Origin of the sequence: Comamonas testosteroni TK102, assembly GCF_000739375.1 — a bacterium.
Taxonomy (GTDB): domain Bacteria; phylum Pseudomonadota; class Gammaproteobacteria; order Burkholderiales; family Burkholderiaceae_C; genus Comamonas; species Comamonas brasiliensis.
In genome coordinates, this window is sequence record NZ_CP006704.1 from 5,483,978 (window position 1) to 5,710,343 (window position 226,366).

Here is a 226,366-nt window from a genome sequence, read left to right on the forward strand (position 1 = left end):
CACACCAGCCAGAAGCCCGTCATAGCGGTCTGTGGCCCGCACATCGCTGCGCGCATTGCGCACCTGCGACCACTCGCCCAACACGCGGACCGGACCGAAGTTGTACGAACCTCCCAGGTTCAGGGACTTGATGGTTTCCTTGCGGCCGTTCAAAGTGCCCAGCATGCTTTCGCCATAGCCCAGCGCAATATCGGTGGGGCCACTGGCCCAGCCAATGCGTCCACCGGCATAGCGGCCGCGCCTGGCATCATTTTCCGGGAAGGCGTACATCAGTTGACCATAAATTCCGCCCAGCCCGGTCGGCAGGTGGTAGCCGATGGAGTTGTTGGCGCGCAGATAATTGTCCGTGCCTGCCGACAAACCGTTTCCCAGCAAGCGTTCGGGCAGCGTGCCGCTGGTCTGCGTACGCAGCGCACGGTTGATGGCCAGGTTGCTGCTGACCACCGCCAGCAAGTTGACGCCCACGCCGTTGACGGAATAGGGATCAAAGGCCCAGTCATTCAGAAACGACGGCGTGTGATCACGCCCAAGGCGCAGCTCGCCCCAATTGCCCGCCAGGCTGACGGTGGAGCGTCGCCCAAAGTTCAGCGCGCCGCCGCCCGTGTCGTTGGTCACAGGCGCTTCCAGCCACATGCTGGCAGACATTCCAGCACCCAGATCTTCAACCGCACGAACACCCAGACGGCTGGCCAGATTACCCGAGGGTGACAGCGCCCAGATACCTTGGCTGGCCGTGCGACCGGAGCCATCCCAGGAATTGCTGCGCACCATGTAGCGGCTGACGCCCGCATCCATGACGCCGAACAGCGTCACAGATGACTGAGCGCTGGACAGGCTGCTGACGGACAAGGCAAAAAGACTCCAGAGGTAGCGTGAAATACGTGGCATGTCATGTCTCCTTTTCGTTATGAATTCGCGGTATTGATCCGCAAAATCACTCTAGAAAAGGGCGGCTGCAGTTCTTGTGCAGTTGATGCCATTCATTGCTTATTTGGTGCCATGTTCCCAAGGTGAAATCCCTAGGAATGTCGTCCTGCCACATTACCAATGTCCGACAGAAAAAAGCCGGCGCCTTGGAAAAGGCACCGGCACAGATTTTCGCAATGGCTTTACCCGCACAACATTTGCGCCCAGCAGCTCATGGCACGAGTACTGTGGCCCCCACAGTCTTGCGCGCTTCCAATGCGCGATGGGCTTGTGCCGCCTCGGCCAAGGCAAACTCCTGCTGCGGCTCGCTCACGATGCGCCCCGCCAGCACGTGCTCGAACAACTCTGCAGCCATCTCCAGCATATGTGAGCGAGGCTGGATGTAATGCATCATGGCCGGCCTGGTCATCCAGATCGAGCCTTTGGCGGCCAGCTGCGATGAGTCCACCAGCACGGAGCCGGAAGAAGTTCCGTTGCTGACCAGCGAGCCAAGCGGCTGCAGGCAATCGAGCGAGTCCATCAGTGTGTCCTTGCCTACCGAGTCATAAACCACGGGAACGCCCTTGCCTGCCGTGATTTCCTTCACTCGCTCGACGATGTTTTCACGCGAAGTCACGATGGTGTGCGCGCATCCGTTCGCCCTGGCCAGTTCGGCCTTCTCATCCGTGCTGACCGTTCCAATCATGTTGACTCCCATAGCGCGGGCCCACTGACAGGCAATCAGGCCTACGCCCCCGGCAGCTGCGTGATAGAGAATGGTTTCACCGCCCTGCAGCGGATAGACCTGACGGAACAGATACTGGGCCGTCATGCCTTTCATCATGAGTGTGGCTGCAGTACGGTCTGAAATTCCGTCGGGCAACGGAATCAGCACTTCTGCAGGCATCACACGCGCCTGCGCATAAGCGCCTTGCGGACCGATCAGATAGCCAACGCGGTCACCCACCCGGATATCCGTCACACCCGTTCCGACGGCCTCGACCACACCTACGGCATCCGAGCCCAGCCCGTTGGGCAAGGCCAACGGATAACGCCCTGAGCGGAAGTACACATCGATGAAGTTGAGCGCGATATAGCTATGTCGCACACGCGCCTGGCCCGGGCCCGGGTCTCCCACGGCAACGTTTTCCAGTCGCAGAACTTCTGGACCGCCAGTCTCGTAAAAGCGAATGGCCTGAGTCATGAAATGCTCCTGTATCAATTGTTCACAGCGAGGTGCAGCAAGCGCTGCAAAGCAAAAGTCCGGGCATCCTCAGCCGCAGACATGCCCGGACCGATAGACGAGCCGATTCAGTTCAGCTTGATGCCGAAATTCCTGACGATCTCACCGTTGCGCTGGTATTCGGCCTGCAGATCGACAGACAGCTGCTCCAGAGTGCGCTCCTGCCTGATGGGCTCGAAGCCGGTGGACCGATAGCGCGCCTGCACCGCCTGGCTGGCGTTGACCTTCTGCAGCGTGGCATTGATCTTCTCCAGCAACGGCTGCGGCGTCTTTGCCGAAGCAAAGACGCCGGCCCAGTTGCTGAAATCCAGCTCCGGATAACCGACCTCAGCCATCGTCGGCACATTGGGAAAATCGGACAAGCGGCTCTTGTAAGCAACGGCCAGCAGCTTGACCTTGCCGCTGGGAACCAGCGGTTTGGTGGTCACGGAGCCGTCGAACATCAGCGGAATCTGATTGCCCATGATTTGTGCCAGTGCCGGTGCAGAGCCTGGAAACGGCACATGCTGCATATCCAGGCCGGCCTTCTGATTCAGGATCGCCCCTGCGTACTGCGATGCCGTCCCCTGGCTGTAGGAGGCAAAGGACAGCTGACCCGGATGGGCCTTGATATAGGCAATAGCCTCCTTGGCATCCCTGGCCGGGAACTGAGGCGAAGCAATGAAGACCATTACGGAGCGTGCCATCTGCGAGACGGGTCTGACATCCTTCATGGCATCAAAGCCCCCCTTGAGCACATGCGGAACCTCGGTCAGGATATTGGTCACCGTCACCAGCAAGGTATTGCCGTCTGAGGGCTGGGACAGCATGTATTTCACCGCCATGGCTCCACCGGCACCGGGGCGGTTTTCCACAATCACAGGCTGTTTGAGCTCATGCGCCAGCTGGTCGCTGATGATGCGTGCAAACACATCGATCGTGCCACCGGGCGGGGCAGGAACAATGAGCTTGACGGGCTTGTCGGTGAACGCGAGGGCGCTGCCAGTTGGCAAAGCTGCAGCCAGAGCAATGGACAGCAGGACTGGAATGCGTTGCATCGTGCGCTCCTTTGAACTCAGGCGACTTTGCGCAGAAAACCCTGCTGAGCACCGTTGCGATTCGGAGCAAAGCCGTTCCTTGTCAGGCTCTCCTCCACCGTGTCGTAGAACACCCCGATCTGGCAGATCTCGCGTGCCTGGGCAGGAGTGGCGATGGGGCGGCTGCATTCCTTGGCAATGCGCACCAGCTGCTCGATCTGCTCCACCGTGCCCATTTTTCGGGTTCGGGCCTGATTCCATAGATTGTCTTCGGTGCCGCAGCGCACATGCAGGCCCATGGCGATGCCCATGAGGTTGATCGGCAGCACGTTCAGCACCGAGGCCTCCACTGTGAGCACCGCACCGTCGGGCACGGCGCGCACAAAATTGGCCAGGCTGTAGACACTGGGCTGGTCCATGCCGCCGCCGATGGCTACCCAGTTCAGCACCAGCGGACCTTTGTAGATGCCGCGACGCATCAGCCGCTCAACCGACTCGAAGCTGTTGATGTTGTAGCACTGGAAAGCACTCTGAATGCCGGCCGCACTCAGGCGGCGTATATGCTCTTCGGCCCAGCCCGGCTGTGCAGGCACGGTCATTTCCTTGTAGGCATTGAACACCGCCGGGTCCTCCATCGAAGTGCCCTCGATATCCCGCGCATCGAACTGCTCCAGAATGTTCATCTGCGAGGTATTGATGGTCACCGTCACCTGATCGGGCTTGGGGTCCAGCTCGGCCAGCATGTGGCGGGTATCGTCAGACAGCCATTTGGCGGCCGCGCCATCGGTTTCGGGTGCAAAGCTGATCGACCCACCCACCTGGATGATCATGTCCGGGACGCGGGCACGCACGCCGGCAATCAGCTCGTTGAACTTGGAAAGCCGCTTGCTGCCGCGACCGTCGAGTTCACGCACATGCAAGTGCAGCACCTGGGCGCCGGCGTGGTAGCAGTCCACCGCTTTTTGAATCTGCTCCTCCATCGTGACGGGAATTTCGCCGGGGAAGTCCTCCGGCAGCCACGAAGGCGCATAGGGAGCTGCAGTGATGATGAGAGGCTGCTGATTTTCGGCAACCAGGTGGCCGTCGAGGAAATTCATGATGGTGTCTCCGTTGTTATATGAATGCCATGCCCGCGCTCGGAGCCTTGCGTGCAACTGTGCTTGCATCGCACCGCTCGGTCAGGTTCTGCGCCTTGCCACGGGCGCTTTCCGATGCTCAGAAAGTCGGTGTGCCGATGATCCCGGCGCGCTCCATCTTTCGATGGCAGGGCGGGTAGTCCATCACCGCGTAATGCTGTGTCGCGCGGTTGTCCCAGATGGCGATGCTGCCGGGCTCCCAGCGCCAGCGGACCTGGTACTCGGGGATCGCGGCCTGGCTGATCAAGAACTGCAGCAGACTGGATGAGCCCTGGGTGAAGTCCTGGCCCACACGCACATTGGCGGGCGTGTGGAAGTTCGTGAAATGAGTGGTGAAGCCGCTGACAAACAGCACTTTTTCACCAGTTTCCGGATGCGTACGAACCACCGGGTGCTCCGCATCCGGAAACTGCGCCTTGAGGGCCAGACGCTTGTGCGCAGGCATGGCGGCGCCAAAGGTGCACTCGATGCTATGACGTGCCCGCAGCGGGGCTATCACGTCCTTGATATGCGATGGAAGCATTTCGTAAGCCAGCGCCATATTGGCCCACATGGTGTCGCCGCCAACCGGCGGACATTCGACGCAGCGCAGCACGCAGCCCATGGGCGGCACCTCGCGCCAGGTGGCATCGCAATGCCAGGAGTTTTCATACCGGTCCAGCGGCTTGTCCGGCGTCTTGTAGATCTGCACCAGGCCGGGATGATCGGGGTCGCTGCCGACCACCGGGTGGTCCTCCAGCTCGCCAAAACGCCGGGCAAAACCGACATGCTCGGCGCGACTGATTCTCTGGTGACGCAAGAACAGCACCTTGTGCTTGAGCAAGGCCGCCTTGATCTCTGCGAAAAGCCCATCATCGCGCAGCGCATCCGCCAGTTGCACATCGACCAACTCCGCGCCTATGGCACAGGTCAGAGGGTTTATCTGCATCACTGTCTCCTACACTTTTTTGAACCCAGGCTTGTTGCTGGTCTCTGCCGCCCGGTAAGTCCACTGTAGAAAACCTGTGTCACATAGGTTGTGCATTTCATGCCGCACGCTATGCATCTCATGCCAGAATTTCTCCGACTTTTTGCGTGGAGCAGTCATGGTCACTTTTGTGCGCGCGGCATCTCTGACGAATTTCTCGGAACTATTCAGCGAACTGGGAGGAGACCCTGATGCGGCATTGCGTCGTGCCGGCCTGCGCCCAGCCGTGGTGCGCGAGCAGGATCAGCTGATCGATGCATTGACGGCCGGACGCCTGCTGGAAGAAGCTGCAAGCATCACGGGTTGCGAAAACTTCGGGCTGCGCATGGCGCAATCACGGCAGGTTTCAAACTTCGGTGTCGTCAGCCTTTTGTTGCTGCACCAGCCCACCTTGCGCAAGGTGCTGAGCACGCTGATCGAGCATGTGCACATGCTCAATGAGTCGCTGGTGATTCATATGGACGACGCCAATGGCGTCGTGGTGCTGCGCGAAGAGTTCACCCTGCCGGATGCATTGCCGCAATCCATGGAGCTGGCAATCGGCGTGCTGTTTCGCACCTGCAACCTGCTGCTGCATGCGCAATGGCGCCCGCTGCGGGTCTGCTTCAGCCACCCCGCGCCCTGCGACACCGGCCTGCACAGGCAGATGTTTCGTTGCCGCGTCGAATTTGATGCGGACTTCAACGGCATTGTGTTTCGCACCGAGGACCTGGATGCACCCAACCCCTTGGCCGACCCGGTTCTGGTGCGCTATGCCAAGACCATGGTGGGCACCACGCAGCAGGGCCGTCAGGCCTCCGTCGGCCAGCAGGTGCGCAAGGCCATCTATCTGATGCTGCCCTCGGGCAATGCCACCTGCATCTGCGTGGCCCAGGGTCTGGGGCGCAGCGTACGGACCCTGCAGCGCGAGCTGGACGGTGAAGGCCTGAGCTTTACCGGGCTGCTGCAGGAGGTTCGCTCAGATCTTGCCCGGCGCTATGTGCGCAACCCGGACTACCCTGTAGGCCAGATCGCCACCATGCTGGGCTACAACAGCCACAGCGCCTTCACACGCTGGTTCGGCACGCTCTTTGGCTGCCCGCCCGAGGTCTGGCGTGAAAGAAATCCTCCACCCAGCCCGCAACGGCGGGCCCAAGCCTTCAGCCGCGCGTAGGCTGGTCCAGCCAGCGCTGGGCCAGCTTGACCCAGAAAGTCGCGCCCAGCGGAATCAGCGCATCGTTGAAGTCGTAGCTGGGGTTGTGCAAGGTGCAGGGACCGCCGCCATGGCCCAGGGCGCGGTGATCACCATCGCCGTTGGCGATAAAGCAGTAGGCACCGGGCCTTTCCAGCAGCATGAAGGCAAAGTCCTCGGCACCCATGGAGGGCTCTTGCGGCACCACGCCGGCATCGCCCAGAATCTCGCGCATCACGGCCTGCGCAAACTCGGCCTCGGGGGCCGTGTTGATGGTGGGCGGGTAGTTGCGCACGAACTCGAACGTGCATTGCGTGCCATGCGCGGCACAGACGGCCTCGCTGATCTGCTGCATGCGCTGCTCGATCAGGTCCAGCACCTCCAGGGTGAAGGTACGCACCGTGCCCTGCAGCTCCACGCTGTCCGGCACGACGTTGGTAGCCTCGCCGGCATGGATCATGGTGACCGACACCACGCCCGCCTCAATGGGCTTGACGTTACGGCTGACGATGGTCTGGAAAGCCATGATGAGCTGGGCCGCCACGGGTACCGGGTCCACCACCATATGCGGCATGGCCGCGTGGCCGCCCTTGCCGCGTACCACGATCTTGAATTCGTTGCTGGATGCCATGGCGGGCCCGGCCCCCACGGCCATGGTGCCGGCCTTCATGCCCGGCCAGTTGTGCATGCCAAACACCGCCTGCATGGGGAACTGCTCGAACAGTCCGTCGTTGACCATCTCGCGAGCGCCGCCACCGCCCTCCTCGGCGGGCTGGAAGATGGTGTAGACCGTGCCCTCGAAGCTGTCGCGATGTGCGGCCAGATATTGCGCCGCCGCCAGCAGCATGGCCGTGTGGCCGTCGTGACCGCAGGCATGCATCTTGCCCGCATGGCGGCTGGCATGGTCAAAGGTGTTGAACTCCTGCATGGGCAGGGCATCCATATCGGCACGCAGGCCGATGGCACGGCCGCTGCTGCCGCCGTCGCGGCCATGGATGATGCCCACCACCCCGGTCTTGCCCAGACCGCGATGGATCGCTATGCCCCATTGCTCCAGCTTCGCCGCGACCAGGTCCGAGGTCCGTATTTCCTCAAAACACAGCTCCGGGTGGGCGTGGATATCGCGACGCAGCGCGGCAATGTCAGGGGCGCTTGCTTGAAGTTCGGGCAGCAGGGCCATGCGCTCTCTCCTTGGGGTCATCAATGGCAAAGATGCCATGATGGCCCAAAGCGAGAGAGCTTGCGCCCTGCACGCCTCAAAGCCTCACACGCGGACCTTGCCGTCGCCTGTGAGCATGGACAGCTCGACAAAACGCGGCTTGCCGGCCTGTGGGCGGAAGGCGATCGGGAAACCCGCCACCTGCTGGCCATTCATGGCCTCCAGCGCCGCCACCAGGCCATCGCGCTGCAGCCGGCCAGCGGCAGCAGCGGATTTCAGCGCCTCGCCCACGACACGGGCGGCCAGATAGCCCTCCATGCTCGAGTAATCGGGCTGCAGCGACGCACCGCTTTTCTGCAGGGCGGCCTGAAACTCGCGTGCCAGCGGATGCGAGGTCTTGAACGGCGATGGCACGACCTGGGTGACCACCACCCCCTCGGCCTCCTTGCCCAGTGCCTGCGCCAGTGCCGAAGTACCCACGAAGGAGACGTTGTAGAACTGCCCGCCATAGCCAGCCTGGCGTGCTGCTCGCACAAAGGCGGCACTGGCTGCATAGGTGCCGACCTGCACGATCACGTCGGCCCCCAGCGGCACCAGGGTCTTGACGGCCTTGGCCACATCCCGGGAGTTGCGTTCCACCGTGGCGGCGCCAACGGGCTTGAGGCCGTGACTTTGCAGCGCCTGTGTCACTCCCTCAAGACCGGACTGACCATAGGCATCGTTCTGGTGAAACACCGCGATCTTCTGCAATCCCAGCGAGACCAGCTGCCTGACCATGAGAGCGGTTTCATCGGCATAGGAGGCACGCAGATTGAAGACCGCCTGGGCGAGCTTGGGTTCGCGCAGACCTGCCGCCCCCGTCAGCGGCGCAATCAGTGGCAGCCTGGCTTTCTGCAGCAAAGGCAGTGCCGCCATGCTGGTGGGCGTTCCCAGATAGCCGAACAAGGCCATCACATCGTCGGCAATGAATTTCTGGGTATTGGACACGCAGCGTTCGGGCTCGTAACCGTCGTCCAGCGTGCGCAGCTCCACCTGGCGACGGCCGATGCCGCCCTGGGCGTTGAGCTGATCGAAGTACAGCTTGGCGCCCTGCGCGAACTGCGTCCCCAGCTGTGCCGAGGGGCCGCTCAGCGCACAGGATTGCCCGAGCACGATGGGCCCGCCCGCATCCTGTGCATAACTGGCGCCGGTCAAGCCCCCGGCCGCCACAGCTGCTGCTGCATTCATGAATTGACGACGGTTCCACTCCACTCGCTTGTCTTGCATTGCTCTCTCTCTACGGCTACTCATTGCTACGGGCTGGATCGGCCCGTTTCTGGGGTCTTGCACCTCAGGCTTTTTGGCATGGATGCGCGCCGCATAATAGGCCCACAAACCGGTCTTCAGCCGCAATTCGGTCCAGATTTTTCGAGCCCACGACATGCCTCATATCGTTCAAGTACGCGGCGCCTGCCCGCATGACTGTCCGGACACCTGCGCCCTGGTCACCACGGTGATCGACGGCACGGCCACCAAGGTCCAAGGCAATGCGGACCATGGACACACGGGCGGCGTGCTTTGTGCCAAGGTCAGCAAGTACACGGAGCGCACCTACCACACCGGGCGGGTGCTGCAGCCGCTCAAACGCAGCGGCCCCAAGGGCAGCGGCCAGTTCACTCCCGTGAGCTGGGACGAAGCCCTGAGCGATATTGCCCAGCGCCTGCACGGGATTGCCCGGCGCGCGCCCGAAGCCATACTGCCCTACAGCTATGCCGGCACCATGGGTCTGGTGCAGGCAGAAAGCATGGACCGGCGCTTTTTCCACCAGCTTGGCTCCAGCCTGCTGGACCGCACCATCTGCGCCAGCGCCGGCAGCGAGGCACTTACCGCTACCTATGGCGGCAAACTGGGCATGCGCGTGGAGTTCTTTGCCGAAAGCCAGCTGATCCTGATCTGGGGCAGCAACAGCATTGCCAGCAATCTGCATTTCTGGCGCTATGCGCAGGAAGCCAAGCGCCAGGGCGCCAAGCTGATCTGCATAGACCCGCGCAAGAGCGAAACCGCCGACAAATGCCACGAGCACCTGCAGCTTCTGCCCGGCACCGATGCGGCACTGGCATTGGCGCTGATGCACGAGCTGATCGTGCACGACTGGCTGGACCACGACTACATCGCGCAACACACCCTGGGCTGGGAGGCACTCAGGGCCAGAGCCTTGCAGTGGCCGCCCGAGCGCGCCGCCAGTGTCTGCGGCCTGAGCGTGGAACAGATTCAATCCTTGGCACGCGAATACGGCACGACCAGGCCTGCGGCCATTCGCCTCAATTACGGCATGCAGCGCGCGCGCGGCGGCGGCAATGCCGTACGTGCCGTCGCCTGCCTCCCGGCCCTTGTCGGCGCCTGGCGTCACCGCGCGGGAGGACTGCTGCTGTCCGCCTCTGGCGTCTCACCGTTCAACCGCACGGCGCTCCAGCTGCCACAGTTGCTGGGCGAGCGCCGCCCACGCACACTGAACATGAGCCAGATTGGCGATGTGCTCCTGCATGAGGGCGGCGCCGGCTTCGGCCCCAAGGTGGAAGCCGTCCTGGTCTACAACAGCAACCCCGTCGCCGTGGCGCCCGAGTCTGCCAAGGTGGCTGCGGGCTTTGCGCGCGAAGACCTGTTCACCGTGGTTCTCGAGCATTTCATGACCGACACCGCAGACCATGCCGACTATGTGCTGCCCGCCACCACGCAGCTAGAGCATTGGGACATCCACGGCAGCTACGGTCATACCGACGTACTGCTGAATCGCCCGGCGATTGCCCCCCAGGGCCAGGCACGCAGCAATGCGCAGATCTTTCGCGATCTGGCCATGCATATGGCCAGGCTGGACCCCGCTTTTGCGGCAGCATGTTTCTCGGAGTCCGACGAAGCTCTTTGCCGTGCAGCGGTTGCACATACTGCGATTGATTTCGAAGACCTTCTGCAGCAGGGCTTTGCCCATATTCCGCTGCCCGATGCGCCATTTGCCGAAGGTGGCTTTGCGACGGCTTCGGGCAAATGCGAATTCGACAACCCCGCCCTGGCGCGGTTGGGCGTCAACACCCTGCCCGACTATCTGCCCAACTACGAACCGCCCACGGCCGCCTACCCGCTGGCCATGATCTCGCCGCCGGCACGCAACTTCCTCAACAGCAGCTTTGCCAATGTGGCCAGTCTGTCCCGTATGGAAGAGCGCCCGCTGCTGGAGATGCATCCCGATGACGCGACTGAGCGCGGCATTGCCGACGGCGACCCGCTGCGTGTCTTCAACCGGCGCGGCGAGCATGTCTGCCATGCCGCCATCAACGGCCGTGCTCGCGCAGGCGTGGTGGTGGGCCTGGGCATCTGGTGGCGCAAGCAGGGAGCCAATGGCACGAACGTGAACGAGCTGACGCATCAGCAGCTCACCGACATAGGCCGGGCCCCCTGCTTCTACGACTGTGCAGTGCAGGTGGAAAAGTTCAAGGACTTGTCGCTGTAGAACGGCTGCATGGTGGTTGACCATGAGCAGGGCCCCGGCGCGAGGAACCATAATGCAGGCATTCAATGAATATGCGGCCGGGGTCTGAGCCTGTCAGAGCACACAGGTACAGTGCAGAGCCGCCCTGCTCTCGCGACATCATCTGTGAAGAAATCTCTCCCCTGGCAACGCCGCCTCGCACCGACCCGACTTGACCTGCGCCGCCTGATTCTGGTCCTGACCATCTGCAGCGCGCTGATCCCGTTTCTCAATACCTTCTACGCCGGCTATCTGGTGCAGCGCCAGCAGCTGATAGACAACACGCTGGAAGGTCACCACGCCTACGCGACCAAGCTGGCCAAGAGCACGGATGACTTTCTGCAGTCCGCCCTGCAACAACTGGAATACAGCGCCAGTCTGATGGGGGCGCACATGGATGACATGGGCTATCTGGCCAAAGAGGCCACGCGTCTGCGCCTTCAGACCAAGAGCTTCAACTCCGTCACCATCATCGACCCCACGGGCTATGTGCTGGCGACATCGCCCGAAACCCTGCAGATCAAGGGCAAGACGCTGCAAAGTGCCGGGGTGACACAGACCTTGAGCACCCGCGGCCCGGTCATCAGCCAGCCCTATATGTCCACTGCCGGAAACTACATCGTATTTGTCTCGCAGCCCATTTTCGGTCCTCAGGGCGAATTTCTGGGAGCGGTGGGCGGCAGCATCTACCTCAAGGAAGACAGCATTCTCGACACCCTGCTGGGCTCGCACTTCTACCAGGACGGCACCTATGTCTATGTGGTGGACAGAAACAAGCACATCATCTATCACCCCGACAACCACCGTGTGGGCGATCAGGTGATCAACAACGATGTCATCAACGCGGTCATCCGCGGCGAGTCGGGCACGGCACCTGTCGTCAACAGCAAGGGCGTGGAAATGCTGGCCGGCTATGCCGTGATCCACGCCTCGGGCTGGGGCATCGTGGCCCAGCGCCCCAAGGCTGCCACGCTGGCGCCGCTCAACAAGATGATGCGCTCCGTGCTCTACAAGACCCTGCCCATCGCCCTGCTGATGCTGGTGGTCATCTGGTGGAGCGCACGCCGCATTTCCAGCCCGCTGCGCCAGCTGGCCAATGGCGCGCACGATATGGACAAGCCCGAAACCGCGCAGAACATTCAGGCCGTCAAGTCATGGTACTTCGAGTCTTATGAACTCAAGAAAGCCATGCTCAAGGGCCTGAACCTGCTGCAACGCAACATCACCAAGCTGCGCGAAGACGTGAACACCGATCCGCTGACGGGTCTGGGCAACCGCCGCCATCTGGAAGCCGCCATCACCGCCTTCCAGACGCAGGCACTGCCGTTCTCGGTGATTGCCATCGACATCGATCACTTCAAGCGCATCAACGACGGCTTCGGCCACGATACGGGCGACGAGGTACTCAGGCAGCTCGCGCGCACCATGCGCGAGGTCTCTCGTATCGACGACGTGCCCTGCCGTATGGGTGGCGAGGAGTTTCTGCTGCTGCTGCCCGGCACGGCGCCGGAGGCGGCCGCGCATGCCGCCGAGCGACTGCGTCAGCTGGTCGAGAAGATGGAGATGCCACCGGTGGGCCACATCACCATTTCGCTGGGCGTGGCCCACTGGCCCGACAGCGCTCCCGATATCAAGGCCGTCTTCCAGCAGGCCGATGCCATGCTTTATGCAGCCAAGCGTGGCGGACGCAATCGCGTCATGGTCAGCGAAGCCAGCGTGCCTCCCGGCGAACTCTGAGCCCGGCAGCACCGTAGCCCCCCCCTCAAAGGCGTATCCGCAATCACAGCGGATACGCCTTTTTTCCGCCTCATTGTGTGACTCCATTGCACCAATTTGGCCATTGATGCTTCAAATTAGTGAGCATGCACCACAAGCGTCAAAAGGGCAGGATGCCAACCGCTCTGAATTACATAACAAGCCACTGATTTCATTGGAGTAATGCTTGGCGGCCCGTCCCTGGCATAGCTCTTGCTGAAAACCCTTGCCCCGCAACCCCGGATGGACAGCAGAATACACAACAACAAAGGAATTTCAGATGCCAGAGCCAAGCAAGCATGTCAGCCGCAGACAACTGCTCTCGATGATCGGAAAGGTCGCGGGCGGCAGTGCCATGTACCAGGCCATGAGTTCACTGGGTTATGCAGCCGAATCGCATTACAACGGTCCGGTCAAGCTCGGCAACGCCAGGCCGGGCGCATCGGTTCTGGTGCTGGGCGCTGGCCTGGCAGGCATGGTGGCCGCTCATGAGTTGCGCGCTGCGGGCTACAAGGTGCAGTTGCTTGAATACCAGAGCCGCGCCGGAGGCCGCTGCTGGACGCTGCGCGGCGGCGACGAGTTCAGCGAACTGGACGGCACGCGCCAGACAGTGGGCTTTGCCAAGGGCAACTATTTCAACCCCGGCCCCTGGCGCGTGCCCTACCACCACCATGCGATGCTGGACTACTACAAGCGCTTCGGCATCAAGCTCGAAGCCTTCAACCAGGTCAACTACAACGCCTATCTGCACAACAGCAAGGCCCTGGCCGGCAAACCCCAGCGCTTTCGCCATGTGCAGACCGATGTCTATGGCCATGTAGCCGAGCTGCTCGCCAAGGCCACCAACCAGGGCGCACTGGACCAGAGCGTCAGCCAGGAAGACAAGGAGCGCCTGCTGGAGAGCCTGAAGGCCTGGGGCGTGCTGGACAAGGAGTACCGCTACCGCGCCAGCAACGCGGTCAGCGATTTCCGCGGCTACGACATCGACCCCGGCGGCGGCCTGATGGCGCTGGCCAAACCTTCGACGCCGATGGGCCTGCACGAACTGCTGGAATCCAATCTGTGGCGCCAGATGGGCGTGGGCAATATCTACGAGTTCCACAGCGCCATCTTCCAGCCCGAGGGCGGCATGGACATGCTGGCCCAGGCCATGGCGCGCGATCTGGGCTCGGCCATCCGCTACAACGCCAAGGTCACCAGGATCGCCCAGAACGACAAGGGCGTGACCGTCGACTATGTGGACACCCTCAAGCCCGGTGCCACGCTGCAGGCCCGTGCCGACTGGTGCGTTTGCACGATTCCGCTGTCCATCCTGAGCCAGATCGAGGTGCAGGCCGGCAGCGCCATGCAGAACGCGATTGCTGCCGTGCCCTATGGCAGCTCCATGAAGGTGGGCCTGGAGTTCAAGCGCCGCTTCTGGGAAGAGGACGAGCGCATCTATGGCGGCATCAGCTACACCGATCTGCCGATCCAGCAGATCTCCTACCCCTCCACTGGCTATATGGGCCGCGGCCCCGCCGTGCTGCTGGGCGCCTATTCCTTCGAGAACTCCAACAGCTATCGCTTCTCCTCGCTCAAACCGGCCGAGCGCGTTCGCCTGGCGCTGGAGTACGGCGCGCAGATCCATCCGCAATACAAGCAGGAGTTCCTCAACGGCGTATCGGTCGCCTGGCATCGCATGCCCTGGATCAACGGCTGCTTCGGCAACTGGACCGACGCAATGCGCGAGCAGCACTACAAGGACCTGACCCAGGTCGACGGGCGCCTGGTGCTGGCGGGCGAGCATGTCTCGTACATCCCCGCCTGGCAGGAAGGTGCCGTGCTGTCCTCGCTGGATGCAATCCAGCGTCTGCACGCCAAGGCATCCAGCCTCTGATCGTCCATGTCTGCCACAAGGAACTTCACCATGCACAGCTTGCACCGTCTTTGCGCCGCTGGCGCCCTGGCCCTGGGTCTCTCCGGCGCCGTCCTGGCCCAATCACATGGCGTGAAAACCCAGGATGTGAAAAACCTGCAAACGCTGCAGTCTGCGGCAGTCCTGTCCATCTCGCCCGCCGACACCCAGGCACTGATGCAGAACTTCTCGACAGTCCGCCCACGCTTCAGCCAGAGCGGCGGAGAAACCCTGTACCAGGCCATCTGCCAGGGCTGCCACATGGTCAAGGGCGAAGGTGCCAAGGGAGCGGGCTTCTACCCAGCGCTGGCCTCCAACCCCAAGCTGGCGGCCGCAGCCTACCCGGCCTCGGTCGTCATGAACGGCCTGCACGGCATGCCGTCCTTTGCCAGCAAGCTGTCCGACGAGCAGATTGCAGACGTCGTGAACTATGTGCGCAGCAGCTTCGGCAATCAGTACCCGGACAAACTGTCTGCTGCCGATGTCAAACCCTTTCGCGTCACCCCATAAATCCATTCAGGAGATCACATGAACTTCCCCTCCCTCTTCAAGACCGCCACCACCGCCGCCCTGCTGGGTACGGCAGCATTGATCACCGGCTGCGCTGCCACCACCTCCGGCAGCGGCGATGTGCTGCGCTACAAGACACCGGGCTCGACCTTCCCCATCGCCGCAGCCGTGGAAATCCCCACCGATGCCCGCACCGTCTACCTCTCCGGCAAGGTGCCGCCCGCGGTGGACAAGTCCAGGACCGCCACTGATCCTGCGGCCTACGGCGGCGATACCGAGGGCCAGACCGTCGCCATCCTCAAGGGCCTGGAAGAGCAGCTCAAGAGCATGAATCTCACCATGAGCGATGTGGTGAAAATGCAGGTCTTCCTGGTGGCCGACCCCGCCAAGGGCAACAAGATGGACTTTGCCGGCTTCATGCGTGGCTACACCCAGTTCTTTGGCACGGCCGCCCAACCCAACCTGCCCGCACGCTCGGCCTTCCAGATTGCTGCCCTGGCCAACCCGGCCTGGTATGTGGAAATCGAGGTCGTGGCCGTGCGCGCCGCCAAGCCCGTCAAGTAAGCAACGCGCCGGCCCTGCATTCATCGCCTGCCCCGTCAGCGATGAATGCCGATGCCAGCGCCGCTCAGTGGGCAGGGGACACCGTTGCCTGCTGGGCGCTGCGCGCATCGAGCGCCAGGAAGTGGTGGACCACGGGCTTGTCCGGCCCCTGGTGGTAGCGCAAAGCGGCGGCCTGCAGATCGGCGTCGGCCTTGGACACACGACCATGCTGGCGCAGATGCTCGGCCCAGGATTCAACCAGGAACCACTCGATCACCCGGCCCGGCTCACCAGTGTGCTCGGCCACGCCCCAGGCATAGGCACCGTCACGACGGCGCTCCTGGGCTACCTGCTGCATGGCTTGGAAAAAGGCGACCAGGTCTTGATTGGCAATCCGGTACTCGATCTGAATCATGACCGGACCACGGTCGTGGGCCAGGGGGTCGGCCAGCAAAGGCTCGGGCCAGTGGTTGGACGGCTGCAGATCGGCTTCGCCGGTGGGCAGCTTGACGCGGTGGAAGACCAGGGACACCAGCACCAGGCCCACGGCTCCGATCAGCAACGTGACCGGCAGTCCCAGCTGGCCGGCGATCAGGCCCCAGCCCAGGCTGCCCAGGGCCATGGCGCCGTTGAACACCATGAGGTAGATGGCAAGACCCCGGCCACGTACCCAGTTGGGCAACACCGCCTGGGCCACGCCGTTGAGCGTGGTCAGCGCAACAATCCAGCCCAGACCCAGCACCAGCATCAGCGCCACGGCAGCCCACTGGGGCGGCGCCAGGGTCAGCGCGCCCATGACCAAGGCCGTCACCACAGAAGCCAGCAACACCAGACCGTCGGTGTCGAGGCGCTTGCGCAGCTTGGGCAGCAGCACGGCCCCCAGGATGGCACCGGCACCTACGGCGCCCAGCATCACACCGTAGAAACCGGCCGTGCCACCCAGCATGCGGCGTGCCACCAGGGGAAGCAAGGCCCAGACCGAACTGGCGAACAGGAAAAAGACCGCAGCGCGCAGCAGCACCACATGCAGCTCGCGGCTGGCACGGGCATAGCGCACACCGGCCCGGAAGGCGCCGAAGAACTGCTCGTTGAGCGCCGAGGCCTCGGCCTTGGGACGTTTCCACCAGATGAGGGCGGCAATCACGAACACATAGCTGAGCACGTCGAGACCGTAGGCCGCAGCGGCGCCGAAACTGGCCAGCAGCAGGCCTCCGGCCGCCGGACCGATGGCACGGGCGATGTTGATGCCCAGGGAGTTCAGCGCCACGGCGCTCTTGAGCTCGCTGCGCGGCACCAGCTCGGGCACGATGGACTGCCAGGTCGGGCCCATGAGGGCGGCACCGATGCCGCCTACAAAGGTCAGGGCCACGAGATACTCCACGGTCAGCGTGTTCGTCTGGGCCAGCACCAGCAGCGTGCCGCTGACGGCGCCCAGCAGCACCTGCACGCCGATGAGGAAACGGCGCCGGTCCAGGATGTCGGACAGCACACCGGCGGGAATGGCCAGCAGGAAGACGGGCAGCGTGGCCGCCGTCTGGATCAGCGCGACGGCCGTGGGGCTGGAAGAGAGTTCCGTCACCATCCAGGCGCTGGCCACATCGCGCATGAAGCTGCCGATATTGCCCAGCACCGTGGCGGCCCACAGCACAGCAAAGACGGGGATGGCCAGGGGCGCAAAGCTGCCCGAGGCGGTTTTTGGGCTATCCGGCATGGGAGCCTCCGAGATCGTGCCAGGCGACGAGCAACATGCCGCCGACCAGGCCCCAGTGTTCAAAAAATGCATTGGCAGCACGCTGGCGATCGGCCTGCGACGCTGCCCAGAAACGGTCGGCCAGCAAGGCTGCCAGCACGGTGAATCCGGCCAGGGCCAGGGCCCCCAGCCAGCGGTACCAGCCCGTGATGATCAGGACCGAGCCCGCTAGCTGCAGCACCAGGGTGGTCGCTGCGACGGGGGCGGCCGGGGTCAGACCCAGAGCCTTCACCTCGGCTACAGCGCCGCGAAAATCCCGCGCCTTGCGCCAGCCCCCCTGCAGGTAGGCCGCGCACAGGCACAACAGGGCCAGCGACTGCACCCAGGGTGCGGTGGCAGCGGAACGCAGCGCGTCCATGCTCAGACCGCCCAGCAGGCGCAGCCCAGGGCGCCCCAGAAGCCCTTGAGATCAGCCACGGGCAGCTTGCTGCTCCAGGCCGTGGCGTGGGCATGGCCGTGCATGTTGCAGCTGCTGGCGCAACCGCAGTTTGCTGCCGCGTTGCGCATCACGGACTGCAGCGGCGCACCTTCCTGCACACCCCAGGCGCCATAGCCCTTGAAGGTGCGCACGGGCGACCAGTCGGGCATGGCCAGGGGCGGGGCCGATTCATCGAAGTCGGCGAAGGCACCAGCGCCGTAGACCACCTTGCCGCCCACCACGGTGAGCAGGGCCGAGGTGTCGGCGATGTCGGACTCGGGGCAGGCGAAGAAGTCGCGGTCGGGCACGATGAGGTCGGCCAGCTGGCCCACCTGGATACGGCCCTTCTTGCCCTGTTCGTTGCTGAACCAGGTGACGTTTTCGGTCCACATGCTCAGGGCCTGGTCGCGGGTCAGGCAATTGCGCTCAGGCGTAAGCTGCAGGCCGCCCACGGTCTTGCCTGTGACGAGCCAGGACAGCGAGACCCAGGGGTTGTAGCTGGCGACACGGGTGGCATCGGTGCCGGCGGACACGTTGACGCCCTTTTCCAGCATGCGCTTGACCGGAGGCGTGGCCTCGGCCGCGGCAGCGCCGTAGCGCTCGACGAAATACTCGCCCTGGTAGGCCATGCGGTGCTGCACGGCCACACCGCCGCCCAGGGCCGCGATGCGGTCGATGGACTTTTCGGAGATGGTTTCGGCGTGGTCGAAGAACCAGTTCAGGCCGGCCAGGGGGATGTCTTCATTGACCTTCTCGAACACATTGAGGGCGCGGTCGATGGTCTCGTCGTAGGTGGCGTGCATGCGCCAGGGCCAGCGGTTCTGGGCCAGGATGCGCACCACTTCTTCGAGCTCGCCTTCCATGCCGGGAGCCAGCTCCGGCTGGGGCTGGCGGAAGTCCTCGAAGTCGGCGGCCGAGAAAACCAGCATCTCGCCCGCGCCGTTGTGGCGGAAGTAGTCCGTGCCCTGCTTGTACTGCGAGCTGGAGGTCCAGCGCAGAAAGTCGTCCTTCTCTTCCTTGGGCTTTTGTGTGAACAGGTTGTAGGCCAGGCGGATGGTGAGCTGGTCGGCATCGGCCAGCTCCTGGATCACGTCGTAATCGTCGGGGTAGTTCTGCATGCCACCACCCGCGTCGATGGCGCCGGTCACGCCCAGGCGGTTGAGTTCACGCATGAAGTGGCGCGTGGAATTGACCTGGTAGTCGCGCGGCAGCTTGGGGCCCTTGGCCAGCGTGGCGTAGAGGATGGACGCATTGGGCTTGGCCAGCAGCAGGCCCGTGGGGTTGCCGGCGCTGTCGCGCAGGATCTGGCCACCGGGCGGCTCGGGCGTGTCCTTGGTGTAGCCCACGGCGCGCAGGGCGGCGGCGTTGAGCAGGGCTCGGTCGTACAGATGCAGGATGAAGACCGGGGTGTCGGGTGCCACGGCATTCAGCTCGGCCAGCGTGGGCAGGCGCTTTTCCACGAACTGGTGCTCGGTGAAACCGCCCACCACGCGCACCCACTGGGGCGCAGGGGTCACGTCCACCTGGGCCTTGAGCATGGCCATGGCGTCGGTCAGGCTCTTGACGCCGTCCCAGCGCAGTTCCATGTTGAAGTTCAGGCCGCCGCGGATCAGGTGCAGGTGGTTGTCGATGAGCCCGGGCAGCGCACTGCGCCCGCCCAGATCGATGCGCTTGGTCTGCGGGCCGGCCAGGGGCAGGACCTCGCGGTCGCTGCCGACGGCGCTGAAGCGGCCCTGGCTCACGGCCACGGCCGTGGCCGTGGGGTTGCTGCGGTCCAAGGTGGTGAAGCGGCCGTTGAACAGGATCAGGTCGGGGGTGGTGGGCTGGGTCATGGTGTGCCTAGGGGGTGTCAGCAACGCAAAGAAGGGAGGAAAAGGCCGACGAGAGCGCAAAAAAGGAAGACTGGGGCCGAGGACCTCAGCCGTACTTGCGTACGGCGAGGACCACAGGCGCAGGAGACGGCCGCGCAGCAGGCCCCTGCCGCTTTTTTCAGCCTTCGTGGGCGCCGAACATGGTCTTGGCGTAGGTGATGCCGATGCCGTAGCCGCCGCCCAGCTTCTTGGCGATCCCCGTGGTCATGTCATAGGTCTCGGTGCGGGCCCAGTCGCGCTGCATTTCCAGCAGGTACTGCAGCGACGTGATGGGCTGGGCGCCGGCCTGCACCATGCGGTCCATGGCGCGGTTGTGCGCTTCGGTGGAGATGTCGCCACAGGCATCGGCGATCACAAAGACCTCGAAACCCTGGTCCAGGGCCGACAGGGCCGGGCCGACGATGCACACGCTGGTCCACAGGCCGGCCAGCACGATGCGGGGCTTGCCGATCTCGTTGACCTTGTTGATCACGGCCTGGTCTTCCCAGGTGTTCATGGAAGTGCGATCCAGCAGGGCCTGGCCAGGGAAAGGCGCGGTCACTTCCTCGAACATGGGGCCGGAGAAGCTTTTTTCGGCCACGGTGGTCAGGATGGTGGAAGCACCGAAGCCTGCTGCGGCCGAAGCGACCAGGGCGGCGTTGGAGCGCAGCTGCACGGGATCGATGGAGTGCGTGGCAAAGGCCATCTGCGACTGGAAGTCGATCATGATCAGCGTGTGGTCATGGGGGTTGAGCAGCTTGGCACCGGGCTTGGCGACGGCGACGGGACGGGCGATGGAAGCGTTGGCATTGGTCATGGTGAAACTTCTGGGTAAAAGGTGAGCGAGAGGCTGCAGGGAAAACAAGAAAGCAGGATGAAAACCGGGGTGTGAAAACTGTTGCTTACAAGGTGGGCAGTTCGCGGGGGCGCAGATCAAAGACCAGCACCTCGGCGCCTTCACCGTGGTCGAAGCGCAGAGCCCCGGCGTTGCGGATGCGGGCGCCGTCGCCTTCGGACAGGCGCTCACCGTTCACGCTGATGCTGCCGCGTGCCACATGCACATAGACATGGCGGTCGGGACCCACATCGAGTTCGGCGGATTCAGCGCCATCGAACAGGCCGGCATAGACCCGGGCGTCCTGGCGCACGGCCAGGGTGCCGTCTGCGCCTTCGGGGGCGATGATCAGGCGCAGGCGGCCGCGCTTGTCGGCATCATCCACATGGACCTGCTGATAGCGTGGGCCGGCGCCGCGTTCGGCGGGCACGATCCAGATCTGCAGAAAGTGCACCGGGTCCTGGGCCGAGTGGTTGAATTCGCTGTGCTCCACGCCGGTGCCGGCGCTCATCATCTGCACATCGCCGGGACGGATCACCGAGCCCGTGCCCATGGAGTCCTTGTGCTCCAGGGCGCCGTCGAGCACATAGGAGAAGATTTCCATGTCGCGGTGGCCGTGGGTGCCGAAGCCCTGACCGGGGGACACATGGTCGTCATTGATGACCAGCAGATCCGAAAAGCCTTGCTGATTGGCGTCGCGGTAGTGGCCGAAGGAGAAGGTGTGACGCGATTGCAGCCAGCCATGGTTGGCGCGACCGCGGTGGTTGGATGGGCGAACTTCAAGCATTTCTATCTCCTAAACAATCGATGGCATTCACACTTCCTGCTGCTGGCCTGCCTGCCTTTTTCTGCTGCAATCCGTGTGGCGATGAATGAAGTATCCGCGGCCTGATATGCGGTTATGCTGAAAGAAAATCTTCTCAATCATCGATAATTTCGATGATTGTTTTTCAGGCACATCCAATATGCTCAAACTCTCCCTGGAAGCCATCGAACTGGTGGACACCATTGCGCGCCACGGCTCGTTCGCTGGTGCGGCAGAGCGCCTGCACAAAGTACCGTCGACCATCTCCTATGCCGTGTCCAAGCTCGAGGAACAACTGGGCCTGAACCTGTTTGTGCGCAACGGCCCGCGCGTCAGTCTCACGCCAGCAGGCGAGGAACTGCTCAAGGAAGGGCGCTGGCTGCTGGCAGCCGCGCGTCAGCTCGAATCTCGGCTGCGCCAGATCGCCACGGGATTCGAGACCGAGGTGCGCCTGGTGCATGACTCGTTGATCCCCACCAGCGCCTTCGGCGCCGACATTCAGGCCTTCGAGGCGCTGAACAGCGGCACGCGTCTGCGCATCGGCAGCGAGACGCTGACCGGTACCTGGGAAGCCTTGCGCGAAGGCCGGGCCGACCTGATCGTGGCGGCAGGCGAAGGCCCTGCCGGCGGCGGCCACAAGGCCGTGGCCGTGGGCCAGCTCGATTTCGTGTTCTGCGTGACGGCCAGCCATCCGCTGGCGCGCTTGGGCCGCCCACTGGCGCGCAGCGACCTGCTGGAACACACCGCCGTGGTGGTGGGGGACGGCGCGCGCTCGCTGACCGACCGCACCGTGGGCCTGCTCACCGGCCAGCGGCGCATCACCGTGCCGAGCATGCAGGCCAAGATCGAATGCCAGGCCGCCGGGCTGGGCCACGGCTTTGTGCCGCGCGCCTGCGTGCGTGTGGAACTGGAGACCGGCGTGCTGGTGGAACTGGCGGTGGAAGAGCCGCGTCCGCCCGAAACCTTCTGGCTGGCCTGGCGCAGCGATGCCCGCGGCCGGGCCCAGCAATGGTGGCGCGAGCGCCTCAGCCGTCCACTGCTGCCGGGCATACTGCCCTATTGAAAACGGCCCTGCAACTCAAGGAGGCAGGGCCGTGGTGATGCGAGCCGACGAGGTCTGCGGCAACGGCTCACGCCATGCCCAGGACCTCGCGAAGCTCAGGGAAGGAACGATCAGTCCAGCTTCACGCCAGCCGTCTTGATGACCTCACCCCAACGCTTGGCTTCGGTGCGTGCCAGCTGGTGGAACTGCTCGGGCGTGCCGGGCAGGGCTTCCATGCCGAAGTCGGCCATGCGCTTGACCACGTCGGGATCCTTGAACGCTTTTTGCAGGTCTGCATTGAGGCGCTGCACGATGACTGGCGGCAATCCCTTGGGACCCAGAATGCCCTGGAAGGCGTAGACCTCGGAATCCTTGAGACCCAGCTCGGCCAGCGTAGGCACGTTGGGAAGATTGGGCACGCGCTTGGCCGTGCCTATGGCCAGGGCTCGCACCTTGCCGGACTGAATCACGGGCAGGCCCGATGCCAGATCCAGGAACATGCAAGGCACCTGACCGCCCATCACATCGGCCAGCGCGGGCGCAGCGCCCTTGTAGGGAATATGGGTCAGGCTGGTGCCGGTGCGGTTCTTGAACAGCTCCATGGCCAGATGGTGGGGCGAGCCATTGCCGGGTGAGGCGTAGTTGAGCTTGCCGGGGTTGGCCTTGGCATAGGCCAGGAATTCCTTGAAGTCCTTGGCTTCGAATGCGGGGTTGACCACCAGCGCCATGGGGAAGCGGCTGATGCCGCCCACATAGGTGAAATCCTTGTCGGGGCTGAAGGGAAGCTTGCTGAACAGGTGTTCGTTGAAGGCCAGGATGGCGTTGTCGGCCGACATGATGGTGTAGCCATCGGGCTTGGCCGAGGCAACGAGCTGGCCTCCGATATTGGTCGAGGCACCTGGACGGTTGTCCACCACGATGGTCTGGTTCAGCGTCTTGCGCATGGACTCGGCCACGGTACGGGCCAGCACATCGGTGCCGCCTCCGGGTGGGTAGGGAACGACCCAGCGCACGGGGTTGGCGGGCCAATCCTGCGCCATGGCAAAGGGGGATGCGGCAGCAGCCGAGCTGGCTGCCATGGCAGCCAGGAATTGACGACGATCCATCGTTTGTCTCCTTGAGGGTGATGTAGGGGGTTGTGGAATGATTTTTGGACCCCGCCAAGCTGCCTGCTTTTTTAGAATTGATAGCAGCTTGCGCTTGTCTCTATTCGGTTTGAAGTGCTTTTGACTTCGATTCCTGTTTGGCTGGCGGCTTGAATCTCACACGCTCGACCTGATAGCCTTTTTGCCGCAGCAACTCGGGCAAGCCCATGGACCCGACCATATGCAGCGCGCCCACGGCAGCAAACACCGTCTTGCCCTGCTTGAGCTGGTTCGCAATGCCTTGCGCCATGCCGGGATTGCGTCCCTCCATCAGGCGCGCGTATTTGAGCCGGTCACGCTCGGTCTTGATGCAGTCACACCAATCGGCATAGTTCTCCAGCGTTTCCTCATTGCCGCTGGCCCAGATGTTCGCCAGCTGTTGCAGGGTTTGCGGGGACTTGGGATCTTCGAGCTGCTCAAGCCCGTCACGCACGCTTTCCCGGACCTCCGCGGGGTCGTCGGAAAGCAGCTCCCGGAGCTGGGTCTGGACCGACTCCAGCCCCAGCACGGGCTTGTGCAGCGCCTGGGCCATGCCCGCCAGCAAAAGGTCGGCGCCAAACTCGGCCATCAGCCCCTGCTTGCGCCCCAGTTGACTGACCAGCCCCAGCAACTGGGCATCCGGGCGCTCCGCGCTCAGGTGTTCGGCACAGGCTCGCTTTCGCTGCAGCGCCAGCCGGGCCTCCAGATCTGCGGGCAGTGCGGGGGCGTCGGCACGGGCCTTGAAACCCTCACTCAACTGCTGCATGACCTGCGGATTCAGCAAATCCAGCTCCAGCGCCAGCAGGTCTGCCCTATACATGGAGCGCACAATGGTGCGGCCGGGCAGCATCCATTCCCGCTTGCCCACATGCAAGGTGCCGTACAGCCAGCTGGTGCGCTCGCCATCCTGCACGCGCCAGAGCAGACCCCTGTCCTGCATATGGGCAGCCATGGCCTGCACTTCGGCCTGTGTAGGCGGGCTGAAGGGCGGCGGGCAGCCTCCTTCGGGCTCGGCCGCCATGCACAGGCCCGCACACAGTGCGAGCAACGCGGCCGGCACGGCCTTCAGCGAGGGCCTGCGGCGAGGCAGATTCAGACTTGGCATGGGCATGGCTGCTGCGTCGCGGCTTCAGTCCTCGGAGGCATTCAAGGACTGGCCCTGCGGCTCGTCATCCCTGCTGCTGCCGGGCGGCGCAATGTTCTGATCGATGGCACCGAAGATGCTCTGCCCATCCTTGCCCTTCATCTCGATGCGGATGGTGTCGCCGAACTGCATGAACTCGGTCTTGGGCGCGCCGTCCTGAATGGTTTCTATGCAGCGCTTTTCGGCGATGCAGCTATAGCCCTTGGGCCATTCCGTGCGCTTGTTCTTGCCGCTGCCGGTCTCCACGCCCTTGTTGCTCACCGTGCCGCTGCCCACGATGGAGCCGGCACGTACATTGCGGGTCTTGGCGATATGGGCGATCAGCTGGCCGAAGTGAAAAGTCATCTCCTCGCCCGCATCGCACATGCCGACCTTGCGGCCGTTCCAGGTGCTCTGCAGCGTCAGATGCAGACGGCCGCTCTTCCAGGCATCGCCCAGTTCGTCCAGTGTCACGGCCACGGGGCTGAAAGCCGTGGCGGGCTTGCTCTGGAAGAAACCGAAGCCCTTGGCCAGTTCGCCGGGAATCAGATTGCGCAGACTCACGTCGTTGGCCAGCATGACCAGACGGATGCCGTCCAGCGCATCTCTCGCGTCCGTGCCCATGGGCACATCGCCGGTGACGACGGCAATCTCGGCCTCGAAGTCAATGCCCATGGCCGTGCTGGGCACGATCACATCGTCGCAGGGGCCGATGAAGTCATCGCTGCCGCCCTGGTACATCAGCGGATCGGTGTAGAAGTTGGCCGGCACCTCGGCATTGCGCGCCTTGCGCACCAGCTCCACATGGTTGATGTAGGCCGAGCCATCGGCCCACTGATAAGCTCGCGGCAGCGGGGCCATGCAGCGCCGGGGATCGAAGGGGAAGGCATGGCGGGCCTTGCCATGATTGAGCTCGTGCGACAGATCCTGCAGCTGGGGCGCCATATAGCTCCAGTCGTCCAGCACCTGCTGCATACGGTTGGCAATGCCGGTGGCATAGCAGGCCTGGCTCAGGTCACGCGAGACCACGACCAGTTGCCCATCACGCGAGCCATCCTTGTACGTTGCCAGTTTCATTCTCTGTCCCTCTGCTCGCGGCAGCGGTGCTGGCACAATGCCTGACAACGCTAGCCAAAATTACGATTGGTTAAATTGATTTAACTAAACAAAACACGATTCTATTGCAATGGAAAAGGAACGCGCAGGGATTCAGTCGGTCGAAGTGGGTTTCTCCCTCATTGAGGCGCTGGCACAGGCCAGCGGACCGCTGATGCTCAAGGATGTCGCCGCTGCCGCCGGCATGAGTGCCGCCAAGGCTCACCGCTATCTGGTGAGCTTTCAGCGCATCGGTCTGGTGGCGCAGGACGAGCGCAATTCGCGCTACGACCTGGGCCCTGCGGCGCTGAAGATCGGCCTGGCATCGCTGGCCCGCCTCGACCCCGTGCGTCTGGCGCGTGAGCGCATTCCGGCGCTGCTCGAGACCCTGAACCACACGCTGGCCATCGCCGTCTGGGGCAACCATGGCCCGACCATCGTGCATTGGGAGGAGTCGGCGCAATCCGTCACCGCCAATCTGCGCCTGGGCGACGTCATGCCCATGCTGGCCTCGGCCACGGGCCGCTGCTTTGGTGCCTGGCTGCCGCGCGAAATGACGGCGCCGCTGCTGGAGCCCGAAATCGAGCGCGCCCGCAAGGCCAAACGCCAGGATCTGCCCCAGACCGAGGAGGCCGTGGCGGACATGCTGGCCGAAGTGCGCGAGCGCGGCACGGCCCGCGTGGTCGATACCGTGCTGCCGGGCATTGTGGCCTTTTGCGTGCCGGTCTTCGACGCATCCGGCCATATCGTGCTGGGCCTGATGACCCTGGGCTCGCTGGCGACTTTCGACCCCGACTATGGTGGAGCCATAGACGCGCCGCTGCAGGCGGCTGCCCGCCAGCTCTCCAGCGACCTGGGCTGGCGCGCCGATTCCAGCCACTGAAACCCGCAATCTCCGATCCACGTTCATGGGCCGCACTCCTCAGGCAAGTCAGGCACGCAAAGCGCTGCTGCCCATCACCGGTGTGGTGCTGGCAGCCCACGGGCTGCTGCTCTGGGGACTGCCGGAGCCTAGCCCTGCGAACAGGCCTGCCGACGCCCAGATCGTGATGGAGACGCGCATGCTGCAAGCGCCCCCTCCTCCCCCGCCACCGCCTGCGGCACCCAAACCGGCTGCGCCGCCGGCGTCCAAGCCCCGGGTTGCGCCCCGGGCGCCAGCGCCGCCCCCCGTGCCCACGCCCATACCGGGCGAGCAGGATTCCGCACCAAATCCGCATCCAGCTCAGGAGGCACAAGCGCAAGCAGTTCCTGAAACAGAAGCAGTTGCCAATACGGAGCAGCCCGCTGCTGCAGAACCGGCACCAGAGCCTGCAACCGAGCCAGCCGAGGCGCATGGCGCAGACACGGCCCGCCCCATTACGGTCACGCCCGCAGGCAGCGCGCCACTGCCGCCTGGCGCCGTGCTGCCCGTCACCCTGCCCAACTCCGCCATGCTGGAGTTCAATGCCTCGGGTCAGGTCAAGGGTTTTCAATACTCGGCCGGCGCCCAGCTGCAGTGGCAGCATGACGGTCAGTACTACCAGGCCAGGCAGTCGATCAGCATGTTCCTGTTGGGCGAACGCGCCCAGACCAGCGAAGGGCTGATCACGCCCAAGGGCCTGCAACCACTCAATTTCAGCGACATGGGGCGCAGAACCCAGTCTGCAGCCTTTGACGTGGCCAGCGGCAAGGCGCACTACAGCGGCGGGCAGACCGATGCAGCCATTGGCGACGGCGTGCAGGACCGCCTCAGCGTCTTTCTGCAGCTTTCGGCCCTGATGGCTGCCGGCCCCGAAAAATACCCGCCAGGCACACTGATAGAGCTGACCACCAGCAGCGCACGCTCGGCAGTGCGCTGGCAGTTCCGCGTAGGTGCCAGCGAGGCGCTGGAGCTGCCGTTTGGCAGCGTCATGGCGCTGCGCCTGGACAAACTGCCCGGCAAAAGCAGCAGCGACCAGCGCGGCTCGGTCTGGCTGGCTCCTGCCATGCAATACCTGCCCGTGCGCATCAAGCTCAGCCAGGGCCAGGATGACTTTGTCGATCTGCAGCTCAAGAAATATCAGCCCGCCCCGCAATAGCCCGGAGTGTCGCCTCCTGGCGTAAACCCCAGGGCTACCGCATCAAAAGCGCTCACTTACCTTCCAGCCAAGGCCTGCAACCTGCACCGGCTCGGGCTGAACGCTGTCGCAGCGCTCAAGGACTTGCCTACTACAGCTTGGGAAAACCAGTTGCCCACAGCCATGTCAAATCCATGGAATACTGTGCTCAAGTGCCAAGAGCAGGCATTTCCACCTTGAAATGCGGCACCCTGCCGCCATATCCATGGCAGGCATGCTCATAACGGAAGTGAAAGGAGGAACACCATGCAAATGCTTTACGACTCTGAATCCTTTGCGGTGCTCCATCTGCGTCCCGATATGGAGGCAGACGTTCCGGCAGGCACAGCCAAGGCCGAGATCCAGCAGGCCCATCAACTGCCGCGCCACGGCTTCGAGATCGTGGACAAGCGCTCGGGCAAGGAGGTGTATCTGGACGGCTCCTGGGCCGAAATGTTCCAGAAACAGATCCTCGCCTGGCAGCAGGACGCCCCCACCGAAGAGGAGGTGGAGGAAATTCTCGACACCTATACGGGCCTGGCCCAGCAGCCGGTCATCATTCACTGAAGACCTTACAAAAAGCCACTCGGAAGAGTGGCTTTTTTAATGCCTGAAAACACGCCTTAGTGCTTATCAGGAAAGCACGAGTCGCTATGACTTTCTGCACAGCAGCATCAACGCGCTGGCAGGCAGCATGCAGCCGAAAAAACCCAGCAGCCACCCTGCCGCGCCCAGCGCCAGCCAGTGCCCCCAGTCAATGCCTTGCTCTGCGCAGTGAATCTCGCATTGGGGATTGTGGTCCCAGGCCATCCACATCAGAAGTCCGGCCAGCAGCAGGCCCGCACAGACACTGATGATCAGACAGAGCCTCCAGCGCTTTTGCATGCTGCGGGTTATGACTGCGTCATCGGCGGCGCACTGCTCAGCCAGCGGTAAAGCAGCGCCACCAGCAACAGCACGGCAATCAGCCGGCAGACCTGGAAGGCCGTGACCACGGGCACGCCCAGCTGCAGCACCTTGGCGGTGATGGCCATCTCGGTAATGCCGCCTGGCGATGTGCCCAGCAGCAAGGTCACCCAGGGCAGGCCTGTGGCACCGTGCAGCAGCCAGGCGAATCCCGCGCAAACTGCCATCAGCCCCACGGTACCGAGCGCCACCATGCCCAGCCAGCGCGGCGCCGTGTGCAGGAACTCACGGCGAAAGCGCACCCCCAGGCTGACGCCGATCACCAGCTGGGCGGCATTCATCAGCCATTGGGGCACGGCGGACAGCTCCAGGCCTGCCATGGTCAAGCCCATGGATACGGCCAGCGCACCGAGAAACCAGGGGTTGGCACGCCTGAGCTTGAGCATCAGCAGCGCCCCCGCGCCAGTGGCCAGAACCAGCCAGGCAAAGCCCGGCCATTGCACATTGCGCACGCTGGGCAGCGTCAGGCTAGGGTCACCCTGCAGACCCGCCCATTGCAGGGCAAAGGGAATGCTCACCGTGACTATCACCAGCCGCAGGCTGTGCGCCGCTGCCACCAGATCGGTGCGTGCATGCTCGCGCTCGGCCAGCAACGTCATCTCCGAGGCCGCGCCTATCGCGCCAGAGAAGTAGGTCGTGGCACGCAAGCGCTTTTCGTCCATGCCCCGTTGCCCCAGCATGGAGGCTGCCTGCACCCGATACAGCCAGCGCCCGAAGCCCCAGCCCAGCAGCAAGGCCCAGGCAATGGCCAACGCAATCGCCCACCACAGGCCGGCCACCAGCTCGGTCACGGCAGGCGTGAAATACAGGCCCAGTGCGCCGCCTATCGTCCACTGCCCAAGATCACGCAGCCTGGCCCAGCTTTGGGTGGGCGCTCCACCCATCGATAGCAGGGAGATGGAAATCAGCGGCCCCAGCATCCACGGCAGCGGCGTATGCAGCATCAGACAGAGCTGGGCGGCCAGCCAGGCCAGCAGCAGGGTGACGGCCACACGGGCCAGAAACGCGGGGGGAAGCAATACGGACATGTGCACGGGAATCCGGCAAGGCACGACAATGGACGCGCGACAGGGGCAATGCCCCGCAGTATCGCGGCAAAACTCGGTGGGCAAAGCCGGTACGAAATCTACAGCTACGAAGCCATGCCCCGTCTTAGACGAATGCAATCAGCTCATATGTGGACTTTCATTTCTGCGGCGCAGCCGCGCCAGCGTCTCAATCCTTTGGCCCTGACGGCTCTTGCCGGCGCCCTGCTGCTGGGCGGCTGCGCCCATCAAAGCGCTCAGCGAACCAGCGATGCCGAGTGGCAGCAGACACTGGGCCAGTGGGCGGGAACACCGCTCATCCTGCTCGGCGAGCAGCATGACCAGATCGCCCATCACCAGTGGGAAGCCGCTACCGTGCGCCACCTGGCAGCGCAAGACAGGCTCGCGGCCCTGGTGGTCGAGATGGCGCCCGCAGGCGGCAGCACCCGGAGCCTGCCGGCATCGGCCAGCGACGAGGAGGTGAAGGCCGCGCTGCAATGGGCCCAGGGCGGCGGCCCGGGCGGCTGGCCATGGCAGGACTATGGTCCGGTGGTGATGGCTGCCGTGAAGGCAGGCGTGCCCGTGCTTGGCGGCAATCTGCCGCGCACCCGCATGAAGCAGGCCATGGGCGAGTCCCGCTACGACGCACACCTGCCGGCCGCAGGCTGGCAGGTGCAGCTCGACGCCATCAAGGATGGCCACTGCGGCCTGCTGCCCGAATCGCAGTTAGCGCCCATGGCCCGCATTCAGCTGGCCCGCGACGAAGCCATGGCCAGGGTGACGGAAACAGCGGTGCGCGAGCTGGGCCAGCCCGGCAAAAGCGTGCTGCTGGTAGCGGGCCGTGGTCATGTGCGCAGCGATATCGGCGTGCCGACCTGGCTGCCTGCCGACTTCAAGCAAAAAGTGGCCATAGCCCAATCAGACAAAGCACAGACTGCTACCGCAATGAAAGCAGACAAGCAGCTGACACTTGAAGGCAATGCCTCCGAGGATCAATGCCAGCAACTGCGCGATCAATGGAAAAACAGGCCCGCGCCCAAGCCTTGACGGCTGCTGCCGGGCTGGTGATCCTCAGTCCGCAGTCGCGACAGCCACCAGCGGCTGCCCCTCGCGGGTCTGTTCCAGCAGGCGCGTGAAGTCTTCGGCCGGCAAGGGCCGGCTGCAGAAATAGCCCTGAAAGTAGTCGCAGCCCTTTTGCTGCAGGAAGCTCAGTTGCTCCTGGGTTTCCACGCCTTCGGCCAGGACCTTCAGGCCCATGGCATGACCGAGGGCAATGACCGAGCTGCTGATGGTCATATCGTCCGCGCTGTGCGGAATGTCGCGGATAAAGCCCTGATCGATCTTGAGCAGATCGAGCGGGAAGCGCTTGAGGTGCGCCAGCGACGAATAGCCGGTGCCAAAGTCATCAATGGCCAGGCGAAGGCCCAGCTCGCGCAGGCGGTTGAGCACGGCCAGTGCCTCCTCGGGCTTTTCGGCCAGTGCGCTTTCGGTGATTTCCAGCTCCAGCAGACTGGCCGGAAAGCCCGACTCGGCCAGCGCCCTGGCCGTGGCACCGGCAATATCGGTCAGCAAAAACTGATGCAGCGAGACATTGACCGCAATCGTCAGATCGGGCAGGCCTGCGGCACGCCATTGCTGGCCCTGACGACAGGCCTCGCCCAGCACCCACAGGCCCAGCGGACCGATGACGCCCGAATTTTCCGCCACGGTGATGAAGCGGGCCGGAGAGATCAGGCCGTCCTCGGGGTCCAGCCAGCGCACCAGGGCTTCCGCCCCCATCAGGCGTCCCGTCGCCAGATCGATCTGCGGCTGGTAGTGCAAGCGCATATGACCGAGATCCAGCGCACGGCGCAGACGCGCCTCCATGGCCAGGCGCTCGCGGGCGGCCTGAGTCATGTTTTCATGGAAGAAGCACCAGGCATTGGAGCCCCTGGCCTTGGCCCCATAAACCGCCGCATGGGCACCCTGCAGCAGATCGCCGGCCGTCAGCGCATGCTCGGGGTACAGACAGATGCCGGCACTGACACTCACCACCACGGACAGCCCGTCCGGCGTGGTCCAGGGCTGGCCGGCAGCTGCCATCAGGCGCTCGGCCACCTCCACCGCACTGTCACGGCCGCATATGGATTGGGCCACCACGCAGATTTCATCGCCCGCCAGGCGGCCAATGATGTCGCCGTGGCGCAAAGCGCCCTGCATCTGCACAGCCACATGCCTGAGCACCTCGTCGCCGATGGAGTGGCCATAGCTGTCGTTCACGTCCTTGAAGCGGTCGATATTGAACAGCAGAACGGCCATGCGGAGGTTGTTGCTCTGGCTCAGCGCCACCGCCTCGCCCAGCATGCGCGTGAACTGCGCACGGTTTGGCAGACCGGTCAAGGTGTCGCGATGGGCGAGGAAATCCAGCTGCTGCTCGCGCGCCTTCTCGGCCGAGATGTCGGTAAACATGCAGACGTAATGCGTCACCTTGTCGTTCGCGTCCCTGACCGCGCTCAGCGACATGCGTTCGGGAAAGACCTCTCCGTTCTTGCGCCTGTTCCAGATTTCACCCTGCCAGTGCCCGGTGGCATGCATGCTGGCCCACATGGCATCGTAGAAGGCCTTGTCATGCCGGCCAGACTTGAACATGCGCGGCGTCTTGCCCAGCATTTCGGCCTCGGAAAAGCCCAGCAGCCGCGTGAAAGCATGGTTGACCGAGAGAATGCGGCTGTTTGCATCAGTCACCACCACGCCCTCGATGGTGTTGTCCACCACGGTGGAAGCCAGACGGCTGCGCTCATCGGCTTCGCGACTCGCGGTCTGATCGGAGAGCAGGCCCGAGATACGTATCAGACGTCCGCTCGCATCCCTGTGTGCCTGACCGCGTGCGCGGAACCAGCGGTACAGACCGTCGAAGCACAGCAGACGCGCCGTCAGCACCAGCATGCTGCCCTGCTCCAGCGCCTGCTCGGCCTGGGCGCGCGCCGTTGCCGCATCTTCGGGATGCAGGCGCTGGTGGAAATCGAATTCGCGGGCCAGATCCTGACCCTGGTAGCGCAGCAAGGCGCTCATGCCCGTGGAGAAGTTCAGCCGCCGCTCCAGCGCATCCCATTCCCACACGCCATTGCCGCTGCCTTCCAGCGCCAGACGCAGCATGGTCTCGCTGCGCATCATGGCATTGCGCGCGCTGACCATCTCGCTCAGGTCCTGCAGCACGCAGACCAGGGCTACCGGCCCTCCCACCCCCGACGCCGCCACGCGGCTGGTGGTGCACAGCACGGGCGTGACCTTGCCGGTTTCGGCATTCACGCACTGGCGCAGCACCTGAAAGTAGTCAGTGCTGCCGTCGAGCAGGCGCTGCAGCTGCAGAACCACCTCGTCCCGGTCATGGACCGGCACCAGCACCCGAAAATCCTGGCCGCGCAGCGATTCCACGCTTCGGCCCAGCCAACCCGCCAGCTTGGCATTGGCCCAGACAATCTCGGCCCCGCCCACGTGCACGCGGGCCATGCCGGCCGGTGCGTGGCGCACCACCAGCTCCAGCTCCTGTGCAGTCTCCCGGCCACGCTGGTCAGCGCGCGTCTTGCGCTGCATGAACCAGAGTGCGACCAGCGCGGTCGCCAGCAACCAAACAATGAACAGGCCTATCTGCCAACGCAGCGACTGTCGATTCAGCGATACATCAAAATAGTTGAGCACACCTGCCTGTGCCCCCAACCACAGCATCCCGGCACACAGATAGAGGGCGACAATCACCCTGGGTGTGAGCGCAGAATGCCCCTCCTCGCTTTTCATGAATTTCCTTTGTCCGCAGGGTCCTCGCCTTGCTGCGACAATTGCCCAGCTATGACCCAAGCCTATATTTTGACTTTATCCTGCCCAGACCGACTGGGCCTGGTGCATGCCGTTTCTGGATTCTTGCTTGAGCAAGGCGGCAATATTGAAGAAGCAGCGCAGTACAACGACCCGGTAACCGGCCTGTTCTTCATGCGCGTGCAGTTTGCCTGCGATGGCAAAGACGCCGCCTCTCTAAAGGCATCCGTTGCTCAATTAGCTGATCAATATCAAATGCAGTGGAGTTTGCACTCCAAAGCCGAGCGCATCAAGACCGTGATCATGGTCAGCAAGGAAGGCCACTGCCTCAACGACCTGCTGTTCCGCTGGAAGTCGGGTCTGCTGCCCATCGAGATCAAGGCCATCATCAGCAACCACCGCGAGTTCTATCAGCTGGCGGCCAGCTACAACATTCCCTTCCATCACATTCCCGTGACTGCCGCGACCAAGGCCCAGGCCGAAGAGCGCCAGTACGAGATCATCGAGGAAGAAGGCGCCGAGCTGGTAGTGCTGGCCCGCTACATGCAGGTGCTGTCCAACGATCTGTGCAAAAAGCTGGCCGGTCGCGCCATCAATATCCACCACAGCTTCCTGCCCAGCTTCAAGGGTGCCAAGCCTTACTACCAGGCGCATGACCGCGGCGTGAAGCTGATCGGTGCCACCGCCCACTATGTGACCGCCGACCTCGACGAAGGCCCGATCATCGAACAGGACGTGGCGCGCGCCGACCATACCGACACCGTCGAAGACCTGACGGCCCGCGGCCGCGACACCGAGAGCCAGGTACTGGCACGTGCCGTGAAATGGCATAGCGAGCGACGCGTCATTCTCAACGGTCACAAGACCGTGGTGTTCCGCTAAATCCCTGGGCTTGGGATTGACCATATGACCCGCAGCCCCGGCTCCTTGAACAGCATTACGGCCAGGCGGATTCCGCCAATACAGTGCCTGCTCACTTTCGAGGCGCTGGCGCGGCTGCGCTCGGTCACGTTGACGGCGGAGGAACTGTGTGTCACGCCCAGCGCCGTCAGCCACCGGGTCAAGCAGCTGGAGCAGATTCTGGGCGCGCGCCTGTTTGGCCGCACGGATTTCTCGCTGACCACGGACGGCAGCTCCTATCTGGCCCATGTGCGCGAAGGCCTGGGCGCCTTGCAGCGCTTCCCCGGAGCATCGGCCTCGCCCGGACGCAGACGCCTGAAACTGGCCGTCACCCCCACATTTGCGCGCGTGATCCTGATTCCACGCCTGCGCCAGTTCACCGAGGCCTATCCCGAAATCGACATTGCGCTGCAGGTTTCGATTCCGCTGCTGGATGTGATCGGTGAGGACGCCGACCTGATGGTGCGCTTCGGCGCCGGCCACTATGCCGACGTGGAGCATATCGAACTGGCCCGCGACACCGTCACACCGCTGGCCTCACCCAGCTTCATCCGCGAGCACGGACCGTTCGAGCGCCCGGACGACCTGGAAGGCATGCCGCTGCTGCGCAGCCCGCTGGAGCCCTGGCGCACCTGGTTCGCCGCGACCGGCCTCGACATGGCCGAACCCAACGAAGGCTCTCAGTTCAACGACATCGGCCTGATGTGCGACGCCGCATCGGCCAGCATGGGGATTGCCCTGGTACGCCACAAGCTCGGAGCCCCCTGGCTGGAAAACGGCACACTGGTGCGCCTGTTCGATGTCGATGCTCCCAGCCCCCACGCACACTATCTGTGCTGGAAGACCGGCATCATGGATCGCTGGGAATGCGCAGCCTTCGCAGAGTGGCTGCGCAAGGCCATGGGCTGAGCGGCGACCCGTCGGCTGCGCTGCGGCGCAGCCCGTTGCACAGGCCGCGCGATGGATAACGAAGATGGAGCACTCACGGCATGAACCTGCAGCCCAGGCTGTACCCCGGCCTTGACCAGAACCAGGCACTCAACAGCGAAGCGTCGTCGCTGCTCATCCGCGCCCTGGCCGGCACGGGCAAGACGACCACGCTGGCCATCAAGGCCGTCGACCTGATCCGCACCCAGGGCGCGCGCAAGGTGCTGATGCTGGCCTACTCCGAGGCCGGCATCAAGGCCATTCAGGCACGCCTGGACCGGCTCACCGCCGTCCACCTCGAAGGCCTGCACCTGCTCACTCTGGAGCAGTTTTGCGCCCGCCTACTCGAAGAGCAGGGCGACCCCGTGCCCATGCTCTCCTCTGCCCTGGAGAAGAACCTGCTCATCCAGCAGGCGCATGAGGCGCTGTTGCAAGAGGCCGAACGGCATGCCGAGCTCGACATCCCCGAGCTGTCCGACTATTTCGCACGCCCGCTGGACATCAGCGCCTTCCTCGCCTTCGAGGCCCAGGCCAAGCAGCGCATGCTGGAACTCGACATCGACGCCAGCGGCCTCGGAGCGCTGGCATATTGCCGCGACAACGCTCTGGACTACGGCCTGTACCGGCTGCTGCGCAGCTATGAGCGGCTGCGCTCGGGCCCCACCCAGGAGCCGCTGTTCTATGCACCCGGCGACTGCACCTACGCGCTGGCCTGCCAGCTGGCCGCACTGGACTTCGATGCCGGCTTTACGCTGCTGCAGGGCCGCTTCGAGGCCGTGCTGTTCGACGAGCTGCAGGACCTGGACGAGGCAGCGCTGCTGGTGCTGCGGCATCTGGCACGCGGCAACGGCCGCTTCATCGGTGTCGGCGACTTCAACCAGCACATTCTGCCGGGCGCTTCCTCCATCTTTGGCGACAGCGCCCAACGCATACTGCAGGAGCTGCCCGCAGGCACCGGCCAGGCCACGCTCAACACCACCTATCGCTTCGGCCCCCTCATCTGCCAGGAACTGAACCGTCTCTTCGGCGTGGAGTTCGAAGCCCATTACCGCAATGCCTCGGCCTGGTTCGAACATCGCCGTGGCGATGATGAGGACTGCGCGCGGCAGTTGCTGGACATCCATGCCACCGTGGCCCGTCTGCCCCGCAAACCGCAGGACCCGCCCGCCGTGCTGCGCGTCATCCTGCGCTCGCCCGAAGATTCGATACGGCTTGAATGGCTGTTCGCCCACGAAGGCGTGCACTATGCCTGCAAAGGCATGCAGCGTTTCTACCAGCGCCGTGAAATCGCCCTGGTGCTGGCCATGCTGTGGGCCATGCCCGGCTGCAGCGGTACCGCCCGGCTCTCGCAAGGCATTCTGAACAGCGCCGCCGAAGGCCTGATGCGCTATGTGCGCCATGCCAGTCCACCTGACCGGGATCTGCTGGCCAACGGCCTGTTCGACATGAGTGCATTGGGCGAAGCCCCGCCGGAGTCCGACACGCTGCGCATCGCAGCCGAACTGATGGGACGGCAGAGTGCCATGCGCCGTTTCCTTGCCGTCCAGATCGCACCGGACTCTGCCGCTGCCCGCTTGCTGGCCCTTCCCGCCGAGCAGTGCGCCGATGCTGGACAGCTGTGCCGCCATCCGCTGCTGCAGCAGTTCTTTGCCCAGGCCGCCATCAGCCGGGAGGAGCTGCGCCAATGCCTGGCCAGCCTGCAAGCGCTGTCGCAGATCTGCGCCGGGCTTACCGTCGATGAATTCCTGGGCCGTCTCAGCCTCATGGTCCAGTCGAGCATCGCACAGCATCAGCGCCAGGAAAAACCCAGCCTGCAGCTGCTCACGGTGGAGCGCAGCAAAGGCCATGAATACGACTATGTGGCCGTGCCCTTCGTCCATGCCAGGCATTTCTCCTCCGATGCGAACGACCCGCAGCGCAATCTGCTCTATGTCGCCATGACCCGCGCCAGCAAGCGGCTGTGGGTACTGGAAAGCAGCTGACGACGCAAGGCCGTGGGCTGATACAGGTCAAGCCTGTATCCCGCATGCGAGTCAAAACTGCGTAACGTCGCTGCGTGCAGACATTGCCGCAGTTGCCCTCTATCGCCGGCCTGCTCCCCCTCCCACCATGGGCTCACAACAACGAGGAGGAGACCTATGCCAACCCCAATGCGCTGCGCCTGGCTTCTGGCCGCCGGCATTGCCGCCCTGCCCCTGCATGCGCAGGACAGCCCCGTCACCATCGGTGCCAGCCTGCCGCTGTCCGGTGCACAGGCCGAGGCCGGCAAGGAAGGGCTGAGCATCATGCAGGCCCAGGTGGAGGCTTTCAACAAGCTCGGCGGACTGGGGGGCAAGCCTCTGACGCTCAAAGTACTGGACGATGGCTACGAACCGCAGCGCGCCGCCGGCAATGCACGCCAGCTGATCCAGGAAGGGGCCGTGGCCCTGCTCAACTGCTGGGGAACGGCCAGCTGCGCCGCCATGCAGCCCGAGATACAGCAGGGCCAGACCGCCCTGGTGGGGGTGATTGCAGGGGCCGGCAGCATGCGCCAGCAGCCAAGCCAATTCGTCTACCCGCTGCGCGCCAGCACTCAGGCCGAAATTGCGGCCATGTTGCAGCAAATGCAGACCATAGGTCTGCGACGAGTCGCCATCGTTCATCAGAACGACGGCTTCGGCAAAGACAGTCTGCAGATTGCCCTGACCGCCTTTGCCGCCAAGGACCTCAAACCCGTCATCACACTGGCCGTGGAAGCATCGGGCGCCAATACCCCGGAGCTGGCCAGGCAGCTGGCCGCCCAGCCCGATCTCCAGGGCGTCATCGTGCTGGCGGGCGCTCCGGCCACCATAGGTCTGATCAGCATGGCCAGGCAGGCCCATGTCACCGCACCGTTCTACAACCTGGCCGCTCAGGCCAATCGCGCCGTGGTGCAAGGGCTGGGGCCGTATACGCGCGGCATCGCCTTCACCACCCTGGTGCCCAGTCCCTGGAAGGGCGCGATCCCGGCCATCAGGGACTACCAGCAACTCGTCGGCCAGCCAGGCATGCCGCCAGCCTCCTGCCTGGGGCTGGAAGTCTTTCTCAACACCCGCACCCTGCTCGATGCGCTGCGCAAGGCCACGCCCTCCAATCAGCGTGCGAGCCTGACTGCCGCACTCGACGCCATGGGGGAGGTTCGCTACGGCGCCATGCACCTGCGCTTCACGCCGCCACGCAGCGGCTCCAGCTATGTCGGGTTGACCATGATCGACGCAGGCGGCCATTTCAGAGAATAAATCGTCTCAATCGCTTACCCATAAAGCGTTTAATGCTCTCATTTCAAAAGCTTTCATGACTGTCATCGCAAAGCATTTCAAGCAGCTTTGCAATAAAGCTCACACCAAGGCGCGGGCGCATCCCCTACATTTGCAGGCATGACGTCCGCCAGCACATTCACCGATCTCGTCGCCACCTCCAGCACGGCGGCCAACGCAGCACATCACCTGCCCGAGCCGTCCGAGCGCGCCACGCGCCAGGCCGAGGTGCTGGCGGCACTGCGCCCCCATGTGCCGGCGCATGCCCTGCTCTATCAGAGCGAAGACACCACGCCCTATGAATGCGACGGACTGACGGCCTACCGCCAGCGCCCGCTGCTGGTCTGCCTGCCCGAGACTTATGCACAGGTGCAGGCCGTGCTCAAGGCCTGCCATGCCATCGCGGCTCCCGTCATTGCGCGCGGCGCGGGCACCGGACTTTCGGGCGGCGCCATGCCCCACCCCATGGGCGTGACGCTGTCGCTGGCCAAGTTCAACAAAATCCTCGGCGTCGATGCCTACAGCCGCACGGCCCTGGTTCAATGCGGCGTTCGCAACCTTGCCATCAGCGAAGCCGCTGCCCCCTACGGTCTGTACTATGCGCCCGACCCCAGCAGCCAGATCGCCTGCACCATCGGTGGCAATGTGGCCGAGAACTCGGGCGGCGTGCACTGCCTCAAATACGGACTCACGGTGCACAACGTGCTCAAGGTCAAGGGCTTCAGCATCGAAGGCGAGCCCGTCGAATTCGGCTCGGATGCACTCGACACCCCCGGACTGGACTTGCTGGCCGTCATGATAGGCAGCGAAGGCATGCTGGCCGTGGTAACCGAGGTCACGGTCAAGCTCGTGCCCAAGCCCCAGCTGGCGCGCTGCATCATGGCCAGCTTCGACGATGTGCGCAAAGCCGGCGACGCAGTGGCCGCAGTGATCGCGGCCGGCATCATTCCGGCCGGGCTGGAAATGATGGACAAGCCCATGACGGCCGCCGTGGAGGATTTTGTGCGTGCCGGCTATGACCTCACGGCGGAAGCTATCTTGCTGTGCGAGAGCGACGGCACGCCCGAGGAGGTGGAAGAAGAGATCGCCCGCATGAGCGAAGTGCTGCGCCACGCCGGAGCCACGGCCATCACCGTGAGCGAGAGCGAGGAAGAGCGCCTGCGCTTCTGGAGCGGGCGCAAGAATGCCTTTCCCGCCAGCGGGCGCATCAGCCCCGACTACATGTGCATGGACTCAACCATTCCACGCAAGCGCCTGGCCGACATCCTGCTCGCGATCCAGGAGATGGAGAAGAAGTACCAGCTGCGCTGCGCCAATGTGTTCCACGCGGGCGACGGCAATCTGCATCCCCTGATCCTGTTCGATGCCAACAACCCCGACGAGCTGCACCGCTGCGAGCTGTTCGGTGCCGACATTCTGGAAACCAGCGTGGCCATGGGCGGCACGGTGACAGGCGAGCATGGTGTCGGAGTGGAAAAGCTCAACAGCATGTGCACCCAGTTCACCACGGCCGAGAACGCTCAGATGTTCGCGCTCAAGGCAGCGTTTGATCCGCAATCCCTGCTCAACCCCGGCAAGGTGATTCCAACGCTCAACCGCTGCGCAGAGTACGGCAAGATGCTGGTGCGCGGCGGCCAGATCGCCCATCCCGAGCTGCCGCGATTCTGAGAACGTGCTTGCGATCTCCTCGCGCCACGACAGAGGCTTTGCGGGATGGGATGCCAGGCGCGATACCGCAGCAATAGTTCTGCTATTGCGAGGATTCGCAACGCCGCAGACCGCCCGCAAAGACACTGTCCCGAAGGGTTGGAGCGCAATCGGGCGATTTCTACGCGCTGTCTCTTGCTTGCACCCCGGTGCAAGCGGCGGGCCATCGCTTCGAACTCATCCCGATTGCGCTCCAACGTGGCTGCGTAGAGACCGCAAACACGTTCTGAAGTCCGGCCATGGCAAGATCACGGCTGCTGAATGCATTTGTGGAGCCGTTCGATGATCTCTTCCATCGGTAAGACGCTGGGCCTGCTGCTGGCCCCGGCACTGCTGACGCTGGCTGCGCCCCAGCCCGCACAGGCGCGTGGCTACACCTCCACCGGCAAATGCGGCATCTATCCGCGCCTGGCCATCACCAGCCCCGCCGGCACCTGCGTGGGCCTGATTGCCGACGAAGCCCACGGCCTGCGCTTTCCGCGTCGCGTGCTGGAAATTGCGCCTGGCCGCATCTGGGTGCTGGACATGGGCAACTGGATGCCCCATGTGGGCCAGCTGATCGAGCTTCGGCTGCCTCCTGACTCCGCCACTGCCGCCAATGCCAACACCACGGCCAAGGCCGTGGAAGCCCGGGTGCTGCTGAGCAGGCTCAACTATCCTTCGGGCATGGTGCGCGGACCTGACGGTAAGGTCTATATCGGCGAGGCCGACAAGATATGGCGGGCTGCAGTGCCCGCTCTCGGCCAGACGCCGCAGCCCGAGATGCTGGCCAGCGGCCTGCCAGCCGACGGCGCCCATCTGCTCAAGGAGCTGGCGTTTGCGCCGGACGGCAGCCTCTACGTGAACATGGGCTCGGCCACCGACGCCTGCCGGAGTGAGGACCAGAAGCAACCCGTTCCCTGCCCCGAGCGCAGCGCGGCCATGCCGCGCGCTGCGGTCTGGCGCATGGTGCTGCAGCCTGGCCCGCAGAGCGTCAAGGAATTCAAGCCATTTGCCAGCGGCTTGCGCAATTCCATGGCGCTGGCCGTGATGCCCGATGGCCCAGCGGCGGGCACGATCTGGCAGGGCGAGAACAATATCGACTACCGCGATCCCAAGCAGCCGCCCGAGGAGCTCAACCTGCTGCGCGCAGGTGCCGACTATGGCTGGCCTTATTGCATAGGCGCACGCCAGAGCGCGCAAGGCTATGAAAAGCGCTTCGACTGCAGCAAGACCGAAGCACCGCACATGCTCTGGCCCGCCCATGTGGCTCCGCTGCAAATGCTGGCGACACCGATCGGCAGTGCATTTGGAGGGCAATTGCTGGTGGCCTGGCATGGACAGCGGGCCGAGGGCCAGCGCCTCGTGGGCTTTGCACGCGACGGCAAGGGCCGGCCCTCGGGCCAGCCCATTCAGTGGCTGAGCAACTGGGATGCCAAACCCGGTCTGCGCCCCGCCGGGCGCCCCACGGGCATGGGTATCGACCATGCGGGCCGGCTGCTGGTGGTGGAGGACTTCAACCGCAGCCTGCTGGTGCTGATGAGCGAAGCAGGCATGGCGCCAAGGCCCAAATAACCCGGTAAGGCGCTCAGTTCGTCACATCGCGCCCGCGCGCCAGAAACCGGGCGTACTCATCGCCCGGAACAAACAGGCCGCCCGTGGTCCAGACGATATGTGTGGCGTTCGCCATATGCGCCTGCAGCTTCTGGCGCTGCAGATAGTCCTGACCCGCAGCACTTTCCAGAAGGGCACGCGGACCGCCAAAGCCCGCTGCAGCCGATGGCTCGATCTGCAGCCCCTCGCTGTCCTGCAACAGGTACAGATGGCGAAACAGGGTCTCGTCCGCCACCGTGAACACGCCGCCGAGAAAACCACGCACCACGTCGGCAGCCAGCTCCGACGCACGCGGCACGGCCAGGCCGTCGGCCTCGGTCCGGTTGTTCAGGCCCAGCGCATAGACCGAGGGATGGGCGCCCAGGCCCGGCAGGGCCGAGGCACCGGCCAGCATCTCCACCATGAAGCAGGGCGACTGCACGGGTTCGGCAAAAAAACAATGCACATGCGGCCCGAATGCCTGCTGCAGACCCAGCGCCACGCCGCCAGGCGCGCCTCCCACGCCGCAGGGGAGGTAGACAAACAAGGGATGCGTCTCGTCCACGGCAAGCTGGTGCTGTGCAAGCTGCGCGACCAGGTATGGAGCCGCCGCCGCATAGCCCAGCAGCAGCGAGAGCGAATGCTCGTCATCCACAAAGTGACAGTGAGGGTCCCGGTCGGCCAGCGCGCGGCCCGCAGCCACGGCCTGGGCATAGTCGCCGGCATGCTCCACCACCTGCACGCCACGCGCACGCAGGCGCTGCTTTTTCCATTCCTTGGCATCGGCTGACATATGGACCACCGCCTCGAAGCCCAGGGCCGAGGCCATGATGCCGATCGACAGGCCCAGGTTGCCCGTGGAGCCTACCGCCACCTGGTAGCGGGCAAACACCGCACGCGCGGCATCGGCGGCCAGTTGCAGATAGTCGCCATCAGCCAGCAGGCCGTGCTGCAAGGCGATCCGCTCCGCGTACTCCAGCACCTCGTGCACGCCACCGCGCGCCTTGATAGAGCCCGCCACCGGCAGGCTGTGATCGGCCTTGAGCCAGAGTCGGCCCATCTGCTCGGGCAGTTGCAACGCCCGCTGCATCTGCGGCACCGGCTGCAGCGCTGATTCAATGCGCCCGCCAGCCACCTGCAGCTCGGGAAACAGCCGCGCCAGCAGGGGCGCAAAACGCTCGAAGCGCTCTACGGCCTGCTGAACCTGGGCCGCGTCTATGACCTGCGAGGACTGTTCTGCATCGCTGCGCCCGGCCCACAGCGTGGGCCGGGCATGGCGCAGATCTTCAACCAGGTCGTGCAGCACGGAGAAAGTCATGGCATGCATCCATCGTCATACAAGACAGCCATGTTAGGGCCAATGGAGCATGCCGGACGGGACGGCCAAGGCGTGGCTGCTATGCCTCTCCCATGGCAGGGTCGCTGACCGTGTGCTGACCGGTTTCCACGCGGCCCGCAAAGCGCCGGTAGTACGCCGGATCGCTGTCGCAGGTCACGGCGAAGTCATACCACTGGCCGCTGGCCTTCAGCTCCCAGTGCCTCTCGGCACTGGCGGCGGCGCCAACTTCGACCGTCCACGGGCCGTCGCTGCGGTAGGCCATGGGCGTGATGGTGAACACCGCAGCCTGCGCGCCCTTGTTCATCAGATCCACATAGACATTGCCGTTGGCGATGTCGTAGCAGACCCGCACCTCGGGGGCGGCCTGCACACTGCCCAGGCGATTCAGGTCGCCCTTGAAGTGGCGATGGAATCCGTTGGGGCCCAGCACCCAGAGGTCGTACTTGCCGAAGTTGTCGCGCACGGCATCCCAGGTATCGGACAGCATCTTGCCCGCTTCGACCATGTAGCGGCGAGGCGTGCGGTCCAGCTTGTAACGGTCATAGACATGGAAGACGGCTGCCTGCGTGCCGGTGTTGGCAAACACCAGCTCCACCGGGCCGTTGCTCTGGCAGCGCGCACTGGCATGCAGCTCGTAGGGCAAGGCCCGCGACGGACGTGTACCGCCGGCCTGCAAAGGCAGCTGCATATCGCGAGGCACGGGCACGGCGGGCAGCTTTTGCTGATCGGCACGCAGCTTGTCGGCAACATCGCGCGTGGAGCGGCCGGCCAGCACGGGCAGGGTCTCGTTGTTCGGCGTCTTGAAATTGAAGCTGCTCAGCAGATCGCCGCAAACCGCCCGGCGGAACGAGCTGATGTTGGGCTCCTTCACGCCAAAGCGGGCCTCCAGGAAGCGCAGCACCGACGTATGGTCGAACACCTGCGAGTTGACCCAGCCGCCGCGGCTCCAGGGCGAGATCACATACAGCGGAACGCGCGGCCCGGGGCCGTAGACACGGCCATCGGGGGCAGGCTGGCTACGGCTGCCGGCCGGTGCGCCATGCGTGAAGTATTCGGCCTGCAGATCGGCCTCCGGCAGCGTGGTCTTGCCTGCATAGCTCTTGTCGGCGTTCTGCGATGGTGCCAAGGGCGAAGGCATATGGTCGAAGTAGCCATCGTTCTCATCGAAGTTGACAAGCAGCACGGTCTTGCTCCAGACCTCGGGATTGGCCGTCAGCGCATCCAGCACTTCCTGCAGAAACCAGGCGCCCTGCACCGGGCTGGATGGGCCGGGGTGCTCGCAATAGATGGACGGCGCGTTGACCCAGGACACCTGGGGCAGCTTGCCTTCGCGGATATCGCGCTTGAAGGCGTCCAGATACTCCTCGGGCTGATTGCCGGGCAAGGTGTTGGCCACGCCTTTGTACAGCGGGTTGGCAGCGTCGTCGCTGGCCGCGTCATAGGCATGGTAGGGCAAAGCCTGGCCGGTGTTGGTATACGGTGCATTGGGCGCGCCGCCACTGGAGACAGGAAAGCCCGAAGCCAGATTGGCGCGACGAAAGCTCTGGAACGCGCCCAGCATGTTGTCGCCCCACTCGTCAGGCATGTTCTGATAGCTGATCCAGCTCACTCCGGCCTCCTGCAGCCGCTCCGCATAGGTCTTCCATGTATAGCCGGTGGTGGCATCGCTGGTCACGCCATTGATGGCATCCCACTCGTTATTCACGAAAGCCACGTTCTGGGGCATGGCCCCGTTGGTGCCCGTCATGTGGAAGGACCGGTTGGCATCGGTGCCGGTGTGCATGGCGCAGTGGTAGGCATCGCAGATCGTGAAGGCATTGGCCAGCGCGAACTGATAGGGCAGCTCCTGCTCCTTGAAATAGCCCATGGAGGTGTCCGTCTTGGCCACGGGCCAGCGCGACATGCGGCCGTTGTCCCAGGCCTGCTGACTGTCCAGCCAGGAATGGGGGGTGCCGGAAACGCGCTGCGCATTGTTGGCCGTACCGTCCAGGTGATAGGGGGTGATCACCGTGCCGTTGGCTCGCTCCTGCTGCCAGACCTTGCGGCCATTGGGAACGGGAATGGTCATGCGGTCGCCGAAGCCGCGCACCCCCTTGAGCGTGCCGAAGTACTGATCGAAGGAGCGGTTTTCCTGCATCAGGATCACCACATGCTGCACGTCCATGACCGTGCCCGTGACATTGTTGGCGGGAATGGCCAGCGCACGGCGGATGCTGGGAGGAAAGGCGGCCAGTGCGGCAGCTGAAAAGGCAGCGTTCTTGCCAGCCTGCAGAAGATTGCGTCGCGAAATCATGTTGAAGCCTTGTCTGTCACCGTGCTCAGGGAGCACAGCGCATCTCCGGCTTGGCCGGCTCGGTGGGGTTCGTGGGGTTCGTGGGGTTCGTGGGATTGGTCGGGTTCGTGGGAGCAGGCGGGCTGTCATCGCTGCCACCACAGGCGGCCAGCGTGGCGGCCGTCAGGCAGACGAGCGCCAGCGCCTTGATCAAACGCTTGTTTTGCATGGAGTCTTTCGCTTGGATGTCGACAGGTTTCGACCGGCAAGAATCTAGGAAAAGCTCATGTCATCCCGATGACGTCCGTGTTTCAGTCCGTTTGCTCGCATGGCTCCGGCGTTCGAAGCTCGCGAGCCCTCTTCAGCGCGAAGCCCCACGCAAAAAGGGCCGACGCACCCACGTCGGCCCTCTGCAAGAAACATCGCAACGCCAGTCAGAACGCTGGCGCTTGCGCGGCTATTGCCGCTTTCCGTATCCCAGCCGATACAGCAACGGCAGCACCAGCAAGGTCAGCACGGTGGACGAGAGAATGCCGCCGATCACCACCGTGGCAAGCGGGCGCTGCACCTCGGCCCCTGTGCCCGTGGCAATCGCCATGGGCACAAAGCCCAGCGACGCCACCAGGGCCGTCATCAGTACGGGGCGCAGGCGCGTGAGCGCCCCTTCGGTCACGGCCTGTTCCAGATCCATGCCCTGCTCGCGCAAGCTGCGAATGTAGGAGATCATGACCAGGCCGTTGAGCACGGCCACACCGCATAGGGCGATAAAGCCGATGGCCGCCGAAATGGACAGTGGAATGCCGCGCAGCCACAGCGCTGCAATACCGCCCGTCAAGGCAAACGGAATGCCGGTAAAGACGATGAGACCGTCGCGCACGTTGCCGAACATGGCAAACAGCAGCGTGAACACCAGGGCCAGCGCCACGGGCACCACGATCATCAGGCGCTTGCGTGCGGACTCCAGGTTCTCGAAGGTTCCGCCCCAGCGCGTCCAGTAGCCGGCCGGCAGCGCAATGCCTTCGAGCTCCTGCTGGGCCTGGGCCACGAAGGAGCCGATATCGCGACCGCGCACATTGGCGCTGACCACGATGCGGCGCTTGCCGTCCTCGCGGCTGACCTGGTTGGGCCCCGGCGCCAGCTCCACCGTCGCCACGGATGACAGGGGCACAAAGCCCAGACGCCCGTCGCCGCCGCGCGGCAGCGCAATCGGCAGGCGGCCTATGCCGTCCACATCGCTGCGCATGGCCTCGGGCAGGCGCACCTGGATGGCGAAACGTCTGTCGCCCTCGAATACCGTGCCGGCCTCGCGTCCGCCAAAAGCCGTGCTGATGGCGTCTTGCACATCCCCCATGTTCAGGCCGTAGCGTGAGGCTTTCTCGCGATCGATCTGCACCGTGAGCATGGGCAGGCCCGTGGTCTGCTCGACCTTGACCTCGGAGGCACCGGGGATCTTCTGCAGCATCGCGGCCACGGCCTGCGCAGACTTCTCCAGCTGGGCCATGTCATCGCCGAAGATCTTGACGGCCACATCGCTGCGCACGCCAGAGATCAGCTCGTTGAAGCGCAGCTGGATCGGCTGCGAGAACTCGTAGTTGCTGCCCGGAATCCCTTCCACGGCCTCCTGCACGGCGCTCAGCAGATCGTCGCGCGAGCGCGCCGGATCCGGCCATTGCTCGCGCGGCTTGAGCATGATGTAGCCATCCGAGATATTGGGCGGCATCGGGTCCGATGCGATCTCGGCCGTTCCAGTCCGCGCGAACACGCGCTCGATTTCGGGGAACTGCTTCTTGAGCTCGCTCTCGAGCTGCATCTGCATCTGCACCGACTGCGTAAGGCTGGTGCCCGGTATGCGCAGCGCCTGGATCGCGAAGTCGCCTTCGTTGAGATTGGGCGCGAATTCGCTGCCCATGCGTGTGGCCAGCAGCAGGCTCAGCGCGACGATGACACCTGCCGCCGTCAGCACCACGGCTGGCGCATGCATGACTTTTTCGAGCACCGGTGCATAGGCACGGCGTGCCCAGCCCATGAGGCGGTTTTCCTTCTCGGCCACCTTGTCGCCCATGAACAGCGCAATCGCGGCGGGAATGAAGGTGATGGACAGCAGCATGGCACCCAGCAGCGCAATCACCACCGTCAGCGCCATCGGGTGGAACATCTTTCCTTCCACGCCGGTGAGCGCAAAAATGGGCAGATAGACCACCATGATGATGAGCTGGCCGAACAGCAGCGGGCGCCGGGCCTCGCGGGCTGCCGCAAATACCTCCTCGAAGCGTTCGCTGCGGCTCAGCGGCCGGCCTGCTGCCGCCTGTGCATGGGCCAGACGGCGCACGCAGTTCTCCACGATCACCACCGCGCCGTCGATGATGATGCCGAAGTCCAGCGCCCCCAGACTCATCAGATTGGCGCTGACGCGCATCTGCACCATGCCCGTGAAGGTGAACAGCATGGAAAGCGGAATGATGAGCGCCGTGATCAGTGCGGCGCGCAGATTGCCCAGGAACAGGAACAGGATCGCCACCACCAGCGCCGCTCCTTCGATCAGGTTCCTCTTGACCGTGGCAATCGCCTTGTCCACCAGATTCGTGCGGTCGTAGACCGTCACGGCCTTCACGCCGGGCGGCAGGCTTTTGTTGATCACCTGCATGCGCTCGTGAACGGCCTGGGCCACGGCACGGCTGTTCTCGCCAATCAGCATGAACACCGTACCCAGCACCACTTCGCGGCCGTTGTCCGTGGCTGCACCGGTGCGCAGCTCGCGGCCCAGGCCCACGTCGGCCAGATCGCGCACGCGGATGGGCTGGCCTTGCGCCGAGCCCACGATGACTTCGCGAATATCGGCAATGCCGCCCACCTGTCCCGGTGCGCGGATCAGATACTGCTCGCCCTGGCGCTCGATATAGCCGGCGCCCACATTGGCGTTGTTGCGCTCCAGCGCTGCAACGATATCGGCCAGCGTGAAACCATAGGCCGCGAGCTTCTGAGGCTGGGGTGCCACCAGGTATTCCTTGGCAAAGCCGCCAATGGAGTTGATCTCGGTCACGCCCGCAACATTGCGCAGCTGGGGCTTGATGACCCAGTCCTGGATCTCGCGCAAATCCATGGGCGTATAGGGCGATCCGTCGGGCTTGGTGGCACCGTCATCGGCCTCCACGGTCCACAGGTAGATCTCGCCCAGTCCCGTGGAAATAGGCCCCAGCGCGGGAGCCACACCCGCCGGCAGCGCATCGCGTGCCTGCTGCATGCGCTCGTTCACCAACTGGCGCGCGAAGTAGATGTCCGTGCCGTCCTTGAACACCACGGTCACCTGGGACAGGCCGTAGCGCGAGAGCGAGCGCGTCTGGTCCAGCCCCGGCAGGCCGGCCATCAGAGTCTCGATGGGGAAGGTGACGCGCTGCTCGGTCTCCAGCGGTGAATAGCCGGGCGCCGAGGTATTGATCTGCACCTGCACATTGGTGATGTCGGGCACGGCATCGATGGGCAGGCGCTGGTAGTTGTAGATACCCAGGCCCACCAGGGCAAGCGTGGCCAGCATGACCAGCCAGCGCTGGGCAATGGCAAAGCGGATGATGCGCTCAAACATTCAAACTCCAAATATCTTCATCTGCCCTGTCACACTGGCGCAATCCAAACCAGAGACACCGAGCAAGAGCCGCCTCGCAGCGGGGCCTCGTCCCCCTTGGGGGAAGGCGCGCCGCGCCTCAGGGGGTGGCTAATCAGTGCACATGCTCGGCCGTAGCCTTGCCCAGCTCGGACTTGAGCACGAAAGCCCCGTCCTTCACATAGCGCTGGCCTGTGCTCAGGCCCTGCAGCACTTCGGTGCTCTGGCCGTCGGCCTTGCCCAGCTTCACAGCCTGAGCCTTGAAGCCGCCGGCTACCGGCACAAACACCACGGGCTTGTCGCCGTCGATCTTCTGGATGGCCGCATTGGCCACCGCCACCGCCGCCTGCTGGCCCGCTGCCGTCAGTTCCACATTCACAAACAGGCCCGGGCGCCAGATGCCGTCCGGGTTGTCCAGCGTGATGCGCGCAGGGGCGGTGCGGGTTTCCTGCCCGATCAACGCGCCCACATAGGCCACGACTCCCGTGGCCCGGGATTCGAAGGCCGTTGCGTGCACGGTGGCCTTTTCGCCCACGCGCACAAACGGCAGATCGCTGGCCGCGACCTTCATTTCGGCCCAGACCGAGCGCAGATCGGAGATGGTGAACACGGCCGTGCTGTCCTGCACGGCCTCGCCCACGGCAAGGTGCTTTTCCACCACCACGCCATCGAAGGGCGCGCGCAGCTCGAAGCGGTTCAAAGCCCCGGCAGTGCCCGATCCGGCACCGATCGCAGCCAGCTTCTGCTGCGCATTGGCGGATGCGATCTCGGCCTCGCGCAATGCCTGCTGAGCCTGCAGATAGTCCTGCTCAGCCGAGATCTTTTCCTGCCACAGCTGCTTTTCGCGCTGATAGGTGGTGCGTGCCAGCGCCAGGCGCTTTTGCGCCGCCATCAGCTCGCTGCGCTGCTCGGATACCGCAGGGCTGGTCAAAGTGGCCAGCAACTGGCCCTTTTTCACCAGCTGTCCCAGATTGGCCGCCACGCTTTCGGCCACGCCCGCCACACGGGGCACCACATGGGCCGTCCGGTCCTCGTTGAAGCGAATCTCGCCGGGCAGCTGCAGCGTGCCGGCAATCAATGCAGGGCTGGCCTCGGCCAGGCTCACGCCCGCCGCCCGGGCCCGCTCGGCATCGAGCTTGAGCAGGCCTTCTTCCTCATCGGCATGGTCGGCCTCGGCAGCGGCTTTGCCCTTGCCCGGGCTCTGCTCGGCATGCCCGGCTTCGCTGCCATGGTCATGCTCTTTTTCTTCATGGGAATGGCCTTTTTCTGCAGCGCCATGTTCATGGCCTTGGCCTTCCACGGCCGCTGGCCGGGTGCCGTAGACGATGGCGGCGGCAGCTGCCGCGCCCAGCGCCAGAATGATGGCAATCGCAATCGCCGTGCGACGGGGCTTTGGGGAGGTGGAATTCATGATGCGTGTTCTTACTCAAGACCGGGCACATCGCCCAGCTGGCGGGTGATGTCGGCGGCCGCCTGGTGGGTGGCCACCAGTTGCTCCAGATAGAGGCTGCGTGCCTCGGCCAGCGTGCGCTGGGCATCCAGCACTTCCAGATAGCTGAACTTGCCCAGGGCAAAGCCCTTGGCAGCGACTTCGTAAGCGGATTCGGCGGCCGGCAAGACCTGCTGCGCGAGCTGCTCGGCCTGGGCCCGGCTGGTCTGCAGCTGCTCGCGCTGCTGCTGCAGCAGCGCATGCATCTGCTGGCGGGTGGCCAGCAGTTCGTCCTCGGCCTTGTCGGCCAGACGCAACGCCTGCAGCTGATTGCCGCGGTTGCTGTCCAGAATCGGCAGCGGCACCGAGATACCCACCACCAGCTGATTGCGGCCCACTTCCTGCGCACGCTTCATGCCCAGACTCACGCTGGGATCGGGCAGACGCTTGGCACGCTCGAGCTCTGCGACGGACCTGGCCTGAAAGACGGCCTGCTGCGCACGCAGCATCTGCGGCGAATGCTCCAGCCTTTGCAGCATCGGGCCTTCATCGGGCAGTACCGGCAGCTGCGCCAGCTCACCCACCGCGCTGCCAAATGCCGCAGGCTGCGCTCCCCACAGCGCTGCCAGTTGCTGACGCGCCACACGCAGACCGGAGCGCGCCTGGGCCAGCGCCAGCTCGGCACTGCTCTCGGCCACACGGGCCTTGGTTTCCTCCAGCGGCGCCACCTTGCCCGCCTGCACGCGCTTGGCCGCGGCATCGCGGGCACTGCTGGCGATCTCCAGCGTCTTCTGATGCAGCTGCACGCGTTGCTGGCCAGCCAGCACATTGGCAAAAGCCGTGCGCACATCGGCACGCAGGCCAGCCTGGGCGGCCTCCAGCTCGGCCCGGGCCAGCTCGCGGCCATGTTCGGCCGCCTTCATACGGGCCTCGCGCTTGCCGCCGATTTCTATGGACTGGTTCCACTGCAGCGTCATGGAGCGGGTTTCGCGGCGCATGTCTTCCTGCGAATAGGCCAGCTCGGGATTGGGTCTGGCACGGCTCTGAATCAATGCCCCTTCGCTGGCCGCCAGGGCCTGGGCCGCCGCCCGCAGACCGGGGTTGCGCTCCATGGCCAGTGCCAGCGCGGCCTGCAGGCTGATGGGGGCGGCAGCCACTGCCGTGACGGGCGCAGGCTGTTGCGCCCAGCTGCAGGGCACGAAAAGGCCCAGGCCGCTGCCCAGCAACGCAGCGGCCGCCTTGGTGATGAATGTCATGGTGATGCTCCGCCTGCATGCCAGCCCCTCGGTTGGCAGTCCTGTACAGGCGGGGCAAATCTAGCGTGGTGGCCCCCACAGGGTTCTGACCTCAAGATGACAAATTTGTCATCTTCGCCAGCGGCCGACTTGCTCGACAATCTGCGGCATGAAGCTTCTAGTCATCGAAGACGAAACCAAGCTCGCCGAGTACCTGCAAAAAGGCCTGGGCGAGGAAGGCTTTGTGGTCGATGCCGCGCACAACGGCATCGACGGCCTGCACCTGGCCACGGAGCAGCCCTACGATCTCATCATTCTGGACGGCATGCTGCCCGGCATCGATGGTCTGGCCGTGCTGGCCGCCCTGCGCCAGTCGCGCCAGACGCCGGTACTCATGCTCACGGCCCGCGCCCAGGTGGAAGACCGCGTCAGAGGCCTGCAGGCAGGCGCCGACGACTATCTGGTCAAGCCTTTCGCATTTTCGGAACTGGTGGCCCGCATTCATGCGTTGCTGCGCCGCGGCCTTCAGGCCCAGGCCACGCCCGAGGCCACGGTGCTGCGCATGGCCGATCTGGAGCTGGATCTGCTGCGCCACCGCGCCACGCGTGCGGGACAGAGGCTGGACCTGACGGCCAAGGAGTTCAATCTGCTGAGCCTGCTGCTGCGGCGCCAGGGCGAGGTGCTGTCGCGCACCGAACTGGCTTCCCAGGTCTGGGACATGAACTTCGACAGCGAAACCAATGTCGTCGAGGTCGCCGTGCGCCGCCTGCGCCTCAAGCTCGACGCGCCCTTCGAGCAGCCCCTGCTGCACACGGTGCGCGGCATGGGCTATGTGCTGGAGCTGCGCCCCGAGGCCTGAGCCCCGGCGCCTACCATTCGCGTGGGGCGATCAGCTCTTGCACATCCGCATCTGCAAATCCATAAGCCCTGGCAATGGCCTCGAAATCAGCCGCAATGCATTCACGTGCCGCCGTCTCCATCTCGCTGCCCTGCTCTTCGAACGCCTGCTGCAGATCGTTGAAGCGCTCGGTCGCCGCATGGCTCAAGCGATACAGCTGCTCCAGATTCTGCGGCTTTTGCTGATCGATCTGCAGACACAGTTCTCGCAGAATATCCTCCCCCTTGCGCACCAGCTCCTCGGGGAAATAGCTGTCCTCGTACATCTCCTGCAAGAAGGCATGGTGGTTCAGGATGGCATTGGCAGGACTCATGGTTTCTTCCTCCGCAAACAATCAATCGTCCAGCATAGCAGCCACCATGACCACTGATTCCACTCCTTCCTGCGCAGCCCGGATCCCGAACCTGAGCCGGCGGCTGTCACGCTCGCTGGCCCTGCAGACCATGCTGGGCCTGGGTCTGGTCTGCGTGGCCGTGTACTGGGGCAGCTGGCTGGCCCTGGCACAGCGCCAGCAGGAAAGCCTGGAGCAAAAGCAGGTCACGGTCACCCATCTTCTGCAACAGGCGCGTGCCAATCGCTCCGCCTCCAGCATGCAGCACATGCTGTCCGACTTCCTCACAGGCCACGAGGATATGTCGATCCGCGTCAGCTATACCGACGGCACGCTGCTGTTCGAGAAACTGCACCAGCCCCTCGACGATGTTCACAGCGCCCGGCGCAGCTTCAGCGTCGTGCTGCCAGCCCATGTGGATCAGCAGGAGCAGCAGGTCGTGCAGGTACTGCTGATGCTGGACCGCCGCCCCGACGATGCCCTGCTGCGCCAGCTGGCCTGGATTCTGGGCCTGGCTGCCGTCAGCGGTGCGCTGCTGGTGTCGATGTTCAGCGCCTGGCTGGTGCGCCGCGGGCTGGCGCCTCTGCATTCGCTGGTGGAGCAGACCCGGCAACTGGGTGCCAAGGATCTGAGCCGTGACTGGCAGACCAGACTCGACGACAGCAACCAGCCCCAGGAGCTGCGTCCGCTGATTGCCCAGTTCAACGCGCTGCTGGAGCGGCTGGCCGTGGCCTACCGCCAGATGGAAGCCTTCAACGCCGATGTGGCCCATGAGCTCAACACCCCGCTGACCACGCTCATCAGCAGCTGCGAGCTGGCTCTGCGCAAGCCCCGCGATGCGGGCGAGCTGCGCGACATCCTGGCTTCCAATCTGGAGGATCTGCAGCGCATGGCCGGCATCGTGGCGGACATGCTGTTTCTCTCTCACGCCGATCGCGGCGAAAGCGCGCACCGCATCCAGGTGGCCAGCCTGGCCAGCCTCGCGGACGAAGTGGTGGAGTACCACGAGGCCGCGCTGCAGGAGGCCGATCTGCAGGTGCGGGTGCAGGGCGATGCGCAGGCTCAGGTCGATGCGCGATTGCTGCGCCGGGCACTGTCCAATCTGCTGGGCAATGCCACGCGCTATGCCACGCCGGGCAGCTGCATAGAGATTCAGATCAGCATGCCGCAGGCCGGCCAGGTCACGCTGGCGGTGCAGAACCAGGGCCAGGCCATTGCCGCAGAACATCTGCCCAGACTGTTTGACCGCTTCTACCGCTCGGACGCAGCCCGCAGCCAGGCCGATCGCAACCACGGCCTGGGCCTGTCCATCGTGGCCGCGATCGCGCGCATGCATGGCGGACAGGCGTTTGCGTACTCCGACCGCTCTGTCACCAGCATCGGGCTGAGCCTGCCTGCGGGCCAGGATGCACAAGCACCGGCGCCTGTTTCATCCGGCAACCGGGCGTAAAAGCCGATGAGGCCCACACGCAGCGCCGAGCAGGGATGACATGGAGCTGCGCGGTCAGGCCGCAAGATGGCCGCCCGTGTATCGCTGAAAGGAAACACCATGCATTGCTTGAGAAACGCTGCCTGCCTGGTTCTGGCCGCCAGTGCCGGTCTCGGCCTGCCCGCCCTGGCTCAAGGCCGGATTCCCGATATGCAGCAGGCCGGCGCGCTGCGCTACAGCTGCGGCGGCATCGGCGAGGACGAATCCACGCTCATGCGCGCCGCGATGAAGGATTACCCGCTGTCGCTGCTGTTTGCGCAAAAGGACGGCGCCTATCTGGCCAATGTGGCGGTCGAGGTCAGCTCCGGCAAGGACAGCAGCCGCTTCACGGCCAACGGCCCGGTCTGCCTGGTACAGCTGCCTGCCGGCAGCTACAAGATCACCGCCACCACCAGGGAGGGCGTAAGCAAGACCCAGGCGGCAGAGATCGGCAAGGGCCCGCATCAGCTGGACTTCCGCTACTAGCGGCAAGCCGGCGGCAATGCCCCGGGGCCGTCCAGGGGAGATGCGCACGGTCGCGCTCCGCAAGGCCAGGCAATGAGGACAATAAGCGCCATGTCCCAAGATCAAGACGCATCCACCTATCAGGCCCATCTGCAGGCCGGCAACGCGCTGGTGCAGCAGGCCCAGAAGATTGCCACACAGGACTTCGAGCAGGCCCGCGCATTCTGGCAGGCCGCCGGCAAGGAGTTCTATCTGGCGCACAAGGCCGACATGAACGAGCCGGAAGCCGCCTTTCGTCTGGCACAGGCCTGGATGGCCGAGGCCCATGCCTTGCAGAAGGAAGAAAACCGCAGCGCATTGCTGATGTGGGCCAACGCCGCAGCGCAATGCGAGCTGGCCTTTGACCTGGAGCCCGAAAATGGCCGCATCGCCATGACTGCCGCCAGCTGCCATCTGTTCGCAGGCCAGGCCGATGCCGCCAAGGCCTGGCAGTTGATTGGCAAGCAGCTGCTGCCGCCCGAGCCTTCGGAGCCCGCTGCCTGATACTTTTGATAGCTTGCTGCGCATGAAAACAAAGGGTTTCAATGCTTTTATGCATTGAAACCCTTTGTTTATTGGCCAAAGCAGCTATTAAATTGATGCTCTCTCAAAAAGCCTAGCGTTCGAGCGCGGCGCGAATCTGCTGCGCATTGGCCTGCATGGCCTGGGGGCCGCTGCTGCCCAGCAAATACCAAAGCTGCGGATCGACAAACACCAGTTGCTGCTTGCGGCCTGCACGGGTGTTTTTGATGGTGTCGTTGTCGAACAGCTCACGCGACGGCACGACCGGCTTGCCGTCCTTGTCCTTGGTGCTGCCCGTGCCCGCATTGCGGTCGATCACGAACAGCCATTCGGGGTCAATCCTGGCGATATCTTCCATCTTCAGCGCAATGCCGCGCGCCTGCGCCGGATCTGCGGGCAGGGCAGGCTTGATGCCCAGCACGTCATGCAGCAGACCGAAGCGCGAACCCGGCGTCTGTCCGCTCATATTCCGGTTGACGGCCAGCACCAGCAGGCCTGGCGCGGCCTTGGCCGCGGCAGCGCGGGTGGCGTCCACGTCGCTGCGCACCTGCTGCATGAGCTGCGCGCCCTGCACCTGCTTGCCCCACAGGCTGGCCAGTGCGGTCACATTGCGCTGCATATCGCCCAGCAAGTCATGACCCGAGGTGCTCAGGTCCAGCGTGGGCGCGATACGGCTCAGCGTTTCGTATTTGCCGGCCGAGCGGCCGGCCACCACGATCAGATCGGGGCGGATGCGGCTCAGCGCCTCGTAGTCCGGCTCGAACAGCGAGCCCGCCACCTGGTAACGGGCATCGGCATAGCTGGCCAGATAGGTGGGGAAATGGGCCCTGGGCACGCCCGTCACCGGCAGCTTGAGCGCCTGCATGGTGTCCAGCGAAGCCAGGTCGTACACCACCACGCGCCGGGGAGCCTGGGGCAGCTCGGTCACGCCCCGGGCATGCTGGACCTGGATTCGGGCGGGCAGGGTCGCAGACGACAGGGCCTGCGGCGTTTGCGCCCAGGCGGCGCCGGCCATCATCAGCAGGGCCACGGTGGTGGCGCGACGGCTGGTTAGTGGTTGCATGAAGTACCTTGAAAAGCGGAGACAGAGGAAAGACCGGCAGCCCTTGCCGCGGATTGCGGCAACGGGCTGCGATGACCAGGATCAGAACTTGACGTTCATGCCCAGCCAGTAGCGGCGGCCATCAAGCACGGTGTCGTAATTGACGCCGTCATAGATGACCTGCTTGTCCATCAGGTTGTAGATGCCCGCGTACAGCGTGACAGTCTTGTTGAGCTTGTAGGAGCCGCCCAAATCCAGCATGGTGTAGCTCTTCTGGGTGAAGCTGCCCGAGGACGCTCCGCCCGTGGGGGCGCTTTCCTCGCCGCGGTAGGAAGCCTTGAGCCAGCCGTTGAGCTGGGCCGTGGGGCTCCAGTCCAGCGAGACATTGAACAGATGGCGTGGCAGCTGGTTCAGCGGCATGCCGGCAAACTCGCCGCTCTTTTGCTCGGATTTGGTGAAGGTGTAGTTGGTCTTCAGGCGCAGCGCCCGGCTCAGCTGGGTGCCCAGCGAAGCCTCCAGGCCGCGCGTGATGGCGTTGTCCACATTGATGTTCGTGGTGGGCACGCGGCCCGAGCTGTTGAGCGGGCCGCAGCTGGGGCAGGCCACGCGGGTGATCTTGTCCTCGAACTTGTTGTCGAACACCGTCAGCCCTGCCGTGGTGCCGGCGCCGCTGTCGTAGAGCACGCCGATTTCCTTGGTCAGCGAGGTTTCGGGCTTCAGGTCGGGGTTGCCGTAGATATTGCCGCCACGGCTGCTCTGACCCCAGTCACCCACGGTCTGACGCAGCGACGGCGCACGAAAGCCCGTGGAGACACCGCCCTTGACCGTCCACTGCGGGGCCAGATTCCACACGCCATACAGGCGCGGGCTGACCTGGCCGCCGGCCTGGCTGTCATGGTCGTAGCGCAGGCCGCCGGTCAGTGCGAAGTCCTTGAGCAGACGCCATTCGTCCTCGGCAAACACGGCCCACTGGCTGCGGTTGATGTGGGTGCGGCTGGCATTGGGCAAGGTGTTGGTGGTGGTGTCCGTCAGGTCCTGCTCGTTGTAGCTCACGCCCGTGGTCATCAGATGGCTGGCCCCCAGCGGCGCCACCCAGCTGCTGTTGAAGACCGTGTTCTTGATGGTCATGTCGCGCGACAGATTGCGCGTCTTCTCCTGCTGCAGATAGGTGTCCGAAGATGCCCAGCCCCAGCGTCCCTTGTGCTGCAGCGAGAAGTTGTCGCGCTCGAATTGGCGGTCGCTGAGTGCAGCCGTGGCCGCCAGCGTCTTGCCCGGCGTCGAGGTGTAGTGCTGCTTGCCCGTGCCCAGCTCGGCAATGATGTCGTGGTCCTTGTTGGGCGTCAGCGCCAGCTTGACGTTGAGCGCGCGGTTGTCGTAGTCGTTGTAGCCGTTGAGGATGTTGTCCTCGCCGCGCTTGTTGTAGTTGCCGTAGATGCTCAGGCCCAGCAGATCGGTCTGTACGGGGCCGGACAGATAGAAATTGCTCTGGTAGATATTGCCCGAGGACGAGCGCTCCTGCAGCGTGGCTTCGGTGCGGATGGAGCCCATCCACTCTTTGGCCACCTTGCGCGTGATGATGTTGATCACGCCGCCCATGGCGTCCGAGCCGTAGAGCGAGGACATGGGGCCGCGCACCACCTCGATGCGCTCGATCGCCTCCAGCGGCGGCACCCAGCTCTGGTCGGTGCCGGTGGAGCCGTTGGCCTGCGTTTCGCGGGTATTGGTGCGCTTGCCGTCCACCAGGATCAGGGTGTAGTTCACGCCCATGCCGCGCAGGCTGATGTCGTTGGAATTGTTGTCCGAAGGCACCAGATTCACGCCGGGCACATCGCGCAGCGCATCATGCAGATTGTTGTAGCTGCCTTTTTCCAGCTCTTCGCGCGTGATGACGGAAATCGATGCCGGCGCATCCTTGATCTCCTGCTCGAAGCCCGAGGCCGTCACCACCACCGTCTCCAGCGATTTTTCCTGCGCCGCTGTCAGCCCGTGGGTCAGCAGGCCGGCAGCCGCCAGCGCCATGCCCAGCATGGGGCGCAGCGACCGGCGGACGGTGATCAGAGGACGGGAAGATGAAGAGGCGCAGGCCGTGGCGAAGCCTGCAGCAGCGGCTGCATGAATTTGCATGATGAGTTCGGAAAAAAAGGCACATCGACCAGGCAAGGCTGCGCCCCATGGCCAGGGCCACGGAAAGCAGGTACCGGTCAGCGAAGCATTCGCGCTGTTGGAGTGATGAAGAAGGCAATCACGATCTGCGCAGAGATCGTCCTGGCTACACCATGCGGCGGGGCATGGCGGCATGCGGCCATTCGATGGGCATGCCTGGCTGAGTCAAAGATTGCAGCAAGGTCTTCTTGTTGCGAATAATTCTCATTGTAACCACAACCAACAGGCCTTCCAAAGAATTTTTACTGTTAAGTACTTTGGCATGACCTCAAACCAGCATCGCCCGGCAGCGGCATGCGCGGTCTGGTCGTGAAAAGGCTTTAGCCCAGCCAGGCCAGCATGCTGCGCCACAGGGCAGCGGCATGCGAGATCAGAAACAGCAGCAAGCCGATGGCCCCGCCCACCAGCGTGCCGTTGATGCGTATGTACTGCAGGTCCTTGCCGATATGCGCCTCGATCAGCGTGGCCAGCTGCCCGGCATCCCAGCGCTGCACCGTGTCGGCAATATGGCGGGCGATGAACTGCGAGACATCGGGCGCCAGCGTCGTCGCCCAGCGCTTGAGGCGCTCGTTCATGGAGCTGCGCAGTGCCTCGTCATGCGCCAGCGCCTGGCCCAGCCAGCGCCCCATCACGGCGGCGCGGCGCGCCATGGCCGAATTCTCGTCGGCCAGATCGCGCTCCAGCCGTGCGCGCCAGCCGGTCCATAGCTCGCGCAGGTAGACGGCCAGCTTCTCGTCATGCAGCAGATAGTTGCGCAGCTTTTCCACACGCTCGGCGTAGACGGGATCGTTCTGCAGCCCGTCGATCAGGCGCTGTATCGAGTTGTCGAACGCCTGGCGCAAACGGTGGCCGGGGTTCTGGGCCACGTCCTGCAGCAGGCTGTCCAGAGCGCTGGCAATCACGCTGGCGCCCTTGTCGCTGAGCCAGTCCGTGGGCAGCATTTTTTCCTTGATCGGGTGCTCTCGCTTGAGCCAGACCACGATGGTCTGCGCGATCATCACATGGGTCTGCTCCTGGCGCAGCACGCGGCTGATGCGCGCCAGCACATCGTCCAGCACCTCCTGGTGGCGCCCGCCCGCCGTCAGCCCCGACAGCAGCGATGCCGCCGCACGCGACAGATCCACATGCTGCATTACGGCCTTGAGCGACTGGGTCAGAAACTTCTCGACCTGCTTGTCCTGCACCATCTCCAGCGCGGCCAGTGCCAGCCGCGCCACCTGCCTGCCCAGCAGTTGGCTGTTGGCGGGAGCCGTCAGCCAGTCGGCCAGCGCCTGGGCCGGATTGTTGCGCTCGATCAGCGCCACCAGCGAAGGCGCGTCCAGAAACTTGTCGCGCACGAAAGTGGCCAGGTTGTTCCCTATGCGATCCTTGTTGCGCGGGATGATGGCCGTGTGCCGCCCCACCAGCGGCAGCGGAATGTGGCGAAACAGCGCCGAGACCGCAAACCAGTCGGCCAGCGCCCCCACCATGGCGGCCTCGCAGATGGCCCGCAGGCACACCAGCCACAGCGGCACGGCCTGGCCCTCCAGTCCCCAGCGCGAGCCCGCCAGCGCCGTGGCGATGAAGCCGGCCGTCACCAGCAGCAGCAAAATCAGCGGCAGCCGCTTGGCGCGCTGCAGGGACAGGCGTTGTTCTTCGGTGAGCATGGCGCAAGCATAGGCGAGTCGGGCCGGCTCGCCTATGCCTGCGGCCCCGATGGCCGCGCATGGCCTGCGCTGCGCCATTGCAGCGACAGGCGGCAGGCTTTTGCAATTGCACCGAAAATAGCGCTCCTGTATTCCCTGACTCTCGAGAAATCATGACCGAAGCCACCCGCCCCGAACTGCCCGACCATCTGTCCGTTGACCCTCGCAGCCCCCACCATGTGGCCGCCGTGTTCGAGCACGATATCGGCATCCGCTTCAACGGCAAGGATCGCTTCGACGTCGAGGAATACTGCGTCAGCGAAGGCTGGGTCAAGGTGCCCGCCGGCAAGACCCTGGACCGCAAGGGCAAGCCCCTGCTGATCAAGCTCAAGGGCACGGTCGAAGCGTATTACCGTTGACCCCTGAGGCGCTTGCGCGCCCGGGCGGCCCCCGCCTTCCACGGCCTCGCTGCGGGGTGTCATGCCCCTGGCCTGCCGACACCGACTCGGGCCGTGCTCCAATAAAAAGAGCTGTTTGCGCTTTATTTACAAGGGTTTCAAATGCTTTCAGCGATGAAACCAAGTAATACATGCGCTAACAGCTCTTTTTTAATGAGCATTCACTCAATCAAGCCAGGGCTTCTGCCGGGCCGAAGAACTCGTAGTGCACCTGGGCGTCGGGCACGCCCAGCTCGCGCAGCGACTGCTTGACGCTGCGCATGAAGCCGCGCGGCCCCAGGAAGTAGACATCGGCATCGCGCGACGCGGGCAACCACTGGGCCAGTCGGTCGGTGCTCAGCAGGCCCTGGGCATCGACCTCGTCGCCGGCATCCGCCTGGTCGTAGCAATAGCGGCGCGTGAGCTGCTCGTGGCGGCTGGCCAGCGCATCGATCTTCTCGCGGAAGGCATGCACGCCGCGATCGCGCGCGCAGTGGATAAAGGTGATCTCGCGACCCGTGGGCAGCGCGGCCTGCAGCATGGGCAGCGTGGGCGTGATGCCCACGCCGCCGCTGATCAGCACCAGAGGCCTGGCGCCGGCCTGCAGGGTGAAATGGCCGGCCGGCGGAAACAGCTCCAGCGTATCGCCCACGTGCAACTGGTCGTGCAGATGGCTGGAGACCTTGCCTCCGGCCTCGCGCTTGACGCTGATGCGATAGCTCCTGCCGTTCGCAGCTGCCGACAGCGAATAGTTGCGGCGCTGCTCCAGGCCGTCGACCACCACGCGCAAGCCGATGTACTGGCCGGGCTGATGGGTGATCACCGCGCCGCCGTCCGCAGGCTCCAGATAGAACGAGGTGATCTCGGCCGATTCGACCTGCTTTTGCACCAGCTTGAAGGCGCGCGCACCGCGCCAGCCGCCTTCGGCCGCCGCCGTCTGCTCGTACACGCTGCGCTCGGCCGCGATCAGGATGTCGGCCAGCTGTTGATAGGCCGCCGCCCAGGCAGCGATCACCTCGTCCGTGGCAATCTCGGCACCCAGCACTTCGCGAATGGCGCGCAGCAGACAGGCCCCCACGATGGGGTAATGCTCGGCCTGCACCTGCAGTGCCACATGCTTGTTGATGATCTGGGCGGGCAGATTGCCCAGGTTTTCCAGGCGGTCGATGTTCTTGGCATACATCAGCACGCTGTGCGCCAGAGCACGCGGCTGGGCACCGCTTTGCTGGTGCGCCTGGTTGAACAGCGGGCGCACCTCGGGGTATTCGCCCAGCATGGTCTGGTAGAAATGCGTGATCAGCGCCTCGCCGCCGGTTTCCAGCAGCGGCACGGTGGCCTTGACGATCTCGCGTTGACGTTCGGTAAGCATGCAAATCTCCTGGTTGCTGCCTTGCCAGCTGCAAGGCTTGTACCAGTGAGTGCAAGCGGCGTGCCAGCCTCAATACCACTGCAAAACAATGGCTTGCAGAAGTATGCGTCAATATGACATTGCTCAATTGATGTCTTTTTGACACCTAACGCTGTCGTTATGACAACCTCCCATATTCTCAACGCTGTCAGCCCGCTGATCGCCGATCTGGCCCAGGACCTACCCGAGCGCGAACGCCTGCGCCGTCTGCTGGCCGCGCTGCGCAATCTGCTGCCCGCCGATGCCGTCGCCCTGCTGAAGCTGGAAGGCGAATGGCTGCGCCCCATGGCGATCGACGGCCTGATGCCGGACACGCTGGGCCGACGCTTTCGCCTCGCCGAGCATCCGCGCTTTGCCCAGCTGCTGGCGGCCGGCCAGGCCATGCGCTTCGAGCCCGACAGCCCCCTGCCCGACCCCTATGACGGGCTGGTAGCGCACAAGGGCCAGGCCATCAGCGAGCTGCATGTGCATGACTGCATGGGCTGCGTGCTGCAGCTGGGCGGCCTGCCCTGGGGCCTGCTGACGCTGGACGCGCTGGAGCCGCGCCGCTTTGCCGACCCTGCGGCCCTGGCCATGCTGCAGGCCTTCAGCAATCTGGCTGCGGCCACCGTGGCCACGGCCGAGCGCGTGCACCAGCTGTCCCAGCTCGCGCGCGGCGCCGCCGGCTCGGGTAGCCCCGCCGCACCGCCGGAACGCGGACTGCAGGGCGCAAGCCCTGTCATGCGCCAGCTGCAGAAAGACATTGCCCTGGTCGCCGCCAGCGATCTTTGCGTGCTCATCACCGGCGAAACCGGCACCGGCAAGGAGCTGGTGGCCCAGGCCGTGCATGCGCAGTCGGGCCGGGCCGGCAAGCCCATGATCAGCATCAACTGCGCGGCCCTGCCCGACAACCTGGTCGAGAGCGAGCTGTTCGGCCATGTGCGCGGGGCCTTCACGGGAGCGCTGAGCGAGCGCAGCGGCAAGTTCGAGCAGGCGCATCAGGGCACGCTGTTTCTGGACGAGGTCGGCGAACTATCGCTGCCCGTGCAGGCCAAGCTGCTGCGCGTGCTGCAAAGCGGCCAGCTGCAGCGCCTGGGTTCGGACCGGGAGCATCATGTGGATGTACGCGTGATCGCCGCCACCAACCGCGACCTGGCTGCGGAAGTCAGCGCCGGGCGCATGCGCGCGGACTTCTATCACCGCCTCAACGTCTATCCGCTCAATGTGCCGCCGCTGCGCGAGCGCGACAGCGATGTGCTGCAGCTGGCGGGCTATTTCCTCGAGGAGAACCGCTCCAGGCTCAGGCTGGGAGGCCTGCGCCTCGATGCAGCCGCACAGGCAGCCTTGCTCAATCGCAGCTGGCCCGGCAATGTGCGCGAGCTTGAACACTGCATCAGCCGTGCCGTGCTCAGGGCCCTGAGCCGCCATGACGGCAGCGCCAGCCGCGCCGGCGCCCGGCTGCGCATCGTGACGCTGGGGCTTGCCGATCTCTGGGAGCGGACCGAGGCGCCTGCCCCCGGACAGACTGCGGCCGCCAGCGACCCGGCCACACCGGCAGCGGCGCCCGAGGCCGGCCTGCGCGCCGCCGTCAGCGCCTATGAGCGCCATCTGGTCAGCGCCAGCCTGGCCCGCCACCGGGGCAGCTGGGCCGCCGCAGCGCGCGAGCTGCAGCTCGATCGCGCCAATCTCCAGCGCCTGGCCAGGCGGCTGGAGATAGACAGGCCTTGATCAGCGGCCCTGGATGCCCAGCAGCTCCACGTCGAAGTTCAGCGTGGCATTGGGCGGCACGGCTCGACCCGCGCCGCGTGTGCCGTAGGCAATGGCTGGCGGGCAGGTGAACTTGGCCTTGCCGCCGACCTTCATCTTCTGCACGCCCTCGGTCCAGCAGGGGATCACGCCATTGAGCGGGAACTCGATGGGCTGCTTGCGGGCATAGGAGCTGTCGAACTCCTTGCCGGTATCGGGGAAGTAGCCGCGGTAGTGCACCTTGACGGTGTCCGTCGCCTTGGGGCTGGGGCCCGTGCCTTCGACCTGGCTTTCATAGACCAGCCCGCTGGCAGTGGTGACCGGCGCAGCATGAACCGCTGCGCCAGCACCCATGGCCCATACAAGCCCGATCACGGTGATTGCGTTTTTCATATCGGATGCGCTGAATGAACAAAACCCGACTTTAGTACGAAGTCGGGCCGGAAAAATGTCACGGCAGCCATGCTGCCGGCTGCATTGACTCAGATCAGGGCAATGCCGATATCGTCCAGCGCCTTGGACAGATGCGCCACGGAGCGATCCGAGTCATGCCATTTGTCCAGGCCGAACAGGCCGATGCGGAAGGTCTTGAAGTCCGGGCCTTCATCGCATTGCAGCGGCACGCCCGAGGCGGTCTGCAGGCCGACCTTGAGAAAGGCGCGCCCGCTCTGGATTTCCGCATCCGTGGTGTAGCTGACAACCACGCCGGGAGCCTTGTAGCCCTCGGCCGCCACGCTGGGAAAGCCGCGCGACTGCAGCAGCTCGCGCACCTTGCGCCCCAGCTCCATCTGTTCTTCGCGCACCTTGGCAAAGCCGTACTCGCGCGTCTCCAGCATCACGTCACGCAGGCGCAGCAGCGCATCCGTGGGCATGGTGGTGTGATAGGCATGCTGGCCTTTTTCGTAACCCTCGGCAATCTGCATCCACTTCTTCAGATCGCAGGAGAAGCTGGAGCTTTGCGTGTGCTCTATGGCCTCGCGGGCACGCGCCGAGAGCATGACCATGGCGCAGCAAGGCGAGCTGCTCCAGCCCTTTTGCGGCGCCGAGATCAGCACGTCCACGCCGGTTTTCTCCATATCGACCCACATGGCGCCCGAGGCGACGCAATCCAGCACGAACAGCGCGCCGACCTCGTGCGCGGCATCGGCGACGGTGCGCAGGTATTCGTCGGGCAGCATGATGCCGCTGGCCGTTTCCACATGCGGGGCAAACACCACCTTGGGGCGCTCCACGCGAATGGTCTCGGCCACATCCTCCGCCGGGCATGGCGCCCAGGGATCCTGGCTGCCCTCGCCCTGCTTGCGCGCCTTGCAGACCACGGAGCCGCCGCCCAGGCCTGCATCGGCATCGAAGATCTGCGTCCAGCGGTAGCTGAACCAGCCGTTGCGCACGATCAGCACCCGCTCGCGGTTGGCGAACTGGCGCGCCACGGCTTCCATGCCGAAAGTGCCGCTGCCAGGAATCAGCACGGCCGTGTTGGCGTGATAGACATCCTTGAGCATGCCCAGGATGTCCTGCATCACACCCACGAACTTCTTGGACATGTGGTTGAGCGCTCGGTCGGTGTAGACCACCGAGAATTCAAGCAGGCCATCGGGATCGACGTCGGGCAAAAGTCCGGGCATGGGATATCTCCAATCGCAAATACTGGGCAATCAAAAACACCCCGGAGCAGCCGTTGGGCCGCCGGGGCGCTGGTGCAAGACATTCAGCTTAGCATGAGCCGGAATATGGTTTTGCGTATGCAGTTCATATCAAAAACATGAGCTGAAAGCGCTTTATGGGTCGGAGATTGCAACCGATTAAACGTTGAAATTTCGATGCCCCCATCAGCGTTTACCATGTGTCCACAAAGCGGCTGCCTTCCTCGCGCAGGCGCGCACCGGCCAGGCCGCGCACCAGCCAGGCGCGGGTCTCCGCGGGGTCGATGACGGCATCGACTTCCAGCGTGGCCGCCATGTGCATGGCCTCGCCATGTGCGTATTGCTGGGCCAGCAGCTTCTCGAACAGCGACTCGCGCTGCGCGCCCTCGGGCAGGGCTTCGAGCTCCTTGCGAAAGCCCAGCCGCACTGCCCCTTCCAGCCCCATGGCGCCGAACTCGCCCGTGGGCCAGGCCACATTGAAGATGGGCGCATGGAAGCTGCCCGCCGTCATGCCCATGGCGCCCAGGCCGTAGCCCTTGCGCAGCACCACGCTGAAGTACGGGACGCGCAGCTTGGCCGCCATGACGAACAGCCGGCTGACATGGCGCACCTGGGCGGTTTTCTCGATCTCCGGCCCCACCATGAAGCCGGGCGTGTCGACCAGGCTGACGATGGCGATGCCGTGGGCATTGCACAGCTGCATGAAGCGCGCCGCCTTGTCCGCCGCATCGGCATCGATGGCACCGCCCAGATGGCCCGGGTTGTTGGCCATCAGCCCCACGGGCCGGCCCTCGATGCGCGCCAGCGCCGTGTGGATGCCGACGCCGAAGCCGACTCTCAGCATCAGCAGGCTGCCCTCGTCCACCAGCCCGGCCATGGCGGCGCGGGTGTCGTAGGCACGCAGGCGATTCTCGGGCACGACGTGGCGCAGCAGACGCTGGTCGGGCTCGGACCATTGGTCGATGCGCCCCTGGAAGAAGGACAGATAGTGCCTGGCCGCCGCCACGGCCTGGGCCTCGTCGTCGACCAGGATGTCGATCACGCCATTCGCATGCTGCACGCTGGCGGGGCCGACTTCCTCGGGCCGGAAGACACCCAGGCCGCCGCCCTCGATCATGGCCGGTCCGCCCATGCCGATATTGCTGCTGCGCGTGGCGATGATCACATCGCTGCAACCCAGCAGCGCGGCATTGCCTGCAAAGCAGCGGCCGTGGGTGATGCCCACCACGGGCACCTGACCCGAAAGCGCCGCATAGGCCGCGAAGGTATGCACATGCAGGCCCGCAACCACGGGGGTATCGGTATCGCCGGGCCTGCCGCCGCCGCCTTCGGCAAACAGCACCACGGGCAGCTTCTGCTGCAGCGCGATGCCCAGCATGCGGTCGGTCTTGGCGTGATTGCGCGCCCCCTGGGTGCCGGCCAGCACCGTGGCGTCATAGGACATGACCACGGCGCGCGACCGTTCCGCGCCGAACTGGGCTGCATTGATGGAGCCCATGCCCGTCACCATGCCGTCGGCCGGTGTGTTGGCCACCAGATCGTCGAGGCTGCGCCTGCGTGTCTGCGCAGCAATCGCCAGCGCCCCGTACTCGATGAAGCTGCCTTCATCACAGAGATCAGCAATGTTTTCGCGCGCGCTGCGGCTGCCCTGGCCGTGGCGCCTGGCCATGGCCTCGGGCCGCGCGGCATCGAGCGTGAAGGCATGGCGATCCTTGACACGCTGCAGATCGACCCGGATGTGGCCCGGGTCCTGCCGCTGCGCCGCCACCTCGGCATGCGCCGCATCGCCCTGAACGGGCGCGAGCACCAGCAAGGCCTGGTCCTGCGCCACATAGCTGCCGGCCTCCGCCAACAGCACCTGGACCCGGCCCGCAGCCTGCGCGAACAACACATGCTGCATCTTCATGGCTTCGAGAATACCCAGCTCGGCGCCCTTGGCCACCGTCTCGCCCACCGCCACAGACCACTGCACGACCCTGGCGGGCATGGGAGCCAGCACTGCATTTTCAGGAGCTTGATGCGCTTGGTATACATTGTTTTCAGACTCAAAAGTATCTGAATTCTTTGAATGACTTGCGCTTGAAGCTATCTTTTCTGCAGCCTCCACCAGCTGCGGCAGGACCTCTTCGAGCCAGCGCGTGTGCACGGTCTGCTCCCGCATCTCGGGCCGCCGGGCCAGGGCCTGCAGCAGCGGCAGATTGGTGGCAAGGCCCGCAATGCGGCAGTCGGCCAGCGCGCGCCGGGAGCGGCGCAGCACATCCTCGAAACGCGGCGCGTGGCTGTGCACGACGAGCTTGGCCAGCAAGGTGTCGTAGTGCGGCGACGGACTGGCCCCCTGCTGCGCATGACCGTCCAGGCGTATGCCCGGCCCTTGCGGCCAGTGCAGCTCGGCAATGCGGCCGCCGCCGGGGCGGGAGTGGCCCTGGGCATCCAGGGTTTCGGCATTGATGCGCCACTGCATGGCATAGCCTCGCGGCCTGGGCGGGGCATTCACATTCAGGCCCAGGTCGGCAAAGTGCTCGCCCGCCGCAATGCGGATCTGGGCCTGCACCAGATCGACGCCAAAGACCTCTTCGGTAATCGTGTGCTCCACCTGCAGACGCGGGTTGGCCTCGATGAACACATAGGGCAGGGACTCGGACTGCAGATCGACCAGAAACTCGAACGTGCCCAGACTTTCGTAGCGCAGCCTGGCTGCCATGCGCAGCGCGTCCTCGGTGATGCGCTCGCGCAGCGGCTGCGTCAGGCTGGGGCTGGGTGCAATCTCCACCAGCTTCTGAAAGCGCCGCTGCAGCGTGCATTCGCGCTCGCCCAGCGCCATCGGCCATTCGCTGCCGTCGCCCAGCAGCTGAATCTCGATATGGCGCGCGCCGCTCATCAGCCGCTCGACATAGACGCCGTCCACGCCGAAGGCTGCCTGGGCCTCGCTGCGGCAGCGCTGGTAGGCGGCCGCCACTTCTGCAGCCTCGGTGACTGCTCGCATGCCGCGCCCGCCGCCACCGCCGATGGCCTTGATCATGATGCCGCTGGCCCCGTCGGCCTGCTGGCGCGCAAAGAACTGCTGGGCCTGCTCCAGCGTCACGGCCTCGGGGCTGCCGGGCATCAGGGGCACGCCGCATTGCTGCGCCAGCGCACGGGCCCTGGCCTTGTCGCCGAGAAGCGCCAGCTGCTCTGGCGTCGGGCCGATAAAGCGCAGGCCCGCTGCCGCACAGGCGCGCGCAAAGTCTGCGTTCTCGCTGAGAAAGCCATAGCCCGGGTGCAGCGCATCGCAACCGTGCTGCTGCGCAATCCGCAGCAGCTGCGCACCATCGAGATAGGCAGCCGGTCCGCTGGCGCCCAGTGCCTGCGCCTCGTCAGCGGCCTGCACATGCGCGGCCGCCGCATCATCGGCGGCGTACACCGCCAGGCTGGCAATGCCCAGCTCCTGCAGCGCTCGGATGATGCGCAGGGCGATTTCACCGCGGTTGGCGATCAGGACTTTCTTGAACATAGGACTCTCGTTTTAGTAGCTTTTAGCGCTCACCAATCAATGGTCACAACCACTTTTGATGCAAAAAATTCAGGGGATATCTCGCAGCAAACGGCGCAGCACCTTTCCTGCGCCCGTGGCCGGTAGCGCATCGATGAAGCGCACCTCGCGCGGAGCCTTGTAGCTGGCCATGTTTTCCTTGCTCCAGGCCAGCAGCCCGTCCGCCTCCAGGCTTTGCCCCGGCTTGCGCACGATGAAGGCGCGCACGACCTCGCCTTTCTGGGCATCGGCAACACCGATCACGGCAGCCTGGGCGATGGCCGGATGCTTGATCAGAATCGTCTCCACCTCTTCGGGGAAGACGCTGTAGCCCGAGACCTTGATCATTTCCTTGAAGCGGCCGATGAAGGTCAGATAGCCGTCCGCATCGAATTTGCCCATATCGCCGGTATGCACCCAGCCGTCCTTGAGCGTCTTGGCCGTGGCCTCGGGCTTGTTCCAGTAGCCCTTGAAGTTGCCCGGGCCGCGAATGATGATCTCGCCCACCTCGCCTGCCGCCAGCGGCGCGCCGGTCTCCGGATCTATCACCCGGATCTCGTTGCCCGGCGCAGGTTTGCCATGCGTGCCCCAGCGGATGGCATCGCCCGGCATGAAGGTATCCATGGTGTGGGTTTCGGACAGGCCGTAGGCCGCCTCGCTGGAGATGGCGTTGGGTGCGAACCTGCGCCATTGCTGCGCCAGATCCTCGGTATAGGTGATGCCGAAGCTGGTGACGGTGTTGCGGCGCAGCGCACTGAAATCCATCTTCTCCACGCCGGGCACCTGCATCAGAGCCACATTCATGGGCGCGATGCTGTACCACCAGCTGACGCGGTAGCGCTCCAGCGCCTGCGCCACGGCCAGCGGATCGAAGCGATGCAGCAGCACGCAGGTCGCCCCAGAATGCACGGGCATGTTCACCCCCATGGACATGCCGGCGATGTGATAGAGCGGGGCCACAGCCAGCAACACATCCTCGGCGCTGACGCCGGTCACCCGGGACGCGCCGGCCGTCTTGTAGGCGGCCGCGCCAAAACTCAGCATGGCGCCCTTGGGCAGGCCCGTGGTGCCCGAGGTATAGGTCATCAGCGCCACATCGTCCATGCCCACCTCGACTGGCGCGGGCCTGGCACCGCTGTGCATGAGATCCCAGAAGGATGTCACATTGCCGGGCAGCGGCTGCACGGGGGCCTGCAGTTCGGCAGGCAGGGGCAGCGTGGCTCTGGCGGGCAGCCAGTCACCGTAGCGCACGGCCAGCACATGCTGCAGCGCGGTGCTGCCGCGCACCTTGTCGACCACGGGCAGCAGCACATCGGCCGCGATGATGATCCGCGCCTGCAGATCGTTGAGCTGGTATTCGAGCTCGTGCTCCTTGTTCAGCGGCCCGCAGGGGCAGACGATGGCTCCGATCTTCTGCACCGCGTAGTGCGCAACGATGTACTGCGGGCAGTTGCTCATGAACAGGGCGACGGGCTCGCCGGGCTTCACGCCCAGCTGCTGCAGATGCGCGGCCACGGCATCGCTGGCCTCATCCACCTGGCGCCAGCTGATGTGCTGTCCGTACCAGATATAGGCATCGCGCTCGGGATGCTGGCGCGCATTGCGGCGCAAGGCCTCATGCAGGGGAATGAGGATTTCGGATTCAGCCATGGTTGTCTCCTGGGTGTCTCGTATAGACCGAACAGCGGCGCCACTTTCTCAGGGATTGCCTTAGGGCAATCTGCTGCTCGGCGTCTTGTCAATGTATACCTGCCGGTAGAACAATGCTACCCATTGGTATAACGAATGCGACACACGCAAACCCTCATGCCCGCCACAACCAGAAAGACCGAGAAAAAGCCGGCTGCGCCCGTGGCGCCGCGCGGCCGCCAGCGCCTGCCCACCGCTGGCTCCGACGAGAAGCGCGAGCGCATTCTCAAGGCCGCCGAAGCCCTGTTCGACCGCTATGGCTATGCCAACACCACCATCGAGCAGATCGTGCAGGCGCTGGGCGTGACCAAGCCGTTTGTCTACTACTACTTTCGCAACAAGCAGGAGATCTTTGAAACCCTTTGCTGGGCACCGACCGAGGCCTGCTTCACGGTGCTCGACTTTGCGGTCGACGACCCGCGCCCCGCGCATGAAAAGGCCATCGACGGCCTTCAGCGACTGATTGCCGCCACCATTGCGCACTACCCGGCGGGCTTCTTCCCCTACCGCGAGCCACAGGCCTTCAGCCCCGCCTATCTCAAGGCCTCGCGCAATGTGGCCCAGCAGTTCTACAAGCAGTTCTGCGCCCTGCTCGACGAAGGCCGCGCCAGCGGGCATTTCGATTTCCGCGACACCCGCATCACTGCCCAGGCGGCCTGCAGCCTGCCCGGATTTCTCTACAACTGGTATCAGCCTGGCGGCAAGCTGGGCCCGGCCGAGATGGTGGTCGAGCTCACCGATCTGGCCTCGCGCGTGCTGGGCCTGCGCACTGCGGCGGCCCCTGCGCGAAAGCGTGCGGCCAGGGCCGCACCGGCGCCGGCAGCGCAGACCTCTTCGCCTCCCAGGCGCCGCAAGAGCGCTTCATCCACCACCAACAGCGCCAGCTGAGAGCCTCGAAGGCCAAGGCGCCATTCCAACTCCTGGAGACAAAACCATGTCAGTTCGCTTCTCAGCCCTTGCGCTGGCCGCCGGCCTTTGTGCCGGCACCGTATCCGCCCAGACGGCAGAGCCGTTCAAGATCGCGTTCATCGACCCTCTCTCCGGCCCGTTTGCCAATGTGGGGGAAGTCATGCGCAACCATGTGCTCTATGCCGTCGATGACGTGAATGCCAAGGGCGGCCTCTACAACGGAGCCAAGTTCCAGCTGCTGCAGTTCGACAGCAAGCTCTCGGCCCAGGAAAGCCAGAGCGCGCTGCAGGCCGCCATAGACCAGGGCGCACGCGTGGTGGTGACGGGGGGCTCGGGCTCCTCGGTGGTCACGGCGCTGGTGCAGGCGGCGGCGCGCTACAACCAGCGCAATCCGGGCAAGGAGGTGCTGATACTCAACCACAGCTCCATCGATCCCGAGCTGACCGGCAAGTCCTGCAGCTTCTGGCATTTCATGTTCGACGCCAACACGGCCATGCGCATGCAGGCCATTGCGAACTACATCAAGACCCAGCCCGAGATCGGCAAGGTCTTTCTGCTCAACCAGGACTATGCCCACGGCAAGCAATGGGCCAGCTTCGGCCGCAGCATGGTTGCCAAGGCAAGACCGGATATCCAGTTCGTGGGCGAGACCCTGCACCCCATGGGTCGCATCAAGGACTTTGCGCCCTATGTGGCCAAGATCAAGGAGGTCGGCACCGATTCGGTCATCACCGGCAACTGGGGCCAGGATCTGGCCCTGCTGCTCAAGTCGGCCGGCGACTCGGGCTACAACCTGCGCTACTTCAACCACAGCGCAGGCGGCTTCCCGGGCACCGTGACCTCCATTTCCCAGGCAAAGATAGGCCAGGTGACCTGGGTCGCGGAATGGCACCCCGGCATGGCCGACCGCGCCCAGGCCGACGCCCGGGCCAGGGAGTACAAGGCCAGGATGAACCAGGACTTTCTGGCCCCGCGCATGGACCTGGTGCCGCGCATGCTGGCCGCTGCCATGGCCAAGGCCCAGTCCACCGAGCCCGTGAAAATTGCCAAGGCCATGGAGGACATGTCCATGGACACCGTATTCGGCCCCGTCAAGATGCGCGGCAAGGACCATCAGTTGCTGCTGCCCCAGGTCGTCAACACCATCGCACCCGTGGACGGCAAGCTGGTCAAGACCGGCTGGGAAGGCACGAACTACGGTTTCAGAACCGACGCCGTCTATTCCGCCCAGCAGCTTGATCTACCCACGGAGTGCCAGATGAAACGGCCGTAAAAATGAGGACGGGTCTTCGACTCTGTCGCTAGGCTTGCAGCGGGCGTGGCCCCACACCAGAGACAGCAAGCAAGGGCCGCCCCGCCGCGAAGCTGTCGTCCCCCTCCCATAGCGCGCAGCGCGCAGAGAGAGGGGCGCCCGGCCAGGGGGAAGCCGCGTAGCGGCTCAGGGGGTTGGGGTACTGTAAGTACGCCGTCCAAACACTCCGCTGCCCACGCGCACCATGGTGCTGCCTGCCGCCACGGCGGCTTCCAGATCGCCGGTCATGCCCATGGACAGCGTGTCGAAATGCTCCAGCCCCGCGAGAGCGCTGGACTTTATGGCATCAAAAATGGATGCCGCCCTTTTATGGACTGCGCATTGCGCTTCGAAATCAGGAGTTTCGTCGGGAATGCTCATGATGCCGCGCAGCTGCAGATTGGGCAGTTTCACCATGGCTTCGGCCAGCTCCAGCGCTTGCTCGGCCAGGACGCCGGACTTGGTGGCGCCGCCATCCACATTGACCTGAATGCAGACATTGAGCCGTGCCATGCCCTGGGGACGCTGGGCCGAAAGACGCTCGGCGATCTTGAGCCGGTCCACGGTCTGGGCCCAGTCGAAATTCTCAGCCACCAGCCGCGTCTTGTTGCTCTGGATGGGGCCTATGCAATGCCATTGCAGCGCCTCGGCGCCGGCCAGCTGCATGGCGCGCACGGCGGCGATCTTCTCCACGGCCTCCTGGATATAGTTCTCGCCAAAGCTGCGCTGGCCGGCCAGCATTGCCTCGCGCACCGCATCCGCGCCGAAGGTCTTGGAAACGGCCAGCAGTTGCAGCGATGTCACGGGCCGGCTTGCACTGGCGCAAGCGGCTGCAATGCGGGCATGAATCTGCCCCAGATTGTTTTCAATCGTCGTCATAATTGGCGCCAGAGTACCAAACCAGAGAGGGATCTCCGTGGATATCACGCAATTGCTGGCATTCAGTGTCAAGAACAAGGCTTCGGACTTGCATTTGTCGGCAGGCCTGCCCCCCATGATTCGCGTCCACGGCGATGTGCGTCGCATCAACATCGATCCGCTGGACCACAAGACCGTGCACGCCATGGTCTACGACATCATGAGCGATGCCCAGCGCAAACAGTACGAAGAGTTTCTGGAAGTGGACTTTTCGTTCGAAATTGAAGGCCTGGCGCGGTTTCGTGTCAACGCCTTCAACCAGAACCGCGGCGCGGCGGCCGTGTTCCGTACCATTCCCAGCAAGATCCTGACGCTGGAGCAGCTCAACGCCCCCAAGATCTTCTCCGACCTGGCACTGAAGCCGCGCGGCCTGGTGCTGGTGACGGGCCCCACGGGCTCGGGCAAGTCCACCACGCTGGCGGCCATGGTCAACTATCTCAACGAGACCGAGTACGGCCACATCCTGACGGTGGAAGACCCCATCGAATTCGTGCACGAGTCCAAGAAATGCCTGATCAACCAGCGCGAAGTCGGCCCCATGACGCTGTCGTTCGCGGCAGCGCTGAAGTCCGCGCTGCGTGAAGACCCGGACGCGATTCTGGTTGGCGAAATGCGCGACCTGGAAACCATCCGCCTGGCCATGACGGCGGCCGAGACCGGTCACCTGGTGTTCGGCACGCTGCACACCTCGTCGGCCGCCAAGACCATCGACCGTATCATCGACGTGTTCCCGGCCGAGGAAAAGGAAATGGTGCGCGCCATGCTCTCAGAGTCGCTGCAGGCCGTGATCTCGCAGACGCTGTGCAAGACCAAGGACGGCCAGGGCCGCGTGGCCGCGCACGAGATCATGCTGGGCACGCCCGCCATCCGCAACCTGATTCGCGAGGCCAAGGTGGCACAGATGTACTCCACCATCCAGACCAGCCAGAACATGGGCATGCAGACCCTGGACCAGAACCTGACCGATCTGGTGCGCCGCAACCTCATCAGCCCGGCCGAAGCGCGCAGCAAGGCCAAGATTCCCGAGAACTTTCCGGGATAAGGCGCCCCCTGAGCGGCGTTGCCGCTTCCCCCCAGGGGGATGACGCCCTCGCCGCGAGGCGGCTCTTGCTCGGCGTCTCTCACTTGGGCTCTGCCAATTTTGACGCTGCATCAAGGAACGATCATGGAACGCGGTCAGGCCAGTAAATTCATCAACGATCTGCTCAAGCTCATGGTCAGCCGCAACGGCAGCGACCTGTTCATCACGGCGGAGTTTCCGCCCGCCATCAAGATTGACGGCAAAGTCACCAAGGTCTCGCCCCAGCCGCTGAGCCCGCTGCATACGCTGGCCCTGGCACGCTCCATCATGAACGACAGGCAGGTGGCGGACTTCGAGCACACCAAGGAGTGCAACTTCGCCATCTCGCCGGCCGGCGTGGGTCGCTTCCGCGTCAATGCCTTCATGCAGCAGGGCAAGGTCGGCATGGTGCTGCGTACCATTCCCACCACCCTGCCCACGATTGACGGCCTGGGCGTGCCGCAGGTGCTCAAGGAAGTGACCATGACCAAGCGCGGCCTGTGCGTCCTGGTGGGCGCGACGGGCTCGGGCAAGTCCACCACGCTGGCTGCCATGGTGGACTGGCGCAATGAGAACTCCTTCGGCCACATCATCACGGTGGAAGACCCCGTGGAATTCGTGCACCCGCACAAGAACTGCGTAGTCACGCAACGCGAGGTGGGGCTGGATACGGACAGCTGGGAAGCGGCACTCAAGAACACGCTGCGCCAGGCTCCCGATGTGATTTTGATGGGCGAAATCCGCGACCGTGAAACCATGGAGCACGCGATTGCGTTCTCGGAAACCGGTCACCTGTGCCTGGCCACGCTGCATGCCAACAGTGCCAACCAGGCGCTGGACCGCATCGTCAACTTCTTTCCCGAAGAACGCCGTCCACAGCTGCTGATGGATGTGTCGCTGAACCTGCGGGCCATCATCTCCCAGCGTCTGATTCCCAAGCAGGACAGCAAGGGCCGTGTCGCCGCCATCGAGGTGATGCTCAACTCTCCGCTGATTGCCGACCTGATCTTCAAGGGCGAGGTCGTCGAGATCAAGGAGATCATGAAGAAAAGCCGCAATATCGGCATGCAGACCTTCGATCAGGCGCTGTTCGACCTGTTCGAATCCAATCTCATCACCTACGAAGATGCGCTGCGCAATGCAGACTCGGTCAACGACCTGCGTCTGCAGATCAAGCTCAACAGCCAGCGCGCCCGGACTCTGGACCTGGCAGCCGGCACCGAACATCTGACCATCGTCTAACCCCAAGGCGCCGGCATCTCCTCCCACAGGTGGAGCGCTGACTTTGCTGGGGTGCGGCAGGGCCGGCCAGGACCCTGCGCTCCGCCACGGCCATGCACTGCGGCGCTACCATGATCGAACTGTTCCGTACCAAGTCTTAGAGGATTTCATGAGCACAGCCACCATCGCCTCCCGCAGCTACGCACCCTGCACTTCCACGCCCGTGGCCTTTCTGGGTCTGGGTGTCATGGGTTCCCCCATGGCCGGGCATCTGGCTGCCGCAGGCCATCAGGTCACGGTCTACAACCGCACCGCTGCCAAGGCCGAAGCCTGGGTCGAGGAATTTGTCGGCGGCCGCCGTGGGGCCACGCCCCGCGAAGCCGTCAAGGGCGCACGCATGGTCTTTTGCTGCGTGGGCAACGATGACGACCTGCGCTCGATTGCGCTGGGAGACGACGGTGCTTTCGCCGGCATGGAGCCTGGGGCCATCTTTGTAGATCACACCACAGCCTCGGCGCAGGTGGCACGCGAGCTGTATGCACAGGCCCGCCAGCGCGGCCTGCACTTCATGGACGCCCCGGTATCGGGCGGTCAGGCCGGTGCGGTCAACGGCCAGCTCACCGTCATGTGCGGCGGCGATCAGGAGGTATTCGACCAGGTTGCCCCGGTGGCTGACGCCTTCTCGCGCGCCTTTACCTATATGGGTGCATGCGGCAACGGACAACTGACCAAGATGGTCAATCAGATCTGCATTGCGGGCCTGGTCCAGGGACTGTCCGAAGCCATTGCCTTTGGTCTGCGTGCCGACCTGGATGTGGAGAAGGTCCTCGACGTGATCGGCAAGGGCGCCGCCCAGAGCTGGCAGATGGACAATCGCGGCAAGACCATGGCCGTGGGCAAGTTCGACTTCGGCTTTGCCGTGGACTGGATGCGCAAGGATCTGGGACTGGTTCTGGCCGAGGCCCAGCGCAATGGCGCACGCCTGCCCGTCACCGCGCTGGTGGACCAGTTCTATGCCGATGTGCAGGCCATGGGCGGCAATCGCTGGGATACCTCCAGCCTGATCCAGCGCCTGCGCTAAGCGCCGGCCCATGAAAAAAGCCGGACCTGGGTCCGGCTTTTTTCATGCCTGTAGATCCGCTTCAGTTCATGCTGGAGCGGTCTTCGACCACCGGTGCAGCCCTGGATGTCGACGCGGCCAGTTCCTCTTCGGAGAAGACTTCGAACAGGCGCACAACCTTGCTCACATCGTTGACGCCACGGGCAATCTCGGCAGCCCGCTTGGATTCGCGCGGCGTGACTATGCCCATCAGATAGACCACGTTGTTCTCGGTCACGACCTTGATGGCCGAGGATGAAATGTCCTTGGCATTGACCAGACTGGCCTTGACCTTGGTCGTGATCAGAGAGTCCTGGGAGCGCTGACCCAGAGTGGCCGTGAAAGGCGCGACCTCGATCTCGTTATAGACCTGGCGTACGGTGGATTGTTCGCGCACCAGTTTCTCGATAGTCGCCTTGTCCGTCGCATTGCCTGCCTGGCCGGTCAGCAGCACTACACGGTTGTAGCTGGTGGCACTGACACGGGCCTTGTCACCCATCACCTCGCTGATGCGATTGCCGGCACGCAGCTCGATGCCCTGGTCCTCAACCTGAGTGCCGGTGGTGCGCCTGTCCACTGCCGACATGCCCGCCACAGCGGCACCGCCACCCACCAGAGCCACGCAACCGCTCAAGGCACCGCCCAGAGCGGCAACGGTCAGGGCCGCACATGCAACACGGGTCCACTTCAACTTCATAAAGGCATCTCCTGGTCACCAAGCAGTTGAGAGTCCACACCGTCGGCGAGACAGTGCAGGATCAAGGTATGGGTTTCACGCACGCGCGCCGCACGGTCGTGGGGCACGCAGATCAGTACATCGGTCTCGCGCACGGCGGTGGCCAGATTGCCGCCGGTGCGGCCTGTCAAGACCACGGCCATCATGTCGCGCTCGTGGGCGGCTTCCAGGGCATCCAGCACGGCCGTGTCGTTGCCGGTCACCGACATGAGCAGCAGCAGATCGCCGGGCTGCCCCAGCGCCCGCACCTGGCGCGCCAGATACTGGCTGGCATTGCCGCCGGAGCCCGTGGCTCCCACGCTGCCCAGCAGGCCGCCATCGGAAGTCAGGGCCACGGCCGCCAGCTCGGGACGATCGCGTTCGAACCCTGTCACGCACAGGGAGGCAAATAACTGGGCATCGCTGGCCGAGACGCCCGTACCGCAGGCCAGCACCTTGCCGCCGCCCGTCACGCAGGCCAGCATGGCCTGTACGGCGGAAGCAATAGGTTGGCTCAGCGCCTGGGCGGCCTGGTACTTCAGGTCGGCACTGTCGATGAAATGCTGTTGAATTCGTTGCTCTAGCATGGAGGCCCGATGATACCCGCCACCTGTTATCTCTTTGGTAGCAAACCGTTATTTGCGCATCAGTGTTGCGCACAACCATGACGCGGCGACTAAAGTGCCTCGAATGCCGCTTGGAGCCACTCGATGCGCATCTGGTTCCCGGAGCTGTCGACCAGCACCACATCAAAGCGGCATGGCGGCGCTGCCGCAAGCCTCATCAGATAGTATCTGGCGGCCAGCACAATGCGCTGCTGCTTGAGGCGGCCGATGCTGCCGCCAGCACCGCCGAAGCGCTCGGTGTTGCGGCTGCGGACTTCGACGAACACCAAAGACCCGTCGCGGTCACGCAGGATCAGGTCGATTTCGCCACCACCACGGCCCGGCGTCCGATAATTGCGCTCGACAAGCTTCAGGCCCCGCGCCTGCAAATGGGCCAACGCGGCATCCTCGCCCTGCTGCCCGCGTGCGGTTGTGCTTTGCGCCGGCTTGGGCCGCTTTCCAAGGAAATCCATTGACTACCTCTTTCGCCTCTGCACTGACTGCCGCACATGACGCGGCCGCTTCCCAGCATTATCCGCAGGGAACCCTGTATGTGGTGGCGACGCCGATTGGCAATCTGGCCGACATCAGCCTGCGCTCGCTGCATGTGCTGCAGATCGTGGACTGCATAGCCTGCGAAGACACGCGCCACACCCAGGGCCTGCTGCGCAGCTATGGGCTGGACCGACCCGGCAGCCAGTTGCTGGCCGTGCATCAGCACAACGAGGCAGAAGCCGCCCAGCAGGTGATCGGGCGTCTGCAGCAAGGCCAGCGCATCGCCTATGTCAGCGATGCAGGCACGCCCGGCGTCAGCGACCCGGGTGCGCGCCTGTGCGCGGCGCTGCAGGCCGTGGGTCTGCGCAGCATTCCGCTGCCCGGAGCCAGCAGCGTGACATCGGCCATCAGCGTGGCGGGTGCCGTCACGCCAGCACAGGGCGAAAACGGTTTTGTGTTTGCCGGCTTCCTGCCCACCAAGAATGCTGAACGACTGGCCGCCGTGCAAAAGCTGGCCGACCAGCCGCGTTGCACCGTGCTGCTGGAAGCCCCGCACCGGATCATCGAGCTGGCCCAAGCCCTGGCCTTGCTGGGCGAGCGTCGCGTCACGCTGGCGCGCGAAATCACCAAGCAGTTTGAAGATATCGCGAGCATGCCGGCCCACGAGCTGGCAGCCTGGCTGCAGGCCTCGCCACAGCGAGTCAAGGGCGAGTTCGCCATCGTGCTGCACCCCGTGGCGGTGCAGCAAGAGTCGGGCGAGGCCGAGCGTGTGCTCAAGCTGCTGCTGGCCGAGTTGCCGACCAAGACGGCCGTGAAGCTGGCCGCCGAAATCACGGGAGCCAGTCGCAACACGCTCTACGACCGTGCGCTGGAGCTCAAGCGAGCCGCCGAAGAGGAATAAGCACGTCAACCGGGCGCGGTACAAACCGCAGACGCCTGGCAAGGGCCGCCTCGCAGCGCAGGTGTTATCACCCACGGGAGAAGCCGCGGAGCGGCTCAGGGGGCTTCAAGCTCAGGCATAGGCCAGACCGGTTGCCACCCCACCAAACAGGTCGCCTTCAACCTGCGGCACATCGGGGAAAGCGACGCGCAGCGCATCGCGCAGGGTCCGCAGGGCCGACGAGCCGCCGGTCAGATAGATGGCGTCTGGTGCCGCCACGCCGGCCTGGCGCACACAGTCCTGCGCGCATTCAACGACCTGCAGCAGCAAGGCCTGCAACTGTTCCTGCAACACCTCCGGGGTGATGGCCGCAGGCAGGTCTTGCTCCAGCCAGTCCAGCGCTATGGCCGAGGCCGCATGGCTTTGCGAAGCCGCAATCTTGGCCTGCTCCACCGCATCGGCCAGCCTGTGGCCTTCACGCCAATCCAGCACCTTCATCAGGCGCTGGTGCAGTTGCAGATCGCTGTAATCGCTCTTGAGACCGCGTGCCGAAGCCAGGGCCTTGGCCGTGTACAGCCACTGGATCAGATGCCAGGTGGAGAGATCGAAGAACACGCTGCTGGGTACCTCACGCCCGCTGGGGCCGATGTGCTTGTAGCCCAGCAGCGGCATGACCTGGGCCACATTGAGGCGATGGTCGAAATCCGTGCCCCCGATATGCACGCCGGTGGTGGCAAGAATGTCCTGAGTACGGTCTGCATGTCCGGCCTGTTGCGGGCCCAGACGCACCACCGTGAAGTCCGAGGTGCCACCGCCGATATCGACCACCAGCACCAGTTGCTCCTCGCTCAGGCGCTGTTCGTAGTCCAGTGCCGCCGCAATCGGCTCCAGCTGAAAGCTGACTTCGCCCAGGCCGGCGGCGCGCGCCGCAGCGGCCAAGGCGTCCTGCGCCTGACGGTCTCGCTGCGGGTGCTCGTCGACAAAATGCACGGGACGCCCCAGCACCACACGCTCGGGCAGACGTCCGTCCAGCGCCTGGCGCGCCTGATCGGCCACGCGCTTGAGAAAGATCGCGATGATGTCCTGGTAGCTGACAAGCTGCTCGTGCACCGCGGTCTTTTCCAGCAACAGGCTGCTGCCCAGCAGGCTTTTGAGGGAGCGCATCAGACGCCCCTCCTCGCCGGCCAGATACTGCTGCATGGCATCGCGGCCGAAATGCGTGCTGTGCTCTTCGGTATTGAAGAACAGCGCCGTGGGCATGCCGGTAGCCGCCCCTTCCAGGGGCAGCAAAGCGGCGGTCTTGCCAGGCAGGCGATAGGCAGCGGCAGAGTTGGACGTTCCGAAATCGATGCCCAGAGTGGCAGGCGTGAGAGCTGTGGTCATGAAAGGCAGCGCTGCACCGCGCCGGCCCGCAAAGGCTGCCGCGGCCGCAACGAAAACGCCCACCGAAGTGGGCATGGGTGTCAGCGGGGGCGCTATTCTAGCGCCCCTGTTATTGGACCTAGGCGGCGGCGGTTTCCACCTCGGTCCCGGAATGCTGTTCCAGTTCAATGCGCACCCCGTGGGTAGCAACTTCGTCCAGTCCCCCTGCTGCTGCCTGCTGCGGCACTGACAGCACGACCGCATAAGGGCCTTCGCCGCGCGCGGCCAGTCTTTGGGCCAGGGGGCCCGCAGCCTGTATGGGTGCGGCCAGCACCAGCTCGGTGGCGCCCAGACCCAGCGACACCTGCTGCGTGTTGCCGTCGGCCGAGACCCGCAGCGGGCCGACGCTCACTGCATCGCCGAGCAATGCCCGCCAGCGCGCCAGGCTGGCCTGCAGGTCCTGCACCGCCACCTCCAGACGGGCCACTCCGGTCGCGCCATTGGGATGCACACGGGCCTGGCCTTCGGGCACGCGCAAGACACGCGGCGTCAGGTCGCCGCACAGAAACGGCAGATCCTGACTTGGAGGGCGTGCATTGCGCCAGCGCAGCTGCTCTCCGTCGGGACGCAGACGTCCGCCCTCATAAGGGGCTTCATAGTCCAGGCCGCGCGCCTGGGCCGCCGCCACCACGGCGCCAGTCTCAGTGGGCAGCAGCGCGAAGTCGACCAGCCCTTCGCCGTGCTGATGCAGTTGCTGCCACCAGCGCTCCTCGGGCGCGGCAGCACGCCAGGCAATGAGTTCGAAATAAGCGCCGTCGGCAAAAACCACCAGGGCGTTGTGCGTGGAGCGACCCGGGTGCTCGCCGCCGCGCAGCACATTGAAACCCAGGGACTGGTAGTCGGCAATCGTGCGTTCCAGGTCCTGGACCGCGATAACGATATGGTCGAGTGGCAAGCTCATGCAAAAGTCTTTCCAAAAGGTTCTCAGGCCGCCAGGCGCTCGGGCGCGCTGGAGTCGGTATGGCGCACCTCGGCGCGGATGGACTGGGGGTTGCGCAGCAGGTTCAGGATGGGGCAGGTTCTCTCCACGGCCTCGAACAGTGCATCGATCTCGGCACGGCTGGCCGGCGAATCGATATGCACGGTATAGCCGATATCGTGCGGCCAGATCGGCGTCGCCCCGTGGCCGGGCTTGCCACCGCGCGGGTCGATGACGCCCGTGACCTCGACCTCCAGGCTCTCCAGCGGTACCTGACGCTCGGCCGCCTGGATCAGAAAGATATGGGTCACGCAGGTGCCCAGCACGCCCAGTTGCAGCTCGGGCGAGCTCGGCCCCAGGTTGTAGCCTGCGAAGTCGGGCGGGCTGTCGCTGATGACCTGGTGCTCGCGGATGCGCAGGCGGCGCACGCCGCTGCGCCCCTCGGCACGCACGCTGGCCTTGAGTCTGGCGGCCTGGGCCGTGCCCGCCGCAATGGCGGCGCTGCGTGCCAGCACGGCCGCGCGTTTTTCGGATAGATATTCGTTGAGATGACTCATGAGCGGGCTTTCAATGAAGGAATGCCTGGCCATTGTTGTGAGAGCGGCCTGCCGGACCAACAAAGGAATTCGTCTGCGCTTATGCGCTTTGCAAATATGCGGCCTCGCACCGCTTAGTTGTTTTTCGAATAACGATGCTACTCAATATATGAACACGAATATTTGGCGTCGATAGCATGAGAACCATGAATCCGGTCGGTCGCTGCGCGATGCGTCCGGAACCTGAGTTTTCAACGCCATGTGGCGACGAGGTATGAACGTGTTTTTCCCTTCGCAGACGCATCCGTCGATCAAACAGCCAGTGAACAAGTCGGCCAAACGCCAGACTCTATGGGCCGCAGTGGCAGTGCTGACGGGCAGCATGCTGCTGGCTGGCTGCTCCAGGCAATCCGGCACGGCCCAGGCCGATGCCTCGGCCAAGCCGGCTCAGGGCGGCACCCTGGTCTACCTGGAACAGCAGGCACATACCAACCTCTATCCGCCTGCCGGGGGCTTTTATCCCAACGGTGGCGTGCTCAACCAGATCACGGACAAGCTGACCTACCAGGACCCCGAAACACTGGAGATCCAGCCCTGGATCGCCGAGTCCTGGACCGTGAACGCCGATGCCACCGAGTACAGCTTCAAGCTGCGCTCCGGCGTGAGCTTCTCGGACGGATCGCCGCTGGACGCGGCCGCCGTGGCGCGCAACTTCGACACCTACGGTCTGGGCAACAAGGCGCTCAAGCAGCCGGTTTCCGAGGTCATCAACAATTACGAGCGCAGCGAAGTCGTCGATCCGCTGACTGTGAAGTTCTTCTTCAAAAAGCCCTCACCGGGCTTTCTCCAGGGCACTTCGGTGATCGGCTCGGGCCTGGTCTCGCCGGCCACGCTGGATCGTCCATTCGAGGAGCTGGGCGACGCCACGCGCATCATCGGTTCGGGCCCCTTCGTGGTGGCCAGCGAGACCCTGGGCAAGGAGCTGGTGCTCAAGGCGCGCCAGGACTACCGCTGGGGTCCGGCCAAGCTGGCCCACCAGGGCCGCGCACGCCTGGATGAAGTCAAGTTCATCGTCACCCCCGAGGACAGCGTGCGCATAGGTGCGCTGCTGGCCGGCCAGGCCGGCTTCATCCGCCAGGTCCAGGCCTATGACGAAAAGCGCGTGGAGCAGCAGAAGTTCACCATCTACGCACCATCCACGCGCGGTGTGAACAACAGCATCGCGATCCGCCCCGACAACGCCCTGGTGGCCGACCTCAAGGTGCGCCAGGCCCTGCTGCATGGCACCAATACCAAGGAGATTGTGGAGACCCTGTTCTCGCCGCGCTACCCTCAGGCACGTTCGGTGATCGCCTCCACGGCAGCCGGCTATGTGGACCTGTCGGCCAAGCTGGTCTTTGACGAGGCCAGGGCCAGGCAATTGCTCGACGAGGCCGGCTGGAGCCTGGGCGCCAACGGCCTGCGCCAGAAGAACGGCCAGGACTTCGTGCTCTCGACCTACGAATCCCTGCCCCAGCCGCAGAACAAGGAGACCTTGCAGCTGGTGGCCCAGCAATGGGCCAGGCTGGGCATCAAGCTCAATGTGCTGGCCGGAGACTCGGGCAGCCGCACGGTGGACACGCTGGACCCCGACAAGACCGGCGTACTGCCGGGCATGGTGGGCCGCGCCGATCCCGACGTGATCAAGAGCAATTACTACCCGAGCAATCGCAATGTGCTGCTGCAAAAAGGCGGTGTGAGCCAGAAGGTCAAGTCCTTCGAGGACAGCAAGCTCAACCACCTGTTCGATGCCATTGCGGCCGAGACCGATGCCAACCGGCGCCTGGCGCTGACCGGCGAGGTGCAGAACTATCTGATCGACCAGGCCTATGTGATCCCGATCTTCGAGGAGCCCCAGGCCTTCGCGGGTGCGACCTGGGTGCGTGAAGTGGGCTTCGAGGCCGTGGGCCGCCCCAGCTTCTACAGCACCTGGCTGACCAAGCGCTGAGCGCGCACCGACAAAGGAGGCGCACCCATGTCACGCCGCTATCTGCTTGGCCGCATCGCACAGGCCGCCCTGGTGCTGTGGGCCGCTTTCACGGCTTCTTTCATCCTGCTGCAGCTGCTGCCGGGCGACGCCGTGCTGATCAAGTTCCTGAACCCCGAGCTGGGCCTGGGCCCGCAGGAGATCGCCGACATCCGCGCCGCCTATGGGGCCGATCAGCCCGTCTGGCAGCAATACCTGCACACCCTGGGGCAGTTCCTCACGGGCCATTTCGGCTACTCCTTGCAAGCCGGCGTGCCCGTGAGCCAGGGCCTGGCCACCAGTCTGCCGCCCACGCTGCGCCTGGCAGGCCTGGGCTTTTCCACGGCGGCGCTGCTGGCCATAGCGCTTGCGGCGGCGGCCAGCCTCGCGCCTCTGGCCTGGCTGCGCAATGCCCTGCAAGCCCTGCCCTCGGTCTTCGTCTCCGTGCCCGTTTTCTGGCTGGGCATCATGCTGATCCAGGTGCTGTCCTTCCGTCTGGGCTGGATTCCCGTCATCAATCCCGGCCCCTGGGAAGGCCTGGTCCTGCCCACGCTGACGCTGGCCATCCCAATTTCGGCGCCGCTGGCCCAGATCCTGCTGCGCAATATCGACACCGTGCTGGCCCAGCCTTTCGTGGCCGTAGCCCGCGCCAAGGGTGCCTCTCGCGCCTGGGTGCTGCTGCACCATGTGGCGCGCAATGCCTTGCTGCCGGCCTTGACGATTGCCGGCGTGCTGTTCGGCGAGCTGCTGGCCGGTGCCGTGGTGACGGAGGCCGTGTTCGGCCTCAACGGCCTGGGCACGCTGACCCAGCAGGCCGTGGGCAACCAGGACACGGCCGTGCTCCAGGCGGTGGTCGTGGTCTCGGCCGCCGCCTTCGTGCTCATCAACCTCGCCGTGGACCTGCTCTACCCGCTGCTCGATCCTCGTTTGCGTCATTCTGTGGAGAACCGGGCATGAACACCGCCGTCTCGACCATCATTCCCAAGCCTCAGGCTTCCAGCGTCGCGTCCTCCGCAGCGCCCAGGCAAGCCCCCTCGCCGGCAGCGGCCGCCAAAAACCTTCGCCCCGTCCTCATCGATCTGCAAAGGCTCAGGCGCCTGTCGCCCACGCTGGCCCTGGCCTGGCTGGTGATTGCCGCGGCCGCACTGTGGGCACTGGTTCCGGGCTGGTTTGCACATCAGAATCCCGTCGTCGGCCAAGCCGGTCAGCAGTTGCTGGCGCCCGGCCTCGCGCACTGGCTGGGCACGGATGCGCTGGGGCGTGATCTCTGGGCCCGCGTGGTGCATGGCTCCGTGCACTCACTGTCTGGCGCTTTCCTGGCCGTGGCCGTGGGCCTGGTGGCGGGCACGCTGATCGGCCTGCTGGCCGGAGCCACGGGCGGCCGCGTCGATGACGCGCTGATGCGCCTGGTCGACGTGCTGCTGGCCGTGCCCTCGCTGCTGCTGTCGCTGACCATCATCATCTTGCTGGGCTTTGGCACCATCAATGCGGCCATCGCCGTGGGGGTGGCATCCGTGGCCGGCTTCGCGCGCCTGGTGCGCTCCGAAGTGGTACGCGTGCGACGCTCTGACTATGTGGAGGCGGCCTTCGGCAGCGGCGGACGCTTTGCCGCCGTGCTGTGGCGCCATGTGCTGCCCAATTCGCTGACTTCGGTGGTGGCCCTGGCCGCACTGCAGTTCGGCTCGGCCATCCTGTCGATTTCCACGCTGGGCTTTCTGGGCTACGGAGCGCCACCGCCCACGCCCGAATGGGGCTTGCTGATCGCCGAAGGGCGCAACTACATCGCCACCGCATGGTGGATGACCACGGCACCGGGCCTGGTCGTGGTGGCCGTGGTGCTGGCAGCCAACCGCATCGGCACCTCATTCGCGCGGAGGCCGGCATGAGCGCCCTGCTGCAAGACCGCCCCACCACGACAATCCCTGCCGCTGCTGCCGCCCCGCTGCTCGAAGTCCAGGACCTGATCATCGCCTACCGTGACCACGGCGGCCAGGAGCAGCGCGTGGTCCACGGCCTGTCGTTTTCGATAGCACCAGGCGAAGTCGTGGCACTGGTCGGCGAATCGGGTTCGGGCAAGACCACCACGGCCCAGGCCGTGATCGGCTTGCTGGCGGACAACGGGCGCCGCGAGCAAGGCAGCATCCGGCTGCAGGGCACCGATGTTTCGGACTGGAGTGCTGCGCGCTGGAACAGCATTCGTGGCCGCGTGCTCAGCCTGGTGCCCCAGGATCCGACCACCTCGCTCAACCCCGTGCGCACCGTGGGCGACCAGGTCGGCGAAATCCTGCGCATTCACGGCCTGCGCGACCGCTCCGCCATCGAGGCGCGCGTGATCGACCTGCTGACACGCGTGGGCCTGTCCCAGCCCGCCCTGCGGGCGCGCCAGTATCCGCACGAGCTGTCGGGCGGCATGCGCCAGCGCGTGCTGATCGCCATCGCCATCGCGCTGCGGCCTGCGCTGATCATCGCCGACGAACCCACCAGCGCGCTGGATGTCACGGTGCAGCGGCGCATCCTGGATCTGATCGACGAGCTGCGCCGCGAAACCGGCACCGCTGTGCTGCTGGTCACCCACGACCTGGGCGTGGCGGCCGACCGCGCGCATCGCCTCATCGTCATGCAGGACGGGCGCATCCAGGAACAAGGCCCGACACTGGAGCTTCTGCGCAATCCGCAAAGCGCCTATACGCGCCGCTTGCTGTCCAACGCTCCCTCTCTCACGCCCGCGCCTCGTCGCACTGCGCCATCGGCGGCGGCCGCTGCCCAAGACTGGGCCATTGAGGTCGAGGACCTGATCCACGACTTCCATGCCCCCGGCCAGGGGCGCGGCGTTTTCCGCGCCGTGGACGGCGTGTCGCTGCGCCTGCGCCGTGGCTCCACGCATGCCATCGTCGGCGAGTCGGGCTCGGGCAAGACCACGACCATACGCGACATCGTGGGCCTGGGGCGCCCTACATCGGGACGCATCCGCATCGCCGGCGCCGAACTCACAGGCCTGCGCGGCGAGGCCCTGCGCCAGCTGCGGCGCAAGGTCCAGCTGGTCTACCAGAACCCGTTCAGCTCGCTGGACCCGCGCCAGCGTGTCTTCGACATCATCGAGGAGCCGCTGCTCAACTTCGAGCCGCTGCAGCCCCAGGAACGCCGCCAGCGCGTGCTTGACATGCTCGAGCGCGTGGGCCTGCCGGCCGCCGTGCTCGAACGGCGCCCGCATGCGCTCTCGGGCGGCCAGCGCCAGCGCGTGGCGATTGCACGCGCCCTGGTGCTGCAACCGGAGGTGGTGGTGCTGGACGAGGCCGTTTCGGCCCTGGACGTGACCGTGCAGGCCCAGATCCTCGCCCTGCTCGCACAGCTGCAACAGGACCTGGGCCTGAGCTATCTCTTCATCTCGCACGACCTTGCCGTGGTGCGCCAGATCGCCGACACGGTGTCGGTGCTGCGCGCAGGCAAGGTGGTGGACGCGGGCCGCGTCGAAGACGTGTTCCTGCGCCCCACCAGCGACTACACGCGCGAACTTATGGACGCCATTCCCGGCAAAAGGAGCATTGATTTTGTCCCCCACCCCGCCTGACACTCTTGCTCGCGTGCGCCCGGCACCGCGCCTGGGCTTCTTCAGCCGCCTGCTCGATGAAGTACCGGCCGGCGAACGCTACCGCCTGGTCACCGAGCAGATCGCCCATGCCGAAGCCCAGGGCTTCGACTCGGCCTGGATCGCCCAGCATCATTTCCACGCAAGCGAGGGCGGCCTGCCCTCGCCCTTTGTCTTTCTCTCGCATGTCGCGGCCCGCACGCGGCGCATACGCCTGGGCACGGGCGTGGTCACGCTGCCGCCGGAAAACGCGCTGCGCGTGGCCGAGGATGCGGCCGTGCTGGACCTGCTGTCGGGCGGCCGCCTCGAAGTGGGCCTGGGCACGGGCGGCACGGCGGAGTCCTTCGAGGCCTTCGGCGTCACAGGCAGCGAGCGCGGCGCAGTCTTTGCGCGCAACTTCGCCGTGCTGAGGGATGCCTGGGCCGGGCGCGAGCTGGCAGGCGGCGTGCGCCTGTACCCCGCAGCCCCGCAGTTGCTGGAACGCGTCTGGCAGGCCACGTTCTCGGTCGAAGGCGGGGCACGCGCCGGCGCCAACGGGGACGGCTTGATGCTCTCGCGCACCCAGCCCCGACCCGAAGGCCGCCCCCGAACCACGCTGTCCGAGATACAGAACCCCATCATCGAGGCCTATCTCGCGGCCCTGCCCGCAGGACGCGCGCCACGCATCCTGGCGTCGCGCACCCTGCTCGTGTCCGACAAGCGCGCCCAGGCACTGCAATGGGCCGAGGCCGGCCTGCGCCGTTCGGCCCAGCGTCATGCGGCCCTGGCCTCATCCGCGTCCACGCAATGGGCAACGCGCGTCGATCCGCAGGCGCCGCTGCAGCAGCTCATTGAAGCCTATGACGTGCATGTGGGCACACCCGAGGAGGTGATCGCCTCGCTGCGCGCCGACACGGCGCTGGCGCAAGCCAGCGACATCGTGTTCCAGGTCCACTCCATCGACCCGCCGCACCAGGCCATTCTGCGCTCCATCGAGCTGACGGCAGCCGTCGTCGCGCCGGCTCTGGGCTGGCGCCGCAGCGAGGCCCCCACTGGCGCTTCCCAACCCCAAGTCCGGACCGAACTGCTTCAAACCGCATGACCATGAGCAATACCGCACAGACCCGCTTTCCCGAAGATGTGATCGACCATCTCGCCGATATCGCTGCCGGCAGCACACTGGATCAGGTGCGCCGCCACCGCAGCGAGGCTCGCACCCAGGCCCAGCAAAGCTTTGCCGCGCTGTTCACCCCCGCCGAGCCCGTTGCAGGAACCGTCTCCCTGCGCGAGCGCCTGACGCTGGCCGCCTTCACGGCAGGCCTGCATGGCGAGCCTCGCAGCACGGCCTTCTACACACGCGCCCTGGCGGCCGAGGATGCCGATCTGGCCGATGCCGTGAGCTCGGAAGTGGTGCGCGGGCGCGCTGCCAGCCTGCAGGCCGGCAGCGGCCCGCACGGCCCCTACGGGATCTATCCGCCCGGCCCCTTGAGCCGCGAGGACCAGAGCGGCCCCAGCTACGCCGTGGACCCGGCGCATGCGGCTTTGCTGGGCCCACGCCTGAGCGCCGCGCTGGCCCATGCCCATCTGCTGGCCTACCACCCACGCGATGCGAGTGCCCAGACCTTGCTGGCGCTGCAGCAGGCCGGCTGGAGCGAGACCGATATCGTCATCCTGTCCCAGCTCGCCTCTTTCCTGTCCTTCCAGATCCGCCTCGTGGCGGGGCTGCGCGTGCTTGGCGCACGAGCTGCAGTCACCACGGCATCTCCCACCCTCGCCCTGCAAGCCCAGCCATGACCACCACGCACAACACCTCCCCCCAGGTCTTCACCCAGGAACAGCTAGACTGGCAGCCATGGATAGCTCCGCTGCAGGAGAGCGAGCTGAGCGAGCGCCACCATGCGGGACTGGTGGATGCGGCGCGCGCGCGTTCACCCTATTTCCGGCTGCTGGCGCGCGACCCCGACACGCTGGGAGCACGCACGCGCACCGACAAGGACATCTTCTACAACCCCGACGCGGGCCTTGCGCGTGCCGAGCGCGAGCTGGCAGCTGCTGCAACCTCACGCACCAATGGCTGCATCTACTGCGCTTCGGTACATGCGCGCTTTGCCACACATTTCTCGCAACGCGCCGCCGATGTGCAGCGCCTGCTCGATGAAGGCCCGGGCAGCGATCTGGGTCCGCGCTGGAATGCCATCGTCGCCGCCGCCGTGGCCTTGACGCAGACGCCGCCCGCGCTGGAATCCAGTCATATCGATGCGCTGCGCGCCGCCGGGCTCGACGACGCCGCCATCTCCGATGCGCTTCACGGCACGGCTTTCTTCAACTGGGCCAACCGGCTCATGCTGTCGCTGGGCGAGCCCCTACATACGGCGACCTGAGGCCGTAGGTCACCACAGCCCCAGCAACTTCCACCAGGCAGCGCCGACGACAGCGAAGATCAGCAGCTCCAGCACGCACATGGCAGCACCTACGCGCCACCAGACGCCCAGAGTCACATAGCCACTGCCGAAGATGATGGGCGATGTTCCGGTCGCGTAGTGCGTCAGCGTCATCATGATGGCCGAGCCGGCCGTCATCATCAGCATGAAGGGCACGACGTAGTCGGCGGGGATCAGTTGCGCACCCACGGTCAGAAAGGCCAGCATCATGGCGCTGATATGGGCGGTGGTGCTGGCAAACAGATAGTGCGAGAAGACGAAGACGCCCACCAGAATGGCAGCCACAGGCAGCCAGTCCAGGCCGCTGGCGACGATGGCATTCTTCAGGCCCTCGGCAAACCAGGCGACCACCCCCAGTCTGTTGAGCTGCTCGGCCAGCATCACCAGGGCACCGAACCAGATCAGGGTGTCCCAGGCACTTTTCTCGGACAGCACATCATCCCAGTCGATGGTGCCTGTGATGATCAGGGCGAACAGGCCGAGAAACGCCACCACGGTCGGGTCCAGCGTGAAGGCCGGACCGAACAGCATCTGCGGCACATTGGCCCATAGCAGCAGCATCATGCCGAAGGTTCCCAGCATGACACGCTCCTTGCCCGACAGCGGCCCCATGCGGGTCATCTCGGCACGAGCGTACTCCACGGCATTGGGCGTGGCCTTGAGCTCGGGAGGCGACAGCAGATAGACCGCCAGCGGCATCAGCAGCAGACACAGCAGGCCTGGCAGCAGCATGTACAGCGCCCAGCTTGTCCAGCTCAGGTGCAGGGACTGGCCCGTGGCCTTGGCCACTAGGTCCACAACCAGAGGATTGGGCGCCGTCGCGGTCAGGAACATGGCCGGGGTGATCGGGTTGGAGTGGTAGTTGACCAGTGCCAGATAGGTCCCGACCTTGCCCTGGGTTCCCTTGGCCGGGTCCGACTCGAAGGCGTTGGCAATGGACTTCATGATCGGATGCACGATGCCGCCGCCACGCGCCGTGTTGCTGGGCGTGAATGGGGCCAGCACCAGCTCGCAGATCGCAAGTCCGTAACCTATGCCTATGGTGCGCTTGCCCAGCAGCGCAATGAACAGCAGACCGATGCGGTTGCCGAGCCCCGTCTTCTTGAGGCCGCGCGAGATCAGAACCGCCACCACGATCAGCCAGATCAGGGGGTTTGCAAAGCTGCTCAGCGCATCCGTGATCGCGCCCTTGGATGAGCTGGAAGTGACCTGGGACAGCGACACGATGACAATCGCCATCAGAGCCATCACACCTATGGGCATGACCTTGAGAATGATCGCCACGATGGTCGTCAGAAAGATGGCCACCAGTTGCCATGCCTTGGTATCCAGCCCGGCCGGCACCGGTGTCAGCAGCAGACCGATCAGCACCAGGGTGGCAATCAGTGCAGGCACCAGCCGAAACGGCACGGCTGCTTTGAAGTAGCGGAACATCGAGACGATTTTCTCGAACATACAAGTCCTTTTCTTTACCTGCAGCGCATCGAGACACCATACCTCAGCTCGGAGAAATTCAGGAGACACGGACGGGCATTGGTGCTCAGGTCGCAGACTGGCATCATGATGCAGTGCCGCACGGCCTTGTCCCCAGGCCGACGTTCACCTTGTCGGCATTTGATAAGCATCAAGACTTGTAGAAGCAAAACCGACGGCCTGGCCCAGGGTATGCCAGCATCCGGGTCTGAGATGTCCATGGATTGAGCAGGAGAGCCACCTTATATGCCAGCGAACCGATTCTTGCCCGATGAATGGGAAAACCGCCTTGAGGAAATAGACCTGGAGATCCTGCATCAGGCAGCTATCTGCAAGATCCGGCTGCTTGAGCCCGGAGCCGTGGAGCGTGTGCTGGCCAACGATGCCAGCATCTGCGGGGCCACACATGAGACGGCATTCCGGACCTTGCGCGGTCTGCTCTATCTGCACTACACCGAAGTGCTGCATATCAGCGAGGTGCTGAGCCCGGAAATCGCCCAGGTGATCGCCGACCGCGTACGCGAGCACCTGCGCCGTCGCTCAGGCACACAGTCAGGGGCATGACGAGTTAAGGCGGGTGCAGCCTTCTGGCCCATGGAGAAAATGGACAAAAAAAAGGTCACGACAATGTCGTGACCTTTTTCAATTTGGTTGCGCGAGAAGGATTTGAACCTCCGACCTTTGGGTTATGAGCCCAACGAGCTACCAGACTGCTCCATCGCGCGGTATTTCCAAATTATAGCAGGCTTTTCAGCCCGCTCGGGCTTATTCAGCTGCTGCAGCGGCTTCTTCAGCGCGCTCAACCAGTTCCACATAGGCCATGGGAGCGTTGTCGCCCACGCGGAAGCCCATCTTCAGGATACGTGTGTAGCCGCCAGGACGCTGAGCGTTGCGGGGACCCAGCACGTTGAACAGCTTGGTCACGCTGTCGCGGTCGCGCAGACGGTCAAAAGCCAGACGGCGGTTAGCCACGGTGTCAACCTTGGCCAGAGTGATCATGGGCTCGATGACGCGACGCAGTTCCTTGGCCTTGGGGACCGTGGTCTTGATGGCTTCGTGCTCGATCAGCGAGTTCATCATGTTCTGCAGCATTGCCTTGCGGTGTGCAGAAGTGCGGTTCAGTTTGCGGAGGCCGTTGCCGTGACGCATGGTGCTTTTCCTTTGCTCCCCGTTTTTATCCGGAGATCTTTTCTAAATTAAATCAGGCAGCCGTATCAGGTACTGCCCGAGGCACTTGGACTTTGCCAAAACCGATCGATTTCAGCAAAGTCCTCTATTGTAGCGATTAACGCTTTTCCAGGCCAGCTGGTGGCCAGTTCTCGAGCTTCATGCCCAGCGTCAGACCGCGGGAAGCCAGAACTTCCTTGATCTCGTTGAGCGACTTACGACCCAGGTTGGGAGTCTTGAGCAGCTCGTTTTCGGTACGCTGGATGAGGTCACCGATGTAGTAAATGTTCTCTGCCTTGAGGCAGTTGGCAGAACGTACGGTGAGCTCGAGCTCGTCCACGGGACGCAGCAGGATGGGATCGAACGAGGTGGCAGCACCGCGGCCACCGGCAGGAGCGTCGAACACGCTGGCGATATCGCCACCGTCGAGCTGGGCAAACACTGCCAGCTGCTCCACCAGGATCTTGGCGGATGCGCGCACTGCGTCTTCAGCGGTGATGGCACCGTTGGTTTCGATTTCCAGAACCAGCTTGTCCAGATCGGTACGCTGTTCCACACGTGCGGATTCGACAGCGTAGCTCACGCGCTTGACGGGCGAGAACGAAGCGTCGAGCACGATACGGCCGATCGACTTGGTCGATTCGTCACCGTAGCGGCGCACGTTGCCGGGCACATAGCCGCGGCCCTTTTCCACCTTGATCTGCATGTCCAGCTTGCCGCCTTGCGACAGATGGGCGATCACATGATCAGGGTTGACGATTTCTACGTCGTGGGGGGTCTGAATGTCACGGGCAGTGACAACACCTTCGCCATCCTTGCGCAGGCTCAGGGTGACTTCGTCACGATTGTGCAGCTTGAACACCACACCCTTGAGGTTCAGCAGGATGTTCGTCACATCTTCCTGGACACCGTCGATGGAGGAGTACTCATGCAGCACTCCAGCAATCGTCACTTCCGTCGCTGCGTAACCCACCATGGAGGAGAGCAGAACACGGCGCAGGGCATTGCCCAGCGTATGACCGTAGCCACGCTCAAACGGCTCCAGAACAACCTTGGCACGGTTGTGACCAAGTTGCTCGACATTGATTGTCTTGGGCTTCAGCAAATTCGTTTGCATGCAGACTTCCTCTCAATACCCTCGGCTCGTTACACCGGTAAGGCTGGTGAAGCACCCACGGCGCGATGCCTCGCGCCGTGGGGACGGTTACAGAAATGTCGCTGCTAAAGATTAACGCGAGTACAACTCAACGATCAGGGATTCGTTGATGTCAGCTGCGAATTCATCGCGGTCAGGAGACTTCTTGAAAGTACCTTCTGCCTTGTCAGCAGACACTTCCACCCATGCGGGGAAGCCCACTTGAGCAGCCAGTTGCAGAGCCTCGACCACGCGAGCTTGCTTCTTGGACTTTTCACGCAGGGCAACCACGTCGCCTTCCTTCACGGAGTAGGAAGGAATGTTCACGGACTGGCCGTTCACGGTGATAGCCTTGTGCGACACCAGCTGACGTGCCTCAGCGCGAGTGGAGCCGAAGCCCATGCGGTACACAACGTTGTCCAGACGCGATTCCAGCAGGGACAGCAGGTTGGCACCAGTGTTGCCACGCTTGCGGTCAGCTGCTTCGAAGTAGCGGCGGAATTGCTTCTCCAGCACGCCGTACATGCGCTTGACCTTCTGCTTTTCGCGCAGTTGCAGACCGTAGTCCGAAGTGCGCTGACCGGAAGTGCGGCCATGCTGACCAGGCTTGGTGTCGAACTTAGCCTTGTCTGCGATGGAGCGACGAGCGCTCTTCAGGAACAGATCGGTGCCTTCGCGGCGGGAGAGTTTTGCCTTGGGGCCAATATAGCGTGCCACTTGATTTCCTTTGTGTCATCTACCGTGCGCAAACACGGGAGCCGCCCGCGATGCAAATGCACCTGGGCGGCGGTGGGCTTGATAAAAAAATTAGATACGACGACGCTTTTGAGGGCGGCAGCCGTTGTGGGGAACCGGTGTCACGTCCGAAATGGAAGTGATGCGGATACCCAGAGCACCCAGGGCGCGAACCGAGGATTCACGGCCAGGACCGGGACCCTTGATTTCGACTTCCAGGTTCTTGATGCCCTGTTCGATAGCAGCACGACCGGCCACTTCCGAAGCAACCTGAGCAGCAAAGGGAGTCGACTTACGCGAACCCTTGAAGCCCTGGCCACCCGACGAAGCCCACGACAGAGCGTTGCCTTGACGGTCGGTGATGGTGATGATCGTGTTGTTGAACGAAGCGTGCACGTGCGCGATACCGTCAGAAATATTCTTACGGACCTTCTTGCGAACGCGAGCAGCTGCGTTGTTTGCGGGAGACTTAGCCATAATGATCTTTCAATCTCTTATTTCTTCAGAGCCGCTGCACCCTTGCGCGGACCCTTGCGAGTACGGGCGTTCGTGCGGGTACGTTGACCGCGCATGGGCAGGCCGCGACGATGACGGAAACCGCGGTAGCAACCGATGTCCATCAAACGCTTGATGTTCATGGTGGTTTCGCGACGCAGATCACCTTCCAGAGTCATGGGATTCAGGAAGTCACGGATCTTTTCCAGATCAGCGTCCGTCAGGTCCTTGACCTTCTTGGAATACTCGATACCGCATGCTTCGCAGATTTTGCGAGCTGTAGTGCGACCGATGCCAAAGATGGCAGTCAGGCCGATTTCAGCATGCTTGTGCGGCGGGATGTTAATGCCAGCAATACGTGCCATATTAGTCCTCTAATGCTTTCAATCAACCTTGGCGCTGCTTGTGGCGCTGGTCAGTGCAGATCACGCGCACAACACCTTTGCGGCGGATGATCTTGCAGTTACGGCAGATTTTCTTGACCGAAGCCGAAACTCTCATTCTTTTCTCCTAAAACTTTCCATCCACTATCGGCCTATCGACCGGGAAACAATGCCCGCGATAGATCGATGGGCGTCTACTAACTTTTGGCAGGCTGCCCCCTTGGGCAGCCTTGTCATCAAATACCAGCCTTAAAGTTCGCTTTTTTCAGGAGCGACTCGTATTGCTGCGACATCACGTAGTTCTGCACTTGCGCCATGAAGTCCATTGTCACGACCACAATGATCAGCAACGATGTACCACCGAAGTAGAACGGAACGTTGTACTTCAGGATCAGGAATTCGGGCAGCAAGCACACGAAGGTAATGTAGATCGCGCCAGCCAGGGTCAGGCGAACCAGAATCTTGTCAATGTAGCGGGCTGTCTGTTCGCCAGGACGAATCCCGGGGATGAAAGCGCCACTCTTCTTCAGGTTGTCGGCAGTTTCCCGGCTGTTGAAAACCAGGGCCGTATAGAAGAAGCAGAAGAAAATGATCGCGGCAGCATAAAGGATGACATAGATTGGCTGACCAGGGGTCAACGTGCTCGCAATATCCTTCAGCCAGCGCATGGATTCTCCTGCACTGAACCAATTCACCACCGTAGCGGGCAGCAAGATGATCGACGAAGCGAAGATGGGAGGAATCACACCTGCCATGTTCAGCTTCAGTGGCAAGTGCGAAGACTGACCACCGTACACCTTGTTGCCGACTTGTCGGCGTGCGTAATTCACCAAGATCTTGCGTTGACCTCGTTCGACATACACGACGAAATACGTCACGGCTGCCACAACGAGAACAATGAAGATTGCCGCCAGAATGCTCATGGCACCGGTGCGCACCAGCTCCAGCAGACCGCCGATAGAGCTCGGCAGGCCTGCGGCGATACCGCCAAAAATCAGTATCGAGATACCGTTGCCCAGACCACGTTCAGTGATCTGTTCACCGAGCCACATCAGGAACAAGGTGCCGGCCGTGAGACTGACGACCGCAGTCATGCGGAAGCCAAAACCAGGGTTCAGAACCAAGCCTGCGGAGCTTTCCAGAGCAACAGCAATTCCCAAGGACTGAAACAGCGCCAGGCCCAGAGTGCCGTAGCGGGTGTACTGGGTAATCTTGCGACGACCCGCTTCACCTTCCTTTTTCATCTGCTCGAATGTCGGGACCACGTAGGTCATGAGCTGCATGATGATCGATGCCGAGATGTACGGCATGATCCCCAGTGCGAACACTGTGAAGCGCGAGAGCGCTCCACCCGAGAACATGTTGAACAGATTGAGAATGCCGCCCTGCTGGCCAGAGAACAGCTGCTGCAGCTGCGCTGGATCGATGCCCGGAACGGGGATATGCGCCCCGATGCGGTATACGACCAGCGCAAGCAACAGAAAAACCAGACGACGACGCAGGTCGCCGAATTTTCCAGTCTTTGCAATTTGAGCTGCGCTAGTAGCCACGGATGTCTTCTTTCAGAACTTTAATCAGGCGATGCTGCCACCGGCAGCTTCGATGGCAGCCTTGGCACCGGCGGTAGCGCCGATACCGTTGAGCTTGACAGCCTTAGTCAGTTCACCGCTCTTGATGATCTTCACGACCTTAGCGATAGAACCAACCAGACCGGCTTGCTTCAGAGCAGCCAGATCGACTTCGGCCAGGCCGAGCTTATCCAGCTCGGACAGGGTCACTTCTGCATTGAACTTCAGCAGATGCGACTTGAAGCCACGCTTGGGCAGGCGACGCTGCAGAGGCATTTGACCGCCTTCGAAGCCCACCTTGTGGTAGCCACCCGAACGCGACTTCTGACCCTTGTGACCGCGACCGGCGGTCTTACCCAGACCAGAACCGATACCGCGACCCACGCGACGCTTGGCGTGCTTGGCGCCGTCTGCAGGCTTGATGCTATTGAGTTCCATCATCAATCCTTTCAGAGAACCTTCACCAAGTAGGCGATCTTGTTAATCATGCCGCGCACTTCAGGAGTGTCCTGCAGTTCGCTGACGCTGTTCAGCTTGCGCAGACCCAGGCCACGCACAGTCGCACGGTGCGACTCTTTGGTGCCGATGGGGCTACGAACCAGCTGAATCTTGACAGTTTGTTGTGTTGTCATGTGCTGGACTCCGATCAGGCGGTGAAGATGTCTTCGACCGACTTGCCGCGCTTTGCTGCCACGTTCGCAGGGGTCGTGGAGTTCTTCAAAGCGTCGAAAGTTGCGCGAACCATGTTGTAGGGGTTCGACGAACCGTGGCTCTTGGCCACGATGTCGGTGATACCCACCACTTCAAAAACAGCGCGCATGGGGCCGCCAGCGATGATGCCGGTACCCTTGGGAGCTGGGTGCAGTTCGACCTTGGCAGCGCCGTGATGGCCCTTCACCGAGTGGTGAATGGTGCCGCTCTTCAGTGCAACCTTCATCAGGTTGCGACGGCATTCTTCCATCGCTTTTTGCACGGCAGCAGGCACTTCCTTGGACTTGCCCTTACCCATGCCAACGCGACCGTCACCGTCGCCAACCACGGTCAGTGCAGCGAAGCCGAGAATACGACCGCCCTTCACAACCTTGGTGACGCGGTTGACCGCGATCATTTTTTCGCGCAGACCGTCGTCACGACCTTCGTCTTGCACTTTGGGGGAAAATTTAGCCATTTGTATCCGCTCCGCTTAGAACTGCAGGCCCGCTTCGCGAGCGGCTTCTGCCAAAGCCTTCACGCGGCCGTGGTATGCAAAACCGGCGCGGTCGAAAGCCACTTTCTCAACGCCAGCAGCCTTAGCCTTCTCAGCAATGCGCTTGCCGATCAGCGTGGCGGCGGCCACGTTGCCACCCTTGCCAGCGGCGCCGAGTTGCGAACGCACTTCGACTTCTGCAGTGGAGGCCGAAGCCAGCACGGTAGTGCCGTCTTCCGAAACCACGGAGGCGTAGATATGGAGGTTGGTGCGGTTCACGCTCAGACGTGCAACGCCTTGCTGGGCAATGCGGATGCGAGTCTGACGGGCACGGCGCAGACGCTGCTCTTTCTTGTTCAACATCATGCAGCTCCTTACTTCTTCTTGGTCTCTTTGATCACGACCTTCTCATTCGCATAGCGAATGCCCTTGCCCTTGTAAGGCTCGGGAGGACGAACGGCACGGATCTCAGCAGCCAATTGACCGACCACTTGACGGTCAGCACCCTTGATCACGATTTCAGTCGGAGTGGGGGTAGCCACAGTGATGCCGGCAGGCATCTCGAAGTTGACGGGGTGCGAGAAGCCCACAGCCAGGTTCAGCTTGGAACCTTGTGCAGCGGCCTTGTAGCCCACGCCAATCAGCGTCAGCTTCTTCTCGAAGCCTTCAGTCACGCCCTTGACCATGTTGTTGACCAGCTGGCGGAAAGTACCGGCCAGAGCGTCAGCTTCACGGGAATCGTTGGCGGGAGCAAAGGACAGCTTGCCGTCGTTGTTGCCGATGGCCACCAGACGGTTCAGAGCCAGGGACAGATCGCCGCCCTTGCCCTTGACCTTGATGGATTCAGCGTTGATGGACACATCCACACCAGCGGGGATGGTCACAATAGCTTTTGCTACGCGAGACATTTCAGTATTTCTCCTTAATGTCCGTTAGGCCACATAGCACAGCACTTCACCGCCGATACCGGCAGCACGTGCTTTGCGATCGGTCATCACGCCCTTGGGAGTAGTGACGATGGCCACACCCAGGCCGTTCTGGACCTGAGGGATTGCGTGACGACCCTTGTAGACGCGCAGGCCGGGACGGCTCACACGTTCGATACGTTCGATCACAGGGCGACCGGCGTAGTACTTCAGGGTAATTTCGAGTTCGGACTTGCCACCTTCGGACTTCACTTCGAAGCCGTCGATATAGCCTTCTTCCTTCAGCACTTGTGCGATGGCAACCTTGACCTTGGAGGAAGGAGCCGACACAGTGGCCTTGGAGACCAGTTGTGCATTGCGGATGCGGGTCAGCAAGTCAGCGATGGGATCACTCATGCTCATGTTTAATCTCTCCTGCTTGCTTACCAGCTGGCCTTGGTGACACCGGGGATGTCGCCAGCAAAGGCCAATTCACGCACCTTGGCGCGACCCAGACCGAATTGGCGGAAGGTACCGCGAGGACGGCCAGTGATCTCGCAACGGTTACGCTGGCGAGTGGGGTTCGAGTTACGGGGCAGCTTCTGCAGACCCAGGCGAGCGGCGTCGCGCTCTTCGTCGGAACGCTTCACGTCGCCGGCGATTGCCTTCAGTTCTGCATACTTGGCAGCATACTTGGCTGCCAGCTTTTCGCGCTTCAGTTCGCGCTGAATCATTGCTACTTTAGCCATGCGCCACCTCAGTTCTTGAAGGGGAATTTGAAAGCGGCGAGCAGTGCCTTGCACTCTTCGTCGTTCTTCGCTGTTGTCGTGATGCTGATGTTCAGACCACGCAGAGCGTCCACCTTGTCGTACTCGATTTCGGGGAAGATGATTTGTTCTTTGACGCCAACGTTGTAGTTGCCGCGACCATCGAACGAGCGACCCGAGATACCACGGAAGTCACGCACGCGGGGCAGAGCCACGGTCACGAAACGGTCCAGGAATTCGTACATCTGAACGCCACGCAGGGTCACCATGCAGCCGATAGCTTGGCCTTCGCGGATCTTGAAACCAGCGATAGCCTTCTTGGCCTTGGTCACCACAGGCTTCTGACCAGCAATCTTGGTCAGGTCAGCCACGGCGTTGTCCATCACCTTCTTGTCGGCCACGGCTTCGCTCACACCCATGTTCAGAGTGATCTTGGTCAGACGGGGCACTTCCATAGCGGAGGTGTAGCCGAACTTTTCTTTCAGTTCAGCCGCGATCTTTTCGCGATAGAGTTTTTGCAGTCGTGCCATGTGTTGCTCCTTAGGCGGCGATTTCAGCGCCATTGGACTTAAACACGCGAACACGTGTGCCGTCGGCGTTCACCTTGATGCCCACGCGATCGGCCTTGCCGGTCGCTGCATTGAAGATAGCCACGTTGGATTGGTGGATAGGCATAGCCTTTTCCACGATACCGCCGGTGGTGCCCTTCATGGGGTTAGGCTTGGTGTGCTTCTTGACCAGGTTGATACCGTCCACGATCACGTGGGAGTCATCCTTGCGCAGAGAAACCACGCCACGCTTGCCCTTGTCACGGCCGGTCAGCACGATAACTTCGTCGCCCTTGCGAATCTTGTTCATGGTGCTATTCCTTTAGAGAACTTCAGGGGCCAGCGACACGATCTTCATGAACTTTTCGGTACGCAGTTCACGAGTCACGGGGCCAAAGATGCGGGTGCCGATAGGCTCCAGCTTGGCGTTCAGCAGCACGGCGGCATTGCCGTCGAACTTCACGAGCGAACCGTCTGCACGACGGATGCCCTTGGCGGTGCGCACAACCACAGCACTGTAGATCTCGCCTTTTTTGACGCGACCACGAGGAGCTGCTTCCTTGACGCTCACCTTGATGATGTCGCCAACACTTGCGTAGCGACGATGAGAACCGCCCAGCACCTTAATGCACTGAACAGACTTCGCGCCGGTGTTGTCGGCAACCTCTAACCGAGATTCTGTTTGGATCATTTCAATATTCCCAACTTGCTCCAGCAACGCTCGACAGCCCCAGAGTCTTCTCAAGGGCCGTTCAAGCAGCCGGTCAGTCTTGGGCCCGTCGTCCACCCCTCGGACCATTCCGAAGGGCTTCCCGCTGGGCAGAAAGTTCCACGCTTTTACACGTGAAGCATGAGATTGTCGCAGGAAATCCTTTGTGCGTCAAGCGTTTAGCCCGCAATACCCGCACTGACTTCACTGGCGCCAAGCCTGGCAGACAGGCCTTTCGCACTTGCAACCAAAACAATAGCGTATAGCGCTCTTAGAGCATTGATTTCAAACAATAATTCATCTGAAATCAACAGATGGAAAGCGCTGACAGCTCACATTTTCGCAAGGCCTGCGGACCAGCAGCCTGTTGCCCGCACGCCACGCTCCGCAGAGCGGCCGCACAGATCAGCCCTGAGCGGGCAGATATTGGCGGGTCAGAGCCAGGAAATCGTTGAGATGCACATCCTGCCCCAGCTCCTCGGTCAGGATGGCAGCCACGCGAGGCGCGATCTCGGCCGCCTTGCGGGCATCGAGAAAGAGCAGGCGACTGCGGCGCGCCAGCATGTCCTCGACGGTACGTGCGTACTCGAAGCGGGCGGCAAAGCGCACCATGGCCTCGGAAAGACCGTCCATCAGCCAGTTCTGCGCGCCCGGCAACGCCGCCACGGCGGCAGCATCCGTGCCGTAGGAGTGCAGTCCCTGGCTCTGATTCATGCTGTGCGTGACGGCCGCCTCAGCCGGCGCACCGACCAACGGCAGGTTCACGGTCACCCCTGCAGGGCGGCTGGGCAGACGACCGATCTGGAAGCATTCGGCCAGCACATCCTCGGACATGGCACGGTAGGTGGTCCATTTGCCGCCGGTAACGGTCACCAGACCCGTCTTGCTGGCCATCACCGTGTGCTCGCGGCTGATCTTCTTGGTGTTCTCGCCATCATCATCCTGCGGCTTGACCAGGGGGCGCAGACCTACCCACATGCTGCGCACATCGGCCAGCGTTGGCTGGCGGTTCAGATACTTGCCGGCCTCGCCGAGAATGAAATCCAGCTCTTCGGGGAAGGGCAGGGGCTCGCGCGCCAGATCATGACGCGGCGTGTCGGTGGTTCCCAGAATCACCTTGCCCAGCCATGGCACGGCAAACAGCACACGGCCATCGGCCGTCTTGGGGATCAGCAGCGCATGATCCGTGGGCAGGAACTCGCGGTCCACCACCACGTGCACGCCCTGGCTGGGCGCAACCATGGGCTTGACGGGCTTGCCCTGGGCCTCGGCATCCTGCTGGCGGAACAGATCCACCCAGGGCCCCGTGGCATTGACCACGCACTTGGCGCGCACTGTGAAGTTGCGGCCCGATTCCGCATCGCGGCAGATCAGTCCGGCAATCTGGTCGTTTTCATAGATCAGCTTTTCTGCCGGGCAGTAGTTGATCAGCAAAGCACCCTTGGCCGCCGCGGTACGCGCCAGCGCCAGCGCCAGGCGCGCATCGTCAAACTGACCATCCCAGTACTTGACCCCGCCCTTGAGACCTTTTTGCTGCACGGTCGGCAGGTATTTCACGGTCTTGGCGCTGGAGAGGAATTCGGTAGCCCCCAGGCCGGCCTTGCCGGCCAAAGCGTCATACATCTTGAGGCCGATGCCGTAGAACGGCGTGTCCAGCAGCTTGTACGAGGGCATCACAAAGGCCAGGGGCTGGGCCAGATGCGGTGCGTTGTGCAACAGGGTCGTGCGCTCATGCAGTGCTTCGCGCACCAGGGAGATATTGCCCTGCGCAAGGTAGCGCACGCCGCCATGCACCAGCTTGGTGGCGCGCGAGGAAGTACCCTTGGCAAAGTCCAGCGACTCCAGCAGCACGACCTTGAAGCCGCGTGCCGCTGCATCCACCGCCACGCCCAGCCCCGTGGCACCGCCGCCCACGATGGCCAGATCGAAGCTTTCGGTCTGCGCCAGGCGCTCCAGCAGTTGTGCACGCGTTGTAGCCAAGGGTTGAGTGGACTGGTTCATGGAACGACTTCTGCGGTGATCGCCGTGCCGCTCCCGATCATGGATGGGAGGCACACAGCAAAGAACAAATTTCAGATCGAATATTTTCGCTATTTTTCGCTTTCCGTGGGTGACAACCCGAAAATATCGATTCGTTTTAGCGCGATTCAAGCCAAAGCCGCTGGTAAGCCGCCACTCAGGCCGGACCGCGACACCGGCTATCGGCGCGCTTGCACACTCTCCATGCATGAACTGCATGCTTCTTGCCTCACCCATTGTTACTGCTGCAACAACTCGCCACGATGACATATCACCGCAGCTTGCTGTCAGACTTCAGACTCGGCGTGGATTCATTTTTGTTTTTTACCGGGCAATTCCATAGAAAATCACCCTATTAGAGGTTCGTTTGGATTCGCTCACAATCCCTGCACTGCCCGCTGCGGCTGGCGCTCTCGCCTGTAGAGCTATTCGCCTGCAGCGCGTCCATGCGCCAATAGCACCTATATAACCAGTCACCAGTCATGAACAGCAATCCACGCCAGTTGCAGCTTGTCGAAGAAGTCCGCGCCCGCCAATCCACCTCGGTAGAGCAACTGGCCGAAATCCTCGGGGTCACGCTGCAGACCGTGCGCCGCGACATCCAGAAGCTGGCCGATGCCGGCTTGCTGGTGCGCTTTCATGGCGGCGTGCGCGTACCCAGCGCCACCGTGGAGAATCTGGCCCATACCCAGCGCCAGGTATTGCATGCCGAAGGCAAGATGCGCATTGCGCGTGCCATTGCCGAGGCCATTCCCAACGGCTGCTCGCTGATTCTCAACATCGGCACCACCACCGAGGCAGTGGCCCAGGCCCTGCTGCATCACAAGGGGCTGCGCGTCATCACCAACAATCTCAATGTCGCCGCCATCCTCAGCAGCAATGCCGATTGCGAGGTCATCGTCGCGGGTGGCGTGGTGCGCACCCGCGACCGCGGCATCGTGGGCGAGGCTGCCGTGGACTTCATGCGCCAGTTCAAGGTGGACATTGCGGTGATCGGCATCTCGGCCATCGAATCGGACGGCAGCCTGCGCGACTTCGATCTGCGCGAGGTCAAGGTGGCCCAGACCATCATCGGCCAGTCGCGCGAAGTCTGGCTGGCGGCCGACCACAGCAAGTTCAGCCGCCAGGCCATGGTGGAGCTGGCCCGCCTGAACCAGATCGACCGCCTGTTCACCGACGTGCCGCCCTCCGCCCCCTTCGATGCCCTGTTGCGCGATGCCGAGGTGCAATGCACCATCGCCCAATGAACGCAGCCCCCTATTTGATCCGCTCCGCGCTCCCCGGGGATGCAGCAGGCATTGCCGGGCTGCTGCACGACATAGGCTGGTTCAAGGCCTATGAAACCCATTCCGCCGCCCAGAACACCGAGGCCGTGCAGGCACTGCTGGACGAGCTGCAGGCCGGGCCGGAGCGCTCCCTGATGCTGGTGGCACAAGATGGCCAGCACCGCATTCACGGCTACTGCGCCGTGCACTGGCTGCCGGTCGCCGTGCAGCAGGGCTGGGAGGCCTATGTCAGCGAGCTGTTTGTCGCCGAAGCAGCACGCGGTGCCGGCCTGGGCCAGCAGCTGCTGGATGCGGCCACGCAGGCTGCGCGCGAGCGCCACTGCCTGCGCATCTGGCTGGTCAACAACCGCGAGCGCCCTTCCTATGTGCGCGGCTTCTATTCCCGCCAGGGCTGGAGCGAACAGGCCGAAATGGCGCGCTTTGTGCTCCCCCTCTGAATCACGGACAACCCATGACAACCTATCTGCTCGCCCTGGACCAGGGCACCTCCAGCTCCCGCTCCATCGTCTTCGACACGCAAGGCCGCATCGTGGCATCGGCCCAACTGGAGCTGCCGCAGATCTACCCGCAGCCGGGCTGGGTGGAGCATGACCCGCGCGAGATCTGGCGCACCCAGCTGACCACCGCCAAGGAGGCGCTGGCCAAGGCGGGCCTCAAGGCCACCGATATCCGCTCGGTGGGTATTACCAACCAGCGCGAGACCACCATCGTCTGGAGCCGCAAGACCGGCGCTCCCATCCACCACGGCATCGTCTGGCAGGACCGCCGCGCCGAACCCACCTGCGTGCAGCTGCGCGAAGCCGGTCACAGCGACACCATTCTGCGCAAAACCGGCCTGCGCATCGACGCCTATTTTTCAGGCACCAAGCTCAAGTGGCTGCTTGACCATGTGCCCGGCGCACGCGCCGCAGCGCAAGCCGGCGAGCTGGCCTTCGGCACGGTGGATTGCTGGCTGATCTGGCAGCTGACGGGCGGCAAGCGCCATGTCACCGATGTGAGCAACGCCAGCCGCACCATGCTCTTCAATGTGCACAGCAACCAGTGGGATACCGATCTGCTGGCCCTGCTCGACATTCCTGCGGGCCTGATGCCCGAAGTCCTGCCCTCGGCCGCCGATTTCGGCCAGACGGCGGACGAGGTGCTGGGCGGCTCCATCAATATCGGCGGCGTGGCCGGCGACCAGCAAAGCGCGCTGTTCGGCCAGGCCTGCTTCGACGCAGGCATGGCCAAGAACACCTACGGCACGGGTTGCTTCATGCTCATGCATACGGGCAGCAGTTTCCAGACCTCTAGCAACGGCCTGCTGACCACATCGGCCGCCCAGGCGAGCAGCCAGCCCCAGTTTGCGCTGGAAGGCAGCGTCTTTGTCGGCGGAGCGGTGGTGCAGTGGCTGCGCGACGGACTGCAGGCCATCGAGCACAGCGGCCAGGTGCAGCAACTGGCCGAAAGCGTGCCCGACAGCGGCGGCGTGATGCTGGTGCCGGCCTTTACCGGCCTGGGCGCCCCCTACTGGAAACCCGATGCGCGCGGCACCATCACCGGACTGACACGCGGCACGACAATGGCCCATATCGCGCGTGCGGCCCTGGAATCCATTGCCTACCAAAGTGCGGCCCTGCTCGGCGCCATGAGCCGTGACGCCGTGGCCACGGGCGGCACGCCGGTCAGCGAGCTGCGTGTGGACGGCGGCGCCTGTGTGAACAATCTGCTGATGCAGTTCCAGGCCGACCTGCTTGGCATTCCCGTGGTGCGCCCGGCCTGCGTGGAAACCACGGCTCTGGGTGCGGCCTATCTGGCCGGCCTGTCCAGCGGCGTCTATCAGAGCACCGAGGAGCTGTCGGCCTTGTGGAAGGCCGAGCGCCGCTTCCTGCCCACGCTGGGCAAGGACCGCGCCGACGAGCTGATGCAGCGCTGGGAACAGGCCGTGCGCCAGACCACGGCGCAGTAAAGCCGCTGGCTGGCAAGCGCCCGCCCCTCAAAGAACCATCAGAAAAGGGATGCCAAGGCATCCCTTTTCCACTGGGGCACAACAGTCGCAGCGCTCAGTCTTCGTCACCCAGCAGCGCCTTGTGGATCACGGCGCCGATGATGGCGCCCACGATGGGAGCCAGCCAGAACAGCCATAGCTGCTCCAGCGCAATGGCAGGACCGAACAGCGCCGGGCCGGTGCTGCGGGCAGGGTTGACCGAGGTATTGGTCACGGGAATGGAGATCAGGTGGATCAGCGTCAGGCACAGGCCGATGCTCATGCCCGCAAAGCCCACGGCGGCCTTCTTGGTGGTGGAGCCCAGGATCACCAGCAGAAACACGGCGGTCAGCACGACTTCGGTCACCAGCGCCGCCGCCATATTGAACTTGCCCGGAGAATGCTCGCCATAGCCATTGGTGGCCAGATCGGTCACATGGGCACCAGCCTTTCCGCTGGCAATGAAGTACAGCAGGGCTGCCGCCACGATGGCGCCCAGGACCTGGGCAATGATGTAGCCGGGCAGCTCGGCAAAGCGAAAGCGCCCGGCCACTGCCAGACCGACGGAGACCGCCGGATTGAAGTGGCCGCCTGAGACCGGACCGAAGGCATAGGCCCCCGTCAGCACCGTCAGACCGAAGGCAAAAGACACGCCCAGCAGGCCGATACCCACTTCGGGAAAGGCAGCTGCCAGCACCGCGCTGCCGCAACCGCCAAAGGTCAACCAGAAAGTACCCAGAAACTCCGCCGACCATTTTTTGACATTGGATGCCATGATTGCTCCCTATTTCCGATGAGCGTTGTCCGTGCCGCACCACGCGGCATGGAACCGTACCGCTGGGCATCTTAGAAAGCGATCGGCGAAAAGTACAAGGCACAAATGTGAACAATCCACGACCGCGCTGGCTTTGGGGCCTCTTGTTGATCTGCGCCAGCCTTGCCGCCTGCACGACGGCGTCGCTCGCACCCCACCGCATCTGCAGCACGCCCCAGGCCCGGCCCTGGTCTCTGCTCGGCGAGATCCGCTGGCCGCACGAGCAGCTGTTTGCCGGCACGACCGTGGGCGGCCTGTCCTCGATCGACTACGACGCGGGCAGCCATCTGTATTTCCTGGTCAGCGACGACCGCTTAGCCCATGGGCCGGCGCGCTTTTACACGGCCCGTATCGACTACGACGCCCGCGGCCTGCATCAGGTCAGGCTGCACGATGCGCGGCCGCTGCTCAGCCCCTCCCAGGCCCCCTATGCCAGCCGCCGCCAGCCCCTGCCCGGCATCGCGACGCCCGACGCGGAAGCCCTGCGCGTGCTGCCGGGAGGGCAGTCCCTGATCTGGAGCAGCGAGGGCGACTTCGCACGCGGATTCGGCCCGCAGCTGCTGCAATCGGGCACGGACGGGCGCTGGCAGCGTGAGTGGCCGCTGCCGCCCGAGCTGCGCCAGCCGACCCGCAAGTCCGAGGGGCCACGCAGCAACCTCACGCTCGAAGGTCTGGCGCTGAGTCAGGATGGCGAGACGCTCTGGCTGGCCATGGAAGCGGCGCTCAGACAAGACGGCCCCCTGCCCGCACCCGGCCGAGCGGGCGGCCCGGTGCGCATCACCGCCTATGACATGGGCACGCAACAGCCCCGACGCCAGCTGGCCTACCAGCCCGATGCCATGCCTGCCGACATCTGGCTGCAACGCGGCGCCATCAACGGCGTCAGCGCCGTGCTGGCCGACGACGCAGAGCATCTGCTGGTGCTGGAGCGCTCCTTTGCGCCGCCGCTGCGCTTCGGTGCCCGCATCTACCGCATCAGCACCCGTGCCGACGCCAGCAGTGACACGCTGGGCCAAGCCCAGCTGCAGCCAGGCAGCTACCGGCCTGCAAACAAGGAATTGCTGCTGGATCTGGCCGATGCCGGCCTGCGCTCCGTGGACAACCTGGAGGGCATGACTTGGGGGCCGCCGCTGCCCGATGGCCGGCGCGTGCTGCTGCTGGTCAGCGACAACAACTTCAATCCCGCCGAAGTCACCCAGTTGATCGCCCTGAGCGAGGAGCCCGGCCACTGCGGCACAGGTTTATAGTGCCGCTTTGCACCTGGAATCCGAATACAGGCTTGCCCACTTGCTGCATTGCAAAGCGAATCGAACCATCATGAGCCAGACCGACCACTCGACCTCCGTCTTCCCTCCCATCGCCTTTATCGGCGGCGGCAATATGGCCAGCGCCATCATCGGCGGCCTGATCCGCCAGGGCGTTCCGGCCAGCAGCATCACCGTGGTCGAGCCTTTTGAAGCCACGCGTGCTGCGATCAAGACCAGCTTCGGCATCGACGCCCTGCCCGCCGCCACCGAGGCCCTGCAAAGCGCCCAGCTGGTGGTCTGGGCCGTCAAGCCCCAGAGCTTCAAGGAGGCGGCCGCTCCCGTTGCCGCCCACACCCGCAACGCCCTGCACCTGAGCGTAGCTGCCGGCATCACCACCGACAGCATTGCGGCCTGGACCGGCACCCGCCGCATCGTGCGCGCCATGCCCAATACCCCGGCCCTGGTCGGCAAGGGGATGACGGGCCTGTTCGCCCGCCCCGAGGTCGATGCCCAGGGCAAGGCCCTGATCGAGACCGTGATCGGCAGCACCGGCGAACTCAGCTGGGTGGACCAGGAAGCGCATCTGGATGCCGTGACGGCCATCTCCGGCTCCGGCCCGGCCTATGTATTCCTGTTCCTCGAAGCCATGACCCAGGCCGGCGTCGACATGGGCCTCAGCGCCGAGCAAAGCTACAAGCTGGCCGTGGCCACGTTTGCGGGTGGATCGGAACTGGCGGCACGCTCCAGCGAGAGCGCCGAAGTGCTGCGCCAGCGCGTGACCAGCAAAGGCGGCACCACCTATGCAGCTATCACGCATATGCAGGAGCAGAAGCTGCCCGAGCATTTCATCGAAGCCATGCGCAAGGCCCAGATCCGCGCACAGGAACTGGCCGCCGAGTTCGGCAAATAAAAAACCGGCCTCGGCCGGTTTTTTTGAGTCATTCAGGCATCTATCGCTTACCAAACAAGCGATTCAAGCTATCAAAACAGGACTATTTCAACGCATACCCTAGCGCCACGCCCGCAAAGATGGCTGCGCCAATCCAGTGACTCTTGCTGAAGGCGACAAAGCAGCCTTCGCGCGTGCGGTTCTTGATCAGGCTGAAATGCCAGACGATCTGGGCCGCTGCGACGCCCATGCCCAGCCAGAAGGGCCAGCCCAGCTGATAGGGAGCCAGCACCCAGGCGATCAGGCCCCAGCACAGGACAAAGAACAGCATGATGGCCGTGACATCGAAACGGCCCAGGGTGATGGCCGAGGTCTTCATGCCGATCTTGAGATCGTCATCGCGGTCCACCATGGCGTATTCCGTGTCATAGGCCAGCACCAGAAACATATTGGCCAGCCACAGCGTCCAGGCCGTGGCATTGACTTCGCCCGTCACCGCCGCAAACGCAATCACGATGCCGAAATTGAAGGCAATGCCCAGAAAGGCCTGCGGCATGGCAAAAAAGCGCTTGGTGAACGGATAGAGAATCGTGAACAACACGGCAGGTACCGACCAGGCCACGGCCTCCCAGCGCGTCGACAGCACCAGGCCGAAGGCCACCAGCGTGAGCACCAGGCCGACCATGGCCGCTTCCCTGACCGAAATCTGGCCGCTGGTGATGGGACGCCGGGTGGTGCGTTTCACATGCCTGTCGAAGTCGCGGTCGGCAATATCGTTGATGGTGCAGCCCGCGCTGCGCATCAGCACCGTGCCCAGCACAAAAACCACCAGCAGATGCCAGCCCGGAAAGCCCTGACCGGCCACCCACAGTGCCACCAGCGTGGGCCAGACCAGCACAAGCCAGCCTGCGGGACGGTTGAAGCGGATCAGATCCAGATACAGCGACAGCTTGGAGCGCGGCGAAGCAGGAATGGAGGCGGACATGAGAGGAGTTCCGGAAGGCAGGAGATCACGACCGGGCCCCCAGGCCGCGGTCAGCGCAGGGGCAATTGTGCCTCGGCCTGCACCGCCCGCAGGGCGCCACCCCCATGCTCGACACGGTCTGTCAGCCAGAGCACCAGAGCCGTCCAGCCCAGACCCAGGCACAGACCCGCCAGCACATCGCTGGCATGGTGCACGGACAGCAGCACGCGGCTCAAGCCCGTGCTCAGGGCCAGCAGCACTGCCGCCGCAAAGACCCAGGCCCGCCAGCGCGGCGGCAGTCGACGAGCGACCAGCCAGGCCAGCATGCCGAAAATCGCGGCCGTGCCTGCGCTATGACCGCTGGGAAAGCTGAAGCCGGCCTCATGCACCAGACCGTCCAGCGGACGCTCGCGCTGCATGGTTGCCTTGAGGAAGCGCACCCACAGTCCCGTGCCGGCCACGGCAACCACCCAGCCCAGCAGTTGCAGGCCCTGGCGTCGCCACAGCAGCCACAGGCCCACGACCAGGCCCAGCAGCCCCATGACGCGCAAATCCCCGAGCATGGTCCAGCCCCGCACCAGGGGCTGCAGACTGGGCGGCAGGCCTGCGCTCACCGCGTTCTGCAGCTTCAGGTCCAGGGCCATCAGCCCCTGCTGCGGCTGAAGGGACTGTGACTGCTGCACGCCGATGATCAGCAGGGCCAGAGCAATGGCAGCCAGCCCTGCCACCGCCAGCAGCCAGTTGCCGCCAGGCCTGGGATCCGCGCGGCGGTCCTGCCACAGCCACGCGGCCCGGCCCTGTGCACGCCAGCGCAGCATGCAGGCCGCAGCCAGCAACAGCAGCAGCAACATCCTGATGGCATGTCCGTCCACCCACTGCACCAGCAAGACCAAGGGTTCCACCACAGCAAGCACGCACGTTCCTTTCTGCATCAAAAAGCGAAAGCCCTGACGGGCCTCCAGAGGCTAACCCGCCAGGGCTTAAGCGAAACTGAAAGTATGGCCGGGCCGGGCAACTGCCGCGGCGCGGCTCACTCTTCGAGCAGGGAGCGCAGCATCCAGGCGGTCTGCTCGTGCACGGCCAGACGCTGGGTCAGCAGATCGGCCGTAGGCTCGTCGCCGGCCTTGTCGGCACGGGGAAACAGCTGGCGAGCCGTGCGCGCCACGGCCTCGTGCCCCTGCACCAGGATGCGCACCATCTCCAGGGCCTTGGGCGGCTGGGCCGGTGCGTCGGGCAGGCTGGTGAGCTTGCCGAACTGGGCATAGGAGCCAGGCGCATGGTGGCCCAGTGCGCGGATGCGCTCTGCCACGGGATCGACGGCATTCCACAGCTCGGTGTACTGCGCCATGAACATGGTGTGCAGCGTGTTGAACATGGGTCCCGTGACATTCCAGTGGAAGTTGTGCGTGGTCAGGTACAGCGTATAGGTGTCGGCCAACAGCGCCGACAGCCCCTTGGCGATGGCGGCGCGGTCCTCGTCGCTGATGCCGATGTGGATGCCGGCGGGCACCTGCGGCGCGCCGTCCGACTTTGTTTTCTGCGATTTGTCCTTGCCTTGCTTGGTCATGCACTCACCTTTCGGGTTTAACGAATCCGGACTCCCACCCTCTTAGCGCCGCTGAAGCCACGCTTACTGCGACAGACGCTGCACTCCCGGCAGCGGGCAGGCGTAGACGGCATTGCGCAATGCGGCAATCGCCTCGTAGCGCGTGAAGCTGCGCCGCCAGGCCAGCACCACACGGCGGGTGGGCGGCGCAATGCCGTCTTCCTCATGAATCGGAAGATAGCGGATATGAGGCTCATCGGCGCGGCGACGGCGCTCAATGGGAGCCAGCGCATCCTCGGGCACGGACAGTCGCGGCACCAGGGTCACGCCCATGCCGGCGGCCACCATGTATTTGATGGTTTCCAGCGAGGAGCCTTCGAAGGTGCGGCGAATGCCCTCGGAGTTGCTGGCATAGCGCGCGAATTCGGGGCAGACCTCGAGCACATGGTCGCGGAAGCAGTGACCCGCGCCCAGCAGCAGCATGGTCTCGTTCTTGAGATCCGTGGTGGACAGGCTCTTCTTCTGCGCCAGCGGGTGGGTGCTGGGCACGGCGGCCATGAAGGGCTCGTCGTAAAGCGGCGCCAGTGCCAGGCCGGTATCCGGGAAGGGCTCGGCCATGATGGCGCAGTCGATCTCGCCGGTGCGCAGCATCTCCAGCAGCTTGACTGTGAAGTTCTCCTGCAGCATCAGCGGCATCTGCGGCGTCATATTGATGGAGTTGCGCACCAGATCGGGAAGCAGATAGGGGCCGATGGTGTAGATCACGCCCAGGGTCAGAACGCCGGACAGCGGGTCCTTGCCGCGCTTGGCGATTTCCTTGATCTCGTTGGCCTGCTCCAGCACGCTTTGCGCCTGGCGCACGATCTCCTCGCCCAGCGAGGTGACCGAGACTTCGCCGGCACTGCGCTCGAAAATCTTGACATCCAGCTCTTCCTCCAGCTTCTTGATCGCCACGGACAGCGTAGGCTGGGACACATAGCAGGCTTCGGCTGCGCGGCCAAAGTGCTTCTCCCGCGCAACGGCCACGATGTACTTCAATTCGGTAAGAGTCATAGAGAGTGGATCTTTCGGATCATCAATAACAGCATTGATTCATCCTGTTTTTGCATTCAATCACATATTACCAAGGCAAAAGATTACATATATTCCTGCAAAAACGTAACTATTTACGTCTACAAACGCAATTTTCAGTACTTCAGGCCTTCAGATACTCGGCCTTGCCACCCAGCCAGCGGCTGACATGGCGTGCCGCCAGTGCAGGAAATTGCTCAAGCATAAGCGGTGCCAGCTCGCGCGCCCAGTCCAGCAGCAGCACATCCTGCTCCAGATCGGCAAAGCGCAACATGGGAGCGCCGGACTGCCGCGCGCCGAGGAACTCGCCCGGACCGCGAATCTCCAGATCCCGCCTCGCGATCTCGAAACCGTCATTCGTCTCGGCCATGGCCCGCAGGCGCTCCTTGCCGGTATCGGACAGGCGCCCGTTGTCATTGACCGAATACAGCAGCACGCAGGCCGAAGCCGCGGCGCCGCGCCCCACGCGGCCGCGCAGCTGGTGCAGCTGAGACAGGCCGAAGCGCTCCGAGTGCTCGATGACCATCAGCGAGGCATTGGGCACGTCCACACCGACTTCAATCACGGTGGTGGACACCAGCACACCCATGACGCCGGCCGAAAACAGCTCCATCACAGCCTTTTTCTCGGCCGTGGGCATGCGCGAGTGCAGCAGGCCCACCATGACCCCGGGCAGCGTTTCGCTCAAATATTCGTGGGTCGCCGTGGCATTCGACAGATCCAGCGCTTCGCTCTCCTCGATCAGCGGGCAGACCCAGTAGACCTGGCGCCCGCTGGCGACCTGGGCGCCGATGCGCTCGATCACCTCGTCCTTGCGGCTGTCCGAGATCAGCTTGGTGACGATGGGCGTGCGCCCGGGCGGCAGCTCGTCGATGGTGGAGACATCGAGGTCGGCGTAATAGCTCATGGCCAGCGTGCGCGGAATCGGCGTGGCGCTCATCATCAGCAAATGCGGCTCCATGCCCGTGGCTGCGAGCTTTTGCCGCAGCGCCAGACGCTGGGCCACGCCAAAGCGATGCTGCTCGTCGATCACGGCCAGGGCCAGGTTCTTGAACTGGACCTGCTCCTGAATCACGGCATGGGTGCCCACGACCAGCGCCGCCTCGCCGCTTTCCACCAGCGCCAGCATCGCGGCACGCTCCTTCTTTTTCTGGGCACCCGCCAGCCAGGCGACCTTTTTGCCCAGCGGCGCCAGAATCGGCTCCAGCCAGCCGACCAGCTTGCCAAAATGCTGCTCGGCCAGAATCTCGGTGGGCGCCATCAATGCGCACTGCCAGCCGGCCTCGATACAGGCCACGGCAGACAAGGCCGCCACCACCGTCTTGCCAGAGCCCACATCGCCCTGCAGCAAACGGTGCATGGGAATGCGGCGCTCCATATCGGCCCGAATCTCGCCCACCACGCGCTGCTGCGCCCCCGTCAGGCCAAACGGCAGCTGCGCCAGAAACTGCTGGGTCAGATCCGCCATCCCGGCCTGCGGCCTGAGCACGGGCGCGCGCAAGCGGGCGCGCTCGCGCTTGGCCTCGTACTGGGACAGTTGCTGGGCCAGCAGCTCTTCGGCCTTGAGCCTTTGCCAGGCAGGATGGGAATGGTCCTCCAGCGTGACCAGTGCCACATCGGGCGTTGGGTGATGCAGAAAAGTGAGCGCATTGCGCAAGTCATATGCGGGCTGAAGCCCATCCTGACCATAGAACTGCGCAATGGGAGGCGACTGCTCCGGAGGCAAGGTCTCGGACAGGTCGGCACGCAGCAGCGCCGAAGCAATGGCCCTGCGCAGATAGGCCTGGGGCAGGCTTGCGCTGGCGGGATAGACCGGAGTCAGCGCCGTGGGCAGCTCTCCGCCTGCCACCCGGAACGCGGGGTGCATCATCTGCCGTCCCCAGAAACCGCCCTTGACTTCGCCGCGGATGCGCAGGCGCGCGCCCGGCGCCATGGTCTTTTGCTGCGACGGGTAGAAACTGAAGAAGGTCAGCACACAGGTGCTGCTGCCATCATCCACGGTGACCTTGAGCATGCGTCGCGGACGCAGTTGCACCTCGCTGTGCGTGACCGTGGCTTCGATCTGCACCGTCTCGCCATCGCGCGCGTTCTTCAGCGGCACGATGCGGGTTTCGTCCTCATAGCGCAGCGGCAGGTGCAGAGCCAGGTCGATATCGCGTGTCAGCCCCATCTTCAATAGGGCCTGCTGCGCAGGGCTGAGGGTCTTTTTGGGAGCGGCATCCCGATCCGTGCCCGCCTTTTTTTCACGAGTGCCAGCGCGCTTGGCAGCAGACTTAGGCTCGGCAACAGGCTTTTTTGACACAGACAAATAGGACTCCTTGGCTACACTCCCCGCAACAGGGAAAGCAATGTATTTATATACAGCATATTCAGGTTTGCAAACAACTGCCCGCCAGCGCAAGAAATGCAAAATCGCTACCATTCCCAGCTTGTTACTTTGTGTTTCAGTAGAATTCCATGTTGAAGCGAGTTGATGTCGAGCACCTCCGCCCAGGAATGTTCGTGCACGAGTTCTGTGGCTCGTGGATGGAGCATCCCTTTTTGCGTGCCAGCCTCCTGCTCGAACAGCCCAGGGACCTGGAACGCCTGCTTGCCACCACCATCCGCCAGGTGTGGATAGACACCGGCAGAGGCGCCGACATCGCTCCCGACATCACGCCGGCCGAGGTCTGCGAGGCGCCAGACGATGAAGCGGCGCCGAGCTCGCCTGCACGGCTCACCAGAACCAGCGTGGAGTTGCAGCAGGCCCGCCAGATCATCGGGCAGGCGCGCGATGTGCTGAAGACCATGTTCAGGGACGTTCGCCTGGGCCGTCCGCTGGACCTGCCAGCCTCAGGCCAACTGGTCGACGAGATGGCGGAGTCGATCAAGCGCAACCCCCATGCTCTGATCAGCCTGGCGCGCCTGAAAACTGCGGACAACTACTCCTATATGCACAGCATCGCGGTATGCGCCCTGATGATAGGTCTGGCGCGCCGCATGGGCCTGGACGAACACCAGGTGCATCTGGCGGGCGTCGCGGGCCTGCTGCACGACATCGGCAAGAGCAAAGTGCCTCTGGACGTGCTCAACAAGCCAGGGGCGCTGGATGCCGAGGAATGGGTCATCATGAGGTCCCACCCTCGCTGGGGCTACGAACTCCTGCTGCCTCAGGGTCTGGATGATGCCGTCACCGATGCCTGCCTGCATCACCACGAAAAAGTCGACGGCACGGGCTATCCCGACGGCCTGAAGCAGGACGACATCAGTCTGATGGCGCGCATGACGGCCGTCTGCGATGTCTATGACGCCATCACCTCGGATCGCCCCTACAAGCAGGGCTGGCACCCGGCCATCGCGCTGCAGCGCATGGCGCAATGGGCGCCCCACCACTTCGACAAGGCCATCTTCGAGCAGTTTGTCCAGACAGTGGGCATCTACCCGCTGGGCTCGCTGGTGCGGCTGCAGTCTCAGCATCTTGCCGTGGTGCTGGATGTCTCGCCGAACTGCCTGCTGACTCCGAAGGTACGGCGCTTTTACTGCCTCAGCCAGCAGCGCCGCATCACGCCCGAGATTCTCGACCTGGCCTGCCCACATGCCAACGACAGCATTGTCGGGCGCGAAGACCCTGCCGACTGGCCCTTCAGGAATCTCAACGAGCTCTGGACCCCAGCTGCTGCTCAGCCCTGAAGCCGGCAGCCCTAATGGCGATTTGCGACAATCGCCCACTTGTTTGATTGAACTTGGAACGGGCCTCGTACGGCCCTCAAGCACCGCATGTCTTCCAGCACCCGTGAATTCACACTCAGCGATTTCGACTTCGACCTGCCCGAATCCCTGATTGCCCAGCATCCCACCGCCGTTCGCAGCGCCTCGCGCCTGCTTGATGGCCGCAGCCTTCCCGCCACCGACCGCATCTTCCGCGAACTGCCCGATCTGCTGCAGCCCGGCGACCTGCTGGTCTTCAACGACACCAAGGTCATCAAGGCACGCGTCTTCGGCGAAAAAGCCAGCGGCGGCAAGATCGAACTGCTGGTCGAGCGCGTGCTGCAGAACAACGAAGTCGTGGCCCACATGCGCGTGAGCAAGAAGCCCTTGCCCGGTGCCAAGATCCATCTTTGCGGCGGCCTCAGGAATGGCGGTTTCGAAGCCACGCTGCTGGGCCGCTGGCCGGACGAGAACGGGCCGCTGTTCCATCTTTCCTTCAAGGGCAACCAGGGCGAGTCGCCCTATGAATTGCTGGAGCAGTTCGGCCACCTGCCGCTGCCGCCCTATATCGAGCGCCAGCAGAACGCCGAGCATGATCCTGATGAAAAGGAAGACAGCGAGCGCTACCAGACCGTGTTCGCTGCCCACCCCGGCGCCGTGGCCGCACCCACCGCAGCCCTGCATTTCGACGAGACGGTGCTCGCCGCCCTGCAAGCCAAGGGCGTGGAGCGCGCCAGCGTCACCCTGCATGTGGGTGCCGGTACCTTCCAGCCCGTGAAGACCGAAAACCTTGCCGACCACACCATGCACAGCGAGTGGTACGACATTCCCCTGCCCACATTGGCCGCCATGGAGCGCTGCCGCCAGCGCGGCGGTCGCATCATTGCCGTGGGAACCACCACGGTGCGCACGCTGGAGTCCTGGGCCAAGTACGGCAATATCACCGGCGACACCAGCATCTTCATCACCCCGGGCTTTCAGTACCAGGTGGTGGACATGCTGATCACCAACTTCCATCTGCCCAAAAGCACGCTGATGATGCTGGTCAGCGCCTTTGCGGGCTACGAGCACATCATGGCCATGTACCAGCATGCGATTGCCCAGCACTACCGCTTCTTCAGCTATGGCGACTCCATGCTGCTGGAGCGCCAGCGCTGATCTGCAACATATTGGAGCCGCTGCGACGGATCCTGGCATAAGGCGTTACAGAAACACTGGGTCCAATCTTTTCTTAGTGGTAGATTTCATCGTTTTGTCAAAGTGCTTATTTATTTAGTCATTTAAAAAAATCAATGGAAGTTCAAACCCCACAAGATGAAGAGTTGGATCTGCTGGATCTGTTGGTCACTCTCGCGGAAAACTGGAAGATTCTGATTTTCGGTCCGCTGCTGGCGGGCATCGCAGCCTACGGCATCGGTCTGGTGATCCCCAAGACCTACGAAAGCAGCGCATCGGTTCAGGTGGAGCGTGCCGGCTCCAGCTTTACCGCCCCCATGGCCGCCAGCCTGGCCATGTCCGCAGACGTGCTGCACCAGATTGCTCCCGTGGCGGGCCTGGACGATGGCCTGACCAAGGAAGAGATCTATAAAAAGCTCAGCAAGCGCATCACGGTCAATGTCGGCAAGCAGGACAAGCTGCTGAATATTGCAACACAGGCCAAGTCGCCCGAAGCGGCTCAAAAGCTCAACCAGGCACTGCTGGACACCCTGTTTCCCCTGAGCAAGCCACGCGGTCTGGAAAAAAAGCAGCTCGAAGTGCAACTGGCTTCCGAGAAGACACGCCTGGAGGAGTCGCTCAAGCTTGAGCATGAAACTTCCGCCAATCTCTCCTCCGGCAAAAGTGTCACCGAAGCCACCAGCCGCCTCTATGGCGAACTGCTGACCGCCAACAGCAACCGCCAGAAGGGGATTCTGGACATGGAGCGTCGCCTCGGCGGTCTGGACAACGACGACGTGATCCAGATGCCAACCCTGCCCGAGCGCTCCATCAAGCCCAAGAAGCCCATGCTGGCCATTGGTGCGGCCGTGGGCACCGGTTTCCTGCTGCTGCTGTTTGTCTTCATCCGGCAGGCGCTTCGCACCGCCAAAGAGTCCTCGCCCGAGCAGGCCGAGAAAATTGCGCGCATTCGTAACGCCATGCCCTGGTAAGCCCCCCACCGCCCCCCTGCCCGCACCCGAGACAGTGCGGGCATTTTTTTGGGCGCCGCAACGCAGGCCGGACGCCTCACCCCCCTAGAATTTCTCGCTTCTTTGTCGCAAATCGCAACGGACATGCTACCCCGCTGGCTCTCTCCCACACTTTCCACGTCAGCGCAGTCTGCCATTCGCGGTGTTCTGCTCACCATATTCGCCTGTGCGCTGTTTGCAGTTCTGGATAGCGCCACCAAGTTCAGCGGCAAGCTGCTGCCGGTGCTCATGGTGCTGTGGCTGCGCTTCATGGCCCAGGCCCTTGTCACCAGCTTGCTGGTTTTGCCCCGGCATGGCCTGTCGGCACTGAAAACCCGGAACCTGAAGTTTCAGCTGCTGCGCGCGATCTCAGGGCTGTTGACCACGGTCTGCGCCTTTTTCTGCATACAGAACATGCCCCTGGCCAATTTCACGGCCATCTGGTCTGCAGCCCCGCTGTTCATCGTGGTCGCATCGGCACTCTTCTTCAAGGAACAGGTCAGCCCTGCACGCTGGTCACTGCTGGTGATCGGTCTGCTGGCCGTGATTGCCATTGTGCGGCCGGAAAATGACGGCCAGGCCCTGGGTCTGGCCGCCCTGTGGCCCGTGGGTCTGCTGATATCCGGCACCACCTACCAGGTACTGGGAAGCCGTCTGTCGCGCCTGGACTCGCCTCCGACCACCCAGCTTTACTCCACCTGGCTGCCGATACTGCTGACCACGCCGCTGGTCGGCCTGGTATGGCAGCCCATCGATCACTGGCAGATCTACGCGGCAGCGGCCGTGATGGGGCTTTGCAGCGGCATCGGCCACCTGATGCTGCTGCAGGCATACACCCACGCCACGCCTGCGACTGTCGCCCCGTTTCTCTACAGCCAGATCGGCTTCGCCATGCTGATGGGCTGGCTGTTTTTTGGACAGCTTCCCGACAGCACATCGCTGATCGGCATGGCGGTGGTGACGCTCAGCGGCCTGATGGGTGTCTGGCTGGGTATCCGGGAAAAACGCTGAGCCTCCCGCTGAGCGAGCCTCTCAATAGCCGTGCCTGAGCCTGAATTCCCTGGCCTTGCCGAAGTGTCCGTTACCGATAAAGGGCACGGGCGGCCTCAGGGCCGATAGCGGCGAAGGGTGGTTGCTCATCAGCACCAGATGGCCTCTATCCTGGGGAATGAACACCCGCTTGGACTGGGCATGCGAGCCCCAGAGCATGAAGACCGTGGGCCGCCCCTGCTCGGCCACTTGGCGAATGATGGCGTCGGTCAGCTCTTCCCAGCCCTTTTTGGCATGGCTTGCGGCCTACCCCTCTTCCACCGTCAGACTGGTGTTGAGCAGCAGCACGCCGTGCTGGGCCCAGCCCACCAGACTGCCGCCGGGCTGGGGAAAAGCCGGAAACGGCGTCCCCAGTTCGCGCTGCATTTCCTTGAAGATGTTCTGCAGCGAGGGCGGAACACGCACCCCCGGGGCGACCGAGAATGCCAGCCCCTCGGCCTGCCCGCGGCCGTGATAGGGGTCCTGCCCTAGGATCACGACCCGCACATCCTGCGATGCGGTCAGCTCCAGCGCCCTCAGAGGCTTGGGGGGAAAGATCACCGCACCGGCATCCAGCCTTTGCTGCAGGAACTGCAGCAGCTTCTGGCCGGTATTTCCCGCAAAAAAGGTGTCGACAACGGTTTGCCAACCTGACGAGACTGGCCAGTCCTGCGGATCTGCACTCGTCAACTGGGTAGGCGCTGCGGTGTTAGCAACTGTGCTCTGGCTGGTGAGGTTCATGCCTTGATTTTCTCAACTTCCACGACCGTCCCGAAGGAGTTCCTGCAGGCTTGGCTGCTATCGGGGACCCAAAATACCTGATTTCAGTGAGTGACACATTCTGACATTTTGCAAAAAATCGACTCCAACACAGCTGACCGCTCGGCAGCTCAGGCTCACAGGGAGTTTTTCATGCACACGTCTTCTGCCAGTCACTTGCCAGTCTCTGCCGCGCAGGCCTTCTTCTCCTGTGCCCGCCCGGCCTTCAGCCTCAACCCCCAGGGTTTCAGGTTTGCCGGCTGGGAGTTGCGCCTGCGCACGCGCAGCCTGATCAGCGCCGCCGGGCACGAAGTGGGGCTCACAAAGAGCGAGTTCGCACTGCTGCTGGCCCTGCTCAAGCGCCCCAAGCAAATCATGAGCCGTGAACAGATCATGGACATGACGCAGGCCGAAGACACGGTCTTCGACCGTGCCATCGACGTACAGATGCTGCGCCTGCGCCGCAAGGTGGAAACGTCGGGTCGCTCGCCCACGCTGCTCAAGACCAAGCGCGGCGCCGGCTATTTTCTGGATGCCGACGTGCAGGTGCTGCGCTGAACCTGCGCAGCCGCCTGCAGCTTACTGAAACAGCTGGGCCAGGGCCTCACCCGGCTCGCGGGCACGCATAAAGGCCTCTCCCACCAGGAAGGCATCAACGCCTGCCTCACGCAGGGTCTTCACGTCGTCCCGGCTCAGGATGCCGGACTCGGTCACCAGCAGGCGATCGGCGGGCACATCCTTCTTGAGCACAATCGTGGTCTGGATATCGACCTCGAAGCTGCGCAGATTGCGGTTGTTGATGCCCACCAGCGGCGTCTTGAGCTTGAGTGCACGCTGCAGTTCCTCGGCGTCATGCACTTCCACCAGCACATCCATGTCCAGACTGTGCGCAATCTGCTCCATCTCGGTCATCTGCGCATCGTCCAGGCAGGCGGCGATCAAGAGCACGCAGTCGGCGCCCATCACCCGCGATTCGTAGATCTGGTAGGGGTCGACCATGAAGTCCTTGCGCAGCACCGGCAGCAGCGTGCTCGCGCGGGCCTGCTTGAGATAGTCTGGTTGCCCCTGGAAGAACTGGCGATCGGTCAGCACCGACAGGCAGGCAGCACTGATCTTGCCGTCGCCCACCATGTAACTCTGGGCGATATCGGCAGGATCGAAATCGGCCCGAATCACGCCCTTGCTGGGGCTGGCCTTCTTGACTTCGGCGATCACGCCGGCCTGTCCCTTGGCGATCTTGGCACGGATGGCGCCTACGAAATCGCGCGTGGAGACACGGCTTTCCGCATCGCGGCGCATCTCGGCAAACGGCACGGCCTTCTTGGCAGCGGCAACTTCCTGGACCTTGACGTCGCAGATTTTCTTCAGAATGTCAGACATGGTTTTCCTTGTTGGTGGCGGCATCTGCCGGGACGCGCAATACCTTCATGATGACGCGGTGCATGCCTATGCCCACCACGATGAACAGCAGGCAGACGCCCAGCACGACCCAGGTGCCGGCATCGCTCCAGATGGGCGCATCCAGCAGGCTCATGCTGCTGCCTGGCCGAGCTTTTGCGAATAGGCCACCAGCTCCTGGAGCTTGGCCAGTGCCGCGCCGCTATCGATGGCCTTCTGCGCACGCTCCAGGCCCTCTTCGATCGAGCCGGCCACATTGGCCGCATACAGGGCAGCGCCGGAGTTGAGACAGACGATATCGCGTGCCGGGCCTTGGTCCCCCTGCAGCACGCCCATCAGCATGGCCTTGGACTCCTCGGGGTTCTCGACCTTGAGCGAGCGCGTACCCGCCATGCGCAGGCCAAAGTCCTCGGGATGGACTTCATACTCGCGCACCACGCCGTCCTTGAGCTCGCCGACCAGCGTGCCCGCGCCCAGGCTGATCTCATCCAGACCGTCACGGCCGTAGACGACCAGCGCATGCTCGGCGCCCAGGCGCTGCAGGGCACGCACCTGAATGCCGACCAGGTCTTCGTGGAACACGCCCATCAGGATATTGGGCGCGGATGCCGGGTTGGTAAGCGGGCCCAGGATGTTGAAGATGGTGCGCACGCCCAGTTCCTTGCGCACGGGGGCCACGTTCTTCATGGCAGGATGATGGTTGGGCGCAAACATGAAGCCTATGCCCACATCGCGTATGCAATCGGCTATTCGTGACGGGTTGAGGTTGATGTTGACGCCCAGCGCCTCCATGGCATCGGCGCTGCCCGACTTGCTGCTGACGCTGCGCCCGCCATGCTTACTCACCTTGCCGCCCGCCGCCGCAATCACAAAGATAGAGCAGGTGGAGATGTTGAAAGTGTTGGCGCCATCGCCGCCGGTGCCGACGATATCGACCAGATTCCTCTTGTCGTGCACGTTCACCTTGTTGGAGAACTCGCGCATCACCTCGGCCGCAGCCGAGATCTCGCCAATGGTTTCCTTCTTCACGCGCAGGCCGGTGATGATGGAGGCCGTCATCACCGGCGAGAGCTCGCCGCGCATGATCATGCGCATCAGATGCAGCATTTCGTCATGGAAGATTTCACGATGCTCGATGGTTCGCTGCAGCGCTTCCTGGGGAGTGATCATTGCAATACCTCACTATGCTTTTAGGAGCTGCTTGCGCATACCAAAAATTGATTTCCTATTGTTTTTATTCTGAAATCAAGCAGTGACAAGCGCTGGCAGCTATCAATAAATCAGCGGTTATTTCTGCTCGAGAAAGTTCTTCAGCATGGCATGGCCATGCTCGGTCAGAATGCTCTCGGGGTGGAACTGCACGCCCTCGATGGCCAGTTCGCGATGGCGCACCCCCTGGATTTCACCATCTTCGCTGGTCGCCGTGATTTCAAGGCACTCGGGCAGCGTGTTCCGGTCTATGACCAGAGAGTGATAGCGGTTGACCGTGAACTGTCTGGGCAGGTCGGCAAACACGCCCTTCTGGTCGGTGCTGATCACGCTGGTCTTGCCATGCATCTGCTGGCCAGCCCGGATGATGTCGCCGCCAAAGGCCGCGCCAATGCTCTGGTGCCCCAGGCAGACACCCAGAATCGGCAGCTTGCCCGCGAAATGCTTGATCGCCGCCACCGAGATGCCCGCCTCGTTGGGCGAGCAGGGGCCGGGCGAGATCACCAACCGCTCGATGCCTTCGCGCGCGATCAGCGCCTCGACTTCGGCCACCGTGGTTTCGTCATTGCGCACCACAGTCACCTGCGCGCCCAGCTCGCCAAAGTACTGGACGATGTTGTAGGTAAAGCTGTCGTAGTTATCGACCATCAGCAGTTTCATGGTCTTACTCCCCTGATTTCTTGGGTTCACGCAGACGCGCAAATTCCTGGTGTTCGTAGTCGATGCAGGCTTCCATCAGCGCACGATAGACGGTCTCCATCACATCGGGCTGGCCGCCCTCCTGCGCCGTGCGCTCACGCACGCGGCTGACGATGGCTTCGATGCGCGCCTCATCGCGCACCTGGCTTGCATCACCCTTGATGCGCGCTGCCTGCTGCATATAGCCGATGCGCGTGACCAGCAGCGGCACCAACACATCGTCGAGCGCATTCACGTTGCGGCGCACATCTTCCATGGTGGTGCAGTGCTGCACCTTCTCAATGGAACGATTCATTGCATTTCTCCATCGCGTGGCAGGTCAGTCACTGCACTTGAAGCTGTTGCATCGCCTTGCAGGAGAGGGCCAGCAAGGGCCGCCCCGCAGCGTGGGCTGCCCCAGCAAAGGCCGTCGTCCCCCCTTCAAGGGAGAAGGTGCGCAGCGCCTCAGGGAGTAGTCGTTTTTCATTCCAGACCTTCCTCAACCAGTTCTGCGGCGCGCAGCAGGGCGCGGGCCTTGTGCTCGGTCTCTCTCCATTCCAGCTCGGGCACGGAGTCGGCCACCACGCCGGCAGCGGCCTGCACATAGAGCACGTTGTCCTTGATGACGCCGGTACGGATCGCAATCGCCAGATCCATGTCGCCGGCAAAGCTCAGATAGCCGCAGGCACCGCCGTAGATGCCGCGCTTGCTGGGTTCGAGCCGGTCGATGACTTCCATGGCATGCACCTTGGGAGCCCCCGTCAATGTGCCGGCGGGGAAGGTGGCCTTGAAGACATCCATATTGTCCATGCCGTCCTGCAAGATGCCTTCCACATTGCTCACGATATGCATGACATGGCTGTAGCGCTCCACGGCAAAGGCCTCGGTCACCTTGACGCTGCCGGTCCTGGCAATGCGGCCGATATCGTTGCGTGCCAGATCGATCAGCATCACATGCTCGGCACGCTCCTTGGGGTCGGCGATCAGTTCCTGCTCGGTGGCCTTGTCGGCCTCCACCGTATTGCCGCGCGGACGGGTGCCGGCCAGGGGGCGGATCGTGACCTTCTGGCCGTCGGGCGTGCGCTCCTGGCGCACCAGAATCTCCGGGCTGGCCCCCACCACATGGAAATCTCCGAAATGGTAGAAGTACATATAGGGGCTGGGGTTGAGCGAGCGCAGCGCGCGGTACAGCGACAGCGGCGAGGCCGTGAAACGCTTGTGAATGCGCTGGCCTACCTGCACCTGCATGAAGTCGCCCGCCGCAATCAGCTCCTTGGCTTTTTGCACGGCGTCCAGATAGTCCTGCTTGTCGAAGCTGCGCTCTGCGGGATAGCTCTCGCCGGCACGGATCTGCGGCGCGCTGACCGAATAGCGCAGCTGGTCCTTGAGCTGGCGCAGGCGCTTCTTGGCGCGGGTATAGGCTTCGGCCTCGCCGGGGTTGGCGTAGACGATGAGGTAGAGCTTGCCCGAGAGGTTGTCGATGACGGCGACCTCTTCGCACTGCAGCAGCATGATGTCGGGGGTGCCCAGGCTGTCGGGCGGACAGCTGTTCTCCAGCTTTTTCTCGATATAGCGCACGGCGTCATAGCCGAAATAGCCGGCCAGACCGCCGCAAAAACGCGGCATGCCCGGCGTGACGGCCACCTTGAAGCGCTGCTGATAGGCCGCGATGAAGTCCAGCGGATTGCCGCCGGCTGTCTCCACCACCTTGCCATCGGTCACGACCTCGGTCCTGGCCTGGTCACCGAAGCCCGAGGCGCGCACAAAGCTGCGTGCCGGCAGGCCGATGAAGCTGTAGCGGCCGAAGCGCTCGCCGCCGACGACGGATTCCAGCAGAAAGCTGTACTTGCCGTCGCCATTGGCATGGGCCAGCTTGAGATAGAGGGACAGCGGAGTTTCGAGGTCGGCAAAGGCCTCGATCAGCAGCGGGATGCGGTTATAGCCTTGGGCCGCAAGCGATTTGAATTCCAGTTCCGTGATCACGAGAGAAGCTCCGGGAGTCATGGCGCATGGTGCATCTGCACAAGTTTGATTGCGAAGCAGATGACGCGTTTGAAGAGAGGATGCGCCGGTTCATTCCAATTGGCCCGAAGTATGCAACGCATGGGGCCGCGGGGTGCACGCCGGGCTCGTGCCGGGTGCTTCAGCAGTTCAGATGTGCAGGCTTACGCCAGGGCCAGGCTCCCCGGTCTCCACAACCTGCATTGAACGTGCGATGAATGAACATGATGCGGACAGTGTAGCGCATAGCGCCGACGCGCAAACAATGACGCTTCTATGCCGTGCAATGACTTCCATGCTGGGGACAGTCCTTATTGCGATGAAATCTGGCAGACACAAATATGCACGACCGTTCGCAATTCAAGGCCACCTGCAGAGCGGCCAGGAACAACCAACACGAGGAGACATTCATGCCCAGCTTACGTTGGCCACAGGCTTTGCTGCTGGCTGCAGCGCTTGCCAGCTTTGCCCTCCATGCTCAGGAGCGCCCGACTGAACCCGTCAAGTTGCATGGTGTGAACTACGCACCCAGCTTGCAGTTGCAGGGTCAGGCCCTGCAGCTCAACGGTGCAGGCACACGTTACAAGGCCGTTTTCAAGGTCTATACCGCCGGCCTGTATCTGGAAAAGCCGGCGCGCAGCCTGCAGGAAATCGCCGCCCTGCCCGGTCCCAAGCGCATCAGCGTGACCATGCTGCGCGATATCGACTCGGCCGAGCTGGGCAAGCTGTTCTCACGCGGCATGGAAGACAATATGGAGCGGGCAGCCTTCTCCAAGCTGATTCCAGGGGTGATGCGCATGAGCGAGATCTTCACCCAGCACAAAAAGCTGCTTGCAGGCGAGACCTTCATGGTGGACTGGCTGCCCGGCCAGGGCACCATCGTGACCGTCAAGGGCCAGCCACAGGGCGAGGCCTTCAAGGAGCCCGAATTCTTCAACGCCCTGCTCGGCATCTGGCTGGGCCCCAGGCCCGCCGATCAGCAGCTCAAGAAAGCGCTGCTGGGCGAGGCCGGCTGACTCACTTGAGCAGCTCGCGGTAATAGTTGGGCAGCGCAAACAGCGCGCCGTGCACCTGCTCGTTGTAATACTGCAGATCCCGCACCTTGCGCTGCCTGAGGCGTTCGGCCAGCTGCTGCGCCTTCGGCTCCAGCGGATCGAGCTCATCGGAGGCCACGGCCAGCCCCCAGTAAGCACCGTAAAGCGGAATGTAGAGGCCGTAGCAGCGCACCACGGCAAACTGCTGACGCAGGCTGCGCACCAGTTCAGCCACCTGCGGGCCGTGGAAGACGGGACTGCCCAGATGCAGCACCAGCGCGCCGCCCGGTGCCAGCACACGCTTCATGCATGCCAGCGAGTCAGGCGCATACAGGGCGCTGGCCGGGGTGTCTGGATCGGTCAGATCCATCAGCGCCAGATCGAAGCGCTCATCGGTTGCCTCCATCAGGGCCAGACCGTCGCCTATGCAGACCTCGACACGGACATCATCGAGCGCGCCGCGATGCACGGCTTGCAGATGCTGGCGCGAGAACTGCACCACGGCCTCGTCCAGCTCGGCCAGCACCACGCGCTCGATGCTCGGATGCTTGAGCAGCTCCTCCGCGGCCCCGCCATCGCCGCCTCCCAGAATCAAGGCCTTGCGCGGCGCGGGGTGGGCCATGGCGGCCGGATGCACCAGCGCCTCGTGATAGAAAAACTCCTCGCCCTCGAAGGTCATGAAGCAATCATCCAGACGCAGCACCTTGCCGAACTGCGGCGTCTGCAATAGATCCAGCTTCTGATACGGGGTCTGCCGCGTCTGCAGCGCCGTGGCGCGGTAACCAAAGCGCGCATGGGGCGTGAGCTGCTCCATGGCCCAGCCGGATTCGGGCCCGGGTGCAGGGTCCACGTCGTGGTCTGCCGGCTGCGCCATGCCGATGTCGCCGCGCATCAATTGCTGGCGCAACACCTTTCGGGGCGAGAAAGCGTCGATCACGCCGTCCATCAGCCTGCGGGCCTTGCCCGAGTTGTCGGCGGAGAAATTGCACACATAGACGTCGATGGTGACACTGCCCGTCTCGGGCCAGGTATGTATGGCCAGATGGGACTCCGCCAGCAGCACCGTACCCGTCACCCCGCCAGGCTGGCCTTCATAGGGCGGGAACTTTACCCAGGTGTCATCCACCAGGGTCAGCCCCGAGGCCGCAGTCTGTTCGCGGCAAAGCCCGGCGATGGCATCGGCATCGAGCATGTAGCGCTCGCAGCCTGCGCATTGGTAAAGGTCGGCAGTCAGGTGCAGTCCGTGCATGTGGCGCGAGTCCCCCTTCGTACTCTGCCGGCTGCAAGGCGATGCACGAGCCGGCATTGGTTCAAACAAAGCCGATGACTCTAGCAAATATGCTTATCCGCACTCTTTCTTGCCAGATATGCAGACCAACAGACAGCATCACACTGCAAGTTGCGCCAGGGAATCCAGATGGGCCCTGGCCTCGACCGCCGTGATGGGCTCGCCGTGGTTGTAGCCATAGGTCATCAGCACCACGGGGCAGCCTGCGGCATGGGCGGCCTGGGCATCGTTGCTGGAGTCACCCACCATCAGCGTGCGCGCGGGCTCGCTGCCCAGAGCCTTGCAGGTCTCGACCAGCGGCATGGGGTCGGGCTTTTTGCGCGCGAAGGAGTCGCCGCCGAACACGCAGTCGAAGAAGCCGTCCAGCCCCTTGGCGGCCAGCAGGGGCTGGGCAAAGGACAAAGGCTTGTTGGTCAGACAGGCCATGCGCAGCCCCAGGGACTGGAGTGCCTGCAGACCTTCGGCCACGCCCGGATAGACATCGGCAAACTGGCCGTTGATGGCCAGGTAATGGTGCTCATAACGCTGCCAGGCCCGGGGATACAGGGCATCGATGTCCGGCGCCTGCACATGCGCCAGCACGGAGCGGATCAGATGCTCGCTGCCCTTTCCCACCATGTTCTCGATGATCTGCGGCTTGATGGCCGGCAATTGCAGATCGGTCAGCATGCGGTTGAGCGCTTCGGCAAAGTCACCCAGCGTGTTCACCATGGTGCCATCGAGGTCGACCATGACGGCATCCAGTTCCAGGTGGAGCAACGGAATAAAGTTTCGAATCACAGAATAAAGTTGAAAATTTTTCGAAGGCGTATCGTACGCCTCAGAGAATAAAGTTTAAAACGGGTCTCTTCACCTGAAATTTGCTTGGCCAACGACACTGAGCTTCATTTGCATCCGAGACTCTATGGAGGCCGTACTGCGCTAGACATTTGACGGACTCCTAGTCCAATTTGATGGCAGTGCGTGGCTGAACGTAAAGCCCCATAAATTTAAGTGCTAGTTTTCCAGCAAGGAACCTTCGCGAGGAGCCCAAGAGACCTTACTGACTGAGCCGACTACTGAGCGCATCTATAGGACTTGCAGTGGCCGTGCGAGTTTTTACTGCAAAGCTATTTGGCTTCAGCTAGAGCATGAAGGAAGAAATCATGAAGCACCGAGGCAGTCAGGATGGATGTGAAGTTGCCCCCTGAGCGCTTGAACAACCAGAGTAAATGCTGGTGATGGCTGACGCCTGCTTGGGTAGTACAGGTGGTAGCCGTCAAACTTTGGACACCAATCCTCAAGCACGCGCGCAAGTCGGCCATCTTTCAGATAGGTCATCAACTCGTCCTCCGGCAGCAGCGTGATACCTAATCCCGCCAATGCAGCATCAATCTGGGGCTGGGTCGTGTTGAAGATCAATTGACCATCCACACGGACATTCATCTTTTTCCCTCGACGCGCGAAATCCCATACATAGAGGCCACCTGAACTTTGCATGCGCTGGTTGATGCACTGGTGCTTCATCAGGTCCTGGGGCATCTTGGGTTTGCCATTTCTCGCAAAGTATTCTGGGGATGCCACCACCGCCAAGCGCATGGGAGGCCCAATGGGTACAGCAATCATGTCCTTGTCGATGGTCTTGCCCAGTCGTACACCGGCATCGAACCGGTCTGCCACGATGTCGCGAAAACCGTAGTTCACATCGAACTCCAGTTTGATGTCGGGGTAGGCACGCAGCAAAGCTGTGAGCTTGGGTAGCAACACGCTGTGCAGCACATAGTCGCCACAGGTGATGCGTACCGTGCCGGCGGGTTTGTCTCGCAACTCGGTCAAGGCATCAAGCTCGGCCTCAATTTCGTCGAAGCGGTTACCGATGGCCTGCAACAGCCGCTCTCCTGCTGGAGTCGCGGAGACGCTACGCGTTGTACGGGTGAGCAAGCGGATCTCCAACCGTTCTTCCAGCGCGCGGATTGTCTGACTCAAAGCAGACTGGGTCACGCCAAGAGCCGCTGCGGCACGGGTGAAACTGCCTTCACGCGCGACAGTGACGAAAGACCATAAGTCATCAAGATTGCGTCGAGCCATGTGGATATTTTTTCATGAGCACTAATTAGTCATTCTTATAGGCCATTTAAGAATTCATTAGCTAGTCATAGACAAAGGAATTCGCAAGAATCTTGGCAATGAAGAAGCCAATTCATTTCCTGCTCGTGAATGCACTGTTGGGCCTGGCTGCTTGTTCAACAAACCTCGCTGTTGCCCATTCAGCAACTGCCTGCTGCAAAGAGACGTTCATGAAGATTCGCCTGACTGTCGATGGACAGACCGCAAATGCCACGCTCTATGACAACGCCGCAGCCCGCGATTTCGCCTTCTTGCTACCGCTGTCTCTCACGCTGGAGGACTACGACGTTATTGAGCGGGTTTCCAGGCTGCCACGCAAGTTGTCGCTTCAGGGGGCTCCGGACGGGATGGCGCCCGCTGCGGGTGAGCTGACTCACTACGCCCCCTGGAGCAATCTGGCCATCTTCATCAAGCCGCGCTCGTACTCGCGCAGCTTGCTGCCCCTGGGCAAGGTGGACGATGGGCTGTCAATTCTGGCGCGTCCTGGCCCATACAAAGTTCACATCGAGCGTGCCATTCCTTAAACGGCCCAGAACACACTGGACGAGAGATACCCAATATGACCAAGACTGCAAAGACAAATGACGATCAACCGAGATTGGAGGCGGCTGAGGTAGGCCGCCGTAGTTTGCTAAAAATGACCGGCAGCGGCATCGCTGCATTGGGAATGGCTGGTGTCACCACAGTCCCGGCAATGGCACAGCAAGTAAAACTCCAAGAAGCCTGGGACAAGACCTTCCCGCAAAGTCACAAGGTTCAGCACAGGAAAGTCTCCTTCAAGAACCGCTATGGCATCACCCTAGTCGGTGATCTGTACCTGCCGAAAGATAGTAGTGGAACCCTCGCGGCGTTGGCGATTGGGGGCCCATTCGGCGCCGTAAAAGAGCAATCCTCTGGCTTGTATGCGCAGACGATGGCCGAGCGCGGCTTTGTCGCGCTGGCCTTTGACCCCTCCTACACAGGCGAAAGCAGTGGCTCTCCTCGCAATGTCGCCTCCCCCGACATCTGCGTCGAAGATTTCAGCGCTGCGGTGGACTATCTGGGTCTTCAGCCAAAGGTGGATCGTGGGCGCATAGGCATCATCGGTATTTGCGGCTGGGGTGGTATGGCATTGAGTGCCGCAGCCGTTGACAAGCGCATAAAGGCCGTTGTCGCCAGCACCATGTACGACATGACGCGTGTCATGTCCAAGGGATATAAAGATAGTGTGAGCTTGGAGCAACGCACCCGGACATTGGAGCAACTAAGCCAGCAGCGTTGGAAAGATGCGGAGGCAGGCATGCCCGCTTATCAGCCGCCCTACAACGAGCTAAAGGGCGGCGAAGAACGGTTCCTGGTGGAGTACCACGACTACTACCGTACATCACGCGGTTTCCATCCGCGCGCAGTGAATTCAGGCAATGCCTGGACGATCACAACGCCGATGTCATTCATGAATCTGCCGATTCTGAACTACATCCAGGAAATTTCGCCGCGCCCCATCCTGCTGGTACATGGCGAAAAAGCGCACTCGCGCTACTTCAGCGAGACCGCCTATGCAGCGGCGGCCGAGCCCAAGGAACTCATGATCATTCCAGGAGCAATCCATACGGATTTGTATGACCGCACCGAGATCATCCCCTTCGACAAGCTGACCGAGTTCTTCCAGAAAAGCCTGGCTGGCACAGCATAGAAGCTGTATCTCGACTCTTGCGTCCTTTTCCACCACCGTCCATTCAGAGCGGACGGCACGGCGCTGTCCTGTTGTGCAGCAAAAAAGAAGCGTATCCATGGCGGTAACCACCCACCACATCTCAACGGACGGCGCTACGCGCCCTTCCGAACAACCAGCCTCCTGGAGTGCTGTCTATGCCATGTCGGTATGCGCGTTTGCGCTGATCGCCTCGGAGTTCCTGCCCGTAAGCCTGCTATCGCCGATGGCATCCGATCTTCATGTCACACAAGGCATGGCCGGTCAGGGAATCGCGATCTCCGGTGCGTTTGCCGTGCTCACAAGCCTTTTCATTTCGGCTCTGGCTGGCAAGCTCGACCGCAAGGATTTGCTGCTAGGGCTGACGGTGGCCATGGGCGTCTCCGCGACCATCGTTGCAATGGCACCAAACTACTTCATTTATATGTTGGGCCGAGCATTGATCGGCGTGGTCGTTGGAGGCTTCTGGTCCATGTCGGCTGCAACCGCTATTCGGTTGGTACCGCTTCGCGATGTGCCGCGAGCGCTCGCCATCGTCAATGGTGGCAATGCATTGGCTACTGTCGTGGCAGCTCCACTGGGCGCCTACCTAGGCACTGTCGTAGGCTGGCGTGGGGCTTTCCTCTGTCTGGTCCCCATATCCATCATCACCTTGGCCTGGCAATGGAAGACACTGCCCTCCATGCAGCCCACTGCCGGTGAGCTCGGCACGGCCCACGTATTCAATGTGTTTACGCTGTTCAGGCGTCGTGGTGTCATCGTGGGAATGCTGGCAAGCAGCCTACTGTTCATGGGGCAGTTCTCGCTGTTCACTTATGTACGGCCGTTTCTGGAGACGGCCACGGGTGTACATGGCACTACGGTTCCACTCATCTTGCTAGTGATCGGGGCAGCGGGCTTCGTTGGCACCTTGTTCATCGGCAAAGTTTTGCAACGAAGCCTATACGTCACACTGATCATCATTCCTCTGCTGATGGCAGCGACAGCTCTGGCATTGGCGTTCTTTGGTCACTGGACTGCTATGGTCATTGCACTGCTGGGCCTATGGGGCCTGACCGGAACTTCCGCGCCGGTTGGCTGGTGGGCTTGGATAGCCAAGGTCTTTCCGCAGGACGCCGAAGCGGGCGGAGGTCTTTTCGTTGCAGTGGTTCAGCTGTCGATCGCCTTGGGATCCATACTGGGTGGACTTTTATTCGACTACCGCGGATACCAGAGCACCTTCATATTGAGTGCCGTCCTGCTGGTGATGTGCGCGGCGATGACCATAGGCACTTCGCGCACGCAGGTCAAATAGTTCAGCCAGAGCGTCTGTAGCCTAGTCTATATGCCGACGTCGGCTCGGCATATAGACGTGGAGCCTTGTCACTTGAACGCTGGAGTGCTTAAGCGGCACACACTATTGTGATTTAGTTAAGTCCACGTCCATTGGTTTGCATTTGTACATATTAGAAATGATCATGGAATGAACGATGTCGTTGCGCTGGTTTATGACAATTCGTTCGCAGGTTACGATTCCCTTCGTCCCGCTGCTTGTCAGCTTTTTTTCCGTGGGTGTAATCACTGCATGAATGGTGTCACCAGCCTTTACAGGTAGATGCATACGCCACTGATCGAGACCCATCATCGCGATGATGGTGCCGTCATTGATTCCGCTCAGACATTGCAATCCACCGACGATTGCAAGGACAAGGGGTCCATGTGCAATAGGCTCACCGTAAGGCTGTGTCTTGCAAAACTCATGATCGATATGTGGAGCGTTATGGTCTCCGGATAAGCATGCGAAGTTGACGATATCAGTTTGAGTGACAGTGCGACGCGAGGTCACAATGCTGCTGCCGATTTCAAAGTCTTCAAAGTACATGCCGCGAGGCTTGTAGTTAGTGTGGCTCATGCAATGGTTCCTTTGCGCTACGCGGCCAGCATTTGGGTTAGTTGGCTGACGTTTTCCATGCGGTCGACGGTCAGAGCTTCAGAGATAAAGCGCTGTGCATGTTCCTTTTCAAGCACGGGTTCCGCCAATAGAAGAAACTTCCTTTGAACGTCTTCGTCAGAGAGAGGCTTTTGAGGGGAACCGCGCGGTGCAGTCACCTGCAGCAGAGTTGTTTGGCCACCGCTTTCTGTGACGGATACTTGACAGTGGTGGTAGTGGCTAAGGTTTTCATCGGGGATCACGCGGATTCGCTGCATTGCACTGACCACGTCTGTGCGTTGCAGATACTTTTCCAGCTGGATGCTATGGTCTGGAAGGATGACATCTGCACCGCTAGCCACCAAGGCAAGGCAATACTGGAGGTGAAACCTAGCGTCATTGGGAGACGCAGGATTGCGCTCTTTGCTCACAACGTCCGCAACATAAGGAGCCACGCGCAGTTCAATCTGCCCAGCTTGTAACGCATCGGAACCTAATTGTTGGCGCAGCTCGCTGAGAGCATCTACTGGAGCATGGAGGTAGCCGCAGCAGGCGTGAAGCTTGCGGCGAGGCTGCGTCAATGCCCAACGCTCTTCCCACGAAGATGCGTTGAAACTGCCTTGTGTGGAGGCCGAGGCGAAATAGCCCACCTTGCTGTCAAGCAAGTTAATGGGGCCAGTCATGCCTGCTTGGGCGTAGTAGGCAGCCTTGACGCCAATGTCAGCGGGTTGGGCGCCGAAAAGCATGGGCTTGAAAGATCCGCCACTGCCGAAGATCACTTCTGCGGGGCACCAGCCGGCTAACCCTCCAGCAATTGCTAGTGCATTAACTGTTTGCTCTTCATCCAAATCCAGCAGATGTGCGGCCGAGACCGCCGCACCGATCGTCGAAGGAAATCCGACAGGAACCATACCCATTTCGGTATAGCGACGGAGCGAGGGATAGACAGAGTCATAGACACGACAGGTGGTCTCGATACCACGCACGACTGCCTCTAGCACTTTAGTGCCGGAAGCTCCCAGATGCTGGCCTAACGATAGTGCGGCAGGAACGATGCCAATACTGGCATGTCCGCCAAAAAGATCGTTAAGTTCAAGTACATCGCCGAGGTAAGCGTTGATACGCATCGCTTCGTGCAAACCTCGACACTGCGAGGTGCCGAAGATCGGAAGCGTATCCCGAGAAGTGCTCGGCTCACAGCCAAGTATCAACTGCGCCTCCTCTGTACGGGAGCCAGCAAGGATGCAGCCCACTGTATCTAGAATGCATAACCGTGCTTGGCTGAGCACCTCTTTAGGGATGCTGGCGAAGGACATGGAGCGGGCGTGCTGAACAAGTGTCTGCAGTGCACTGAATGTAGTGGAGCTCATTCTTTTTCGATTCCTGCGCGTTGGGCGACAGCGCTATAACGTGCAAAATCTTTCTTCATCTCTTCGCGATAAGCTTGCGGAGACAAGACTGCCGGATCCATGCCTAGTCGCGCATACAGAGACAGGATTTCGGGAGATTTCACAGCTTCTGCAATTTCCTTATGTATTCTGTCAATGATGGGTTGAGGAGTGCCTGCCGGGGCCAGAACGCCCAACCAACCATTGAAGACGAACTCCTTGTAGCCAAGCTCCTGCATGGTAGGAACGCCTGGAAGAGACGGAGAGCGAGTAGAGCCCATTACAGCAAGTGCTCGGGTTCGTTTCCCTTGCAACATAGGTGCTGCAGCACCTAGGGCATCTGGGTTGACAGTCAAACGGCCAGCCAGTAATTCCGTTGTTGCCTGAGAAGCCCCCTTGAATGGGATGCCCATCAGATCAATCCCTGCATAGTGATTCATTGCTTCCATAGCAATCCGATACAGACCTGCGGAGTTTCCGTAAGTCATGGTGCCTGGAGCTTTTTTTGCAGCTGCTACTAGGTCAGAAATGCTCTTATATGGTGAGTCACTCGAAACGGTTATCAGCAGCGGCGTGTTGGCCATGGTCGCCACCGGAATGAAGTCTTTGAACAGGTCAAACGGCACGCTTTTTGAAATGATCGGAGGGACGACGGTTGTTGATACGGTGCTGATTGCGAACGTGTAGCCGTCTGCCTTGCTACGTGCGACCGTCTGCATCCCAATTCCGCCGTTTGCACCTGGTTTGTTTTCGACAACCACTGGTTGACCCAATGGTCCTGCTATTTTTTGTGCGATCGCACGTGCTGTGACGTCCGAACTATTGCCGGGAGTGAACGGCACTACGAACCGAATTGGCTGGGTAGGATATCCACTTTGAGCCAGAGCGCTCGTGCAAGCGAGTCCGACTGTCAAGATCAAAGAAAGTTTGGCGCAGCGCATGGTTGTGTCTCCGTTACACCTCAGAAGAGGTGCATTTTTAAGAATCTTGGGTGCGTTGTTTAGTCCACTAGGGATGGCATCGAGGCTGCACGAATCAGCCTAGTTTCCTGCGCTGTAATGAGGTGCCCGGAGGCCACCAAATAAGCCGGGAAATCGGGGTGGGTATCACGTGCGTGGCAGCGACGCTCATAGTCGGCCAAATCGTCGTAGCCCCAAAGATGAATAAACTGATTCTGTGCGCCGACGAAGCTCGTCCAGCACCCTAGTGGTGTTCCTAGCGTCTCAAGAAGAATAGGCATTGCTAGACGATTGAACACCTCAAGGAACTCCGGCATCTTGCGCAAAGCGATTGTGTAGATTCGGTGATCAACCAAAGCCTTTTGAGGAAGGATCAACGCAGTCCCGCTCATGCTGCTTTCGCTTTCTGCTTAGAGACTTGGTCAGCAATGTGATTGCCAGTGACATAGCCGAAGGTCATGTTCGGGCCATGTGTAATGCCTGCTCCGGGGTAGTTTCCGCCCATGACACTCGCACGATCGTTTCCTGTGGCATACAGGCCGACGATGGGGGTGCCATTGCTGTGCAAGACTTCACCGACTACGCTAGTGCGCAGGCCATCGAAGGTGCCTAGATCTCCCATGAGCACTTTGACTGCATAAAACGGCCCCTGTTTGACGGGGGCAACGCACGGATTAGGCATGTTGTCCTGGTCGGCCAGATAACGATTGAAGCTCGTGCTGCCCCGCCCGAAGGCTGGATCAGCCCCGCGCTCGGCATCCTTGTTGTACTCGCGCACCGTCTGTTCTAGCCCGGTGGAGTCAATGCCTGCGTTCTTGGCCAGTTCCGCAAGCGTATTTCCCTTGATCAGGTAGCCATTCTTGATGAAGCTGCCAATGGGCATAGGGGCAGGCTTGACGTAGCCAAGGCCATATTTAGATAGAGCTGTCTTATCGCAGATCAGCCACATCGCCGTCTCTTTCATGTTTGAACAAGCACGGTGCAGCGCTGCTCCTACATCATGGTATGAGTTGGATTCATTGGTGAAGCGATGTCCGTTGGAGAGAACGCCGATGATGCCGGGCTTGTAGCGGTCCAACAGGTGTGGGAAGACGCCGGTTTCGCCACCGCCAAAGTCAACCTTGCTTACGGGCATCCAGGCAGAGGGCTCTTTAAAACGAATGTCGACAACACCGCCAACCTGCTCCGCCATATTGCAGCCATCGCCGGTATTACTCTTCGGTGTAGGCGACAGATGCTGGTGACCACGACGCAAATGAGGATAGGCTTGCGTAATACGTTTGACGTCATGCGGAAAGCCGCCGCAAGCAAGAACAACACCATGACGAGCCAAAAGTTGATGGTCTCCGTCAGTTCCAGAAGCAAGTACACCGGTCACACGACCACCGCTCGTCAAAAGTTGACGTACCGGTGTACTGGTCAAAATCGGGATCCCCAGGTCAAGGGCAGACTTGGCTAGTCGCGCCGCAAGCGCATTTCCGCTGGTGACTTGAATGGCACGTCGGTAGAGAATAAGCTCTTTAAGGTGGCTTGCAAGTCGGCGCGCCACATATAGGAAAGAGGTAAGGGACTTGGTTGCTCGGAAGAAATGCTTCAGGTCCGCATTGGATGAATTAAACATCATTCCAATGAAAGTAATGGAGCGTAATGGCAGCTTCAGTCGCTCCATATCCTTGCCAAGACCCCGAATGTCATAGGGTGCAGCAAGAATAGAGCGCCCTATGTCGACCCCACCTTGCTGGGTAGGATGGTAGTCCGGGTAAAGCGTTGGCACGAATTTCATCGAGGTTTCTCGCTCGAAGAATTCCACCATTTCGGGGCCTTTTTGAATGAATGTGGCCACGGCCTCTTCATCGTAAAAAGCCCCTGTTTCTGCCTTCATGAAGGTTCGTACCTTCTCGACAGAATCGTCTGGGTTTTGCTTTTGGCCGTAATGATTTAGCGGGATCCACAGTACGCCACCAGAAAGCGCTGTTGTACCTCCAAAAACCGGCTCTTTTTCGAGTACAGCCACTTCAAGACCGCGCTTGCGAGCAGTAATTGCAGCAGCTAAGCCTGCAGCGCCAGATCCCACCACAAGCACGTCATATATAGATTTCCGTTCAGTCACGATCTTACTCAGCCTTGATATTGAATTTGGTGATCACTTCTCGCATTTGCTTCGACTCTTGCTGCATGCGATTGTTGAACTCTGCTGGAGTGCTGGTCTTAACAACCGCCCCTGCAGCAAGAAATTTGGCCTTCAACGTCTTGTCGGAGAGGACCCTATGCAGTGCTAAGTTGATCTTTTCGATCGCGCTATCAGGGGTGCCAGCCGGAGCAAGAAGTCCAAACCATGCTTCTGCAGTAAATCCAGGTACGGACTGGCTCAGCAAAGGGGCATCAGGAACAACAGGTGAAGGCTCTGGTGTTGCAGTTCCAAGCAGCCTCAAATTGCCCTGGTGAATTTGGCCGAGCATCGCGGCAGAAGGCGTTGTCAAAAGCATCTGAACTTCGCCGGTCCTGGCGGCCATCGTTGTTCCAGCTTCCCCTTTGTAGGGAACATGGTCGACCTTGATGTCCGCCAGCATGGCGAAACGCATTGTTGTCAAATGCCCAAAAGATGCGGGTCCCGCTGATGCGTACATTACGCCGCCAGGCAGCGATCTCGCATAGCTCAAAAAGGATTTCACATCCGTTGCTGGCGTCGTCTTGTTCGTGACAAGGACCATTGGAACGGTGGAGACGAGACCGATAGGCTTGAAGTCCTTAAAAGGATCAAATCCAGCTTTCGCACTGAGTAAAGGCGGTACCAGAACACCATTGTTGGGGAAAAGCAGCGTATGCCCGTCCGCCTTAGATCGAGCTACTTGTATGGCCCCGAGCGCACCCGATGCTCCGGGTTTGTTTTCAACAACGATCGGTTGCCCCAGCTCCCTACTTAACGCCTCGCTCATCATTCGAACTTGACCGTCGCTAGCTCCGCCCGCGTTGTATGGCACCACGATCGTGATGGGATGGCTTGGAAACGCCTGTGCCAGCGCGCTGCTACTCAAAAGGACAGCAAGGGCACAGAAGGATGCGCTCTTTTTCAACGTCATGCTCATTGTCTCCGTAAGGATTCTTGGTGTATAAATCAATCATTCAATGGTTGATCCATTAATTCTATGTCTCAAAAGCAGAAACATCAATTTGACGTGGACGATGATTTAATGAGTAATTACCCTAGTACAAGGCGGCAAGGCATTCATCTGCAAGCCACTGAAAAGTGGGGCACGCAGGAGGAGCTGGGGCAACCGAAATGGAGTGCTTGGCGTGACGGGGCGGTCTTGGTGGGCATTCCCGCGCTTACGCTGGTCGACTTGCTCCTGCGAAGCAGCGGCAGTGCGGCACTCATGGCTGCCGCATGCATGACCTTCCTATGGAAGTACGTTCATAGAGCCTCGGCTGCAGTGCAACGAACGTCTCTTGCTTTGCTAGGGATCACAGCCTTTCTTGTCCCAGTCATACAACAGCCCGTTGAGGCTCTAGAGAAGGGCCTTCGCATTGGCGCCCTGATTGCCTCATTACTGATTTCTGTCAGTCTGCTTTCACGCGCATCGTTGCGTGTTCCCCGGATGCGTAAAGTAGTACAGGACATCTTTGCGCTACCTAGACGACAGAGGCCGCTGGCTATAGGTGTGGCAACTCAGTTCTTGGGAGGCTTTTTGGGGCTAGCAGGACTGACGATGATGATGGAAGTGGCATCAACTCGCGAAGGGATTGCACAGAGCGACCAACTTGCCGACTTCAATGCTATTTCCCGGGGATATGCAGCACTCAGTCTCTGGAGCCCTATGTACAGCAACATGAGCATTGTGTTGGCGTTGTATGGTGGGATGCACTGGATCGATGTGCTTCCTTACGCACTGATGATTGCGCTGGTATTCATCGGGCTGGGAGTCATACAGGAGAAGTTGAAGCTGCGAGATGAAGAAGGAACTCCTATCCCTACTTCCTCAGTTTTTCCGCTGCTACGTGATGGATGGCCGATTGTCATAGTCATGCTGTGCTTTGTCGCACTCATGGTTCTGACAGGCCAGTATCTGAAGGTGGCGATTTCAGTGGTGATTATTGCCGGTTCACCACTGGTCGCTTGGTTGCTGAACATCATGTACCCGGATGAGCAAGCGCGACCGCTCGTCAATGGATCGCGCAAGCTTGCACAGGATTTGCTCGGTCAGGGACTCATGGCCGGCGAGGTACTACTTTTCATCGCGTCAGGGTGCGCAGGTGCCGTGCTGTCACAGGCCATTCCTGCATCTTGGAGTGCCTCGATTGCTCAACTCGCGCTAGGGTCGCCCTATCTTGGCAGCCTACTTGTGATTGCTTCAATAGTGCTTCTCTCGGGAACATCTATTCATCCAATGCTCAGCGCGGTTCTGGTTGCTTCGACACTGACGGCGTCTCAGTTGAATCTACTGCCGTTGGTGCACTTGTGCGCAGTGTTGGTCGGATGGGGACTGGCCATTATCGTGACGCCCTTTTCAGTCATCAGCATCATGGCGGCTCGGTTCAGTGGCTTGCCAATTCTGGACATCAGCCTGAAATCAAATTTCGCCTTTGTGCTGTGGTCTGTGGCCGGAGCTACGTTTGTGCTTGGGTTGGCAAACACGCTATGAGAGAGTACACATGAGTCTGAACAAAACCATTTCATCGGGTCCTCTGCAAGGAGTGAAGGTTATCGAGTTTGCAGGCATGGGGCCTGGTCCATTTGCTTGCATGCTGCTGTCAGATATGGGGGCGGAGGTCGTTCGTATTGATAGGCCAGGAGCGCGGGCGGCCAATCCCTCGGATATCGTTGGCAGAGGCCGGAAGACGCTTCTGCTGGACTTGAAACTTGAATCAGCAAGAACTCAGGTCCTGGAGTTGTTAACGCGCGCTGACGCCCTTGTAGAAGGCTTTCGTCCACGAGTGATGGAGCGTCTGGGGTTGGGGCCCGAAGTGGTTGCCCAACGAAACCCACGCCTTGTCTATGGACGCATGACCGGGTGGGGTCAGACAGGGCCCTTGGCGCAAGCAGCAGCTCATGACATTAACTACATCGCTTTGTCAGGTGCGCTTGCGGCCATTGGGGAGAAAAGCCGCCAACCTGTTCCTCCTCTTAACCTGGTAGGCGACTACGGTGGCGGTAGCCTTTATCTTGTAATGGGGATCTTGGCGGCCTTGCTTGAGGCACGGAGGTCGGGCCTTGGACAGGTGGTTGATGCCGCAATTTGCGATGGCGTTGTTTCACTCATGAGCAACAACCAGGGCCACACCTTGCGCGGCATCTATCAGGAGGAACGGGGAAGCAACATGCTTGATGGCGGCGCTCCATACTATTCAGTCTATGTCACTTCGGATGGTCATTCCGTGTCATTGGGGGCGATAGAGTCCAAGTTCTTTACGCTGATGTGCGAAAAGTTGGAGTTGCCTCAGTCCCTGTGGAATGCGCAAAACGATCGAGCCCGCTGGCCGCAGTTGAAAGAGGCGATTGCAGGCAGCATTGCCATGCGTTCGCGCAAGGAGTGGTCTCGGTTGCTGGAGGGGACTGATGTCTGCTTTGCTCCAGTACTTACGCTGCAGGAGGCAAAAGATCATCCCCATATCCAGGCCCGAAAATCCTTTATTGATGTGGATGGTGTCACGCATACAGCCCCCGCTCCCCGTTTTAGCAGAACGCCCGCATCGATTAATGTTGGCGCAGGAGGCGAGACATCGGTTGATGAACTGCTTGTTCTCTGGACTTCGAATGTTTAAGGAGCCGCTAATTGGTGTACGTTAACGTACTGACGGCGATGTTAACGCCGGGGGCTGAGGTCTAGTTCGCAGTTGGTTCTATCATTGAGCCAATTTCAACAGAAGAACAAGTATGGTGACCATCAAACAAACGGAAGAGTTCGAGTCTCAAGCTCGTCCACTCAATTTTCAGCCAATTCGTTCGACGAGAGCATTCGAAGAGATTGCTGCCCAGATTCGTACTGAGCTTGCTGAAGGTCGCTTAAGGGTTGGCAATCGACTCCCATCGGAACGCGCACTGTCCGAGCAGTTTGGGGTTTCACGCAACACATTGCGCGAAGCGCTTCGCTCCCTTGAGCATGCTGGTTTGGTGCGATTGCAAAAAGGTGCTACCGGCGGAGCATTCATTACCGAAGTCAATGGGGACACGATCACAACGAGCATGCTAGACATGTTCCACGTCGGGGCAATTTCTCCCGAAAAGTTGACAGAGGCTCGGATCTGGCTTGAATCCGTAATCGTCCGAGAGGCTTGCCAGAAGGCTCGACCTGAAGATCTGCAACTGCTACGAGACAACATACTGCAAGTTGGAAAGGCGAAGTCCGATGGCGACTTTCAGCGCCGAGTTGAGACCCATCTGGAGTTTCATCGCATTCTTGCGCGCATGACTGGTAACCCCATCATGGTGATCATGATGGATGGTCTGTTGGCAGTACTGAGACACTTCGTTTTTTCGATTGGGAACTATGAAAATGCCTTTGTAATTCCATCGCGCCAGCGTTTTATGAAATGTATGGAGGCCCGCGATGTGGAAGGAGCTGTCGCAGAGATGGAGTCGAGCTTGAAGAGGCTTCAGAAAAGCTATCTTTCCCTAGCTGCCAAGCAGAATCTAGATGTAACTGCAGCACCAACGTCGCAGAGCTAAGCCTAGCTCGTCGTGGTGAGACTTGTTAAGGGTGTTCGTTACCTGACCAAACGCATCCATGGCAGTTGCCTAGTCGTACACCCGCGTATTCCGACTGAATTGACCACCTGTGCCGGTTACGCCTTGACCAAGCTGCTGGTATCGGCTGCGTGTGGCTAGAAGCAGCCCTTGGCCGCTTCTTCGCCTGCGACCGCTACATGCTGGGCACGGTCGTTCGCCATTCTAAAGCGAATGTCAACGGCTGCCGGAACCGCTCATTGACCTTTCTCTTGCGAAGCGATTCCCCTCGTCACCGACAACTCTCAATCGGAATCTGTAGCCAGCTTGGTCGGCTCCAGTGGGAATGACCTTGGTCTTCGTGCAAAACTCCCTCACCAATCGTCCTACCTCATAACGCCACGCGCCAGTCCGACTGACGGGGAGTTTTCCTTAGAGCTTGTGCCCCTTGAGCAGGGGGCATTGCGGCCAAAGCGGATCGAGGATGAGCGTGTGAACTTTTGCTCGCGTGATGCCGACTCGAAGCACACGTCGGCTTTTGGGATACGGAGCAGTGTCACCTCGCCAAACGAAAGATGATTCAACGGCGGGGCCGGTCCGGCGAGCTTCGCGGACGAGGATGACTCCATCGAACTGCTTGCCCTTGGCCTTGTGGAAATTCATGACTTGTAAGCCCATCGGCGGCTCCACGCCGTCGAGGATTTGCTCCTGTGCGAGAGCCAAGTCGAGGGCGGTGCGGGCATTGGTGTAGGCGCCATCTCGAAGCCATTCATCAGAGAGGGCAGCCGAGATGCGATGTCCCCGACGGAATGCCACCAAGAAGTCTAACTGCGCAGCGACCCGCGTGAGTTCGTCTTGATTGGTCGCCCGCAGCTCATGTTTGACCGTGAGCCAGTCCTCGGCGGGATCGCCGCTGAAATCGTTGACTGCCAAGCCTGAGATTAGGCCGCGCAGCGCGTTGGCGATGTTGATGTTCAAGACCTTGCCACCCTTGATTTTGTTGGCCTGCTCCAAGAGTTTGGCGACTTCCTTCCTGCCCTGTCCCGTCGCGCGTCTCGCTGCGGCGATCATTTCCATGCTGGTGACGACATCGGCCTCCAATTTGGCGAGGTCCTTGGGTTCCAGCAGAAAGGCCGCGAAACGGGCTGACAGCAGCGCTTCGGCCTCGTCGAACAGCAGCTTGTGCCGAACCGGCTTCCCGACATTGGCCCCCAACGCGTTGAGGGCGTTGGACATCTTCAACGCACTGCGGTTGTTGGTGACTAGTATCGCGATCGTCTCCACCGTCTTGTCGCTCTGAGCCCGAATTGATTTCAAGAGCTCTCCGAGGGCTCGGCGCAGCAGATGATTCCAGTTCGGCGGTGGCTTCTCGGGGCGGTAGGCAAGGGCGGAAACGCCCTTGTAAGGCGCGCCGCGTGGCTTGGCCGTCAGGATGTCATTGCCGAACGCCAAGATTTCGGAGTCCGAGCTGCGGTGGTTCTGCGTCCCAAGGTCGATCTCGTGCGGCTTCAATGCCTCCCGGATGGCGATCACGCGCTCCGGGCCGACGCCTGGCAGGTAGTCGAAGATTTGCTGCTCGAGGTCTGCCAGGCACAGCACCTGCGTGTGTGGCGCGAGCATCTGGATGCACTGCCACGCGTATGGGCCGGTGTCCTGGGCCTCGTCCACGATGATGATGGGATGCCGATGGGCGATCGACGCCAAAAGATGCGAGCTGCGAGCCAACAGAGCTGTCGCATTGGCCGCGAACAGATCGAACGCGATCCGCCCCTCTTCGCGAAACAGCCGCTCACGCTCGACGAGCCACTCGTCCCAGCCATCGTCTTCGTCGCCGAGGCCGCCCGACAGGGCCTTCTCGTCGTGTGGCAGCAAGATCGAGAGCCTATGCGGTGCCCCAAGCAGGTAGGCATGGGGTTTGAGGATGTCCCAGAAGAACGAATGGAACGTCTGGATGGAGAGCTGCTCCTGTTCGGCTTTGGTGGACTCAAGCTTGGCGGCATCCAAGATGCGCGCCACTGCCGCCCGCGAGAAGCTCAGGAACAGGGCAGACTGACCCGGAAGCATGCCGTCGCGAATCCGCTTGACCGCCTTGCGCAGCGCGAGCGTCGTCTTGCCGCTGCCGGGACCGCCGATGACCAAGGCATGGCCTTCGCAAGCTATGACGCTTTCACGCAGTTTGCACGGCTCGTTCATGGAGCGGCAGCAGCGGCGGCTGGTTCGGGTGGTGCTCCATCGCCGTCGTCGATCGGTGGTGGAGGTGGGAACAGTGCGAACACTGACGCCAGAAACTTCGTCACCGTGACCGGCAGCTCGTGGAGCTCGCACTCCTCGAACAGGCGCGCCGACCAGCCGGCGCCCTTGTTGCCGCCGAGGGCTTCTTTGGCGATGGCCTTGACCGCGTCGTCGTTCGGGCGCGCATCGGGGATGGCGACGTTGCCGTTCTCATCATTGGCTTTTAAGCCCGACAGGAAGGACCACAGCCGATCCACGGGCACCTCCGCCACGACGAGGTCTTCGAAGCCCTTGTAGGCGTGCTCGACATTGATTTCGAAGTTGTCCGCCAGAGCCTGCGCCTGCTCGGTCTTGCGCTTCTTTTTGTAGTCAAGGTCGTAGAAAGCGAAGGTACGTAGCTCTAGCGTCTTGAAGAACTTTCCGAACTTTGGCATGTTCGACTCGCCATCAGCGTCGAAGAAGGCCACACCCGCGATGTCCAGCGGCTGCAAGTTGGAATCGCTCTCTTCCATGCGCCGAGCAACGACGGGCATCGCATGCAACTCGGTAACGCCTTCGACGACGATGACTGCTCGTCCCAGCATGCATTCAGACAGGCCAGAGCGAGAGAAGCGCTTGTAGTCGTTGTCTTTGAGGCCGGTGGCGTCGGAGACCTTTCGCGCCGTGACCACGCCGGCATTGCGAGCCAGCAGCAGTGTCTTGGATGGCTCGAACTTCTCGATCACGAATGGCGAGTGGGAAGTCACAAAGGCCTGCGTCGTCTTGGTCAGCAGGTATTGGGCGATGCGTCGCTGGGTGTGCGGCGGCACCGCGATCTCGGGCTCCTCCATGGCGAAGATGACCGTGTCGGGCTTGAGGTCGGCGATGAAGGAGAGCAGCGCGAGCACCAGCGTGTTGATGGTGCCCGTACCGGCGTGGGGGAATGGGACGTGTCCTTGGTCCACCGACAGCGCCAAGAAGAACGTCATCGTCTTGCGCAGATGCTCACGCGTGAGCTCCGAGACATGCAGCTTGGTGGCGTTGCCGGGCGACTCCAATGCGATGTAGCGGGCCAACCGCCTCTCCACGGATCGCAGAACCGGCGCGATCTCGGCCGCGTCGGTTTCTATGTCGAGGCCACGCAGGCGCTCGATGGTCTTCTCCCACAGGCTGGTGCGCACGCCCTTGGTCCGCAGGATGATGTCGAGAAGTGACCCTCGCTCCAAGCTCAGCGCCCGCGAGCCAGTCCGAAGCGCCCTCAGGTAGAGGAAACCAAACAGCCGCTTGATCGGCCTTGGAAGCTTGGTCAGCTCTCCGGGGGGAGCGTCGGGACTATGGGAGAAGTAGGTGCGTGCCTCGAACTCGTCTTCCTCGGGGTTATATTGGCCGATGGTCTCGATCCGAAGGCAGGGGACGGCATGGGGCGGATTGGCGGCGTCGGCCTCTCCCGGCCCGAGCAGTCTTTGTTCGGGTACATGCCAAAACTCGATGTTGCCGCCGCACTTGGCTCCGATTTCGGCACCGGGCTCAATGAGGACCGCCTCGATCCGAAGCGGAGTCGGCACCCGCTCCGCGCCTTCTGCTGCGGCAGGTGCCAGGTATTCGGCGTTGTAGAAGTCGAACTCATCGACCGGAGGGAAGCGGTTGAGTCGGTCGGGGCCCAAGACCAGGTCGAGGGCTTCGCAGAGCGTGCTCTTGCCGACATTGTTGGAGCCCACCATCAGGGTGTGTCCGTCGAACAGGAGCTCAGCCGACTTGATGCCGCGAAAGTTCGAGATAGTCAGCCGCACAACCTTCATGTCTTCTCCCGTATTGGCGTAAGCCTTAGTTTGGTGGTGTGGTGGTCATCATAAAGAGGCGCGCATGGCCCGTCTGCTCAAGTCAGCCTGGAACGGCCGCCTTGTGGCTGTCAGCGTCAGTTGATCTCGCAGCAACGACTGACAGCAATCGCGGCAAAGTAAGCGTAGGAAAATGGCCCGCGAACAGCTGCAAAGGTGGCCAGGACAAGCAGACGGGTCATCTCGTATCGGAATGATGGCCAATTAACGCCTACGCCCGCATTCCGCCGTCGATGTAGCACTCTGCAAGAAATCAGGTCACAACGAGTGACCTAGGGCATTCCCTGATCCCTAGCAAACACACTTGCTTGGCTTCTTTTTTTAAAAATATAATGGTTGAACCATTGGAGATATAAATGTTCGACCAAAAGCTTATCAACGCTTTGCCTGTGCACCAGACAGCTACCGGAACCGCTGCACCCGTACTTCAAGGTTTGCGCGTTGCCGACTTCACTCACTTCATTGCGGGGCCTCTCGCCACGATGACGCTGGGTGATTTCGGCGCGGATGTCATCAAGATTGAAGCTCCTGAAAGAGGTGATGACTTCCGTCACTATCCATTTGTAGATCCTGATATTCCAGCTCAAGGAAGTGCGTTCCTATGGAGCAACCGTAACAAGAAGAGCCTGGCGCTGGATATGAAGTCCGAGGCAGGCCTCGAGGTGGCCAAGGCACTGATCACTCAAGCTGATGTGCTGGTCGAAAACTTCTCCTCTGGCGTGATGGAGCGCTTTGGTCTGGACTATGAGACCTGCGCCAAGTTGAATCCCCGCTTGATTTACTGCTCGGTGTCGGCCTACGGTCGAGAAGGCCCTTACTCAGATCGCCTGGGGTTCGACCCCATTGCTCAGGCAGAGAGCGGTTTCATTTCGATGAACGGGTATGCAGATCGACAAGGTGTGCGCACCGGTGCAGCCGTTATGGATGTTGGAACAGCGATGACTGCAACCAATGCAATTTTGTTGGCGCTGATTGCTCGACAACGTGATGGCAAAGGTCAGCGCTTAGAAGTCGCGCTGTTTGACACTGCTGTGGTGATGACTGGTTTTGGTGCCATGCAGCACTTAACTACTGGCTATGAGCCTCAGCGAAATGGCAATACAAGCCCGGACACGTGTCCTTCGGGTGTCTTCATGAGCGAAGACAAACCTTTCTATATCAACTGCGGAAACGACAAGATATATCTGCGCCTGTTTGAGCAAGTTCTGAATCGTCCTGATCTTGCAAATGATCCTGTGTTGTCGCAACGGGTGGGCCGCCTTAAGCAACGTGAGTTTCTGTTTGAGGTCATGAATGAGGCGTTCATTCAGAAGCCATGGAGCCACTGGGCTCCACTCCTGCGAGCAGCCAACGTGCCGCATGGCCAAGTTAAGACACTGGGTGAGGCGTTGGCATCTGAAGAGGCTCGCTCCCGCGGTTTAGTGACTCGCATTCCACACCCAGTCAAGGGTTGGATTCCGAATATCAGCAACCCTATTCGCATGTCAGACACGCCCGCAGTTATGCCTAAAGCAGCGCCGGCCGTGGGAGCGGATACGGATTCTGTCTTACACAATGTACTCAAGTACGACGAAGCTCGTATTGAGCAGCTCCGTGCTGCGGGCGCTTTCGGCACCATGGTTGAAAAGGTGGCAGCATGACGCGAAGTGTCGCACTGATCGGCACAAGTGCCATCCCGATTGGGCGTCATCAAACTGCAGACGAAGAGGCACTGCAAGTACTCGAGCACGAGATCATGACGCGTCTTGTGAGTGAAGCGGTAAATGATGCGGGTGTCAGCAAGGAAGATATCGAAAGTCTCATCTTCACACTGCCACGTCCCTATACCCGTCAGAAGTATTTCCACACATTCCTCATGGGGCAACTGAGACTATCTTGTCGAGGTAGCGTGATGGAGGTGATGGGCAACGGCATGACTGCCGCACTGGCCTTTGACAAAGCCTGCGATGAAATCATGCTGGGTCGTGCAGATGTGACGCTGGCTCTTGGCATCAACATGGAAAGCGCGGTGTCGGCTGCTGAACACATGATGAGTAGCATGCGAACCACTGGCGATGTGGACTTCCACACGTCTGCAGGTTTTACTCCGATCGCCTGGTACGCCATGGACGCCATGCGTTACATGCATGAGCACGGAGCGACCCGTGAGCAGTTGGGATCCGTTGCTGTCAAGAACCGATTTCATGCATCGTTGAATCCCCTCGCCCAGTTCCGCAAGCCTGTGACGCTGGAGGATGTGGTGGCACAGCGTCCAATCGTAGAACCGCTCGGCCTATATGACGTGCCTCCACGTGGCGATGGCGCCGCGTGTCTTGTCCTTGCTACGGAAGAAGTCGCTCGCTCATTAGGGCGACCTTACGTACTGGTACGCGGTCGGGGCTTTTATCACGATGGGACACACCAAATCAGTGATGTACCCAACGACATGATTGCCTTTACTGCAGCACGGGAAGCTTCTCGTACCGCCTACGAACAGGCGGGTATCAGTGCCGAAGACCTGAGCTTGGCAGAGCTCTATGCGCCCTGCACTATCGTTGAGATTTTAGTGAGCGAAGCCATCGGCATTTGCCAACGAGGTCAAGGAGCCCGTGCTGCGTTCGATGGTGAAACGCGCTTGGGAGGGCGCATTCCAATCTCCACGTCCGGTGGACTGACATCTCGTGGACATCCTGCATACGTGACTTCGCTTTACAACTACGTGGAGTTGGCGGATCAACTGCGGGGGCGCGCCGGCGAGCGGCAGGTCAAAAATGCCCAATTTGGCTTAGGTACTGGCGAGCTGGGCAATTACAACGCTGCACTGATTCACATCCTGGAGGCCAAGTCGTGAGGACATCGACACAATTAGACATCGTGCCGGTGAGCGGCACACGTTCTTACCCACCTCGTCAGTCGGCGTTCACGCAGAAGTTCTGGGGGGAGCTGGGGGAAGGCAAATGGCAGAGCACATGCTGCCAAGACTGTCAGAAGTTAACCTTTCCACCCAAAATCGTCTGCCCTCACTGCTGGTCAACCCAGGTGACATGGAGTCCTTTGGGCGCGACGGGGACTCTGTACTCCTGGACTCGAATTCATGCAGCACCAGCTGCATTCACAGCTGAAGCGCCCTATGCCGGAGGCATTGTGGATTTGGCTGATGGTATTCGCCTAGCCTGTCGCCTAGTTGATGTGGAGGGCATGCAATTCGCGGTGGGACAACCTGTCGAAATGTGCGTTTTGTTGTACGAGGACGGCCCACTGTTTGCTGCTCGTCCTGTAGCGCTCGCTACCAAACTCTGATCACTTCAATTATTCCAACACGGAGATATCCATGTCCCAATCACTCATCAATACCGCCGGTTTGACTGAAGATCAACGCATGATGCGCGAAGGCGTTCTGGACTTGCTTCAACGTCACCTTCCTTGGGAAAAAATTCGTCAGCTCGATGAAACTCGGGGCTTTCCTCATGAGGCCTACAACGCACTGGCTGAAGCTGGCTATATCGGTCTGTTCTATCCTGAAGCGTTGGGAGGTATGGGGGGCACTTACAAGGACATCGCCGTTTTTCTGGAAACACTAGGCTACTACTACACAGGCATTGCTCAGGCAATCACGACCTCTGGCGTGTATGCAGGTATGCATATCGCCAAGTTTGGCACCCCCGAACTTCAGCAAGAAGTAGTTCCCAAGATCATCGAAGGTAAGGTAAAGCTGGCACTTGGGATGTCAGAGCCTGGTACTGGCTCTGACGTTGCTGGTCTGAAAACTTCTGCCAAGCGTGATGGCGATGACTACATCATCAATGGCAGCAAGGTCTGGATTACCTGCGCTCACGTGGCTGACTACATCGTCACCATCGTCAAGACTGACACACAAGCTCGTCATAGCGGTATCAGCACCATTTTGATTCCCACGAACGCTCCAGGAGTCACCATCCGTCCTTTGTCGATGCTGGGCCGTCGTACTAGCCATGCGAACGAAGTGTTTTTCGACAATGTTCGCGTTCCTGCGGCCAACCTTTTTGGTGGTGAAGGTCAGGCCTGGAAAAACATCATGAACTGCTTGGGCCTTGAGCGTCTGGCTCTGGCCGCAATTTCTGCAGGCCATTGCTTCAAGATCACCGAGTATGCCCGTGACTATGCCCGCGAACGCATTCAGTTCGGTCAGCCAATATCTCAGTTTCAGATCATTCAGCACAAGCTGGCAGACATGCAAATCATGAGTGAAACCGCTCGTCAGATGGTGTATCGCGTCGCCGACTTGTTGGATATGGGGCAGCCGGTCGTCACTGAAGCCTCGATCGCAAAAATTGTGGCCACTGAGAACAACTTCAAGTGCGCTGATATGGGTATGCAGATCATGGGCGGCGCAGGCTATTCCAACGAGTACGACATGCAGATGTTCTTCCGCGACTCGCGTGTTGGACCTATTGGTGGTGGAACCAACGAAATTCAACGCAACATCATCGCTAAAAAGATGGAGCTTTAATCCTTTTCCTGAGCGAAGTAGGCCTGGCTCTTTTGGGCTTAGGCGTTGGGGTCTGCTGAAGGGGCATTTGAGTCAGTCTGCATTTCAGATTGCCATTGCATCTGCAGCGGCCCATTTTTTTGTCACTCAATCAGCAGTCCTTTGGATTGTTCTCTCTGTTGATCTTAAATAACGAATACGTATGAAAATCCTTGTACCCGTCAAGCGTGTCGTGGACTACAACGTCAAGGTCCGCGTGAAGTCGGACGGCACGGGTGTGGACATCGCCAACGTCAAGATGAGCATGAACCCCTTTGACGAAATCGCCGTCGAAGAAGCCGTGCGCCTGAAGGAAAAAGGTGTGGTCACCGAAGTCATCGCCGTCTCCTGCGGCGTGGCCCAGTGCCAGGAAACCCTGCGCACGGCCATGGCCATCGGTGCCGACCGCGGCATTCTGGTCGAGACCGATGTCGAGCTGCAGCCCCTGGCCGTGGCCAAGCTGCTCAAGGCCCTGGTGGACAAGGAGCAACCCGGTCTGGTCATCTGCGGCAAGCAGGCCATCGACGACGATGCCAACCAGACCGGCCAGATGCTGGCGGCCCTGGCCGACCTGCCCCAGGCCACCTTCGCCTCCAAGGTCGAAGTTGCTGGCGACAAGGTGAATGTGACCCGTGAAGTGGACGGTGGCCTGGAAACCGTGGCTCTGGCCACGCCCGCCGTCATCACCACCGACCTGCGCCTGAATGAGCCCCGCTACGTTACCTTGCCCAACATCATGAAGGCCAAGAAAAAGCAGCTGGACACCTTCAAGCCCGAAGACCTGGGCGTGGACGTGACGCCTCGCCTCAAGACCGTGAAGGTCTCCGAGCCTGCCAAGCGCGGCGCTGGCGTCAAGGTGGCCGATGTGGCCGCTCTGGTCGACAAGCTGAAAAACGAAGCGAAGGTCATCTAAGGCCCCCTGAGCCGCTTCGCGTCATCCCCCGCAGGGGGACGACACCCTCGGTGCGGGGCGGCCCTTCCTCGGTGTCCCGCGCCTGAGTCGTGCCAGATGGGCCGGCTGCGGGTGATGCAGGCACCATGAAAAATTCTAGAGAAAGACGACTGAAATGACCTCTCTCGTTATTGCAGAACACGACAACGCTTCGATCAAGACTGCGACCCTGAACACCGTGACGGCTGCCAAGGCCTGCGGCGGTGATGTGCATGTGCTGGTGGCCGGCGAAGGCGCTGCCGCTGCGGCCGCTGCGGCCGCCCAGATCGCCGGTGTCTCCAAGGTCATCCATGCCGACGGCGCCAGCCTCAAGGACGGCCTGGCCGAGAACGTGGCGGCCCAGGTGCTGAGCATTGCCGGCAACTACAGCCACATCCTGTTCCCCTCGACCGCCTCGGGCAAGAACGTGGCGCCCCGCGTGGCCGCCAAGCTGGACGTGGCCCAGATCAGCGACATCACCAAGGTCGACTCCGCCGACACCTTCGAGCGCCCCATCTACGCGGGCAACGCCATTGCCACCGTGCAGTCCGCCGATGCCGTCAAGGTCATCACCGTGCGTACCACGGGCTTTGACGCAGCGGCTGCCACTGGCGGCTCTGCGGCCGTGGAAACAGCCGCAGCCGTGGCCGACAGCGGCAAGAGCAGCTTTGTGGGCCGCGAAGTGACCAAGAGCGAGCGTCCCGAGCTGACGGCCGCCAAGATCATCGTCTCCGGCGGTCGCGCGCTGGGCTCGGCCGAGAAATTCCAGGAAGTCATGTCGCCGCTGGCCGACAAGCTGGGAGCTGCCATCGGCGCTTCGCGCGCTGCGGTGGATGCGGGCTATGCGCCCAACGACCTGCAGGTGGGCCAGACGGGCAAGATCGTGGCGCCGCAGCTGTACATTGCCTGCGGCATCTCGGGAGCGATCCAGCATCTGGCGGGCATGAAGGACTCCAAGGTGATCGTGGCGATCAACAAGGATCCCGAGGCACCGATCTTCTCGGTGGCCGATTACGGGCTGGAAGCCGATCTGTTTGCAGCAGTGCCAACGATGCTAAACGCTATCTAGTTTCAATGCTCTGATTGATTCAATTAGAAGATCTATGTTGGCTAAGTTCGGTACACAAGTACTGAGTTTAGCCTTGAAGGGGTGAAATGGACTCGATCGTCAAGGGTGATGGAGCTACTCGACTGGGACAAACGACAGGTGCAAAAAAGAATATTGAAGATGGTCTGTCACACCTCGAATTCACAGATTTCCACGGAATCGCGAGCCTGAGAATCTTTGATGGTAGGTTGACAAAAAAACCTTCAGCATCACTCTCACTGGTGAACAGACTTTCGTTACAGAAGAGACATAGAATTTTTGTTCAAAGTCTTGCACTGAACTTCCACCGACGCCCCTCCGGATTTGAGTAGTGTTTGACTCTGGAGTCCAATCCCGAAGGCAGGAGATTGGACGAGCACAGAAGGTCAATTGAACCGGAATACGCATCAATACTTTATGACTTTGCTGACGATCTTTAACCGTCATCAACGCATGCCCACGGATGACTTATCGCGTCATCGCCGATTGGAGCCGTAGAGCATGATCCGCACTTCCTCACGCAGCAATGCCTCTACCTCCCCCATCCCATCCTGGCTAAAGAAATAGTCGCTAGGGCGATCGTTGCTGAGTCTGGGATGCTTCTGGTGAACCCATTGAGCAATCCAGTCTTCAGCATCGAAGTCATCAGGCACCCTCCCGCCAGGGTTATTGGATATCCATAGCTCTACAAGATCAACCAGCTGCTGCATGGTCTCCCGCTTGTGGGTTTCTTGTTGACGCTCTTGAATCGTCATCGAAGTCCAGTCTGGCAGGGGCGAAAACTCGCCGTACTCGCCGTATTTCTCACCTAGCCCGTAAATGAAGCTCCAGTCCTCCTCTGAGAGCTTCTTTTCATCGATATATGTCCAGTTCCTACGGTATAGAGCGTGAATTACATGATCTGCAAGAAGTGCTTCGCCCACCATATACCAGCAGACATGATCCCATTGGGGAATTGAATCCAAGCGACGCTTTGCAATCATGTTTCTGCCTCTATCTGCGTGCTCATCGCACAACGTTTGCACCCAACCGAGCTTGCGCAACGTTGCTGATTTTCCGCACACTTCACAGGTATGCGCTGACAGTTCTTCAGCGAACTCAATGAGCGCATCTTGCGTCAGTGAGCAGTGGTTTGCGTAAAAGTGGAGAGTGCCGTACTTTTCTTTGACCTGTTGCACTTTGGGTTCGGGAGCTCCGAATCTGTCGGTCTGGTCTTGCAACTGCTCGCAGAGCACGCGAATGATGTTGAACCAGCCCGAGCGGCACTCTAGGTGTATGCCTGTGAGCAGTGGGTGTAGTGGTGCGTTCATAACGATAGTCCAATGAACAGAATGAGCACTTAAGAGTTGCTACAGCGGCTGTGTATGACGCGCGCTCGAAGCTCAACAAAAGACGAAGTAGAAATTCCCTATTCGGTTCAATATTTGAGCTGAAGCTGCTCAGAGCCTCTACTAGGCATTGATTTGATCAGCGCCGAAAGTTGACCGGGGGCATGCTTGTATTGACCCAGTGAAAACCTGCTCAGGTGTTACCGTCGAGAGAAAGACACCATGAGCACATTGATGGAAGAAGAGATCAAACGCTGGACCGCAAAGCGCAAGACGGCACTGATCCTGGAGATCATCCAGGGCAAGACCAGCGTGTCGGAGGCCAGTCGAACCTATGACCTGCCGCCGTCGGAGATTGAGGGCTGGGTGGAAGATGGCCGCAAGGGCATGGAGAATGCGCTGAAGGCCAACCCGCAGGATGTGCGCGAGCAGTACGAGCGCCAGCTGAAGGAGTTGCAGGAGGCCTACGGCGAGGCGATGCTGGAGTTGCGCGCAAGAAAAAAATTGCAGTCCCTGCTGGGCGAGGACGAGAAGTGATCGAGACGATCCGCCAGGGACTGCAGGCCGACGGCATCACCGTCTCGATCAGCAAGCTGTGCCGGTGGTTCGAGGTGCCGCGGCGCAGCGTGTACTACCGGCCGGTGAAGGCTGCCCCCACGCTGCAGGGGCACTTCGTGGCCCCGATCAAGGCCATGATCGAGGAGAACCCGTCCTTCGGGTACCGAACCGTGGCGCACCTGCTGGGGTTCAACAAGAACACGGTGCAGCGCATCTTCCAGCTCAAGGGCTGGCAGGTGCGCAAGCGCCCGGTGGGCTTCAGGCCCCGGATCCAGTCGCTGCCCTCGGTGGCCAAGGCGCCCAACGAGCGCTGGGCCACGGATATGTGCCGGGTCTGGGCCGGGCGTGATGGCTGGACGACGATGGCCTTGGTGATCGACTGCCACAGCCGCGAACTGCTGGGCTGGCACCTGTCGCGCAGTGGGAAATCGAAGACGGCGGAGTCAGCACTGGAGCAGGCCCTGATCGCGCGCTTCGGCACGCTGGGCCGAGTATCTGAGCCGTTCCTGCTGCGTTCAGACAATGGCCTGGTCTTCACCAGCCGCAGCTTCACCTCGCTGGTCAGAAGCTATGGGCTGCGCCAGGAGTTCATCACGCCACACAGCCCCGAGCAGAACGGCTTGGTCGAGAGGGTGATCCGTACGCTCAAGGAGCAATGCGTGCATCGGCATCGCTTCGAATCGCTGCAGCATGCCAGTCGCCTGATCGGGGACTGGATCCACTTCTACAACCACCGACGCCCGCATCAGGCGTTGAACATGAGAACACCCGCTGAGGCATTCGCATTAGCGGCCTGACCTGTGCAGGTTCTGCTGGGTCAATACACCAGTGCAGTGTAGAGATACGTTCCACTCTTTAGGGTCGCACCAGCCCCGGCCATTGAAGTTTTCAACTCTATTCCTGTCATTCTTCACATGACAGGACGTGAATTGCAAAATTTTCCAACTATCACCAACGAAGTGCTATCAAAAGCACACCCACCTTGCCTCTGCGCCGGGAGATTTTTATATTCAACTTTATTCAGTTGCCCCACCAGGGCGGCTGCGGGAGCAGGCAGATTCAGCTTCATACAACTATCAATTCAATAGCTGCATGCGCTTTTCAATATTGGGCTTGCAGCCAAAAACACTAAAACTTTCATACCCCGACTCCAAAAACCGCGCTCGTGTATCGAGCGCAGCCAAAGTCAGGGCAGGAAACCAGGCCTGGGCGGCCTCGCCGCCTCGGTGCGAAGGAGCTGCGGGTCGCAGCGCCTTAAGCGGGAGTCAGGCAAGATTCTTGCGCATGGTATCGATGACCGCCTTGTAATCCGGCTTGCCGAAGATGGCGCTGCCAGCCACAAAGGTATCGGCACCGGCATCGGCCACGGCGCGGATATTGGCTTCCTTGATGCCGCCATCCACTTCCAGGCGGATATCCTTGCCACTGGCTTCGATACGCTTGCGAGCGTCTTCCACCTTACGCAGCGTGCTATCAATAAAGCTCTGGCCGCCGAAGCCGGGGTTCACGCTCATCAAGAGGATCAGGTCGATGTCCTCGATCACCCAGTCCAGCACGTCCAGCGGCGTGGCAGGGTTGAACACCAGACCGGCCTTGCAGCCATGGCTTTTGATGTTCTGGATGCTGCGGTGCACATGCTGCGACGCATCGGGGTGGAAGCTGATGTAGTCCGCACCTGCCTTGGCAAAGGCCGTGGCGAGATCGTCCACGGGCTGCACCATCAGATGCACGTCGATGGGCACAGGCTTGCCATCGGGTGTCACCGAATGAGGCTTCAAAGCCTGACAGATCATGGGGCCGAAGGTCAGATTCGGCACGTAATGGTTGTCCATCACGTCAAAGTGGATCCAGTCGGCGCCGGCCGCAATGACATTACGCACTTCTTCACCCAGACGGGCGAAGTCGGCTGACAGGATGGAGGGGGCAATACGGTAGGTGGGGCTCATGGATTGCCATTGTCGCAGTTACCATTAGCTCATGCCGATGAATGAGTTTCTGGTCCAAGTCCAGCCCGCCTACCTGCCCGAGCAATCCGCCCCGGCCGCCGGCGTCTATGTGTTTTCCTACACCATTACCGTCACCAACACGGGTGAGGTGCCGGCGCAGCTGATTGCGCGGCACTGGATCATCACCAACGAGCTGGGCCATGTCGAAGAGGTCAAAGGCCTGGGCGTGGTGGGCCGGCAGCCGTTGCTGCAGCCTGGTGAGTCCTTCGAGTACAGCAGCGGCTGCCAGCTGCGTACGCCCACGGGCACCATGCGGGGAAGCTATCTCTGCGTGAATCACGAGGGCGAGACCTTCGAATGCGAGATTCCGCTCTTCGTATTGCAGATGAACGAGTCCGGCGACCCCATGCCCATGCCCGAGAAGCGCGTTCTGCACTGAGGCCTGCCCCACATTTGCATGAAGAAAAGCACTCTTGATCTGCCCGGCCTGCTGGCCTCCCTGGACCCCGATGCAGGCCTTGCACAACGCCATTTGTGGCTGATTTATCTGGCTGAATGGATTCGCGCGGCCGAGCCCTCTGTCGAAGGCGCCGTGCAGCGCGTGAAACAGGTCGTGGAGGCCTTCGAGGCCGACCCCGAAGCCCTGGCCCGGCTGCGCCGCTGGAGCCAGACGCTGATGGAGACGGTGGACATCACCGCCCTGCTGGCCGATTTCGGCTTTGCCCCGCGCACTGCCATGGCCAGCGAAGTGGCCGAGCGCCTGCGCTACAAGCTGCTGCCCAGCACGCCCGAGACCGAGGACGCCTCCGAGCTGTTCATGCTGGTCTTTCCCGACCGCTTCGACGCCCGCTGGCTGCATGCGCTGGACAGCCAGCTCATGGCCCGCATCACCACCTTGCTGACCCCGCAGCAGCAGGACGAAGGCGTGAGCTTCTGGGAGCGCAATCTGCTGGACGCCATCACCTATTGCGCGGGCCAGATTCTCTCCACGGGGTTTGCCCCCGAGCTGCGTCTGCGCATGAGCGAGCAGGCACGCGAGGAAAAGCCGTTTCATGCGCTGATCCACGATGTGGAAAACCTGCGCGTGGAAGTCATGCTGCCGCTGCGCACCACCGACAGGCGCGACGCCGCTGCAGCGCAGTTGCGCGAGCGGCTTGAGGCTTGCCGCGCCGCCGTATCGTCGGTGTACTCCTATGTCGAGGCCGAAGGCATTTCCGTCGGACTGATCTTCCGCCTGCGCCAGGTGCGTGCGCGCATTCTGCGCATTCGCCGCCTGCTCGATTGCCTGCTGGCCGAAGACCGCGCCTACGAGACGTCAGAGCTGCTGTCCAACCTGGTGGCCGTGGGCATAGAGCGGCGCAGCGTGCGCGCGCTGATGTCCACCAACTCATCCCTGCTGGCCGCCAAGGTGGCCGAGCGCAGCGCCGAAACCGGCGAGCACTACATCACCCGTGACGGCAGTGAGTACCGCAAGATGGTGGCCAAGGCCGCGGGCGGCGGCCTGGTGATGGCCTTCACCACGCTGGCCAAGTTTGCGCTGTATGCGCTGGGCCTGTCGGTCTTCTGGGCGGGACTGGCTGCGGGCTTCAACTACGCCATCAGCTTTGTGCTGATCCAGATGCTGCATTTCACGGTGGCCACCAAGCAGCCGGCCATGACGGCGCCGGCCATGGCGGCCAAGCTCAAGGACATTCAAAGCGATGACTCCATCCTGGAGTTCGTCGACGAAGTCGCCCATCTGGTGCGCTCCCAGGTGGCCGCCATTCTGGGCAACGTGCTCATCGTCTTCCCCGGGGCACTGCTGCTGTCGCTGGGCTATGCCTATCTGGTCGGTCATCAGGCGCTCAGCACCCCGCATGCGCGCCAGGTGCTGGACTCGCTGAGCCTGCTGGGGCCGTCCGTGCTCTTCGCCGCCTTTACCGGCGTGCTGCTGTTTGTCAGCAGCCTGATTGCCGGCGGTGCCGAAAACTGGTTTGTGCTGCGCAATATCGACTCGGTGATTCGCTACAACCCTGGCATCACCCGCTTTCTGGGCACGGCTCGCGCAGATCGCTGGGCGCGCTTCCTGCGCAAGAATGTCTCCAGCCTGGCATCCAATATCTCGCTGGGTTTCATGCTGGGGCTGGTGCCTGCATTTGCGGCCTTTTTCGGTCTGGGACTGGAAGTGCGCCACGTCACCCTGTCCACGGGCCAGATCGGCGTGGCCGTGGCATCGCTGGGCTGGGAGGTGCTGCATGACGACCTGCTGTGGTGGGCCGTGGCCATGCTGCCCTTCAATGCGGCGCTGAACGTGGGGGTGAGCTTTTACCTGGCCTTCCGCGTCGCACTGCGTGCCCACAACGTCAGCGGCGTGGACCGCTCGCGCATCTACAAGGCCATACGCCAGCGCTTCTGGCGCAGGCCGCTGAGCTTTTTCTGGCCTTGACCTTCAACCGCCGCTGACCAGCGGCCCACCAGGCCGCAGCATTGCGGGCGGCCAGAGACCTCATGGGTGAATTCGATCTGATCCGCCGCTATTTCCAGCGCCCCGTGCGTCGCGCCGCCCTTGGCGTGGGCGACGATTGCGCGCTGCTGGCCCCGGCCCCCGGCATGCAGCTGGCCATCTCCAGCGACATGCTGGTCGAGGGCCGCCACTTCTTTGCCGATGTGAACCCGCGCCTGCTGGGCCACAAGGCTCTGGCCGTGAACCTCAGCGATCTGGCCGCCAGCGGCGCCAGGCCACTGGCGTTCACGCTGGCCCTGTCCCTGCCCCGCGCTGACGAAGCCTGGATCAGCGAGTTTGCAGCCGGTCTGCTGACCCTGGCCGATGCCCATGACTGCGAACTCATCGGAGGCGACACCACGGGCGGCCCGCTCAATATCTGCATTACCGTGTTCGGCGAAGTCCCTGCCGGCCAGGCCTTGCTGCGCAGCGGTGCCAGGGCCGGCGATGAGATCTGGGTCAGCGGCACTCTCGGCGATGCACGCCTGGCACTGGAGGCCATGCTGGGCCATGCACCCTTGCCTGCCGAGCTGCTGCTGCAGGCCCGCCAGCGGCTGGAAGCACCGGCGCCGCGCGTAGCGCTGGGCCTGGCGCTGCGCGGCCTTGCCAGCAGTGCGCTGGATGTCAGCGACGGCCTGCTCGGCGATCTCGGCCATATTCTGGAGCTGTCAAGCGTCGGCGCCACGGTAGACAGCCGCTGCGTCACGCCCCTGATGGCAGCTGCCGCCTACGCGTCAGGCAGTGCATGGCAACTGGATGCAAGACTGCAGCAGCAATGCACGCTGGCCGGCGGCGATGACTACGAGCTGTGCTTTACCGCCCCCGCCGCCCGGCATGCCGACGTGCTGGCAGCAGGCGCTGCCAGCGGCACGCCGGTGCATCGCATAGGCCGTATCGATGCCGAGCCAGGCCTGCGCGTGATCGGTGCGGACGGTGCGCTGCTGCAAAACCGCTGGAAGTCCTTCGACCACTTCGGCGGATGAACGCAAGGAGCGCGGTCCGGACGCAAGAGGCGCCAGCAAAGGGATAGGAAACCGCCTGGGTTAAGCTCAAACCCTTAGGACTTACGCAAACAGGAATGCATCAGGGGCCGGCCTGCTGAGGCAGTCGTCTTACCTGAGTCCGTTTTGCACAAGTCATGTCCCTGTCCACTGCCCAAAAGAGCTGCCAATGCGTTCAAGCCGTCTTCTGCCTGTGTCCATGGTCTGTGTTGCAGCTGCTTTGCCCGGGCTCGTCCTGGCCGACGCCAGCAGCCTCAGTGTCTCGGGCAATCGCGCGCCTATCACCGAGGTCACGCTCTATCCCGGCATCGCCGCCATTCAGCGCGAGGCACGCATCGAAGCCCAGACCCGCCTGCTCAGCTTTGAATGCCTGCCCGCCAGCGTGGACACGCAAAGCCTGCAGATCAGCGGCGACGAAGGCGTGCGCGTGGGTGAGATCAAGACCCTGATGCAGTCCAGGCAGATGGCTGCCAAGGAATGCACCAGCCCGCTGGATCAGCAGATTCGCAGCCTTGAGGATCAGCTCGCGAACATCGAGGCCGAAGAAAGCGCCGCCAGGCTGGTGGGCGACTTTCTGCAGGGCATGAGCAAGCCTGGCGACGAAGCCAGAATCAGCCCCGCGCAGATCGCAGGCACCAGCCAGGTACTGCGCCAGACCAGCCGCGACAACAGCCTGCGTGCCCACCAGATTCAGCGCCAGAAACAGGACCTGCTGGCACAGCTGCAGCCTCTGCGCCAGGAGCGCGACCGCACGGGCTCCGAGCAGTCTCAGGTCATGAAAGTCAGCGTGCAGCTGGCCAGCGCACGCGCGGCCAATGTGCGCCTGAGCTATCAGGTGCGCGGCCCCAGCTGGCAGCCCAGCTACCGTGCGCAGCTGAACACCGCCAGACAGCAGGTGCAGCTGGAGCGCCAGGCCCTGGTCGTGCAGGCCAGTGGCGAAGACTGGAGCAATGTGCGCCTGCGCCTGTCCACCGGCCAGCCCGGCCGCAGCACCCAGGGGGTCATGCCACGCCCCTGGACGGTGGATATCGCCCAGCCGATGCCCCCCGCCGCACCGGCACCCGCCCCCCGTCGCCATGATGGCGCGCGGCGGAGCCAGGGCGATGCGCGAAGAGGCAGCGGCACCGGACTTGCCAGTGCTCGATGTCTCCAGCATCAACACGGCCTACAGCACGCAATTCATCGTGCCGTACAAGATCAGCGTGCCCTCCAGCGCCGAGCGCATCACGCTGTCGCTAGGTCAGGAAAATCTGGCCACCAGCTTGCTGACCCGCACCGCGCCGGCCATGGAAGAGGCGGCCTATCTGATTGCCACGCTGCAGGCTCCGCCAGGCATCTGGCCGGCAGGCCCGGTAGCGCTGTTCCGGGAGGAGGCACTGGTTGGCAATGGCAGACTGGACTTTGGCAACGCCCAGGCGCTGGCGCAAGGACTGTCTTTTGGCCGCGATGACAACGTGGTGGTGCGCCGCCTGCCTGCGCAAAGCCATACCGGCAGCGGCGGCTGGGCCAGCAGCAAGACCGAGCGCAGCATCGTGCGCAACTACGCCGTGGAAAACCGCCACAACCAGCCCATTGCGCTGCAGGTGCTGGACTCGGCCCCTGTTTCGCGCAACGAGCAGATCAAGGTGCAGTCGCAATACAGCCCGCAGCCCGCCACCACCAGCTGGAATGCGCAAAACGGCATGATTGCCTGGGAGCAGAATCTGGCCGCCCGCAGCACGGCCCAATTCCAGGCCACGCACCAGATCCGCTTCCCCGAAAACCAGCCCATCACCGGCCTGCAGTAAGGCAGCGCGTATCATCACGCCATGACGGATGATCTATCAGATAGCGCCGCAGCGCATGTGGATAGTGCGCAAGCAGCTATCAATAACAAAGCACGCCCCAGCATGAGTGCGGCGGGAATCGCCCACCCCAGCGTGAAGTTCATGCTGCAACACCCGGCCCATCTGATTGCTCTGGGCTTTGGCTCCGGCCTGCCCCGCGTCGCCCCCGGCACGGTGGGCAGCCTGTGGGCCTGGCTGGCCTATCTGGTGCTGGCACTGTGGCTGAGCTCGGCACAGATCGGCTGGCTGATTGCCGCCAGCATTCCCGTAGGCTGGTGGGCCTGCACCGTCACCGCAAAGCATATGCGCGTGGCCGACCCCGGCCATATCGTCTGGGACGAAGTGGTCGCCATGTGGATTGTTCTGTGGCTGTGCATGCCCATGGGCTTCTGGGGCCAGCTCATCTGCTTTGCGCTGTTCCGATTTTTTGATGCCGTCAAGCCCCAGCCCGTCAAATGGGCCGACCGCCTGTTCAAAGGCTTCGGCCCGCGCGGCGGCTGGGGAATCATGTGGGATGACCTGGTTGCCGCTTTCTGCACCCTGCTGGTCGTGGCCCTCTGGCGGCATTTCTTCTGACTGCGCAAGCCATGGAGGAGACGATGAGCAAACAAGAAGCCAATATCGAAGAACTGGTTCAGCAGCTGGCGGCCAGACTGACCGAAAAAGGCTGGATGCTGGCCACCGCCGAAAGCTGCACCGGCGGCATGATTGCCGCTGCCTGCACCGATCTCGCGGGCTCCAGCCAGTGGTTCGAGCGTGGTTTCGTGACCTACTCCAACGAGGCCAAGACCGAGATGCTGGGGGTGCCCGCCGAGCTGATCGCCAAGCACGGCGCCGTCAGCGAAGAAGTCGTGCGCGCCATGGCCGAGGGCGCCCTCCGTCACTCACGCGCCCAGGTCAGCATTGCCGTGACGGGGGTTGCCGGCCCGAGCGGAGGCTCTGCCGAAAAGCCTGTGGGGACGGTGTGGGTGGGCTGGGGTCTGGGCCAATCGATCCACAGCATGCCACTGAATCTGCAGGGATCACGGGCCCGGATTCGTCTGGAAACGACGTCGCACATCTTGAAGACGGTTCTTGAAAACCTGCATTGATTGCCACTAATAGACCAGCGCAACCGTTCCGCAGTCCATGCGCCCCTCCAACTCGGCCTGTGCCAGATCGATCCCGAGAAGTCCCAGGAGCTGATTCAATACGGGGTCCAGCAAAGGGGCCAGGATTTGCGCAATCACTGTGGACAGTGTTTTGAGAATTTCCGCGACCAGCTTGGTCACAAGATCCAGCAACCCGGCCAGAAGATCGCTGCCGGACGGAGGCTGAATGACTTCGATCTTGTTGTTGCCAAACAGTCCCTGCAAGCTGGCTATCAAACCCTTCATGCTGAATTTCTGAAATGCTTCATTGTTGCTGTTCAAGGACAGCAGGCTGTCCGGCGCGCTCAAATCGAATATCTTGGAATCTTTCAAGGCCTCTGAAGAGTCAATCTTCAAGCCTATTCCCCCGTAATAGCCAGCCTCTCTGGGGGAGAGCAGGAGCTGACGACCTATATCGATAATCTTGAAGGGCTGCAGATAGCTTGATGGGTTCTTGCTGAAGGCGTTCGTGAATGCCTCGTCAGCAGAGTTGCCGAACCGCCCGAACCGGATCTTGGCCACCGAGGTTTCGGCATGAACCCTCATCCTTCTGGTGGGTAAGCATTGGCCATTCTCAACCCAGGCCTGCGCCCCAACCCCTTCGACCTGCACATCGAACCGGGTGGGCAACGTTGTCAACTGAGGTGAGACACTGGTCAGCAAGCCAATCAAACCTCCCAGTGCATTGACGAGCCCGGACAGGCCGTCCAGCACCTTGAGATCTACTGATATCAGCGCTTGAATCTGGGCGGTCTTCACCGCTACTGCAGCGTTGGCATAAGAGGATGCGCTGGTGGAGGGCAAGGCGGCAATCACCGATGCCTGAGGCGGCTCAATCACCTTCAGGTTGAGCTTTACGCCAGCCACTCCTGGAATGTCCAGCGCATTTCCCTTGACCGCCACTCCGTTCTTCTGCCCTGAAACCTGAGCCAGCAGCTGAATGATGTTCAAGGCGTTCAGTTGCGTCTGCAGTGCTGCTTCCGGCAAGCCTGAACTGACATTCAATATTTGTCTAAGCGTGATCTGCACATTGGATATATTTGCGGAAATCACGGCATTTAGTGCGGTAATCGCTGCATTGACTGCGGAGGCAGAGTCTCCATTGGAAATCGGCCTTTGGAAAAGCGTCAGCATGACGTTGACCACATCGAGAGCCGAAATAGGCGCATCCAATATCTTCTCGTAATCAATCACGGTCGCATTGATATCTATGAGTCCTTTTTTTCCACCCAATTCCTTGAAGAAATCGAGCAGGGAAACATGGGCATTGGCCAGACCGTTCCAGCCCACTGCCTGAATATTTAAATTCCCCCCCAGCAAACCGCCAATGATCGGATTCAAAATGGCCGATTTCTTATCGTCGATGACAAGCAAGGTGCTTCTGATTCTCAGCTGTGCCAACGGCCTGCTTCGCGCCGCGGTTGCAACGGCTTCGACCTGACGGCCATTCGCGGCAGTCACTGAAAACAGGAACAAATACGGCACCGTTCGCGCAACGGTCACACGGGAAGCATTCAAGGGGCTGGCCCCATTCACAAAATAGGTCCTGGTATCGGCCACCCCGGGACTTGGGGTCCAGTTCCCGCATTCAACCTGCGGCGCACCCGTCATCCCGTTCAAGGTCGCGATACGAGCCGCATTCGCCTGGCAGTCTGCCGGGGTTTCGCCCTGGGCCCCCGCCAGCGCCGCGAGATCGGCGATCTTCTGCAGCTCACGCTTCTGCCAGAACACATTGCCGATATCGATGGTTGCCAGGCAGATCACGGCAATCATCAGCCACAGCGCCCCCAGCGTCGCTACGGAACCCGATTGGCGACGCATGCGAGCACGGCTCAGGCCTGTTGCAAATGACTGCATGCAAGAAACCTCTGTGGCCGCCTAACGGCTGCTGCCCGCTTTACTACTCACCTGTGTTTCCGTGCTTTCCGGGATCTTGTGGGTAAAGCTCTCCAGATAGCGCTGATAGGTACGCTGTGCCACATCGCTTGTCACGGGATAGGCGTTGCGCGATGCGTACTGGCCGCTGGACTGCAATGCCAGCAGATAGCTGGTGGCGTCGCCCACCCGATTGCTTGCCGGTGGTGTCAGGGAAGCATTGCCGGGAGCTGGTGTCTGCGTCACTGCTGCCTGTGCAGGTGCTGCGGGCATCGCTGCCGCACTTCGGGGCGCACTCATATTGGTCACTCCCGTGCCGGCGCCGATACTGCTGCCGGCCTGCGCCATGGCGACCGAGGCCGTGCCCAGTGCAATCAACGCCAGGGTGAATGCGCGGGCCCGTTGGGTGAATGCTGTCTGCGTATTCATGGGGACTCCTTGAAGGTTCAGGGCCAGGCACGCTCGGGCGCACTCTTCTTGGCAGAAGCGGCAGGCTTGCTGCCGGCATCTTCATCGGGCGTCTCGAAAAACAAGCCGCCCGCCGCCGCGCGCTGGGGCAGCATGGCTTGCACCGCCTGTTTGCCACCGGATTCACCGGCCTGGCGAACGGCGGCAGGATGTGCCGCAGCCATCACCACCGCAGCCTCCGGCATCGATCTTGTCGGGCGCACAGGCTGGCGCGCAATCACGGGCTGCACCGCAGGCTCGGCTTGCGAAGCCGGCTCCGGCTGCGTCTGCTGCGGTTTTGCGGGCATCGCCTCGGTAAGCAGGGGCTGTGCAGGCTTGGGCGTCTCCCGCTTCGCGGACCGAGAAGCCGTCGCCACGGCCGCCTCCAGCGGCGGCGCCACTATCGCTATCGATGCAGGAGCTGATTGCGCTTTAAATATGGATACTTCAGACTGTTTTGACTCTGAAATCCTTTCCAATGGAGCGGCAGACGCTACATCGACAGGAGCAGCTATTGCCTGCACAGGCACAGGCGGCGCATAGGCATAGGTCTGCGGAGCCGCCGGCACAAACTGGCTCGCTCCCTGACCGGGGTGACGCGGTCTTCCTGCATCAAAGCTGCCGCCAGAGACCATCCACTGACCGCCGCTGGGCGCCCGCTCCACATTCCGAGCCACCATGGGCTGCGCTTGGGGCAGCGGTAACAGGGGCTGGGGCACATGGGAACGAGACGGTACAGACTCCGCTGCCTTGACTACCACCACCGGAGCCTTTGCGGCTTCAGGCTCCGGTGCGGGCTTTTTTGCGGCAGGAACCTCCTGCACTGCCGCAGGCTCCGGCACTTCGGCGGATTTCCCGGAGCTGGCTACGGCCTCGGGGGCGGTCTTCACTTCCGGACGGGAAAGGTTGACGACCTTTCCCGTCGCAGCCGCAGCTGGCTTTGCTGCTGCCAGGCTTGCTGTCCTCAACCACTCTCCCGCCTGCTCCTTGACCAGTTGCTGAGTCTGGGCATCCAGCTTGCGCTGGCGCATGAATTCCTCGGCCTGTGCGCCCTGGCCGCTGACCATCATGAACAGGCTCAGATTGACGTTGACCTGTGCATCTTCCGGGTTGAGCTGCGCCGCCTGCATCAAGGGAATGCGCGCTGCGTTCAGATCACGCGCCCGCAGATAGGCGTAGCCCAGATCGGTCAAGAGGCGTGAATCCACGGGATTGCTCATGCGCGCCTGCTCCATCTGCTGAGCGGCACTGCGAAAGTCGCCCTGCTCTGCTGCCACACGGCCCAGGCCGTAGCGCGCAGCCCCATCCTTGGCGCTGCCCAGCAGGCCCTGGTAAATGGGGATGGCCGCACTGAGCTGCCCCACCTGACGCAATGCATCGGCGCGCAGCAGCCGCGAATCGCTGGAAGCGCCCCATTGCTTGTCCAGTGCATCCAGGTGCGCGATGGAGGCATACCAGAGCGACTTGGACTGCATCTGCTTGACCAGAGAGAGGTAGGTATCCTGCGTGTCGACCACCGCCTCCTTCTCCAGCGGCCTGTCTGCCGCAGCCTTGGCCGCGGGCGACAGCACGGGCTGGCTCTGCCCCAGCAGATTGCCCATGCTGGAGCAGCCCGACAGCAGGGCCATGGTTGCGGCCGCCAATGGCAGCATCAGATATCGGCTTTCTTTTTTCATTTGCTCATCCCTCCCAGTGCCCGAATCACGGCCAGAAAACCCGGTCCGGCGGTAATAATAATCAGGGCCGGAAGCAACGTCACCACCATGACACCAGTCATCTTGACCGAGATCTTTCCTATCAACTCCTTCATCTTGGCCTTGCGCTGCTCGCGCAGTCGTTCGCCAAAAATGCGCAGCGGCTCCTGCACGGCTCCGCCGTATCTGTCGATCTGAATCATCAACGATGTCAGATTGGCCAGGTTGTCGTTCTGATAGATCTCGCTCATGCGCCCAAAGGAACGCTCGCGCGTGCTGCCCCGACTGTATTGCTGGCTGGCCAGCTGTATCTCCCGTGAAAGCACGGGCATGACATTGCCGAAATCGGAGCCAATGACCTGCAGGGTCTGGTCCAGACTCATCCCCGTGCCTTGCAGCAGGCCCAGCAGATCGACGAGCAAGGGCAGTTCGCGGGCGACGCTGGCCATACGGCGGCGGGCCGCGCTGCGCAGCACCCATTTGGGAAGCAAAAAGCCAATGGTGAAGGAAGCAAACAGATAGAGAATAAATAGCTTGCTACCCGAAAAAATAAAGGCTGCAAGCAGCACGAGCAGTACAGAGACCACACAGCGCGCTATCAGATATTGCAGCTGTGCACGGATTGAGCCCCAGCCACATTTGCTCAGCAAAATGCGGTCTTCCTGCGCAACCAGCGCCTTGCCAAACGAGGTATTGAGCCAGTGCGCAGGCAGCTCGCCATCTCCATTGAGCGAGCGCAGCAGATCTGCGGGCCTTGAAGGCACTGTCGCCGCATTCGCCGCAGCAGCACCGCTGCGGCTCAGCGCATCCTGTACCACCTGACTGCTGCGTTCACGGCGCTGATGCGCATAGGCAATCAAAACCGCACCGACCAACGCCGCCAAGGCCAGAAATGCCACGCTCAGCATCAGCAAAAGACGGGATGTCTCCATCAATCGCCCCCCTCTTCAAGCTTGGCCATGCGGTAGAGCAGCAACACGCCAAAGACCTGCAGAGCCGCCGCCGTCCAGATGATGTTGCGGCCACTGGCGTCATTCCACATATTCAGAAAATAACCTGCATTGAAGGAAATGATCAGACAGCACACAGCCACCGGCAGCAGACTCAGCACCCAGGCCGACATGCGCGTTTCGGCCGTCATGGCAGACAAGTCCTGCTCGGCCTGCTCGCGGTCACGCATGAAGTGGGCCACACGCTCCAGCAGCAGATCGACCCGGCCGCCATAACGCACGCTGATGCGCAGAATGGCAGCCAGCAAATGCAACTCGTCCAGTCTTGTCTGCCTGGCCACATGGGCCACCGCGTTCTCCAGATCCATACCCGCACGGGCCAGACTGGCGGCTTTTTCCATGACCGACTGCAAAGGGTCTTTGGTGCTGGCCGCGGCCATCTGGAAGGCCGCCTGTACGGAGTTGCCAATCGTCACCAAGCGCACCGTGTTGTCGAGAAAGCCAGGCAGCTGCTGCGTGAGTCTGGCGCGAAACTTCTGAGCCCGCGCGTAAAGCAAAAAGAAGAAGCCAATCCCCAGCAGCACCAGCGCGGCACTGGCCGCCAGCCAGCCGACCGCAAGACCAACGGCCAGAAACGTCGCAGCAATCAGGACCAGCCCTCCATAGAAAAGCCGGGCGCTGACCGTACCCAGCAAAATCGCGGGAACCGGCCAGCCTGCCTTCTTCTCCTTGCCCAGCAGCGCATCTGCCACAGAGCTATCAAAAGCGGATGCCGCTGCATCCTTGGCGGTAAATCCGGCCGCCGCCGCCGCGCTTTTTTCCAGGCTCTGCTCCAGATGCCTGGTCATACGGTGCGTCTTCTGCTGCCGCCCGACAAGCATCCACAGCGCCATGGCGGCCGCAGCGATCAGCAGCGCCAGACTCAGGAGTAAGAACGCATGGCTAGCCATGGCGCAGCCCCCCATGGTTTGCGCCGTTGCCACCCGCGTGCTGCAGCACCGCGCGATAGCGCGCCAGCTTGGGCGTATGCGGCACCATGCCCAGCGTGGTCCAGCGCTCCAGATCCTCCCCGTCGGGCTGCGGCAGCAACTCGTGACGATAGAGTTCCTGGGTGGCAATCACGCTATCGATGATGCCTGTGACTTCGGTGATCGATGTGATGCGCCGCTTGCCATTGGGCAGGCGGCTGATCTGCACGATGAAATCGAGCGCATTGGCAATCTGGCGGCGCAGGCTGACCTCGCTGCCCTGAAAACCCGCAAAGCCGGCAAGCATCTCCATGCGGTGCAGACACTCCCGAGGAGAGCTGGCGTGGATCGTGGCCATGGAGCCATCGTGACCGGTATTCATGGCCTGTAGCATCTCGAGCACTTCCGCACCGCGCACCTCGCCCACCACAATGCGATCCGGGCGCATGCGCAAGCTGTTGCGCAGCAGATCCCGTATGGAAACCACTCCGGCGCCTTCAAAACCACCGGGGCGGCTTTCCATGCGCACCACATGCGGATGAGGCAGCGTCAGCTCGGCTGTATCCTCAATCGTCACCACCCGCTCATTGCCGGGGATAAAGCCCGCAATCGCATTGAGCATGGAGGTCTTGCCGCAGCTGGTGCCGCCGCTGATGAGGATATTGCAGCGCTCGCGCACCGCCAGCTCCAGCAGGCGGGCCATGCCTTCGTCCATGGTGCCGAAATCGACCAGATCCTGAACCCGCAGCGGATCATTGCGAAACTTGCGTATCGAAACCGCCGGCCCGTCCAGCGACAGCGGCTCTATCACCACATTGATACGCCCGCCGTCCGGCAAACGCGCATCGACCATGGGCGTGGATTCATCAAGGCGGCGGCCCAGCGGGGAGATGATGCGACGCACGATGCGCAGCACATGGGCGTTGTCGGTGAAGTGCAGGGCCTCCTGCTGCAAAATGCCCTTTCGCGAGACAAAGACGCGCTGATAGCCGTTGATCAGAATGTCCTCAACTTCCGGGTCGGCCATCAGATCGTCAAGTGGCCCCAGCCCCGACAGCTCCTTGTTCAGGGCCTGCGCAATCCATTGCACCTCCTCGTCGTTGACGGGAAAGCGCTGCTGACGCACAAACTGTTCAAGCTCCTGGTGCACAAACTGGCGCACACGGCTGGTCGACCATTTGGCAAACACCGCACCCAGTTCCTCCACACGCGTCAGCAAATGCTCGTGTGCGACATTCTTGATCAGCAGCAGCTGCTTGGAGTCCGAAAAATGACTGCTTTTTTCGGCGAAAACGATGTCCATGCTCATTCGCCCCTCCTCCATCGCTTGGCCCATTGCCCCAGCACGCCCGACGCCGGCTCCGCGACCTTGTCGGCCGCAACCGCTCCGCTCAGCAATGCCCTGGCCATGCCTCTGACACAGCTCACATAGGGATCACCGCGCAGCGACTGCGACAACAGCTGGCCGCAGCTGGCGGCATTCAGCAAAACCGTGGACCGATCCGGAACCACATGCAGCAATTCCAGACCAAGGCGCTGTGCGACCTCTTTGGCGGGCAGCCCGGCTTGCGCATTGAAGCGGTTGAGCACCAGCTTGAGCGTGCCGCGATTCACGCCCTTGGCATCGAGTTCCTTGAGCATCTGCGCCGTGGACACAATACCTCCCAGCGACTGGTCACAAACCACCCAGCCCTGTCCGCTCTCGCGCAGCAGGGGAGCCAGAAAATCAGCCTGCGCCATGCCACCCAGATCAATCACCTGCACCCCAAGCAGGCTCTTGAGCGTGTTGACCACGCCCGCTGCAGCGGCTGGGCTGACGTCGCGCAGCATGCCCAGATCGGAGGGCCAGGCCAGAGTCACCGTACCCGTGGAGTGCTTGGCAAAGGCCGATTCAATCAATGTCGCGTCCAGGCGGCGCGTATTCTGAACCGCATCCACAAAACTGAAGTCACCCGCGATGCCCAGATACAGCAAGCCATCGCGTGCAGGCAAGCCCAGATCCAGCAACGCCGCATGTGCGGACTCTTCCAGCGGCACCTGACTTGCGCCAAAAGGCCTGGCAACCTGCTTTCTATTCTTGGTGCCTCGCACGTCATAGGCATGCATTTCCTGGAACATCACGGCCAGATGCGTTGCCAGCGTGGTCACACCCATGCCCACACGTGCCCCCAGCAAAGGCAGGGCAAAACCTTTGGTTTGCGGCTCCAGCGCCACCGCCGCAGGCAGCTGACTGCGTGCATGCAGCTGATGCCTGATGGCCACATTGGCCTCGGATTCGGACGCATCCCAGTCAATGAATTCGGCCACGCCACAGCGCAGGGCCGCACGCATCGAAGCGGGCTCGGCAGCAGAGCCGGCGCCCATGATCACCACACCGGGGAATGCGGCACGCAGCTCGCCGACCAGGGTGATGGCGGCCTCCGTCATGGGAGCCGAGAAATCCACCACCACCACGCCAAGCCCTGGCGCCGAAATCGCAGCGTGAAGCGTTGCCAGATCGCCGGCCACCGGTATCACTTGCGCATCGCTGCCCAAAGCACTCGCCAACCAGAAAGCGTGCGATGAGGACTGCGTCACCAGCACCACGCGTGCATTGCCGCTCACCACACCTGGCTGCGCGGTATTGAGCTGGGATGAGTCCATGCGCATATTCATGTCTCTACTCTGGCAGTCAGCGCGAGAAGCCCGGCGCCACGCTGGACGACAGACCACCCGCCACCCATGGACCCCACACCGCAGGATCACGCTGCTCGGTGCGCCCGGGCAGCAGCGGCTCCACATTCACATCGCGAGCCAACGGCTTGACAAGACGTGGCGTCACCACAATCGCCAGCTCGCTCTCCTTTTGCTGAAACTCCTGACGCTTGAACAGCACGCCCCAGAATCGGGATATCGCCCAGCAAAGGAACCTTGTCGGTGCCTGATGTGGTGTTGCGGCTGACCAGGCCGCCAATCACAAAGCTTTCGCCGTCGCCCAGTTCCACCGTCGTGTCGGCACGGCGTGTGGTGATGGAAGGAATGGTCGCGCTGTTCAGGACAATGGTGTTGGCATAGTCCAGTTCGCTGGCCTCTGGCGCCACCTTGAGAACGATGCGATCGTTGGACAGCACCGTGGGAGAGACCGTCAAGCCGATGCCGTAAGGCTTGTACTGAATCGCCACCACTCCCGTGCCCGCTGGCACGGGAACCGGCACTTCGCCGCCCGACAGAAAGTTGGCGCTCTGACCAGACAGGGCCACCAGGGTCGGCGCCGCCAGCACCCGCGCCAGATTGTTGCCTTCGAGCATGCCGATATTGACACCGATGCCGGCCTTGTCGAACTGCATCAGCAAGTTGAAGGCCTGAGTCAAAGGGTTGGACGCTGCACCAGTCGTGGAACTTCCTCCACTGGTGCCATAGGAGCCGCGCCCAAATATGCCAAAGCTGAAGCCCGAGCTGTTGGGAGAGGTGCTGAACAGATTGAGACCCACCTTCTTCATCTGGGTCTTGTTGAACTCGACCACCTTGACATCGACCTGCACCACATTGCTTTTGAGCTGAACGCTGGAGAGATCAACGGTCTTGGCCTTGTCGGAGGACTGCGCGTTCGCCAGTTCGCCGGCAAACTGCTGCTCTATCAGGCTGGAGGCCTTGGCCGTACGCAGTTCCACCCGCTGCTGCACATTGAGCATATAGGTCTGCGCCTGCGCTTCGCCGCGCGGCCAGACCATGAACGATGTACTGCCAGGCTTGAGCGGGCTCAGCAGTATCTTGGCGGCAGCCCCCTTGCCCGCACGCTTGATATGCACCGCCGCAATCGTGTCGTCACCGATGGCAATGCGTTCCACACCGCCCGGCAGATTCAACTCATGCTGAGAGCCCATCACGAGCTTGATTTCCCTGGCTGCTGTTGCTTGCTGCGCTCTGCTTTCGCCTGCATTGGGCACTTGCTGCGCAAGGGCCGGGACAGTGACGGCACTCAAGGACAGGCCGCAGAGCAGATACAGCGGCTTCATTGACGGGGTGCGGGGCGAAATCCAAAAAGTCTTATTATTCATAGCTCAATACCGCACGGTTTGGGAGTTGGCGCCACGCACAAATTCAACGGGCAGGGAAGGATCTGCAGATGCGGTACGCGTGCGCGGCACGACAGGCTTGGCGACACCAGCGGGCATGGGCCTGGCCGCAGTCGTGCGGGCTGCCGAAGTACCTGCAGAACCGGCCAGGCTGCTCATGGCCACACCGGCCTGCGCTGCGTCAGCACCTTCCAGCGGAGCTGCAACAGACCCCTTGGTCATGGCGACGGTCAATACGCCAGGCAGCGGAGCAAACTTCTCGCTATCCGGCTCGGTCATATCCGTGGGATTGCGCAATGCCAGCAGCAGGCTGCCATTGGAGCCGCCCAGCAGCAACTGATTGACCTCGGCCACCGGCACCGCAAGCACTGCAGTTCGCGCGTTGTCTGGGCCATTGGCCGGCTTGCCCTCGGTTTTGTCCGCCGAGCTCAGAGCGTCCACCGATGCCGCACCATAGGCCAGCACGCGCTTGCGCGAGAGCAGCAAGCGCGCCTGGCTCTGGTCGATTTCATTGCCGTCGCGGCGCAGCGCAAAGAACACATCGACAAAGTCACCAGGTCTGATGCGATTGCCGGCGCCGATGCTTTCATCGACCTTGACCGCGACTGCACGCTCGCCCTCCGACAACTTGAGCGCCAGGCCAGTCACCATTTGCCCTTGGAGTACGGGTGCGCCCTTTGGAATGTCCACCGCAGGAACGGCGCCAATGGCTGCCTGAATCTCGCCAAAAGCACCATCGGGCTTGGCGGGCAACTGCATGAGCTGCAGATCCTCGGCCTTGAGTGCCTGACCCGCGGGAACGGCCTGTGCGGCCACCACCACACTCAGGCTGGCATTGGGTTGGCTGTTGCCGGCGGAAGCTTGAGCCTGAGGGTCCGGTGCTTGAGGAGCCCTGGCAAGCATCCACCCATAAACACCCAGAGCCAATGCCACTGCCAGTAAAACCCCGACCGCGATCTTTGCGACATTCACCATAAATTCCCTCTTCTTACTGGGCCTCAAGGAGCAAGGCTTTATCGTTTTCAGTCAATCAAGCTAATTTGTGCGACCGCTTTTCCCCGCAAGAGATTGGGAGTGGGCAGACCCAGCAAAGGCCCCAGCAACCTCGGGATCAGCGGTGCAGAGGCGTAGTTGTAATTCACCTGCATGGTCACGCAGTTCACCAGGCTGGCATCGTTGGAGGCAGTGAACGACGCGGACCCCGTACCACATAAACCAGAGGTGGCGTAGAGCCCTGCAGCATCGCTGACACCCGTGCTGCAGCCTGCAGACCCCAGGCCGGCACCCATTCTGGAAAGCCAATCCGTCGCCAAGGCCGCAGTGGCACAGGCTGCAGTCAAACGGGCCTGCAACTGAGCCGGCTTGGTCATCGTGCCGCCCGTGGGAACCGAGGGATATCGCACCGCAGCTCTTGCCCCTTCAGCGGCAGCCAGGGCCAACGTCTGCTGAGCAGCAAATATCAAGCCGTAAGTGATGATGGCGTAAAAGATCAGAAAGAAGATGGGAAAAAGAAAGGCAAATTCAATCGCTGCTGCGCCCTGCTGCTTTTTGAATTGCATGATCCCCCCTTTCGTTCCTGCTACTTGCTCAGCATTAAAACAACTACCGTGGCTATTGATAGACATGCCACATATGGAATAAACCTCTTCTTGTATAAATCAACGGACTCCTCCTTCATTAAAGGAGATAAGTAATACATTAATTTACTTCTAGAAATTAACCCAATAACAACTGCAAAAATACAACTCAGCGCCCATACTAATAGCAAAGGCTCCCAACCGAGAAATGCACCGAGAACCGCTGCAAACTTAACATCACCGGCCCCCATGACTCCACACACATAAAATATCAAAAAAACGGCAAGCGCCAAACAGAAGCCAATAAATTTACTATTTACAGAAACTTCAAATGAAAATATTTCAAGATTCAGGGCTGCTGATAATATCGCCAGCCCGAATCCCGAAATTACTAACCAATTAAAGCATTTCCTATATACAACATCAACTGCTGCAGAAGACGAAATCCATAACAAGAATATAAATCCCATTATTTATTTCGTTGCTCCAGTGACTTTCCCACTAATGAACGTAAATAACGATCCGAGATCTGTGCCCAAGGTCGTCAGTGTCGCAACTAAAGCCACAGCAATCAGCCCCGCGATCAGACCGTATTCAATCGCAGTTGCACCTTCTTCATCACGCCAGAATTTGATGATTTGGTCTTTCATGACTAGCTCCTTCAACAATCAGGTTTGTAGATCGCTGTGGCTGTTTTCGACCACCGCGGAGTCCATCTTACGAAGCAAGAAACATCTTGAAATATTTGAAATAGCTATCAACAAATATGCAGCATAGCTCTCAGCAATTTCAACCGTCAGGTAAGCAAGCACTCCCGCACCAAAAAATCCAATAAAAACAATCACTTCACAGGATTAAAGAGATCATCTGTAATTTTTCCGACGAATCCCTCACGTGTGGCTTCCGGTTCAATCTACGCAATCTTCATTCATTTCCTACAGGCTATTGGATTTCATCCTACATTTAATAATCGGGTTAACCCTTGTTCTTAAATGAAAAAACAAAAAGGCCTGTATTTAACAGGCCTTTTTGAAACAAAAGAGATCGCTCAATACAGCGACTCGGGAATCACTGCAGAGCTTTTATCAGTTTGAGAGCGATGTCCTGCAACGGCGGCTGCAGTTTTCTATAGCAGTCGAGCAAGCGCTGTTCATCATTTGGAAGAGACAGGGTTTCGGAATGCAGACCGGCCATCAACTCCAGTGCCGTGGTCTGCAGGGCGATAGCCAGTCTTGCCAGGGTGTCGTTCTTGAGAGTGCGAATGGCTCCCGACTCGATCTGCGAAATGGCGGATGCAGTGACATCCGCCATCTGCGCCAGCCGTCCCTGACTCAAACCCAGCGTCTGTCGCCGGGCGCGTATGCGCTCACCTAAATGCGTCATCTATCCCACTAACTCACACTACACGCCAATGGCTGCGCAAATATCACGCAGCCTTTATGTTTGAGCCACAACCGAGACGCTTTATAGAAAGCCTCTGCATCGCAGCAGCGACCAACCCGGAAGCAGCCAGCAAAGGCCGCACTGCAGGGGACGCTGCGGCCCTGCAAAGGGCCTCAGGGGGCCGCTCTGGTCAAGCCCCGTGGCACTTCTTGAACTTCTTGCCGCTACCGCAGGGGCAAGGGTCGTTACGGCCGGGTTGCTCGCCCTTGACGATGGTTTCCTGGCGTGGGCCCATGCTCTTCCACAGACGGTACAGGTCATACACGGCCCAGATGGCTTCGCCAAAGGCATCCACACGCTCCTGGCTGGTCGAGGCAGGGCCTGCTTCGTCATACAGGTTCAGAGCCGGCTCGTCCGTGTCGTCTTCGGTCAGGTTGACGATGAACTCCATGGCCGCGTCCAGCAACTGGGCCGCGTCCTTGTCGCGGGGCGGCGCCCATTCGTCGGCCCAGTTTTCCACCACGAACATAAAGCCCAGTGCCCACACTTGCGAGAACGACGGCACTTCTTCGCCGGCCAGTTCGGCCTGTTCGGCTTCGGGCAGGATGGCGATGGCGCCACGCGTGTCCAGCGCCTCGGGCTGGAAGGCCGCGTCATCGGCCAGCGACTTGATGTCGGCATCGAGCTGCTCGCGCACTTCGGCCAGGCGCAGCTCGAACAACTCCATGAAGCGTGCCTGCTGGGCCTCGTCCTTGAAGGCTTCCAGCTTGGGCAGCGGTTGGCCTTCGGCCACTTGCAGGGCTTCGCCATCGCCCAGCAGCATGGGCATGTATTCGGCAGCGGCAATGGGGCGGCGTGTGCAGACCAGAGCGGTCAGGAAACCGTCACAGAATTCCCACTGGGGAATTTCGTCGCCACGGGTGCGCAGCTCGTCGAGCAGCGCGTCCAGCTCTTCGAGCTGATCATTGCTCAGTGCGCCCTCGGGCATGTCGGCGAGGGCCGCGTCTTCTGCTGCGGAGTTAGGTGCTTGTTCTTGCATAGGGAAAGGCTTTTATGATGGCCCGGACCGTTTCATCACTATCGAAGTGCAGGGCCGGGAGATGGATCAAGGGGAGAAAGCATCCAGGACGGATGCCCCCGTACAGGCTGAATTTTAGCGGGCCGCCATCAACACCCCCTGCCATGGGAGTATCTGCAGTGCATCGCTTCTTCAACAGTCTGCCCCTGCGCTATGGCGCCCTCTTCATTTCTGCGCTCGTGCTGGCTATCTCGCTCTACATGCTGACGACGGCAGGCAAGGGACTTGGGTGGCTGATTGCGTCGACCCTGCTGGTACTGCTGGGCATCTGGGATCTGCTGCAGAAACAGCATGCGATCTTGCGCAACTACCCCGTCATGGGCCATTTGCGCTTCATCTTCGAATTCATACGCCCCGAGATCCGCCAGTACTTCATCGAAGGCGATACCGAGGCCCAGCCTTTCTCTCGTGCCCAGCGCTCGCTGGTCTATCAGCGTGCCAAGGGCCAGGTCGACAACCGGCCATTCGGCACCCAGCTCGATGTCAGTCAGCAGGGCTATGAGTGGGTCAATCATTCCCTGCAACCCACCAAGCTCAGCTCGCATGACTTTCGTCTCTGGATTGGCGGCACGCAGGAGCAACCAGCCGAAGGGGTGGAGCCCTGCACCCGCCCCTATCACGCCAGCGTCTTCAATATCTCTGCCATGAGCTTTGGCGCGCTATCGGGCAATGCCATCCAGGCGCTCAACCAGGGCGCAAAGATGGGCGGCTTCATCCACGATACGGGCGAAGGCTCGATCAGCCAGTACCACCGCATGCATGGCGGCGATCTGATCTGGGAGGTGGCTTCGGGCTATTTCGGCTGCCGCAATGCGGACGGCACGTTCAGCGAAGAGAAATTCATCGCCAACGCCACCGACCCGCAAGTCAAGATGATCGAGATCAAGCTCAGCCAGGGCGCCAAGCCCGGTCATGGCGGCATGCTTCCCGGCGCCAAGGTCACTCCCGAAATTGCGGCAGCACGCGGCATACCGATTGGCGTGGACTGCATCTCACCGTCCAGCCATAGTGCATTCTCCACCCCTGTGGAGCTGATGCAGTTCATCGCCAGGCTGCGTCGTCTTTCCGGGGGCAAGCCCACGGGCTTCAAGTTCTGCGTCGGTCATCCCTGGGAATGGTTTGCCATGGTCAAGGCCATGCTGGAAACCAATATCACGCCCGACTTCATCGTCGTCGACGGGGCCGAAGGCGGCACGGGTGCAGCCCCTGTGGAGTTTGTCGACCATGTGGGCGTGCCGCTGCAGGAAGGCCTGCTGCTGGTGCACAACACCTTGCTGGGCGTGAACCTTCGCCAGCGCATCAAGATCGGCGCGGCCGGCAAGGTCATCACGGCCTTCGACATCGCGCGCATGATGGCCCTGGGCGCCGACTGGTGCAACTCGGGTCGCGGCTTCATGATGGCGCTGGGCTGTATCCAGGCCCAGAGTTGCCACACCGGCACCTGCCCCACGGGCGTCACCACGCAAGACGCCGTGCGCCAGCAGGCGCTGGTCGTGCCCGACAAGGCCACGCGCGTGGCCAACTTCCACCGCAATACCCTGCATGCGCTGCAGGAGCTGGTGCAGGCCGCCGGTCTCAGGCATCCCAACGAGATCACGGCCCACCACATCGTGCGCCGGCTGGACGACACCCAGGTCAGCCTGCTGTCCAACCTGATACTGCGCGTGGAGCCGGGCTGCCTGCTCAAGAGCCTGGAGCGCCAGCACAAGGTCTTCCAGAACTACTGGCCGCTGGCCACGGCACAGAGCTTTCAGCCTCTGCATGAGCCCGTGTTGCGCCCATCTGCTGCGGGCAGTGCCGACAACGCGGCACAATCGCAAGCTTTTCCCCAGCGCAGCGGCATCTGGACCTGAGAAGCCAGAGCCCCGCGCCCGACAGACCCCACGCCGTGCCATCTCAGGATATTTCCGCCCCAGAGCAGATGCCCTCTGCGCAGACCGCCATCGATTACCAGGTATTTCTGCACGAGCATCTGGACCAGCCTCACAGCATCATGCGCTATGAACTCGCGCATGAAACCCTTTGGGTCAAGCGCGCCAACAAGGGCAACCCGGCCCTCAACTACTGGCTGCTGAGCACGCTGGCCAAGCTGTTCAGCGCCGCCGTGCTTCAGCCCGTGCCCAACCCCGGCGGACCCGAGTCCCTGCAAACCGAGGTGCGCCGTCTGCGCAGTTTCAAGGCCAAGGGGCTGCGCGTGCCGCAGGTGCTGGCTACGACCGATCAGGCCTTTGTGATGCGTCACCTGGGGCGCCCGGGCGAAGAGGCTCCATCGCTGAGCAATGCCATCGAAGAAGCGATTGCTCGGGGCGCACAGCCCACGCTGGAGCTCTGGCTAAAAGGCCTGGAGGCCATACAGCAGGCACATGCCCGCGGCGAGGTGCTGAGCCAGGCCGTGGCGCGCAATATGGTGGTCTGCGCCGACGGGGTCATAGGCTTCATCGACTTTGAAGACGATCCTGCCGCCCATTTGCCGCAAGCCGTCTGCATGGCGCGCGATGCGCTCAACTACGCCCAGTCCACGGCGCTGTTTCTGCAACAGGCAGGTGCGCTGGAGCCGGCCCGGAAGGCCTGGCAGCAGTTTGTGCAGCAACTGCCCGCCGAGGCCCGCCAGGTACTGGAGCGCACCGTCAACAAACTGAGCTGGGTGCGCTTTCTGCCCCGCAGCAAGCGCCTGGGGCGCGACACCTTGCGCGTGCTGGCGGCCCATGACTTGCTGACAGCGACCTCACTCTCCGCTTGAATGCCATAAAAGCGATAGCTACCAGCACCTTCCCCGGCAGGGCCTGAAGTCTGAAACCCATGAAAAAAGCCCCGACCTGATGGTCGGGGCTTTTTTCATGGGGCCTGGGCTCGCTCAGGCGTGAGCGGACACCGCCTCGTTTGCTTCCTTGCCAGCCAGCGCCGCATCCAGCTTTTCGTGGTCCAGCGCGTTTTCCCACTTGGAAACCACCACGGTGGCGACGGCGTTACCTATGAAGTTGGTCAGGGACCGGCATTCGGACATGAAGCGGTCCACACCCAGAATCAGTGCCATGCCGGCCACGGGCACCTCGGGCACCACGGCCAGGGTCGCTGCCAGGGTGATGAAGCCAGCACCCGTCACGCCCGCCGCGCCCTTGGACGACAGCATGGCAACCAGCAGCAGCGCGATCTGGTGGCCCAGGGTCAGATGGGTATCGGTCGCCTGGGCAATGAACAGCGCAGCCAGCGTCATGTAGATATTGGTGCCGTCCAGGTTGAAGGAGTAGCCGGTAGGCACGACCAGACCGACGACGGACTTGCTGCAGCCGGCCTTTTCCATCTTGTGCATCAGCGAAGGCAGGGCCGACTCGGAAGACGATGTGCCCAGCACCAGCAGCAGCTCGTCCTTGAGGTACTTGATCAGCTTGATCACGGAGAAGCCGCAAAAGCGCGCCACCGCCCCCAGGATCACCAGCACGAACAGGGCCGAGGTGATGTAGAAGGTCAGCACCAGCTCGGCCAGGTTGACCAGCGAGCCCAGGCCGAACTTGCCGATGGTGAAGGCCATGGCGCCAAACGCACCGATGGGGGCGAACTTCATCACGATGTTGACCAGCTTGAACACGGGCTTGGTCAGGGCTTCAAAGAAATTCAGCACGGGCTTGCCGGCCTCGCCGACCATGGCCAGGGACACGCCGAACAGCACCGCCACCAGCAGCACCTGCAGGATGTTGTCACCCACAAACGGGCTGATCAGCGTCTTGGGGATGATGTCCATCACGAAGCCGGTCAGCGTCATCTCGTGCGACTTCGCCACATAGCCCTTGACGGCCGTCTGGTCCAGATCGGCGGGGTTGATGTGCATGCCGGCACCGGGCTGCATGACATTGGCCACGATCAGGCCCACGACCAGCGCCAGTGTGGAGAAGGTCAGGAAGTACGCCATGGCCTTGCCGAACACACGGCCCACGGCGCTCAGGTGCGTCATGCTGGCAATGCCGGTGACGATGGTCAGGAAGATCACCGGCGCGATGATCATCTTGATGAGCTTGATGAAGGCATCGCCGAAGGGCTTCATAGCCTCGCCATAGGCGGGTTCAAAGTGCCCCAGCAGCACGCCCACGATGATGGCGAACACCACCTGGAAGTAGAGCTGACGGTAGAACGGCAAGTGCTCGCGCGGAGCGGATTCTGTGGGCAGAGTGTGCACGCTGCATCTCCAAAATTGCGGGCGCACCACCGTGGTGCGCCGAATTGCTGCCGTTTGTACTCCTGCGCCCTTTTTGTGCCGATAACCCATTGGTATTAGGTCGGTACGCGCTCCCTGGGAGAGCATGCACCAACTTAGGGAAATCCCTAGGCCTCAGAATCCGCACTGAACCTGCTCCACCGCCACACTGGGCTCCTTGATCACCCAACCTCGTCATGCGTCTTGCGCGAAACCTTGCCCGAAACCGACTCTTTCTGACCCTTGTCATCGTGCTCAGCGGCATGCTGCTGAGCATGTGGGCGGCCAGTCGCGTCGCGCTGCAGACCTCTTTGCATGATGAAAGCGAGAGCGTGCAGCGCCAGCTCACGCTCTATGCCCAGGCCATGGTGCAGCGCGTGGATCGCTACCGCACCCTGCCCGAGGTGCTGGCACTCGATGCCGAACTCAAGAACGCGCTCAGCCACCCGCTCAGCGCCGCCGAGGTAGACAGGCTCAACCACAAGCTGGAGCAGGCCAACGGCGCCAGCCGAGCCTCCACGCTGACTCTCATCGACAAAAGCGGCAAGGCCCTGGCCGCCAGCAACTGGCGCGACTCGCACAGCAACGTGGGCGAGGACTACAGCTTTCGCCCCTATGTGACCCAGGCGCTGAGCCAGGGCAGCGGCCGCTTCTACGGCATAGGCATGACCACCGGGCTGCCCGGCTACTTTCTTTCCCAGGCCATCCATGATGAAGACGGATCGGTGCTTGGGCTCATCGCCATCAAGATCCTGTTTCAGGAACTCGAAGGCGAGTGGAGTCAGTCGCCCGACATCGTCTTCGCCTCGGACGAGCATGGCGTGGTCTTTCTTTCCAATCGCGACGAATGGCGCTACCGCCTGCTGGAGCCGCTGTCCGCCAGCGACGAGCGGGAGGTGCGGGAAACCCACCAATACGCGGGCCAGGCCCTGATGCCGCTCGGCTACCGCACCAGCCACCAGCCTGCCGGCATCGGCATGCTGGCCCATTTCAGCCAGCCTCCACTGGTCGACCCCATGCTCTGGCTGCGCATGGAGCTCCCCGAAAGCCAATGGCAGCTACACCTGCTGCACGACATCGTCCATAGCCAGACAGCCAGCCACTGGGCGGCAGTGGCCGCTGGCGGCCTGTGGCTGGCCGCATCGCTGCTGGTGCTCTATATCCGCCAGCGCCAGCGCCTGGCCGCCCTGAGACAGCGCAGCCGCAAGGAACTGGAGGCCGTGCTGCACCAGCATGCACAGGAACTGCGCACCGCACAGGACGGCATTGTCCAGGCCGCCAAGCAAGCCGATACCGGACTTTCGCGCAGCCTGCAGCATCTGCCGCAAGGCGTGGTAGTGGTGGACCCGCAGCTGCGGCTGGTGGCCTGGAACTCGCGCTATGTGGAGCTGTTCCGCTACCCGCCAGAGCTGATGCATGTCGGCCAGCCCATCGAGGCCCTGATACGCCACAACGCCAGGCGCGGCCTGCTGGGCAAGGGCAATGTGGAGCAAGCCATACAGCGCCGCCTGGAACACCTGCGCAGCGGCAGCCCCCATCTGCACGAAAGCGCCAAGGGAGACGGCACGGTGCTGGAGATCCGCGGCAACCCCCTGCCCGACGGCGGCTTTGTCACCAGCTACGCCGACATCACCAGCTACAAGAACACGGCGCGCGAGCTGCGCAATCTGGCCGACACGCTGGAAAAGCGCATTGCCGATCGCACCCGGGACCTGGCCAAGGCCAAGCAGGAAGCCGAGCGCGCCAATCGCTACAAGACCCGCTTTGTTGCCTCGGCCGTGCATGACCTGCTGCAGCCGCTGAATGCGGCGCGCATCTTCACCAGCCTGCTGCCCACCTATCTGCACGATGATGCGGGCCGCCAGCTGGCCCAGCGGGTGGACAAGGCCCTGGCCTCGCAGGACGCCATCCTCACCAGCCTGCTCGATATCTCGCGCATGGAATCGGGCCAGCTCGAAGTCCGTGTGCGGGATTTCGCGCTCAGTTCCTTGCTGGAAGTGGTGCACAACAATTTTGCGCTGCAGGCCGGGAACGAGGGCCTGAGCCTGCACTGCATGCCCAGCCGGCTGATCGTGCGCAGCGATGAGGCCTTGCTGCGTCGCATACTGCAGAACTTTGTCTCCAACGCCATCCGCTACACGCGCAAGGGCCGCATTGTCGTGGGCTGTCGCCGCCAGGGCGACCAGGTGCGTATCGAGGTGCATGACCAGGGGCCGGGCATTCCCCAGAGCCTGCAAAAGGAAATCTTCGAGGAGTTCCGCCGCCTCGACGAAGGCCATGCCGACGACCGCGGCACCGGCCTGGGCCTGGCCATCGTGGAGCGCCTGGGCAGATTGCTGGACCATGAGATCGGCCTGCGCTCCACCCTGGGCAAGGGAAGCGTCTTCTGGGTCAAGGTTCCTCTGGGCCAGGCCGCAGCATTGACACCGGTCTCCCAGGAGCCTTCTCCCAGCACTCGCGTGGACAGCCCGCTGCAGGGCGGCACTGTCTGGTATGTGGAGGACGATCCCGCCACCCGCGACGCCACCTGTGCCTTGCTGGAACGCTGGGGCTGCGATGTGCCGCTGGCCGCCAACGCCCCCGAAGCCCTGGCCTATGCCGCGCCCGGCAATGCCCCGCAACTGGTGCTGCTCGATGTGCACCTGGGCCAGCTTTACGGCCCCGATGTCTACGCCCAGCTCTGCGAACGCTGGGGCCGGCAGCCTCCCGTCATCCTGCTGACCGCAGAAGGTGACAGCACCCTGCGCCGCCAGGCAGCCGAACGCGGCTGGGGCTTTCTCGCCAAACCGGTAAGACCGCCGGCGCTGCGAGCGCTGATGAGCCAGACCTTTTTGCGCGGACGAGAAGGCGGCAGCACCTGAGAAACAAAGTCGTTTCCAGCGGCGGCGATTTCAGCGCATTGCACTCTCGCTATGAACTCAGGAAGAGCGCCCCTCTGCACGCCGTGGCTGCGCAAGCCGAGCGGCGGATTCTTCGATATGCTGCTGCAGCCTCTGCGGTATTTCCGGCCCGCAGCTCACGCCACTCAGGCCAGACCGCATGAACCATCATCCCGTTGAATCCGCTGTTCCGCCCGGCAGCCGCATCGCCGAACGACTGGCCGGGGCCAGCTTTCACGACTCCTGGAGCATCGCCTCGGACGCAACCGCCCTTTCGGCGCTGGACCACTTCCTGCTCGCCGCGCGCAAAACGCCGCGCTGGATAGAAGCCTGTATGCGCGCGCGCAATCTGGCTGGCGGCCTGGTGGGGCTCAAGGATCTGGGCAGCCTGTCGGCCTTGACGCCTGGCAAGACAGCAGCCAGCTACCGATTGGGCGATCGGGTCGGTATCTTCACGGTATTCGAGAACACCTTTGATGAAGCCCTGATCGGCGACGACGACAAGCACCTGAGTGTCGTGCTCAGCATCCATCGCCAGAACGACATCAGCTCCCGTGAAGCCATCATCACCGTCACCACCGTTGTGCATGTCAAGAACACACTGGGGCGCCTCTACATGCTGCCCGTCAAACCCATGCACAGGCTGATCGCTCCTGCCGTTCTGTCCTCCCTGGGAGGACAAACCCATGCTGCATGAGGAGACACGCCTCTGCATGCCTGCTCTTCCCTGGACGGTTGCAGAAGACATGCGCGACTACGACAGCCTGGCTCATCGACACAGCAGCAAAGACATGTGCGTGGAAAAGCCCGTGTCGCTCATTGCCAATCTGATCGGCTTTGCGCCTGCAGCAGAAGACTTGCAGTATGTGCTGGGCTTTTATGCCGGAGACAGCGGCATTGACGACCGCCTGGCTGTGCGCTGCCGGATCGATCTCGCTCATTGGCCCGATGTGGTCAGCAGGCTGCGTCTGAAATCCGTGCATGACGTATCGTGCGACCCCGACTGGCAAGAGGATTTCCGCTGGCTGATCGATGCGCAAGATGCCGAAGGCCAGCTCCATGCCCATTGTCATCGCTTCATCAATGCGGCGAGACGGGTTTTTCAGGACAAGGTCGATCATCGCTGGGAGATCTTTTTCTCCCACGGCAGCGATATCAACGCATGGTGTGCGGTCTGGCGTAGCCAGGAGCATCTGAACTATCTAAGCTTCGATCAAGGCTGACATCCCGATGGCAGCCCGTCTCAACACAGGGGGTCGCCAGATGCTGAAGTCCTATCGTGCCAGCTGCCATTGCAGCCGGGTTCAGGTTGAAGTCGGCCTGGACCTGAGCCAGCCCAGCTATCGCTGCAACTGCTCCATCTGCAGGCGCAGCCGGTTCTGGCCCGCCATCGCCAGCCCCGAAAATTTCCGCCTTATTACGGGTGAGAAGGAACTCACCCTCTATATGTTTGGCTCGCAAAAGAACCAGCATTTCTTCTGCAGGCGCTGCGGCATCCGCGTCTTTGGTGTGGGCCACGACACGCCGATAGGCCAGATGTACGGCATCAATATCGGTTGCCTGGAAGAGCTGTCGGAGGAGGAGCTTTCGCGAATTCCCGTCACGTATGTCGATGGCATGCACGATCGCTGGGACGCGACGCCGGAGTTTTTCGCGCACTTGTAGCCATCGAACTGCGAAGACGGCATGCAGCTGCAAGCTGCACAGAAATGAGGTCAAGAAGGCCTCAATCCATGACCAGCAAAGCGCAGCAAGCTATCAAGACAGATGACTCTTGAGGCACCAGGGCAATCAAACCTCGTGATCGTTTTCCAGGCTCTTGACCAGCACGGCCGCCTGAGTGCGTGAATAGCATTCGAGCTTCTTGAGGATCGCCGTCACATGGACCTTGACCGTGTTCTCGGCCAGACCCAGTTCGTGCGCGATCTGCTTGTTGAGCAGCCCGTCGGCAATGCACAGCAGCACGCGAAACTGCTGGGGCGTGAGCTGGGCCAGACGAGCGGCCAGGGCCGCATCGGCCTCGGAGCGCTCGGCCACCATGGACGGGAAGCTGATATCCCCGTTGAGCACGTCGTCAATCGCGGCACTCATATCGTCTGCAGCCGCAGACTTGGAGATAAAGCCCGCCGCCCCGAACTGCTGGGCGCGGCGGATGATGCGCGGATCGTCGTTGGACGAGATGATGATCACCGGCACCTGCGCATATTCGCCACGCAGATGCAGCAGCGACGAAAAGCCCCGTGCGCCGGGCATGGCCAGATCCAGCAGCACCAGCTCGATCTCGGGGTGCTCCTGCATCGCAGCGCCCAGGGTCTGGGCGCTGGCCGCCTCCACAATGCGGGATTGCGGGAAGCGGTCGTGCAGCACCTGGATCAACGCTGCGCGAAACAGCGGGTGATCGTCGGCAACGAGAAGAGTGGGCTCGGACATGGGCCGCAGTCTGCCACGGCTGGCACGGCGCTGCATCTGCAAAAACGCATATCCCGCAGCGCCCGTGCCTGTCCGTCATCCAGGCTCCGACTCATTGAGTCCGTATCTCAATCGAGCTTGATGTTGTTGGTCGTGATCACGCGCCCCCATTTGCTGCGCTCGGTGCTGACGAATTTCTCCATCTGCTCGGAGCTGCCGGGCATGGGCTCGACCCCCATGGCTGCCAGACGAGCCTTGGTGCGCGTGTCGGCCAGTGCAAACTGCAGCGACTGGCTGAACTTCTTGACCACCTCGGCCGAGCTGCCCTTGGGCACGACAATGCCCTGCCAGGCATAGCCTTCAAAGCCCTTGAGGCCTTGCTCCTGCAAGGTGGCAACCTTGGGCAGCACATCGATGCGGGCCGGGCTGGCCACGCCTATGGCCTTGAGCTTTTTCTCGCCGAGGAAGGGAACAATGGTTGCGCTGTCGGCCCACATGGCGGGAATCTGGCCGCCGATCACATCCTGCACTGCGGGCGCTGCACCGCGATAGGGAACATGGGTCATATTGCCCAGGCCCACTTCTTCGCGGAACAACTCACCGACCAGGTGATGGGGGCTGCCCAGTCCGGCCGAACCCCAGCTCACGCCAGCCTTCTGCTGCTTGGCCCAGGCGACAAACTCGGTCAGATTGCTGACCGGCACATCGTTGTTGACCACCAGCAGCATGGGAAAGCGCACCAGCATGCCCACGGGCTTGAAGTCTTTCTCGGCGTTGTAGTTGAGCTTGCGGAACAGAAACGGGTTGGCCGCCAGCGTGGCGAAGTCGGCCGTGAACATCAGGTTGCCATAGTCATGCGAGCGCGCGCTGTACTCGGCCGCGATATTGGTGCCGGCACCGGGCTTGTTGTTGATGACGATGGGCCGCTCCAGATTGCGGCCCATGGATTCCGCAATCACGCGGGCCACCACGTCGGAGCCCCCGCCTGCGGCATAGCCGATGACCCACTCCAGAGGCTTTTCCTGGGCCATGGCGGCCGGCCCTGCAGCCCAGGCCAGCGTCGAGCAGGCCAGTGCGGCCAGAAACTGTTTGCGTTGCATCATCCTTGTCTCCTTGATTCATGGCCCCTGGAATAGATTTTGGTGACGGGGCCTTTAGGGGATGGCGCAGCTGCCGCCAGAGCGGCGGCGCGCTGCTTCTCAAACGGCAGCGTGTACCGGGGCAACCGGTGTCACGGCACCGCGCTCGGCCGCGTCCGCGCCGGCAGGAGCGAATCCTGCGCTGGCGCGGGCCAGTTCGAGCGCATGCAGCAAGGTCTTCTGATGGCCAATGTGATTGGCCAGCAGCAGCACTAGGCGGGCATTGAGGGCATGGCTTTGCGCGGTTTCAAGGCCCTGATGCGTGGCGATCAGGGCTTCATAGAAATCGTCGCAGGCCTGCAGATTCGGGTGGGTGGACAGCAGCATGGCAGTCTCCTAAAAAAGGGGAATCCTCTGGGGTATTTCATTGCAAGGCGCCGCTGGCTTGCAGCAACGCAGCACGCACGGCAGCCTCGTCGGGACGACGCCAGCGCGCGCAGACATGCTGGTCGGGGCGCAGCAGGTAACTGGTGCCGGTGCGCGCATCCAGACGCTGTGCGGCCAGACCCTGCACATCCAGCAGATCGGCTTGCGCGGCCCCTGCATCGCCCTCGGCGGCTATCGAGAGATTGAGTACGCCGCCAAGTCCGTGTGCCCATGCCGGCGTGGGGCCAAAATGCAGCAGCGTGAAGTCCGGGCCCAGGGCACGCAGCAGCCATGTGGTCTGGCTGTCGCCGGGGCGGCGCATGGGCGCATCGCTGAGCACGGCGCCGGGCAGTTGCGAGCCTTCGAAGACCTCGCTGTCCGGCGTGTTGAGCGATGAATGATGCAGCGTGGCCGGCACCGACAGACGCCCGCTGTTGACGATGCGACGCGCAAACTCATGCTCGCGCGCCAGCTCCAGCGCCGCATCGCGAAACAGACGACTGATCTCGCTCTTTGGCGTGATGAAGTCGGTGGCGCGCGTCGAGTTGCGGATGTTCTCGTCGGCCGCGTATTCGCGCTCGGCGCCGTAGGTCGCGATCAGCGCAGCATCGGCCTGGCCGCGCAGCACGCGGTCGAGCTTCCAGGCCAGGTTTTCGGCATCCTGGACGCCGCTGTTGGCGCCGCGTGCGCCAAAGGGCGAGACGCCATGCGCGCTGTCGCCCGCGAAGACCACGCGACCGTGGACAAAGCGGTCCATGCGCAGGCAGGCAAAGGTGTAGACGCTGGCCCATTCGAGCTCGAAGTCCGCATCCTTGCCCAGCAATGCGCGGATGCGCGGCAGGATGTTCTCGGGCTTTTTCTCCTCCTCGGGATCGGCCTCCCAGCCCAGCTGGAAGTCGATGCGCCAGACATCGTCGGGCTGGCGGTGCAGCAGCACGCTCTGACCCGGATGAAACGGCGGATCGAACCAGAACCAGCGCTCGGTCGGGAAATCCGCATGCATCTTCACATCGGCAATCAGAAAGCGGTCGCGGAAGATGCGGCCATGGCTTTCCTGACCCAGCAGGCCGCGCAAGGGCGAGCGCGAGCCGTCGCAGGCCAGCACCCACTGGGCATCGATCCGATACTCGCCCTCGGGCGTTTCCACTGTCAGCAGCGCACCATCGGCGCGCGGCGCCAGCGCCGTGACCTTGTTGTGCCAGCGCAGATCGATCAGCGGCAGCTGCAGTGCGCGCTCGACCAGATAGGCTTCGGCGTAGTACTGCTGCAGATTGATGAAGGCCGGGCGCTCGTGGCCGGCTTCGGGCAGCAGATCGAACTGGTAGAGCGACCGATCCCTGGCAAACACCTTGCCCAGATTCCAGGACACGCCCTTGTCCACCATGGACTGGCCCACGCCCAGGCGATCCCAGATCTCCAGCGTACGCTTGGAAAAACAGATGGCGCGCGAGCCTGTGGACAGCTTGCAGTCGTTGTCGAGCACCACCACCGGCTGGCCGCGCTGCGCCAGATCGATGGCCAGAGACAGGCCCACAGGCCCGGCGCCGACGACGACCACGGGGTGGCGAGCCGGCGCATCGGCATCCTGGTCCGCATGTCGCCGATAGGGAATCTGGATGGACTGAATGTCGGCGGCGCTGCCGCGCAGGGCCTCAGGGGCAATGGCTGGGGTGGACATGGCGTTCATCGGTGCGCAAACCTTGAAAAGCGTGGATCTGTTCTTTGGGGCAAAAGCCACCCCTCCGGCTCTTCGCAGCCGGATCTAAACTCTATTTTTTTGATAGCTACTACCGCTTGTCAGTCAAAGAATTCAACATCTTTTCAACTTGAATTCCTTGTATTCAAAGCGAAAGCAGCTCCTATTTTTGAAAGATTTGCCGTAGATCGCCGCACTAAGTGCTGGAGACTGCCAGCCGGGCGGCCCGGGGATGACTAGCCTTCCAGCGCCAGCCACATCTCGCGGTCGCGCTCGGCGGTCCAGATGCGCGGGTCGGCATGGCCCGATGCCTCGTCATAGGCGCGCGTCACGTCGAACGGCATGCAGTGGTTGAAGATCACCCAATGGCCGTATTTGGGCTGCAACTTGGCAAAGGCTGCCTCGTAGACCTTGCGCAGGTCCTGGCGCGCATCGGCGCCGGCCTTGACCTCGGCCCACAGGTCGCTGATGAAATTGCGCGTGCCCGCCAGGCCGGCCTGCACTTCGGCCGCGTTCTGCAGTGCCGCACCGCGGCCGGGCACCAGCTTTTCGGGCTGGAGCGCGGCAATGGCATCCAGCGTCTGCGGCCAGTCCTGGAAATAGGCATCGCCGGCATAGGGCGTGGCATCGAACTCGACCAGATCGCCGCTGAACAGCACCTTCTCCTGTGGCAGCCAGACCACGGTATCGCCCTTGGTGTGGCCACGGCCCAGCTGCAGGATCTGCACCTCGAGCTTGCCCAGCCACAGCGTCATCTTGCCGGTGAAGGTCATGGTCGGCCAGGTCATGCCCTCGGGCACGCTCTCGACGTTCTGGAACAGGCGCGGAAAGCGCCCGATCTCGCTGGCCTTGTCCTGCTCGCCGCGCTCGACGATGAGGTCGTAGGTGTCCTGGCTGGCAATGATGTGCTCGGCGCCGTAGGCCGAGGCACCCAGCACGCGCACCGCGTGGTAATGCGACAGCGTGACGTATTTGATGGGCTTGTCCGTGACCTCGCGGATGCGGCGGATCACGTCCTCGGCCATGACGGGCGTGGCCTGGGTGTCGATGACCATCACGGCATCGTCGCCGATGATGATGCCGGTGTTGGGGTCACCCTCGGCCGTATAGGCATAGGCATGTTCGGAGAGCTTGTCGAAGCTCACCTTCTTGACTTCGAGGTCGGCGGCGGAGGCAAAGGTCTTGGTGCTCATCGTTGCAGTCTCTTTGTTTTAAACAAATGCATTCATCTTTATCGAATTTCTGAATGCTAGATACAAATTCAACATTGCACAATTGATTTGTCATAGTGAAAAACCCTGGAGGATTTTCAGTCGCGGTTCCCCCGTCACAATGCCGTCATGCCTCACGCCAACACCTCTTCGACCGACGCCCGCTTCCCACTCGACGCCTGTGACGACGAGCCCACACGCGCACCGCGCGGCATACAGAGCGTGGAGGTAGGCGGCCAGCTGCTCAAGGTGCTGGCGCGCACGGGCCGGCGCATGGCGCTCAAGGATCTGGCGCGCGAGGCCGAGATGACGGCCGCCAAGGCCCACCCCTATCTGGTGAGCTTTTGCAAGCTGGGGCTGATGGAGCAGGATCGCGTCAGCGGCCACTACGGCCTGGGTCCGCTGGCCATCCAGATGGGGCTGATCAGCCTGCAACAGGCCGACCCCGTTCGCATGGCGATTGCCGAGCTGCCTGCTCTGGCGCAGGAGGTGGGCTACACCGTGTCGGTGTCCATGTGGAGCGGCCAGGGGCCGACCATCATCCGCGTCGAGGAAGGCCCGACCCACGTCTATGTGGCCATGCGCCACGGCACGCCGGCCTCGCTGCGCCATACCGCCACAGGCAAGATTTTTGCGGCCTTTGGCGAGCCGGCCCGCATCGCACCGCTGCTGCAGGCCGAAGGCCATAGCCTGGACGAGCCGGCATTTGCGCAGGAGTTGCAAGCCATCCGCCGCAACCACCTGAGCGTGGTCGAGAACCAGTTGCTGTCGGGCGTGAGCGCACTGGCGGTGCCGGTGTTCGACGGCTTCGGCCAGCTGGTGCTGGCGATTGCCGCCATCGGCCCTTCCGTCACGCTGACGCTGGACCCCGCCGGTCTGCCGGCCCGCAAGCTGCAGGCCCAGGCGCGTGCGCTTTCCCGGCGCCTGGGCGCCCCGGCTACGCTGACCGAGGCCTAGGCTCGGTAGCCCAGCGAAGCGCTGATGGCGCGTGCCTGCTCGCACACGGCCTGGGCAATCCTGCCCTGCGGATCGGGGTCGAAGCCGCCGCTGGCACCCAGCGCGCAGAGCACGGCCACCACATGGCCGTTGTAGTCGAACAAGGGAGCAGCCACGGCGCTGATGCCGGGCAGATTCAGATCGCGGATCGCTGCACAGCCGGCTGCGCGAATCTCGCTGCGCAGTTGCTCCAGGGGCTTGCTGGCATGCAGCAGACGGCGATGCTCCGGGCTGGCGGCATCCAGCTCACGCGCCAGCAGCACCTCGACTTCGGGCTGCGGCTCCATGAAGGCAAAGAATGCGCGCCCCGTGGCCGACCACAGCATGGACATGACCGAACCCACGCGCACATTGACGGTAATGGGCAGGCTGGGCTCCTCGAAACGCACGATGGTGGGCCCCATATTGCCCATCACCGCCACAAAGCTCGTGACCTGCAGTGACTCGCGCAGCTGCTGCAGGGCCGGCTCGGCCATGCGCACCGGATCGTTCTGGCGCATCGCGGCCAGGCCGATATGGATGGCCTCGCGTCCGAGCGCGTACTGGGTGCCGCCACGGTCCTGCTCCACCAGGCCTTCGGCCATGAGACTGGCCAGATAGCGATGCACCTTGGCCGGGCTTTCATCGACGGCAGCACCGATGGCCGTCAGGCTGGCACGCCCGCCCAGGCCGGCCAGCGCCTTGAGCACGGCCAGACAGGTCTCGGCGGCCTGCACACGCTGACGACGCTCGCGCCCGTCCGCGGCTTCTGCGGCAGCACCAGGCTGGCGCAGCTTTGTGGCGCGCGGCGCTTGCGCAGCGGTGGTCGGCAGCACGGCGTCCGCAGTCCTCTTGTCTTTTTTCATGTCTGTAGCGATTGATGGCAGGGCTTGGACCGGCATTCTGATTCAAATTCGTGACTCAAGTCATGGAAATCCCTTGGGCTTAATTTACGCAATGCGTATAAAAATTACGCAAAACAATTTCTGTATTAAAGCGGAATCGCAGGCGGAGTGAAGCTTGGTTAACCCGCAGGCAAACAACACCACAGCCCAGGAGACACCCTCAATGAAAAAACGCCTCTTCACCGCCTCTGTTCTTGCCGCCAGCATGCTCTGGCTGGCCGCAGTCCCCGGCACCGCCATGGCCCAGGACAAGTTCCCCAGCAAGAGCGTGCGCTGGATCGTGCCCTACGCCGCGGGCGGCGGCTCGGACTTCCTGGCCCGCACCATAGGCCAGGCATGGGGCGCCCAGGCCCATCAACCCATCGTCGTGGACAACCGCCCGGGCGGCAACACGGCCATCGGCGCCTCTGAGACCGCGCGCGCACCGGCCGACGGCTATACCGTGCTGTCTGCCGACAACGGCACGCTGATCTTCAATCCCGTGCTCTACAAGAGCCTGAGCTACAACCCCGGCAAGGACCTCATGCCCGTCACGCTCATGGGTCGCTTTCCCATGATTCTGGTGGCCGGCCCCGCCGAGAAGGCCAAGACCGCCAAGGAGTTCATTGCTGCCGCCAAGGCCAGCACCGAGGGTGTGAACTACGGCTCCGCCGGTGCGGGCAGTCCCCATCATCTGGCCATGGAACTGCTGAAGTCCGAGGCCGGCCTCAAGCTCGCCCATGCACCCTATCGCGGCGCGGCTCCGGCGCTGGCCGATGTGGCGGGCGGTCAGATTCCCGTGATGATGGTGGACCTGGCCGCCGGCGCCGGCTTCATCAAGGGCGGCAAGGTGCGCCCCCTGGCCGTGGCCAATGCCACGCGCCTGCCCCAGCTGCCCGATGTGCCCACCTTTGCCGAGCTGGGCCTGCCCGGCGTGCAGGCCGCGGCCCTGGTCGGCATGGTGGCCCCGGCCAAGACACCGGCCACGGTCGTCACCGCGCTGAACAAGCAGGTGGTCGCCGCCATCAACGAGCCTGCGGTCAAGCAAAAGCTCATCGACTTTGGCGTGGAGCCGGTGGGCAACACGCCCGAGCAGTTCCAGACACTGATCCACAGCGAAAGCGCACGCTGGCAAAAGCTCATCAAGGATCTGAACATCACGCTGGACTGAGACTGCCCCCTGAGTCGCTTCGCGCCTTCCCCCAATGGGGGACGACAGCCTCGCTGGGGCAGCCCTCGCTGGGGCAGCCCCCGCTGCGAGGCGGCTCTTGCTCGCTGTCTCTCTTTTGCGAGCGCGCCAGTTTTGCCGACCAGGAACTATTTTCGTAGCGCAAGCTTTGCAAACGCAGAGGCTGGCGGCAGGCCGTCTCTGCATGCCCTATAGATGGTTGCCCCATCTACCTGCCACCCCATGAGATAGCCATGACCATTTCCACCCCCAGCCGTTGCCCCATCGATCACAGCCAGTTCGGCAAGCCCACCGGCCAGAGCGGCCCTACGGGCTGCCCCATCAGCCACGGGGCCGCCAGCTTCGACCCCTTTGCCGACGGCTACCAGCAGGACCCGCCCGAATATGTGCGCTGGGCACGCGAACAGGAGCCGGTGTTCTACAGCCCGCAGCTGGGCTACTGGGTGGTCACGCGCTTCGACGACATCAAGGCCATCTTCCGCGACAACCTGACCTTCAGCCCCTCGATCGCACTGGAGAAGATCACGCCGACAGGCGATGAGGCCAATGCCGTGCTCGCCAGCTATGGCTTTGCGCTGAACCGCACCCTGGTCAACGAGGACGAGCCCGCCCACATGCCGCGCCGACGCGCGCTGATGCAGCCCTTCACGCCCGAGGAGCTCAAGCACCACGAGCCCATGGTGCGCCGGCTGGCCCGCGAATATGTGGACCGTTTCATCGACGACGGCCGTGCCGATCTCGTCGATCAGATGCTGTGGGAAGTACCGCTGACGGTGGCCATGCATTTTCTGGGCGTGCCCGCAGACGATATGGACACGCTGCGCCAGTACAGCATTGCCCACACCGTCAACACCTGGGGACGACCCCGGGCCGAGGAGCAGCTTGCCGTGGCTCATGCCGTGGGCAACTTCTGGCAGCACGCGGGCCGGATTCTCGACAAGATGCGTGCCGATCCCGACGCCGAGGGCTGGATGCAATACGGCATCCGCAAGCAAAAGGAGCTGCCCGAAGTCGTCACCGATTCCTATCTGCACTCCATGATGATGGCCGGCCTGGTCGCCGCGCACGAGACCACGGCCAACGCCGCGGCCAATGCCGTCAAGCTGCTGCTGCAGCACCCCAAGGTCTGGCAGGAAATCTGCGCCGATCCCTCGCTGATCCCCAACGCCGTGGAGGAATGCCTGCGTCACAACGGCTCGGTGGCCGCCTGGCGGCGCCTGGCCACCAAGGATGTGGTGATCGGCGGCCAGGCCATTCCGGCCGGCAGCAAGCTGCTCATCGTTACCTCTTCGGCCAACCACGACGAGCAGCATTTTGTCGATGCCGACCTGTTCGACATCCACCGCGACAATGCCAGCGATCACCTGACCTTCGGCTACGGCTCCCACCAGTGCATGGGCAAGAATCTGGCGCGCATGGAAATGCAGATCTTCCTTGAGGAATTCACGCGCCGCCTGCCTCACATGCAGCTGGCCGAGCAACGCTTCACCTATGTGCCCAACACCTCGTTCCGCGGCCCCGAACATCTGTGGGTGCAATGGGACGTGAGCCGCAACCCCGAACGCGGCAATCCCGCCGTGCTGGCCGAGCAGCAGCCCGTGCGCATCGGCGAATCCTCGCAGGGCGGCGTCAGCCGCAGCATGCTGGTGCAAAGCACCGAGCTGATTGCGCAGGACGTGCTGCGCGTGCGCCTCAAGGCGCCCGACGGGCGCGACCTGCCGCGCTGGACCCCGGGCTCGCATATCGACCTGCACTGCGGCGACACGGGCATCTCGCGCCAGTACTCGCTATGCGGTGATCCGCAGCAGGCGGACACCTACGAGATCGCCGTGCTGCGCGAGGAGCACAGCCGCGGCGGTTCGGCCTGGATACATGGGGCGCTGCAGGCCGGCATGAAGGTGCAGATGCGCGGCCCGCGCAACCACTTCAAGCTCGACGAAAGCGCGCAGCAGCTGATTCTCGTCGCCGGCGGCATAGGCATCACGCCGGTTGCGGCCATGGCGGCGCGCGCCCAGGCCCTGGGCATTCCCTATGAAATTCACTACAGCTGCAGTCAGCGCGAGCGCATGGCGCTGCTTACTGCATTGCAGGCACGGCATGGCGAGCGTCTGCAGATCTATGTGGGCGCAGAAGGCCAGCGAGCCGATTACCAGGCGCTGCTGGCCCAGGTCAGGCCCGACGCACAGATCTATGCCTGCGGTCCGCAGCGCATGCTCGACGGCCTTGCCCAGGCCAGCCAGCACTGGCCCGAGGACAGCCTGCGCGTGGAGCATTTCTCCAGCACCCTGGGCGCGCTGGACCCGGACCAGGAGCACGGCTTTGAAGTCGAGTTGCGCGAATCCGGCATCACGCTGCAGGTGCGCAACGATGAAACCCTGCTCGATGCGCTGCGCAGCGCCAATATCGATATCGAGTGCGACTGCCGCGAAGGCCTGTGCGGCTCCTGCGAGGTGCCGGTGCTCGAAGGCGATATCGATCATCGCGACATGGTGCTGACCCGTGCCGAGCGCACGGCCTGCACCAAGATGATGAGCTGCTGCTCGCGCGCCAGGACGCCGGAGTCCAGAATCGTTCTGGCGCTGTAGCGTCCCGGGCGGGCAGCCCCAGGCGGGCAGCCCCAGGCGGGCAGCACCTGGCCGGCGGCCGCCGCCAGGCCATATAGGCTTGTGCCTAGAATCAATGCCCATATGGGCCTGTTGCAAATACTGCTGATTCTTGTGTGGGCACCGGCTGTGGCGCTCATCGCCTTCGTTCTCACCAGCTGGCTGGGCCATGGCGCTCAAGCCATCTGGAGCGCCATGACTGGCGCTCGCGCTGACGAGCGCTCGACCTGGCCGCTGCTGCTGGGCGGCGTGGCGGCCATGGCGGCCATGGTGGGGGCGGTCATCACCTTTCCGAACCAGGCCGTCATGCAGCATGCGTTCGGCAAACTGCTGGGCTATGGCTCCACACGCGTGGAGATCACGCTGCGCCAGGACGACGCCGCCACACGCCAGGCCTTGCTGGAGACGCTGAGTTCCTTCATGGAAATGGGCGCGCGCGAGATCCGCTACCGGGTCTCCACCCGCCATGGCAGCTACACCGAAACCGACGAAGTGCCCAGCCACTACCGTTTCGAGAACGGGCGACTGGAGATCGCCACAGGCGGTATTGTCAGCAGCGACCGGCTGTCCGCGATGCAGCATGGCTTCAAGGCACTGGCGCAATTTCCCACAGCCAGCTCGATTGACGCCGGCGTGCCGGCAACCGTAAGCCTGGGCAAGGAGCGGATAGCCGTGGAGATGCTGCCGCGCACCGCCATGCTGGTCCACCGCGACGCTGCCAAGGACTGGTCAAGCGTGCTGCGCCCCGCCGCGCCTGCCCGTTGCCATCTGGAGATCCAGGCGCTGTTCTCCACGGATGCCTTCAGGCTGCTCATGTTCGCGGGCCGGGCCTCGGGGGAGGTCGAGATCCACACCGGCCCCGATACCGCCCTGCGCGACACGCAGTACCAACTGGTCGGCATGGGCCTGGTGCCGGGCCGGAACGGGCGCAGCGTCAAGGAACTGGAGACCGACGCCACCCGCATCTATGGCGTGCTGAGACTGCTGCCGCCGGGCCTGGATCCCGATGTCATGGACTGCGATACCGCCCTGGGACGCATGAGCGACCCGGCCCTGGTGGCCGCCGCCATGCTGTCCACATTTCCCGGCCTGGAGGGACGCGTGAGCGGCATAGAGATCACGCCTTCAGCCTCCTTCTCGCCCTGGTACAATCGGGGCTGGACGGCCGTGCCGCCCGGCACACGCTCGCAAGGCGGAACGCGAGCCGAAGCGGGCACGCGCGCCTGCACCCTGGAGCAGAACCGCCACACGCGCGCCCTGATATCCATGGTCGAGGAGCACTGCACGGAACGCGATCCGCAAAACGCCGGTGCGGCCTGCTCCCAGCTGCGCGAACGCCTGAACTGGGCCCAGGCCGAGCTGGCCCGATGCAGGAAACAGTTGGTGCGTTGAAACGGCGCCGAGGCCCGCGCAACAGCGATCACATGGACCAGATTCTGGGAGTCCCCCCCTGCAGCCCCCAGAGTTCTTTTCTCCAGGAACTCCACACGGTTTTCCACAGCATCATCACAGGCTCGACCACAGGTGATGCACTGCGCAGAATCAGCATGTTTTCATTGGGAGCCGTCACTCCGCTCAACACTGCCGGGGCGGCCTCTGCAAGCAGCTCCTGCGTGCCTTCCAGCAAGGCCTCGCGCTGATGGCGCGCAATCGGTGAGCCGCTGGCAAAGATCAGACTGCCCAGGCAGCGATGCCCGGCCAGCCCCAGATCGCCGTTAAGCAGCAGCTCATCCTGCGCGTTGACCACGCCGCGCTCCAGGAACCGGCCCGGCCATTCGATGTGCTGCTCGAACCTGCCGGACTCATAGGGCTGGGCGGCCAGCGGCAGGCCCAGTGCCGTGACATCCCAGGTCAGCAGCTGTGCGTCTTCGGCAAGCTCGAACTCCAGGTGGTTGACGGCATCACAGGCGTTGTACGCAATCGCCTCCAGCGGCAGCCACTCCAGCCGCGCACCGGGGTCCAGCCGCAGCCGGGTGCGCTGCATGGCCTGCTTGCCGTTGCTTTTGTAAAAGCGCGTGGCACCGGGCGTGGTGACCAGCGCATGCGCACCTTCTGCGACATGGACATCTATGTCCAGCACATCACCGCCCACCAGCCCGCCCGGCGGGTGTACCAGCACGTTGTGGCAGATGGCCGGCCCCTCGGGATACAGGCTTTTGAGGATGCGCAGCGGACCATCGTGCGTGAAATGCACCGAGGTCTTGCCGGCCTGCAGGGAATAGTTCAGCGCCAGTTGCGCATGCCAGGTCATTGTCGTTCTTGCCTCTTCAAGCAGGCCTGCCGCTCAGGCCCAGGTAGCTCAGCTCTTTTGCTTACTAACTCATGAAAATTCATTCGTTGTTGCAAGGCTGGCGCGCTTCTACAGTCTTCAGCACGCCAGCCCGCAAAGCGCATGGCGATTGATTTCAGGAGCATTCATGTCGGCCAGTACCGTAACTCATTCCCGCCTGCATCGCACTCTGGCCCCATGGCTGACATCGATGGCGGTGCTGTGCTGCACGCTGGCAACTGGCCCTGCTGCCGCGCAATCCGGCGGTGCAGCGGCACAGGCCTGGAAGCCCAGCAAGTCCACGGAATTCATTGTCCCCAGCGGGGCCGGCGCGGCGCTGGATCTGGCAGCCCGCAAGCTCACCGAGCTGCTGGCACGCGATGGCCATGCACCGCAGTTCGTGGTCAGCAACAAGTCCGGCGCGCATGCGATCGCCGCGCTGGAAAGCCTGCACCGCCACCCTGGCGACGCCCACACGCTGATGACGCTGAGCACCAGCTACGGCAACAGCCTGGCGCAGAACGCCCTGCCCGCACACCTGCAAAAAGGCACGCCGCTGGTGACCTTGCTGCGCGAATTCACCACGGTGGTCGTGCGTGCGGATTCGCCGCTGCGCAATGCCCAGGACCTGATCGCCCAGCTGCGCCAGGACCCCGAGAAATACTCCATCGGCATCGCCACCACGCTGGGCAATCACATCCATCTGGGCGTGGCCCAGCCCTTGCAGCAGGGCGGCGTGAATATCCAGAAGCTGCGCATCGTTCCCTACAAGTCCTCCGCCGAATCCATGGTGGCACTGGCCGGCGGCCATCTCGATGTGGTTTCGGCCACCACGCCGAACCTGCTGCCCTACCTGCAGTCGGGCCGCGTGCGCGTGCTGGCGATTGCCGCCGACAAGCGGCTTGAAGGCGTGTTCGCCCAGTCGCCCACCTGGAAGGAGCAGGGCATCGACTATGTCAGCGATTCGTTTCAGGGCGTGATGACGGCGCCCGGTGCCAGCACCGCGCAACAAGCGTATTGGGTGAATGCGCTGCGCAAGGTTTCCGAAACCCGGGAGTGGAAGGAATTTGTGACGCTGAACCAGTGGGAGCCCGTGTTTCTCGGCCCGCAGGAAACCGCCCGCGCCCTGAGTGCACAGGTCGAACGCAGCCATGCTCTGCTGAACGCACTCGGCCTGCTGTCGCCCAGCGCCTCCCGTATCGCCCAGGCCCGCTGAAGCACCGCTCTCATCAGGAAAAATCCCATGAACATGCCCCTTCCCCACGCTCCGCTGCAGCATCTGGACGAACGCCTGAGCTCCGCAAGCAACATCACTCCGCATATCCGCATCACGCCGCAGTCGGCGCATATCGGCGCGCTGATCAGCGGCGTCAATCTGAAGCAGGCCTTGAGTGCCGCCGAAGTGCACACCATCCGCTCGGCATTGCTGCGCTGGAAGGTGATCTTCTTTCGTGATCAGCACCTCAGCCATGAGCAGCAGATTGCCTTTTCGCGCCAGTTTGGCGAGCTGACGCCCGGCCACCCCGTCTTCGGTCATGTCGAAGGCTTTCCCGAGCTGTATTCGATTGCCAAGCACCGCAAGGCCAACCGCCACAGCGGCCAGGCCGAACAGCGCCCCTGGACCGGCTGGCATGCCGATGTGACGGCAGCCCACAACCCGCCTGCCGCATCGATTCTGCGCGGCGTGACAATTCCGCCCTATGGCGGCGACACGCAATGGACCAATCTGGCCGCTGCCTACGAAGCGCTCTCCAAACCGCTGCAGGCCTTTTTGCAGGGCCTGCGTGGTGAGCACCGCTTCAGCGCCCCGCAGGGAGCCACGGCATCGCAGGAATATCTGGATCTGGTGCGCGACAACACCCTGATCAGCGAACACCCGCTGGTCACGATTCATCCCGAGACCGGCGAGAAGGTACTCTACATCAGCCCCGGCTTTCTCAAGTCCATCGTGGAACTCTCCACCCGCGAATCGCGCGTGCTGCTGGAGCTGCTCTGGGAGCACGCCGTCAGCAGCGAGTTCACCGTGCGCTTCAAGTGGGAACCCGGTTCGCTGGCCTTCTGGGACAACCGCTCCACTGCCCATGTGGCACCGCAGGATATTTTTGCGCTGGAGTTCGATCGCCAGCTCTACCGCACCACGCTGGTGGGCGAAGTCCCCCGGGGCGCGGACGGCCGTGCCAGCACTGCCATACAGGGCAATCCGGTGCTGGCCGCGCACGGCGCGGCGTATTGACGAAATGAGTTGTCCTCCGGGCATGGCCTGAGGCTTTGAGGTGCCGCTTGCGGCACCTTTTTTTCTTCGCCCGCTGTTCAAATAGCCACCAGCGAGCGCACGTTCTTCTCCTGCATCTCGCTGCCCGGGCCCGATGCGATCACCTCGCCGCGCTCCATCACCACATAGTGGTCGGCCAGCTCCTCGGCGAAGTCGTAGTACTGCTCGCACAGCAGGATGGCCATGTCTCCGCGATTGGCCAGCATGCGGATCACGCGGCCGATGTCCTTGATGATGCTGGGCTGTATGCCCTCGGTGGGCTCATCCAGGATCAGGATCTTGGGCTGCGGCGCCAGCGCGCGCGCAATGGCCAACTGCTGCTGCTGCCCGCCCGAGAGATCGCCGCCACGGCGGTGCAGCATCTGCCCCAGCACGGGGAACAGCTCGTACAGCTCGCCCGGAATCCGGGTGCCTGCCGAACAATAGGACAGACCCATACGCAGATTGTCTTCCACCGACAGGCGCGAGAAGATTTCGCGCCCCTGAGGCACATAGCCGATGCCGCTGCGCGCGCGCTCATAGGGCGTCCTGCGCGCGATATCGCGGCCCTGCCATTCAATGCCGCCGCTTCTGATGGGAACCAGCCCCATCAGACTTTTGAGCAAGGTGGTCTTGCCCACGCCGTTGCGGCCCAGCAGCACCGTGACCTTGCCGATCTCGGCCGTGAAATTCACGTCCCGCAGGATGTGCGAGCCGCCGTAGTACTGATGCAGGTTCTGAACTTTAAGCATTTTCAACCTCTAACGCTTACACAGAAAGCGCAAGCAGCTATCTAATTTGACTATCTGCGAAGCGCATGACGTTTGAAACTGGCGCTGCCCAATCAAAGAGACAGCGAGGAAGCGCCGCCGCGCACCGAAGCAGTCGTCCCCCTCCCTCAGCGCGAAGCGCGCAGAGAGAGGGGAAGGCGCGGGGCCGCCCAGGCAAAGTGCCTCAGGGGGTTACCTCCCAAGATACACCTCGATCACGCGCTCGTCAGCCTGCACCTCGGCCAGCGTTCCCTCGGCCAGTACCGAGCCATCGCAAAGCACCGTGACCTTCTCGCTGATGGTGTCGATAAAGCTCATGTCGTGCTCCACCACCATCAGCGAATGCTTACCCTTGAGCGTCAGAAACAGCTCGGCCGTGCGCACCGTTTCCTCATCGGTCATGCCGGCCACAGGCTCGTCGAGCAGCAGCAGCTTGGGCTCCTGCACCAGCAGCATGCCGATCTCCAGCCACTGCTTCTGTCCGTGACTGAGCAGCCCGGCTTGGCGCGTTACGCTGCCTGCCAGATGAATGGTGTGCAGTACCTCGGCAATGCGATCCCTCTGCGCGCCGCTGAGCTTGAACAGCATGGAGGAGGCAATGCCCTTGTGGGTCTTGAGCGCCAGCTCCAGGTTCTCGAACACGCTGAGCTGCTCGAACACCGTGGGCTTCTGGAACTTGCGGCCAATGCCCATGGCGGCGATCTCGGGTTCCTTGTAGCGCAGCAGATCGATGGTGGAGCCGAAGAACACCGTGCCGCTGTCGGGCCGGGTCTTGCCGGTGATGATGTCCATCATCGTGGTCTTGCCCGCACCATTGGGGCCGATGATGCAGCGCAGTTCACCGGGCGCGATATCGAGGTTCAGACCGTTGATGGCCTTGAAGCCGTCGAAGCTCACATGCACGTCTTCGAGATAGAGGATGCGGCCGTGGGTCACATCCACTTCGCCGGCCACCACGGGGCGCGCCAGACTGGCGTTGCGGCCGCCGGATTCGGTGCGCAGCGCGGCTTCGCGCTGCTGGTAGGAAGCCAGGCGCTGCTCGCCTTCCTGCATCAGATCGGGGGTCATGCGCGCACTCCTTCAAGGGCATCGGCAGAAGCCGGCTCGGCAGCGGCTTTGGCAGCTGCGGCTGCAGTCTGGTTCAACGGATCCCGGACCTGGGCCTTGCGCTTCTCACGCCACTGGCGAAGCTGCTGCGGCAGGCGAATCAGTCCTCCCGGCATGAACAGCGTCACGACGATGAACAGCGCACCCAGCACGTACAGCCAGTATTCGGGTGCGGCCACGGTGAGCCAGCTCTTGCCGCCATTGACGGCAAACGCGCCGATGATGGGGCCGACCAGCGAGGCACGTCCGCCCACGGCAGTCCACACCGCCATTTCGATGGAATTGCCCACGCTCATCTCGCTGGGGTTGATGATGCCCACCTGGGGCACATAGAGCGCGCCCGCCAGGCCGCACATCATGGCCGAGATGACCCAGATCGACAGCTTGTAGGGCAGCGGGTTGTAGCCGCAGAACATGGTGCGCGATTCGGCATCGCGCACGGCCTGCAGCACGCGGCCGTACTTGCTGCGCACCAGCCAGCGCGAGAACAGAAAGCAGCCCAGCAGCGCCAGCCCCGACAGCGCGAACAGCAGCACATGCATGGCTTGCGAATTGACGGAAAAACCCAGCAGGGTCTTGAAGCCCGTGAAGCCGTTGTTGCCGCCGAAACCGGTCTCGTTGCGGAAGAACAGCAGCATGGCGGCGTAGGTCAGGGCCTGGGTGATGATGGAGAAATACACGCCCTTGATGCGCGAGCGAAAGGCGAAGTAGCCGAACAGCCCGCCGATCAGGCCCGGAACCAGAAACACCAGCAGCACGGTGGCGGCAAAGCTGCCCGACAGCGCCCAGTGCCAGGGCAGCTCCTTCCAGTCCAGAAAACCCATGAAGGCAGGCAATGCATCGGGGCCTGCGGCCTCGCGCATCAGGTACATGCCCATCACATAACCGCCCAGTGCGAAGAACAGGCCGTGGCCCAGGCTCAGGATGCCGGTATAACCCCAGATCAGGTCAATCGCCAGCGCGCAGATGGCATAGCACATGAACTTGCCCAGCAGGCCCAGCATGTAGTCGGACAGGTGCAGCGCACTGTCCTCGGGCACCCACAGATTGAGTGCGGGAGCCACGGCGCAGACCATGGTCAGGGCCAGCAGAAATGCCGTCCAGCCCTTGCCGCTGAGCAAGGACTCGGGAGCAGGAAGTACCAGCGGTGGTGCGGATGCAGGGGATGAAGAAGTTGACACGCTCATAGCTCCGGTCCAGAACGCAATGTTTGAGAAAGCCAGCTTTCGCAAGGAACAGCGAGCAAGGGCCTACGCCGGCCGCGCCGCCCCGCAGCGAGGCTGTCGTCCTCCTTGAGGGGGGAAGGCGCGAAGCGACTCAGGGAGTTCATGTTTCCGCACTGCGGCCCTTCAGGGCAAAAATGCCTTGCGGACGCTTTTGAATGAAGACCACGATGAACAGCAGCACGGCGATCTTGGCCAGCACTGCCCCGGTCCAGCCTTCCAGCAGCTTGCTGAGCACGCCCAGGCCCAGAGCCGCGTAGACGGTGCCAGCCAACTGCCCCACGCCGCCCAGCACCACCACCAGGAAACTGTCCACGATGTAGTTCTGCCCCAGATCCGGGCCCACATTGCCGATCTGACTCAGGGCGCAGCCGGCAAGACCAGCGATACCGGAGCCCAGTGCAAACGCATAGGTGTCGGTGCGTGCCGTGTTGACGCCGACACAGGAGGCCATGGCGCGGTTCTGCGTCACGCCGCGCACGAACAGGCCCAGCCGCGTTCTGGCGATCATGAAGGCCACGCCCGCCAGCACGGCAAACGCAAAGACGATGATGGCGATGCGGTTCCAGGGCAGTGTGAGATTGGGCAGCAGCGCAATCCCGCCGCTCATCCAGACGGGGTTTTCCACACCCACGTTCTGCGCCCCGAAAAGGCTGCGCACGGTTTGCTGCAGCACCAGGCTGATGCCGAAGGTGGCCAGCAGGGTCTCCAGCGGGCGACCGTAGAGAAAGCGGATCACGCCGCGCTCCAGCACCGCACCGACCAACGCCGAGGCCAGAAAGGCCACGGGAACGGCCACCACCAGATACCAGCCGAACAGGGACTCGGGCAGCCAGCGCTGGAATGCGACCTGCACCAGATAGGTCGCATAGGCACCGATCATGATCAGCTCGCCGTGCGCCATATTGATAACGCCCATCAGGCCATAAGTGATGGCCAGACCCAGCGCCGCCAGCAACAGCACCGAGCCCAGGCTGATGCCGCTGAAAATCGCCCCCAGCCTGTCGCCCCAGGCCAGGCCTTCGGCAATGCCGGCCAGCGCGGCCTTGATGGCTTTCTGCACGCCGGGATCGGACTCTTCGGACAGGCGCTGGTTCAACAGCAGCTGCGTCTCCGGCGTCTGCTGGCGCGACAGCTGCTCCACCGCCTTCAGACGCTGCTGCACCTCGTCGCTGCCCAGCAGGCTGGCAGCCTGGCTGCGCTCCAGCAGAGCTCTGACCTGCCCGTCCTGTTCAGCGGCCAGCGCTTTTTCGATCAGCGGAAGCCGCCCGGCATCAGGCTCGGAGGCCAGTTGCTCGGCAGCCTTGCGGCGCGCCTGCACATCGCTGCTGCCCAACGCCAGCGCGGCCTGCGCCGTGTCGATGACCGAGCGCAGGTAATTGTTGCTGACGACCTCCTCGGCATCCGCCGGGAGTTGGACGGCCTGGCCGGTCACCGGGTCGGTGACCGCGTCGCCGCTCATTACATAGACCTTGCCCTGGGACACGCGCACTTCATCGTTGGCGAGCGCGCCCAGATAGGCCGACAGGCGGCCGCCGTCGGTCTGTGCATCCGGCGCCAGCACGGCCTGATTGATCGCCAGCACGCGCTGCTCGGAGTCGTCTGCCGCAGCCATGGCATAGGCCTGCTCGGTCGTCAGTGCGTGACTGGCAAAGCTCAGCAACGAGCCCAGCCCGGCGGCCAATGCCAGCCTCAATGACTTGCGCAGTATGTTCATAGGAATTTCAGGTTTCTAGCGCTGCAGCCCTTGTCAATAAAGCGCAAGCAGCTATCTCTTCAGGACTGGAGAGCCCACCAGACCTCTCCAGTCCGAGGGAGCGAATCAGGAGCTCTTGCCGTTGGGCTCATCCTTCTTCTTGTCGTTGCCTTCGATATACGGGCTCCAGGGCTGGGCCTTGATCGGGCCCTTGGTCTTCCAGACCACGCTGAACTGGCCGTCTGCCTTGATCTCGCCGACCATCACGGGCTTGTGCAGATGGTGGTTCTTCTCGTCCATCTTCAGGGTGAAGCCGCTGGGTGCGGCAAAGGTCTGGCCGGCCATGGCGGCAATCACCTTGTCGGTATCCGTGCTCTTGGCTTTTTCCACGGCCTGCTTCCACATGTGGATGCCAACCCAGGTGGCTTCCATCGGGTCGTTGGTCAGCGGCTTGTCCTTGTGGCCGGCGATGTTCTTGGCCTTGGCGTAATCGCCCCACTGCTTGATGAAGGCCGTGTTGGTCGGGTTCTTCACACTCATGAAGTAGTTCCATGCCGCCAGGTGACCGACCAGAGGCTTGGTGTCCACGCCGCGCAGCTCTTCCTCACCCACGCTGAAGGCCACCACCGGCACGTCCTTGGCCTTGAGGCCGGCATTGCCCAGCTCCTTGTAGAAGGGCACGTTGGAGTCGCCGTTGATGGTCGAGATCACGGCGGTCTTGCCACCGGTGGAGAACTTCTTCACATCGGCCACGATGGTCTGGTAGTCGCTGTGGCCGAAGGGAGTGTAGGTTTCCATGATGTCGGAATCCTTCACGCCCTTGGACTTGAGGAAGGCACGCAGAATCTTGTTGGTGGTGCGTGGGTACACATAGTCCGTGCCCAGCAGCACAAAGCGCTTGGCACCGCCGCCTTCCTTGCTCATCAGGTACTCGACAGCGGGAATCGCCTGCTGGTTGGGCGCGGCACCGGTGTAGAAGACGTTCTTGGAGAGTTCCTCGCCCTCGTACTGCACGGGGTAGAACAGCAGACCGTTGTTCTGCTCGAACACCGGCAGCACGGATTTGCGCGACACGCTGGTCCAGCAGCCGAAGACCACGGCCACCTTGTCCTGGGTGATCAGCTGTTTGGCTTTTTCGGCAAACAGCGGCCAGTTGGAGGCGGGGTCCACCACCACGGGCTCCAGCTTCTTGCCCATCACGCCGCCCTTGGCGTTGATGTCGTCGATGGCCATCAGCACCGTGTCCTTGAGCACGGTCTCCGAGATCGCCATGGTGCCCGAGAGGCTGTGCAGCACCCCGACCTTGATGGTGTCTGCAGCCAGCACCTGAGAAGTCAACCCCAGGCCCAGAGCCATGGATGCAGCCAGTGTTGTGAGGGTTCCGCGACGATTCATTTCAGCACTCCCAGGAGGTTTTGTTCGGTCACATTGACCGCAGAACCTGAAGTGCAATTACCGTGCCAGCCCCCTGCGGCACGGCCTGAAAGCCGCCGGAATCGGCGCCGCTGCCTCTTTTGGGTCAGATGCGGCCCGGACGCGTCTTCCTGCGCTCAGCAACGTCCGTCAGCAAGCACCATTGCAGTGCCCCATGCACCAGATGCAGACCGCACCGGGCCGCAGGCACTATTGAAGTGCATGACCGCCTCAGTCGGTCGGGATGCAGGCCGGCAGCGCTGCGCTGCGCAGCTTTCCGGGATTGAGCAGATTCAGGGGGTCGAAATCGGCCTTGGTCTGCAACAGCGCGGGATCGAGCTGGTTGTTGGCCTTGCCGTCTTCCACCACGTAGACATGCGGATTGTTGATCTGCACGCCATGCTTGCGATAGATGTCCATGATCGCGTTGAGCCGCTCGGCCGAGCTGAAGCGCACCAGCTCCAGCCCGCTGCAGTTGAACTGTCCCTCCTTGGTGCGCAGAAACTCCAGATGGAACAGGACCTCGTCACCGAGCTCGCTGCGCAAGGCCTTGAGCTGCTCGCCAAACCTTGCGGGGTTGTAGCCGGTCTGCAGATAGGTCAGCTCCCGGTCCAGCTTCAGCGCATGCAGGGTCGTATGGTTCCAGCAATACTCGATCAGCGATTTGTAGCCCGCAGCCGGCTGCGCAGACCAGCGCCCGCGCTCGCAGTAGCTGAGGGTGCCGCCGTGACGCTCCAGCAATAGCTGCATGGCCTCCTCGGCTTCGGGTGCCACCAGCGCGATGACCGCGTGGCAGCCCGGGGGCAGATGCTCGGCCAGACTGGTGAAATAGGCCGGCACCGGAGCCGCCACCAGGCTCAGCTCCTTCTTGCGGATGCCAGGAGCATTGCCCAGCTGCTGCGCAAAGCCCAGCGCCTCGTCAAAACCCGTGAACGTGGCAATGCATTCCGTCCAGTTCGTAGCATCTGCCAGCGCCACTTCGAGCTCGAGCACGATGCCGGTCGTGCCATAGGTATGGTGCAGACGCATGGCATCGGCACCGCGCAGTTCCAGAATGCGGGGCTCGGCCTCCACCGTCATCACGCGCGCAGCCAGCACATTGCCCGCAGAGGCGAGCGGCCCGTAGGTGATGGAGCCGGCACCGCCGAAGCCTCCGCCGAACAGTCCGCCCAGGGTGGCGCTGCGATAGGTGGACGGCAGCCAGCGCAGCTCCTGCCCCTGCTCGCGCGCCAGCTGGTCAAAGTCCGCCAGACGTATGCCGGCCTGTGCCCGGCCCACACTGCCGCGCACCCAGCACAGGCTGTTGTAGCCGCTCAGATCCAGGATCAGGCCGCCGTGCAGCGGCGTGCTCTGGCCGTAGTTGCCGGTGCCGCTGCCGCGCAGCGTGATGGGAACGCCCCGACGCGCGCAATGGGCCACGACCTGGGCAATCTCGGCCTCGGTGCGCGGACGCACCGCAATGTCGCCGCGCTTGCCCTGCAGGGCCTGCTTCAGAACCGGACTGAACCAGGAAAAATCCTGGGACAGGCGCGACACTTTCAGGGAGTCGGTGATCCAGTCCAGCGCAGGCAAGACGCTGGCCAGCTGGCTGCTGTTCTCGGCAATCGAATGGGTGTTCATGGTCATGGCGCAAAAAAACAAGGCGTGAGTCGGCCCATATGCCGCGCAGTGCGGGCATGACGGGAGCAGAAATGAGCAAAGGGGTAAAGCGCTAGTCGCTACCGGATTCGCTGGCATGCCAGCCGCCCAGCGCCCGGCGTGTGCACCAGGCCATGAGCACGAACAGCGCCACGCCGGTCAGCGAAATCAGCAGCAGTGCGGCGAACATGCGCGGGATGTTGAGCTGAAAGCCCGCTTGCAGGATCTGGTAGGCAAGACCCGCCCCCTGCCCGCCGGTTCCGGCAACAAACTCGGCCACCACGGCACCTATCAACGCCAGGCCGCTGGAGATGCGCAGCCCCCCGAAGAAATAGGGCAAGGCACTGGGAATGCGCAAGCGCATCAGCACCTGCAGGCGCGTGGCCCGGTTGAGCTTGAAGTAGGCCAGCAGATCCGGCTCCACACTGCGCAGGCCCAGCGTGGTGTTGCTGATGATGGGAAACAGCGCCACCAGCGCCGCACAGATCACCATGGACAGCACCGGGTCCTTGACCCAGATGATGATCAGCGGCGCCACGGCCACGATAGGCGTCACCTGCAGCAGCACGGCATAGGGAAACAAGGCCGTCTCGATCAGCTTGCTCTGCACGAATACAAAGCTGATCAGGACGCCCGCCACGGTGGCCAGGGCAAAGGCCAGCAAGGTGATCTTGACGGTGACCCACAGGGACAGGCCGAGTGCCACCCAGTCCGTCATCAGGGTCTGCAGCATCAGCAGAGGCGAAGGCACCAGATAAGGCGGCAACTCCAGCCCCGTCACCAGGGCCTGCCAGACCAGCAGCAGCACAAGGCCCACCAGCGCCGGCAAAAGCACGCGCTGCACCTTGGGCTGAAGCAGCCAGGGGGTGGCCGCCTTGCCGGACTTGGCGGCAGCCACCGCACGCGCGCCGGTCGCGGCAGACCTGCTGTCGGCGGCCCTGGCCGCATCATCGGGAATGGAAGCGGGCAAGGCGCTCATGACAGACTCTCCTCCACAATGGCACTGGCGCGCAGCAGGCTCGATTGCAACTGCTGCGCATGGCGGGCGAACTCGGGGCCGAGCATGAAATCGGCAGGCCGAGGATAGGGGGCATCGATGCGAAACTCCTCCACCACCCGTCCCGGCCTGGCCGCCATCATCACCACCCGGCTGGACAGAAAGACGGCCTCGTGGAGGGAGTGGGTGACAAAGATCACCGTCAGCTTCTTCTTGCTCCAAAGCTCCAACAACTCCGCGTCCAGCTTGTGGCGCGTGATCTCGTCGAGCGCGCCGAAAGGCTCATCCATCAGCAGCAGATCGGGCTCGGTCACCAGGCCGCGGGCAATCGAGACGCGCATCTGCATGCCTCCGGACAACTCGCGCGGCAGGGCCTTGGCAAAGCGTGCCAGACCCACCAGTTGCAGTGCCTCCGCGACGCGCGCATCGGCCTCTGCACGCGGCACACCAGCCAGATCCAGCGGCAGCCGCACATTGGTATGCACGCTGGACCAGGGCATGAGCGTGGGCTGCTGAAAGACAAACGCCATCTTCTTGCCGCCGGCCTGCAGCTGCGGCACCGGCTTGCGCCAGAGCAGCAGTCTGCCGTCGCTGGGCTCGAGCAGACCCGCAACCATCTTGAGCAAGGTGCTCTTGCCGCAGCCCGAGGGGCCGAGCAAGGTCACGAACTCCCCCTCTTCGATGCGCAGGTCGACGGGCAGCAGCGCCTGCGTGCCGCCGGGATAGGTTTTCTCTGCAGACAGCACCTCCACTGCGGGAATTGCTGCTGCGGGAATATCAGAGCCGCTCATAGTTGCCTTTCGCTGCTGCTGCCAGCCCATGCCCTCAGGGCAGGACCTTGATGTTCTGAATCAGGCTCAGGTTGTAGGCATCGGCCTGCTTGACCTTGGCCGGATCGATCAGCTTGGCGCTGACCAGGAAGTCATAGCTGGCCTTGGCCCGCGCATCGGTCATCACGCCGATGCCCAGCTTGGCTGCATCTCCGCCGGCGACCATATTCATTTCCTTGAGCTTGCCCACGCTGTAGGCCAGCTGTTCGTCGGTCATGTTGGGGTTGTCTTTCTTGATCAGGGCATTGGCCGGCGCGGGATCGGCCAGATAGCTCTTCCAGCCTTCCATGGAGGCGGTGACAAAGGCCTGCACCGCCTTGCTGCGCTCCTTGATCGTCTTGTCCATGCAGGAGATGGTGGTCGCATAGGCCGGGAAGCCCTGATCGCTGAACATCAGCGTGTTCGCCTTGACGCCGGCCTTCTGAATCGCAAAGGGCTCGGAAGTCAGATAGCCTTGCTGGGCCGAGTTCTTGTCCACCAGGAACGGCTGGATATTGAAGGTATAGGGCCGGGTCTGGGAGTCGGTGAAACCATATTTGGCCTTGAGCCAGGGCCAGTAGCCGCGCTGCGCGGAGGCGGCGATCAGAATGGTCTTGCCCTTGAGGTCCTCGAACCGCTTCACGTCCTCGTGAGCGATCAGCACCTGCGGATCCTTCTGGAACACCGCTGCCACCGTGGTCACGGGAACACCGCCCTCGCGCATCTGCACCATCTGCAGATCGCTGGAACCCATGACACAGTCGGCCTGACCGGCGGCCATCATCTGCGTGATATTGACCTGGGGGCCGCCCATCTTGATGCTGACATCCAGGCCATGCCTTTTGTACAGCCCTGTGGCCACGGCCTGGTAGAAGCCGCCATGCTCGGCCTGGGCATACCAGTTGGTCATGTAGACGAATTTTTCCTCGGCATGGCCGAGGCCGCTCAGACCGCAGGCCAGCATGGCCGCGCAGGTCAGGGGTTTGAGGAGTTTGGCAGTCTTCATCATGGCGGATCTCCGAAGGTTTGAAACAGGCAAGGCGTGGAAAGGCGTCAGGCCAGGGCAGGCTCCACATGCCCCTGATGCTGGGCCCGGCCCCAGGTGGCTTCGTCGCGGCTGGCCCATTGCAGCTCGTGCAGCTCGGCAATGGCGGCGGCCCAGCTGCGGGCCAGGGATTGCAGAATCTCCTGCCCCTGCTCCGCAGTTGCGGGGGTCGGATCACCGATCACGCCGCTGGGTCCGAAGTCCCGTGCGGTCCAGGCGCAGGCGGGACGGCCGTCGGGCGACAGCAGGCTGGAGGGGAACACGGGCGGATAGTTGATGACGGCCCGCTCCATGTGCACGGTCTGCGGCGCCAGCGCCAGCATCAGCGCGGTCTCGGCATGGCCTGCATGCATGGCCAGCTTTTTCTCCAGGTTCGACAGGTACTGGCCTGCGACATGCGGCACGCGCCAGGTAAAGCTCGGCACCACGATGAAGTCGCCATGGCGCAGGCGCAGCTCGCGCGCCGCGATCTCCAGCACCTGGGGCTGGCCGCCGTGGCCGTTGACGAACAGCAGCTTGCGAAACCCTGCGCGATACACCGACTCGCCGATTTCATTGATCGTGGCCAGCAGGGTTTCACCGCTCAAGGTCACCGTGCCGGGAAAGTGCAGATGCTCCTCCGACTTGCCATAGACGATGGGGGCCATGGCGAATGCAGGCACGGCAGCGGGCAGCTGCGCCATGGCGGCACCGACCACGCCCGCCGCAATCGTTGCGTCCACCGAGCAGGGCAGATGCGGGCCATGCTGCTCCATGGCGCCCACAGGCAGCACGATCACGGTATTGGCCTTGTCCGGCAGGGCCGCAACCTCAGTCCAGCTCAGATAGGGCAGAAAGCGGTCGGCAGGGGTGTATCCATGCAGCATGGGTTCTCCGGGGTGAGTGATGAATGGGTCAACGCAAGGGCAGATAGGCCGTGGCCTCCACCTCGATCAGAATGTCCGGCGTGGGCAACATGCCCGTCACCTCGACCACCGTGGAAGCCGGTGATTCGCCAGGAAAAAACAGCTTGCGTACACGGCTGTACTGCGGAAACTGGTCCAGATTGCGGAAGTACTGCACCAGCTTGAAGACATCCGACATCTGGCCGCCGGCGGCCTCCACCGTCTGGCGAATGCGGTCCAGCACCCACCAGCTCTGTGCCAGGATGGGGCCCTCCTTGATATCGGTGCTGAATTCACCGGTACGCCCGATCAGCGCCGCCGCTTCAGCAGGAATGTCGGCATAGCCACGCACGATGCGATTGGCCCCCGGGTCCACGGCGATCACGCCCGACAGGAACACCAGATCGCCCGCCCGCCGCCAGGCCGCATAACGTGCCAGGGGCTGGGCAATGCCTGTGGTATCTGTGCTCATGCAACGCTCCGTTCAATGCAGGCTGTGAACCAGGCAGCCAGCGGCTCTCCGTTGCTGACGCGCCCCTCGCGCATCACCACACGGCGGTGGCTGCGGGATGGAAAGCCGCTGACGCCGGACTGAGGAAGGATCACCAGATCGGCTGTCGAGCCTGGCTGCAGCGGCATACGGCCGACACCATGACCCAGCCAATCGCGGCGACAGACGCTGTCGCTCCACTCGTCGAAGGCCGAAGTCAGCTGCGCGGCCGCCACTGCGGTACTGAGCGCCTCCAGCGGATCGAAACTGCCCAGCGGGCAGAAGGGGTCCTGCACGTTGTCGCTGGAGATCATCAGCGGTATGCCGCGCGCCCTGGCCTCCTTGACCAGCGTCAGACCTCGCTGCCGCGGCGTGACACCGGTTTGCGCGTCCTGCAGCAGCAGGTTCGTCACCGGCAGGCTGACCATGGTGATGGGAGTGCTGGCCACGGCATCCAGCGTGCGCAGCGCCTGCTCCAGCGGTTGCGCCGCCAGCGCGCAGGTATGGCCACAGACCACACGGCCTTCGAAGCGCAGTTCCTTGAGCAGCGCGGCCGTGGTGGCCAGTCCCTGGGCTGCGGGGTTAAGTTCCTCATCCACATGCAGGTCCACGTCCAGGCCGTGCTGCTGCGCAGCCTCAAGCAGATTGCACAAGGCCTGCGGGCTCCAGTTGGTGGAATGGACAAAGCCGCCGAGCAAGGCCCCCGCGCCACTGAGCGCCACCTGCTTGGCCAGACGCATCGCCACACCGCGCTCCTCATACAGATGCAGGGGAATCAGGCTGACGCGCTCGAGCAGCACACGCCCGGCCCATTCCTGCGCCAGCTCGCGCAGCACTTCCCAGGCCACGGGCACCGAGTCCGGCTCCCACCAGTCGCAATGGCTGCGTGCATGCGAAACACCGGCTTCATAGGCCCATTGCAGGCCCTGGCCCGCACGACGGCGCACATCGGCCGCCGTCCAGTTCTGCTTGTCCTCCATCATCGCCTCTATCGCTGCCAGCAGGCCCGGCTTCACGGGTCCCATGCGCTCCAGCGTGAACGCCTTGTCCAGATGCAGATGTGCGTCCACCATGGTCGGCAGCACCAGCGCTCCTTGCAGATCCCATACCTGGGAGCCAAAGCTGCGCGGCAGGCCAGGAGCTTCGTCGGCTATGGCAGCAATGCGCCCGTTGGCGATTTCCAGGCGCGACAACGGCATCTCGCTGCGCTGTCCCAGGGCCGCGAGCAACCAGTGCGGCAGCCGTGCGTTGCAGAGAGTCAGATGTGAGGACATGGAGAGCTCTCCTAGGCAAAGCGGCGCATGGCCCGGCCGACATGGGCCTTGAAGGACTGCAGCCGAGATGGCGTGGCCACGTTCATGTGGTAGCAGGCGTGATAGTCGATACGCGCCTTGCCGCCCGTGAGAATGCGCAGATAGCGCGTGATGCATTTGCGCGGAGGATCGCCCATGAACAGCGCGGTCCAGCGGGGACGCCCATAAGTCACCACCGCCGCAATGCGCTTGAGATGGGTCAGCGCCGGTTTGACGTGCTGCGGATCGCTGATGTCGAAGGCCACACCGGGCATCAGCACGCGATCGAAGAACCCCTTGAGCATGGCCGGCAGACCGAAACACCAGGTCGGGAAGCAGAAGACTACGGCCTCGGCCCACAGCAGGCGGTCCACATAGCGCTGCACGGGCAGCCGGTTCTGCGGCACCTCGTGATAGCCCAGGCGCTCCTCGCGGGACATCACGGGATTGAAGCCTTCCGCGTACAGGTCGCAGTCATCGACCTCATGCCCGGCGCCGCGCAACTGCTGTACCACCTCGGCATGCAATGCGGCCTGATAGCTGGTTTCCACGGGATGGGAAAAGATCACAAGCACTCGCATGTCGACCCTTCAAAGATCCAGGGTCAGAGCTGCGCCGCGATTGCGTGCGCAGCACAAAGCCACATGCGTGCTGCGCTCCTCATCGGTCAGGCAGCGGTCATGGTGTTCGGGATCACCGGCCGTCCAGCGCGTGACGCAAGTGCCGCAAATGCCTTGCTCGCACACCGTCTCTATGACCACACCGGCCAGTTGCAGCACATCGGTAATGCGCTCTGCGGGCTCCACCGGCAAGCGCAATCCCTGACGCAGCAATACCAGCTCAAAGCCTTGTTCTACGGGCGTTTCCAGAGTATCCGGGGCAGTGTTGGGCATGATTGACCATCCGATTTGATCGACTGGTCAAATCTAAGCAAACGGTGTGCCAGAACACGCCAGGGAGAGCTAGCCGCCTGCGGCCCGGCGACCTGCACCAGGCTTGCGCAGACCGTCTTCAAATTGGTGCCAGACCACAGCTCAACAGCACGGAAGTGGTGAGCTCCCGGGCAATATGCTCGCGATCCAGCGGCTGGTCGTCGGCACACTCCAGCATGACCCTGGCCTGCACCGCATAGTCCGCATAGTGCTGGGTCATGCCCCAGATCTGCATCAGCAGCACGCGCGCATCGAGGCTGCGCATGCGGCCCTGCGCGATCCAGGCGTTGATCAGATCCACCTTCTGCGCCGTGGAACTCAGCGCGACAGGCCAGTATTGATGCAGACGCAAGCCCCCACCCAGCACCTCGTTGGTGAAGATGCGCGACAGGGCCGGATTGTCCAGCGCATAGTCCAGCTTGCGCCGCACATAGTTGCCGATGATCTGCGCCGGATCGTCGAGTGCCGGATCGAACGCAAAAGCCGCAGACCAGGCCTCCAGCAGCGCATAGAGCAGCTCGTCATACAAGGCCTGTTTGCTCTCGATGTAGTAGTGCAGCTGGGGCTTGGTCAGGCCGGCTCTTTCCGCGATCGCCTGCGTGGATGCGCCCTTGAAGCCGTGGCTGCTGAACTCCGCAATCGCCGCATCGCGGATGGCTTGCAGAATCTGCTCTCGGGTGCGGCGGGCAACAGGCGTGGAATCGGTCATGGCAGCAGGCTGTGAAACGGATCTTGAACTGACGGAATGCGGCTTCATCAATGCACGGCAAAGCGCAGCAGATACTCGTAGCTGTTCTCGGTGGTCCTGGGATCGCCATGCACAGGCTGACGCAGTATGGCCTGCAGCGTATTGCTGCCGACAGCTGGCGTCATGGTCGCCTGACCCTGCGCGTCCGTCATCGTGGGAGAACCGTTCTCTCCCCAGGACAGTCTGACGCCAGGCTGCGGCTTGCCATGCAGCAACACCTGCAGCCTGAACGGCTGACCGGCATGGGGAGACTGCCCCTGCAGCGGCACCACCTCGAACATCTGACCCAGCGGCTTTTGCATGACAGCCCCCCAGCGCACCACGGTCTTGTGGAACTTGCGTGCATGCACGCCGCGCACGGCACCGGGGTTCTGGTCGATGGGCAAAGGCAGCATGGCGCCCTCTTTCCCCGTACTGCTGAAATAGCCGTTATCGAGTTCCACAGCAATCAGCGCCGCCCTGGCATCGGGCTTGATGCGTATGCCGCCCTGCATATTCTGCACGGCGCTGGGCACTTCACGGCCGCGCAGGTCATAGGCGTGTACACGCTGCAGCTTGGCCGGATCGAAGGCCTCTGTCCGGCCTTCATGACCGCCAAACTGCATGACATAGCCGCCCTGCGCATAGGGCTCCAGCCAGACGTTATCGGCAGAAGCCGGGTGGGCGCAGAGCAGCCAGGCAGCGGCCGTGGTGCACAGAATGCGGGCGATGATGTGGTGACGTGTCCTGCAAACAGACATGGAAGCTCCGGAAAATCACAAGGAAAACTGCAGGCCCAGCTGCACGCTGCGCGGCGCGCCGGGCGCGACCAGACGCTGGCCGGCAATCATGGTGGTGGTACTGGCATAGCGGGTGTTGGCGGCGTTGCGCAGCCACAGGCTCAGGCTGGCATTGCGCGCCAGGCTTGCGGGCAAGCGGTATTGCAGGCCCAGGTCCAGCCAGCGATAGCTGCCTGCCCATTCGGTATTGCCGGTGTTGATGGGCGCGCGGCCCACATGGCGCAGCAATCCATGCACGGTGACATCGCTGCGCGGCATCCAGCGTGCATGCAAGGTGCTGGTGTACTCGGGCACGGCCACCACACGCCGGCCCAGCAATGCGCCATTCGCGTTCTGCGTGACTTCGGAGCGATTGTGGCCATAAGCCCATTCCACATGCCAGTTGCGACTGGGCAGCCAGTGCAGCTGCAGCTCGGCGCCCCTGCGTACGGTCGCTCCCAGATTTTCATACTCGCCAGGTGCTGTGTTGCGTATTTCATGGCTGGAGCTGATGCGATAGAGCGATGCATCGATCAGCCAATGGCCCGATGGCTTCCACTCCACGCCCAGCTCGCTCTGGCGAAAGATATTGGCATGCAGGTCGCTGTTGCGCAGCGCGTATTTGGCAAAGTCGCTGGGCAGCGCAAAGCCTTGCGACCAGCTGGCCCGCACGGCCGTGCGGGCATTGAGCTGCGCCAATGCTCCCAGCTTGGGGCTGGCATGGCTGCGGCCCAGCATGCGATTGCATTCATCGCCACCGGCCTCCTCGCCCAGCAGACGGCAGCGGCCGTCAAAGTGGTCCCAGCGCAGGGCCGCCGTGGTCTGCAACCAGGCCGTCGGCTGCCAGCCAGCCTGGCCGTAGATCGCCGTGTTGTCGAGCCGTGTATTGCGATCATTCAATGCAGGGCCGGTGCGCCGGCGGTCGAGCAATCCATCCCAGTAGCCATAGTCGGTGGACTCGCGCACCTGCTCCAGGCCCAGCATCCAGTTCAGCTCGCGCGCCGCCAGGCGGGACTTGCCGCTGACATTCAGCCCCGCTCCCAGCACGCTGCGGTCGTAGCGCTCCTCGCGCTGCATCCAGGTGGCGCTGCGCGGGCGGGTGAACCAGCGCACAAAATCCTGCTGCGTGCCGTAGACAAAGCCCAGCAGCCGGGTCTCGGCATCCAGTGCGTACTGCGCATCCAGGCGCACCGTGCCAAAGTGCTTGTCGGCACCATCACCCGCCACACGGCTGTCCTTGCCCTGGGGATTCTGCCGCCATTGGGCTTCGGTCAGATAGCCGGGCGAGTCGCCACGCGCCTCGTGCCAGCGACCGGACAGCGAGATATCGAGCTTTTCATGCACCTGGTGCTTCCAGGTACCGCTGATGGTGCTGCGCTCAAAGCCCGAACTGGGCCGGTTTCCATCTCCGCGCGAATGCTGGGCCGCCAGATTGAGCTGATCGCCCCCCTCCAGCCCACGCCCGAGTGCGGCCTGGGCATCGAACATGCCGTCCGAACCGGCGCTGACTTCGAGCTCCGTATAGCTGCCGCTGCGCCGCGTGCGCAGCTCCAGCAATCCGGCGCGGTTGTAATTGCCCTGCATCACCGACACGGGACCGCGATAGACATTGAGCTGATCCAGCTCCAGCGGCACCACCACATTGAGATCGAAATAGCCATCGGCATGCGACATGGCTTCGTTGAGCGGGATGCCATCCAGTGTGGCGGCCACATCGCCGCCATGGCCGCCGCCGCCAAAGCCGCGCATCACCAGCCCGTTGGCCACCCCGCTGAGCTGGTAGTGATTGACATGCATGCCGGGCACCAGACTCCACAGCGACTCCACTTCCTGTCTGGGCTGCTCGCGAATTTCGTCGCGCCTGAACTCGGTGACGGAAAACGCGCGCTGCGCCTCATCCAGTGCCTGCCCCTTGACCATGGCACTCACCTGCACCTCGGGCAATGTCTTGTCACCTTCCTGAACCGTCCTTGCCCACACTGCGCCCGTACACAGGGAGACACATCCCCAGGTCAGCAAGCCCTGCCTTGCTGCAGCCTGCAAAAGCGGCATGCCTTTTCTGTTCAATAGTCCTTGATACATGCACCAGAAAAGCAAGGTCCGTGCCACGCACTGCACCGTCATCGCCCCGCAATGCACCAAGAAGTGCCAGCCACGGCATCCAGGGAACGCCATGGTGCATATCCGCAAACCCAATGCACCAACAAGGTGCCATATCACAGCAACCCAGCCGCCATCCACCAGCAACAAGGGCTTGCCATTGGCATAGCACTTGCTACATAAAAGGGCATGAAACTCCCAGCGCGCGTTCTGCCGGTGCCACCGGCTGCGCGAGCTGACTGAGGGATTGAAGACGATGGAACTGACACCGCGCGAAAAAGACAAGCTGCTGATCTTCACTGCGGCCCTGCTGGCCGAGCGGCGCATGGCCCGCGGCCTCAAGCTCAACTACCCCGAGGCCGTGGCACTGATCAGCGCCTTTGTGATGGAAGGTGCACGTGACGGCAAGACCGTGGCCCAGCTCATGAGCGAAGGCCGCAGCGTGCTGACCCGTGCCGATGTGATGGAAGGCATTCCCGAGATGATTCCCGACATCCAGATCGAGGCCACCTTCCCCGATGGCACCAAGCTCGTCACCGTGCACGAACCCATCGCCTGACTCGGCTCCGAGAATTCAGGCCTTTAGCCATCAAACCCTTACCCTTCAAGCGCAAACAGCTATGAAATTCACTAAGCTCCTTGCCACCACAGCCGCCGCTGCGACTGCACTGCCCCTGTCCGCTCTCGCCCATATGGGCTCCGATGCAGGCGGCCATCACCACTTTCTCGACAGCCTGGGCCATGCCTTTGCCCACCCGTTTACCGGCGCAGACCATCTGGCCGCCATGCTGGCCGTGGGCGCCTGGAGCGCGCTGACCATGCCCGGCCTGCGCACGGCCTGGCGTGCACCTGCGGCCTTTGTGGCCCTGCTGGTGGCAGGTGCCGTGGCCGGCTTTGCCGGCCTGTGGGTGCCGGGCGTGGAGCCCATGATTGCCGCATCCGTGCTGGTGCTGGGCCTGCTGGTGCTGGTTCAGCAACGAATGCCCTGGGCCGCCGCCGCCTCCCTGGCTGCCGTGTTTGCCTTCTTCCATGGCGCTGCACACGGCTTTGAGCTGGCCGGAGACAGCGGCCTGGCTGCCGTCGGCGCGCTGGTGGGCATTGCACTGGGCTCGGCCACACTGCATATCGCAGGCATGGTGCTCGGTCATGCCCTCATGCAGCGCCACCAGTGGGTGGCCCGGTTCGGCGGTGCAGCCACCGCCGCGCTCGGCGCTTTCATGCTGACGAAACTGGCGTGACATGAAACACCCCGGCACAGCGCAGCACAAGGCCTTTGCGCAAGGAGACGAAAGATGATCCCCGGCGAACTGATTCTTGACGAGGGCAGCCATGCACTCAACCCCGGCCGCCGCACGCTCACGCTGGTGGTGAAAAATGCCAGCGACAGGCCGATTCAGGTCGGCTCGCACTACCACTTCGCCGAAACCAATGCAGGTCTGGATTTCGACCGCGCCGCCGCCCACGGCATGCGCCTGAATATTGCCAGCGGCATGGCCGTGCGCTTCGAACCAGGGCAGCAGCGCACGGTGGAGCTGGTCGAGATCGGCGGCGAGCGTCAGATCTATGGCTTTCGCGGTCTGGTCCAGGGTGCATTACCCGCAAATATCAGGGACTGACCGGCCATGCTGATGCTGTTTGCTTCTGCTTTTGTGCTGGGCCTGGTGTTCAATGCTGCGCCCGGCGCGGTGTTTGCAGAAACCGTGCGCCAAGGTGTGCGCGGGGGCTATCGCCCTGCGCTGGCGGTGCAGCTGGGCTCCCTGGTGGGCGATGCGAGCTGGGCCTTGCTGGGCCTGGCCGGCATTGGTCTGGTCATGCAGGTCGACGCCTTGCGCTGGCCGGTTGGTCTGGCGGGCGCCGCCTACCTGCTCTGGCTGTCCTGGGACAGCTGGAAGGCCGGGCGTACCGAACACCGGCTCGATGTCTCGGCCACCGCCGCCGCAACGCAGAAGCAGGCCCTGCGCCGCGGCATGGCCCTGTCGCTGACCAACCCGCAGAACCTGGCCTACTGGGCCGCCATGGGCAGCGCCCTCGGGGCAGTGGGAGTGACCCAGCCCGGCGCCAGCGATTACGGGGTCTTCTTCGCGGGATTCATGACTTCGTCCCTGCTCTGGAGCTTTGCCTGCGCAGCCTTGGTGGACCGGCTTTTCCGCCGCGCTGCCGCACACTGGAGCCGTTTTACCTACCGCTGCTGCGCTGCACTGCTGCTGGCCCTGGCACTGGGCACATTGCGCGACCTGCTCGGCACAAGCCCCGCCGCCCTGCCAACCACAGCCCAGCAGCAGCCCCTGCGCTGAACACCTGAATCGGAGAATCCTCAATGGCCACCATGGACCGACGAGCCTACGCAGAAACCTTTGGCCCCACCGTGGGCGACCGCCTGCGCCTGGCCGACACCGAGCTCATCGTCGAGGTCGAAAAAGACTATACCCTGGCCGCTGGCGGCTATGGTGAGGAAGTGAAGTTCGGCGGCGGCAAGACCATCCGCGACGGCATGGCGCAAAGCCAGCGCACACGCGACGGGACGGGAACCGGCCCCGACGCAGGCGGTGCGGTCGATACCGTGCTGACCAACGCACTGATCCTGGACCACTGGGGCATCGTCAAGGCCGACCTCGGCCTCAGGGACGGCCGTATCGTGGCCATAGGCAAGGCCGGCAACCCTGACACCCAGCCGGGTGTGAACATCATCATCGGCCCGGGCACGGAGATCATCTCCTGCGAAGGCCATATCGTCACCGCAGGCGGCATCGACACCCATATCCATTTCATTGCCCCACAGCAGATCGAGGAAGCACTGACCAGCGGCGTGACCACCATGATCGGCGGCGGCACCGGCCCGGCCACCGGCACCTTCGCCACCACCTGCACGCCAGGCCCCTGGCATATGGAACGCATGCTGCAGGCCGCCGACGCTTTCCCCATGAATCTGGGTTTTCTGGGCAAGGGCAATGCCAGCCTGCCCGGCGGCCTGCACGAGCAGATCAGTGCCGGCGCCATCGGCCTCAAGCTGCACGAGGACTGGGGCAGCACGCCGGCAGCGATCAGCAACTGCCTGGATGTGGCCGAGGACACCGACACCCAGGTCGCCATCCACACCGACACGCTCAACGAGTCCGGCTTTGTGGAGGACACCGTGGCCGCATTCAAGGGCCGCACCATTCACACCTTCCACACCGAAGGTGCGGGCGGTGGCCATGCGCCCGACATTCTGAAAGTGGTGGGCGAGGCCAATGTGCTGCCCAGCTCCACCAACCCCACGCGCCCCTACACCATCAACACGCTGGACGAGCATGTGGACATGCTCATGGTCTGCCACCACCTGGACGCCGGCATTGCCGAAGACCTGGCCTTTGCCGAAAGCCGCATCCGCAAGGAAACGATTGCGGCAGAGGACATCCTGCACGACATCGGCGCGATCAGCATGTTCAGCTCCGACAGCCAGGCCATGGGCCGCGTGGGCGAGGTCATACTGCGCACCTGGCAGACCGCGCACAAGATGAAACTGCAGCGCGGCGCCCTGAGCGGCGACGGCGCGCGCAACGACAACTTCCGTGTCAAGCGCTATATCGCCAAATACACCATCAACCCCGCGATTGCCCATGGCATCAGCCACGAGGTGGGCAGCATCGAAGTGGGCAAGTGGGCGGATATCGTGATCTGGAAGCCGGCCTTCTTTGGCGTCAAGCCGTTCTGCATCCTCAAGGGCGGCAGCATCGCCATGGCGGCCATGGGCGATCCGAATGCCTCCATTCCCACGCCTCAGCCCGTGCATTACCGCCCCATGTTTGCAAGTTTTGGCGGGGCGGTTGCCAGAACTTCGCTGACCTTTGTCTCCCAGGCAGGGCTTGCCGCCGGTATCGGCCAGCGCTTCGGGTTGCACAAGACCCTGTCGGCGGTCAAGGGCATACGCACTGTGAAGAAGCAGCACATGATCCACAACGATCTGGCGCCGCATATGGAGGTGGATGCCCAGACCTATGCCGTGCGCGCCAATGGCGATCTGCTGACCTGCGAGCCCGCGGTCAGCCTGCCCATGGCACAGCGCTACTTTCTGTTCTGAGCGGTGTTGAGCTGAAACTCCGTATCCGGATGCTGCATGCCCTTGCCCTCAAACCAGGCCAGCCAGTCGCTGACGGCGAGCTGCGGCGCAGCGCTCACGGTGGCGGGCAAGGCCTCGTACACCAGCAAGGTGATGAACTGCTGACCGCCCTGGGTCAGCATCACGGGCAGGGTCAGAATGCGCTTGGCGTATTCGCCCAGGTCTTCGGGCCACAGGCCTTCGATGCGGTCCATGGCCTGCTCAAGTGCATGGTCCATGGGGTAGACCTCGGCCAGCACGGCCTGCGTGCCTTGCAGGATCAGGCCCGGGTACCAGCCCAGGTCATGCAAGGTGCCGGTCAGCTGGGTCCTGCCGACACAGGCGATGCCCGGCTGGAGCCTGGAAATATCGTTGATGCCACCGGCGCGCAACGTGCCATACACCGCCACATAGGCTGCGCCACAGCCCTGCCAGTCCGCTGGCGCATCATGCAAAGAGGTCGGGGCTGCCATTTCTGCCGAAGTTTCCAAAAGAGTTGTCATCTTGCTCGAACCGTCAAAAGCACTGGTATGCGCAGCACATGCAACATGCGCGCCAATCTGGTTCTGGCCTTTTATTTCATTGTGAATTCACCATGCTGACTGCCAACAAACTGCTGCTCCAGGGCCAGGGCCTTTCCGCCGTCATCCTCAAACGCTCTGCGTCCGTGGAACTGGACTGGGACGTGCGTCAGAAGAGCCGCTTTGCTGCCACCGACAGCCAGGGTCGCGAGCTGGCCGTCTTTTTGCCACGCGGCCAGGCCGTGCGCGGCGGCGATGTCCTGGTGGCCGAAGACGGCAGCCTGATCCGCGTGCTGGCTGCACCGCAAAAAGTGCTGCACATCACGGCCTGCGCCGAGCATGGCACGCCGTTTGACCTGATGCGCGCGGCCTACCATCTGGGCAACCGCCATGTGCCGATCGAGCTGCAGCCCGACCATTTGAAGATCGAACCCGACCATGTGCTGGCCGATATGCTGCGCAGCATGCATATGACGGTAGTCGAAGCCGATTTGCCCTTTGAGCCCGAAGGGGGCGCCTATGGCGGCCATGTGACCAATGACGGCCACAGCCACCATCATCATGGCCATGGACACTCGCATGACCACGCCCACTGAACCACTGCTGGCTCTTGGCGCGCAGAGCTTTCTGCAGCTGATGTGGCTGGCCTCGCCGGCGCTGCCCATCGGCGGTTTTTCCTATTCGGAAGGGCTAGAAGCGGCCATCAATGCAGCACTGGTCACAACGGAGGCAGAGGCCGCCGGCTGGCTGGTGCAGCAGTTGCATCTGACCCAGTCGCGCGGCGACATGGCGGTGATTGCGCAGGCCATGCCGGCGTGGAAAAGCGCGGATCTGGCGCGCATTGCCAGCCTCAACCAGTGGGTCAGAGTCACACGTGAAACCAGCGAGCTGCGCCTGCAGACAGAGCAGATGGGTCGCTCGCTGACCGAGTGGCTGAAAAACCGCTATGCCGATGACACCGTCCCGCTGGCCTCCGTCCACTGGCTGGCCGCGCAGGATGCGAGCTACCCGGTCGCCTTCTCGTTGGCGGCCCAATGCACCGGTGCCACGCCGCGTGATGCGCTGCTGGCCTATGCCTTTGGCTGGGCCGAGAACATGGTTCAGGCCGCCATCAAGGCCG

General features: G+C 62.6%; 208 protein-coding genes, 1 tRNA gene and 4 pseudogenes (2 of these 213 cut by a window edge). 87 read left to right on the forward strand and 126 right to left on the reverse strand.

All coding sequences use genetic code 11. The features are described from left to right. The 5 genes from O987_RS24850 to O987_RS24870 form a co-directional block, all read right to left on the reverse strand. Positions 1 to 888 carry the 5' portion of a porin gene (locus O987_RS24850; RefSeq protein WP_043375416.1) on the reverse strand. 318 nt of this gene lie to the left of the window's left edge, so 888 of the gene's 1,206 nt are visible here — the first part of the coding sequence; the start codon lies at positions 886 to 888; its stop codon lies beyond the left edge, outside the window. A gap of 250 nt (positions 889 to 1,138) precedes the next feature. After that, entirely contained in the window at positions 1,139 to 2,110 is a 972-nt protein-coding gene (locus tag O987_RS24855; RefSeq protein ID WP_034377284.1) for a quinone oxidoreductase family protein, read from the reverse strand. A gap of 107 nt (positions 2,111 to 2,217) precedes the next feature. Then, the gene (locus O987_RS24860; protein ID WP_043375419.1) at positions 2,218 to 3,186 is read right to left on the reverse strand and encodes a Bug family tripartite tricarboxylate transporter substrate binding protein; all 969 of its coding nucleotides are present in this window, start codon (positions 3,184 to 3,186) and stop codon (positions 2,218 to 2,220) included. 17 nt (positions 3,187 to 3,203) lie between these two features. Continuing rightward, positions 3,204 to 4,262: a 3-keto-5-aminohexanoate cleavage protein gene (locus O987_RS24865; RefSeq protein WP_019043622.1), complete on the reverse strand. Its 1,059-nt coding sequence runs from the start codon at positions 4,260 to 4,262 to the stop codon at positions 3,204 to 3,206. A 118-nt stretch (positions 4,263 to 4,380) separates the two neighbouring features. Beyond that, a complete protein-coding gene (locus tag O987_RS24870; RefSeq protein ID WP_003050746.1) occupies positions 4,381 to 5,229 on the reverse strand; it encodes a TauD/TfdA dioxygenase family protein in 849 nt (282 codons plus the stop codon). 157 nt (positions 5,230 to 5,386) lie between these two features. On the opposite strand from O987_RS24870, the gene O987_RS24875 reads away from it, so the two are divergent. Beyond that, the gene (locus O987_RS24875) at positions 5,387 to 6,421 is read left to right on the forward strand and encodes an AraC family transcriptional regulator (protein WP_043375421.1); all 1,035 of its coding nucleotides are present in this window, start codon (positions 5,387 to 5,389) and stop codon (positions 6,419 to 6,421) included. Here O987_RS24875 and O987_RS24880 read toward each other — a convergent pair. Both O987_RS24880 and O987_RS24885 read right to left on the reverse strand, forming a co-directional pair. Then, on the reverse strand, positions 6,408 to 7,619 hold the full coding sequence (locus tag O987_RS24880; RefSeq protein WP_003050742.1) for a M20 aminoacylase family protein: 1,212 nt from the start codon (positions 7,617 to 7,619) through the stop codon (positions 6,408 to 6,410). The two genes, O987_RS24875 and O987_RS24880, sit on opposite strands and share 14 nt — an antisense overlap. Before the next feature lie 84 nt (positions 7,620 to 7,703). Then, positions 7,704 to 8,864, reverse strand: coding sequence for an ABC transporter substrate-binding protein (locus O987_RS24885; protein ID WP_003050740.1), 1,161 nt, complete (start codon positions 8,862 to 8,864; stop codon positions 7,704 to 7,706). A gap of 154 nt (positions 8,865 to 9,018) precedes the next feature. On the opposite strand from O987_RS24885, the gene O987_RS24890 reads away from it, so the two are divergent. The 5 genes from O987_RS24890 to O987_RS24910 all read left to right on the forward strand — a co-directional run bounded on the left by O987_RS24890 (position 9,019) and on the right by O987_RS24910 (position 15,823). Next, the gene (locus tag O987_RS24890) at positions 9,019 to 11,082 is read left to right on the forward strand and encodes a molybdopterin-containing oxidoreductase family protein (RefSeq protein ID WP_043375424.1); all 2,064 of its coding nucleotides are present in this window, start codon (positions 9,019 to 9,021) and stop codon (positions 11,080 to 11,082) included. Positions 11,083 to 11,226: 144 nt separating this feature from the next. After that, the gene (locus O987_RS24895; protein ID WP_043375426.1) at positions 11,227 to 12,837 is read left to right on the forward strand and encodes a sensor domain-containing diguanylate cyclase; all 1,611 of its coding nucleotides are present in this window, start codon (positions 11,227 to 11,229) and stop codon (positions 12,835 to 12,837) included. 298 nt (positions 12,838 to 13,135) lie between these two features. Further along, positions 13,136 to 14,731 carry a flavin monoamine oxidase family protein gene (locus tag O987_RS24900; protein WP_043375428.1) on the forward strand — a complete coding sequence of 532 codons (1,596 nt, stop codon included), beginning with the start codon at positions 13,136 to 13,138 and terminating at the stop codon, positions 14,729 to 14,731. A 30-nt stretch (positions 14,732 to 14,761) separates the two neighbouring features. Further along, on the forward strand, positions 14,762 to 15,259 hold the full coding sequence (locus O987_RS24905) for a c-type cytochrome (protein ID WP_043375430.1): 498 nt from the start codon (positions 14,762 to 14,764) through the stop codon (positions 15,257 to 15,259). A gap of 18 nt (positions 15,260 to 15,277) precedes the next feature. Next, a complete protein-coding gene (locus O987_RS24910) occupies positions 15,278 to 15,823 on the forward strand; it encodes a RidA family protein (RefSeq protein ID WP_043375433.1) in 546 nt (181 codons plus the stop codon). Positions 15,824 to 15,887: 64 nt separating this feature from the next. Here O987_RS24910 and O987_RS24915 read toward each other — a convergent pair whose 3' ends face one another. The 5 genes from O987_RS24915 to O987_RS24935 all read right to left on the reverse strand — a co-directional run bounded on the left by O987_RS24915 (position 15,888) and on the right by O987_RS24935 (position 21,442). Further along, positions 15,888 to 17,513 carry an MFS transporter gene (locus tag O987_RS24915; protein ID WP_034377291.1) on the reverse strand — a complete coding sequence of 542 codons (1,626 nt, stop codon included), beginning with the start codon at positions 17,511 to 17,513 and terminating at the stop codon, positions 15,888 to 15,890. Next, complete coding sequence (locus tag O987_RS24920; RefSeq protein ID WP_034377293.1) at positions 17,503 to 17,910, reverse strand: DoxX family protein; 408 nt, start codon at positions 17,908 to 17,910, stop codon at positions 17,503 to 17,505. The genes O987_RS24915 and O987_RS24920 overlap by 11 nt, the downstream gene beginning before the upstream one ends. Before the next feature lie 2 nt (positions 17,911 to 17,912). Beyond that, on the reverse strand, positions 17,913 to 19,802 hold the full coding sequence (locus O987_RS24925) for an amidohydrolase (protein WP_043375437.1): 1,890 nt from the start codon (positions 19,800 to 19,802) through the stop codon (positions 17,913 to 17,915). 157 nt (positions 19,803 to 19,959) lie between these two features. Further along, positions 19,960 to 20,637: an isochorismatase family protein gene (locus O987_RS24930; protein WP_003050713.1), complete on the reverse strand. Its 678-nt coding sequence runs from the start codon at positions 20,635 to 20,637 to the stop codon at positions 19,960 to 19,962. Between the two features lie 85 nt (positions 20,638 to 20,722). Next, positions 20,723 to 21,442 carry a pirin family protein gene (locus O987_RS24935; protein WP_043375440.1) on the reverse strand — a complete coding sequence of 240 codons (720 nt, stop codon included), beginning with the start codon at positions 21,440 to 21,442 and terminating at the stop codon, positions 20,723 to 20,725. A 178-nt stretch (positions 21,443 to 21,620) separates the two neighbouring features. Between O987_RS24935 and O987_RS24940 the strand changes: the two genes are divergently transcribed. Next, positions 21,621 to 22,523, forward strand: a complete 903-nt coding sequence (locus O987_RS24940) for a LysR family transcriptional regulator (RefSeq protein WP_003050708.1) — start codon at positions 21,621 to 21,623, stop codon at positions 22,521 to 22,523. 110 nt (positions 22,524 to 22,633) lie between these two features. Here the strand turns inward: O987_RS24940 and O987_RS24945 are convergent, their stop codons facing one another. The 3 genes from O987_RS24945 to O987_RS24955 form a co-directional block, all read right to left on the reverse strand. Then, on the reverse strand, positions 22,634 to 23,608 hold the full coding sequence (locus O987_RS24945) for a Bug family tripartite tricarboxylate transporter substrate binding protein (protein WP_034377297.1): 975 nt from the start codon (positions 23,606 to 23,608) through the stop codon (positions 22,634 to 22,636). Positions 23,609 to 23,708: 100 nt separating this feature from the next. Further along, positions 23,709 to 24,737: a TraB/GumN family protein gene (locus tag O987_RS24950; RefSeq protein ID WP_050874042.1), complete on the reverse strand. Its 1,029-nt coding sequence runs from the start codon at positions 24,735 to 24,737 to the stop codon at positions 23,709 to 23,711. A gap of 18 nt (positions 24,738 to 24,755) precedes the next feature. Next, positions 24,756 to 25,826: a fumarylacetoacetate hydrolase family protein gene (locus tag O987_RS24955; protein ID WP_003050700.1), complete on the reverse strand. Its 1,071-nt coding sequence runs from the start codon at positions 25,824 to 25,826 to the stop codon at positions 24,756 to 24,758. 109 nt (positions 25,827 to 25,935) lie between these two features. On the opposite strand from O987_RS24955, the gene O987_RS24960 reads away from it, so the two are divergent. From O987_RS24960 to O987_RS24970, 3 genes are all read left to right on the forward strand, one after another. Beyond that, positions 25,936 to 26,727, forward strand: a complete 792-nt coding sequence (locus O987_RS24960; RefSeq protein WP_003050698.1) for an IclR family transcriptional regulator — start codon at positions 25,936 to 25,938, stop codon at positions 26,725 to 26,727. 25 nt (positions 26,728 to 26,752) lie between these two features. Next, on the forward strand, positions 26,753 to 27,901 hold the full coding sequence (locus O987_RS24965; RefSeq protein ID WP_043375442.1) for a DUF3108 domain-containing protein: 1,149 nt from the start codon (positions 26,753 to 26,755) through the stop codon (positions 27,899 to 27,901). Positions 27,902 to 28,186: 285 nt separating this feature from the next. Further along, entirely contained in the window at positions 28,187 to 28,486 is a 300-nt protein-coding gene (locus O987_RS24970; RefSeq protein ID WP_003050692.1) for a DUF3567 domain-containing protein, read from the forward strand. Between the two features lie 84 nt (positions 28,487 to 28,570). Here the strand turns inward: O987_RS24970 and O987_RS24975 are convergent, their stop codons facing one another. Together O987_RS24975 and O987_RS24980 are read right to left on the reverse strand one after the other, a co-directional pair. Next, positions 28,571 to 28,804 carry a hypothetical protein gene (locus O987_RS24975; RefSeq protein WP_043375446.1) on the reverse strand — a complete coding sequence of 78 codons (234 nt, stop codon included), beginning with the start codon at positions 28,802 to 28,804 and terminating at the stop codon, positions 28,571 to 28,573. Positions 28,805 to 28,812: 8 nt separating this feature from the next. After that, positions 28,813 to 29,913, reverse strand: a complete 1,101-nt coding sequence (locus O987_RS24980) for an AbrB family transcriptional regulator (RefSeq protein ID WP_043375449.1) — start codon at positions 29,911 to 29,913, stop codon at positions 28,813 to 28,815. A 147-nt stretch (positions 29,914 to 30,060) separates the two neighbouring features. Here O987_RS24980 and O987_RS24985 point away from each other — a divergent pair, with 147 nt between their 5' ends. Then, positions 30,061 to 30,957: a ChaN family lipoprotein gene (locus O987_RS24985; RefSeq protein ID WP_043375450.1), complete on the forward strand. Its 897-nt coding sequence runs from the start codon at positions 30,061 to 30,063 to the stop codon at positions 30,955 to 30,957. A 24-nt stretch (positions 30,958 to 30,981) separates the two neighbouring features. Here the strand turns inward: O987_RS24985 and O987_RS24990 are convergent, their stop codons facing one another. Beyond that, entirely contained in the window at positions 30,982 to 33,684 is a 2,703-nt protein-coding gene (locus O987_RS24990; protein ID WP_003050681.1) for a GGDEF and EAL domain-containing protein, read from the reverse strand. A 51-nt stretch (positions 33,685 to 33,735) separates the two neighbouring features. Between O987_RS24990 and purU the strand changes: the two genes are divergently transcribed. The 6 genes from purU to O987_RS25020 all read left to right on the forward strand — a co-directional run bounded on the left by purU (position 33,736) and on the right by O987_RS25020 (position 42,065). Beyond that, positions 33,736 to 34,584 (forward strand): formyltetrahydrofolate deformylase, encoded by an 849-nt coding sequence (gene purU, locus O987_RS24995; RefSeq protein WP_003050678.1) that lies wholly within the window; start codon positions 33,736 to 33,738, stop codon positions 34,582 to 34,584. 24 nt (positions 34,585 to 34,608) lie between these two features. Further along, positions 34,609 to 35,511, forward strand: a complete 903-nt coding sequence (locus O987_RS25000) for a LysR substrate-binding domain-containing protein (RefSeq protein ID WP_003050675.1) — start codon at positions 34,609 to 34,611, stop codon at positions 35,509 to 35,511. 80 nt (positions 35,512 to 35,591) lie between these two features. Beyond that, positions 35,592 to 37,511, forward strand: a complete 1,920-nt coding sequence (locus O987_RS25005; protein ID WP_043375453.1) for a UvrD-helicase domain-containing protein — start codon at positions 35,592 to 35,594, stop codon at positions 37,509 to 37,511. A 156-nt stretch (positions 37,512 to 37,667) separates the two neighbouring features. Next, on the forward strand, positions 37,668 to 38,786 hold the full coding sequence (locus O987_RS25010; RefSeq protein ID WP_043375455.1) for an ABC transporter substrate-binding protein: 1,119 nt from the start codon (positions 37,668 to 37,670) through the stop codon (positions 38,784 to 38,786). Between the two features lie 138 nt (positions 38,787 to 38,924). After that, positions 38,925 to 40,472: an FAD-linked oxidase C-terminal domain-containing protein gene (locus tag O987_RS25015; RefSeq protein ID WP_051962258.1), complete on the forward strand. Its 1,548-nt coding sequence runs from the start codon at positions 38,925 to 38,927 to the stop codon at positions 40,470 to 40,472. A gap of 321 nt (positions 40,473 to 40,793) precedes the next feature. After that, positions 40,794 to 42,065 (forward strand): PQQ-dependent sugar dehydrogenase, encoded by a 1,272-nt coding sequence (locus O987_RS25020; protein ID WP_043375457.1) that lies wholly within the window; start codon positions 40,794 to 40,796, stop codon positions 42,063 to 42,065. Between the two features lie 13 nt (positions 42,066 to 42,078). Here O987_RS25020 and O987_RS25025 read toward each other — a convergent pair whose 3' ends face one another. The 6 genes from O987_RS25025 to O987_RS25050 all read right to left on the reverse strand — a co-directional run bounded on the left by O987_RS25025 (position 42,079) and on the right by O987_RS25050 (position 51,977). Then, positions 42,079 to 43,410: a D-serine ammonia-lyase gene (locus O987_RS25025; RefSeq protein ID WP_034377308.1), complete on the reverse strand. Its 1,332-nt coding sequence runs from the start codon at positions 43,408 to 43,410 to the stop codon at positions 42,079 to 42,081. A 70-nt stretch (positions 43,411 to 43,480) separates the two neighbouring features. Next, positions 43,481 to 45,715 (reverse strand): phosphocholine-specific phospholipase C, encoded by a 2,235-nt coding sequence (locus O987_RS25030; RefSeq protein WP_200879579.1) that lies wholly within the window; start codon positions 45,713 to 45,715, stop codon positions 43,481 to 43,483. 25 nt (positions 45,716 to 45,740) lie between these two features. Next, positions 45,741 to 45,923 carry a hypothetical protein gene (locus O987_RS25035; RefSeq protein ID WP_043375463.1) on the reverse strand — a complete coding sequence of 61 codons (183 nt, stop codon included), beginning with the start codon at positions 45,921 to 45,923 and terminating at the stop codon, positions 45,741 to 45,743. A gap of 228 nt (positions 45,924 to 46,151) precedes the next feature. Then, the gene (locus O987_RS25040; RefSeq protein ID WP_019043130.1) at positions 46,152 to 49,274 is read right to left on the reverse strand and encodes an efflux RND transporter permease subunit; all 3,123 of its coding nucleotides are present in this window, start codon (positions 49,272 to 49,274) and stop codon (positions 46,152 to 46,154) included. 133 nt (positions 49,275 to 49,407) lie between these two features. Then, the gene (locus tag O987_RS25045; protein WP_043375465.1) at positions 49,408 to 50,703 is read right to left on the reverse strand and encodes an efflux RND transporter periplasmic adaptor subunit; all 1,296 of its coding nucleotides are present in this window, start codon (positions 50,701 to 50,703) and stop codon (positions 49,408 to 49,410) included. Positions 50,704 to 50,714: 11 nt separating this feature from the next. Beyond that, complete coding sequence (locus O987_RS25050) at positions 50,715 to 51,977, reverse strand: TolC family protein (protein ID WP_043375466.1); 1,263 nt, start codon at positions 51,975 to 51,977, stop codon at positions 50,715 to 50,717. Between the two features lie 148 nt (positions 51,978 to 52,125). Here O987_RS25050 and O987_RS25055 point away from each other — a divergent pair, with 148 nt between their 5' ends. Continuing rightward, a complete protein-coding gene (locus O987_RS25055) occupies positions 52,126 to 52,815 on the forward strand; it encodes a heavy metal response regulator transcription factor (RefSeq protein WP_003050636.1) in 690 nt (229 codons plus the stop codon). A gap of 10 nt (positions 52,816 to 52,825) precedes the next feature. On the opposite strand, the gene O987_RS25060 is transcribed toward O987_RS25055, so the two are convergent. After that, positions 52,826 to 53,167 carry a DUF5713 family protein gene (locus O987_RS25060; RefSeq protein ID WP_034377416.1) on the reverse strand — a complete coding sequence of 114 codons (342 nt, stop codon included), beginning with the start codon at positions 53,165 to 53,167 and terminating at the stop codon, positions 52,826 to 52,828. Positions 53,168 to 53,213: 46 nt separating this feature from the next. Between O987_RS25060 and O987_RS25065 the strand changes: the two genes are divergently transcribed. The 3 genes from O987_RS25065 (at position 53,214) to O987_RS25075 (ending at position 55,661) form a co-directional block, all read left to right on the forward strand. Continuing rightward, positions 53,214 to 54,635 (forward strand): heavy metal sensor histidine kinase, encoded by a 1,422-nt coding sequence (locus O987_RS25065; protein ID WP_043375468.1) that lies wholly within the window; start codon positions 53,214 to 53,216, stop codon positions 54,633 to 54,635. 99 nt (positions 54,636 to 54,734) lie between these two features. After that, positions 54,735 to 55,139, forward strand: a complete 405-nt coding sequence (locus O987_RS25070; RefSeq protein ID WP_003050630.1) for a hypothetical protein — start codon at positions 54,735 to 54,737, stop codon at positions 55,137 to 55,139. Between the two features lie 90 nt (positions 55,140 to 55,229). Further along, positions 55,230 to 55,661 carry a hypothetical protein gene (locus O987_RS25075; RefSeq protein ID WP_003050626.1) on the forward strand — a complete coding sequence of 144 codons (432 nt, stop codon included), beginning with the start codon at positions 55,230 to 55,232 and terminating at the stop codon, positions 55,659 to 55,661. A gap of 112 nt (positions 55,662 to 55,773) precedes the next feature. On the opposite strand, the gene O987_RS25080 is transcribed toward O987_RS25075, so the two are convergent. From O987_RS25080 to O987_RS25090, 3 genes are all read right to left on the reverse strand, one after another. Further along, positions 55,774 to 56,742 (reverse strand): siderophore ABC transporter substrate-binding protein, encoded by a 969-nt coding sequence (locus O987_RS25080; RefSeq protein ID WP_003050623.1) that lies wholly within the window; start codon positions 56,740 to 56,742, stop codon positions 55,774 to 55,776. 81 nt (positions 56,743 to 56,823) lie between these two features. Further along, positions 56,824 to 58,845 carry a ligand-gated channel protein gene (locus O987_RS25085; RefSeq protein WP_043375470.1) on the reverse strand — a complete coding sequence of 674 codons (2,022 nt, stop codon included), beginning with the start codon at positions 58,843 to 58,845 and terminating at the stop codon, positions 56,824 to 56,826. A gap of 359 nt (positions 58,846 to 59,204) precedes the next feature. After that, positions 59,205 to 60,530, reverse strand: a complete 1,326-nt coding sequence (locus O987_RS25090; RefSeq protein ID WP_043376982.1) for a DUF445 domain-containing protein — start codon at positions 60,528 to 60,530, stop codon at positions 59,205 to 59,207. 152 nt (positions 60,531 to 60,682) lie between these two features. Here O987_RS25090 and O987_RS25095 point away from each other — a divergent pair, with 152 nt between their 5' ends. After that, the gene (locus O987_RS25095; protein WP_003050615.1) at positions 60,683 to 60,928 is read left to right on the forward strand and encodes a DUF3297 family protein; all 246 of its coding nucleotides are present in this window, start codon (positions 60,683 to 60,685) and stop codon (positions 60,926 to 60,928) included. Between the two features lie 208 nt (positions 60,929 to 61,136). On the opposite strand, the gene hmpA is transcribed toward O987_RS25095, so the two are convergent. Further along, entirely contained in the window at positions 61,137 to 62,315 is a 1,179-nt protein-coding gene (gene hmpA, locus O987_RS25100) for an NO-inducible flavohemoprotein (RefSeq protein WP_043375472.1), read from the reverse strand. A gap of 159 nt (positions 62,316 to 62,474) precedes the next feature. Between hmpA and norR the strand changes: the two genes are divergently transcribed. Next, positions 62,475 to 64,061: a nitric oxide reductase transcriptional regulator NorR gene (gene norR, locus O987_RS25105; protein ID WP_043375475.1), complete on the forward strand. Its 1,587-nt coding sequence runs from the start codon at positions 62,475 to 62,477 to the stop codon at positions 64,059 to 64,061. Here the strand turns inward: norR and O987_RS25110 are convergent, their stop codons facing one another. The 4 genes from O987_RS25110 to O987_RS25125 all read right to left on the reverse strand — a co-directional run bounded on the left by O987_RS25110 (position 64,062) and on the right by O987_RS25125 (position 70,880). Beyond that, the gene (locus tag O987_RS25110; RefSeq protein ID WP_003050606.1) at positions 64,062 to 64,472 is read right to left on the reverse strand and encodes an FKBP-type peptidyl-prolyl cis-trans isomerase; all 411 of its coding nucleotides are present in this window, start codon (positions 64,470 to 64,472) and stop codon (positions 64,062 to 64,064) included. It abuts the gene before it with no gap. 89 nt (positions 64,473 to 64,561) lie between these two features. Beyond that, entirely contained in the window at positions 64,562 to 65,704 is a 1,143-nt protein-coding gene (locus O987_RS25115) for an aminotransferase class V-fold PLP-dependent enzyme (protein ID WP_003050602.1), read from the reverse strand. A gap of 211 nt (positions 65,705 to 65,915) precedes the next feature. Next, entirely contained in the window at positions 65,916 to 69,212 is a 3,297-nt protein-coding gene (locus O987_RS25120; protein ID WP_043375477.1) for an acetyl-CoA carboxylase family protein, read from the reverse strand. A gap of 69 nt (positions 69,213 to 69,281) precedes the next feature. Further along, a complete protein-coding gene (locus tag O987_RS25125; protein WP_043375479.1) occupies positions 69,282 to 70,880 on the reverse strand; it encodes an AMP-binding protein in 1,599 nt (532 codons plus the stop codon). A gap of 156 nt (positions 70,881 to 71,036) precedes the next feature. Here O987_RS25125 and O987_RS25130 point away from each other — a divergent pair, with 156 nt between their 5' ends. Both O987_RS25130 and O987_RS25135 read left to right on the forward strand, forming a co-directional pair. Next, positions 71,037 to 71,807 (forward strand): TetR/AcrR family transcriptional regulator, encoded by a 771-nt coding sequence (locus O987_RS25130; RefSeq protein ID WP_019043137.1) that lies wholly within the window; start codon positions 71,037 to 71,039, stop codon positions 71,805 to 71,807. Between the two features lie 46 nt (positions 71,808 to 71,853). Further along, on the forward strand, positions 71,854 to 73,101 hold the full coding sequence (locus O987_RS25135; protein ID WP_043375482.1) for a branched-chain amino acid ABC transporter substrate-binding protein: 1,248 nt from the start codon (positions 71,854 to 71,856) through the stop codon (positions 73,099 to 73,101). 165 nt (positions 73,102 to 73,266) lie between these two features. Here O987_RS25135 and O987_RS25140 read toward each other — a convergent pair whose 3' ends face one another. Continuing rightward, positions 73,267 to 73,998, reverse strand: a complete 732-nt coding sequence (locus tag O987_RS25140; RefSeq protein ID WP_043375484.1) for a YggS family pyridoxal phosphate-dependent enzyme — start codon at positions 73,996 to 73,998, stop codon at positions 73,267 to 73,269. Positions 73,999 to 74,035: 37 nt separating this feature from the next. On the opposite strand from O987_RS25140, the gene O987_RS25145 reads away from it, so the two are divergent. From O987_RS25145 to O987_RS25155, 3 genes are all read left to right on the forward strand, one after another. Continuing rightward, entirely contained in the window at positions 74,036 to 75,079 is a 1,044-nt protein-coding gene (locus tag O987_RS25145; RefSeq protein WP_003050584.1) for a type IV pilus twitching motility protein PilT, read from the forward strand. Between the two features lie 123 nt (positions 75,080 to 75,202). Further along, a complete protein-coding gene (locus O987_RS25150) occupies positions 75,203 to 76,339 on the forward strand; it encodes a PilT/PilU family type 4a pilus ATPase (protein ID WP_043375486.1) in 1,137 nt (378 codons plus the stop codon). Between the two features lie 148 nt (positions 76,340 to 76,487). Further along, positions 76,488 to 77,399 (forward strand): NAD(P)-dependent oxidoreductase, encoded by a 912-nt coding sequence (locus tag O987_RS25155; protein WP_003050579.1) that lies wholly within the window; start codon positions 76,488 to 76,490, stop codon positions 77,397 to 77,399. A gap of 61 nt (positions 77,400 to 77,460) precedes the next feature. Here the strand turns inward: O987_RS25155 and O987_RS25160 are convergent, their stop codons facing one another. The 3 genes from O987_RS25160 to O987_RS25170 form a co-directional block, all read right to left on the reverse strand. Further along, positions 77,461 to 78,114, reverse strand: coding sequence for a BON domain-containing protein (locus O987_RS25160; RefSeq protein ID WP_043375488.1), 654 nt, complete (start codon positions 78,112 to 78,114; stop codon positions 77,461 to 77,463). Then, on the reverse strand, positions 78,111 to 78,719 hold the full coding sequence (locus O987_RS25165; RefSeq protein ID WP_043375490.1) for an SIS domain-containing protein: 609 nt from the start codon (positions 78,717 to 78,719) through the stop codon (positions 78,111 to 78,113). Before O987_RS25165 ends, O987_RS25160 begins: the two co-directional genes overlap by 4 nt. An 89-nt stretch (positions 78,720 to 78,808) precedes the next feature. After that, positions 78,809 to 79,210 (reverse strand): YraN family protein, encoded by a 402-nt coding sequence (locus tag O987_RS25170; RefSeq protein WP_043375492.1) that lies wholly within the window; start codon positions 79,208 to 79,210, stop codon positions 78,809 to 78,811. Between O987_RS25170 and rsmI the strand changes: the two genes are divergently transcribed. Beyond that, a complete protein-coding gene (gene rsmI, locus O987_RS25175; RefSeq protein WP_043375494.1) occupies positions 79,210 to 80,133 on the forward strand; it encodes a 16S rRNA (cytidine(1402)-2'-O)-methyltransferase in 924 nt (307 codons plus the stop codon). The two genes, O987_RS25170 and rsmI, sit on opposite strands and share 1 nt — an antisense overlap. A gap of 111 nt (positions 80,134 to 80,244) precedes the next feature. Here rsmI and O987_RS25180 read toward each other — a convergent pair whose 3' ends face one another. From O987_RS25180 to O987_RS25190, 3 genes are all read right to left on the reverse strand, one after another. After that, positions 80,245 to 81,495 (reverse strand): Hsp70 family protein, encoded by a 1,251-nt coding sequence (locus O987_RS25180; protein WP_043376986.1) that lies wholly within the window; start codon positions 81,493 to 81,495, stop codon positions 80,245 to 80,247. A 118-nt stretch (positions 81,496 to 81,613) separates the two neighbouring features. Further along, a complete protein-coding gene (locus O987_RS25185; RefSeq protein ID WP_043375496.1) occupies positions 81,614 to 82,435 on the reverse strand; it encodes a VOC family protein in 822 nt (273 codons plus the stop codon). Positions 82,436 to 82,458: 23 nt separating this feature from the next. After that, positions 82,459 to 83,043 (reverse strand): OsmC family protein, encoded by a 585-nt coding sequence (locus O987_RS25190; RefSeq protein WP_200879580.1) that lies wholly within the window; start codon positions 83,041 to 83,043, stop codon positions 82,459 to 82,461. 220 nt (positions 83,044 to 83,263) lie between these two features. Between O987_RS25190 and O987_RS25195 the strand changes: the two genes are divergently transcribed. The 7 genes from O987_RS25195 to O987_RS25225 are packed head-to-tail and all read left to right on the forward strand — an operon-like array spanning position 83,264 to position 90,940. Next, positions 83,264 to 84,976, forward strand: a complete 1,713-nt coding sequence (locus O987_RS25195; protein ID WP_051962259.1) for a TIGR04028 family ABC transporter substrate-binding protein — start codon at positions 83,264 to 83,266, stop codon at positions 84,974 to 84,976. Between the two features lie 27 nt (positions 84,977 to 85,003). After that, positions 85,004 to 85,951, forward strand: a complete 948-nt coding sequence (locus tag O987_RS25200; RefSeq protein WP_043375499.1) for an ABC transporter permease — start codon at positions 85,004 to 85,006, stop codon at positions 85,949 to 85,951. After that, entirely contained in the window at positions 85,948 to 86,880 is a 933-nt protein-coding gene (locus O987_RS25205) for an ABC transporter permease (protein ID WP_043375501.1), read from the forward strand. The genes O987_RS25200 and O987_RS25205 overlap by 4 nt, the downstream gene beginning before the upstream one ends. Then, the gene (locus O987_RS25210) at positions 86,877 to 88,562 is read left to right on the forward strand and encodes a dipeptide ABC transporter ATP-binding protein (protein WP_043375503.1); all 1,686 of its coding nucleotides are present in this window, start codon (positions 86,877 to 86,879) and stop codon (positions 88,560 to 88,562) included. The genes O987_RS25205 and O987_RS25210 overlap by 4 nt, the downstream gene beginning before the upstream one ends. Then, entirely contained in the window at positions 88,543 to 89,661 is a 1,119-nt protein-coding gene (locus O987_RS25215; RefSeq protein ID WP_043375505.1) for a putative FMN-dependent luciferase-like monooxygenase, read from the forward strand. The genes O987_RS25210 and O987_RS25215 overlap by 20 nt, the downstream gene beginning before the upstream one ends. Beyond that, entirely contained in the window at positions 89,658 to 90,353 is a 696-nt protein-coding gene (locus O987_RS25220; protein ID WP_043375507.1) for a CMD domain protein, read from the forward strand. Before O987_RS25215 ends, O987_RS25220 begins: the two co-directional genes overlap by 4 nt. Continuing rightward, positions 90,350 to 90,940: an alkylhydroperoxidase domain protein gene (locus tag O987_RS25225; RefSeq protein ID WP_003050550.1), complete on the forward strand. Its 591-nt coding sequence runs from the start codon at positions 90,350 to 90,352 to the stop codon at positions 90,938 to 90,940. The genes O987_RS25220 and O987_RS25225 overlap by 4 nt, the downstream gene beginning before the upstream one ends. Before the next feature lie 9 nt (positions 90,941 to 90,949). Here the strand turns inward: O987_RS25225 and O987_RS25230 are convergent, their stop codons facing one another. Next, positions 90,950 to 92,455: a DASS family sodium-coupled anion symporter gene (locus tag O987_RS25230; RefSeq protein WP_043375511.1), complete on the reverse strand. Its 1,506-nt coding sequence runs from the start codon at positions 92,453 to 92,455 to the stop codon at positions 90,950 to 90,952. Positions 92,456 to 92,719: 264 nt separating this feature from the next. Between O987_RS25230 and O987_RS25235 the strand changes: the two genes are divergently transcribed. Then, positions 92,720 to 93,037, forward strand: coding sequence for a hypothetical protein (locus O987_RS25235; protein WP_003050546.1), 318 nt, complete (start codon positions 92,720 to 92,722; stop codon positions 93,035 to 93,037). Positions 93,038 to 93,121: 84 nt separating this feature from the next. Here the strand turns inward: O987_RS25235 and O987_RS25240 are convergent. The 19 genes from O987_RS25240 to O987_RS25330 form a co-directional block, all read right to left on the reverse strand. After that, positions 93,122 to 93,198, reverse strand: a tRNA-Met gene (locus tag O987_RS25240). Positions 93,199 to 93,238: 40 nt separating this feature from the next. Continuing rightward, a complete protein-coding gene (gene rplQ, locus O987_RS25245; protein ID WP_003050544.1) occupies positions 93,239 to 93,622 on the reverse strand; it encodes a 50S ribosomal protein L17 in 384 nt (127 codons plus the stop codon). Between the two features lie 136 nt (positions 93,623 to 93,758). Next, on the reverse strand, positions 93,759 to 94,757 hold the full coding sequence (locus tag O987_RS25250; protein ID WP_003050542.1) for a DNA-directed RNA polymerase subunit alpha: 999 nt from the start codon (positions 94,755 to 94,757) through the stop codon (positions 93,759 to 93,761). A gap of 111 nt (positions 94,758 to 94,868) precedes the next feature. Then, positions 94,869 to 95,492, reverse strand: coding sequence for a 30S ribosomal protein S4 (gene rpsD, locus O987_RS25255; RefSeq protein WP_003050540.1), 624 nt, complete (start codon positions 95,490 to 95,492; stop codon positions 94,869 to 94,871). Between the two features lie 90 nt (positions 95,493 to 95,582). Continuing rightward, positions 95,583 to 95,987, reverse strand: coding sequence for a 30S ribosomal protein S11 (rpsK, locus tag O987_RS25260; protein WP_003050538.1), 405 nt, complete (start codon positions 95,985 to 95,987; stop codon positions 95,583 to 95,585). A 17-nt stretch (positions 95,988 to 96,004) separates the two neighbouring features. Then, complete coding sequence (gene rpsM / locus O987_RS25265) at positions 96,005 to 96,370, reverse strand: 30S ribosomal protein S13 (protein WP_003050537.1); 366 nt, start codon at positions 96,368 to 96,370, stop codon at positions 96,005 to 96,007. 22 nt (positions 96,371 to 96,392) lie between these two features. Next, a complete protein-coding gene (gene rpmJ, locus O987_RS25270) occupies positions 96,393 to 96,506 on the reverse strand; it encodes a 50S ribosomal protein L36 (protein ID WP_003050535.1) in 114 nt (37 codons plus the stop codon). Positions 96,507 to 96,624: 118 nt separating this feature from the next. After that, positions 96,625 to 97,938 carry a preprotein translocase subunit SecY gene (gene secY, locus O987_RS25275; RefSeq protein WP_003050520.1) on the reverse strand — a complete coding sequence of 438 codons (1,314 nt, stop codon included), beginning with the start codon at positions 97,936 to 97,938 and terminating at the stop codon, positions 96,625 to 96,627. 24 nt (positions 97,939 to 97,962) lie between these two features. Then, positions 97,963 to 98,394 carry a 50S ribosomal protein L15 gene (rplO, locus tag O987_RS25280; RefSeq protein WP_003050519.1) on the reverse strand — a complete coding sequence of 144 codons (432 nt, stop codon included), beginning with the start codon at positions 98,392 to 98,394 and terminating at the stop codon, positions 97,963 to 97,965. An 11-nt stretch (positions 98,395 to 98,405) separates the two neighbouring features. Beyond that, entirely contained in the window at positions 98,406 to 98,588 is a 183-nt protein-coding gene (gene rpmD / locus O987_RS25285; RefSeq protein ID WP_003050517.1) for a 50S ribosomal protein L30, read from the reverse strand. A 14-nt stretch (positions 98,589 to 98,602) separates the two neighbouring features. Beyond that, the gene (gene rpsE, locus O987_RS25290) at positions 98,603 to 99,124 is read right to left on the reverse strand and encodes a 30S ribosomal protein S5 (RefSeq protein ID WP_003050515.1); all 522 of its coding nucleotides are present in this window, start codon (positions 99,122 to 99,124) and stop codon (positions 98,603 to 98,605) included. Between the two features lie 15 nt (positions 99,125 to 99,139). Then, positions 99,140 to 99,505 carry a 50S ribosomal protein L18 gene (rplR, locus tag O987_RS25295; RefSeq protein WP_003050513.1) on the reverse strand — a complete coding sequence of 122 codons (366 nt, stop codon included), beginning with the start codon at positions 99,503 to 99,505 and terminating at the stop codon, positions 99,140 to 99,142. Positions 99,506 to 99,516: 11 nt separating this feature from the next. After that, positions 99,517 to 100,050, reverse strand: a complete 534-nt coding sequence (gene rplF, locus O987_RS25300; protein WP_003050512.1) for a 50S ribosomal protein L6 — start codon at positions 100,048 to 100,050, stop codon at positions 99,517 to 99,519. A 24-nt stretch (positions 100,051 to 100,074) separates the two neighbouring features. Next, positions 100,075 to 100,470 (reverse strand): 30S ribosomal protein S8, encoded by a 396-nt coding sequence (rpsH, locus tag O987_RS25305; protein WP_003050510.1) that lies wholly within the window; start codon positions 100,468 to 100,470, stop codon positions 100,075 to 100,077. 20 nt (positions 100,471 to 100,490) lie between these two features. Next, positions 100,491 to 100,796, reverse strand: a complete 306-nt coding sequence (gene rpsN, locus O987_RS25310) for a 30S ribosomal protein S14 (protein WP_003050509.1) — start codon at positions 100,794 to 100,796, stop codon at positions 100,491 to 100,493. An 8-nt stretch (positions 100,797 to 100,804) separates the two neighbouring features. Beyond that, the gene (gene rplE / locus O987_RS25315) at positions 100,805 to 101,344 is read right to left on the reverse strand and encodes a 50S ribosomal protein L5 (protein WP_003050507.1); all 540 of its coding nucleotides are present in this window, start codon (positions 101,342 to 101,344) and stop codon (positions 100,805 to 100,807) included. 10 nt (positions 101,345 to 101,354) lie between these two features. After that, complete coding sequence (gene rplX / locus O987_RS25320; protein WP_003050504.1) at positions 101,355 to 101,672, reverse strand: 50S ribosomal protein L24; 318 nt, start codon at positions 101,670 to 101,672, stop codon at positions 101,355 to 101,357. A gap of 12 nt (positions 101,673 to 101,684) precedes the next feature. Then, on the reverse strand, positions 101,685 to 102,053 hold the full coding sequence (gene rplN / locus O987_RS25325; RefSeq protein ID WP_003050500.1) for a 50S ribosomal protein L14: 369 nt from the start codon (positions 102,051 to 102,053) through the stop codon (positions 101,685 to 101,687). Between the two features lie 423 nt (positions 102,054 to 102,476). Continuing rightward, a complete protein-coding gene (locus O987_RS25330) occupies positions 102,477 to 104,072 on the reverse strand; it encodes a glycerol-3-phosphate dehydrogenase/oxidase (RefSeq protein WP_003050494.1) in 1,596 nt (531 codons plus the stop codon). A gap of 500 nt (positions 104,073 to 104,572) precedes the next feature. Here O987_RS25330 and O987_RS25335 point away from each other — a divergent pair, with 500 nt between their 5' ends. Genes O987_RS25335 through glpK form a run of 3 tightly spaced genes read left to right on the forward strand, consistent with a single transcriptional unit; the run spans position 104,573 to position 107,324 of the window. Beyond that, positions 104,573 to 105,337, forward strand: coding sequence for a DeoR/GlpR family DNA-binding transcription regulator (locus O987_RS25335; protein WP_003050492.1), 765 nt, complete (start codon positions 104,573 to 104,575; stop codon positions 105,335 to 105,337). Next, positions 105,334 to 105,813, forward strand: coding sequence for a GNAT family N-acetyltransferase (locus O987_RS25340; protein ID WP_043375515.1), 480 nt, complete (start codon positions 105,334 to 105,336; stop codon positions 105,811 to 105,813). The genes O987_RS25335 and O987_RS25340 overlap by 4 nt, the downstream gene beginning before the upstream one ends. A 14-nt stretch (positions 105,814 to 105,827) precedes the next feature. Next, entirely contained in the window at positions 105,828 to 107,324 is a 1,497-nt protein-coding gene (gene glpK / locus O987_RS25345; RefSeq protein WP_043375518.1) for a glycerol kinase GlpK, read from the forward strand. A gap of 94 nt (positions 107,325 to 107,418) precedes the next feature. On the opposite strand, the gene aqpZ is transcribed toward glpK, so the two are convergent. Then, positions 107,419 to 108,117 carry an aquaporin Z gene (aqpZ, locus tag O987_RS25350; protein ID WP_003050485.1) on the reverse strand — a complete coding sequence of 233 codons (699 nt, stop codon included), beginning with the start codon at positions 108,115 to 108,117 and terminating at the stop codon, positions 107,419 to 107,421. 107 nt (positions 108,118 to 108,224) lie between these two features. Between aqpZ and O987_RS25355 the strand changes: the two genes are divergently transcribed. Beyond that, the gene (locus tag O987_RS25355; protein WP_043375520.1) at positions 108,225 to 109,403 is read left to right on the forward strand and encodes an esterase-like activity of phytase family protein; all 1,179 of its coding nucleotides are present in this window, start codon (positions 108,225 to 108,227) and stop codon (positions 109,401 to 109,403) included. Between the two features lie 70 nt (positions 109,404 to 109,473). After that, positions 109,474 to 110,313 carry a pyrroline-5-carboxylate reductase gene (gene proC, locus O987_RS25360; protein ID WP_003050478.1) on the forward strand — a complete coding sequence of 280 codons (840 nt, stop codon included), beginning with the start codon at positions 109,474 to 109,476 and terminating at the stop codon, positions 110,311 to 110,313. Between the two features lie 82 nt (positions 110,314 to 110,395). Here the strand turns inward: proC and ubiA are convergent, their stop codons facing one another. From ubiA to recG, 5 genes are all read right to left on the reverse strand, one after another. Continuing rightward, positions 110,396 to 111,277, reverse strand: coding sequence for a 4-hydroxybenzoate octaprenyltransferase (gene ubiA / locus O987_RS25365; protein WP_043375522.1), 882 nt, complete (start codon positions 111,275 to 111,277; stop codon positions 110,396 to 110,398). Between the two features lie 50 nt (positions 111,278 to 111,327). Beyond that, positions 111,328 to 112,170: a phosphatase PAP2 family protein gene (locus O987_RS25370; RefSeq protein WP_235214216.1), complete on the reverse strand. Its 843-nt coding sequence runs from the start codon at positions 112,168 to 112,170 to the stop codon at positions 111,328 to 111,330. Between the two features lie 116 nt (positions 112,171 to 112,286). Beyond that, positions 112,287 to 112,823: a Dps family protein gene (locus O987_RS25375; protein ID WP_003050469.1), complete on the reverse strand. Its 537-nt coding sequence runs from the start codon at positions 112,821 to 112,823 to the stop codon at positions 112,287 to 112,289. Between the two features lie 63 nt (positions 112,824 to 112,886). After that, on the reverse strand, positions 112,887 to 113,855 hold the full coding sequence (locus O987_RS25380) for a LysR substrate-binding domain-containing protein (RefSeq protein WP_003050465.1): 969 nt from the start codon (positions 113,853 to 113,855) through the stop codon (positions 112,887 to 112,889). Positions 113,856 to 113,997: 142 nt separating this feature from the next. Next, positions 113,998 to 116,175 (reverse strand): ATP-dependent DNA helicase RecG, encoded by a 2,178-nt coding sequence (recG, locus tag O987_RS25385; RefSeq protein WP_419177862.1) that lies wholly within the window; start codon positions 116,173 to 116,175, stop codon positions 113,998 to 114,000. A gap of 155 nt (positions 116,176 to 116,330) precedes the next feature. Between recG and O987_RS25390 the strand changes: the two genes are divergently transcribed. The 4 genes from O987_RS25390 (at position 116,331) to O987_RS25405 (ending at position 120,736) form a co-directional block, all read left to right on the forward strand. Continuing rightward, positions 116,331 to 117,542: an HD-GYP domain-containing protein gene (locus O987_RS25390; protein WP_043375526.1), complete on the forward strand. Its 1,212-nt coding sequence runs from the start codon at positions 116,331 to 116,333 to the stop codon at positions 117,540 to 117,542. 87 nt (positions 117,543 to 117,629) lie between these two features. Continuing rightward, the gene (gene queA / locus O987_RS25395) at positions 117,630 to 118,718 is read left to right on the forward strand and encodes a tRNA preQ1(34) S-adenosylmethionine ribosyltransferase-isomerase QueA (protein WP_003050455.1); all 1,089 of its coding nucleotides are present in this window, start codon (positions 117,630 to 117,632) and stop codon (positions 118,716 to 118,718) included. Between the two features lie 134 nt (positions 118,719 to 118,852). Then, the gene (locus tag O987_RS25400; RefSeq protein ID WP_043375529.1) at positions 118,853 to 119,707 is read left to right on the forward strand and encodes a Wzz/FepE/Etk N-terminal domain-containing protein; all 855 of its coding nucleotides are present in this window, start codon (positions 118,853 to 118,855) and stop codon (positions 119,705 to 119,707) included. Between the two features lie 102 nt (positions 119,708 to 119,809). After that, positions 119,810 to 120,736 (forward strand): DMT family transporter, encoded by a 927-nt coding sequence (locus O987_RS25405; protein ID WP_232536063.1) that lies wholly within the window; start codon positions 119,810 to 119,812, stop codon positions 120,734 to 120,736. A 21-nt stretch (positions 120,737 to 120,757) separates the two neighbouring features. Here the strand turns inward: O987_RS25405 and O987_RS25410 are convergent. Further along, positions 120,758 to 121,495, reverse strand: a pseudogene (locus O987_RS25410) (uracil-DNA glycosylase). Between the two features lie 171 nt (positions 121,496 to 121,666). Between O987_RS25410 and O987_RS25415 the strand changes: the two are divergent. Then, the gene (locus O987_RS25415) at positions 121,667 to 122,071 is read left to right on the forward strand and encodes a winged helix-turn-helix domain-containing protein (protein WP_043376997.1); all 405 of its coding nucleotides are present in this window, start codon (positions 121,667 to 121,669) and stop codon (positions 122,069 to 122,071) included. A 21-nt stretch (positions 122,072 to 122,092) separates the two neighbouring features. Here the strand turns inward: O987_RS25415 and trpC are convergent, their stop codons facing one another. The 6 genes from trpC to trpE form a co-directional block, all read right to left on the reverse strand. Beyond that, on the reverse strand, positions 122,093 to 122,893 hold the full coding sequence (gene trpC, locus O987_RS25420) for an indole-3-glycerol phosphate synthase TrpC (protein ID WP_003050441.1): 801 nt from the start codon (positions 122,891 to 122,893) through the stop codon (positions 122,093 to 122,095). Next, positions 122,886 to 123,047, reverse strand: coding sequence for a hypothetical protein (locus tag O987_RS29310; RefSeq protein WP_003050438.1), 162 nt, complete (start codon positions 123,045 to 123,047; stop codon positions 122,886 to 122,888). Before O987_RS29310 ends, trpC begins: the two co-directional genes overlap by 8 nt. Then, complete coding sequence (trpD, locus tag O987_RS25425; protein WP_144244974.1) at positions 123,044 to 124,087, reverse strand: anthranilate phosphoribosyltransferase; 1,044 nt, start codon at positions 124,085 to 124,087, stop codon at positions 123,044 to 123,046. Before trpD ends, O987_RS29310 begins: the two co-directional genes overlap by 4 nt. 111 nt (positions 124,088 to 124,198) lie before the next feature. Beyond that, positions 124,199 to 124,780 (reverse strand): anthranilate synthase component II, encoded by a 582-nt coding sequence (locus O987_RS25430; protein ID WP_019043149.1) that lies wholly within the window; start codon positions 124,778 to 124,780, stop codon positions 124,199 to 124,201. 4 nt (positions 124,781 to 124,784) lie between these two features. Next, complete coding sequence (locus O987_RS25435; RefSeq protein WP_003060763.1) at positions 124,785 to 125,114, reverse strand: chorismate mutase; 330 nt, start codon at positions 125,112 to 125,114, stop codon at positions 124,785 to 124,787. Between the two features lie 167 nt (positions 125,115 to 125,281). Further along, on the reverse strand, positions 125,282 to 126,781 hold the full coding sequence (gene trpE / locus O987_RS25440) for an anthranilate synthase component I (protein ID WP_012840114.1): 1,500 nt from the start codon (positions 126,779 to 126,781) through the stop codon (positions 125,282 to 125,284). Between the two features lie 428 nt (positions 126,782 to 127,209). Between trpE and O987_RS25445 the strand changes: the two genes are divergently transcribed. Beyond that, positions 127,210 to 127,815, forward strand: coding sequence for a chalcone isomerase family protein (locus tag O987_RS25445; protein WP_043377001.1), 606 nt, complete (start codon positions 127,210 to 127,212; stop codon positions 127,813 to 127,815). 1 nt (position 127,816) lies between these two features. Here the strand turns inward: O987_RS25445 and speE are convergent, their stop codons facing one another. The 3 genes from speE to O987_RS25460 form a co-directional block, all read right to left on the reverse strand. After that, positions 127,817 to 129,082 (reverse strand): polyamine aminopropyltransferase, encoded by a 1,266-nt coding sequence (gene speE, locus O987_RS25450; protein WP_043375534.1) that lies wholly within the window; start codon positions 129,080 to 129,082, stop codon positions 127,817 to 127,819. A 138-nt stretch (positions 129,083 to 129,220) separates the two neighbouring features. After that, positions 129,221 to 129,853 carry a phosphoglycolate phosphatase gene (gph, locus tag O987_RS25455; RefSeq protein ID WP_051962326.1) on the reverse strand — a complete coding sequence of 211 codons (633 nt, stop codon included), beginning with the start codon at positions 129,851 to 129,853 and terminating at the stop codon, positions 129,221 to 129,223. A gap of 411 nt (positions 129,854 to 130,264) precedes the next feature. Next, positions 130,265 to 131,188 carry a LysR family transcriptional regulator gene (locus tag O987_RS25460; RefSeq protein ID WP_051962261.1) on the reverse strand — a complete coding sequence of 308 codons (924 nt, stop codon included), beginning with the start codon at positions 131,186 to 131,188 and terminating at the stop codon, positions 130,265 to 130,267. A gap of 209 nt (positions 131,189 to 131,397) precedes the next feature. Here O987_RS25460 and O987_RS25465 point away from each other — a divergent pair, with 209 nt between their 5' ends. The 3 genes from O987_RS25465 (at position 131,398) to O987_RS25475 (ending at position 134,211) form a co-directional block, all read left to right on the forward strand. Next, positions 131,398 to 131,751: a cyclophilin-like fold protein gene (locus O987_RS25465; protein WP_080731606.1), complete on the forward strand. Its 354-nt coding sequence runs from the start codon at positions 131,398 to 131,400 to the stop codon at positions 131,749 to 131,751. Positions 131,752 to 131,786: 35 nt separating this feature from the next. Further along, positions 131,787 to 132,899, forward strand: a complete 1,113-nt coding sequence (locus tag O987_RS25470; protein WP_043375541.1) for an alpha/beta hydrolase — start codon at positions 131,787 to 131,789, stop codon at positions 132,897 to 132,899. 97 nt (positions 132,900 to 132,996) lie between these two features. Then, positions 132,997 to 134,211, forward strand: a complete 1,215-nt coding sequence (locus O987_RS25475; protein WP_144244975.1) for an MFS transporter — start codon at positions 132,997 to 132,999, stop codon at positions 134,209 to 134,211. 102 nt (positions 134,212 to 134,313) lie between these two features. Here the strand turns inward: O987_RS25475 and O987_RS25480 are convergent, their stop codons facing one another. The 6 genes from O987_RS25480 to O987_RS25505 are packed head-to-tail and all read right to left on the reverse strand — an operon-like array spanning position 134,314 to position 140,253. Further along, the gene (locus O987_RS25480) at positions 134,314 to 134,808 is read right to left on the reverse strand and encodes a MaoC/PaaZ C-terminal domain-containing protein (protein ID WP_043375547.1); all 495 of its coding nucleotides are present in this window, start codon (positions 134,806 to 134,808) and stop codon (positions 134,314 to 134,316) included. A 17-nt stretch (positions 134,809 to 134,825) separates the two neighbouring features. Continuing rightward, positions 134,826 to 136,196 (reverse strand): MmgE/PrpD family protein, encoded by a 1,371-nt coding sequence (locus O987_RS25485; RefSeq protein ID WP_043375549.1) that lies wholly within the window; start codon positions 136,194 to 136,196, stop codon positions 134,826 to 134,828. After that, positions 136,193 to 137,155, reverse strand: a complete 963-nt coding sequence (locus O987_RS28525) for a Bug family tripartite tricarboxylate transporter substrate binding protein (RefSeq protein ID WP_080731607.1) — start codon at positions 137,153 to 137,155, stop codon at positions 136,193 to 136,195. Before O987_RS28525 ends, O987_RS25485 begins: the two co-directional genes overlap by 4 nt. 59 nt (positions 137,156 to 137,214) lie before the next feature. After that, the gene (locus tag O987_RS25495; protein ID WP_043375554.1) at positions 137,215 to 137,565 is read right to left on the reverse strand and encodes an NIPSNAP family protein; all 351 of its coding nucleotides are present in this window, start codon (positions 137,563 to 137,565) and stop codon (positions 137,215 to 137,217) included. Further along, complete coding sequence (locus O987_RS25500; protein ID WP_043375556.1) at positions 137,562 to 139,283, reverse strand: FAD-dependent oxidoreductase; 1,722 nt, start codon at positions 139,281 to 139,283, stop codon at positions 137,562 to 137,564. Before O987_RS25500 ends, O987_RS25495 begins: the two co-directional genes overlap by 4 nt. A gap of 4 nt (positions 139,284 to 139,287) precedes the next feature. Then, complete coding sequence (locus O987_RS25505) at positions 139,288 to 140,253, reverse strand: Bug family tripartite tricarboxylate transporter substrate binding protein (RefSeq protein WP_043377009.1); 966 nt, start codon at positions 140,251 to 140,253, stop codon at positions 139,288 to 139,290. 66 nt (positions 140,254 to 140,319) lie between these two features. Between O987_RS25505 and O987_RS25510 the strand changes: the two genes are divergently transcribed. From O987_RS25510 to O987_RS25520, 3 genes are all read left to right on the forward strand, one after another. After that, the gene (locus O987_RS25510) at positions 140,320 to 141,813 is read left to right on the forward strand and encodes a hypothetical protein (RefSeq protein ID WP_043375559.1); all 1,494 of its coding nucleotides are present in this window, start codon (positions 140,320 to 140,322) and stop codon (positions 141,811 to 141,813) included. A 10-nt stretch (positions 141,814 to 141,823) separates the two neighbouring features. Then, positions 141,824 to 142,933, forward strand: coding sequence for a CaiB/BaiF CoA transferase family protein (locus tag O987_RS25515; RefSeq protein ID WP_043375561.1), 1,110 nt, complete (start codon positions 141,824 to 141,826; stop codon positions 142,931 to 142,933). A 112-nt stretch (positions 142,934 to 143,045) separates the two neighbouring features. Continuing rightward, the gene (locus tag O987_RS25520; RefSeq protein WP_043375562.1) at positions 143,046 to 143,837 is read left to right on the forward strand and encodes a FadR/GntR family transcriptional regulator; all 792 of its coding nucleotides are present in this window, start codon (positions 143,046 to 143,048) and stop codon (positions 143,835 to 143,837) included. Between the two features lie 429 nt (positions 143,838 to 144,266). On the opposite strand, the gene O987_RS25525 is transcribed toward O987_RS25520, so the two are convergent. Together O987_RS25525 and O987_RS25530 are read right to left on the reverse strand one after the other, a co-directional pair. Continuing rightward, positions 144,267 to 146,027 carry a UvrD-helicase domain-containing protein gene (locus O987_RS25525; RefSeq protein ID WP_043375565.1) on the reverse strand — a complete coding sequence of 587 codons (1,761 nt, stop codon included), beginning with the start codon at positions 146,025 to 146,027 and terminating at the stop codon, positions 144,267 to 144,269. Next, positions 146,024 to 147,844: an ATP-dependent nuclease gene (locus O987_RS25530; protein WP_043375568.1), complete on the reverse strand. Its 1,821-nt coding sequence runs from the start codon at positions 147,842 to 147,844 to the stop codon at positions 146,024 to 146,026. Before O987_RS25530 ends, O987_RS25525 begins: the two co-directional genes overlap by 4 nt. A 395-nt stretch (positions 147,845 to 148,239) precedes the next feature. Here O987_RS25530 and O987_RS25535 point away from each other — a divergent pair, with 395 nt between their 5' ends. From O987_RS25535 to O987_RS25555, 6 genes are all read left to right on the forward strand, one after another. Further along, positions 148,240 to 149,523 carry a CaiB/BaiF CoA transferase family protein gene (locus tag O987_RS25535; protein WP_043375570.1) on the forward strand — a complete coding sequence of 428 codons (1,284 nt, stop codon included), beginning with the start codon at positions 148,240 to 148,242 and terminating at the stop codon, positions 149,521 to 149,523. Next, the gene (locus tag O987_RS25540; protein WP_043375572.1) at positions 149,520 to 150,713 is read left to right on the forward strand and encodes a thiolase family protein; all 1,194 of its coding nucleotides are present in this window, start codon (positions 149,520 to 149,522) and stop codon (positions 150,711 to 150,713) included. Before O987_RS25535 ends, O987_RS25540 begins: the two co-directional genes overlap by 4 nt. Positions 150,714 to 150,742: 29 nt before the next feature. Next, the gene (locus O987_RS28530; protein WP_235214422.1) at positions 150,743 to 151,162 is read left to right on the forward strand and encodes a Zn-ribbon domain-containing OB-fold protein; all 420 of its coding nucleotides are present in this window, start codon (positions 150,743 to 150,745) and stop codon (positions 151,160 to 151,162) included. Between the two features lie 31 nt (positions 151,163 to 151,193). After that, positions 151,194 to 152,351: an acyl-CoA dehydrogenase family protein gene (locus tag O987_RS25545; RefSeq protein WP_043375574.1), complete on the forward strand. Its 1,158-nt coding sequence runs from the start codon at positions 151,194 to 151,196 to the stop codon at positions 152,349 to 152,351. A 181-nt stretch (positions 152,352 to 152,532) separates the two neighbouring features. Continuing rightward, positions 152,533 to 153,282 (forward strand): electron transfer flavoprotein subunit beta/FixA family protein, encoded by a 750-nt coding sequence (locus O987_RS25550; RefSeq protein ID WP_043374770.1) that lies wholly within the window; start codon positions 152,533 to 152,535, stop codon positions 153,280 to 153,282. A 154-nt stretch (positions 153,283 to 153,436) separates the two neighbouring features. Further along, positions 153,437 to 154,369, forward strand: coding sequence for an electron transfer flavoprotein subunit alpha/FixB family protein (locus O987_RS25555; protein WP_043375576.1), 933 nt, complete (start codon positions 153,437 to 153,439; stop codon positions 154,367 to 154,369). A gap of 494 nt (positions 154,370 to 154,863) precedes the next feature. On the opposite strand, the gene O987_RS25560 is transcribed toward O987_RS25555, so the two are convergent. Further along, positions 154,864 to 155,697 carry an antitoxin Xre/MbcA/ParS toxin-binding domain-containing protein gene (locus O987_RS25560; protein ID WP_043375578.1) on the reverse strand — a complete coding sequence of 278 codons (834 nt, stop codon included), beginning with the start codon at positions 155,695 to 155,697 and terminating at the stop codon, positions 154,864 to 154,866. Positions 155,698 to 155,937: 240 nt separating this feature from the next. Here O987_RS25560 and O987_RS25565 point away from each other — a divergent pair, with 240 nt between their 5' ends. Both O987_RS25565 and O987_RS25570 read left to right on the forward strand, forming a co-directional pair. Next, the gene (locus O987_RS25565) at positions 155,938 to 156,252 is read left to right on the forward strand and encodes a DUF1153 domain-containing protein (protein ID WP_043373207.1); all 315 of its coding nucleotides are present in this window, start codon (positions 155,938 to 155,940) and stop codon (positions 156,250 to 156,252) included. Beyond that, positions 156,249 to 157,070, forward strand: a complete 822-nt coding sequence (locus O987_RS25570; protein WP_003060102.1) for an IS3 family transposase — start codon at positions 156,249 to 156,251, stop codon at positions 157,068 to 157,070. The genes O987_RS25565 and O987_RS25570 overlap by 4 nt, the downstream gene beginning before the upstream one ends. 468 nt (positions 157,071 to 157,538) lie before the next feature. Here the strand turns inward: O987_RS25570 and rpe are convergent, their stop codons facing one another. Beyond that, a complete protein-coding gene (gene rpe / locus O987_RS25575) occupies positions 157,539 to 158,219 on the reverse strand; it encodes a ribulose-phosphate 3-epimerase (protein ID WP_043375580.1) in 681 nt (226 codons plus the stop codon). 31 nt (positions 158,220 to 158,250) lie between these two features. Here rpe and apaG point away from each other — a divergent pair, with 31 nt between their 5' ends. The 6 genes and pseudogenes from apaG to O987_RS25605 all read left to right on the forward strand — a co-directional run bounded on the left by apaG (position 158,251) and on the right by O987_RS25605 (position 164,619). Further along, on the forward strand, positions 158,251 to 158,658 hold the full coding sequence (gene apaG / locus O987_RS25580) for a Co2+/Mg2+ efflux protein ApaG (RefSeq protein ID WP_019043152.1): 408 nt from the start codon (positions 158,251 to 158,253) through the stop codon (positions 158,656 to 158,658). Positions 158,659 to 158,676: 18 nt separating this feature from the next. After that, entirely contained in the window at positions 158,677 to 160,644 is a 1,968-nt protein-coding gene (locus O987_RS25585; RefSeq protein ID WP_043375583.1) for a site-specific recombinase, read from the forward strand. A gap of 62 nt (positions 160,645 to 160,706) precedes the next feature. Beyond that, positions 160,707 to 161,684: a thiamine-phosphate kinase gene (gene thiL, locus O987_RS25590; protein ID WP_043375585.1), complete on the forward strand. Its 978-nt coding sequence runs from the start codon at positions 160,707 to 160,709 to the stop codon at positions 161,682 to 161,684. A 187-nt stretch (positions 161,685 to 161,871) separates the two neighbouring features. Beyond that, positions 161,872 to 163,489, forward strand: a pseudogene (locus tag O987_RS29795) (mucoidy inhibitor MuiA family protein). Positions 163,490 to 163,510: 21 nt separating this feature from the next. Beyond that, positions 163,511 to 164,104 carry a phosphatidylglycerophosphatase A gene (locus O987_RS25600; RefSeq protein WP_080731610.1) on the forward strand — a complete coding sequence of 198 codons (594 nt, stop codon included), beginning with the start codon at positions 163,511 to 163,513 and terminating at the stop codon, positions 164,102 to 164,104. A 23-nt stretch (positions 164,105 to 164,127) separates the two neighbouring features. Continuing rightward, positions 164,128 to 164,619 (forward strand): CinA family protein, encoded by a 492-nt coding sequence (locus tag O987_RS25605; RefSeq protein ID WP_043375589.1) that lies wholly within the window; start codon positions 164,128 to 164,130, stop codon positions 164,617 to 164,619. A gap of 6 nt (positions 164,620 to 164,625) precedes the next feature. Here the strand turns inward: O987_RS25605 and O987_RS27650 are convergent, their stop codons facing one another. The 14 genes and pseudogenes from O987_RS27650 to O987_RS25665 form a co-directional block, all read right to left on the reverse strand. Then, on the reverse strand, positions 164,626 to 166,515 hold the full coding sequence (locus O987_RS27650; protein WP_080731611.1) for a TadG family pilus assembly protein: 1,890 nt from the start codon (positions 166,513 to 166,515) through the stop codon (positions 164,626 to 164,628). A gap of 21 nt (positions 166,516 to 166,536) precedes the next feature. Next, on the reverse strand, positions 166,537 to 166,962 hold the full coding sequence (locus O987_RS25615) for a DUF3613 domain-containing protein (protein WP_043375591.1): 426 nt from the start codon (positions 166,960 to 166,962) through the stop codon (positions 166,537 to 166,539). 17 nt (positions 166,963 to 166,979) lie between these two features. Next, positions 166,980 to 168,656 (reverse strand): tetratricopeptide repeat protein, encoded by a 1,677-nt coding sequence (locus O987_RS25620; protein ID WP_043375593.1) that lies wholly within the window; start codon positions 168,654 to 168,656, stop codon positions 166,980 to 166,982. Beyond that, positions 168,653 to 169,606: a type II secretion system F family protein gene (locus O987_RS25625; protein WP_043375596.1), complete on the reverse strand. Its 954-nt coding sequence runs from the start codon at positions 169,604 to 169,606 to the stop codon at positions 168,653 to 168,655. The genes O987_RS25620 and O987_RS25625 overlap by 4 nt, the downstream gene beginning before the upstream one ends. Next, positions 169,606 to 170,574 carry a type II secretion system F family protein gene (locus tag O987_RS25630; protein WP_043377017.1) on the reverse strand — a complete coding sequence of 323 codons (969 nt, stop codon included), beginning with the start codon at positions 170,572 to 170,574 and terminating at the stop codon, positions 169,606 to 169,608. Before O987_RS25630 ends, O987_RS25625 begins: the two co-directional genes overlap by 1 nt. Continuing rightward, on the reverse strand, positions 170,567 to 171,901 hold the full coding sequence (locus tag O987_RS25635; RefSeq protein ID WP_043375599.1) for a CpaF family protein: 1,335 nt from the start codon (positions 171,899 to 171,901) through the stop codon (positions 170,567 to 170,569). Before O987_RS25635 ends, O987_RS25630 begins: the two co-directional genes overlap by 8 nt. Next, positions 171,898 to 173,235 carry an AAA family ATPase gene (locus O987_RS25640; protein ID WP_235214217.1) on the reverse strand — a complete coding sequence of 446 codons (1,338 nt, stop codon included), beginning with the start codon at positions 173,233 to 173,235 and terminating at the stop codon, positions 171,898 to 171,900. The genes O987_RS25635 and O987_RS25640 overlap by 4 nt, the downstream gene beginning before the upstream one ends. Before the next feature lie 28 nt (positions 173,236 to 173,263). Continuing rightward, a pseudogene (locus tag O987_RS25645) lies at positions 173,264 to 174,629 on the reverse strand (type II and III secretion system protein family protein). A gap of 3 nt (positions 174,630 to 174,632) precedes the next feature. After that, a complete protein-coding gene (gene cpaB / locus O987_RS25650; RefSeq protein ID WP_043375602.1) occupies positions 174,633 to 175,622 on the reverse strand; it encodes a Flp pilus assembly protein CpaB in 990 nt (329 codons plus the stop codon). A gap of 47 nt (positions 175,623 to 175,669) precedes the next feature. Then, positions 175,670 to 176,206: a TadE/TadG family type IV pilus assembly protein gene (locus O987_RS25655; protein ID WP_043375604.1), complete on the reverse strand. Its 537-nt coding sequence runs from the start codon at positions 176,204 to 176,206 to the stop codon at positions 175,670 to 175,672. 20 nt (positions 176,207 to 176,226) lie between these two features. Continuing rightward, entirely contained in the window at positions 176,227 to 176,694 is a 468-nt protein-coding gene (locus O987_RS28535) for an A24 family peptidase (RefSeq protein ID WP_080731612.1), read from the reverse strand. 3 nt (positions 176,695 to 176,697) lie between these two features. After that, positions 176,698 to 176,874, reverse strand: coding sequence for a Flp family type IVb pilin (locus O987_RS28540; RefSeq protein ID WP_080731613.1), 177 nt, complete (start codon positions 176,872 to 176,874; stop codon positions 176,698 to 176,700). A 418-nt stretch (positions 176,875 to 177,292) separates the two neighbouring features. Then, complete coding sequence (locus tag O987_RS25660; RefSeq protein WP_043375607.1) at positions 177,293 to 177,607, reverse strand: helix-turn-helix domain-containing protein; 315 nt, start codon at positions 177,605 to 177,607, stop codon at positions 177,293 to 177,295. A gap of 190 nt (positions 177,608 to 177,797) precedes the next feature. Further along, complete coding sequence (locus O987_RS25665; RefSeq protein ID WP_051962327.1) at positions 177,798 to 178,595, reverse strand: YecA family protein; 798 nt, start codon at positions 178,593 to 178,595, stop codon at positions 177,798 to 177,800. 194 nt (positions 178,596 to 178,789) lie between these two features. Between O987_RS25665 and O987_RS25670 the strand changes: the two genes are divergently transcribed. Together O987_RS25670 and O987_RS25675 are read left to right on the forward strand one after the other, a co-directional pair. Then, entirely contained in the window at positions 178,790 to 180,538 is a 1,749-nt protein-coding gene (locus tag O987_RS25670) for an FMN-binding glutamate synthase family protein (protein ID WP_043375612.1), read from the forward strand. Positions 180,539 to 180,606: 68 nt separating this feature from the next. Then, on the forward strand, positions 180,607 to 181,425 hold the full coding sequence (locus tag O987_RS25675) for an RIO1 family regulatory kinase/ATPase (protein ID WP_043375614.1): 819 nt from the start codon (positions 180,607 to 180,609) through the stop codon (positions 181,423 to 181,425). Between the two features lie 114 nt (positions 181,426 to 181,539). Here O987_RS25675 and O987_RS25680 read toward each other — a convergent pair whose 3' ends face one another. Continuing rightward, entirely contained in the window at positions 181,540 to 182,856 is a 1,317-nt protein-coding gene (locus O987_RS25680) for a dicarboxylate/amino acid:cation symporter (protein WP_003060690.1), read from the reverse strand. A 215-nt stretch (positions 182,857 to 183,071) separates the two neighbouring features. Here O987_RS25680 and O987_RS25685 point away from each other — a divergent pair, with 215 nt between their 5' ends. The 4 genes from O987_RS25685 to O987_RS25700 all read left to right on the forward strand — a co-directional run bounded on the left by O987_RS25685 (position 183,072) and on the right by O987_RS25700 (position 187,418). After that, a complete protein-coding gene (locus O987_RS25685) occupies positions 183,072 to 185,735 on the forward strand; it encodes a PAS-domain containing protein (RefSeq protein WP_043375616.1) in 2,664 nt (887 codons plus the stop codon). A 178-nt stretch (positions 185,736 to 185,913) separates the two neighbouring features. After that, positions 185,914 to 186,450 (forward strand): DUF2867 domain-containing protein, encoded by a 537-nt coding sequence (locus O987_RS25690; RefSeq protein WP_003060686.1) that lies wholly within the window; start codon positions 185,914 to 185,916, stop codon positions 186,448 to 186,450. Positions 186,451 to 186,466: 16 nt separating this feature from the next. Continuing rightward, positions 186,467 to 186,976, forward strand: a complete 510-nt coding sequence (locus O987_RS25695) for a hypothetical protein (RefSeq protein ID WP_235214219.1) — start codon at positions 186,467 to 186,469, stop codon at positions 186,974 to 186,976. Positions 186,977 to 187,016: 40 nt separating this feature from the next. Next, entirely contained in the window at positions 187,017 to 187,418 is a 402-nt protein-coding gene (locus O987_RS25700; protein ID WP_043377020.1) for a GFA family protein, read from the forward strand. 126 nt (positions 187,419 to 187,544) lie between these two features. Here O987_RS25700 and O987_RS25705 read toward each other — a convergent pair whose 3' ends face one another. From O987_RS25705 to O987_RS25725, 5 genes are all read right to left on the reverse strand, one after another. Further along, positions 187,545 to 188,183 carry a response regulator gene (locus O987_RS25705; RefSeq protein ID WP_003060679.1) on the reverse strand — a complete coding sequence of 213 codons (639 nt, stop codon included), beginning with the start codon at positions 188,181 to 188,183 and terminating at the stop codon, positions 187,545 to 187,547. Between the two features lie 107 nt (positions 188,184 to 188,290). Continuing rightward, the gene (locus tag O987_RS25710; protein WP_003060677.1) at positions 188,291 to 189,265 is read right to left on the reverse strand and encodes a Bug family tripartite tricarboxylate transporter substrate binding protein; all 975 of its coding nucleotides are present in this window, start codon (positions 189,263 to 189,265) and stop codon (positions 188,291 to 188,293) included. A gap of 96 nt (positions 189,266 to 189,361) precedes the next feature. Then, a complete protein-coding gene (locus tag O987_RS25715; RefSeq protein WP_003060675.1) occupies positions 189,362 to 189,628 on the reverse strand; it encodes a DUF2783 domain-containing protein in 267 nt (88 codons plus the stop codon). A gap of 37 nt (positions 189,629 to 189,665) precedes the next feature. After that, on the reverse strand, positions 189,666 to 191,345 hold the full coding sequence (locus O987_RS25720; protein ID WP_043377024.1) for an FAD-dependent oxidoreductase: 1,680 nt from the start codon (positions 191,343 to 191,345) through the stop codon (positions 189,666 to 189,668). 254 nt (positions 191,346 to 191,599) lie between these two features. Further along, positions 191,600 to 192,556: an MBL fold metallo-hydrolase gene (locus O987_RS25725; RefSeq protein WP_043375621.1), complete on the reverse strand. Its 957-nt coding sequence runs from the start codon at positions 192,554 to 192,556 to the stop codon at positions 191,600 to 191,602. A gap of 147 nt (positions 192,557 to 192,703) precedes the next feature. Between O987_RS25725 and O987_RS25730 the strand changes: the two genes are divergently transcribed. Further along, the gene (locus tag O987_RS25730; RefSeq protein ID WP_003060670.1) at positions 192,704 to 193,531 is read left to right on the forward strand and encodes an IclR family transcriptional regulator; all 828 of its coding nucleotides are present in this window, start codon (positions 192,704 to 192,706) and stop codon (positions 193,529 to 193,531) included. Here O987_RS25730 and O987_RS25735 read toward each other — a convergent pair. Beyond that, a complete protein-coding gene (locus O987_RS25735; protein ID WP_080731614.1) occupies positions 193,528 to 194,415 on the reverse strand; it encodes an IclR family transcriptional regulator in 888 nt (295 codons plus the stop codon). The two genes, O987_RS25730 and O987_RS25735, sit on opposite strands and share 4 nt — an antisense overlap. A 202-nt stretch (positions 194,416 to 194,617) precedes the next feature. On the opposite strand from O987_RS25735, the gene O987_RS25740 reads away from it, so the two are divergent. The 3 genes from O987_RS25740 (at position 194,618) to O987_RS25750 (ending at position 199,617) form a co-directional block, all read left to right on the forward strand. Continuing rightward, positions 194,618 to 195,604: a Bug family tripartite tricarboxylate transporter substrate binding protein gene (locus O987_RS25740; RefSeq protein ID WP_043375624.1), complete on the forward strand. Its 987-nt coding sequence runs from the start codon at positions 194,618 to 194,620 to the stop codon at positions 195,602 to 195,604. Between the two features lie 251 nt (positions 195,605 to 195,855). After that, a complete protein-coding gene (locus O987_RS25745) occupies positions 195,856 to 198,207 on the forward strand; it encodes a cytochrome P450/oxidoreductase (RefSeq protein ID WP_043375627.1) in 2,352 nt (783 codons plus the stop codon). A gap of 102 nt (positions 198,208 to 198,309) precedes the next feature. Next, positions 198,310 to 199,617 carry a hypothetical protein gene (locus O987_RS25750; protein ID WP_043375631.1) on the forward strand — a complete coding sequence of 436 codons (1,308 nt, stop codon included), beginning with the start codon at positions 198,310 to 198,312 and terminating at the stop codon, positions 199,615 to 199,617. A 28-nt stretch (positions 199,618 to 199,645) separates the two neighbouring features. Here O987_RS25750 and O987_RS25755 read toward each other — a convergent pair whose 3' ends face one another. Then, on the reverse strand, positions 199,646 to 200,476 hold the full coding sequence (locus O987_RS25755) for an urease accessory protein UreD (RefSeq protein WP_043375633.1): 831 nt from the start codon (positions 200,474 to 200,476) through the stop codon (positions 199,646 to 199,648). Between the two features lie 166 nt (positions 200,477 to 200,642). Here O987_RS25755 and O987_RS25760 point away from each other — a divergent pair, with 166 nt between their 5' ends. Both O987_RS25760 and O987_RS25765 read left to right on the forward strand, forming a co-directional pair. Continuing rightward, a complete protein-coding gene (locus O987_RS25760; RefSeq protein ID WP_003060658.1) occupies positions 200,643 to 201,710 on the forward strand; it encodes a tripartite tricarboxylate transporter substrate binding protein in 1,068 nt (355 codons plus the stop codon). A 27-nt stretch (positions 201,711 to 201,737) separates the two neighbouring features. Next, positions 201,738 to 202,727, forward strand: a complete 990-nt coding sequence (locus tag O987_RS25765) for a TauD/TfdA dioxygenase family protein (protein WP_003060656.1) — start codon at positions 201,738 to 201,740, stop codon at positions 202,725 to 202,727. Positions 202,728 to 202,804: 77 nt separating this feature from the next. Here the strand turns inward: O987_RS25765 and urtE are convergent, their stop codons facing one another. The 17 genes from urtE to O987_RS25850 form a co-directional block, all read right to left on the reverse strand. Next, positions 202,805 to 203,497: an urea ABC transporter ATP-binding subunit UrtE gene (urtE, locus tag O987_RS25770; RefSeq protein ID WP_003060654.1), complete on the reverse strand. Its 693-nt coding sequence runs from the start codon at positions 203,495 to 203,497 to the stop codon at positions 202,805 to 202,807. 210 nt (positions 203,498 to 203,707) lie between these two features. After that, entirely contained in the window at positions 203,708 to 204,583 is an 876-nt protein-coding gene (gene urtD, locus O987_RS25775; RefSeq protein WP_043375636.1) for an urea ABC transporter ATP-binding protein UrtD, read from the reverse strand. Further along, complete coding sequence (gene urtC, locus O987_RS25780; RefSeq protein WP_051962263.1) at positions 204,580 to 205,809, reverse strand: urea ABC transporter permease subunit UrtC; 1,230 nt, start codon at positions 205,807 to 205,809, stop codon at positions 204,580 to 204,582. Before urtC ends, urtD begins: the two co-directional genes overlap by 4 nt. Positions 205,810 to 205,948: 139 nt before the next feature. Continuing rightward, positions 205,949 to 207,562 (reverse strand): urea ABC transporter permease subunit UrtB, encoded by a 1,614-nt coding sequence (urtB, locus tag O987_RS25785; RefSeq protein WP_051962264.1) that lies wholly within the window; start codon positions 207,560 to 207,562, stop codon positions 205,949 to 205,951. Positions 207,563 to 207,667: 105 nt separating this feature from the next. Beyond that, positions 207,668 to 208,936 (reverse strand): urea ABC transporter substrate-binding protein, encoded by a 1,269-nt coding sequence (gene urtA, locus O987_RS25790; RefSeq protein ID WP_043375638.1) that lies wholly within the window; start codon positions 208,934 to 208,936, stop codon positions 207,668 to 207,670. Between the two features lie 249 nt (positions 208,937 to 209,185). Further along, a complete protein-coding gene (locus tag O987_RS25795) occupies positions 209,186 to 210,574 on the reverse strand; it encodes an FAD-binding oxidoreductase (protein WP_043377039.1) in 1,389 nt (462 codons plus the stop codon). A 91-nt stretch (positions 210,575 to 210,665) separates the two neighbouring features. Continuing rightward, complete coding sequence (locus tag O987_RS25800; RefSeq protein WP_003060640.1) at positions 210,666 to 211,571, reverse strand: ABC transporter permease; 906 nt, start codon at positions 211,569 to 211,571, stop codon at positions 210,666 to 210,668. After that, a complete protein-coding gene (locus O987_RS25805; protein WP_003060638.1) occupies positions 211,568 to 212,380 on the reverse strand; it encodes an ABC transporter ATP-binding protein in 813 nt (270 codons plus the stop codon). Before O987_RS25805 ends, O987_RS25800 begins: the two co-directional genes overlap by 4 nt. A 34-nt stretch (positions 212,381 to 212,414) precedes the next feature. Beyond that, on the reverse strand, positions 212,415 to 213,407 hold the full coding sequence (locus O987_RS25810; RefSeq protein WP_043375641.1) for an ABC transporter substrate-binding protein: 993 nt from the start codon (positions 213,405 to 213,407) through the stop codon (positions 212,415 to 212,417). Positions 213,408 to 213,451: 44 nt separating this feature from the next. After that, positions 213,452 to 214,309: a creatininase family protein gene (locus O987_RS25815; protein WP_003060635.1), complete on the reverse strand. Its 858-nt coding sequence runs from the start codon at positions 214,307 to 214,309 to the stop codon at positions 213,452 to 213,454. Positions 214,310 to 214,337: 28 nt separating this feature from the next. Further along, complete coding sequence (locus O987_RS25820; protein WP_003080988.1) at positions 214,338 to 214,799, reverse strand: RidA family protein; 462 nt, start codon at positions 214,797 to 214,799, stop codon at positions 214,338 to 214,340. Further along, positions 214,796 to 216,091 carry an amidohydrolase family protein gene (locus O987_RS25825; protein WP_003060629.1) on the reverse strand — a complete coding sequence of 432 codons (1,296 nt, stop codon included), beginning with the start codon at positions 216,089 to 216,091 and terminating at the stop codon, positions 214,796 to 214,798. The genes O987_RS25820 and O987_RS25825 overlap by 4 nt, the downstream gene beginning before the upstream one ends. Positions 216,092 to 216,102: 11 nt before the next feature. Next, entirely contained in the window at positions 216,103 to 216,690 is a 588-nt protein-coding gene (locus O987_RS25830) for an NAD(P)H-dependent oxidoreductase (RefSeq protein ID WP_003060627.1), read from the reverse strand. Positions 216,691 to 216,699: 9 nt separating this feature from the next. Continuing rightward, positions 216,700 to 217,002 carry a 2Fe-2S iron-sulfur cluster-binding protein gene (locus tag O987_RS25835; RefSeq protein ID WP_043375647.1) on the reverse strand — a complete coding sequence of 101 codons (303 nt, stop codon included), beginning with the start codon at positions 217,000 to 217,002 and terminating at the stop codon, positions 216,700 to 216,702. A 118-nt stretch (positions 217,003 to 217,120) separates the two neighbouring features. Further along, positions 217,121 to 217,750: a TetR family transcriptional regulator C-terminal domain-containing protein gene (locus tag O987_RS25840; RefSeq protein ID WP_003060623.1), complete on the reverse strand. Its 630-nt coding sequence runs from the start codon at positions 217,748 to 217,750 to the stop codon at positions 217,121 to 217,123. Positions 217,751 to 217,797: 47 nt separating this feature from the next. Beyond that, positions 217,798 to 218,529 carry a DUF4198 domain-containing protein gene (locus O987_RS25845; RefSeq protein ID WP_043375650.1) on the reverse strand — a complete coding sequence of 244 codons (732 nt, stop codon included), beginning with the start codon at positions 218,527 to 218,529 and terminating at the stop codon, positions 217,798 to 217,800. Between the two features lie 15 nt (positions 218,530 to 218,544). Continuing rightward, positions 218,545 to 220,599, reverse strand: a complete 2,055-nt coding sequence (locus tag O987_RS25850) for a TonB-dependent receptor (protein WP_235214220.1) — start codon at positions 220,597 to 220,599, stop codon at positions 218,545 to 218,547. Between the two features lie 304 nt (positions 220,600 to 220,903). On the opposite strand from O987_RS25850, the gene O987_RS25855 reads away from it, so the two are divergent. From O987_RS25855 to ureC, 5 genes are all read left to right on the forward strand, one after another. Next, the gene (locus O987_RS25855) at positions 220,904 to 221,206 is read left to right on the forward strand and encodes an urease subunit gamma (protein WP_003060617.1); all 303 of its coding nucleotides are present in this window, start codon (positions 220,904 to 220,906) and stop codon (positions 221,204 to 221,206) included. Positions 221,207 to 221,267: 61 nt separating this feature from the next. Further along, positions 221,268 to 221,885 (forward strand): HupE/UreJ family protein, encoded by a 618-nt coding sequence (locus O987_RS25860; RefSeq protein ID WP_003060615.1) that lies wholly within the window; start codon positions 221,268 to 221,270, stop codon positions 221,883 to 221,885. A gap of 54 nt (positions 221,886 to 221,939) precedes the next feature. Next, the gene (locus O987_RS25865; protein ID WP_003060614.1) at positions 221,940 to 222,263 is read left to right on the forward strand and encodes an urease subunit beta; all 324 of its coding nucleotides are present in this window, start codon (positions 221,940 to 221,942) and stop codon (positions 222,261 to 222,263) included. A gap of 6 nt (positions 222,264 to 222,269) precedes the next feature. Continuing rightward, positions 222,270 to 222,941, forward strand: a complete 672-nt coding sequence (locus O987_RS25870; RefSeq protein ID WP_043375655.1) for a LysE family transporter — start codon at positions 222,270 to 222,272, stop codon at positions 222,939 to 222,941. A 23-nt stretch (positions 222,942 to 222,964) separates the two neighbouring features. Next, complete coding sequence (gene ureC, locus O987_RS25875; protein ID WP_043375657.1) at positions 222,965 to 224,707, forward strand: urease subunit alpha; 1,743 nt, start codon at positions 222,965 to 222,967, stop codon at positions 224,705 to 224,707. On the opposite strand, the gene O987_RS25880 is transcribed toward ureC, so the two are convergent. Beyond that, positions 224,692 to 225,198, reverse strand: a complete 507-nt coding sequence (locus O987_RS25880; RefSeq protein ID WP_043375661.1) for a gamma-glutamylcyclotransferase family protein — start codon at positions 225,196 to 225,198, stop codon at positions 224,692 to 224,694. The genes ureC and O987_RS25880 overlap by 16 nt on opposite strands. A 122-nt stretch (positions 225,199 to 225,320) precedes the next feature. Here O987_RS25880 and ureE point away from each other — a divergent pair. Together ureE and O987_RS25890 are read left to right on the forward strand one after the other, a co-directional pair. Beyond that, positions 225,321 to 225,839: pseudogene (gene ureE, locus O987_RS25885) on the forward strand (urease accessory protein UreE); the annotation flags it as partial. Beyond that, on the forward strand, positions 225,826 to 226,366 hold the 5' portion of the coding sequence (locus tag O987_RS25890) for an urease accessory protein UreF (protein ID WP_029158545.1). It continues 176 nt past the right edge of the window; only the first 541 of its 717 coding nucleotides appear in the window; the start codon lies at positions 225,826 to 225,828; its stop codon lies off the right edge, out of view. The pseudogene ureE and the gene O987_RS25890, both read left to right, overlap by 14 nt.

Excerpts from the sequence above, each read along its gene's own strand:
- thiL (WP_043375585.1), top strand. The coding sequence starts at position 160,707 with ATGGGTGAATTCGATCTGATCCGCCGCTATTTCCAGCGCCCCGTGCGT.
- O987_RS25560 (WP_043375578.1), bottom strand. The coding sequence starts at position 155,697 with ATGAACGCACCACTACACCCACTGCTCACAGGCATACACCTAGAGTGC.
- rpsN (WP_003050509.1), bottom strand. The coding sequence starts at position 100,796 with ATGGCTAAAGTAGCAATGATTCAGCGCGAACTGAAGCGCGAAAAGCTG.
- O987_RS25185 (WP_043375496.1), bottom strand. The coding sequence starts at position 82,435 with ATGAGCTTGCCACTCGACCATATCGTTATCGCGGTCCAGGACCTGGAA.
- O987_RS25510 (WP_043375559.1), top strand. The coding sequence starts at position 140,320 with ATGTCTCAAAAGCAGAAACATCAATTTGACGTGGACGATGATTTAATG.
- O987_RS25555 (WP_043375576.1), top strand. The coding sequence starts at position 153,437 with ATGACCTCTCTCGTTATTGCAGAACACGACAACGCTTCGATCAAGACT.
- apaG (WP_019043152.1), top strand. The coding sequence starts at position 158,251 with ATGCCGATGAATGAGTTTCTGGTCCAAGTCCAGCCCGCCTACCTGCCC.
- O987_RS25115 (WP_003050602.1), bottom strand. The coding sequence starts at position 65,704 with ATGCCCGGACTTTTGCCCGACGTCGATCCCGATGGCCTGCTTGAATTC.
- ureC (WP_043375657.1), top strand. The coding sequence starts at position 222,965 with ATGGCCACCATGGACCGACGAGCCTACGCAGAAACCTTTGGCCCCACC.
- O987_RS24955 (WP_003050700.1), bottom strand. The coding sequence starts at position 25,826 with ATGAAACTGGCAACGTACAAGGATGGCTCGCGTGATGGGCAACTGGTC.
- rplR (WP_003050513.1), bottom strand. The coding sequence starts at position 99,505 with ATGTTGAACAAGAAAGAGCAGCGTCTGCGCCGTGCCCGTCAGACTCGC.
- O987_RS25415 (WP_043376997.1), top strand. The coding sequence starts at position 121,667 with ATGCACACGTCTTCTGCCAGTCACTTGCCAGTCTCTGCCGCGCAGGCC.
- O987_RS25250 (WP_003050542.1), bottom strand. The coding sequence starts at position 94,757 with ATGCAAACGAATTTGCTGAAGCCCAAGACAATCAATGTCGAGCAACTT.
- norR (WP_043375475.1), top strand. The coding sequence starts at position 62,475 with ATGACAACCTCCCATATTCTCAACGCTGTCAGCCCGCTGATCGCCGAT.
- O987_RS25585 (WP_043375583.1), top strand. The coding sequence starts at position 158,677 with ATGAAGAAAAGCACTCTTGATCTGCCCGGCCTGCTGGCCTCCCTGGAC.
- O987_RS25435 (WP_003060763.1), bottom strand. The coding sequence starts at position 125,114 with ATGAATCGTTCCATTGAGAAGGTGCAGCACTGCACCACCATGGAAGAT.
- O987_RS25050 (WP_043375466.1), bottom strand. The coding sequence starts at position 51,977 with ATGACATTCATCACCAAGGCGGCCGCTGCGTTGCTGGGCAGCGGCCTG.
- O987_RS25860 (WP_003060615.1), top strand. The coding sequence starts at position 221,268 with ATGAAATTCACTAAGCTCCTTGCCACCACAGCCGCCGCTGCGACTGCA.
- trpC (WP_003050441.1), bottom strand. The coding sequence starts at position 122,893 with ATGTCTGACATTCTGAAGAAAATCTGCGACGTCAAGGTCCAGGAAGTT.
- O987_RS25565 (WP_043373207.1), top strand. The coding sequence starts at position 155,938 with ATGAGCACATTGATGGAAGAAGAGATCAAACGCTGGACCGCAAAGCGC.
- O987_RS25625 (WP_043375596.1), bottom strand. The coding sequence starts at position 169,606 with ATGGAGACATCCCGTCTTTTGCTGATGCTGAGCGTGGCATTTCTGGCC.
- rpe (WP_043375580.1), bottom strand. The coding sequence starts at position 158,219 with ATGAGCCCCACCTACCGTATTGCCCCCTCCATCCTGTCAGCCGACTTC.
- O987_RS25445 (WP_043377001.1), top strand. The coding sequence starts at position 127,210 with ATGCCCAGCTTACGTTGGCCACAGGCTTTGCTGCTGGCTGCAGCGCTT.
- O987_RS25800 (WP_003060640.1), bottom strand. The coding sequence starts at position 211,571 with ATGAGCGCCTTGCCCGCTTCCATTCCCGATGATGCGGCCAGGGCCGCC.
- O987_RS24915 (WP_034377291.1), bottom strand. The coding sequence starts at position 17,513 with ATGCCGGATAGCCCAAAAACCGCCTCGGGCAGCTTTGCGCCCCTGGCC.
- O987_RS25125 (WP_043375479.1), bottom strand. The coding sequence starts at position 70,880 with ATGGCTGAATCCGAAATCCTCATTCCCCTGCATGAGGCCTTGCGCCGC.
- rpmD (WP_003050517.1), bottom strand. The coding sequence starts at position 98,588 with ATGACAACACAACAAACTGTCAAGATTCAGCTGGTTCGTAGCCCCATC.
- O987_RS25615 (WP_043375591.1), bottom strand. The coding sequence starts at position 166,962 with ATGAATACGCAGACAGCATTCACCCAACGGGCCCGCGCATTCACCCTG.
- urtB (WP_051962264.1), bottom strand. The coding sequence starts at position 207,562 with ATGAACATACTGCGCAAGTCATTGAGGCTGGCATTGGCCGCCGGGCTG.
- O987_RS25200 (WP_043375499.1), top strand. The coding sequence starts at position 85,004 with ATGTCACGCCGCTATCTGCTTGGCCGCATCGCACAGGCCGCCCTGGTG.
- gph (WP_051962326.1), bottom strand. The coding sequence starts at position 129,853 with ATGGTCGACCTCGATGGCACCATGGTGAACACGCTGGGTGACTTTGCC.
- O987_RS25235 (WP_003050546.1), top strand. The coding sequence starts at position 92,720 with ATGCCAGCGAACCGATTCTTGCCCGATGAATGGGAAAACCGCCTTGAG.
- queA (WP_003050455.1), top strand. The coding sequence starts at position 117,630 with ATGTCTTCCAGCACCCGTGAATTCACACTCAGCGATTTCGACTTCGAC.
- O987_RS25830 (WP_003060627.1), bottom strand. The coding sequence starts at position 216,690 with ATGCGAGTGCTTGTGATCTTTTCCCATCCCGTGGAAACCAGCTATCAG.
- O987_RS24950 (WP_050874042.1), bottom strand. The coding sequence starts at position 24,737 with ATGCCCATGCCAAGTCTGAATCTGCCTCGCCGCAGGCCCTCGCTGAAG.
- O987_RS25220 (WP_043375507.1), top strand. The coding sequence starts at position 89,658 with ATGACCATGAGCAATACCGCACAGACCCGCTTTCCCGAAGATGTGATC.
- O987_RS25760 (WP_003060658.1), top strand. The coding sequence starts at position 200,643 with ATGTCGGCCAGTACCGTAACTCATTCCCGCCTGCATCGCACTCTGGCC.
- O987_RS25600 (WP_080731610.1), top strand. The coding sequence starts at position 163,511 with ATGACGGATGATCTATCAGATAGCGCCGCAGCGCATGTGGATAGTGCG.
- rplF (WP_003050512.1), bottom strand. The coding sequence starts at position 100,050 with ATGTCTCGCGTAGCAAAAGCTATTGTGACCATCCCCGCTGGTGTGGAT.
- O987_RS25010 (WP_043375455.1), top strand. The coding sequence starts at position 37,668 with ATGCCAACCCCAATGCGCTGCGCCTGGCTTCTGGCCGCCGGCATTGCC.
- O987_RS25750 (WP_043375631.1), top strand. The coding sequence starts at position 198,310 with ATGGGCCTGTTGCAAATACTGCTGATTCTTGTGTGGGCACCGGCTGTG.
- O987_RS25225 (WP_003050550.1), top strand. The coding sequence starts at position 90,350 with ATGACCACCACGCACAACACCTCCCCCCAGGTCTTCACCCAGGAACAG.
- O987_RS24940 (WP_003050708.1), top strand. The coding sequence starts at position 21,621 with ATGCTCAAACTCTCCCTGGAAGCCATCGAACTGGTGGACACCATTGCG.
- O987_RS25335 (WP_003050492.1), top strand. The coding sequence starts at position 104,573 with ATGAACAGCAATCCACGCCAGTTGCAGCTTGTCGAAGAAGTCCGCGCC.
- O987_RS25045 (WP_043375465.1), bottom strand. The coding sequence starts at position 50,703 with ATGAATTCCACCTCCCCAAAGCCCCGTCGCACGGCGATTGCGATTGCC.
- rplN (WP_003050500.1), bottom strand. The coding sequence starts at position 102,053 with ATGATCCAAACAGAATCTCGGTTAGAGGTTGCCGACAACACCGGCGCG.
- O987_RS25880 (WP_043375661.1), bottom strand. The coding sequence starts at position 225,198 with ATGGCAGCCCCGACCTCTTTGCATGATGCGCCAGCGGACTGGCAGGGC.
- O987_RS25130 (WP_019043137.1), top strand. The coding sequence starts at position 71,037 with ATGCCCGCCACAACCAGAAAGACCGAGAAAAAGCCGGCTGCGCCCGTG.
- speE (WP_043375534.1), bottom strand. The coding sequence starts at position 129,082 with ATGCACGGACTGCACCTGACTGCCGACCTTTACCAATGCGCAGGCTGC.
- O987_RS25745 (WP_043375627.1), top strand. The coding sequence starts at position 195,856 with ATGACCATTTCCACCCCCAGCCGTTGCCCCATCGATCACAGCCAGTTC.
- O987_RS25075 (WP_003050626.1), top strand. The coding sequence starts at position 55,230 with ATGTCCCAAGATCAAGACGCATCCACCTATCAGGCCCATCTGCAGGCC.
- O987_RS25855 (WP_003060617.1), top strand. The coding sequence starts at position 220,904 with ATGGAACTGACACCGCGCGAAAAAGACAAGCTGCTGATCTTCACTGCG.
- O987_RS25740 (WP_043375624.1), top strand. The coding sequence starts at position 194,618 with ATGAAAAAACGCCTCTTCACCGCCTCTGTTCTTGCCGCCAGCATGCTC.
- O987_RS25675 (WP_043375614.1), top strand. The coding sequence starts at position 180,607 with ATGCCCTCTGCGCAGACCGCCATCGATTACCAGGTATTTCTGCACGAG.
- O987_RS25670 (WP_043375612.1), top strand. The coding sequence starts at position 178,790 with ATGGGAGTATCTGCAGTGCATCGCTTCTTCAACAGTCTGCCCCTGCGC.
- O987_RS25090 (WP_043376982.1), bottom strand. The coding sequence starts at position 60,530 with ATGCTCACCGAAGAACAACGCCTGTCCCTGCAGCGCGCCAAGCGGCTG.
- O987_RS28540 (WP_080731613.1), bottom strand. The coding sequence starts at position 176,874 with ATGAAAGACCAAATCATCAAATTCTGGCGTGATGAAGAAGGTGCAACT.
- O987_RS25630 (WP_043377017.1), bottom strand. The coding sequence starts at position 170,574 with ATGGCTAGCCATGCGTTCTTACTCCTGAGTCTGGCGCTGCTGATCGCT.
- O987_RS25390 (WP_043375526.1), top strand. The coding sequence starts at position 116,331 with ATGTTGAAGCGAGTTGATGTCGAGCACCTCCGCCCAGGAATGTTCGTG.
- urtA (WP_043375638.1), bottom strand. The coding sequence starts at position 208,936 with ATGAATCGTCGCGGAACCCTCACAACACTGGCTGCATCCATGGCTCTG.
- O987_RS24935 (WP_043375440.1), bottom strand. The coding sequence starts at position 21,442 with ATGCTTGAAGTTCGCCCATCCAACCACCGCGGTCGCGCCAACCATGGC.
- O987_RS25735 (WP_080731614.1), bottom strand. The coding sequence starts at position 194,415 with ATGAAAAAAGACAAGAGGACTGCGGACGCCGTGCTGCCGACCACCGCT.
- O987_RS25475 (WP_144244975.1), top strand. The coding sequence starts at position 132,997 with ATGGCGGTAACCACCCACCACATCTCAACGGACGGCGCTACGCGCCCT.
- urtE (WP_003060654.1), bottom strand. The coding sequence starts at position 203,497 with ATGCTTAAAGTTCAGAACCTGCATCAGTACTACGGCGGCTCGCACATC.
- O987_RS25195 (WP_051962259.1), top strand. The coding sequence starts at position 83,264 with ATGAACGTGTTTTTCCCTTCGCAGACGCATCCGTCGATCAAACAGCCA.
- O987_RS25530 (WP_043375568.1), bottom strand. The coding sequence starts at position 147,844 with ATGAAGGTTGTGCGGCTGACTATCTCGAACTTTCGCGGCATCAAGTCG.
- O987_RS25660 (WP_043375607.1), bottom strand. The coding sequence starts at position 177,607 with ATGACGCATTTAGGTGAGCGCATACGCGCCCGGCGACAGACGCTGGGT.
- O987_RS29310 (WP_003050438.1), bottom strand. The coding sequence starts at position 123,047 with ATGAGCCTGCTGGATGCGCCCATCTGGAGCGATGCCGGCACCTGGGTC.
- O987_RS25715 (WP_003060675.1), bottom strand. The coding sequence starts at position 189,628 with ATGCTGCTGTCCACCCACCCGAATCTGCAGGCCTGCGACGATTTCTAT.
- O987_RS24910 (WP_043375433.1), top strand. The coding sequence starts at position 15,278 with ATGAACTTCCCCTCCCTCTTCAAGACCGCCACCACCGCCGCCCTGCTG.
- O987_RS24905 (WP_043375430.1), top strand. The coding sequence starts at position 14,762 with ATGCACAGCTTGCACCGTCTTTGCGCCGCTGGCGCCCTGGCCCTGGGT.
- cpaB (WP_043375602.1), bottom strand. The coding sequence starts at position 175,622 with ATGGTGAATGTCGCAAAGATCGCGGTCGGGGTTTTACTGGCAGTGGCA.
- O987_RS25495 (WP_043375554.1), bottom strand. The coding sequence starts at position 137,565 with ATGAGCGGGACTGCGTTGATCCTTCCTCAAAAGGCTTTGGTTGATCAC.
- O987_RS25685 (WP_043375616.1), top strand. The coding sequence starts at position 183,072 with ATGCGTCTTGCGCGAAACCTTGCCCGAAACCGACTCTTTCTGACCCTT.
- O987_RS25635 (WP_043375599.1), bottom strand. The coding sequence starts at position 171,901 with ATGAGCATGGACATCGTTTTCGCCGAAAAAAGCAGTCATTTTTCGGAC.
- O987_RS25815 (WP_003060635.1), bottom strand. The coding sequence starts at position 214,309 with ATGCTGCATGGATACACCCCTGCCGACCGCTTTCTGCCCTATCTGAGC.
- O987_RS25460 (WP_051962261.1), bottom strand. The coding sequence starts at position 131,188 with ATGGCTCGACGCAATCTTGATGACTTATGGTCTTTCGTCACTGTCGCG.
- aqpZ (WP_003050485.1), bottom strand. The coding sequence starts at position 108,117 with ATGGCATCCAATGTCAAAAAATGGTCGGCGGAGTTTCTGGGTACTTTC.
- O987_RS25120 (WP_043375477.1), bottom strand. The coding sequence starts at position 69,212 with ATGTTCAAGAAAGTCCTGATCGCCAACCGCGGTGAAATCGCCCTGCGC.
- glpK (WP_043375518.1), top strand. The coding sequence starts at position 105,828 with ATGACAACCTATCTGCTCGCCCTGGACCAGGGCACCTCCAGCTCCCGC.
- O987_RS25700 (WP_043377020.1), top strand. The coding sequence starts at position 187,017 with ATGCTGAAGTCCTATCGTGCCAGCTGCCATTGCAGCCGGGTTCAGGTT.
- O987_RS25030 (WP_200879579.1), bottom strand. The coding sequence starts at position 45,715 with ATGATTTCGCGACGCAATCTTCTGCAGGCTGGCAAGAACGCTGCCTTT.
- O987_RS25835 (WP_043375647.1), bottom strand. The coding sequence starts at position 217,002 with ATGCCCAACACTGCCCCGGATACTCTGGAAACGCCCGTAGAACAAGGC.
- O987_RS25465 (WP_080731606.1), top strand. The coding sequence starts at position 131,398 with ATGAAGATTCGCCTGACTGTCGATGGACAGACCGCAAATGCCACGCTC.
- O987_RS25665 (WP_051962327.1), bottom strand. The coding sequence starts at position 178,595 with ATGCCCGAGGGCGCACTGAGCAATGATCAGCTCGAAGAGCTGGACGCG.
- O987_RS25720 (WP_043377024.1), bottom strand. The coding sequence starts at position 191,345 with ATGTCCACCCCAGCCATTGCCCCTGAGGCCCTGCGCGGCAGCGCCGCC.
- rpsH (WP_003050510.1), bottom strand. The coding sequence starts at position 100,470 with ATGAGCATGAGTGATCCCATCGCTGACTTGCTGACCCGCATCCGCAAT.
- urtC (WP_051962263.1), bottom strand. The coding sequence starts at position 205,809 with ATGAGCGTGTCAACTTCTTCATCCCCTGCATCCGCACCACCGCTGGTA.
- O987_RS24860 (WP_043375419.1), bottom strand. The coding sequence starts at position 3,186 with ATGCAACGCATTCCAGTCCTGCTGTCCATTGCTCTGGCTGCAGCTTTG.
- O987_RS25040 (WP_019043130.1), bottom strand. The coding sequence starts at position 49,274 with ATGTTTGAGCGCATCATCCGCTTTGCCATTGCCCAGCGCTGGCTGGTC.
- O987_RS25765 (WP_003060656.1), top strand. The coding sequence starts at position 201,738 with ATGAACATGCCCCTTCCCCACGCTCCGCTGCAGCATCTGGACGAACGC.
- O987_RS25205 (WP_043375501.1), top strand. The coding sequence starts at position 85,948 with ATGAACACCGCCGTCTCGACCATCATTCCCAAGCCTCAGGCTTCCAGC.
- O987_RS25755 (WP_043375633.1), bottom strand. The coding sequence starts at position 200,476 with ATGACCTGGCATGCGCAACTGGCGCTGAACTATTCCCTGCAGGCCGGC.
- O987_RS25375 (WP_003050469.1), bottom strand. The coding sequence starts at position 112,823 with ATGACCAAGCAAGGCAAGGACAAATCGCAGAAAACAAAGTCGGACGGC.
- O987_RS25070 (WP_003050630.1), top strand. The coding sequence starts at position 54,735 with ATGCATTGCTTGAGAAACGCTGCCTGCCTGGTTCTGGCCGCCAGTGCC.
- O987_RS25655 (WP_043375604.1), bottom strand. The coding sequence starts at position 176,206 with ATGCAATTCAAAAAGCAGCAGGGCGCAGCAGCGATTGAATTTGCCTTT.
- O987_RS25805 (WP_003060638.1), bottom strand. The coding sequence starts at position 212,380 with ATGAGCGGCTCTGATATTCCCGCAGCAGCAATTCCCGCAGTGGAGGTG.
- O987_RS25795 (WP_043377039.1), bottom strand. The coding sequence starts at position 210,574 with ATGAACACCCATTCGATTGCCGAGAACAGCAGCCAGCTGGCCAGCGTC.
- O987_RS25330 (WP_003050494.1), bottom strand. The coding sequence starts at position 104,072 with ATGAACCAGTCCACTCAACCCTTGGCTACAACGCGTGCACAACTGCTG.
- O987_RS25150 (WP_043375486.1), top strand. The coding sequence starts at position 75,203 with ATGGAACGCGGTCAGGCCAGTAAATTCATCAACGATCTGCTCAAGCTC.
- O987_RS24985 (WP_043375450.1), top strand. The coding sequence starts at position 30,061 with ATGTGGACTTTCATTTCTGCGGCGCAGCCGCGCCAGCGTCTCAATCCT.
- O987_RS25340 (WP_043375515.1), top strand. The coding sequence starts at position 105,334 with ATGAACGCAGCCCCCTATTTGATCCGCTCCGCGCTCCCCGGGGATGCA.
- O987_RS25110 (WP_003050606.1), bottom strand. The coding sequence starts at position 64,472 with ATGAAAAACGCAATCACCGTGATCGGGCTTGTATGGGCCATGGGTGCT.
- O987_RS24855 (WP_034377284.1), bottom strand. The coding sequence starts at position 2,110 with ATGACTCAGGCCATTCGCTTTTACGAGACTGGCGGTCCAGAAGTTCTG.
- O987_RS27650 (WP_080731611.1), bottom strand. The coding sequence starts at position 166,515 with ATGCAGTCATTTGCAACAGGCCTGAGCCGTGCTCGCATGCGTCGCCAA.
- O987_RS24965 (WP_043375442.1), top strand. The coding sequence starts at position 26,753 with ATGGGCCGCACTCCTCAGGCAAGTCAGGCACGCAAAGCGCTGCTGCCC.
- O987_RS25020 (WP_043375457.1), top strand. The coding sequence starts at position 40,794 with ATGATCTCTTCCATCGGTAAGACGCTGGGCCTGCTGCTGGCCCCGGCA.
- O987_RS24865 (WP_019043622.1), bottom strand. The coding sequence starts at position 4,262 with ATGAATTTCCTCGACGGCCACCTGGTTGCCGAAAATCAGCAGCCTCTC.
- O987_RS25505 (WP_043377009.1), bottom strand. The coding sequence starts at position 140,253 with ATGACGTTGAAAAAGAGCGCATCCTTCTGTGCCCTTGCTGTCCTTTTG.
- O987_RS25005 (WP_043375453.1), top strand. The coding sequence starts at position 35,592 with ATGAACCTGCAGCCCAGGCTGTACCCCGGCCTTGACCAGAACCAGGCA.
- O987_RS25850 (WP_235214220.1), bottom strand. The coding sequence starts at position 220,599 with ATGCCGCTTTTGCAGGCTGCAGCAAGGCAGGGCTTGCTGACCTGGGGA.
- O987_RS25060 (WP_034377416.1), bottom strand. The coding sequence starts at position 53,167 with ATGAGTCCTGCCAATGCCATCCTGAACCACCATGCCTTCTTGCAGGAG.
- O987_RS25840 (WP_003060623.1), bottom strand. The coding sequence starts at position 217,750 with ATGACCGATTCCACGCCTGTTGCCCGCCGCACCCGAGAGCAGATTCTG.
- O987_RS25690 (WP_003060686.1), top strand. The coding sequence starts at position 185,914 with ATGAACCATCATCCCGTTGAATCCGCTGTTCCGCCCGGCAGCCGCATC.
- O987_RS25080 (WP_003050623.1), bottom strand. The coding sequence starts at position 56,742 with ATGCAACCACTAACCAGCCGTCGCGCCACCACCGTGGCCCTGCTGATG.
- O987_RS25870 (WP_043375655.1), top strand. The coding sequence starts at position 222,270 with ATGCTGATGCTGTTTGCTTCTGCTTTTGTGCTGGGCCTGGTGTTCAAT.
- O987_RS25820 (WP_003080988.1), bottom strand. The coding sequence starts at position 214,799 with ATGAGCACAGATACCACAGGCATTGCCCAGCCCCTGGCACGTTATGCG.
- O987_RS25170 (WP_043375492.1), bottom strand. The coding sequence starts at position 79,210 with ATGGATTTCCTTGGAAAGCGGCCCAAGCCGGCGCAAAGCACAACCGCA.
- O987_RS25230 (WP_043375511.1), bottom strand. The coding sequence starts at position 92,455 with ATGTTCGAGAAAATCGTCTCGATGTTCCGCTACTTCAAAGCAGCCGTG.
- O987_RS25550 (WP_043374770.1), top strand. The coding sequence starts at position 152,533 with ATGAAAATCCTTGTACCCGTCAAGCGTGTCGTGGACTACAACGTCAAG.
- O987_RS25605 (WP_043375589.1), top strand. The coding sequence starts at position 164,128 with ATGAGCAAACAAGAAGCCAATATCGAAGAACTGGTTCAGCAGCTGGCG.
- O987_RS24945 (WP_034377297.1), bottom strand. The coding sequence starts at position 23,608 with ATGGATCGTCGTCAATTCCTGGCTGCCATGGCAGCCAGCTCGGCTGCT.
- O987_RS24980 (WP_043375449.1), bottom strand. The coding sequence starts at position 29,913 with ATGTCCGTATTGCTTCCCCCCGCGTTTCTGGCCCGTGTGGCCGTCACC.
- O987_RS25545 (WP_043375574.1), top strand. The coding sequence starts at position 151,194 with ATGTCCCAATCACTCATCAATACCGCCGGTTTGACTGAAGATCAACGC.
- O987_RS25620 (WP_043375593.1), bottom strand. The coding sequence starts at position 168,656 with ATGAAAAAAGAAAGCCGATATCTGATGCTGCCATTGGCGGCCGCAACC.
- O987_RS25430 (WP_019043149.1), bottom strand. The coding sequence starts at position 124,780 with ATGAAACTGCTGATGGTCGATAACTACGACAGCTTTACCTACAACATC.
- O987_RS25155 (WP_003050579.1), top strand. The coding sequence starts at position 76,488 with ATGAGCACAGCCACCATCGCCTCCCGCAGCTACGCACCCTGCACTTCC.
- O987_RS24925 (WP_043375437.1), bottom strand. The coding sequence starts at position 19,802 with ATGACCCAGCCCACCACCCCCGACCTGATCCTGTTCAACGGCCGCTTC.
- O987_RS24975 (WP_043375446.1), bottom strand. The coding sequence starts at position 28,804 with ATGCAAAAGCGCTGGAGGCTCTGTCTGATCATCAGTGTCTGTGCGGGC.
- O987_RS25485 (WP_043375549.1), bottom strand. The coding sequence starts at position 136,196 with ATGAGCTCCACTACATTCAGTGCACTGCAGACACTTGTTCAGCACGCC.
- O987_RS25845 (WP_043375650.1), bottom strand. The coding sequence starts at position 218,529 with ATGTCTGTTTGCAGGACACGTCACCACATCATCGCCCGCATTCTGTGC.
- hmpA (WP_043375472.1), bottom strand. The coding sequence starts at position 62,315 with ATGCTTACCGAACGTCAACGCGAGATCGTCAAGGCCACCGTGCCGCTG.
- proC (WP_003050478.1), top strand. The coding sequence starts at position 109,474 with ATGAGCCAGACCGACCACTCGACCTCCGTCTTCCCTCCCATCGCCTTT.
- O987_RS25535 (WP_043375570.1), top strand. The coding sequence starts at position 148,240 with ATGTTCGACCAAAAGCTTATCAACGCTTTGCCTGTGCACCAGACAGCT.
- O987_RS25140 (WP_043375484.1), bottom strand. The coding sequence starts at position 73,998 with ATGACGACGATTGAAAACAATCTGGGGCAGATTCATGCCCGCATTGCA.
- O987_RS25710 (WP_003060677.1), bottom strand. The coding sequence starts at position 189,265 with ATGATGCAACGCAAACAGTTTCTGGCCGCACTGGCCTGCTCGACGCTG.
- O987_RS25190 (WP_200879580.1), bottom strand. The coding sequence starts at position 83,043 with ATGGCCAGGCATTCCTTCATTGAAAGCCCGCTCATGAGTCATCTCAAC.
- O987_RS25210 (WP_043375503.1), top strand. The coding sequence starts at position 86,877 with ATGAGCGCCCTGCTGCAAGACCGCCCCACCACGACAATCCCTGCCGCT.
- O987_RS25095 (WP_003050615.1), top strand. The coding sequence starts at position 60,683 with ATGACCGAAGCCACCCGCCCCGAACTGCCCGACCATCTGTCCGTTGAC.
- O987_RS25730 (WP_003060670.1), top strand. The coding sequence starts at position 192,704 with ATGCCTCACGCCAACACCTCTTCGACCGACGCCCGCTTCCCACTCGAC.
- purU (WP_003050678.1), top strand. The coding sequence starts at position 33,736 with ATGACCCAAGCCTATATTTTGACTTTATCCTGCCCAGACCGACTGGGC.
- O987_RS28525 (WP_080731607.1), bottom strand. The coding sequence starts at position 137,155 with ATGCGCTGCGCCAAACTTTCTTTGATCTTGACAGTCGGACTCGCTTGC.
- rpsE (WP_003050515.1), bottom strand. The coding sequence starts at position 99,124 with ATGGCTAAATTTTCCCCCAAAGTGCAAGACGAAGGTCGTGACGACGGT.
- rpmJ (WP_003050535.1), bottom strand. The coding sequence starts at position 96,506 with ATGAGAGTTTCGGCTTCGGTCAAGAAAATCTGCCGTAACTGCAAGATC.
- O987_RS25525 (WP_043375565.1), bottom strand. The coding sequence starts at position 146,027 with ATGAACGAGCCGTGCAAACTGCGTGAAAGCGTCATAGCTTGCGAAGGC.
- O987_RS25470 (WP_043375541.1), top strand. The coding sequence starts at position 131,787 with ATGACCAAGACTGCAAAGACAAATGACGATCAACCGAGATTGGAGGCG.
- O987_RS25725 (WP_043375621.1), bottom strand. The coding sequence starts at position 192,556 with ATGAGCACCAAGACCTTTGCCTCCGCCGCCGACCTCGAAGTCAAGAAG.
- O987_RS25540 (WP_043375572.1), top strand. The coding sequence starts at position 149,520 with ATGACGCGAAGTGTCGCACTGATCGGCACAAGTGCCATCCCGATTGGG.
- O987_RS24920 (WP_034377293.1), bottom strand. The coding sequence starts at position 17,910 with ATGGACGCGCTGCGTTCCGCTGCCACCGCACCCTGGGTGCAGTCGCTG.
- O987_RS25160 (WP_043375488.1), bottom strand. The coding sequence starts at position 78,114 with ATGAAGTTGAAGTGGACCCGTGTTGCATGTGCGGCCCTGACCGTTGCC.
- O987_RS25380 (WP_003050465.1), bottom strand. The coding sequence starts at position 113,855 with ATGACTCTTACCGAATTGAAGTACATCGTGGCCGTTGCGCGGGAGAAG.
- O987_RS25695 (WP_235214219.1), top strand. The coding sequence starts at position 186,467 with ATGCCTGCTCTTCCCTGGACGGTTGCAGAAGACATGCGCGACTACGAC.
- O987_RS24960 (WP_003050698.1), top strand. The coding sequence starts at position 25,936 with ATGGAAAAGGAACGCGCAGGGATTCAGTCGGTCGAAGTGGGTTTCTCC.
- O987_RS25015 (WP_051962258.1), top strand. The coding sequence starts at position 38,925 with ATGACGTCCGCCAGCACATTCACCGATCTCGTCGCCACCTCCAGCACG.
- rpsM (WP_003050537.1), bottom strand. The coding sequence starts at position 96,370 with ATGGCACGTATTGCTGGCATTAACATCCCGCCGCACAAGCATGCTGAA.
- urtD (WP_043375636.1), bottom strand. The coding sequence starts at position 204,583 with ATGACCCCCGATCTGATGCAGGAAGGCGAGCAGCGCCTGGCTTCCTAC.
- O987_RS25480 (WP_043375547.1), bottom strand. The coding sequence starts at position 134,808 with ATGAGCCACACTAACTACAAGCCTCGCGGCATGTACTTTGAAGACTTT.
- O987_RS25065 (WP_043375468.1), top strand. The coding sequence starts at position 53,214 with ATGACCACTGATTCCACTCCTTCCTGCGCAGCCCGGATCCCGAACCTG.
- O987_RS25085 (WP_043375470.1), bottom strand. The coding sequence starts at position 58,845 with ATGCAAATTCATGCAGCCGCTGCTGCAGGCTTCGCCACGGCCTGCGCC.
- O987_RS25180 (WP_043376986.1), bottom strand. The coding sequence starts at position 81,495 with ATGACCACAGCTCTCACGCCTGCCACTCTGGGCATCGATTTCGGAACG.
- O987_RS25000 (WP_003050675.1), top strand. The coding sequence starts at position 34,609 with ATGACCCGCAGCCCCGGCTCCTTGAACAGCATTACGGCCAGGCGGATT.
- O987_RS25035 (WP_043375463.1), bottom strand. The coding sequence starts at position 45,923 with ATGCAAAACAAGCGTTTGATCAAGGCGCTGGCGCTCGTCTGCCTGACG.
- rplX (WP_003050504.1), bottom strand. The coding sequence starts at position 101,672 with ATGAACAAGATTCGCAAGGGCGACGAAGTTATCGTGCTGACCGGCCGT.
- O987_RS25640 (WP_235214217.1), bottom strand. The coding sequence starts at position 173,235 with ATGGACTCATCCCAGCTCAATACCGCGCAGCCAGGTGTGGTGAGCGGC.
- rplO (WP_003050519.1), bottom strand. The coding sequence starts at position 98,394 with ATGGAACTCAATAGCATCAAGCCTGCAGACGGCGCCAAGCACGCCAAG.
- O987_RS25810 (WP_043375641.1), bottom strand. The coding sequence starts at position 213,407 with ATGATGAAGACTGCCAAACTCCTCAAACCCCTGACCTGCGCGGCCATG.
- O987_RS24880 (WP_003050742.1), bottom strand. The coding sequence starts at position 7,619 with ATGGCCCTGCTGCCCGAACTTCAAGCAAGCGCCCCTGACATTGCCGCG.
- O987_RS25865 (WP_003060614.1), top strand. The coding sequence starts at position 221,940 with ATGATCCCCGGCGAACTGATTCTTGACGAGGGCAGCCATGCACTCAAC.
- O987_RS25055 (WP_003050636.1), top strand. The coding sequence starts at position 52,126 with ATGAAGCTTCTAGTCATCGAAGACGAAACCAAGCTCGCCGAGTACCTG.
- O987_RS25705 (WP_003060679.1), bottom strand. The coding sequence starts at position 188,183 with ATGTCCGAGCCCACTCTTCTCGTTGCCGACGATCACCCGCTGTTTCGC.
- rplE (WP_003050507.1), bottom strand. The coding sequence starts at position 101,344 with ATGGCACGACTGCAAAAACTCTATCGCGAAAAGATCGCGGCTGAACTG.
- O987_RS24890 (WP_043375424.1), top strand. The coding sequence starts at position 9,019 with ATGCCTCATATCGTTCAAGTACGCGGCGCCTGCCCGCATGACTGTCCG.
- O987_RS24970 (WP_003050692.1), top strand. The coding sequence starts at position 28,187 with ATGCAAATGCTTTACGACTCTGAATCCTTTGCGGTGCTCCATCTGCGT.
- O987_RS24875 (WP_043375421.1), top strand. The coding sequence starts at position 5,387 with ATGGTCACTTTTGTGCGCGCGGCATCTCTGACGAATTTCTCGGAACTA.
- O987_RS25825 (WP_003060629.1), bottom strand. The coding sequence starts at position 216,091 with ATGTCCTCACATCTGACTCTCTGCAACGCACGGCTGCCGCACTGGTTG.
- ubiA (WP_043375522.1), bottom strand. The coding sequence starts at position 111,277 with ATGTCCGCCTCCATTCCTGCTTCGCCGCGCTCCAAGCTGTCGCTGTAT.
- rpsK (WP_003050538.1), bottom strand. The coding sequence starts at position 95,987 with ATGGCTAAGTCTCCCGCAAACAACGCAGCTGCTCGCGTTCGCAAGAAG.
- O987_RS25025 (WP_034377308.1), bottom strand. The coding sequence starts at position 43,410 with ATGCATGCCATGACTTTCTCCGTGCTGCACGACCTGGTTGAAGATCTG.
- O987_RS25520 (WP_043375562.1), top strand. The coding sequence starts at position 143,046 with ATGGTGACCATCAAACAAACGGAAGAGTTCGAGTCTCAAGCTCGTCCA.
- O987_RS24885 (WP_003050740.1), bottom strand. The coding sequence starts at position 8,864 with ATGCAAGACAAGCGAGTGGAGTGGAACCGTCGTCAATTCATGAATGCA.
- O987_RS24990 (WP_003050681.1), bottom strand. The coding sequence starts at position 33,684 with ATGAAAAGCGAGGAGGGGCATTCTGCGCTCACACCCAGGGTGATTGTC.
- O987_RS25400 (WP_043375529.1), top strand. The coding sequence starts at position 118,853 with ATGGAAGTTCAAACCCCACAAGATGAAGAGTTGGATCTGCTGGATCTG.
- O987_RS25135 (WP_043375482.1), top strand. The coding sequence starts at position 71,854 with ATGTCAGTTCGCTTCTCAGCCCTTGCGCTGGCCGCCGGCCTTTGTGCC.
- O987_RS24930 (WP_003050713.1), bottom strand. The coding sequence starts at position 20,637 with ATGACCAATGCCAACGCTTCCATCGCCCGTCCCGTCGCCGTCGCCAAG.
- O987_RS25515 (WP_043375561.1), top strand. The coding sequence starts at position 141,824 with ATGAGTCTGAACAAAACCATTTCATCGGGTCCTCTGCAAGGAGTGAAG.
- O987_RS24870 (WP_003050746.1), bottom strand. The coding sequence starts at position 5,229 with ATGCAGATAAACCCTCTGACCTGTGCCATAGGCGCGGAGTTGGTCGAT.
- O987_RS28535 (WP_080731612.1), bottom strand. The coding sequence starts at position 176,694 with ATGGGATTTATATTCTTGTTATGGATTTCGTCTTCTGCAGCAGTTGAT.
- O987_RS24900 (WP_043375428.1), top strand. The coding sequence starts at position 13,136 with ATGCCAGAGCCAAGCAAGCATGTCAGCCGCAGACAACTGCTCTCGATG.
- O987_RS25165 (WP_043375490.1), bottom strand. The coding sequence starts at position 78,719 with ATGCTAGAGCAACGAATTCAACAGCATTTCATCGACAGTGCCGACCTG.
- rplQ (WP_003050544.1), bottom strand. The coding sequence starts at position 93,622 with ATGCGTCACGGCAACGGCCTCCGCAAACTGAACCGCACTTCTGCACAC.